Genomic DNA, 198,869 nt, shown 5'->3' on the forward strand with positions numbered 1-198,869 from the left:
CGCGCCCACCCGCAATATCTATACCCACGCACCCCTTGAGTTAAATATGGGGGCGGGGCGGGGGGGGCCCCCCGGGGGGCCCCCCCCGGGGGGCCCCCCCCGGGGGGGGGGGCGGCCCCCCCGGGGGCCGGCCCCCGCCGCCGTCGTGTTCCGCGGCCGTCGTGCCCCAGGGCCTCGGGGCCTCAGCCGCCTCAGTAGCCCCAGGTGCCTCAGCGCTCGTTGACCGCCCCCGCCAGCCGCGTCGACAGGTCCGCCACGTACGTGCGGAGCGACTCCGGCCCGTGGATCGTGAAGGGCGCGTCGACCAGGGCGAGCCGGACGGCCAGCCACTCGGTCGAGTCGGTCGTACGGGTGCGCAGGCGGCAGGTCGTCTCCCCGGTCGCCGCCGGGGCCAGGTGGGACGGGAGGCGGCCGGTGACGAAGTCGGCCGGGGCCTCGAAGCTGACGTCCAGGTCCAGCTCGGGCTGGGCCCGGGCCATCGACCGGGCCATGTAGGCGGCGGCGTCCTCCGCCGGGAGCTCGCGCGGGGTGAAGCGGGCGCCCGTCGGGAACGGCTCGCTGACCCGGTCGACCCGGAAGGTGCGCCAGTCCTCGCGCCCCAGGTCGTACGCGACGAGGTACCAGCGCCGCCCGGTCGACACCAGCCGGTACGGCTCCACGAGCCGCTTCGTCTCGGTGCCGTCGCCCGCGCGGTAGCCGAAGCGCAGGCGTTCCTGGCCGGTGACCGCGCCCGCGAGCGCCGTGAGGGTGGAGGGGGCGACCGTCGCGCCGTCCCCGCGGGTCAGCGGGATCGTCGCGTTCTGGAGGGTGGAGACCCGGTGCCGCAGCCGGGACGGCAGCACCTGCTCCAGCTTGGCCAGGGCCCGTACGGAGGCCTCCTCGACGCCCTCGATGGCGTGGCCGGCCCCGGCCCGCAGGCCGACCGCGATGGCCACCGCCTCCTCGTCGTCGAGGAGCAGCGGCGGCATCGCCGTACCGGCGACCAGGCGGTAGCCGCCGACCGCGCCCTTGCTGGCCTCGACGGGGTAGCCGAGGTCCCGCAGCCGGTCGATGTCCCGTCGGATCGTGCGCGCGGAGACCGCGAGCCGCTCGGCGAGCTCGCTGCCGGGCCACTCGCGCGGGGTCTGGAGGAGCGACAGCAGATTCAGGAGTCGTGCCGGAGTGTCCGTCATGTGTTCCAGGATGTGGCGTATCTAGGACATGGGCTGACCTATATGGCTCTTATCTTTCTCATATGAGTGCACACGACGCCGTCACGGAAGCGGCTCCCACCGACAAAAGGCGCTGGATCGCCCTCGCCATCGTCATGACCGCCGCCTTCATGGACCTGGTCGACGCCACGATCGTGAACATCGCGATCCCCAGCATCGAGCGGGACCTCGGCGCCTCCTTCGGCGCGATCCAGTGGATCACCGCCGGCTACGCGCTCGCCTTCGCGGCGGGCCTGATCACCGGCGGCCGGCTCGGCGACATCTACGGCCGCAAGCGCCTCTTCCTGGTCGGCACCGCGGGCTTCACGATCGCCTCGGCCCTGTGCGGGATCGCCGCCAACCAGGAGATGCTGGTCGGCTCGCGCCTGCTCCAGGGCGCCGCGGCGGCCATGATGGTGCCGCAGGTCCTCTCGATCGTGCACGTCACCTTCCCGGCGCACGAGCGCGGCAAGGTCTTCGGCATGTTCGGCGCCATCATCGGCCTGGGCGCGGTCTCCGGCCCGCTGCTCGGCGCGCTGCTCACGCAGTGGAACATCGCGGGCCTGGAATGGCGCCCGATCTTCCTCATCAACCTGCCGGTCGGCGTCGCCGCCCTCATCCTGGGCCGCCGCTTCATCACCGAGTCGAAGGCCCCGAAGGCGCTCCGTCTCGACATCGTGGGCATGATCCTGGTGACGGCCGCGCTGCTCATGCTCATCTACCCGCTGACCCGCGGCCGTGAGCTGGACTGGCCGCTGTGGGGCCACCTGATGATGGCCGGCAGCCTCGTCGTCTTCGCCGCCCTCGTCGCGTACGAGAAGTACAAGGCGAAGAAGGACGGCTCGCCGCTCGTCGAGCTGTCGCTGTTCAAGGTGAAGAGCTTCGCGGCGGGCATCGCGGTGCAGCTCACCTTCGGTGTCGTGATGGGCATCTTCTTCCTGGTCTGGACGCTCTACATGCAGATCGGCCTCGGCTGGACCCCGCTCCACGCGGGTCTGACCGGTGTGCCGTTCTCGATCGCGGTCTCCATGGCGGCGGGCCTCTCGGTGCAGAAGCTGGTGCCGCGCTTCGGCCGCAAGGTGCTCCAGGCGGGCGCCCTGACCATGGCCGCCGGCATCCTGCTCTACCTCTTCGAGGCGGGCCGGTACGGCAGCGGGATCCACTCCTGGCAGATGATCCCGCCGCTGGTCGTGATGGGCCTCGGCATGGGCCTGATCGTCGCCCCGCTGACGGACGCCGTCCTCTCGGAGGTGCCGCGCGAGCACGCCGGTTCGGCCTCGGGCCTCATCAACACGACCGGCCAGATGGGCAACGCGCTGGGCCTCGGCCTGGTGTCGGTGGTGTTCTTCGGGACGATCGACGACGAGCGTCTGGCCCGCTTCCCGGCGGAGACGGGCGCGGCGTTCACCGACGCGTTCCAGAACTCGCTGGGCTGGGCGGCGGCGGTGCTGGGCGTCATCTTCCTGGTCATGTTCGCGCTGCCGGCCAAGCCGAAGCAGCACCTGGAGGGCGGGGACGACGGCGAGGGCGGCGAGGAGCCGACCGCCCGGGCCGAGGTCACGGTGGAGAAGGAGACCGCGCTCGTCTCCTGACGGCGCTCGTTCCCTGAGCGCGCTCGTCGCCTGACCGCGCGTGTCACACGATGTGGCCGGCGGGGGTACAAGGCCCCGGCCCGGGATTCCCGGGCCGGGGCCTTCGGCATGCGTCGGGGCGGCCCTTCGGCCCGGATCTTCGCGCGATGCCCGTTCACGCCCGTATCGATGCCCGATTCCGTTTACTTCCCCGAAATCCGAGCGTAGCCTGACGCTGAAACCACAGGTTCGGGCATGGAACGGACGTAAACCCACATGTACGCACCGGAGCGCCAGCAGGCGATCCTCAGCCTCGCCCGCGAGAGGGGCCGGGTCGACGTGCTCTCCCTCGCCGAGGAGTTCCACGTCACCGCCGAGACCGTACGGCGTGACCTCACGGCACTCGACCGCGCCGGGCTCGTCCGCCGCGTGCACGGCGGCGCCATCCCCGCCGGGCGGCTCGACTTCGAGCCCGACCTGGCCGAGCGCGAGTCCACCGCCGCAGACGAGAAGGAGCGGATCGTCCGCGCCGCCCTCGCCGAACTCCCCGAACAGGGCAGCGTGGTCCTCGACGCGGGCAGCACGCTCGCCCGCCTCGCCGCGGCGTTCCCCCTGGACCGGGACCTGACCGTCGTCACCCACGCCCTGCCCGTCGCCGCCCGGCTCGCCGACCACCCGGGCATCGACCTGCACCTCGTCGGGGGCCGCGTCCGGCACCGCACCCGCGCCGCCGTCGACGCCTGGGCGCTGCGCGCCTACGGCGAGATCCGCGCCGACGTCGCCTTCCTCGGCGCCAACGGCTTCTCGCCCGCGCACGGACTCACCACCCCCGACCTCGCCGAGGCCGCCGTCAAACGCGCCGTCATCGCCGCCGCCCGCCGGGTCGTGCTGCTCGCCGACTCCGCCAAGCACGGCCAGGAGCACTTCGCCCGCTTCGGCGACCTGACCGACATCGACCTGCTCATCACCGACAGCGGCCTCGCCGCCGAGGACGCCGCCGCGATCGAGGCGGCCGGAACGGAGGTCGTCCGCGCATGATCCTCACCGTCACCCCCAACCCCTCCCTCGACCGGACCTACGAGGTCCCCGCCCTGGAGCGCGGCGAGGTGCTGCGCGCCTCCGCGGAACGCGTCGACCCCGGCGGCAAGGGCGTCAACGTCTCCCGCGCGGTCGCCGCAGCCGGGCACCGCACCGTCGCCGTCGTCCCGCTCGGCGGGGCGCCCGGGGCACTCGTCGCCCGACTGCTCGCCGGGCAGGGCATCGAGGTCGCCCCCGTGCCGGTCGCCGGACAGACCCGCTCCAACATCGCGATCGCCGAACCCGACGGCACGCTCACGAAGGTCAACGCGCCCGGCCCGGAACTGACGCCCGAGGAGTCCGAGACCGTCCTCGCCACGGTCTCCGCGCACGCCCCCGCCGCCGACTGGATCGCCTGCTGCGGCAGCCTCCCGCGCGGCCTCGCCCCCGAGTGGTACGCCGAGCTGGTCACCCGCGTCCACGGCGCCGGAGCCCGCATCGCCCTCGACACCTCGGGCCCCTCCCTGCTCGCGGCCCTCGCCGCCCGCCCCGACGTCGTCAAGCCGAACGCCGACGAGCTCGCCGAGGCCGTCGGACGCCCCCTCGCCACCGTCGGCGACGCGGTCAAGGCAGCCGAGGAACTGCGCGAACGCGGCGCGGGCGCGGTCCTCGCCAGCCTCGGCGCCGACGGCCAACTGCTCGTCACGGCCGACGGCGTCCACTACGGCCGGGCACCCGTCCCCGTGGTCCGCTCCAACGTCGGCGCGGGCGACGCGTCGCTCGCCGGCTTCCTCGCCGCGGGCGGCACGGGCCCCGAAGCCCTGGCCGCGGCCGTCGCCCACGGGGCGGCGGCCGTCCAACTCCCCGGCAGCGAGATGCCGACCCCGGCGGACCTGGATCCCGGCCGGGTGAGGGTCACCTCGGACATACCCCTGGACTTCGTCCTCAGCGAGCAAGGGAGCCCGCGATGAGCAGCATGATCGCCGCGGACCTGGTCGATCTCGACCTGTCCGCCGCAACCAAGGAGGCGGCGGCCCGTTCGCTCGCCGAGCGGATGGTCGCGCGGGGCCGGGTGACCGACCTCGACGGCTTCCTTGCGGACGTCGCCACCCGCGAGGCCCAGATGCCGACCGGGCTCGACGGCGGCATCGGCATCCCGCACTGCCGCAGCGCCCACGTCACCGAGCCGACCCTGGCCTTCGGCCGCTCGGCCGCCGGCATCGACTTCGGCGCCCCCGACGGCCCCGCGGACCTGGTCTTCCTGATCGCCGCCCCGGCCGGCGCGGACGACGCCCACCTGACGATCCTCTCCGCCCTGGCCCGCCACCTGATGGACCCGGAGTTCACGGGGGCCCTGCGCGCGGCGACCTCTCCGGCGGAGGCGGCGGCACTGATCGCGGGCGAGGAGCAGGCGGAGGGGCCGGAGGCTGCGGCGGGCCCGACGGCTGCCGAAGAGGGCGAGGCGCCCTTCCGTATCGTCGCCGTCACCTCCTGCCCCACCGGCATCGCCCACACCTACATGGCCGCCGAGGCCCTGGAGAAGGCGGGCCAGGCGGCCGGAGTCGAGCTGGTGGTCGAGACGCAGGGCTCGGCGGGCTTCACCCGCCTCGACCCGGCGACCCTGGCCGCCGCCGACGGCGTGATCTTCGCGCACGACGTCCCCGTACGGGACAAGGAACGGTTCGCCGGAAAGCCGACGGTCGACGTCGGCGTCAAGGCCGGCGTCAACCGCCCCGCCGAACTCATCGCCGAGGTCCGCGACAAGGCCGCCCGCGGCGAGCTCACCGCGCCGGGCTCGCCCGCCGACGCCGGCAGGCCCACCCCCGTGGAGAACGCGGGCGAACCGGACGAGGGGTACGGCACCAAGCTCCGCAAGTGGCTCATGTCCGGCGTCAGTTACATGGTGCCGTTCGTCGCCGCCGGCGGCCTCCTCATCGCCCTCGGCTTCGCGCTCGGCGGCTGGGACATCAACAAGGCCCCCTCCGTCGCCGAGCACTTCGCCTGGGGGCAGGTCGACAGCTGGGCCGCCCTGATGTTCCAGATCGGCGGACTGGCCTTCGGCTTCCTCGTACCGGTCCTCGCCGGATACATCGCGTACGGCATGGCCGACCGCCCCGGTCTCGTCCCCGGCTTCGTCGGCGGCGCGATCGCCCTCACCATCAACGCGGGCTTCCTCGGCGGCCTCGTCGCCGGTCTGGTGGCCGGTGGCACGGTCCTCGCCATCCAGAAGGTGCGGATACCCGCCGCGCTCAGAGGCATCATGCCGGTCGTCGTGATCCCGCTGCTGTCGTCGATCGTCGTCGGCTTCCTGATGTTCCTCGTCATCGGCAAGCCGATCGCGAGCCTCCAGAACGCGCTCACCGACTGGCTGTCCGGCCTCTCCGGCGCCAACGCGGTCATCCTCGGCGTCATCCTCGGCCTGATGATGTGCTTCGACCTCGGCGGTCCCGTCAACAAGGTCGCGTACGCGTTCGCCGTCGGCGGTCTCGCCACCCCCAACGAGGGCTCGCTCAAGGTCATGGCCGCCGTGATGGCCGCCGGCATGGTGCCGCCGCTCGCGATGGCGCTGGCCACGACCGTGCGCGGCCGGCTCTTCACCAAGACCGAGCGGGAGAACGGCAAGGCGGCGTGGGTGCTCGGCGCGTCGTTCATCTCCGAGGGCGCGATCCCGTTCGCCGCGGCCGACCCGCTGCGGGTCATCCCGGCGGCGATGGCGGGCGGCGCGGTCACCGGCGCCCTGTCGATGGCCTTCGAGTGCACCCTGCGGGCCCCGCACGGCGGCGTGTTCGTGATCCCGCTGATCGGCAACCCGCTGCTGTACCTGCTCGCGATCGTGGCCGGCACGGTGGTGAGCGCCTCGCTCGTCATCCTCCTCAAGAGCGCACGGAAGCCCGTACCGCCGGCCGTCGCGGAGACCACGACCGAGGTGAAGGTGCCCGTCGCGGCCTGACCGGTCCGACGTGAGGGGGAGAGGCGTCCTGGTGCCGACGGCGCTCGCCCTCCTGGTCCGCACCCATTGAGCACGGCGGGTGCGGACCAGGAGCAGGCGTGGGGTCAGCGCACCCGGGAGCGGTGCTCCATCGCCTCGCGGGCCGCGCGCTCGCCCTCGTACACCTCGCACATGTGGCGCCCGTCGGGGGTCGCCGTGTGCTCGACCTCCCAGAGGCTGACCTCGCTGCCGTCGAGGAGCAGGAACTGGTGCTCGTAGAGGGTGAAGCCGGCGTCCCGGCCGCCCTCCACGGCGCACTGGCGCCCGAAGGCCTGCGTGATGTGGTGCGCGAACGCGAGCCGGAGCCGCCGGGCGGTCGGCTCGCCGGGCCGGTCGGCGTTCTCCGCGCGCCGGAGCACCCGGCGGGCGTGGTCCGCGGAGTTGTCCGGCACGTACATCCTGGGCTGGGCGGGTATGGGGCGCGCGAGGAGCGCGCTCAGCACCTCCAGGTCGTCGTCCTCGTCGGCCGCCGCGTCGTCCGCGCGCTCCACGCTCCAGCCGAGCGAGGGGCCGGCCGGCAGGCGCGAGGCGGCGAGCCGGGCCTCGGACTCCTCCACGTACAGCTCGTGCTGCTCGGCGCCGTCGCGGCCGGAGTTGTGCACCAGCTCCCAGAGGCTGAGCGCGGTGCCGTCGGCGAGCAGGTAGGTGTGGCGGTAGGTGGTGCGGTGCAGTGAGGCGCTGTGGTGCGAGGAGTGCAGCGTGCTGGAGTGGGCGAGCGCGGACGCCAGGCGCTCGACCGTCGAGTCGGGCAGGTCGAAGGAGTTGAGCGCCCGGCCGAGGAGCCGCTCAACCTGGGTGTCGGTCGTCTCGTACGGATCGTGCGAAAGATCCTGCGGATCGTGCGGATCGTTCAAGGGGGTCTCCAGGCCGTCGCCGCATGTCACTTGATGCTTGCTAAACGTAGTCCCTGGGTCTGACATCGTGTCCGGCGTTCGGGAAAACGAACGGGGGCGCATACGGAGTTCCCACGCCCCCGGACGAGTTCGTCAACTCCCTTTGGTATACCGGGAGTCGCCTCAAGGGGCTAGTCGTCGTACATGTCGCCGTAGAGCTCACGGTACGAGGGGTGGTCGCCGCCCGGTCCCGTCACACCCGCCTCCGGAGCGAGAACCGCCTGGACAATGGCCCGGGTGACCGTGTCGGCGCCCGCCGCGAGGATCTCGTTGAGAGCGAGCGGACCGGCCTCGGAGGACAGCTCGCGCTCCCCGGTCGCGAGGGCGAAGACCGTGTCGCCGTCGTTGAGAAGATGCACCGGACGGACGGCGCGCGCGATGCCGTCGTGCGCCGTCCCCGCCAGCTTCTGCGCCTGCGCGCGGCTCAGCGCCGCGTCCGTGGCCACCACCGCGAGCGTCGTGTTCATCGGCGGCGCCGTCCGCTTCGCCCCGGCCTCGGCCAGCCGCCGCCGCGCCGCCTCGTGCACGGCCGGGTCGGGACGCTCGGGCCACCCGCCGGCGAAGTACCGCCCGTACGGCACGCCCGTCTCCGGGTCGATCGCCGAGCCGACCGCGTTCACGACCACGAGCACCCCGACCGTGATCCCCGAGGGCAGCACGGTGCTCGCCGTCCCCACCCCGCCCTTGAGCCCGCCGACCACGGCCCCCGTGCCCGCGCCCACCGTGCCCGTCGCCACCGGCGCGTACGGCCCGGTCGAGGCCGCGTCCTCCACCGCCGCCCGGCCGGTCGACGCGTCGGGGCGGGCCGCGAAGTCGCCGCCCCTGCCGAGGTCGAAGAGGCAGGCGGCGGGGACCACCGGCACCACGTGCGCCGGGTCGGGCCCGACCCGCACCCCGCGCCGCCGCTCCTCCAGCCAGGCCATCACCCCGCCCGCCGCGTCGAGCCCGTAGGCGCTGCCGCCCGTCAGGACGACGGCGTCGATCCGCTGGACCAGGTTCCGGGGGTCCAGCGCGTCCGTCTCCCGCGTGCCAGGACCCCCGCCGCGCACGTCCACGGCGGCCACGGCCCCGCCCTCCGGGGCGAGGACGACGGTGGTCCCGGAGAGCGCCCCGGCCCCCGGGACCCGCGCGTGGCCGACCCGCAGGCCGCCCACGTCGGTGAGTGCGTCGTGCCGATGCAGTGTCATGTCCCCTGCGTACCACGCGGGTCAGCGCTTGGGCCCCAGGTACGTGCCGCCGGAGGCGTCGATCACGGTGCCGGTGATCCAGCGGCCGTCCGCGGAGGCGAGGAACGCGACCGGGTCGGCGATGTCCTCGGGCTGCCCGACCCACGGCAGCGCCTGCCCGCCGATCAGCATCTCCTCCAGCTGCGGAACGGCGGCCATCGCGGCGGTCAGACCGGCGGTCTGCGTCGGCCCCGGGGAGACCGTGTTGACGGTGATCCGACGAGCCCCGACGACGTTGGCGAGGGTGCGGGTGAACGTCTCCATCGCGCCCTTGGTCATCGCGTACGCCAGCTCGTCGGAGAGCGAGACACGGGTGACGGCGGACCCGATGTTGACGATCGCACCCCCGTCGCGCAGCACCGGCAGAAGCTGCTGCACCAGGAAGAAAGGAGCCCGCACGTTGACCGCGAAGACCCGGTCGAACCCTTCGGGCGTCTCGTCCTGGAGGTGCCCGCCGGACGTCGTCACGGCCGCGTTGTTGACGAGCACGTCGAGCCCGCCGTCCCCGACATGCGCGACGAACCCGGCCCGCACCCCCTCGGCCAGCGCCCGCACCCCCTCGAACGCCCCGAGCTCGGCCCCGACCGCGAACGCCCGCCCACCCTCCCCGGCGATCAACTCGACCGTCTCCTGCGCGGCGGCCCCGTCGGCCCCGTAGTGCACGGCCACCACCATCCCGTCCCGCGCGAGCCGCCGCGCGATGGCCCGCCCGATCCCCCGGGACGCCCCGGTGACGAGAGCGGTACGAGGAAGTCCGATGGGCTCGGTGTGCGTGCTGCTCCGCATGATGGCGGCCTCTCCTTGGAGGGTGAGTGCCGGGCGATCGCCTCGACAGGAAGGAGAGTGGCGGGGGGCGCTGACCGGTCGCGCACGGATCGCTGACGGGGGGCTGACGGGGCTGAGGGGGGCACGGGGATGAGGGGGGGGCTGACGGGGTGCGCGGGACGGCCGGCGCGCAGGCGGCGGGGGCCGCCCGGTGGGGTCGGGCTGGCCCGTGTGGGCCGTGGGAGCCCGCCTGGCCGGCGCGCCCAGGTCGGGCAGGCAGCGGGAGCCGTGACTGGACGGGGTCGGGCGGGTCGACGCCGGCCGATCAGAGGGCGGCAGCCCGGCCCGCGGGCCGGGGCAGGCACACGCGCGCCGGTCATGCGGGCTGCGGTAGCCCCGCCCGGCGGGCCGTTTCCGTCGCGCGGGCGCGGTCGGCGGCCGCCGCGGCCGGATCGCCGCCGGCCTCGTAGCGGGCGGCGCGGCGGAGCAGCAGGTCGACGACGTCCTCGGCGACCCCCAGCGACTCGAAGAGCGCCAGCGCCTCGGCGAGGAGGGGCAGCGGCTCGTCGGCGAGCGCGGCGAGCCCCTCCAGCGCGGTGGCCGTACCCCACCGCTCCCCGAGCGCCCGGAACCCCTCCAGCGCCTCCGTCAGGCACCTGCGGGCCGTCTCCGACTCGCCCCGGACGAGCGCCAGATGCCCCTGCCCGACCTGGTCCAGGGCGCGCGACCAGGCGTCGTCGGGGACCGGGAGCCGGGCCTCGGGCCCGACGGACGTGGCCCACAGGAAAGCCGTGAACGGCTGCCGCAGCGGCTCGTCGCGCCGGGTGAGGAGCCCACGGGCACGCTCGATGCGCCGCTCGTCCCCGGTGCGGGAGGTGAGGACGCAGAGGGCGTATTCCTCGCCGAGTTCGTGGCCGAGTTCGAGTTCGAGTTCTGGTCCGTGGCCGTGGCCGTGGCCGAGTCCGAGTCCGAGTCCGTGGCCGGGGTCGTCGCCGTCGTCGTCCCCGCCCACCCCCACCCCCGCTTCGACCCGCTCCAGCAGCTCCGCCGCCAGACCGGACACCTGGCCGCGCAGGCCGCGCAGCCACCAGTACGGGGTCAGCGCGGCCACCAGGCGGAGGCCGTCCGCCGGGGTCGCGCGGCGCAGGGCCGCGCGCAGGTCGGCGTCCTCCGCGTCGAGGCGGGCCAGCCAGTCGAGTTGGGCGGCGCCGCGCAGTTCGGGGTCGGCGGTCCGGGCGAGTCGCAGGTAGTACGCGGTGTGGGCGGCGGGCGCGGGGTCGTCGGCGGGCAGCCGGTCCGCCGCGTAGGCGCGGATCGTCTCCAGCATGCGGTGGCGGCCACCGTCGGGGGCCCGCTCCACCAGGGACTTCTCGGTCAGCGAGGCCAGCAGGTCCTCGGCGTCCGCCGGCTCGACCCCGCCCACCCGGGCCGCGGCCTCGGCGGTCGCCCCGCCCCGGAAGACCGCGAGGCGCGCGGCGAACGTGCGTTCCTCCTCGGTGAGGAGGGACCAGCTCCACTCCACCACCGCGGCGAGCGTCCGGTGCCGTTCCGGTGCCGTCCGGTCGCCCCGCGAGAGCAGCCGGAACCGGTCGCCGAGCCGGTCCGCCAGCTCGTCCACCGTCAGCGTGCGCAGCCGCGCCGCCGCCAGTTCGACGGCCAGTGGCAGTCCGTCGAGCGCGGCGCACACCTCCGCGACACGCGGATGCCCCGTGAACCCCGGCCGGGCCGCCGCGCCGCGCCGTAGGAACAGCTCCTCGGCCGCGAGGGGCGCGAGCGCGCCCAGCGGCAGCAGGGACTCGCCCGTGATGCCCAGCGCCTCCCGGCTGGTGGCGAGCACCCGCAGCCGCGGGCAGGCCGCCAGCAATTCCCGTACGAGCGGTGCCGTCTCGTCGACGACGTGCTCGCAGTTGTCGACGACGAGGAGCGCCGGCCGCTCCGCGAGGGCCTGGGCGAGCCGGTCCGGCGCGGCCGTGTCCCGTACGCCCAGGGCCCGGGCGAAGGCCCCCGCGGCCTCGCCCCGGCCGACCGCCCCCAGGTCGACGAAGACCGCCTCGCCCCCGGCCCGGCCCGCCGCCTCCAGGGCGAGCCGCGTCTTGCCCGCGCCGCCCGGACCGACCAGCGTCACGAGCCGGACGCCGGACCCGGCCGCCAGCAGAGCGCCCAGCCCCTCCCGCTCGGACTCGCGGCCCATGAACTCCGTGAGCGGCGCGGGCAGCCGCGCGGGGCGAGGGGGTTCGAACCCGGGCTCGCGTACGGATGCGCGTGCGGGCTCCCGTACGGGCTCTTGCTCTGGCTCTCGTCCGGGTTCCCGAACGGGTCCTCGCGCAGGCTCTCGTACGGGTCCTCGCGCAGGCTCTGGTCCGGGCTGCCGCACGGGTCCTCGCCCGGGCTCCCGTACGGTCAAGCCCGCCGCCGCCTCCCCGCGCAGCACCGCCAGGTGCGCCGCCGACAGTTCGGCCGACGGATCCGCCCCCAACTCCTCGGCGAGCGCCCCGCGCACCTCCTCGTACGCGGCGAGCGCCTCCGCCTGCCGCCCCGCGCCGGCGAGCGCCCGTATCTGGAGGGCGCGCAGCCGTTCGCGGAGGGGATGGGCGGCGGCTGCCTCGGCCAGTTCCCGTACGAGCGGGGCGGGATCCTCGGCGGAGGCGAGCCGCGCCTCCGCGCACCCTTCCAGGGCGTCGAGCCGCAGCGCTTCGAGCCGGGCCGCCTGCCCTTCGGCGTACGGGTAGTCCCGTACGTCCGCGAGGGCGGGCCCCTGCCACAGCGCGAGCGCCTCGCGCAGCAGCCGTGCCGCCCGTACGGGATCCCCGGCGGCCCCGGCCAGCGCGCCCTCGTGGGCGAGCCGTTCGAAGCGGAGGACGTCCACGTCCTCGGGGCCGGCGCCGGTCAGCCGGTACCCGGCGGGGGAGTGCTCCACGGACACGCCCTCCGGCAGGACCCGGCGCAGCCGCGAGACCTGCGACTGGAGGGCGTTCGCGGCGCCGGCCGGGGGCTCGGCCCCGTACACGCCGTCGACGAGCCGCCCGGTGGTGACGGTCCGGCCCGCGTCGAGCAGGAGCAGCGCGAGCAGCGCGCGGACGCGGGGGCCGCCGGGGGCGGGGGCGCCGGAGACGGTGAACGGGCCGAGCAGCCGGAAGATCATGCGAGGCATTGTGGCTCAGGCGGCGTCGCGGGTGGCCGGGTTGGTCGCGGTCAGGGTCACGCCCACCGCGACCGTGGCCGCGGCGACCAGCCCGGCCGCGAGGACCGCCCAGTGCCCGGCGAACGTGCAGAGGAGGACGGCGAGCGCGGAGCCCGGGAGGACGGCCTGCTGGGCGAGGCCGACCTTGAAGTAGCGGGCGTGCAGGAGCCATACGCAGAGGAGGAAGAGGGCGGTGGGGATGGTGACGGCGGAGGAGGCGGCGAGGGTGGAGATGTGCGCCTCGCCGACGGCCTGCTCGACGGCGATCTCCAGGCCGGCGCCGATCGCGGCTGCGGAGGTGAAGATCAGGAAGTGCCCGTAGCCCCACAGGAAGCCCTGCCGGTTGGAGGCGAGCCGGTCGTGGGCGGGGACGACGAAGTAGACCCACCAGGCGGCGAAGACGATGAGGAGCCCGCCGGCGGCGATCGGCAGCAGCTCGCGCAGGGCGTCGTTCTCGGTGATGCCCGACTTCACGGCGACCGTCGCGGCGGCGATGGACTCACCGAGCACGATGATCGTGAACAGGCCGTAGCGTTCGGCGATGTGGTGCGGGTGCCACTGCGTCGTGACGTCCTTCTCCGCGAACACCGGGACCGCCATCTCGGCCAGCGCCATCACCAGGAACACCCAGGGCCGCAGGTCCTCGGGGACCAGCAGCAGCGCGGCCCACCCGACCTGGCAGGCGACGACCCCGCCCGCGTACCGCCGGCACATCGTCCGCTCGGCCGGGTCGGTGGCGTGGTGGGCGGCGCGCAGCCACTGGGAGGAGAGCGCGAGCCGCATGACGACGTAGCCGATGTAGACGACGAGGAAGTCGTGGTCCTCGAAGGCGCGGGAGACCCCGGCGGCGAGGATGAGGACGCCGGCGATCTGGACGAGGGTGACGACGCGGTAGAGGGCGTCGTCGTTGTCGTAGGCGGAGGCGAACCAGGTGAAGTTCATCCACGCCCACCAGATGGCCCAGAAGACCATCGTGTAGTTGATGATCCCGGTTCCGGCGTGCCCCTCGGCGACGGCATGCACGAGTTCGGCACCGGCTTGGGCGACGGCGACGACGAAACACAGATCGAAGAAGAGTTCCAGGGGCGTGGCGGCGCGGTGCGTCTCCTCACGGGAACGGGCGGTGAGCGGCAGGAAGAGTTGTGTCATGCCCCAAAGGACAGCAGATGAGGGGCGGGGGAGCGTGATTCGGGGGTGCGGGGGGAGGGACGTGTCCGGGGGGACGTGCCCGGTGTCAGGTGGGGGCCCGCGCTGCGGGCCCGGTGCTCCAGCGGGCTTTGAGGGGGCGCCTATCGCCGGGCGCCCACCACGACGGCCCGGCCCGAGGGCGGCCGCCTGCGGCCCGCCACGTCCCCCTCCGCCGCCTCCCCGCCCGCGTGCGTCCCGTACCGCTTCGCCACCGCCCCCGCGACCCGCGGGTGGTCGGCCAGCGGCGCCGAGACCGCCCACACGTCGGGGAGGGCCGCGAGGGCCTGGGTGAAGCGGCCGGGGGCCAGCAGGTGCGCGGCGACCGCGATCCGGCGGAAGCCACGGGCGTGGAGCGCGTCGACGGCCTCCGCGACCGGCGGGGCGGCCGGGCCGGTCGCCGAGCAGTACGCGGCGGTCACCGGGACGGGAAGCAGGTGCTCCAGGCGGTCGAGGGCCGCCAGGGTGCCGTCGTTGCCGCCCGGCCGGGACGAACCGGCACCGGCGACGACGACCGCGTCGGCCGGCCCGCCGGCCGCCCGCTCGGCGGCGCGCAGGCGGTCGTACAGGGCGAGGCCGACGCCCGGCGCGCCGCTCAGGCCCCGGGTGACGGTGCAGTCGAAGTGCTGGGCGACGGAGGGGATGTCGACGGTGCGGTGGTAGCCGTCGCCGAGCAGCAGCGGGACGACGACGGCGCCCGGCCGGTCGGCCAGCACGTATGGAAGCGACGGCTTCTGGTGGTCGAGGTGCGCGACGGCGACGGGCGCACCGGTGAGCCGCCCGACGGCGCCGGCGAGCCGGGCGACGGCCTCCCCGGCCTCGGGCACGGCGCTGCCGTGCACGGCGAGTACGAGATCCCGCATGACTGCCTCCACGTTCGCGCCGCATCAGGGGGCGGGCCAGAGAGGTCCCACGACTCAAAGAGGTCCGAAGGGTCCGTCCGGGGCCGCGCCGCCGGTGTCGTTCGGCGTCGCGGCCCCCTCACCGCTCACGCTATGCCCGCGCCCCCGCCACCCGGCCCCGCCGCAGGTCCCGTCCGATAGGGCCGCAAGTCCCGGCGCCTCGGGTCCTTTTCGGGGCGGGCCGGGCGGTCGGACCGCCCTACCGTCGAAGGCGACGGAGCTCGGGAACCCCCGCTGCCCCACCTGCACCTCCCACCTCACGGAGACCGCCATGGCTGCCGCCCCCGCCGGCCCCGCCCAGCAGACCCGGAACCTCGTGCTGATCGGATACGGCATGGTCGGGCACCGGCTCCTGGAGGCCCTGGCGGAGCGGGGCGCGCTCGCCGGTCCCGACGGCGGGCCCGGCTGGCGGGCGGTCGTGCTGGGGGAGGAGGACGTCCCCGCGTACGACCGCGTGCACCTGTCCTCGGTGTTCACCGGCACGGAGTCCGGGGAGCTCGCCCTGCCGGCCCTCGACGAGGACCTCGTCGACCTGCGTCTGGGCGACCCGGCCGAGCACGTCGACACCGGCGCCCGCACGGTCACCACGACGTCCGGCGCCGTCGTGCCGTACGACGTGCTGGTCATGGCCACCGGCTCGTACCCGTTCGTGCCGCCGATCCCCGGCGCGGACGCGGCCGGCTGCTTCACGTACCGCACCCTGTACGACGTCGACGCCCTCACGGCGTACGCCGGCGCGGGGGACGGCATCCGCAGCGGTGTCGTCGTCGGCGGCGGGCTGCTCGGCCTGGAGGCGGCGGGCGCGCTGCGCACGTTCGGGGCGGCCACGCACGTGGTCGAGTTCGCGTCCCGGCTGATGCCGCTGCAGGTCGACGACGGCGGCGCGGCGGCGCTGCGCGCCACGATCGAGTCGATGGGCGTGGCCGTGCACACGGGTGTCGGCGCCGCCGAGGTCGACGTCGACGCCGACGGCCGGGTGCGGTCCCTGAAGCTGTCCGACGGTACGCGGATCCCCGCCGACCTGGTGGTCTTCTCGGCGGGCGTACGGCCCAGGGACCGGCTCGCGCGTGAGGCGGGGCTCGCGGTCGGCGACCGCGGGGGAGTGGTGGTCGACGAGCACTGCCGGACCAGCGACCCGTACGTGTACGCGGTCGGCGAGTGCGCCCAGACCTGCGACGGCCGGGTCTACGGCCTGGTCGCGCCCGGCTACCAGATGGCGGAGGTGGTCGCGGACCGGCTGGCGGGGCCGGGCGGTTCGGTGTTCACGGGCGCCGACACGTCGACCAAGCTGAAGCTGCTCGGGGCGGACGTGGCGTCGTTCGGCGACCCGTTCTCGGACGTGCCACGGGCCACCGAGATCGTGTTCTCGGATGGCCGCGAGGGCGTCTACAAGAAGCTGCTGCTGGGCCCGGACGGGCAGCTGCTCGGCGGCATCCTCGTGGGTGACGCGGAGGCGTACGGCTCGCTGCGCCCGCACGCGGGACGGCGGCTTCCGGCGCCGCCCGAGGCGTTCCTCCTCCCGTCCTCGGACGGCGCGGGGCTGCCGGGCGCCGAGGCGCTCGCGGACGACGCCGTCGTCTGCTCGTGCCACAACGTCACCAAGGGCGCGGTACGGGAGGCGATCGCCGAACACGGCCTCACCGACGTCGGCGGCGTCAAGCGCTGCACCAAGGCGGGCACGGGCTGCGGCGGCTGCCTGAACACCCTCCAGGCGGTCCTGGACGCGGCCGGGGTGGAGAAGCGGCGCGGGCTGTGCGAGCACTTCCCGGAGCTGGGCCGCGCCGAGATCTACGACCTCATCCGCACGGAACACATCCGCTCCTTCACCGAGTTGATGGAGCGGTACGGGACGGTTGACGCGGGAGCGGGATCCGACGCGGTCGCGGGTGCGGGTGCGGGCGCTGGCGCTGGCTCCGCCTCGGTCTCCGGCTCCGGCTCGGTCTCCGGCTCCGGCTCCGGCTCCGCCCCGGGCTCCACCCCCGGCGCGGGCCACCGCTCCGTCTCCGGCTGTACGGTCTGCAAGCCCGTCGTCGCCAACGTCCTCGGCACCCTCGCCCCCGAACTCGGACTGCGGCACGTCCTGGAGGGCGAGCAGGCCGCGCTCCAGGACTCCAACGACCTGTTCCTCGCCAACCTCCAGAAGGACGGCACCTATTCGGTCGTGCCGCGCGTCCCGGGCGGCGAGATCACCGCCGAGCAGCTCATCGTCCTCGGCGAGGTGGCCCGCGACCACGGCCTCTACAGCAAGATCACGGGCGGCCAGCGCATCGACCTGTTCGGCGCGCGGAAGGACGAGCTCCCCGCGATCTGGCGCAGGCTGATCGCCGCGGGCTTCGAGTCGGGGCAGGCGTACGGGAAGTCGCTTCGGACGGTGAAGTCCTGCGTCGGCTCGAAGTTCTGCCGCTTCGGACAGGGCGACTCGGTGCAGCTCGCGATCGACCTGGAGCTGCGCTACCGGGGACTGCGCGCCCCGCACAAGATCAAGGGCGGGGTGTCGGGCTGTCTGCGGGAGTGCGCGGAGGCCCGCGGCAAGGACATCGGGGTGATCGCCACCGCCGGCGGCTGGAACCTGTACGTCTGCGGCAACGGCGGCACCACCCCGCGCCATGCCGACCCGCTGGCCTCCGACCTGTCGGCGGCGGAGCTGTTCGCGCTGATCGACCGCTTCCTCATGTACTACATCCGTACGGGCGAGCGCCTGGAGCGCACCTCGGCCTGGCTGGAGCGCCTCGGCGGGACCGGCGGCGGCATCGAGCACCTGCGCGAGGTCGTCGTGGCGGACTCGCTGGGCATCTGCGCCGAGCTGGAGGCGCAGATGGACCGGCACGTGGCCGCGTACCGGGACGAGTGGCAGGCGGTCCTGGAGGACCCGGCGGCCCTGGAGCGCTTCGCGCCGCACGTGGCCGGGGTGGAGTTCCTGGAGCCCGGCCGGGGGCGGGCCGCGGTGCTCGCCGACGGGACGGAGGCGGCGCTGTTCAAGGACGCCGCGGGCGAGGTGTACGCGGTGGGCAACCGGGACCCGTTCTCGGGCGCCGACGTGATGGCGAACGGGATCATGGGCACCCGGGGCGGCGTGCCGGTGGTGGCCTCGCCGATGCACAAGCAGGAGTTCGACCTGAGGACCGGCGTCTGCCTGGACGACCCGTCGGTGTCGCTGCCCCTGCTGGCGGTCCCGGAGGTGCCGGCCGCCTCCTAGGCGCCGGTGCGTAGGGCCCGGGACGGACGGGACCTAGGCCGTCGGCTCCGCCGACCATCGACTCTCACGCGACCCTGATGCGGCGGCGCAGCCTGGAAGGGCAAGAAACTCTCGAAAGGTCAGGGAAGCGCCATGAGTTCCGTAGCCCAGGACAGCAGAACGAAGAGCGGCCCGTCACCCGCCTCCTACGACACGGAGCAGTACCGTCCCGGCAGGCCGATCACGGACTGGGAGCCGGAGAACGAGCTGTTCTGGAAGTCCGTCGGCAAGAAGGTCGCCCACCGCAACCTGTGGATCGCGGTACCGGCCCTGCTCGTGGCCTTCGTCGTCTGGCAGGTGTGGTCGGTCACCGCGACCAACCTGAAGGACGTCGGCTTCTCGTTCTCCACGTCCCAGCTGTTCTGGCTGACGGCCATCCCCGGTCTGACCGGCGGCACGGCCCGGATCTTCTACACCTTCCTCGGCCCGATGATCGGCCAGCGACGCTTCACCGCCCTGTCGACGGTGGTGCTGATCGTGCCGCTGATCTGGCTCGGCATCGCGATCCAGGACCCGTCGACCTCGTACGGCGTGATGGTCGCCATCGCCGCGCTCTGCGGCATCGGCGGCGCCAACTTCGCCTCCTCGCTGGCCAACATCGGCTTCTTCTTCCCCAAGGCGAAGAAGGGCAGCGCGACCGGCATCAACGGCGGCCTGGGCAACCTGGGCGTCTCGGTGGTCCAGTTGCTGACGCCGATCGTCATCACCTGGTCGACGATCGCCATCGGCTCCGCCCAGCACAAGGCGGACGGCACCCCGGTCTACCTGCAGAACGCGGCCTTCCTCTGGGTGCCCGTGCTGCTCGTGCTCGCGACCGTCGCCTGGTTCGGGCAGAACGACCTGAAGGTGGCCTCCACCCCCTTCAACCGACAGAAGATCATCTTCAAGCGCAAGCACAACTGGCTGATGACCTGGCTGTACGTCGGCACCTTCGGCTCCTTCATCGGCTTCGCCGCGGCGCTCCCGATGCTGATCAAGACCACCTTCCCGGACTACTCGGTCGCCACCTACGCCTGGATGGGCCCGGCGGTCGGCGCCCTCGCCCGGTGGGCGGGCGGCTGGATCGCGGACAAGTGGGGCGGCGCGCGCGTCACGATCCTGTCCTTCGTGGGCATGGCGATCTCCATCATCGGCGTGATCAACTTCCTGCCCTCGGGCAGTGACGGCGGTTCCTTCTACGGCTTCTTCTTCTGCTTCCTGGCGGCGTTCCTCTTCTCCGGGATCGGCAACGGATCGACCTTCCGCCAGATCCCGGTGATCTTCCGCGGCACCCACCTGAAGGGCCTGTCGGAAGGCACCCCGGAATACACCCGGGCCCTCAAGCAGGCGGAAATGGAGTCCGGCGCGGTCACCGGCTTCACCTCGGCCATCGCGGCCTACGGCTTCTTCTTCATCCCGGCCCTCTTCGGCTCGGTGGCCGTGACCAGCGCGATGTGGGGCTTCGTCGCCTTCTACGCGAGCTGCACCGTCGTGACCTGGTGGTTCTACGCCCGCAAGGGCGCCGAGGCCCCCAGCTGACCGATCCCGACCGACCGACCCCGGCCGACCCGACCGACCCCGGCCGACCCGACCGACCCCGGCCGACCCGACCGACCCCGGCCGACCTCAGCTGACTGTCCCCGGCCGATCGGCCCCTCCCGGCCGGCCGGAAAAGGCCCCGCCCAGGCGGGGCCTTTTCCCGTGCCAGGAACGGGACCTACGGCCGTCGACTGGTGACCATTGCCGCCCCCTTTGATCGATCAAACGGAGTGGAATGGAAGCAAGCAAAGCGGCTAAGTCGAACGATCGAGAAGGCGGTGCGGGCAGTGACTGCAACTCCTGCTGAGGCGACGGTGAACGAGGGAGCCTGGAAGGGCTTCAAGGGCGGCCTCTGGCGCGACGCCATCGACGTCCGTGACTTCATCCAGCAGAACTACACGCCGTACGAGGGCGACGACTCCTTCCTCGCCGGCCCCACCGAGCGGACCACCGCCGTGTGGAAGGCCATCACGGACAAGTTCCCCGAGGAGCGGGCCAAGGGCGTCTACGACGTCTCGTACGACATCCCCTCCACCATCACCGCCCACGCCCCCGGCTACATCGACCGCGACAAGGACCTGATCGTCGGCCTCCAGACGGACGCGCCGCTCAAGCGCGCGATCATGCCGTACGGCGGCTGGCGGATGGTCGCCGGCGCCCTGGAGACCTACGGCTACCCGGTCTCCCCGGAGCTGGAGAAGGTCTTCACCGAGTACCGCAAGACCCACAACGCCGGTGTCTTCGACGCCTACACCCCCGAGATCCGCGCCGCCCGCAAGGCCGGCATCGTCACCGGACTCCCCGACGCCTACGGCCGCGGCCGCATCATCGGCGACTACCGCCGCGTGGCCCTCTACGGCGTCGACCGCCTCATCGCGGTGAAGAAGGAGGAGAAGGAGGAGCTCAACTCCCTCCCCGCCGGCAACCGTTCGCTGGAGGAGACCATCCGGCTGCGCGAGGAGCTCTCCGAGCAGATGCGCGCCCTCGGCGAGCTGAAGGCGATGGCCGCCTCCTACGGCTACGACATCTCCGGCCCCGCCACCACCGGCCGCGAGGCCATCCAGTGGCTGTACTTCGCCTACCTCGCCGCCGTGAAGGAGCAGAACGGCGCCGCGATGTCGCTGGGCCGCACCTCCACGTTCGTCGACGTCTACCTCCAGCGCGACCTCGAAGCCGGCCGCCTCACCGAGGAGCAGGCCCAGGAACTGGTCGACGACTTCATCATCAAGCTGCGCATCGTCCGCTTCCTGCGCACTCCCGAGTACGACGAGCTGTTCTCGGGCGACCCGACCTGGGTCACCGAGTCCATCGCCGGCATGGGCGAGGACGGGCGTCCGCTGGTCAGCAAGACCTCCTTCCGCTACCTCCAGACCCTCTACAACCTCGGCCCGGCCCCCGAGCCGAACATGACCGTCTTCTGGTCGCCGCAGCTCCCCCAGGGCTTCAAGGAGTTCTGCGCCAGGGTCTCCATCGACACCTCCTCCGTGCAGTACGAGTCGGACGAGCTGATGCGGCCGCGCTTCGGCGACGACACCGCCATCGCCTGCTGCGTCTCGGCGATGCCCGTCGGCAAGCAGATGCAGTTCTTCGGCGCCCGCGTGAACCTCGCCAAGACCCTCCTGTACGCGGTCAACGGCGGCCGCGACGAGAAGTCCGGCGCCCAGGTCGGCCCCGACACCGGCGCCATCACCGCGGACGTGCTCGACTACGACGAGCTCCTGCGCAAGTTCGACGAGCAGATGGAGTGGCTGGCGAACGTCTACGTCCACGCCCTGAACGTCATCCACTACATGCACGACAGGTACGCCTACGAGCGCATCGAGATGGCGCTCCACGACCGCGACGTGCGCCGCACCATGGCCTGCGGCATCGCAGGCCTCTCGGTGGCCGCCGACTCGCTGGCCGCCGTCAAGTACGCCAAGGTCACCCCGGTGCGCGACGAGACGGGCCTGGCCACCGACTACACGATCGAGGGCGACTTCCCGGCGTACGGCAACAACGACGAGCGCGTCGACGAGATCGCCGTGTGGCTGGTCGAGGAGTTCATGAGGAAGGTGCGCAAGCACCCGACCTACCGCAACGCCGAACACACCCAGTCCGTCCTGACGATCACCTCCAACGTCGTCTACGGCAAGAAGACCGGCAACACCCCCGACGGGCGCCGCGCCGGCGAGCCGTTCTCCCCGGGCGCCAACCCGATGAACGGCCGCGACACCCACGGCTACGTGGCCTCCGCGCTGTCGGTCGCGAAGCTGCCGTACGAGGACGCCGAGGACGGCATCTCGCTGACCAACACCGTCACCCCCGACGGCCTGGGCCGCACCCCCGAGGAGCGGATCAAGAACCTCGCCGGTGTCCTCGACGGCTACATGGCCAGCGACGGCTTCCACATGAACGTCAACGTCCTCAACCGGGACGTCCTGATGGACGCGATGGAGCACCCGGAGAACTACCCGCAGCTGACCATCCGGGTCTCCGGATACGCGGTGAACTTCGTCCGCCTCACCCGCGAGCAGCAGCTCGACGTCCTGAACCGCACCTTCCACGGGTCCCTGTGACCCCCGGGCCGGCCCTCACCGGCCGGCCCGTCCAGACCCGCGCGGCTCCGGGGCCCGATTCCTCGACCCTCACCCGGGCCCCGGAGCCGCGCGCGAACACAGCTCCTTACCCCCGCACCACCCCTCCCGCATCACCCCCGCTCCACCTCTTCCATCCGCCTGGACAGGAGGCCCTGCCATGGCCGTGCTCCTCGGCTCGGACATCCCGACCGCTCCCACCACCCCGGCCGCCGCGGCGACCCAGCGGCCCTCCGAGGGCTCCGTGCACTCCTGGGACCTGTCCACCGGCGTCGACGGCCCCGGCACGCGCTTCGTGACCTTCCTCTCCGGCTGTCCGCTGACCTGTCTCTACTGCCACAACCCCGACACGTGGCGGATGCGGAACGGCAAGCGCACCTCGGCCGACGACGTGATCGCGGAAGCGGGCAAGTACACCCGCTTCATCTCCGCGTCCGGCGGCGGCGCCACCGTCTCGGGCGGTGAACCGCTGCTCCAGCCCGTCTTCACCGGCGAGCTGCTGCACCGGATGAAGCACGAGCTCGGGCTGCACACCGCCCTCGACACCTCGGGCTTCCTGGGCGTGCGCGCGACCGACGCCCTGCTGCGCGACACCGACCTGGTCCTTCTCGACATCAAGTCCTGGGACCCGGACACGTACAGGAAGGTGACCGGCCGGCCGCTGCGGCCGACTCTGGACTTCGCCCGGCGCCTCGCCGACCTCGGCCAGGAGGTCCACGTCCGCTTCGTGCTCGTCCCGGGGCTGACCGACGACCCCGCCAACGTCGAGGGAGTCGCCGCCTTCGCCGCCGGTCTCGGCAATGTCTCCCGCGTGGACATCCTTCCCTTCCACAAGCTGGGCGAAGCGAAGTGGCAAGCACTCGCCAGGCCCTTCCTCCTCCACGACACCCCCTCACCCACTCCGGAGCAGGTCAGGGCGGCACGCGAGATCTTCACGTCCCACGGCCTGTACGCCGTCTGAGGGACACCGCCGGGAGCGCCAGCCGCACCGGTCGCCCGCTGGTTTGCCACGCTCACCCACCTGCGTGGCAAAACAGGACAAATCTTAATCAACTGCCCTACGGTGACCGCGTGACCGAGCCACCGCAGGCCCCCGCCGACCCGCCGCAGGCCCCCGCCGGGACGCCGGCCGCCCCCGCCGACCCGTCGCCGCAGACCCCCGCCCAGGTGCGCCGCCGCGCGACCCTCGCGGGGGTCGTCGTCTCCGCCCTGCTGATCGTCGCGATCGTCCTCGGCAGCCGGCTGCTGCGCGACTTCGACTCGGCCCTCCTTCCGTACGCGGTGGCGACGGTCTTCCTCGCCTTCGGCGTGGCCTACCGCTACACCGTGTGGATCTCGGCACCCGGCGCCCGGCGTCTGTTCAAGCAGGGCTGGCGGGCCTTCTTCTCCGTCGAGAACTTCCGCCGGGCGCCCACCGCCCTGCCGAAGATGATCGTCACCTACCTGGGCTTCCAGAAGTTCCTCGGCGCCCGCTCCCACGCCCGCTGGGCCGCCCACCAGCTCATCTTCTGGGGCTGCGTGCTCGCCGCCCTGATCACCTTCCCGCTGACCTGGGGCTGGTTCGCCTTCACCTCGTCCACCGGCTCGGGCCCCGGCTACGAGATGCGGATCTGGGGCTTCAAGGTCCTCGGCTTCGACTCGCTGAACGTCATCGGCTGGCTGATGTTCCACGGCCTGGACATCGCCGCCGTCCTCGTCATCCCCGGCGCCTGCTACTTCCTCTGGCGCCGGATGAAGGACCGCGGGGCCATCACCGGCCAGCGCTTCGCCTACGACCTGATCCCGCTGATCGCCCTCATCGTGATCGCGGTGACCGGCCTGCTGCTCACCTTCTCCTCGATCTTCCTGCACGGCGGCGGCTACGAATTCCTGGCGATCCTGCACATGGTGTCGGTGGTCTTCACCCTGATCTACATCCCGTTCGGGAAGTTCTTCCACATCGTGCAGCGGCCGGCCGCCGTCGGCATGCAGCTCTTCAAGTACACCTCGCGCGACAAGGCCGGGACCGTCGGCGCCGTCGATCGGAGAGGGGCCGTGGCGGGCGCCGCCACAGGCGCCGAAGCGGGACTCCTCACCTGCCGCCGCTGCGGCGAACCCATCGACGCCGCCCCCTACGTCGAGAACCTCCAGGGCACCATGCGCGACCTCGGGCTCGACTTCGACGAATGGGCCGAGTACTGCCCCCGCTGCAAGCGCGTCCTGCGCGGCAACGCCTACCTCACCCACGTCAAGAAGGGCTTCAAGTGACCCACGCGCAGGCCGGGCAGCCGCTCCCGCTCGACCCCTCGGTCGCCCCGCCGGGCACCCGGAACTTCCGCGACGCCGGAGGCATCCCCGCCGACCGCTGGCACGCCGACCAGAACGGCGAGACCCTCGTCCCCACCCACTGCTGCTTCTGCGGCGTGCAGTGCGGCATGTACCTGCGGGTCGACCACGCGGGAAAGGTCTTCGGCGTCGAACCCCGCAACCACGACATCAACCGGATGCGGCTCTGCCCCAAGGGCATCAACGCCTACCAGCAGGTCAACCACCCCGACCGGCTCACCTCCCCGCTCATGCGCCGCAACCGCGACGAGCCCTTCCGCGAGGCCAGCTGGGAGGAGGCACTCGACTTCACCGTCTCCGAGATCCGCCGCATCCAGGGCGAGTACGGCAACGACGCCTTCGGCCTGCTCGGCGGAGCCAGCCTCTTCTCCGAGAAGACCTATCTGGTCGGCAAGTTCGCCCGCGTCGCCCTGAAGACCAAGCACGTCGACTACAACGGGCGCCTGTGCATGGTCTCCGCCGCCGGAGCCAACAAACTCGCCTTCGGCATCGACCGGGCCGGCAACCCCTTCTCCGACATCCTCCTCACCGACTGCCTGCTGATCGCCGGCTCCAACGTCGGCGAGTGCTTCCCCGTGATGACCCAGTACCTCTGGGGAGCACGGGACCGGGGCGCCACCCTGATCGTCGTCGACCCCCGCGAGACACCCATCGCCCGCACCGCCGACCTGCACGTCGCCCTCAAGCCCGGCACCGACTCCGCCTTCTTCAACTCCGTCCTCCACGTCGTCGTCGCCGAAGGCCTCACCGACGAGGCCTACCTCGCCGCCCACGCCACCGGCTGGGAGGACGTGAAGAGGACCGTCGCCGACTATCCGCCGGCCCGCGCCGCCGAGATCTGCGGCGTCCCCGAGGCACAGATCGTCCAGGTCGCCCGCATGTTCGCCGGCGCCGACAGGGCCATGGCCTGGCACGCCCGCGGCGTCGAACACCACTCCCAGGGCGTCGAGAACTGCCTGTCGATCATCAACCTGTGCACCGCCGCGGGACACATCGGCCGCCCCGGCGCCGGCTACGGCACCATCACCGGCCAGGGAAACGGCCAGGGCGGCCGCGAACACGGCCAGAAATCCGACCTGCTCCCCGGCGGCCGCTCCATCTCCAACCCCGAACACCGCCGCCAGATCTGCGAGATCTGGGGCATCGACGAGGCCGACCTCCCGGCCGCCGGCACCTCCATGATGGAGATGGTCTGGCAGATGCAGCGCCGCGAGATCCGCGGCCTCATCGGCATCTGCAACAACCCCTTCGTCTCCCTCCCGAACTACGCCACGGTGAAGGACGGGTACGACACCGCCGAGTTCCACGCCCAGTTCGACTTCTTCCTCTCCGAGACCGCGGCCAACGCCCACGTCGTCTTCCCCGTCACCGTCTGGGCCGAGGACGAGGGCGTCATGGCCAATGCCGAGGCCCGCGTCGTCAAGCACAACAAGGCCCAGGAACCGCCCGCCGGCGTCCGCACCGACACCTGGGTCATCTGCGAACTCGCCAAACGCCTCGGCGCCGCCGACAAGTTCGACTTCCCCGACTCCCGCTCCGTCTTCGAGGAACTGCGCGTCGCCTCCGCCGGAACGGTCAACGACTACTACGGCATCACCTACGAGCGGCTGGAGGAGACCGGCGGCATCGCCTGGCCCTGCCCCGACACCGAGCACCCCGGCACTCCCCGCCTCTTCGAGGACGGCCGGACCTACCACCCCGACGGCAAGATCCATATGCAGGTCGTCGAATGGCACCCGCCCATGGACCCGTACACCGAGGAATACCCCCTCTCCCTCACCACCGGACGCACCGTCGCCCACTTCCTCTCCGGCAACCAGACCCGCCGCCTGGGCGCCCTCGTCGAGCAGACCCCCCGCCCCTGGGTCGAGGTCCACCCCTCCCTCGGCTTCCGCAACGGCGACCCGGTCCGCGTCGTCACCCGCCGCGGAAGCGAGGTCCTCCCCGCCCTGGTCACCGAGGCCATCCGCCCCGACACCGTCTTCATCCCCTACCACTGGCCCGCGCCCACCGCCGCCAACGTCCTGACCATCGACGCCCTGGACCCCCGCTCCAAGATCCCCGAGTACAAGGTCTGCGCCGCCCGCGTCGAGCCGGCCGAGCGGATCGACGAGGTCCCCGCGCCGCCCACCGCCCCCGGCCAGGTCGCCTACCCGGAGACCCAGGTCTCCCGCGTCGACCCCCTGCCCCCCACGGCCCCCCAGGGCCGTGGCACCTCGGAGAGGAGCTGACGCCGCACATGATGGGCCGCACCATCTTCATCGACCCGGGCCGCTGCATCGGCTGCCAGGCCTGCGTCTCCGCCTGCCGCGAATGCGACTCGCACCGCGGCAAGTCGATGATCCACCTGGACTACCCCGAAGAGGGGCGCTCCGTCGCCTCCCTTCCCACGGTCTGCATGCACTGCGAGGACCCCGTCGCCCCCTGCGCCGAGGTCTGCCCCGCCGACGCGATCCTGGTCACCGCCGACGGCGTCGTGCAGCAGGCCGACACCAGCCGGTGCATCGGCTGCGCCAACTGCGTCAACGCCTGCCCCTTCGGCGTACCGAAGATCGACCTCCAGGCGAAGCTGCAGATGAAGTGCAACCTCTGCTACGACCGCACCGCCTACGGCCTCGCCCCCATGTGCGCCACGGTCTGCCCCACCGGCGCCCTCTTCTACGGCACCCTCGACGAACTGCGCGCCGAACGCCCCGGCGTCCAGGTCGCCGACTCCTTCACCTTCGGCGCCACCACCGTCTCCACCGGCGTGGCGATGGTCGTCCCCGCCGACAAGGTCCAATGGCCCGTCCCCGGCGGTCTTCCCATCGTCGAAGTCAACGGAGTGGACGTCCGATGAGCCTCACCGAACAGCCCTCCGACAACGGCGCCGAAGCACCCGACGCCGCCCAGGGCGCCCTGCGCGACCGCATCTCCGCGGACTCCCTCACCACCCGCCGCGACTACCTGCGGATCGTCGCCACCGTCTCCGGCGGCCTGGCCGTCGGCGGCATCGGCGTCGCCTCCGGCATCCTGCACCGGCACGGCGACAGCGACGGAGCGCCCCAGCCCAAGAAGATCGCCGACTCGCTCCCGCCCGGCGAGTCCCTCGCCTTCCGCTACCCGGAGGAAGAGGACCGCGCCGTCGCCGTCCGCCTGGACGACGGCACCCTCGCCGGCTACTCCGCCGTCTGCACCCACCTCGCCTGCGCCGTGCTCTGGCGCAAGGACCGCGGCAACGAGGGCGAGCTGTACTGCCCCTGCCACGAGGGAGTCTTCGACGCCCGCACCGGAGAGGTGACCGCGGGCCCGCCGCCCCGGCCGCTCCCCAAGGTGCTCCTGGTCGAGGAGGCCGACGGCAGCGTCTGGGCCGTCGGCACCACACGCTCCGGGGAGAGCGTCCAGGAAGGCCTCTGCCGCCAGCTCGGAGATACCCGCCCCGAACTCGCCGGCCGCCTCGGCTGCCCGGGCGCCACCGAAGGCAGCCAACTCGGCAGCACCCTGGAGCGGAGCCGCCGAACATGACCGACACCCCGTTCCCCAAGGACCCGGCCGCCCCGGCCCCTCCGCCGGAGACCCCGCCCCGGGCCGCCTACACCCCCGGCAGCGCCCAGCCACACCTCAACCGCCCGGTCCACGAGCGCTACCCCCAGATCCGCCCCACCAGCGGCTACGGCGACCCCCGGATCCGGCACACCGGTCCCGGCCCGGGCGCCGGCACCGAGCAGGAGCCCGAACGCTCCTCCAAGCTCACCGCCCGCCTGGTGCTGGCCCTCACCGTCGTCGTGGGCCAGCTGTGGGGACTGACGATCGTGGTCGACGAGTGGATGTCCGGCGACACCGGGACCGCCTGGTGGGGGGCGGGCTTCCTGGTCCTGTCCTTCCTCGTCGTCCTCGGCCTGTGGATGCTCGACCCGAAAGACCGCTGACGAGGCCACCGGCCGACCCGATACGGGGCGGTGATCCCGGCGTACCCTGAAGACATGAGCACCGCCCCCGCCCCCGGACCGCGAGCAGCGAAGCAGTCCGACTCCCGACCCGATTCCCGACCCAGGCCGGCACTGATCTTCGACGATCCACTGGACCAGCAGTCCGCGGACGACACGGACCGAGGATGGGGCGAGCGGCCTCCGGCCGGCGGCGACAGCGCCACCGACCTCGCGCGCTTCCTCGACGAGAAGCCGCCGCACCACCTCTGACGCCGACGCGAGCCGTCGGTCAGGAGGTGGGGTGCGCCCCGGTGCTCGAACCGGAGGACGGCCCCCGCTGGGCGACCAGGGTGTCGCGGATCTCCTTGAGGACCTCCAGCTCGCTGATCTCCATGGTCTCCTGGACGCCTTCCTTCGCCTTGTCGTGCGCGGCGCGCTTGGCCAGCACCTTCGCCATGGGCAGCACCATCAGGAAGTAGACGACGGCCGCGGTGATGATGAAGCTGAGGATGGCGCTGAGGACCAGGCCCCACTCCAGCTGGATGCCCTGCATCTCGCCGTTCACGACCTTGCACGGATCCTTGAGGCAGGACTTGTAGCTCTCCAGGTTCTTGGTGCCGAAGGCGCCGACGATCGGGTTGATGATGCCCTTCACCACCGAGTTCACGATGTTGGTGAACGCGGCACCGATGACGACCGCCACCGCCAGGTCGATCACATTGCCCCGCATGAGGAAGGCCTTGAAGCCTTCCAGCACGCTTTCCTTCTTCGCGCTCACCGTGGTGCCCTTCGTCTTGTGTGCAGTGTGCGGAGCCATTACGCCGCGATCGACGCAAGGGCGTCCAATCCGTACACACGGGAAGGTGAATTGACAGCCCGTCAGTGCGAATCAGCACAGCGTCACCGCGAGTTGGGACGTCATGCCCGCACCGGCGAGTTCCGCCGCCGTCGGCCGTGGAACGGACAGGACGACCAACGCCCCACCGTCCGAACGAGTCTCACCCGGGCCGGGCACTTCGGCCACTCGGACGCCCGAGGCGACCACACGGGCCTCGCCGCTCCCGCCGGCCCCGACCGCCGTCATGCCGGGCGCGGCGATCACGTCCACCAGGTCGCCGGGCCGCAGCAACCGGACGGTCTCCGCGTCGGCGATCCGCACCGGGGCCGACACGAGCGGTACGACGGGCGGCCGGTGCCGCTCCTGCGCCGCGGGCCGGTGCGACGGCCGGACGACCACGTCGTCGGCCCCCGCCACACCGGCCGCGGCGAGCGTGGCGGCGGTCACCGCCAGGACCGCGGCGGGGGCCCGCCGCCTGCGCCGCAGCGCCCGACGTAGCCGAAGCCTTCCGCCGCGCACCCGCAGCGGATCGAACTGCGGGACACCGCACGGCGCGGGCACCGAGGTGCGGGTGTCGGGGAGGCAGGAGTCTGAGGTCATCGCGGATACCGCCTGTCGTGGGACGAGCCGTCCGCCGGACCGTCCGGCGAACCGCACTCACCATCCCGCCCTCGCGGCGATCCCGCTCCGGCCTGTGGACAACCAGGCTTCTGTGGACAACTTCCTCACCCCGGCGAGCGATTGCCGCCGTGCCGCGACGTCCGCGACGCTTGAGGCAGTCCGGTCCACGCGGCGCGCTCCTCACCCCGCCGCGAGGTTCAGGGCAGTTCGATCCCCAGGTCCCACCCGTCGTGGGCCCGGGAGCACAGGCAGTCCCGGTCGGTCGTCGCGGGGAGCGCGCCCACCGCGTCGAAGAGCACGTCACGCAGCCGGCCCACGTTCTCGCCGAACACCCGCAGGACCTCGGAATGCGAGACGCCGTCCCCCGTCTCCGCACCCGCGTCCAGATCCGTCACCAGTGCGAAGGAGGTGTAGCAGAGTCCCAGTTCCCGGGCGAGTACGGCCTCGGGGTGGCCGGTCATGCCGACCACCGACCAGCCCGCGGCCGCGTGCCACCGCGACTCGGCGCGTGTGGAGAAGCGGGGGCCCTCGACGACGACCATCGTGCCGCCGTCGACAGGCTCCCAGCCCCGCCCCCGGGCGGCCTTCAGGGCGACCCTGCGCCCGTCGGGGCAGTAGGGGTCGGCGAAGGTGACGTGGACCACGTTCGGGACGGCCCCGTCCGGGCGTGGCTCCCCGTCGAAGTAGGTCTGGGCGCGGGAGTTCGTCCGGTCGACCAGCTGGTCGGGCACGACGAGGGTGCCGGGGCCGTGCTCCTCGCGCAGGCCGCCCACCGCGCAGGGCCCGAGGACCTGCCGGACGCCGACGGAGCGCAGGGCCCAGAGGTTGGCGCGGTAGTTGATCCGGTGCGGCGGCACGCTGTGGCCGCGGCCGTGCCGGGGGAGGAAGGCGACCCGCCGGCCGGCGAGCTCGCCGAGGAAGAGGGAGTCGCTGGGGTTGCCGTACGGGGTGTCGACCGGCACCTCGGTCACATCGTCCAGGAAGGAGTAGAACCCCGAGCCGCCGATGACACCGATGTCCGCGAACACGTCGCTCGTCATGGCGGTCACCCTAGCCGCCCCCGGAACGCGGAATGCCCTGCCGATGGGAATCGGCAGGGCAGACGCGAGAAAGGTGGATCAGGCCGCCGAGGTGGAGCTCGACGAGGCCGCCGGCTTCGAGTCCGAGGAGGACGAAGACGAGGACGCGGAGGTCGACGAAGAAGACGACGACGAAGGAGTGGACGACGACGAAGAGGACTTCGACGCGGCCGGCGAGCTGCTGGACGACGCACCGCGGCTGTCGTTCCGGTAGAAGCCGGAACCCTTGAACACGATGCCGACGGCCGAGAACACCTTCTTCAGGCGTCCCTTGCAGTTCGGGCACTCGGTCAGAGCGTCATCCGTGAACTTCTGCACCGCCTCGAGGCCCTCGCCGCACTCGGTGCACTGGTACTGGTAGGTCGGCACTTGTCTTCCTCCTGGCACTCACACTCATCGAGTGCTAACGACGATCCATAGTGACGTATTCCGCCGGTTCAGTCCACCGTCACGGGAACTCGGTGACCGATGCCACGCGCGGCGACGCGGCCCGTCGCGCGCGGCTGGAGCCGCGAGCGCAGGGCGAGCAGGGTGACGAGGGCGAGCATGGTGCCCGCCATCGGCACCAGGAAACCGGTGCTCGCGCCGTGGGCGTCGGCCAGCCGGCCGGCGACCGTGACGGCGGCGGCCTGGCCCAGGGCGACGGCGCCGGTGAGCCAGGTGAACGCCTCGGTGCGGGACGTGCGCGGGACCAGGGTCTCGACGATCGTGTAGCCGGTGATCAGCGCCGGGGCGATGCACAGACCCACGACCAGGCCGAGGGCGCCGAGCAGCAGGACGGAGTGTGTGGTCCACAGAAGGGAGGCGGCGACGGTGAGGCCGACGTAGCCGAGGATCAGCCGGCGGCGGGGGCCGATCTTCCAGGCGACGGCGCCCATGGCGATGCCGGCGAGCATGTTGCCGGCGGCGAAGATGCCGTACAGCAGACCGTTGGCACCGGGGTTGCCGATCTCCTCGCTGAAGGCGGTGAGCGAGACCTGCATGCCACCGAAGACCGAGCCGATGCCCAGGAAGGCGATGGCGAGGACCCGGACGCCGGGGATGGACAGGGCCGAGCGGTGCGGCTCGCCGTCCGCCTGGCCGGCCGCGGCGGTCAGGCCGAAGGCGGGCTGAGTGTTGCGCTGGGCGGCGAAGAACAGGCCGCCGAACAGGGTGAGGGCGGCCTCGGCGATCAGGCCGGCCGCCGGGTGGACGCCGGTGCACAGGGCGGTGGCGAGGACCGGGCCGACGACGAAGGTGAACTCGTCGGTGACCGATTCGAAGGCCGCGGCGGTCGGCATCAGGGGCGTGCCGTCCAGCTTGGCGGCCCAGCGGGCCCGGACCATGGGCCCGACCTGCGGCACCGAGGCGCCGGCGGGGACGGCCGCGAGGAACAGGGCCCACAGCGGGGCGCCGGCGAGGGCCAGTGCGACGAGAAGGGAGACCGAGGCGGTGTGGATGAGCACACCGGGGATGAGGACGGCCCGCTGGCCGAAGCGGTCGGCCAGCTTGCCGCTCTGGGGGGCGAACAGCGCCATCGAGACGCCGGTCGCGGCGGCGACGGCACCGGCGGTGCCGTAGGAGCCGGTGGTGTGCTGGACGAGCAGCACGATGCCGATGGTCAGCATCGCGAAGGGCTGCCGGGCGGCGAAGCCCGGCAGAAGGAAGGAGAGAGCTCCCGGAGTGCGCAGCAGCCTGCCGTATCCGGGCCGCTTCTCGGGGACGACCGTGGACTCCACGGTCCATGCCTTTCCGCCGCCTGGTAGCGGGCCCGTGCACGGATGGTGCGGGTATCGCCGAGAGCTGTCCTCATGCGCGGAACTGCGGTAGATACCCGGGCCCCACAGGTGGGGGGCTCCGCGGCCGCCATACGGTCGCGCCAGCTCTGCGTCAGGCAGAGTTGGTTCGATCAAGTGTGCCTTCATGGTACAGGGAAGGGCGTCTTCCCGCCTGGGAAAACGCCCCCGCACCTGAATTAATGCCTGGGATTAACCGGATGTTCGCCGGAAGGGGTTCGGAAAGGGGCCCCGGTGGCGTGAGGGGGCCGTGACGGCGGTGGCGCCGCCCGTGCCCAGCCAGCCGGCCAGCTTGCCGCCCTGGCCGACCGCGCGCAGCCGGCGCTCGGTGGCGTCCCGTACCGGGTCGGTGGCGACCACCAGGAGTTCGTCGCCGCGCCGCAGCACGGTGGCGGGGCCGGGGACGAAGCTGGCGTCCTCCCGGACGACCAGGGTGACGGCCGCACCGGCCGGGAGCCGGAGCTCGGCCACCTCGACGCCGTGCATCTTGGAGCTCTCCGGGATGGCCACGGAGAGGAGGTGTCCGCGCAGCCGCTCCAGGGGGGCGGATTCCACGCCGAGGTCGGCGGCCTCGGCCGAGTCGCCCAGTTTGAGGGCCTTGGCCAGCCAGGGCAGGGTCGGGCCCTGGACCAGGGTGTAGACGACGACCAGCACGAAGACGATGTTGAAGATCCGCTCGCTGCCCTCGATCCCGGACACCATCGGGATGGTGGCGAGGATGATGGGCACGGCTCCGCGCAGGCCGGCCCAGGACATCAGGGCCTGCTCCTGCCAGGGGATGCGGAAGGGAAGGAGGCTGACGAAGACCTCCATGGGGCGGGCGACCATGGTGAGGACGAGGCCGATGACGATGGCCGGCCAGAAGTCGTTGACCAGCTCGTGCGGGGTGACGAGCAGGCCGAGCAGGACGAACATGCCGATCTGGGCGATCCAGCCGAGTCCCTCGGCGAAGCCGCGGTTGGCGGGGGCGTGCGGCAGCTTGGCGTTGCCGAGCACCATGGAGGCCAGGTAGACGGCGAGGAAGCCGGAGCCGTGGGCCATGGCGCCGGCGGCGTAGGCGACGACGGCGATGGCCATGACGGCGATCGGGTAGAGGCCGGAGGCGGGCAGCGCGATGTGGCGCAGACCGTAGGCGCCGAGGAAGCCGACGGTGAGGCCGACGGCGACGCCGATGGCGAGTTCCAGGGCGATCTCGCCGACGAGGAGGTACCAGGCGTCGACGGGGCCGGCGGTGGAGAAGGCGACGACCAGGATGACGACGGGGGCGTCGTTGAATCCGGACTCGGCCTCCAGGACGCCGGTGACCCGGGAGGGCAGCGGCACCTTGCGGAGGACGGAGAAGACGGCGGCGGCGTCGGTGGAGGAGACGACGGCGCCGATGATGAGGGCCTGCTGCCATTCCAGGCCGACGAGGTAGTGCGCGGCCGAGGCCGTGATGCCCACGCTCACCGCGACGCCGACGGTCGACAGCACGACCGCCGCGGGCAACGCGGGTTTGATCTCCTTCCACTTGGTGCCCAGGCCGCCCTCGGCCAGGATCACGACAAGTGCGGCATAGCCGATCACCTGGGTCAGTTCGGCGTTGTCGAAGGCGACGTTGCCGATGCCGTCCTGCCCTATGGCGACCCCGATCCCGAGATAAAGCAGCAGGCTGGGGAGCCCGCTCCGGGAGGAGATCCGCACTGCTGCGACAGCGATGAGCAGGACGAGCGAGCAGATGAGCAGGAGTTCGTTGAGCTGGTGGACAGTCAGTGGCCGATCCTTCCCCTCACGTGCAGCTGGATCGTTCCTCCAGCGCCGGTACTTCGTTACCTTACCTAATCTTTAACGTTTTCTTGACGCCTCCTTGGTGTTCCATCGCACATCCGTGCGTATAAGTACGGATCTTCACCTGACACCGCGTCCAGGCCCTCCGGACGCTGCGCCTAAGGTTGCTCCCGTACTCCAGGACCACCCTGCCCCTCGAAGGACAGCGATGCCCTCCAACACGACCGCCCCTCCCGCCAAGAAGAAAGGGCGGCGTGCCCGCCTGATCGTTCTCGTTCTGGTCCTCGCTCTGGTCGCGGGCGTCGGGTACGGGGCGTACTGGGGCGTCAGCACCGTCCGGGGCTCGTTCCCGCAGACCACCGGCACCATCCGGATGGACAAGCTCTCCGGACCGGTCGAGGTGAAGCGCGACGCCTACGGCGTTCCGCAGATCTACGCCGACAGCGAGGCCGACCTCTTCCGCGCCCAGGGCTACGTCCAGGCCCAGGACCGCTTCTACGAGATGGACGTCCGCCGTCACATGACGGCCGGCCGCCTCTCCGAGATGTTCGGCAAGAGCCAGGTCGACACCGACGCCTTCCTGCGCACGCTCGGCTGGCGGCAGGTCGCGCAGCAGGAGTACGACAAGGTCCTGTCGGCGGACACCAAGAAGAACCTCCAGGCCTACGCCGAGGGCGTCAACGCCTATCTCAAGGACCGGGACCCCTCGGACATCTCCGTCGAGTACGCGGCCCTGGCCTTCACCAACGACTACGCGATCGAGCCGTGGACCCCGGTCGACTCCGTGGCCTGGCTCAAGGCGATGGCCTGGGACCTGCGCGGCAACATGCAGGACGAGATCGACCGTTCGCTGATGACCAGCAGGCTCACGGCGCAGCAGATCAAGGACCTCTACCCGGGCTACCCGTACGAGCTCCACCAGCCGATCGTCCCGCAGGGCGCCGTCGACAAGGTCACCGGGAAGTTCGACCCCAAGGCCGAGGCCCACGGTTCCGACGGCGGCGGCAGCGGCTCCGACGCGCTGAGCGGCACCCGGTCGCAGCTCTCCGCGCTCTCCGACGCCCTCGACGAGATCCCCGCGCTGCTCGGCCCCAACGGCAACGGCATCGGCTCGAACTCCTGGGTCGTCTCCGGGAAGTACACGACCTCCGGCAAGCCGCTGCTCGCCAACGACCCGCACCTCGCGCCGATGCTGCCGTCCCTCTGGTACCAGATGGGCCTGCACTGCCGTTCCGTCTCGGCCACCTGCCGCTACGACGTCGCCGGCTACACCTTCTCCGGCACCCCCGGCGTGATCATCGGCCACAACGACTCCGTCGCCTGGGGTTTCACCAACCTCGGCGCCGACGTCACCGACCTCTACCTGGAGAAGATCGGCGAGCAGGGCTACCTCGTCGACGGCAAGGTCAAGCCGTTCCGGACCCGCGAGGAGACCATCAAGGTCGCCGGCGGCGGCGACCGCACCATCACGGTCCGCTCCACCGAACACGGCCCGCTGGTCTCCGACCGCTCCACCGAGCTGGAGAAGGTCGGCAAGAGCGCCCCCGTCGGCAACGCCGCCCCCGACCGCGGCACCGGCTACGGCGTCGCGCTGCGCTGGACCGCGCTCCAGCCCGGCAAGTCGATGGACGCCGTCTTCGAGCTCAACCGCGCCAAGGACTTCAAGAGCTTCCGCGCCGCGGCCAAGGACTTCGAGGTCCCGTCGCAGAACCTGATCTACGCCGACACCGAGGGCCACATCGGCTACCAGGCGCCCGGCAAGATCCCGGTCCGCACCAAGGGCTACGACGGCACCCTGCCCGCGCCCGGCTGGGACTCCTCGTACGACTGGAAGGGGTACATCCCCTTCGACGAGCTGCCCTACGAGTACGACCCGGCGCGCGGCTACATCGTGACCGCCAACCAGGCCGTCATCGACGAGGAGAAGTACCCCTACCTCCTCACCAAGGACTGGGGCTACGGCTCGCGCAGCCAGCGGATCAACGACCTCATCGAGTCGAAGATCAAGGACGGCGGGAAGATCTCGCCGGACGACATGCAGACCATGCAGATGGACAACCGCAGCGAGATCGCGACCCTGCTCAACCCGCTGCTGCTGAAGATCGACATCTCCGACCCGCAGGTCCGCGAGGCGCAGAAGCTGCTGGAGGGCTGGGACTACACCCAGGAGCCCGACTCGGCCGCCGCCGCGTACTTCAACGCGGTCTGGCGCAACGTCCTCAAGCTGGGCTTCGGCGACAAGCTGCCCAAGGAGCTGCGCGTCGAGGGCGAGTGCATCAACGTGCGCAGGGCCGACGCCACCAGCCCGGTCGACGAGCAGAACAAGCTGGTCCGCGAGTGCGGCGAGCGCGATGCCGACTCGGCGCAGCCGGACGGCGGCGACCGCTGGTACGAGGTGGTCCGCCCGCTGCTCAAGCAGGAGAAGAGCGACTGGTGGAAGACGCCGGGCGGCCGGCTGGACGCCCCCACCGAGACCCGTGACCAGCTGCTCGCGCAGGCCATGAAGGACGCCCGCTGGGAGCTGACGGCCAAGCTGGGCAAGGACGTCTCCACCTGGAGCTGGGGCCGGCTGCACCAGCTGACCCTGAAGAACCAGACCCTCGGCACCGCGGGCCCCGGCTTCGTGCAGTCGCTGCTCAACCGCGGCCCGTGGAACCTGGGCGGCGGCGAGGCGGCCGTCGACGCCACCGGCTGGAACGCGGCCGGCGGCTACGACGTGATCTGGGTGCCGTCGATGCGCATGGTCGTCAACGTCGGCGACTGGGACAAGTCTCGGTGGATCAACCTCTCCGGCGCGTCCGGCCACGCGTACAACAGCCACTACACGGATCAGACCGACAAGTGGGTGAAGGGCGACCTGCTGGACTGGCCGTACGGCAAGGCGGCGGTCGACACCGCGGCCAAGGACACCCTGACGCTCCAGCCCTGAGGCCTCCCGGAATCCTTCCCGAAAGGGATTCCGGGAAAGGTCAGGGCGCGAAGCGCCGGACCCCCTCCGGGGTCACCACCGCGTGCACGGGGTGGTCGTGCGGTTCCTCCGGGACCCGCGTGACCACCTCGTTCGCGTAGAGGAGCACCACGAGGGCCGGATGCGCCCCGGCGCGTACGAGCCGGGCGAGGACCCGGTCGTACGAGCCGCCGCCCCGGCCGAGCCGCATGCCGCGCGAGTCGACCGCGAGGCCCGGCAGAAGCACCGTGTCCGCCGCGCACACGGCCTCGGGTCCGAGTCGTTCGCCGACCGGTTCGAGCAGCCCGCGGCCCGCCTTCGCGAGCAGCTCGGGCCCTTCGTAGACGGCCCAGTCGAGGTCGTTGTCGGGCAGGAGCACCGGCAGCAGGACCCGTACGCCCCGCTCGCGCAGCGCGTCGAGGAGCGCGCGCGTGCCGGGTTCGCGCCCCACGGAGACATAGGCGGCGACCGTCCGGGCCTCGGCGAGCTCGGTGAGCTCCAGGGCGGACCGCGCGAGGAGCTCGGCGGCCCGTGCGGTGGCATCGGGCGTCAACGCGGCGCGGGCGCCGAGGAGCGCACGGCGCAAGACGGTCTTCTCGGACGGTTCCGTACCCGGTTCCTGGCTCAACGCGGCTCGAATTCCTCTTGTATCGGGTGGTAGCGGTACGAGGTCGAGAAAGCTCACGGGATGCTCATCTTCCTCCCATACCGAACGGCTAGGGTGCAGCGCATGACGCAGACGCCGCCCCTCACCAAGGCTGTCATCCCGGCCGCCGGCCTGGGCACCCGGTTCCTTCCGGCGACCAAGGCGACGCCGAAGGAGATGCTCCCGGTCGTCGACAAACCGGCGATCCAGTACGTCGTCGAGGAGGCCGTCGCGGCCGGGCTCTCGGACGTCCTGATGATCACCGGCCGCAACAAGCGCCCGTTGGAGGACCACTTCGACCGGAACTACGAGTTGGAGGAGGCGCTGAGTCGCAAGGGCGACGAGGAACGCCTCGCGAAGGTCCAGGAGTCCAGCGATCTGGCGACCATGCACTACGTGCGGCAGGGCGACCCGCGCGGCCTCGGCCACGCCGTGCTGTGCGCGGCCCCGCACGTGGGCGACGAGCCGTTCGCCGTGCTCCTGGGCGACGACCTGATCGACCCGCGCGACCCGCTCCTCGCGCGGATGGTCGAGGTGCGCGAGCGCTTCGGCGGCAGCGTCGTCGCGCTGATGGAGGTCGAGCCCTCCCAGATCCACCTCTACGGCTGCGCGGCGGTCGGCCCGACCGGTGACGCGGACGTGGTGAAGGTGACGGGCCTGGTGGAGAAGCCGGACCCGGCGGAGGCGCCCAGCAACTACGCGGTCATCGGGCGCTACGTCCTGGACCCGGCCGTCTTCGCGATACTGCGGGAGACCGAGCCCGGCCGCGGCGGGGAGATCCAGCTCACCGACGCGCTGCAGAAGCTGGTCCAGGACGAGCGGGCCGGCGGCCCGGTGCACGGCGTGGTCTTCAAGGGCCGGCGCTACGACACCGGGGACCGCGGGGACTATCTGCGTGCCATTGTCAGACTGGCGTGCGAACGTGAAGATCTGGGACCGGACTTCCGGACCTGGCTCCGCAGGTACGTCAACGAGGAGATGTAGCACCTTGAGCAGCAGCACGGCACCGTCGGACCACGGCCCGTCCGACCCCTGCGCCGGCCCCGCCCGCGGCCTGTGGTCCGTCGACGAGCACCTCGGCGACATCCTGGCGGCCGTCGCCCCGCTCGAACCCATCGAGCTGCAACTGCCCGAGGCCCAGGGCTGCGTCCTGGTCGAGGACGTCACGGTGCCGGTCTCGCTGCCGCCCTTCGACAACAGCTCCATGGACGGGTACGCGGTCCGCGTCGCCGACGTGGCCGGGGCGAGCGAGGAGTTCCCGGCCGTCCTGACCGTCATCGGCGACGTCGCCGCGGGCGCGGGCGGGCTGCCCGAGGTCGGCCCCGGCCAGGCCGCCCGGATCATGACCGGCGCCCCGCTGCCGCCGGGCGCCGAGGCTGTCGTCCCGGTCGAATGGACCGACGGCGGCACGGGCGGGGGAGCGGCCGGTGCGATGCGCCCCGCGAGCGCCGCCCCGGAGGGCGCGGCCGGCGAGGTCCGCGTGCACCGCGCCGCCGAGGCCCGCGCCCACGTCCGGGCGCGCGGCAGCGACGTCCGGGCGGGCGAGCTCGCGCTCGCGGCGGGCACGGTCCTCGGGCCGCCGCAGATCGGCCTGCTCGCGGCGGTCGGCCGCGGCACGGTGCGGGTGCGGCCCCGTCCGCGCGTGGTCGTGCTCTCCACCGGCAGCGAACTGGCGCAGCCCGGCGAGCCGTTGGCCGAGGGCCAGATCTACGACTCCAACAGCTTCGCCCTGGCCGCCGCCGCCCGCGACGCCGGAGCGCTCGTCTTCCGCGTCCCGGCCGTCGCGGACGACGCCGAGTCGCTGCGGGCCGCGATCGAGGACCAGCTGATCCGGGCGGACCTGATCGTCACCACCGGCGGGGTGAGCGTCGGGGCGTACGACGTGGTCAAGGAGGCGCTGACGGCGGACGGCGAGGTCGACTTCCGCAAGCTGGCCATGCAGCCGGGCAAGCCGCAGGGCTTCGGCATGATCGGCCCGGACCACATCCCGCTGCTCGCGCTGCCGGGCAACCCGGTCTCCTCGTACGTGTCGTTCGAGCTGTTCGTCCGGCCCGCGATCCGCGCGCTCATGGGCCTCGCCGACCGGCCCGACACCGCGCGGCCGACGGTCCGGGCGGTCCTCAAGGCGGACCGTGCGCTGTCCTCGCCGGAGGGGCGGCGCCAGTTCCTGCGGGGGGCGTACGACGCCGGGTCGGGCACCGTCACCCCGGTGGGCGGAGCCGGCTCGCATCTGATCGGGGCGCTCGCGCAGGCGGACGCGCTGCTCGTCGTACCGGAGGAGGTGACGGCCGTCGAGCCCGGCACCGAGCTGGACGTGGTCCTCCTCGGCTGAGGAGGCCCAGGTGGGGGTACCGTGTCGTCCCACACAGCGACCGGGAGTGTCACCGCCATGAGCACGCAGCAAGGACTCACCCACATCGACGAGGCGGGTGCGGCCCGCATGGTCGACGTCTCCGCGAAGGACGTCACGGCCCGCACCGCCCGCGCCAGCGGCCGCGTCCTCGTCTCGCCGCGCGTGATCGAGCTGCTGCGCGGCGAGGGTGTGCCGAAGGGTGACGCGCTCGCCACCGCCCGGATCGCCGGGATCATGGGCGCGAAGAAGACCCCCGACCTGATCCCGCTCTGCCATCCGCTGGCCGTCTCGGGCGTCACCCTGGACCTGTCGGTCGCGGACGACGCGGTCGAGATCCTGGCGACCGTGAAGACCACGGACCGTACGGGCGTCGAGATGGAGGCCCTGACGGCGGTGTCGGTGGCGGCGCTGACCGTCGTCGACATGGTGAAGGCGGTCGACAAGGGCGCGGTCATCTCCGACGTACGGGTCGAGGAGAAGACGGGCGGCAAGTCGGGCCACTGGACGCGGAGCGAGGCGTGACGCGCGCCGGCCGCGTGGCGGGGGCGCACGACGTCGAGCACGCGCCCCAGGCGCCCGCCCCGGCGGCGCCCGGCGCGGGCCTCGGCGGGGCTCTCGCCGCCCCCTACTCCGCCCTCGTCGTCACCGCCTCCAACCGCGCGGCCGCCGGGGTCTACGAGGACAAGGGCGGCCCGCTGATCGCCGAGGCGCTGCGCGGCGCGGGCTTCGCCGTGGACGGCCCGCAGGTCGTCCCGGACGGCGCGCCCGTCGAGGCCGCGCTGCGCGCCGGGGTCGCCGCCGGGTACGACGCGATCGTCACCACGGGCGGTACGGGCATCTCGCCCACCGACGAGACCCCCGAGGTCACCCGCCGCGTCCTGGACCGCGAGATCCCCGGCATCCCCGAGGCGATCCGCGCGTACGGCCGGGAGAAGGTGCCGACCGCGGCGCTCTCCCGCGGCCTCGCCGGGGTGGCCGGCGGGACGCTGATCGTGAACCTGCCGGGTTCGACCGGCGGGGTACGGGACGGGCTCGCCGTCCTGGAGCCTCTGCTCCTGCACGCCGTCGACCAGATCCGTGGCGGCGACCACCCGAGACCCGCGTCGGAAACGGGCCCGGAGTCATGATCCCGACCTGGCCCGTGGTCCTGGTGGACGGCGACGTGCTGCTCCGCCCGATAAAGATGCGCGACCAGCGGGCCTGGCGCGAGGTGAACCGGCGCAACCGCGACTGGCTGCGCCCCTGGGAGGCGACCGTGCCGCCGCCCGGGCCGGGCGGGCCGGTCGCCCAGCGCCCCACGTACCGTCAGATGGTGCGCCACCTGCGGGCGGAGGCGAACGCGGGGCGGATGCTGCCGTTCGTGATCGAGTACCAGGGGCGCCTGGTGGGGCAGTTGACGGTCGCCGGGATCACCTGGGGCTCGATGTGCTCGGGGCACGTCGGCTACTGGGTGGACAGCGAGGTGGCCGGACGGGGTGTCATGCCGACGGCGGTCGCGCTCGCCGTCGACCACTGCTTCGGCGCGGTGGGGCTGCACCGGATGGAAGTGTGCATCCGCCCGGAGAACGGCCCGTCGCGGCGGGTCGTGGAGAAACTGGGCTTCCGCGAGGAGGGGCTGCGCCCCCGCTACCTGCACATCGACGGCGCCTGGCGGGACCATCTGGTCTTCGCGCTGACGGCGGAGGAGGTGCCGGAGGGGCTGCTGCGCCGGTGGCACCAGGCGCGGCGTCAACACCACTGAAATTGCTATAAGTGTTCGAATTTCATCCCCAGTTGGCACCCAAAGCGCTCAATCGGTCTGAACAATCACAAAAAAATTCAGTGATATCAGCCAGATCGTGCGACACACCGGCCCAATTGGCCGATGCCTCCACGCGAACCCCTCTACGGTGTGAGGCGTGAGCAGCAGCGGCCTCATCTACGCAGTCATCGTCGGGGCCTGGGCCGCCTACCTGGTGCCGATGTGGCTCCGCAGGCAGGACGAGCTGAACGAAGCCCGTCCGACGGAACGCTTCAGCACCGCCATCCGGCTGCTGTCCGGACGGGCGGGAATGGAGCGCCGGTACGCCAAGGAGCTCAAGGGCCGGGATCGTGCGGCTGAGGGAGTGGCGCCCGAGGTGGACCCGGACGCGGCGACGGAGCAACTGAGCTCGGTCGACGTCCGGGGCTTCTGCGCGCCCGCGGCCAGGACGGAAGCCCGCCTGGAGATCCCGGACCCGGCACCCGTCCAGCCCCAGGCGCCCGCCCAGCCCCAGGCCCAGGCATCCGTCCAGGCCCAGCCCCCGGCACCCGCCCCCGCGCCCGCCCGGCGTGCGCCCAGCGCGGCGGCCGAGCGGGCCCGAAGAGGGAAGGCCCTGGCCCGCCGTCGGCGCACCACGGTCCTCCTCTTCCTGGCCTTCACCCTCGGCGCGATCGTGGCGGCCGTCGGCGGCCTCGCCTTCCTGTGGGCGCCCGCCGTCCCCGCCGCGCTCCTGAGCTCGTACATCGTGTACCTGCGCGTCCAGGAGCGGCGGCGCTTCGTCTACGTGATGGACCGCCGCAACGCCGAGGCCGCCGCCGCCCGCCTGCGCGAGAGCCGCCGCCCCACCCCGACGCCCGAACCCTCGCCCGCCGAGACCCCGGCACCCGCCCCGGCCGTCTCCCCGCAGGAGGCCGGCCGGCGCGCCCTGGTCGAGCAGACCGATCACGCCGAGTGGGTGGACCAGCAGCGCGACCGCGGCCCCGCCCGCGGCGACAGCTGGGAGCCCGTCCCGGTCCCGCTCCCGACGTACGTCACCGCCCCTGTCGCCCCGCGCGCCTCGGGCGGCGTCGACATCACGGACCCGGAGACCTGGAGCGCGGCCCGCTCCTCCACGGCGGCGGACCCGGCCCCGGCACCCGCCCCGGCCCCCCGCCAGCGCACCGCCCAGCCCCGCGCCCGCCGCGACCACGGCCGCACCCCGCTCTTCGACCAGTACGCGGACGACGACCGCCCCCGGGCCGCCAACGAATGACCCGCCCCGGGGGCCCCGGCTGACCTGCGGGGGAGCGGATTTCCGCGTACGCCGGTCGGGATGCTAATGTTTCACACGTCGCAAGGGCCTGTGGCGCAGTCTGGTAGCGCACCTCGTTCGCATCGAGGGGGTCTGGGGTTCAAATCCCCACAGGTCCACAGACGCAGAGGATCCCGTCCGGTCGAAAGACCGGGCGGGATCCTCTGCTTTGTGCGGGTGATCACCGCGACCAAGTCGGGGGCGGCTGCACGAGGAGAGTCCGGTCTTCGACTGGGACGGCGTCATCCGTGACCGGCTGCCCGCGGTGACCCAGCGGACGGCCGAGCGTCTGGTGCGGCAGTACGAGGGTGCGCGCGAGGCGCGGGGCAGTACGGGGAAGTGCATCGACGAGGCGTCCCGGCGGCTCGTCAGGCGCGGCAGCGCAGCATCGTCAGGGCGGGGTTGTCGTTGAAGACCTGCCAGAAGTCCTCGCCGTACTCCTTGATGCCGGCGGGCGAGATCTCCAGGGGGACCCAGGTCAGGTCGGTGAAGCCGGCGGCCTGGAGGGTGTCCTCGAAGACGTCGCGGCGGGGCGGGTGGGCGGTGAAGGAGATCGGCGGTTCGAGCAGGGCGGTGAGGCGGATGTGGGGGCCGACCTCGTTCTCGTCGCCGACCGGCTCGCACCGGAAGCCGTACTTGGCCAGCGTCTCGCCGCCGAGGCGGAACTCGGGGTTCTGCGTGAAGACGAAGAACTCGGCGCCCGGCGCCAGGCTGCGGTGGATCGCGCGGGTCATCCGCTCGATCGTGGCGACGTCGTCGGCGTAGTTGAACGCCTGCACCGCGACCGCGAGGTCGAAGGGCTCGTCGAAGGCGCGCAGTTCGGCGATGTCGCCGACCTCGTAGGCGATGCCGAGCGGGTCGGCGTCCTCCATGGACCGCGCGGCGGCGATCATCTCGGCGGAGATGTCGATGCCGAGGACGCGGGAGGCGCCGCGGCGCTTGAACTCCCGGCTGTAGAAGCCGGTTCCGGAGGCCAGGTCGAGGACCGACTTGCCCCGCACGTCGCCCACCAGGGCGAGGAAGCCGGGCACCTCCCCGTAGCGGGCCAGCGGAAGGGTCTTGAAGCCCTCGAACGCCTCGCCGATCTCGTCGTACAGCTGACCGCTCATCGTGCTGTTCCCCTCAGTCGTGGGCGTCGGTCCGGGTGGGCCGCGGCCTCTGGCGGAGAGTCTTCCGCCGGGTGGTCGGAGGCTGAACAGACGGAAGATCCGAAGATCCAGGGGGAGTTGAGACGTGCGGATTCCGGGGGCCGGGCGGGCGACTGGTGGGTTCCTCCAAGGGGGTGGGGGTGGTGGCGTCGGCGGGTCGGACGGGGGCGGGGAGTGGTGCGTCCCGGGCGCCCCCGGCTCGGCTCAGAGGGGCTTCGCGAAGCAGCGGCTGTTCGGGTAGTCGCGGTAGTAGCCGAACTTCGTGCAGGGCTCGTAGCCGCTCGACGTGTACAGGGCGATGGCCTCCGGCTGGGCCGTGCCCGTCTCCAGGACCATGCGGGTGCGGCCGGCCGCGCGGGCATCCGCCTCCAGCGCGCCGAGGATGCGGCGGGCCAGGCCGAGGCCCCGGGCCTCGGGTATCACGTACATCCGCTTCAGTTCGGCGTCGCCGTCCTCGTAGCCCTCGTGGTTCGCCTCCTGGGAGCGCCAGCCGCCGGTCGCCACCGGGTGGCCCTCGGGGGCGTACGCGATCAGGTAGAGGCCCTGCGGCGGGGTGAACATGGTGGCGTCGAGCGGTGTGAGGTCGCCCTCGCCCTCGCCGTCGTCGTCCTTGTAGCGCTCGGCGTACTCCAGCTGCACGGCGTCGTTCAGCTTGACCGCGTCGGGGTGGTCGTACGGCGTGGGGCGTATATCCATGCGCAGTATCGTACATGTATGCGACCCGTGAGTGTCGGTATTCTCCCGGGATGCTCACTGTGACGACTGCGAATGTCAACGGCCTCAGGGCCGCCGCCAAGAAGGGCTTCGTCGAGTGGCTGGCCCAGACCTCCGCCGACGCCGTCTGCCTCCAGGAGGTGCGCGCCGAGGAGGCCCAGCTGCCCGCCGAGGTCCGCGCCCCCGAGGGCTGGTTCACCGCCCACGCCCCCGCCGCCGCCAAGGGGCGCGCCGGCGTCTCGCTCTACACCCGGCGCGAGCCCGACGCCGTGCGCGTCGGCTTCGGGTCGAGCGAGTTCGACGGCAGCGGGCGCTACATCGAGGCGGACCTCCCCGGCGTCGTCGTCGCCAGCCTCTACCTGCCCTCCGGTGAGGTCGGCACCGAGCGGCAGGACGAGAAGATCCGGTTCATGGACGCCTTCCTGCCGTACCTGAAGGAGCTCAGGGAGCGCGCCGCCGCCGACGGCCGCGAGGTCGTCGTCTGCGGCGACTGGAACATCGCCCACCGCGAGGCCGACCTCAAGAACTGGAAGGCCAACCGGAAGAGCGCCGGCTTCCTCCCCGAGGAGCGCGAGTGGCTCGGGCGGGTCTTCGAGGAGGGCGACGGCGGGTACGTCGACGTCGTCCGCGCGCTCCACCCCGACCAGGAGGGGCCCTACTCCTGGTGGTCCTACCGCGGGCGCGCCTTCGACAACGACAGCGGCTGGCGGATCGACTACCAGGTCGCCACGGCCGGCCTCGCCGCGCGGGCCGTCAAGGCGTACGTCGAGCGGGCCGCGACCCACGAGGAGCGCTGGAGCGACCACGCGCCCGTCACCGCCGTCTACGAGATGTAGCCGCCCTCTCGCGGCCGTCGGCCCCCTCAGGCCTGGAGGTGGCGGTCCAGGGCCAGGGAGAGTTCCGCCTCCACCACGCTCTTGGCGAGCGGTCGCAGCCGCTGGAGGTCCCCCTCCCCGGCGTACTTCCCGAGCAGCTCCGTGAAGAGTTCCGCGAGCGCCTCCGCGTGCTCGCGGACCCGCCCGCCCGCCTCCAGTACGGCGGCCAGCGGGACGCCCTCGCGGACCAGGGCGGCGGAGACGTCGAGGAGGCGGCGGCTGACGTGGATGATGTCCTCGCCGTCCGTCGCCAGGTAGCCGAGGTCCAGCGCCGCCGCCAGGTTCTCGGGGGTGACCTCGCCGGCGAAGTGGTCGGCCAGTTCCTCGGGGGTGAGGCGGACCGGCTCCTCCTCCGTGGGGGTGCCGAGTTCGAGGACCTCGCCGACGTCCCGCCCGGACTCGAACGCGGCCGTGAGGTCGGCGATCCCGTTGAGGGTGTGGCCCCGGTCGAGGAGCGCGGCGATCGTCCGCAGGCGGGCCAGGTGGTGCTCGTCGTACCAGGCGATGCGGCCCTCGCGGCGGGGTGGCGGGATCAGCCCGCGCTCCCGGTAGAAACGCAGGGTGCGCACGGTGATGCCGGCCGCCTCGGCGAGGTCGGTCATGCGGTACTCGCGGGTGGGGGTGGGGTCGGTGCTCGCGCCCGCACCGGCGCCCGCACCCGCGGCCCTCGCCGTCCCCACGGCCGGCGCCGTCGACGTCAGTCCCTCCGGGCCCTGGGGCCCCTGTGTTCCCGCCCGTTGTCCTGATCGTTTCGCCACGCTCGCCAGCCTATGTTGTACCGCCGGTAACTTTCCCCGGCCTTACCCCTACCGCTCGGTATGCCGCTGCTCTACAGTCCCGATTGTGCCAGTGATTGCTGGCGTAATCATGGCCGGGCGCACGGGAGGCGGCATGGCGAAGCACGAGCACGTACGGGTGGCGGTGATCGGATCGGGATTCGGTGGACTCGGGGCCGCCGTCCGGCTGCGCCGTGAGGGGATCACCGACTTCGTCGTCCTGGAGCGGGCCGACTCCGTGGGCGGCACCTGGCGGGACAACAGCTACCCCGGCTGCGCCTGCGACGTCCCCTCCCACCTCTACTCCTTCTCCTTCGCGCCCAACCCCGACTGGCCCCGCACCTTCTCCGGCCAGCGCCACATCCGCGCGTACCTGGAGCACGTCACCGACACCTTCGGCATCCGGCCGCACCTGCGGCTCGGGCACGAGGTCCTGCGGATGGCCTGGGACGAGGACGAGCTGCGCTGGGCGATCGAGACGAGCCGCGGCACCTTCACCGCCGACGTCGTCGTCTCCGCCACCGGCCCCCTCTCCGACCCCAAGATCCCCGACATCCCGGGGCTCGCCGACTTCACCGGCAAGGTCTTCCACTCCGCCCAGTGGGACCACGACTACGACCTCACCGGCAAGCGGGTCGCCGTGGTCGGCACCGGTGCCTCCGCCATCCAGATCGTCCCGGCGATCCAGCCGAAGGTCGGGCGGCTCACCCTCTTCCAGCGCACGCCCCCGTGGGTCATGCCCCGCGCGGACCGCGCCATCAGCGCCCCCGAGCGCTGGCTGCACCGGCAGCTGCCGTTCACCACGGCCGCCCGCCGCGGCCTGCTCTGGGGCATCCGCGAACTCCAGGTCAGCGCCTTCACCAAGCGCCCCAACGAGCTGGGCCTGGTCGAACGGCTCGCCAAGGCCAACATGGCCAAGGCGGTCAAGGACCCGGCGCTGCGGGCCAAGCTGACCCCCTCGTACCGCATCGGCTGCAAGCGGATCCTGCTCTCCAACGCGTACTACCCGGCCCTCGCCCAGCCCAACGTCGACGTCGTCGCCGCCGGGCTCAAGGAGGTCCGCGGGAACACCCTCGTCGCCGCCGACGGCACCGAGACCGAGGTCGACGTGATCGTCTTCGGCACCGGCTTCCACGTCACCGACATGCCGATCGCCCCGCGCGTGGTCGGCGCGGAGGGGCGCTCGCTCGCCGACCACTGGAAGGGCGGCATGGAGGCGCTGCGCGGCGCGACCGTCGCCGGCTTCCCCAACTGGATGACGATCATCGGGCCCAACACCGGGCTCGGGAACTCCTCCATGATCCTCATGATCGAGTCCCAGCTGAACTACATGGCCGACTACCTGCGCCAGCTCGACGTGCTCGGCGGCCGCGCCGCCCTCGCCGCCCGGCCCTCCGCCGTCGGCACCTGGAACCGCCGCGTGCAGGCCCGGATGGAGCGGACCGTGTGGAAGTCCGGCGGCTGCGAGAGCTGGTACCTCGACGCCAACGGCCGCAACACCACCCTGTGGCCGGGCACGACCGGCGAGTTCCGGCGCGAGACGCGGAGCGTCGACCTGTCCGAGTACGAGGTGCTGCGCACCGCCGCCAAGCCCGCCGCCGCCCGCCGCGCCCCGCGCCGGAAGGAGACGGCCAAGTGAGCCCGGCCGCGCGCGAGCTGACCGCGCTCTCCGCCGACGGCTCCACCCTGCACGTCGAGGTGTACGGCCCCGAGGGCGCCCCCGCCGTCGTCCTCGCCCACGGCTGGACCTGTTCGACCCGCTTCTGGGACGCGCAGATCCGGGCGCTCGCAGTCGACCACCGGGTCATCGCCTACGACCAGCGCGGCCACGGCCGCAGCCCCGTCCCCGCGCCGGGCGGCAAGGGCTACGCGGTCGACGCGCTCGCCGACGACCTGGAGGCCGTGCTCGCGGCCACCCTCGGGCCCGGCGAACGGGCCGTCGTGGCCGGGCACTCCATGGGCGGCATGACGGTCATGGCCGCCGCCGGGCGCCCCGGCCTGCGGCAGCACGCCGCCGCCGTCCTGCTCTGCTCGACCGGGCCCTCCCGGCTCACCGCCGAGTCGCTGGTCGTCCCGCTGCGGCCGGGCCGGCTGCGGACCCGCCTGACCGCCTCGGTCCTCGGCGCGAAGGCGCCGCTCGGACCGGTCACCGCCGCCTCGAAGAAGATCCTCAAGTACGCGACGATGGGACCGGGCTCGGCCCCCGACCGGGTCGACGCCTGCGCCCGGATCGTGCACGCCTGCCCGCGCGCCGCCCGGGTCGGCTGGTCGCAGGTCCTGGCCGGGCTCGACCTGGAGGCTGGGGTGCGGGAGCTGCGGCTGCCCGTGGCCGTGCTCGTCGGCACCGCCGACCGGCTCACCCCGCCGGTCCACTCCCGCGCGATGGCGGCCGCGCTGCCGCACTGCACGGGCCTGGTCGAGCTGACCGGGATGGGCCACATGACGCCGGTGGAGGCCCCGGAGGCCGTCACCGCGCAGATCCGCGAACTGACGCTCACCTACCTGGGCGCGAAGCAGAACGAGGAGGCAGGGGCATGAGCAGGGTGAGCCTGGAAGGACAGGTGGCGGTCGTCACCGGCGGGGCCCGCGGCGTCGGCGAACTCCTCGCCCGCAAGCTGTCCGCGCGCGGCGCGAAGATCGCCCTGGTCGGCCTGGAGCCGGAGCTCCTGAAGGAGGTCGCCGGCCGGCTGCACACCGAGGCCGACTGGTGGCACGCGGACGTCACCGACCACGAGGCCATGGCGAAGGTCGCGGCCGAGGTGAAGGAGCGGTTCGGCAAGGTCGACATCGTGGTCGCCAACGCGGGCGTCGCGGCGGGCGGCCCGTTCGTGGACTCCGACCCCGTCGCCTGGCGGCGGGTGATCGAGGTCAACCTGATCGGCGGCGCGGTCACGGCCCGGGCGTTCCTGCCGGTCCTGATGGAGTCCCGCGGCTACTTCCTGCAGATCGCCTCGCTCGCCGCGATGACGCCCGCCCCGATGATGACCGCGTACTGCGCCTCCAAGTCCGGCGTGGAGGCCTTCGCGCACAGCCTGCGCGCGGAGGTCGCGTACAAGGGCGTGAAGGTCGGCGTCGGCTATCTCTCCTGGACCGACACGGACATGGTGCGGGGCGCCGACCAGGACGACGTCATGAAGGAGCTGCGGCAGCGGCTGCCGTGGCCGTCGAACCGCACGTACCCGCTCGGCCCGGCCGTCGACCGGATCGTCGCGGGGGTCGAGCGGCGCTCGGCCCATGTCTACGCCCAGTGGTGGCTGCGCGGGATGCAGTCCACCCGCGGCTACCTGCCGGGGATCATCGCCTCCGTCGGGCAGCGCGAGATGCGCCGCTTCGAGCCGCGGCTCTCCTCGGTCCCCAAGGGCCTGGTGGGCGCGGGCGGGGCGGCGGACGAGCAGGAGCGCGGCGAGCGGGTGTGACGCCGCGTAACCGGTCGACATGCGGCGGGTGACCCGCCGTGGCACGCTGGTCGAGGCCCAGGGGCGGCTCCGCCCCGTACCCCTCACACCCATCTAGGAGTGAACCTTCATGGGCATCAAGGACCAGTTCCAGGACAAGGCGCAGGACCTCTCGGACAAGGCCAGGCAGGCCATGGGTTCGAAGAAGGACGAGGCGTCCGAGCGTGCCGCGCAGGGCAGGGACAAGGCGCAGCAGGACGCGCAGCGGGCCCAGCAGGAGGAACAGGACCGCTTCGACCAGGACTACGACGCCTGACGCCGTCCTGTGAGGAAGGCGCACCCGGGACGCCGGGTGCGCCTTCGCGCGTATCCGGCCACGGACCGCCGTGAACTGGTCACGGACCGGCCATAAACAGGGGCGGGGAGCGGTCCCCTTTCCGTACGGTGGCACGCATGCCGGTACTTGAGCGACTGCGATCCGATCACGCGCCCGCCCTGCTCGCGTTCGAGCGGGAGAACAGGGCCTTCTTCGCCGCCTCCGTGCCCGACCGGGGGGACGCCTACTTCGAGGGCTTCGACGCCCGCCACCGCGCCCTGCTGGACGAGCAGGAGGGGGGCGGGATCGCCTTCCACGTCCTCGTCGCGGACGACGGGGAGATCCTCGGCCGGTTCAACCTCGTGGACCTCGACGGGGACAGCGCGGAACTCGGCTACCGGCTCGCCGAGAAGGCCACCGGGCGCGGGCTCGCCACGCGGGGCGTGCGCGAGCTGTGCCGGCTGGCGCGCGAGGAGTACGGGCTGAGCCGGCTGACCGCCGCGACGACCGTCGGCAACGGGCCGTCCCGGGCGGTGCTCGCCCGGGTCGGCTTCGGCGCGGTCGGGAGCGTGGCACTGCCGGGAGGCGCCGCCGGAGCCGCCGGGGCGGACGGCGGCGCCCCCGGCGACCAGCCGGGGATCGCCTACGAGCTGGACCTCGGCGGCAGCTTCGGCCGGGAGTGGTCCGGCAGCCCCTCGTAGCCCGGGGGGCTCGCGGCGGGGGTCTCGGCGAGCCGGGCCAGCGCGATGTGCACGGCGTCGTCGAGCTGGGCGTAGCGGCCCTCGGCCCAGTCGAGCGGGGTGCGCAGCACCGCGAGGTCCGGTTCCACGCCGTGGTTCTCGATGGACCAGCCGTACTCGGGGAACCAGGCCGCGTTCATCGGCACGGTGATCTGGGTGCCGTCGCCGAGCCGGTGGCGGCCCGTCATGCCGACGACGCCGCCCCAGGTGCGCTGGCCGACCACGGGGCCGAGCCCGAGCAGCTTGAACGCGGCGGTGATCATGTCGCCGTCGGAGGAGGTGGCCTCGTCGGCGAGGGCGACGATGGGGCCGCGCGGGGCGTTGGAGGTGTACGAGACGGGCTGGGCGTCGCGGGTGAGGTCCCAGCCCAGGATCCGGCGGGTCAGCTTCTCTATCACCAGCTCGCTGATGTTGCCGCCGGCGTTGCCCCGGACGTCCACGATGAGGGCCGGCCGGGAGACCTCCATGCGCAGGTCGCGGTTGAACTGGGCCCAGCCGGAGCCGCCCATGTCGGGGATGTGCAGATAGCCGCAGCGGCCGCCGCTCAGCTCCCGTACGACCGCGCGCCGTTTCGCGACCCAGTCCTGGTAGCGCAGCGGGCGTTCGTCGACGAGGGGGACGACGGCGACGCGGCGGGCGCGGCCCTCGCTGCCCGACGGCCTGAACGTGAGCTCGACGGTGGTGCCGCCGGTGCCGGACAGCAGCGGGTAGGGGCCGGTGACCGGGTCGACGGGGCGGCCGTCGACATGGGTGAGGACCGCGCCCTCGCGGATGCCGGTGCCGGCCAGCGGGGAGCGGGCCTTGGAGTCGGAGGAGTCGCCGGGCAGGATCCGCTTGACCAGCCAGCCCTCGTCCCGGGGCACGAAGTTGGCGCCCAACAGGCCCTGGGCGCGCTGGTAGTGCGCCGGGCCCTCGTTGCGGCGGGCGGGGGTGACGTACGCGTGGGAGGTGCCGAGTTCGCCGAAGACCTCGCGGAGCAGGTCGGCGAACTCGTCGGGGGAGGCGCACCGTTCGACGAGCGGCCGGTACTGGTCGAGCACCGCCGTCCAGTCGACGCCGCCCATGTCGGGCTCCCAGAAGTAGGCGCGGACGATCCGGCCGGCCTCGTCGAAGGCCTGCCGCCACTCGGCCGCCGGGTCCACCTCGTGCACGATGCGCCGCAGGTCCAGGTAGACGGTCGAGTCGGCGTCGCCGGGCTCGTTGGCGGGGACGGCGCGCAGCTCGCCCTCGTCGACGACGACGAGCCGCGAGGCGTCGCCGCTGACCGCGAACCAGTCGAGGTGGTCGACGAGTTCGGTCTTGCGGGCCTTGGTGATGTTGTAGTGCTCCAGCGTGGGCCGGGGCGAGGGGTCCGAGGGGTTGGCGAAGGTCTCGCCGAGCGCGCCGGAGATCGGCCACCGCAGCCAGACCAGACCGCCGCCGGCCACCGGGTACAGCGCCGAGTACTTGGAGGCGGTGACCGGGAAGGGTGTGACCCGGTCGGCGAGCCCCTCGGTCTCGACGGTCACCGTGCCGTCGCCGGTGCCCGCCTCCTCGTCGGCCGGGTCCATGCCGCCCGCCGCGGGCCGCCCGTCCGGCAGCAGCGCGAACGGCGACGGGGTCGCCGAGTTGAGCGGTACGAGATAGGGGCGGCAGCCCAGCGGGAAGGACAGGTCGCCGGTGTGGACGTCGTACACCGGGTCGAAGCCCCGCCAGGAGAGGAAGGCGAGATAGCGCCCGTCGCTGGTGAAGACCGGGTTCTCGTCCTCGAAACGCCCGTTGGTGACGTCGACGATCGTGGGGGCGCCGGGCCCGGAGATCCTGGCCATCTTGATGGAGCGCAGGGACCGCCCGATACCCGGGTGCGACCAGGTGAGCCAGGCCCCGTCGGGGGAGAACGCGAGGTCGCGGACGGGGCCGTTGAGGGAGCGGATGAGCTCGGTGACCTCGCCGGGGGCGGCCTCGGTACGGGTGGCCTCCCCGCTCGCCTCGGATTCCGGGGCGTTCCCCGCGGGCTCCGCGCCCGTGGCCGTGCCCTCCTCGCCCTCGCCCTCGGGCTCCGGCTCGGGCTCCGCCGTCGTGATCAGCAGCAGCCGCCCGTCGTTGGAGGCGATGGCCAGGCGTTCGCCGTCCGGGTCGGAGACCAGCTCCTCGACCCGGCCGAGCCGGCCCGCGGCGAGCCGGCGCGGCTCCCGGTCGCCGCTGGCGCGCGGGAGGGTCGCGATCTCGACGGCGTCCTCGCCCTCCGCGTCGGTGACGTACGCGACCTGCCCGGCGCTGCCCAGCATCTCGGGCTGCCTGACCCGTACGCCGGGGGTGTCGGCGATGGTGCGGGCCGGGCCGTCGCGGTGGGTCAGCCAGTAGAGGCTGCCGCGCACGGAGACGGCGCTGGCCCGGCCGGTCTCGTCGACGGAGAGCGCGTCGACGTGGTGGGCGGCGGGCACCTGGTAGGGGCGGCGGCCGGCGCGGGGCCCGCCGAGCCGGACCTCCAGGCGGCGCGGGCGCGCGCCGGCGCTCAGGTCTTCGACGATCCACAGGTCGCCGGCGCACTGGTAGACGATCCGGCTTCCGTCGCTGGAGGCGTGCCGGGCGTAGAACTCGTCGTGGTCGGTGTGGCGGCGCAGTCCGGTGCCGTCGGGCCGGCAGGAGTAGAGGTTGCCGATGCCCTCGTGGTCGGAGAGGAAGGCGATCCGGTGGCCGCCCTCGGCCTCGGGCGCGGTGACGAACATGGGCGCTTCGAGCTGCCCGCCGAGCTCTTCGAGGAGCCGTTCGCCGTGCAGCCAGAGGCGCCCCATGGCGCCGCCCCGGTAGCGCTTCCAGGAGGCCGGCTCGTGCGGCGGGCGCCCGGTGAGCAGCAGGGTGCGGCGCTGCCCGCCGGAGCCCTCGGCGCCGGGGATGACGTCGCCCAGGTCGGCGACGGCGATGTCGGAGACCGGGCCCCAGGGCATCCGGCCGCCGGGGGTGCCGTCGGTGGGGACGCTGTAGGCCCAGGAGTAGTACGAGAAGGGCTGCCCGTGGGAGGAGACGGCGAGGATGTCGGACCGGCCGTCCTTGTCGGGGGGCGACCAGCCGCAGACCCGGGTGTCGGTGGACCCCCAGTAGGTCAGCCGCCGGGCCGGGCCGCCGTCGACGGGGGCGAGATGGATCTCGGGGTCGAGGCTGCGCCAGCTCGTGTACGCGAGGTGGCGCCCGTCGGGGGAGAAGCGCGGGGGCCCGACCCGCGTCCGGTCGACGGTGACCCGCCAGGCGCGGCCGGGGCGGTGGCCCTCGGGCACGAGGGGGGAGACCCAGAGGTCGTCCTCGGTGACGAAGCACAGCAGCTCGTCGTGGAGGTGCGGGAAGCGGAGATACGCGAGGTCGTCACTCACCTCCTCATGCTTTCCGCGCGAAGGGGGTGCGGCAACTCGTACGTGTGGTCGAAGTGGGGTCCGGGCGGGATCGGTGGGTGCCCGGTGGGTGCTCGGCGGGCGCCGGGCGGGGGCTCGGAGGGCGGCCGGGCGGGCGGCCGGGGTGTGGTCCAGGACACGTACGAAACGGTTTCGTTTCGCAGAAGGGGTGGGTATCGTCATGGTGTACGAAACGGTTTCGTTCGCTCTCGTACACACGAACCCCAGTCGGACAGGAGACCGGTCATGGCCAGCAGGCTCACCCCCGAAAGGGAGGCCGAGCTCTACACGGCCGTGCTCGACCTGCTGCGCGAGGTCGGCTACGACGCCCTCACCATGGACGCCGTCGCCGCCCGCACCCGATCCAGCAAGGCCACCCTCTACCGCCAGTGGGGGAGCAAGCCGCAACTCGTCGCCATGGCGCTGCGCCATGACAAGCCGGTCAAGCTCGGCGAGATCGACACCGGCAGTCTGCGCGGTGACTTCGACGTGATGCTGGAGCGGACCGACGACTGCCGGCTGGAGAAGGACGCCGCGCTGATGCGGGGTCTGGCCCACGCCGTCCACAACAACCCCGAACTGCTCCAGGCCATGCGCGAGCTGCTCGTCGAACCCGAGATGAACAGCCTCGACGAGATGCTCCAGCGGGCCGTACGGAGGGGAGAGGTCGACGCCGCCAATCCGGCGCTCAAACTCATGCCCCACATGCTGATCGGCGCGTTCATCGCCCGGCCGCTCATCGACGACCGGCCGGTCGACGCCGCCTTCCTCACCTCCTACGTCAACGCCGTGGTGCTCCCCTCACTCGGCGCCTGACCCCCCGGCCTTCCCGGCCGGAACCGCAGACGCGTCCGCACCGGCTCCCCGGCCGGCACCACCGGAACGTCCGCACCCGTACCCCCTGACGCTGCGCACCGCTCACGCCGTCGGGCCGGCTCCCCATGCCCTGTCCTTCTCAACACCGGGAGTACGCCCCCGTGGCCACGTTCCTCTACAAGCTGGGCCGTTCCGCCTTCCGGCGCCGACGGCTCGTCGCCCTGCTCTGGGTGGCGCTCCTCGCCCTCGCGGGCGTCGGCGCCGCCACCGCGCCCGCCGCGACCTCCAGCTCCTTCTCGATCCCCGGCACCGAGGCCCAGCGCGCCTTCGACCTGCTCGAAGAGCGCTTCCCCGGCGGCAGCGCCGACGGCGCCACCGCCCGGGTGGTCTTCGAGGCCCCGGCCGGCCAGACCATGAAGACGCCGGCCAACAAGGCGAAGGTCGAGGAGACCGTCGCCGCGCTGAAGTCGAGCTCCGGCCAGGTCGCCCGCGTCACCGACCCGTACACCGCGCAGGCCCTCTCGCAGGACGGCCGGATCGCCTACATCTCGGTCTCCTACAAGGTCAGCGGGATGGAGCTGACCGACGAGACCCGTGAGGCCCTCAAGGAGGCCGGCCATGCCGCGCAGGGCCAGGGCCTGACCGTCGAGATCGGCGGCGACGCGCTCCAGAGCATGCCGGAGACCGGCGCGGGCGAGATCGTCGGCGTGGTCATCGCGGGCTTCGTGCTGGTGGTCACCTTCGGCTCGCTGGTGGCCGCCGGACTGCCGCTGCTCACCGCGATCATCGGCGTCGGCATCGGCGTCTCGACGATCACCGCGCTGGCCAACGTCCTGGACCTCGGCTCCACCACCTCCACCCTCGCGATGATGATCGGCCTCGCCGTCGGCATCGACTACGCCCTGTTCATCGTCTCCCGCTACCGCGCGGAGCTCGCCGAGGGCCGCGCGAAGGAGGAGGCCGCAGGGCGCGCCGTCGGCACCGCCGGCTCCGCCGTGGTCTTCGCCGGCCTCACCGTGGTCATCGCCCTGGTCGGCCTGGCCGTCGTCAACATCCCGATGCTGACGAAGATGGGCTTCGCCGCCGCCGGCACGGTCGTGATCGCCGTCCTGATCGCGCTCACCCTCATCCCGGCCCTGCTGGGCTTCGCCGGCGACAAGGTCATGGGCCGCAAGGCGCGCAAGGGCGCGAAGGCGCCCGCCGAAGGCGCCGGCACCCCGGCGGCCGACAAGCCGAACGGCGGCACCCGCTGGGCCCGCTTCGTCATCCGCCGCCCCGTGTTCGTGCTGCTCGTCGGTGTCCTCGGCCTCGGCGCGATCGCCGTGCCGGCCGCCTCCCTGGAGATGGGCCTGCCGGACGACGGCGTCAAGCCCGTCTCCGCCACCGAGCGGCGCGCCTACGACCTGCTCTCCGACGGCTTCGGCCCCGGCTTCAACGGCCCGCTGCTCGTCGTCGTCGACGGTGACAAGGCGGTCGCCGACAAGACCGTGGACACGATCAAGGGCCTGGACGGCGTCGTGGCGGTCACCCCGCCGACCCCGAACAAGGGCGGTGACGCCGCGATGATCACGGTGATCCCGAAGGACCGCCCGTCCTCCGTCGACACCGAGGAGCTCGTGCACGACATCCGCGGCGCGACCGGCGACGACGTCCTGGTCACCGGCGCCACCGCGATGAACATCGACTTCTCGCAGAAGATGAACGACGCGCTGCTGCCCTACCTGGCGCTGGTCGTCGGACTCGCCTTCCTGCTCCTGATGGTGGTCTTCCGCTCGATCCTCGTCCCGCTGAAGGCGGCCCTCGGCTTCCTGCTCTCCGTGGTCGCCGCCCTCGGCGCGGTCGTCGCGGTCTTCCAGTGGGGCTGGCTCGGCAGCCTGTTCGGCGTCGAGCAGACCGGCCCGATCATGTCGATGATGCCGATCTTCATGGTGGGCGTGGTCTTCGGTCTGGCCATGGACTACGAGGTCTTCCTGGTCACCCGGATGCGCGAGGCGTACGTCCACGGGGCGCGCCCCGGCGAGGCGATCGTGACCGGCTTCCGGCACAGCGCCCGGGTGGTCACCGCCGCCGCGGTGATCATGATCGCGGTCTTCTCCGGCTTCATCGGCATGGACGACCAGATGATCAAGATGATCGGCTTCGGTCTGGCCGTCGCCGTCCTCTTCGACGCGTTCGTGGTCCGCATGGCGATCGTCCCCGCGGTGCTCGCGCTCCTCGGCCACAAGGCCTGGTGGCTGCCGAAGTGGCTCGGCCGCGTGCTGCCCAACGTGGACGTCGAGGGTGAGGCGCTGGCCGCGCAGGACCCCGACGGCGCTGACGGCACTGACGGCACTGACGGCACCGACGGACCCGGCAAGGGACCGAAGGAGCTGGTCTCCGCCTGACCTCAGGAACCCCGGGGCCGCCGCTTGAGCGGGCGGCGGGCCCCGGACCGCGCCGGAACCTGTGGGGACGGGGAGCCGACGCGACCCCGCGCCGTCACCGTGTCGTACTCGACGCGGTGGCGGCGTAGGTGTGCCGGAGGAAGCGCATCAGGGCCGTCGTGTCGAACTGCACGACGGCCACCCCGTCGACGCCGTGGAACTCGACGACCGTCTGGACCCGGCCGCAGGGCCAGACCTCGATGTCCCCGCGCCGCGCGGGGCCGCGCAGCCCGGTCTCCAGGAGCGCGCGCGGGAAGGACCACTCGATGTCGCCGGGGAAGACGAAGCGGACGGTCGCGGGGGAGAAGCCGGCGTCGTAGCGCAGGACGACCGGTACGGGGCGGGAGAGGGGGGCGTCGGTGACGATCCGTCCCCTGGCGCTGTCCTCGACGGCGTACCTGGGGGAGGGGCGGACGGTGGGGGCGGTGCGGTCATCCGTGGCGCGCGTCATCGAACGACTCCTCATGCTCATCACACTCGTCGTATTTGTTATCTAATGTCCCATATTCTCCGGCGCATGCGCGGAGCGCGTCCGCCTCTTTTGTGTTCTCCACGCTCTTGCAAGCTCTTCGCAGGAGCGCTCTATGATGCGGGACGTGCATGTACCTGACGGATTCATCAACGCCCCCGTATCGGCCGCCGCCGGTGTCGTCGCCGCCGGCGCCGTCGCCGTCAGCCTGCGTGGAGCCCGCAAGGAGCTCGACGAGCGGACCGCGCCGCTGGCCGGGCTCGTCGCGGCGTTCGTCTTCGCCGTGCAGATGCTCAACTTCCCCGTCGCCGCCGGAACAAGCGGGCATCTTCTCGGCGGGGCCCTGGCCGCGATCCTCGTCGGCCCGTACACCGGGGTGCTCTGCATCGCCGTCGTCCTGCTCATGCAGGGCGTCCTGTTCGCCGACGGCGGCCTCACCGCGCTCGGCGTGAACATCACCGTCATGGGCGTCGTCACGGTCGTCGTGTCGTACGCGCTCTTCCGCGGCCTGGTCCTCGCGCTGCCGCGCACCCGCCGCTCCGTGACGATCGCCTCCTTCGTCGCCGCGCTGGTCTCCGTACCGGCCGCGGCCACCGTCTTCACCGCGATCTACGCGCTCGGCGGCACCACCGACGTACCGATCACCAAGGTCCTCACCGCGATGGTCGGCGTCCACGTCCTCATCGGCGTCGGCGAGGCCGTCATCACCATGCTCACCGTCGGCGCGGTCATCGCCGTCCGGCCCGACCTCGTGCACGGCGCCCGCGGCCTGACCGCGCCGCTCAAGCTGCGCGTCGGCGGCGAGCTGATCGACGCCACCCCGGTCACCACGACCGCCACCGCCCCGGCCGCCCCCGGCTCCGCGAGGAAGCTGTGGATCGGCGGCGTCGCCACCGCCCTCGTCCTCGCCGGCTTCGTCTCCTTCTACGCCTCCGCCAGCCCGGACGGCCTGGAGAAGGTCGCCGCCGACAAGGGCATCGACAGCAAGGTCCAGCCGCACGCCGCCGCCGACTCCCCGCTCGCCGACTACGGCGTCAAGGACGTCACCGACGCGCGCCTGTCCGGCGGACTCGCCGGCGTGATCGGCGTGGGCGCGACCCTCGCCGTCGGAAGCGGCGCCTTCTGGATCGTGCGCCGCCGCCGAGGCGCGAGCCCCGCCGTCCCCGCGAACGCGGACGCCTGATGGGCGCGGGGCACGCCCACAAGCTCTACCGGCGGGCGGACTCGCCGGTCCACGGGCTGCCTCCGCACACCAAGCTGGCGGCCGTCTTCGCCTTCGTCGTGGTCGTCGTCTCCACCCCGCGCGAGGCGGTCTGGGCCTTCGCCGGGTACGCCGTGCTGCTCGGCGTGGTCGCCGGCCGGGCCCGGGTGCCCGCCGGATTCCTGCTGAAGCGGCTGCTCATCGAGATCCCCTTCGTGGCCTTCGCGGTGCTCATGCCGTTCGTGGTGCCCGGCGAGCAGACCACCGTCCTCGGCGTCTCCCTCTCCGTCCCCGGCCTGTGGGGCGCCTGGAACGTGCTCGCCAAGGGCACCCTCGGCGTCGCCGCCTCCGTATTGCTCGCCGCCACCACCGAGCTGCGCGGCCTGCTCCTCGGCCTCCAGCGGCTGCGGCTGCCCCCGCTGCTCGTGCAGATCGCCTCCTTCATGATCCGTTACGGGGACGTCATCACCGACGAGATGCGCCGGATGTCCATCGCCCGCCGCTCGCGCGGCTTCGAGGCCCGCGGCGTACGGCACTGGGGCGTCCTCGCCAAGTCGGCCGGCGCCCTCTTCATCCGCTCCTACGAGCGCGGCGAGCGGGTCCACCTCGCGATGGTCAGCCGCGGCTACACCGGGTCCATGCCGGTCATCGACGAGGTCACGGCCACCCCCGCCCAGTGGCGGTACGCCGCCGCGCTCCCGCTCGCCGCCCTCCTGATCTGCCTCCTCGGATGGACGCTATGACCACAGCCCCCTCGTCGGCCCCGCCGGCCTCCCTGGACGTACGCGGCCTCGCGTACGCCTACCCCGACGGCCACCAGGCCCTGTTCGGCGTGGACCTGACCGTCGGGCGCGGCGAGCGGGTCGCCCTGCTCGGCCCCAACGGCGCCGGCAAGACCACCCTCGTCCTCCACCTCAACGGCATCCTCACCGGCGGCGCGGGCGGCGTCACCGTCGCCGGGCTCCCGGTCGCCAAGAAGAACCTCGCCGAGATCAGGCGCCGGGTGGGCATCGTCTTCCAGGACCCCGACGACCAGCTCTTCATGCCGACCGTCCGCGAGGACGTCGCCTTCGGCCCGGCCGCCGCGGGCCTCCGGGGCGCGGAGCTGGAAGCCGTCGTCCACCGGGCCCTGGAACGGGTCGGCATGGCGGAGTTCGCCGACCGGCCCCCGCACCACCTCTCCTTCGGGCAGCGGCGCCGGGTCGCCGTCGCGACCGTCCTCGCGATGGAGCCGGAGATCCTCGTCCTCGACGAACCCTCCTCCAACCTGGACCCGGCCTCGCGCCGTGAACTCGCCGACATCCTGCGCTCCCTGGACGTCACCGTCCTGATGGTCACCCACGACCTGCCGTACGCCCTGGAGCTCTGCCCGCGCGCGGTCATCCTCAGCGAGGGCGTGATCGCCGCCGACGGGCGGACCGCCGACATCCTCACCGACGAGGAGCTCATGACCCGGCACCGGCTGGAACTCCCGTACGGCTTCGTGCCGAGTTCGGTGGCCTGAACCCCGGAATCGGCGGCTCGTCCCCCACGTTGCACCATGGGAGGTCGCGGGGGATCGAACGACGAGAGGAAGCGTGGGTCAGGTGGACGTCCGGGGCACGGTGGAGGCCGGTTTCGAGCCGGTCAGGGACGCGTTCCTGCGCAACTTCGAACAGCGCGGCGAGCGGGGAGCGGCCGTCGCCGTCTACCGGGACGGCGCGAAGGTCGTCGACCTGTGGGCCGGCACGAAGGACGTCGAGGGCGGCGACCCCTGGGCGGTGGACACCGCGCAGGTCGTCCGCTCCGCCACCAAGGGCGTGTCCGCCGCCGTGCCGCTGCTGCTCCACCAGCGCGGGCAGCTCGACCTGGACGCCCCGGTCGCCGCGTACTGGCCCGAGTTCAAGACGGCCGGCAAGGAGCGGGTGACCGTGCGCCAGCTGCTCGCGCACCGCGCGGGCGTGCCCGTCCTCGACCGTCCGCTGACCCTGGCCGAGGCGGTGGACCTGCCGACGGCGTCCGCCGCCATCGCCGCGCAGGCGCCCGTCTGGGAGCCGGGCACGGCCCACGGCTACCACGCCCACACCTTCAGCTGGCTGCTCGGCGCCCTGGTCCACCGGGCCACCGGCCGCACGATCGGCCGCTGGGTGGCCGAGGAGATCGCCGCCCCGCTCGGCCTCGACCTGTGGATAGGCCTGCCCGACGCCGAGGCCCACCGGGTCGGACGGCTCGGCCCGGTCGAGGAGCGGGAGCCCGCCGACAGCGGGGCGCTCAGGCTGCGCCCCAAGCGGGCGGTCTCCGACGCGTACAAGGACCCGCGGTCGCTCACCCGGCGGGCCTTCGGGGTGATCGAGCCCGCGCCCGACGAGAACGACCCGGTGTACCGGGCGGCCGAACTGCCCGGCTCGGCGGGCGTCGCCACGGCCCGCGCGCTCGCCCGCTTCTACGCCGCGACGCTCGGCCCGGTCGACGGCGCGGCGCGGCTCTTCGCCCCGGCGACGCTGACCCTGGCCCGTACCGAGGAGTCGGCGGGCACCGACCGCGTGCTGCTGGTCGGCACCCGCTTCGGCCTCGGCCACATGCTGCACGGCCCGGCCTCGCCGCTGCTCGGCCCGAGCTCCTTCGGCCACCCGGGCCGGGGCGGCTCGCTGGGCTTCGCCGACCCCGAGTCCGGGATCGCCTTCGGCTACGTCACCAACGGCATGCGCAAGACGGTCACGGCCGACCCGCGCGCACAGGCCCTGGTGCGGGCGGTGCGGGCGGCGCTCTAGCGGATGTACCAGCCCTGGTCGGCGTAGTCCTCGCAGTCGTACTGGAACGGGTTCCGGTCGATCTCGGCGCCCTGCATCGCGAGGCACTTGCCGCTGTTGAAGTTCTTCAGCTTGAAGACGTCCGGGTTGTCGGTGGCGACCTTCTGCCAGAACTGGTCGGCGAAGTTCAGGCACTCGAACTGGATCGGGACCGTGCCGTTCTCGTTCCCCTGCACGACGAGGCACTTGCCGCTGTTGCGGTTCTTGAGCTGGTAGACGCCGGGGGTCGGGGCGTTGGTGTCGTCGAATATCCAGTACTGGTCGGCGTAGTCCAGGCAGTCCCAGGCGAACGGGATGGCGTGGTTCTCGGTCCCCTGCACGGCGACGCACTTGCCGCCGTAGGCGTTCGTGAGGTGGAAGGCGGGCTGCGGCTCCACGTACACCGCGGAGGCGGTGGAGGCGGAGCCGACGAGCGCGGTGGCCGTCAGCGTGACGGTGGCCAGGGCGGAGCCCAGGATGCGCGACCTGATCATGTTGATCTCCCTCGTAGGCAGGCGCACGCGGCGCGGAGCGGCGTACGCGATCTTGATCAGGAAGATAGGTGGCCGATAAGGGTCTTGTCGTCGAGTTTGGGATGTGGAGTGAGCATTCCGTTTGACCGCCCGGAATGCCCCGAACTCCGGTACCGCCCCGACCGGCTGAACCGACCGACCGCCGCCCTGCCCGCCTCATCCGGTCCCACCCGCCCCGCCCGCCCCCGCCGCGTAGGCCAGCGGAGGCGCGATCGCCTGGGCGTCCGCCCCCTCGCCGACCCACAGTCCGATGAACAGCGCGGCGGTCGCCTCCAGCAGCGCCGCCCGTTCGAGCCCTCCCGCGGCCACCGGCTCGCACCCCACGTCCCGCACCAGCTCCCGGACCCGCTCCAGGGCCGCCCCGTCGTCCCCGCACAGCGGCACGGCCAGCGGGCGGCCGTCGAAGACGGGCGGTCGCATGCGCCAGACATCCTCGTGGCAGAGGTTGAACCCCTTGACCACCCGCGCCCCCGGCGCCGCCGCGGCCAGCGATTCCGCCGCCGACAGCCCGCCGTCCGTCAGCAGCCGGAAGCCCGCCCCGACCGGGTTGGAGCAGTCGAGCAGCACCGCGCCCGCCAGCCCCGCACGCAGCCCCCGCACCACCTCGGCCCCCGCCCCGAACGGCAGCGCGACCAGCACCACGTCCTGACCGGCGTCGACGGCCGCGCGCAGCCCTCCGGCCCGCGCGCCGCCTCCGACGCGGGCCGCGAGCCGCTCCGCCCGGCGCACGTCCCGCCCGCCGAAGGTCACCTCGTGCCCGGCCCGCACCCAGTGCCCGCCGAGCGCGTCGGCCATGTTCCCCGTCCCCAGCACACCGATCCGCATCCCCAACATCCCTTCCTCGAAGCCGGATTGCCTCGTTCACACCGACGCTAGAGGGCCGCTCGGGCACCATTCGGTACGTGACGACCGACACCTTCCTCGCCGACTGCCGCGCCCGCCTCGCCTTCGACCTGCTCTCCCACACCTGGAACGCCGTGGTCCTCTGGGCCCTGCGCGACGCCCCCCTGCGCCCGGTCGAACTCCGGGAGCGCATCGGGGGGATCAGCTCCAAGGTCCTCACCGAGACCTTGCGCAGACTGCAGTTCAACGGCCTGGTCGACCGCCGGACGGACCCGGCCGCACCGGCCCGCGTCGAGTACCGCCTCACCCCGCTGGGCCGCACCTTCCTGGCCCCCATCGAGGCCGCGGGCGCCTGGGCCTTCGCCCACGGGGACGAGGTGATGGCCGCGCAGGAAGCGGCGGGCGGTTGAGGCTTCGGGCCTCATGCCGCGAACTCTCGCTCAGGCGGGGACGATCCGGCTCGTGAACCCTTGGGCCCTGAGGCGCTCGTAGGCCGCGACGACATCGTCGGGGATCTGTTGCTCGATCATGAACCCCCGTGCCGGATAGACGATCAGCCGCTGAACCGCCCCGACGAGCATGTCGAGGACGAGGCGGGCGTCCCCGACCGCATCCACATACGCCACGAGCGCCATCGGCGAGGACGCACTGACGACCTCGACCTCCGGCCACAGCTTCCGCGCCGTCGCGTACGCCCGGCGCTCCTCGTACGGCTTGCTGACGAGCAGCACCGACGACACGGCGACGCCACGCTCGGCAAGCAGCTCCCGCGAGAAGCGGATGTTCTCGCCGGTGTCGCACGCCAGGGGCTCGACGAGAACCACCGCTTCGGGGACCCCCAGCTCAACCGCCCGTTCGCGGTAGTGCTCGGCCTCGCCGCGGGGCATCCGGTCCCGCGTGGTCCGGCTCGTGGCCCCGGTGAAGACGATGAGCGGCACCATCCCGCGCCGGTACAGCGAGACCGTCACATCGGCCACGCCGAGGTCGTGGCTGCCGAGCCCGATCGCGACCGAGCAGGGGCGCGGCGTGTGGCCCATCTGCTGGAAGTCCCAGAGCAGCCGGGCGTCGTCCCAGTCCTGCCGGGAGATCACCGGGCCTCCCCGTCCGCGCTGTCGGGGACCTTGAAGTCGTACGTCCAGGCGAACCGGGTGGCCGCGTGGACGCCGATGGCGAACTCGACGACGGTGCCGTCCGCCGTGTACGTGGTCCGGGCAAGGTGGTGTGGGCCGAGCTCGGCGTCACTCCTGGGGCGGGCGCCGCCTGACCGGGCGCGGCCCGGACCGTACCGGTCCCCTCAACTCGCGTACAGCATCAACCCGATCCCCACCACCATCAGCCCCGCCGCCGCGATCCTCGGGCCGCCGAAGCGTTCCTTGAAGAGGAGGGCGCCTATGGCGGCGCCCACGATGATGGACGACTCGCGCAGGGCGGCGATCGGGGCGAGGGGGGCCTTGGTCTGGGCCCAGAGGACGAGGGCGTAGGCGCCGACCGAGAGGGCGGCGCCGAGGAGGCCTCGGGCGGCGTACGGGCGGAGTTGGGCGGCCAGGGCGGCGCGGCGGCGGTGCAGGGCGTAGGCGGGGATGACCAGGCCCTCCAGGAGCATCAGCCAGGCGATGTAGCCGAGCGGGGTCTCCGAGGCGCGGACGCCGACGCCGTCGACGACCGTGTACGCGGCGATGGACAGGCCCGTCGCGCCGGCCGCCAGCAGGGCCGGCCAGTGCGGGCGGGTGCCCTTGCCGCGGATGCCCCACAGGGCGAGGCCGGTGAGGCCCGCGCAGGCGACCGCGACGCCCGCGAGCTGTTCGGCGGACGGGATCTCGGCGACGAACACCGCGGCGAGCAGGGTCACGACGAGCGGCGCCGTGCCCCGGGCGATCGGGTACATCTGGCCGAAGTCGCCGAGTGCGAACGACTTCATCAGCAGCGCGTAGTACGCCACGTGCAGCGCGGCCGATGCGACCAGGTACGGCCACGCCCCGGCGGCCGGCAGCGGCACGAAGCAGGCGGTGACGGCGCCGATCAGGGCGCCGCCGCCGGATATCAGCGTGAAGGAGAGGAGCTGGTCCTGGATGCGGGCGGCGATCGCGTTCCAACTGGCGTGCGTCACCGCCGCGATCAGCACGGCCGTGACGACGAGCGGGGTCACGCCGTGCGCTCCCGGACGTCCACCAGCGCGCCGCCCGCGTGCGCGACCAGCGTCTTGGGGTCGAGGGCGAAGACGGTGTGCGGGGTGCCGGCCGCCGCCCACACCACCGCGTGGTCGAGCAGCCCGCGGTCGGCGAGGACCCGGGTGCGGGTGCGGTGCCCGAAGGGCGGGACGCCGCCGATCGCGTAGCCCGTCGTCTCCCGGACCAGTCGCGCGTCGGCGCGGGTCACCCGCGCGGCGCCCAGCTCTTCCCGGACCCGCTCCACGTCCACCCGCGAGGCCCCGTCCATGAGGACGAGCACGGGCACCCCGTCCGCGGCGAAGATCAGCGACTTCACGATCTCCGAGACCGCGCAGCCGATGGCCTCGGCGGCCTGCTGCGCGGTCCGCGTCTCGTCCGGGAAGCGCCGGACCTCGACGTCGAGGCCCAACTCCTTCAGGGCGGCGGCGAACTGGGGGTGGGCATCGGCGTGTGACGTCGTCATGGGCCGTCACGCTATCGGTACGTGTACGTGGCATGCGACCGGGTTACGCGCTGCCCCAGCCTGTGTTTCAGAGCCCCAGAGCCCCAGAGCCCCAGAGCCCCAGAGCCCCAGAGCCCCAGACCTCAGTCCGTGTTCGGGGCCTCAGCCCGTGTGCAGAGCCTCGGGGCCTCACCCAGCGTTCAGGACCTTCGCCACGATCGGGCCCGCCGCGTCCACCCCGTGTCCGCCGCCCTCGACGAACGACGCCGCCGCGAGGTCGCCCGAGAACGCCGTGAACCAGGAGTCCGAGGTCGTCTGGCCGTCGACCTCCGCCGAACCCGTCTTCGCGCCCTTGTCGGAGCCGCCGACCGTGGACATCACGCCGGTCGCCGTGCCGTAGCCCGCCGTCGCCGTCAGCCGCATCATGGCGCGCAGTTGCCGGGCCACGGAGGACGGCAGCGTCCGCTCGGCCGTGGCGAACGCGCGGGCGTCCACGTCCTTGGCGATCAGGTACGGCTGCCGGAAGGTGCCGTTCTTCGCCGTGGCCGTGATCGAGGCCATGTTCAGCGGGTTCATCTGGACGGTGCCCTGGCCGATGTACTGGGCCGCGGCCTCGCCGCCGGTCGCGGCGGGGACGGAGCCGTCGACCGACCGGATGCCGGTCTTCCAGTCGAGGCCGATGCCGAAGACCTCCTTGGCCTCCTTGCCCAGCGCGGAGTCGTCGCCGACGTCGTCGATCTTCTTGATGAAGGCCGTGTTGCAGGAGCGGGCGAAGCTCTTGCCGAAGGTCGCGCCGTCCAGGGAGAAGCCATCGAGGTTTTTGATCGTCCGGCCGTAGTACATCGCCGTCGGCGGGCACTCGGCGGTCTGGTCGGCCTTGACCAGGCCCTTCTCCAGGAGCAGCGCCGCCGTGACGATCTTCATCGTGGAGCCGGGCATCTTCTTGCCCTCGAAGGCCGCGTTGAAGCCGTTGGCCGGGCTGTTGGCGACGGCCCGTACCGCGCCGGTCGAGGGCTGCACCGCGACCACGGAGGCCGTGCCGTACCGGGCGACCGCCTTCTCGGCCGCCGCCTGCACCTCGGCGTCGATCGTCGTCTCCAGCTTCCCCGGCTTGCCCTTGACGAGGGTGAGCAGGGTGGTGTTCCGGTCTCCTCCGGCGCCGGAGTCCAGGTAGGTCTCGATGCCGGGCTCGCCGCCCACCGTCGACCCGTACCGCGCGCGCAGCTGGTCCAGGACCGGGCCGAGCGAAGGGTACTTCTGGGCGGTGAGGACCCGGCCCTCGCGGTCGACGGCCTCGATCTCGCCGCTGGTCGCCGCGCCCGTGCGGATCGTCGCCGACTTCGACGTCAGCTTCGGGTGCAGCACGGCCGGCTTCCAGTCGACCAGCGGGCGTCCGGTGGTGGCCCCGCGCACCACGGTGAGCTGCGAGGTGTACGTCCAGGGCTTGGAGACGCCCTGGTACGTGACGGTGGCCTGCACCGTGAACGGCACCGTCGTGCCCGCCGCGGGCCCCGGGGTGATCGTCAGGGCCGACAGCTTGGCGGCCTCGCGGAAGTTCAGCACCGAGGGCTGGGCGTCGGCCGGGTTGTCGGTGGCCTGCCCCGCCAGGTCGGACTCACCGCTCGCCCAGGCAGAGAGGAAGTGCTGGGCGGTCCGCGTCACCTCCTCCGGGGTGACCGGCCCCGTCTTCGGCGCGGAGTCGGAGCGTGTGCCGACCCCGTCGGATCCCCCGGTGATCCCGGTCCAGAGGTTGTATCCCCCGTACCCGACCCCGCTCGCCACGACGACGAACACTCCGCCGACGACCGCGACCTTCACACCACTGCGCATGACTGCGACTCCCTCCCCCAGGTTGGCCCAGGCAGCCTAGGGGGCAGGAGTGACAGCGGGGACGGTCGTTACCGGAAAGCGACCGGACCGTCTGTTTTCCGCTACCCCGGTCACGGTGTTTCCCGCTGCCCCGGTCACGCCGGTCTCGTCGCGGGGGCGCTACACCCAGGTGTCGAGCCACATCCGGTTCCGCCATCCCTGAATGGGGATCGCCTGTCCGGTGTACAGGGGCCAGAAATAGATGAAATTCCAGATGATGAGGAGAACGAGCACTCCGGCGGCCACCGCCCCGAAAGTGCGCCGTCTTTCCGAGGAACCCGCCGGCCCCACGATCGCCCCGATCATCATCGCCACCGCGAGACACAGGAACGGGACGAACACCACCGCGTAGAAAAGGAAAATGGTGCGTTCCTGGTAGAGGAACCACGGCGCCCAGCCGGCCGCGATGCCGCAGGCGATCGCGCCCGCGCGCCAGTCGCGGCGGAACGCCCAGCGCCACAGCACGTACAGGATCGCGAAGCAGGCCGCCCACCACAGCAGCGGTGTGCCGAGGGCCAGGACCTCCTGGGCGCACTTGTCGCTCGCGCTCGCGGGGCAGCCGTTCTGGCCGGGGGCGGGGGACTCGTAGAAGTAGGAGACCGGGCGGCCGAGGACGATCCAGCTCCACGGGTTGGACTCGTAGGTGTGCGGCGAGTTCAGCCCGACGTGGAACTTGTAGACCTCGGTCTCGTAGTGCCACAGGCTGCGCAGCCAGTCCGGCAGCCAGCCCCAGGTGCCGCCGCCGTTCAGCTTGTCCTGTTCGGCGGCCCAGTGGCGGAAGTAGCCCTTGTCGGTGACGATCCAGCCGGTCCAGGAGAGCAGGTAGGTGCCGATCGCCACCGGGACGACGGAGACGAAGGCCGGCAGCAGGTCGCGCTTGAGGACCGCCGTGTACGGGCGGATCGCGCCGGCCGTGCGGCGGGCGCCGAGGTCCCACAGGACGGTCATCAGGCCGAACGCGGCCATGATGTAGAGCCCGTTCCACTTGGTGCCGGCCGCCAGGCCGAGCATCACGCCGGCCGCGAGCCGCCACGGGCGCCAGCCGAGCCGCAGGGTCTCCGCGACCGAGGCGTCGGGCCGCAGCACGCCCTGATCGTCCTCGGGCAGGCCGGCGGCGAGCCGGGCCCGCGCCTTGTCCCGGTCGACGACCAGGCAGCCGAAGGCCGCCAGCACGAAGAACATCAGCACCTGGTCGAGCAGCGCCGTGCGGCTCATCACGAAGTGCAGGCCGTCCACGGTGAGCAGCACGCCCGCCAGGCAGCCGAGGAACGTCGAGCGGAACAGGCGCCGCCCGATCCGGCACAGCATCAGCACCGACAGGGTGCCGAGCAGCGCGACCATGAAACGCCAGCCGAACGGCTCGAAGCCGAACAGCTTCTCGCCGATGCCGATCACCCATTTGCCGACCGGCGGGTGCACGACGTACCCGGGGTCGGTCGGCACGAGGACCGCGCCGGGGTCGTTCAGGATCGTCTTGTCGATGTCCTTCGGCCACGCCCCCTCGTACCCCTGGTTGATCAGGGCCCAGGAGTCCTTGGCGTAGTACGTCTCGTCGAATATCACCGCGTGCGGCTTGCCCAGGTTCCAGAACCGCAGCACGCCCGCGACCAGCGCGACCAGCAGCGGTCCGGCCCAGGCGGCGGCGCGCCAGATCCGGTCGGCGGCGGCCGGCCCGATCGTCAGCAGCGACCACAGCCGCTCCGAGGGACGGGCGTACGGCGGCACGAGCCGCTCCCGCAGGCCGACGGACAGGGCGCCCTTGGTGTCCGGCCGGTAGCCGAACTGCCGCAGCCGCCGCTGCCACGAAGAGGGCTCTGCCACGGTGGGTGCCACGGGGTGCTGACCCTCCAGGGCCTCGGGTGCGGTACTGGTCACCGCGCCATCGTAGGGAACGCGCCTGTGCGCGTCGCCTGTCCGGGCTGGGAGGATGACCCGTGTGACAGGAACGCTGGTACTCGCAGGGACCCCCATCGGCGACATCGCGGACGCACCGCCACGGCTCGCCACCGAACTGGAGAACGCGGACATCGTGGCCGCGGAGGACACCCGAAGGCTGCGCGGACTGACCCGCGCGCTCGGCATCCACACCACGGGCCGGGTCGTGTCCTACTTCGAGGGCAACGAGTCCGCCCGGACGCCCGAGCTGGTCGAGGCGCTCGTCGGCGGGGCCCGGGTGCTGCTCGTCACGGACGCCGGGATGCCCTCGGTCTCCGACCCGGGCTACCGCCTCGTCGCGGCCGCCGTCGAGCAGGACATCAAGGTCACGGCCGTGCCGGGCCCGTCCGCCGTGCTCACCGCGCTCGCGCTCTCCGGGCTGCCCGTGGACCGCTTCTGCTTCGAGGGCTTCCTGCCGCGCAAGGCGGGCGAGCGGCTCGGGCGGCTGCGCGAGGTCGCGGACGAGCGCCGGACCCTCGTGTACTTCGAGGCCCCGCACCGGCTCGACGACACGCTCGCCGCGATGGCCGAGGTCTTCGGCGCCGACCGCCGGGCCGCCGTCTGCCGCGAGCTGACCAAGACGTACGAGGAGGTCAAGCGCGGCCCGCTCGGCGAGCTGGCCGCCTGGGCGGCCGAAGGCGTACGGGGTGAGATCACCGTCGTCGTCGAGGGCGCCCCGGAGGCCGCGCCCGCCGAACTGGACGCCGCGGAGCTGGTGCGCAGGGTGCAGGTGCGCGAGGAGGCGGGGGAGCGGCGCAAGGAGGCCATCGCCGCGGTCGCGGCCGAGGCGGGGCTTCCCAAGCGTGAGGTGTTCGATGCCGTGGTGGCGGCAAAGAATGCGGCGGCGGCAGGCCCCGGAAACGGTAAAGGACTAATCTGAAAGGCAAAGCGGAACCCGGCGGCGGGCCCCTCCGAAGCCTCTTAGGGCAAGGAAACGCCAAAGAGCGTCCATGGTTTTTCCGCCACTGATGCGCTCCGGCCGGAAAAGGCGTCCACTGGACCAGTGGAGAGGAGCTGGAATGACTGAGATCACCGGCACCGGAACGCCCGTCGCACACGAGGCGTACGCCTTCGCCTGCATGAGATGCGGCTATGGCTGGGAGCAGGCGTACGAGATAGAGCACCACGTCGACGCCAAGGGTCACGAATTCATCGTCTACAAGGCCGACGGAGAGCGGGTCCCGTCCCCGCTGTCCAGCCCGACCTGCATGAACTGCGGCGGTCACGTCGTGCGGATCATGCGCTCGGGACAGGTGTCCTCGGTGCTCGACCTGATGGCCGCCGCCGAACGGCACGGCCACGGTGCGAAGTCGACCAAGCCGGTGTCCATCGCGGGACCGATCGGCCAGGAGCTCACGGAGGACGCTCCGGGCGGTCCCGGGCAGGAGAAGCCCGCACACCACTGGCACCTCTCCGACCTGCTGCACCCCTTCCGGTCCCGGCGCTAGCGCGGGGGTGAGGCCCGGCGCCCGGCGACAAGCCTCGGCGCCCGGCGGTAAGCCTTGGCGGGCGGACTCATGGCCCTCGTACGATCGGGGCCATGAGTTCCAAGGACGCCCCGCCGCCGCTGCCCGAGCCCCTGCTGGTCCCGGTCGCGGACTCGCACACCCATCTCGACATGCAGTCCGGCACCGTCGAGGAGGCCCTGACCAAGGCCGCCGCCGTCGGCGTCACCACGGTCGTCCAGGTCGGCTGCGACCTGAAGGGCTCGTACTGGGCCGCCGACACGGCCGCCCAGTACGACCAGGTGCACGCGGCCGTCGCCCTGCACCCCAACGAGGCGCCCCGGATCGTCCTCGGTGACCCGGACGGCTGGTCGCGCCAGGGCGCGCGCACTCCCGGCGGCGACGCCGCGCTCGACGAGGCCCTGGCCGAGATCGACCGGCTGGCCGCCCTGCCGTACGTGCGGGCCGTCGGCGAGACCGGCCTCGACTACTTCCGCACCGGCCCCGAGGGCATGGCCGCGCAGGAGCGTTCCTTCCGCGCCCACATCGAGATCGCCAAGCGCCGGAACAAAGCCCTCGTCATCCATGACCGCGAGGCCCACGCCGACGTCCTGCGGGTCCTCGACGAGGAGGGCGCCCCCGAGCGGACCGTCTTCCACTGCTACTCCGGCGACGCCGAGATGGCCGAGATCTGCGCCGCCAAGGGCTACTACATGTCCTTCGCAGGCAACGTCACCTTCAAGAACGCGCAGCCGCTGCGCGACGCCCTCGCCGTCGCCCCGCTGGAGCTCGTCCTCGTCGAGACGGACGCCCCCTTCCTCACCCCCGCGCCCTACCGGGGCCGCCCCAACGCCCCGTACCTGATCCCGGTCACCGTCCGGGCCATGGCGGCCGTGCGCGGCATCGGCGAGGACGAGCTGGCCGGGGCGATCGCCGTGAACACGGCCCGCGCCTTCGATTACTGATCCATAACGGTTACGCAAGGTAGCCGGGTCGTTTTGGAGAGTGAGCACGCACGGGACTAGGGTCCCGGCCTCGTGAGCACCCCTCAGTCCGGTCACCGCGCCGGCGCCCGTCGGGCCGCCCGGCGGCGCAAGGCGTCCCCCGTCACGGGCGAGGGGCTGCGGCGGATCCTCCCGCAGGCCCTCGTCGTCGCGTTCCTCGCCGGCGGCACCACCGCCTTCGTCGCCCAGGACAAGGCCGTCCGGCTCTCCGTCGACGGCGTCCCGCGCACCCTGCACACCTTCGCCGACGACGTCGACGAACTGCTCGCCGACGAGGGCCTGGCCGTCGGGGACCACGACATCGTCGCCCCGGCCCCCGCCGCCGCCCTCGCCAGCGGCGACGAGGTCGTCGTCCGGTACGGGCGGCCCGTCGCCCTCACCCTCGACGGGCAGCGCCGCCAGGTGTGGACCACCGCGCGGACCGTCGACGGCGCCCTGCGCCAGCTCGGCGTCCGCGCCGAGGGCGCCTACCTCTCCGCCTCCCGCTCTGCGCCCATCTCCCGGCAGGGCCTCGCCCTCGACGTGCGCACCGAGCGGACCGTCACCTTCCTCGCCGACGGCCGGGAGCGGACCGTCCGCACCAACGCGGCCACCGTCCGCGAGGCCGTCGAGGAGGCCGGGCTCACCCTCTCGGGGCAGGACACCACCTCCGTACCGCCCGGCTCCTTCCCGCGCGACGGGCAGACCGTCACCGTGCTGCGGATCACCGGCAGCCAGGAGGTCCGCGAGGAGCCCGTGCCGTACGCCGTCGAGCGGGTCCGCGACCCCGGACTCTTCGCCGGGACCGAGCTCGTCGAACGGCAGGGCGTCCCCGGCGTCCGCCGCGTCACGTACAGCCTGCGCACCGTCAACGGCGTCCGGCAGCGGCCCCGCCGCACCGGCGAGGAGACCGTCCGCGAGCCCGTCACCCAGAAGGTCCGCATCGGCACCCGCGCGCTGCCCACCTCCGTCGCCGGGGCCGACGGCCTGAACTGGGGCGCGCTCGCCGCCTGCGAGTCCGGCGGGCGCCCCGGCGCCGTCGACCCGTCCGGCACCTACGGCGGGCTCTACCAGTTCGACCCCGGCACCTGGCGCTCGCTCGGCGGCAGCGGGGTCGCCCAGAACGCCCCCGCCGCGGAGCAGACCTTCCGGGCGAAGAAGCTGTACGTGACCCGGGGGGCGACTCCGTGGCCCCACTGCGGCCGTAGGCTGTACCGGTGAGCACCACCACCGGACCCGACAGTCCCGACGCCCTCCTCGGCCCCGCAGACATCCGCGAGCTGGCCGCCGCCCTCGGCGTGCGCCCGACCAAGCAGAAGGGCCAGAACTTCGTCATCGACGCGAACACGGTCCGGCGGATCGTCCGCACGGCCGAGGTGCGCCCCGACGACGTGGTCGTGGAGGTGGGACCCGGGCTCGGCTCCCTCACCCTCGCGCTCCTCGAAGCCGCGGACCGGGTGACCGCCGTCGAGATCGACGACATCCTCGCCGCCGCCCTGCCGTCCACCATCGCCGCCCGCATGCCGGCGAAGCAGGACCGCTTCGCGCTGGTCCACTCCGACGCCATGCAGGTGCAGGAGCTGCCGGGCCCGCCGCCCACCGCGCTCGTCGCCAACCTGCCGTACAACGTCGCCGTCCCGGTGCTGCTGCACATGCTGGACCGCTTCCCGACCATCGAGCGGACCCTCGTCATGGTCCAGGCCGAGGTCGCCGACCGGCTCGCCGCCCGCCCCGGCAACAAGGTGTACGGCGTGCCGTCGGTCAAGGCCAACTGGTACGCGGAGGTCAAGCGGGCCGGTTCCATCGGCCGCAACGTCTTCTGGCCCGCCCCCAACGTCGACTCGGGCCTGGTCTCGCTGGTGCGGCGCACCGAGCCGGTGAAGACCACCGCCTCCAAGCGGGAGGTCTTCGCGGTCGTCGACGCGGCCTTCGCCCAGCGCCGCAAGACCCTGCGCGCCGCCCTCGCGACCTGGGCGGGCTCGCCCGCCGCGGCCGAGACGGCCCTGGTGGCGGCGGGCATCTCGCCGCAGGCGCGCGGCGAGGCCCTGACGGTCGAGGAGTTCGCCCGGATCGCGGAGGCCAAGGCGTGAGCGGCGCCGTCACCGTACGGGTCCCCGCCAAGGTCAACGTGCAGCTCGCGGTCGGCGGCGCCCGGCCCGACGGCTTCCACGACCTGGCCAACGTCTTCCTCGCCGTCTCCCTGTACGACGAGGTGACCGCCACCCCCGCGGACCGTCTGACGATCACCTGCGAGGGCCCCGACGCCGACAAGGTGCCGCTCGACCGCACCAACCTGGCGGCCCGCGCGGCCGAACTGCTCGCCGCCCGCCACGGCATCGCCCCCGACGTGCACCTGCACATCGCCAAGGACATCCCCGTCGCGGGCGGCATGGCCGGCGGCAGCGCCGACGGCGCGGGCGCCCTGCTGGCCTGCGACGCCCTGTGGGGCCTGGACACCCCGCGCGCCGAACTCCTGGAGATCTGCTCCGAGCTGGGCAGCGACGTGCCGTTCAGCCTGGTCGGCGGGGCCGCCCTCGGCGTCGGCCGGGGCGAGCGGCTGACGGAGCTGCCGGTCGGCGGCGCCTTCCACTGGGTCTTCGCCGTCGCCGACGGCGGGCTCTCCACCCCGGCCGTCTACGGCGAGTTCGACCGCCTCAACGAGGGCGTCGAGGTGCCCGAGCCGGTCGCCTCCCCGGCCCTGCTCGACGCCCTGCGCACCGGCGACACGACCGCCCTCGCCGGGACCCTCGCCAACGGCCTCCAGGCCGCCGCCCTGTCGCTGCGGCCCTCGCTGGCCGCGACGCTGGACGCCGGCACGGCCGCCGGGGCGCTGGCCGCCCTGGTCTCCGGCTCGGGCCCGACGACCGCGTTCCTGGTGAAGGACGCCGAGTCCGCCGCGACGGTCGCGGCGGCCCTGACCGCCTCCGGCACCTGCCGCGCGGCCCGCGTGGCGACCTCCCCGGCACCGGGCGCGACCGTCCTCGGCTAGCGGCTAGCGGCTAGCGGCTAGCGACTAGCGGCTGGTCGCCGGTCGCTAGTCCTTGTTCTTGGAGATCCGGGCGAGCAGCAGGTTCGGGTCCGGGTTCGGCTGGACGTAGAAGGCCGCGCTGTTCACGTAGACGTTCTTGGCGTGCACGGCCACGGAGGTCGGGTTCTGCAGGCCGTCCTTGGCCGTGAGGACCGTCTTGTGGCTGCCGTCGGCGCGGACCAGAGCGAGCTCGTGCACCGTGTTCAGGGCGGCCAGGACCGTGTCGCCGTGCCCGGTGAAAGCGAAGTCGTCGATGGCCGTGAGCCCGGTCGCCCGGGTCTCGACGGGGCCGGCGGTCCGGTCGTGCCCGTGGCCGGGCTCCTGCCCGTGCCCGTGCCCGTGCTCGTGCTCGTGCTCGTGCCCGAAGGGGATGCGCAGGAGCGTCCCGTGGGCCGTGTTGGAGACCCAGACGGCGCCGTCGTGCAGCTTGAGGCCGTTGGCGCCGAAGGGGAGCTGCGGGGTGGGTTCGAGCGCGGCCCCGGTGGCCCAGGCGGTGGGCTCGCCGCCGTCCACGGGGACCCGCCACACCGTGCCGAGGGCCGAGTCGGCGGTGTAGAGCGTGCCGCAGTCCTCGTCGAGGGCGAGGCCGTTGGGGAGGCCGTCGGCGGGCAGCTGCGCGATCTGCTCGGGGGCGCTGCCGTCGGGGGCGATGCGCCAGACGCCGGTCTCGGGCGTCCCGGTGACGTAGTTGACGTACAGGGTGCCGTCCTCGGCCCGGGCGAGACCCGTGACGATCGCGGCGCCGAGGACCGGGGTCTGCGGGTTCGCCACGGCGGGCAGGGTGGCGAGGATCCGGGTGCCGCCGTGCCGGTCGACCCGGGCGACCTGGCGGGCGAAGGCGAGTGTGAGGTCGGCCGAGCCGTCGGGTTCGAGGGCGATGTTCTCCGGGGTCTGTCCCGCGGCGAAGTCGAAGTGCGCGAGGACGTGCGGATCGGTCACGGTCGGGTCGCCGGCGCAGACGGCGGGTCCGGCGGCGAGCACGGTGAGGGCGGAGGCGGCCGCGACGGCGGCGGCCAGGCGGGGGATGCGGACCATGGTTCTCTCCTCGGGGGGAAGCGGACGCGGATTCGGACGCGTGACCGTCCCAAACCCCCACGAAGATGACGGACCGCCCGCCCATCGCCCCGGCAGCCGGGGCCGCGGAGTCGCCCGCGCGGCCGAGAAGAGCACTCCGTTCGCACGCGTGCGCGGGCCGGGAGCCGCTCCTCAGCCCGCGTCGTACACCCGCCCGGTGCCCGGCAGCCCGCAGCCGTGGGCCTGCGCCGAGCGGGCGGCGAAGCGCTGGAGCGCGGCCCGCAGCCCCGGGTGGTCCAGGGCCAGCTCGCTGGTCTCGTAGGCGCGGCCGGGCGTGCTCACCGTGTACGCGGCCCGCTTCGTCCCGCCGGGGCACGCGGCCCACAGGAGGTAGCCGCCGTCGGGGGCGTCGCCCTTCCTGTCGTCCGTGCGGTCCTCCAGCCGCTCCCTCGTGGCCCAGTCCAGGCCCGCCCCGTACGAGGCGGTGAACTCGTACAGCGGTGCCCCCCGCAGCCCGCCGAGCACGCAGCCCTCGACGGGCTTCGGGCCCGGCGCGGTCTCCACCGCCGTGCGCACGCCCCACCGGCCGGCCGTCGCAGCGTCCACGATCCCGGCGCAACTGCCCGACACCGTCCCGAACGGCTCGTGGTCCCAGGCGGTCGCCGAGACCCCGACCTCCGTCACCGGCCCGCCCTCGACGGCCTCGCAGCCGGTCTGCCGGGCGTAGGCCGTCGCCGTCCCCGTCAGCACGGCCGTGAGCCGCGCCCGGGCCTCGGGCCGGCCGAAGTCGAGGCGGTCGGTCCGCGCCCGCACCTCGGCGGTGAGCCCGCCGCCCCGCTTCCCGCGGCAGTCGAGCAGCAGCGTGGCGGTGGCGTCCCCCTGGTCGGCGTTCTCCCGGTCGGGGTCGAAGGCGAAGCCGCCGGTCCAGCCGTGCCCGAGCGGCGCGTCGGTGCGGGACGCGTCGATGTCGAACAGACGGTCCCCCGCCTCGCTCACCGTCACCCGCAGGTCGATCCGCCCGGCCCCGTCGTCGGCGTCGTCGGCGTCGTCGGCGTCGACCTCCGTCACCCGGCACTGCCACCACGAGCCGATCCGGTCGCGCCGGATGTCCGCCGTGACCTCGGCCCCGCCCACCAGCTCCCGCACCGGGCCCGCCGCGAGGGTCCCGTCACACGCCGAGTCCAGGGCGCCGTCGTGGCGCCAGGCGTCCCAGCCGCCCGAGACCCAGAAGAGGGCTCCCGCCAAGAGGGCCGCGCCGCCGGTGAGGCCGGCCGCGAGGCGGAGCCTGCCGCGCCGCCGGGACGGGTCCGGAGTCTCCGGGGCCGGTCCCGGTGCCGTGTCCGTGCTCACTTCCACACCGTCCCCAGCGTCTTCGTGTCGCGGCAGTGCGCCGCCTCCAGGTAGCGGCCGAGCAGCGCCCCGGCCCGGTCCGCGAGGCCATCTCGCTCCTTGCCCGTCACGCTCACCCGGTGCAGGGCCGGGCCGTCGGCGCAGCGGGCCTCGGCCCAGGCGGCGACCGTGTAGGCCCGCCGGTCCGCGCGGGGCGCGGAGCCCCGGCCCGCGACGGCGAGCTCGTGCCCGTACTCGGTGCGCACCTCGGGCAGCAGCTCGCCCCACCAGCTCGCGGAGGTCACGCCGAGGGTCTGCCGCCCCTTCAGGCCCTCGCTGACGCAGGCGCGGGCGCCGGGGTGCGTGGCGCCCCGGTCGGGCTGCCCGGTCGGCTGCCAGCCGGGGCCGAGGTACGCGGGCCGGAACCAGCCGCAGGCCGCCCGGGTGTCCTTCGCGTCGGCGTCGGAGTCCGGCTCGGTGCGCGGGACGGGCCGCACGTCGGCCGGGCGTACGGGGGAGCCGCCGCAGCGGTGGGCGGCGCGGAGGTCGTTCGCGACGGCCGCGACGGCCTCGCCGATCCGGGTGAGCCAGCCGGGCGGCGCGGCGTCGCCCACGGTCGACAGGGTCCCGTACACGCGGAAGGCCGTCACGGGGCGGGCGTACCCGGGCAGCCCGCGCGGGCAGGCGACCGTGGTCGTGGCGTCGGCCCGCCGGTAATCGTCGGCCCAGCGGGGCGTGCGCGCTTCGGGGTCGCCGGAGACGTGTTCGACCGTCACGCCCTGGAGGGGCGTCTCCAGGACGGGGGTCGCCGCCACGTCGAGCCGGACGTCCTCGTCCCCGCCGGGCTCGTCGACGCCCACGCCGCAGGAGACGAGCCCGCGCGGTCCGGGGCCGCTCCGCTCGTCCCACCAGTGGGCGTCGGGGAGCAGACCGCGCACCGCGTCCCGGGGCAGCACCCCGCCGCAGGCGCGGGCCAGGGCGTCCGCGTTGTGGCGCGCCCGCAACTCGGCCCGCACCAGCACGAAGCCCGTGATCAGCGCCGCCGCCAGCAGCACCAGAGTGGCCTGCGGCAGCCACCGGTGCCGCCGGAACCGTGCCCATGCCGAGCTGTCCATCCCAGGCCCCCGCCCCTGTACGCGACCGCGAACGAATCACCGCACGCTATCCCACCCGTCCCACCCGTCTACTCTGGAAAGTCGATCGATCCCCCGGTACAGGAGTGAAATGGCCGTCAACCTGGTCAATGTCGAGTCCGTCACGAAGGTGTACGGCACGCGTGCGCTGCTCGACGGCGTCTCGCTCGGCGTCTCCGAAGGGGACCGGATCGGTGTCGTCGGGCGCAACGGTGACGGGAAGACCACCCTGATCCGGATGCTCGCGAAGCTGGAGGAGGCCGACACCGGGCGCGTCACGCACAGCGGCGGGCTGCGGTCCGGGGTGCTCACGCAGCACGACTCGCTCGACCCGGCGGCGACCATCCGCCACGAGGTCATCGGCGTCATGGCCGACCACGAGTGGGCCGGCAGCGCCAAGATCCGCGACGTGCTCACCGGGCTGTTCGGCGGGCTCGACCTGCCCGGCTTCGAGAACGGGCTCGACACCGTGATCGGGCCGCTCTCCGGTGGCGAGCGGCGCCGGATCGCACTCGCCAAGCTGCTCATCGAGGACCAGGACCTGCTCGTCCTCGACGAGCCCACCAACCACCTCGACGTCGAGGGCATCGCCTGGCTCGCCGGGCATCTGCGCGAGCGGCGCTCCGCGCTCGTCTGCGTGACCCACGACCGCTGGTTCCTCGACCAGGTCTGCACCCGCATGTGGGACGTGCAGCGCGGCGCGGTGTACGAGTACGAGGGCGGCTACTCCGACTACGTCTTCGCCCGCGCCGAGCGCGAGCGGATCGCCGCCACGGAGGAGGTCAAGCGGCAGAACCTGGTCCGCAAGGAGCTGGCCTGGCTGCGCCGCGGCGCCCCGGCCCGTACCTCCAAGCCGCGCTTCCGGATCGAGGCGGCCAACGCGCTCATCGCGGACGTCCCGGAGCCGCGCGACGCCTCCGAGCTGATGAAGTTCGCCAACGCCCGGCTCGGCAGGACCGTCTTCGACCTGGAGGACGTGACCGTCACCGCCGGTCCCAAGACGCTGCTCCAGCACCTCACCTGGCAGCTCGGCCCCGGCGACCGCATCGGCCTGGTCGGCGTCAACGGCGCCGGCAAGACCTCGCTGCTGCGCGCCCTCGCCGAGGCCGCCCGCACCGACGGCGAGGCGCAGCCGCCCGCCGGGCGGATCACGGTCGGCAAGACCGTGCGGCTCGCCTACCTCTCCCAGGACGTCACCGAACTCCCCGGCTCCCTGCGCGTCCTGGAGGCCGTGCAGCAGATCCGTGACCGGGTCGACCTCGGCAAGGGCCGGGAGATGACCGCCGGGCAGCTCTGCGAGCAGTTCGGCTTCGGCAAGGAGAAGCAGTGGACGCCGGTCGGCGACCTGTCCGGTGGCGAGCGGCGCCGGCTCCAGCTGCTGCGACTGCTCATGGACGAGCCCAACGTGCTCTTCCTCGACGAGCCGACCAACGACCTGGACATCGAGACCCTGACGCAGCTGGAGGACCTCCTCGACGGCTGGCCGGGCTCGATGGTGGTCATCTCCCACGACCGGTTCTTCCTGGAGCGCACCACCGACCGGACCTTCGCGCTGCTGGGCGACCGGGCGCTGCGGATGCTGCCGCGCGGCATCGACGAGTACCTGGAGCGCCGTCGGAGGATGATCGAGGCCGCCGTCCCGGCCGCCCCCGCCCCGGCCGCCGCGCCGAAGCAGGGCGTGTCGGCGGCCGACGCGCGCGCCGCGAAGAAGGAGCTGCAGAAGGTCGAGCGGCAGCTGGACAAGCTGTCCGACAAGGAGACCAAGCTGCACGCCCAGATCGCGGACAACGCCACGGATTTCGAGAAGGTCGCGAAACTGGACAGCGAGCTCCGTGAACTCGCAGGTGAGCGCGAGGAGTTGGAAATGCGCTGGCTGGAACTGGCCGAAGACGCGTAGAGATGTCGTAGAGGACGAGTAACGACGTCATCACGGGCCGGTCCTCCCTTGGGAACAAGGGGCGGACCGGTCACTTTTGCGCCATCCGGTGAGTGGTAGAAAGAAAACCCGCTCACAAAAGGGGGAAGCGCTGATGACCCAGCCGCCCAGCAACCAGCCGCCGGGGGGCTTCGGCGCTCCGGACCCGAACGTCCCGGCGGTCCCGCCGATGCCTCCGCAGGCACCGCCGGTCCCGCCGCAGGCTCCGCAGGCCCCGGCCCCGGCCCCGCAGACGCCGCCGCCGGGCCCGTACGGGTACCCGCAGCAGGCCCCGCAGACGCCGCCGCCCGCCCAGCCGGGCCCGTACGGCTATCCGCAACAGCCGGGACCGTACGCCCAGCAGCCCGGCCCGTACGGCCAGCAGCCGGGCCAGCCGGGCCCGTACGGCCAGCAGCCGGGCCCGTACGGCCAGCAGCCCAACCCGTACGGCGGTTACCCGAACGCCCCGGTGCCGCAGGGTCCGCCCCCGGGCGGCGGCAAGAACCCGTTCAAGGGCAAGCCCGGCGTCATCGTCGCCGCGGCCGCCGCCGCGCTCCTCGTCATCGGCGGCGTCAGCTGGTTCGCGCTCAGCGGCGACGACGAGAAGGACCCGGTCGCCAAGCCGACCACCTCCACCACCACCGTCCCGAAGCCGACGGGCTCCGTCGACGAGGGCGACGGCAGCGGCGACGGCGAGAACGGCGACGAGAGCCTGAACGCCGGCCGCAAGGACGGCGAGGCGAAGATCAACTGGCTGCTCAAGAACAACGTCGACCTGCCGCGCAACGGCGCCGACGTCTACGGCCCGTGGATCGTCGGCGACACGGTCGTCAAGGCCATGTACAAGGGCATCGACGGCTACAGCCTGGCCGACGGATCCGCCAAGTGGCACATCGACGTGCCCTTCGAGCTGTGCGCCGCGCCGCCGGAGCCCAACGCCGACGGCGTCATGGTCTTCGCGTACAACGACAGCGCGGGCGACCGCGCCAAGTGCACGCAGATGCAGCAGGTCGACCTCAAGACCGGCAAGGCGGGCTGGAAGAAGGCCGTCCCCAAGGCCACCGGCCTCTTCGCCTTCTCCGACAACACCCTCACCATCAGCGGCAACACGGTGACCGCGGCCGGCTCCAGCTCCGCGTACGGCTTCTCGCTGACCGACGGCAGGCAGCTGTTCTCCTCGCCGACCAGCGGCTGCAAGCCCTTCGCGTACGCGGGCGGCAGCAAGCTGATCGCCGCCTCCAAGTGCCCCTCCGGCGACGTGAACAAGCAGTCGCAGGCGGTCAGCGAGGTCGACCCGAACACGGGCAAGCCCAAGTGGACCTTCAAGCTCCAGACCGACTGGGAGGTGGACCGGGTCTACTCGGTCGACCCGCTGGTCATCTCCGCCACCCAGCGCGAGCAGAAGAAGTGGGCGATCTTCTCGCTCAAGGCCAACGGCACCGAGCGTTCGCAGATCCAGGGCGGCAACGACAAGTTCGCCCCCCGCTGCGGCGGCTCGTTCGTCGTCTTCGGCAAGAACCTGCAGGGCTGCACCGGCGTCGCCGCCGACGCGAACAGCTTCTACATGTCCACGGAGACCGCGTACGGCACGCCGAACGAGGTCATCGCCTTCGACCTGAACACCGGCAAGCCCAAGTGGCGCTCCAAGGCCCCCGGTGAGCAGCAGATGAAGCCGCTCCGCATGGAGGGCTCCGACGTGCTGCTCTACATCGAGCCCCGCTACGACGCGGGCGGCGCGGTCGCGGCCCTCGCCCCGACGGGCGGCGCGCCGAAGGTGCTGCTCCAGCACCAGGCGGCGGTCTCGACGGTCGAGAGCTCCTTCTACAGCGCCGGCTACGCCTACGGGAACGGCACCTTCGTGATCGCCGCGGGCCGGGTCTCCGCCTCCAACGACAAGGAGGAGAAGGAGACCAAGACGATGATGGCGTACGGCAAGTGACGCCCCGCCCGTCCCGTCCCCTTCCCCACTCCGAGGTACCCACGCCATGACGCAGCCACCGCCACCGCCGAACCAGCCCCCGGGCGGCTTCGGCGCGCCGCAGGACCCCCCGCCGGGCGGGTTCGGCGCCCCGCAGGACCCCCCGCCGGGCGGCTTCGGCGCCCCGACGCCCCCGCCGCAGCAGCCGCCGTACGGCTACCCGCAGCAGCCGGGGCAGCCGACGCCGCCGCCCGCCCAGCCGCCGTACGGCTACCCGCCGCAGCCGCCCACGCAGCCGCAGCAGGCGGCCCCGTACGGCTACCCGCAGCAGCAGCCGGGCCAGCCGCAGCAGCCTCCGTACGGCTACCCGACCCAGCCGCAGTACCCCCAGTACCAGCAGACGCCCCCGCCGGGTTCCGGCGGCGGCAAGAAGCTGTCGACGCAGATGCAGATCCTCATCGCGGCGGCCGTCGCCGTCGTGCTGATCATCGGCGGCGGCGTCTGGTACGCGAACTCCGGCGGCGGTGACGAGGGCAAGGACGCCAAGGGCACCTCCGGCGCCACCACCGACGGCGGCGCGGACACCGGTTCCGGCGGCGGTACGGGCGGGGGCGGCAAGGAGAAGGCCCCGTCGAACACCTCGGCGAAGATGACCGTCCAGCTGCCGCAGCCCAAGGTCGAGGACGTCACCGACGTCTCCGGCTCCTGGATCACCGACAAGGCGTACGTGAAGACCGGGGTCAACTCGGTCGTCGCGTACGACCTCGACAAGGGCACCGTGCTGTGGACGCTGCCGCTGACCGGCCAGGTCTGCGGCGCCTCCTCGCACGTCACCGCGGACGGGAAGACCCCGATCCTGTTCGAGGCGACCAAGCGGCTGCCCCCGAAGAACTACCAGCCGTGCACCGAGGTCGGCCTGATCGACCTCACCACCGGCAAGCTGGTCTGGTCGACCTCCGTCACCGGCGGCTCCGCCGGTGACAGCAAGGCCAAGTTCAGTGAGGTCACGCTCAGCGGCGCGACCGTCGCGGCCGGCGGCACCGACGGCGGCGCGGCCTTCGACGTCGCCAACGGCAACCCCCGCTGGAAGCCGCAGACCAACTCCGAGAACTGCTACGACATGGGGTACGGCGGCGGCGAGGGCCTGGTCGCGGCCCGCAAGTGCGGTCCGTACGGCAGCCAGTACGTGCTGATCCAGAACCTCAACCCGACCACGGGCGCCCCGATCTCGCAGTTCAAGATGCCCGCGGGAACCGACTACGCCTCGGTCGTCTCCACCAAGCCGCTGGTGGTGGCCGCCGACGTCGGCGACACCGCGACCGACGGCTCCGGCATCTCGGACTTCTTCTCCCTCGACGAGAAGACCGGCAAGCTGAAGGCGAAGATCACCGCGGACTCCGAGCGCTACGCGGCCCGCTGCCGCTCCACCGAGGTGGAGAACTGCAGCAAGGTCGTGGTCGGCAACGGGCGGCTCTACCTGCCCACCGAGGAGCACGAGGGCAGCACCGGGGAGTACGGCGACGAGACCAACGAGATCGTCGCGTTCGACCTGGCCAGCGGGAAGCCGGTGCCCGCGAAGGCGGACGCGGGCGACCGCTACACGCTGGTGCCGCTGCGCATGGACGGCGGCGCCGTCATCGCGTACAAGCTGCCCCCCTACGACAAGGGCGGGAAGATCGTCTCCATCGACGGCAGCACCATGAAGGAGACCACGCTGCTGGAGAACCCGGTGGAGAAGGGCATCAACAGCCCCGAGCGGTCCTTCTCCTCGGACTACGCGGAGATCGACTACGCGGACGGGCGGCTCTTCCTGTCCGAGGTCATGATCGACAAGCCGCGCTCCGCCTCCTCCACCAAGGAGTACCTGGTGGTGGGGTACAGCACCCGCTGACGTTCCGTCACCGGACCGGCCCGGCGCACCGATTCACATCGGTGCGCCGGGCTGTTTGCATAGGGGCCTGCCCGGCGAAGAATTCGACAGTCCGGGGGGATCGGGGAGATATGGGGGCCACATCGATGGGCGTTCGGCTCGTGGTGGTCGATGACCACCGCCTGCACGCGGAGGCGCTGGCCTCGGCGCTGAAGCTGCGCGGGCACCGGGTGCTGGCGTCGGCGGCGCCGGTGGCGGGCGCGGCGGAGCTGGTGGTGAGCCGCGCGCCGGAGGTCTGTCTGCTGGGCACCTCGGCGCCGGCCGAACCGGGTGCCTTCGACCCGGTCGTACGGATCAAACGGGAGCGCCCGCAGGTGGCCGTGGTGGTGCTCGGGCCGGTGCCCTCGCCGCGCGGCATCGCGGCGGCCTTCGCGGCCGGGGCCTCGGGTTACGTCCGGCACGACGAGCGCATAGAGGGGGTCGAGCGGGCGCTGGTGAAGGCCCGCGCGGGCGAGGCGGCGATCGCGCCGCAGCTGCTCCAGAGCGCCTTCGCGGAGCTGCTCAACCCGGCGGCGCAGCCGGACGACGAGGGGCTGCGGCTGCTGCGGCTGCTCACCCCGCGCGAGGCGGAGGTGCTGGTCCGGGTGGCGGAGGGGGAGGACACCCAGGTCATCGCGGCGGGGATGGCGATCGCCCCGAGCACGGCGCGGACGCATGTGCAGCGGGTGCTGATGAAGCTGGGCGTGGGTTCGCGTCTTGAGGCGGCGGCGCTGGCGGCGCGGACGGGTCTGCTCGACCGGGTGCCGGTGCAGCGGGCGTAGTCCACCCTCCGTACACCCGGAGACCCTGCCCCCCCGTTCCCCCGTGTGGGTGGCCGGGTGGGGCTGAGTGTTGACCTTCGATGTTTGATTGTGGTTTTTTATGGGTGGTTCTGTTTGATGGAGGCTGTGGAGGCCGCCCGCCGTGAAGAAGACCGCCCTGAAGAAGCCCGCCGTGCGGAAGACCGTCACCCACCTCGCCGACGGGCGTGAGCTCCTCTACTTCGACTCCGGCGACGCGCCCGCCGCCGCCCGCGACGCCGTCGACCGCCGGCCGCTGACCCCCGTCGTCTCCGCTTCCGAGGTCCGCCACGACCCCGTCCTCGGTGAGGACGTGGCCATCGCCTCGCACCGGCAGGGCCGGATCTACCACCCGCCGGCCGACACCTGCCCGCTCTGCCCCTCCACCGAGGAGTGGCAGAGCGAGATCCCGGCCGCCGCGTACGAGGTGGCGGTCTTCGAGAACCGTTTCCCCTCCCTCTCCGGCGCCGACGGCCGCTGCGAGGTGGTCTGCTTCACCTCCGACCACCGGTCCTCCTTCGCCGACCTCACCGAGGAGCGCGCCGGAGTCGTCCTCGCCGCCTGGACCGACCGCACCGCCGAACTCTCCGCCCGCCCCGGCGTCCGGCAGGTCTACTGCTTCGAGAACCGGGGCGCCGAGATCGGCGTCACCCTGGCCCACCCGCACGGCCAGATCTACGCCCTCTCCTACACCGCGCCCCGCACGGCCACCATGCTCCGCAACGCCGTCGCGCACCGCGCCGCCACCGGACGCAACCTCTTCGACGACGTCCTGGAGCGGGAGCGGTCCGCCGAGCGGGTCGTGCTCGCCGGGGAGCACTGGACCGCCTTCGTGCCGTACGCCGCCCGCTGGCCGTACGAGGTGCACCTCTACCCGAACCGGCGGGCCGGCGACCTCACGGAGCTCGACGAGGACGCCCGTACGGAGTTCCCGCGGATCTATCTGGAACTCCTGCGGCGCTTCGACCGGATCTTCGGCACGGACGAGCCCCCGACGCCCTACATCGCCGCCTGGCACCAGGCGCCGGTCACCGGCGCCGGGCGCGAGGAGTTCGCCCTGCACCTGGAGCTTTTCACCGTCCGCCGGGCCTCTGGCAAGCTGAAGTACCTCGCGGGCACCGAGTCGGGCATGGGCGCGTTCATGAACGACGTGTCGCCGGAGTCCGCGGCCGACAGACTCCGAGAGGTGGCAAGCAGTTGAGCAAGGCAGTGACGTCGAAATACCTGGTGACCGGTGGAGCCGGCTACGTGGGCGGCACGGTCGCCGCCCACCTCCTTGAGGCGGGACACCAGGTCACCGTCCTCGACGACCTCTCCACCGGCTTCCGGGAGGGCGTCCCCGCCGGGGCGGAGTTCATCGAGGGGCGCATCCAGGACGCCGCCCGCTGGCTCGACTCCAGCTACGACGGCGTGCTGCACTTCGCCGCCTTCTCGCAGGTCGGCGAGTCCGTCGCCAAGCCGGAGAAGTACTGGGACAACAACGTCGGCGGCACCATGGCGCTGATCGCCGCCATGCGCGAGGCCGGCGTGCGCCGCCTGGTGTTCTCCTCGACCGCCGCCACCTACGGCGAGCCCGAGACCGTGCCGATCACCGAGGCCGCGCCGACCGCGCCGACCAACCCGTACGGCGCGACCAAGCTGGCCGTCGACCACATGATCACCGGCGAGTGCGCCGCGCACGGCCTCGCCGCCGTCTCGCTGCGCTACTTCAACGTGGCCGGCGCCTACAAGGAGTGCGGTGAGCGGCACGACCCCGAGTCGCACCTCATCCCGCTGGTCCTCCAGGTCGCCCTCGGGCAGCGCGCGGCGATCAACGTCTACGGCGACGACTACCCGACGCCCGACGGCACCTGCGTCCGCGACTACATCCACGTCGCCGACCTCGCCGAGGCGCACCTGCTGGCCCTGGACGCGATGACCGCGGGCGAGCACCTGATCTGCAACCTCGGCAACGGCAACGGCTTCTCCGTGCGGGAGGTCGTCGAGACCGTTCGCAAGGTCACCGGCCACCCGGTGCCCGAGGTCATGGCCGAGCGCCGCGCCGGTGACCCGGCCGTGCTCGTCGCCTCGGCCGACACGGCGCGCGAGCGCCTCGGCTGGAACCCGTCCCGCCCGGATCTGGCGGCCATCGTCGAGGACGCCTGGGCGTTCACCCGCAAGAAGGAGCAGGGACAGGCATGAGCACGGTCGCGGCGGAGTTCGGCGCGCTGTACGGAGCGGCTCCCGACGGGGTCTGGGCCGCTCCCGGGCGGGTCAACCTGATCGGCGAGTACACCGACTTCAACGAGGGTTTCGTACTCCCGCTGGCTCTGCCGCACACGGCCGTCGCGGCCGTCTCCCGCCGGGACGACGGCGTGCTGCGGCTGCACTCCGCCGATGTCGGGGGCGGTGTCGTGCAGCTCGACGTCGCCGCCCTGGAGCCGCTGTCCGGGGCCTCCGCGTACGGCTGGGCCGCGTACCCCGCCGGGGTGGTCTGGGCGCTGCGGGAGGCCGGGCACCCGGTGACCGGCGCGGACATCCACCTCGCGTCGACGGTGCCGACCGGCGCCGGGCTCTCCTCCTCCGCCGCCCTGGAGGTCGTCACGGCCCTCGCCCTGAACGACCTGTTCGGGCTCGGGCTCTCCCGGCCGGAGCTCGCCGTGCTCGCCCAGCGGGCGGAGAACGCCTTCGTGGGCGTGCCGTGCGGGGTGATGGACCAGATGGCCTCCGCGTGCGCCACCGAGGGCCACGCCCTGTACCTGGACACCCGCGACCTGTCGTACCGGCAGGTGCCGTTCGACCTCACCGCCCGGGGGCTGTGCCTGCTGGTCGTCGACACCCGGGTGAAGCACGCCCTCGGCGACGGCGCGTACGCCGAGCGGCGCGCCGGGTGCGAAGCCGGTGCGCGGGCGCTCGGGGTGCGCGCGCTGCGCGACGTATCGGCCGCGCAACTGTCCGATTCCCTCGCGCGTTTGGACGACGAAACGGTTCGCCGCTATGTCCGGCACGTCGTCTCCGACGACGACCGCGTCGAGCGGGTGATCGCCCTCCTCGACGCCGGCGACCCCCACGCGGTGGGCGCCCTGCTCACCGAGGGGCACGCCTCGCTCCGCGACGACCTGCGGGTCTCCTGCCCCGAACTGGACCTCGCCGTCGAGGCGGCGAACGCGGCGGGCGCGCTCGGCGCCCGGATGACCGGCGGCGGCTTCGGCGGCTCGGCGATCGTCCTGGTGGCGACGGACGCGGCGGACACGGTCGCCGCCGCCGTCGGGAAGGCCTTCGCCGAGGCGGGTTTCGCCACCCCGGGCGTCTTCCCCGCGGTCCCCTCGGCGGGCGCCCGGCGGGTGGCCTGACGGATGGTCCGTCGGGTGTCCGACGGGTCGGCTGACGGCCTCGACTTCCCACAGGTACGCACAGTTCCGCGATTCGGCCTCCGCCGGCGCGCCGCACCCTTACCCTGGTGCGCAGCGCCGGTGGGGGCCGGTGCTGATCAGGGGTATCGAGACCCGCCGGGTACGGCGCCCGGGGCGGGGTAACTGTCAAGGCACGGCGGCGGCCGTGCGATCGACGGACCCGCCCCCGGCGTCGTGCCCGCGCCGGGCCGTTCCTCGACACTTGGGGGTGTCCGTGGCCCGTATCCGGGTTCTGGTGGTGGACGACCACCGCGTCTTCGCCGAGTCGCTCGCAGCCGCCCTCGCGGCGGAGCCCGACGTCGACGTCATCGCCGCGGGCAGCGGCCCGGCCGCACTGCGCTGCCTGGACCGCGGCGCGGGGGAGGGGCGCCGCTTCGACGTGATGCTGGTCGACGCCGACCTGGGCGGCGGCGACGGGATCGCGCTGGTGGCGGGGGTCCGCGAGGGGCGGCCCGGGCTGCGCAGCGTGGTCCTCGCGGAGAAGGACGACGCCCAGCGGGCGGCGCTCGCGCTCCAGGCCGGCGCCTGGGGGTGGGTGGCCAAGGACTGTTCGCTCCAGCGGCTGCTCGCCGTGGTGCGCGGGGTGCTGCGCGACGAGACGCATCTGCCGCCGGCGCTGCTCACGGGCGTGCTGCGGGAGCTGACGGAGGCCCGCAAGCACCGGACGGAGAGCGAGCGTCTGGTGGAGTCGCTTACCCCGCGCGAGCGGGAGGTGCTGCGCTGCATGGTGGCCGGTCTCGGGCGCAAGGCGGTCGCGGAGCGCCTGTTCCTGTCGCCGCACACGGTCCGGACCCATATGCAGAACGTGCTGGGCAAGCTGGGCGTGCATTCGACGCTCGCCGCCGTGGCGCTGGCCCGCCGGGCCGGGGTGGGCCCGGCGGAGGACCCGGCCGGGGTGCTAGCCGGGGATGTTGTCGAACGGGGCGGTCAGCTGGCGTAGCAGCGCGGCCAGTTCGCCGCGCTCGGTGCGCGAGAGGCGGGCCAGGATGGCCCGTTCCTGGGCGAGGAGCCCGGCGAGCGCCTGGTCGGCGCGGTCGCGGCCCTCGGGGGTGAGGCGGACCAGGACGCCGCGCCGGTCGCTGGGGTCGGGCAGCCGTTCGACCAGGCCCTTCTTGGTGAGCCGGTCGATGCGGTTGGTCATGGTGCCCGAGGTGACCAGGGTCTGGGTGAGCAGCTGGCCGGGGGAGAGCTGGTAGGGCGCGCCGGCCCGGCGGAGCGAGGTCAGGACGTCGAACTCCCAGGGCTCCAGCTGGTGCTCGGAGAAGGCGAGTCGACGGGCGCGGTCGAGGTGCCGGGCCAGGCGTGAGACACGGCTGAGGACCTCGAGCGGTTCCACGTCGAGGTCCGGGCGCTCTCGGCGCCATGCAGCGACCAGCCGGTCGACCTCGTCCTCCATGACGATCAGTGTAGAGGGTCTGTTGACATAAAGTCTCTTGGTATTAAGTCTCTCTATTTCAAGTATCTTGATAACGAGAATCTTGACGTAGAGATATAGTCTCCTTGACTATGGGGAAGGGACCGGGCCGGAACTCCGTTCCGCTTCGGCAACTCGTTCCAGCAAGGGGGCTTCGAACATGCATTCCGTGGAATCCGCCGCACCGACATGGGACCCACAGCAGTACCTGCGTCACGCGGGCCATCGCACCCGCCCGTTCATCGATCTGCTCGCACGAATACCGCGGCTGCCCGACGCCGAGGGCAGGCCCGCCCGGATCGCCGACCTGGGCTGCGGCCCCGGCAACGTCACGGCACTCCTCGCCGACCGCTGGCCCGACGCCCACATCACCGGCCTCGACCTCTCGCCCGAGATGCTGGAGCGGGCCGAGAAGGACTGGGCGGGCACCACCTCCGGCGGCGGCTGGATCGACTTCCGGGCGGCCGACGCGGCCCACTGGACGCCCGAGGAACCGTACGACCTGATCGTGTCCAACGCGGCCCTGCAGTGGGTGCCGAACCACCCCGAGTCCTTCGCCCCCTGGATCGCGGGCCTGCGCCCCGGCGGCGTCTTCGCCTTCCAGGTCCCCGGCAACTTCCACGCACCCAGCCACGCCCTCCTCGGCGAACTCTGCGAGACGCCCGAGTGGCGGGACCGGATCGGCGACCAGGGACGGCGCTTCGTCCACATCCTCGAACCAGCCGACTACCTCCACCGGCTCGCCGACCTCGGCTGCGAGACGGACGTCTGGGAGACCACGTACCACCAGCTGCTCACCGGCGAGGACCCCGTCCTCGACTGGGTGAAGGGCACCGCCCTGCGCCCCGTGCTCACCACCCTCAGGGACGACCGCGCCGCCACCGAGGCCTTCCTCGGCCAGTACCGCGAACGGCTCCGCGAGGCCTACCCGCCGGGCCCGTACGGCACCGCGTTCCCGTTCCGCAGGATCTTCGCCCTGGCAAGGAAGGCCGCCTGATGTTAATCGCCGTCGATCCCGTCCGGCTCGCCGCTCCGGCCGGCAGCGAGGACCTCCTGCGGGCCTCCTGCGCGGGCGACCTAGGCCTGACCGAGATCCCCGAACCGCCGGTCCTCGCCACCGGCGGCGCCGTCCGGCTCCACCCCGGGGAGAAGCCCGGCTTCCGGCCGGCCCGGAAGGCCGGCCCGGGGGTGCGGGCGGCCGGGATGCGCGACTTCGCGGCCCGGCTGGAGAGACACGGGGGCACGCTCGTCCGGGACGGCAGCCATCGGCCGGAGTTCCTGGAGCCCGTCGACTGATACGGGGACGGGGGCGTCGCACGCGCGTGCGACACCCCCGTCCCCGGTCCCGTCAGCTCTTGCGGTGCCCTATCAGCCGCGGCTTCTGCTCCAGGCCGTCCAGGCCGTGCCAGGCCAGGTTCACCAGGTGCGCCGCGACCTCCGCCTTCTTCGGCTTGCGCACGTCCAGCCACCACTGGCCGGTCAGCGCCACGCTGCCCACCAGAGCCTGCGCGTACAGCGGGGCCAGCTTCGGATCGAAGCCCCGGGCCTTGAACTCCAGGCCCAGGATGTCCTCCACCTGCGTGGCGATGTCGCTGATCAGCGAGGCGAAGGTGCCCGTCGACTGCGCCACCGGCGAGTCCCGGACCAGGATCCGGAAGCCGTCCGTGTAGCGCTCGATGTAGTCCAGGAGCGCGAACGCCGCCTGTTCGAGCAGCTCGCGCGGGTGACCGGCGGTCAGCGCGCCCGTCACCATGTCCAGGAGCTGGCGCATCTCCCGGTCCACCACGACCGCGTACAGGCCCTCCTTGCCGCCGAAGTGCTCGTACACCACCGGCTTGGACACCCCGGCCTTCGCCGCGATCTCCTCCACCGACGTGCCCTCGAAGCCCTTCTCCGCGAACAGCGTGCGACCGATGTCGAGGAGCTGTTCGCGGCGCTCGGCGCCCGTCATCCTCACCCGGCGGCCACGCCGGGGCTTCGGTTCGCTCGTACTGCCTGTACTGCCGTCGTTCGCCACGTCTTCCATCATGCCGCGTCGGCGGGCGCGCTCTGGCGCCGGGCTTCGATGCGGGAGGCGGCCGGCCAGCGCACGTCGGACGCCCAGCCGAGCTGCTCGAACCAGCGGATCAGCCGCGCGCTGGAGTCGACCTGCCCCCGCAGGACACCGTGCCGGGCCGAGGTCGGGTCCGCGTGGTGCAGGTTGTGCCAGGACTCGCCGCAGGACAGCACCGCGAGCCACCACACGTTGCCCGAGCGGTCACGCGACTTGAAGGGGCGCTTGCCCACCGCGTGGCAGATCGAGTTGATCGACCAGGTGACGTGGTGCAGCAGCGCCACCCGGACCAGGGAACCCCAGAAGAACGCCGTGAACGCGCCCCACCACGACATCGTCACCAGACCGCCGACGACCGGCGGGATCGCCAGCGACACCACGGTCCACAGCACGAACTGGCGGGAGATCACGCGGATCGCCGGGTCCTTGATCAGATCGGGCGCGTACGTGTGCTGCGGCGTCTGCTCCTCGTCGAACATCCAGCCGATGTGCGCCCACCACAGCCCCTTCATCAGGGCCGGCAGCGTCTCACCGAACCGCCACGGCGAGTGCGGGTCGCCCTCCGCGTCCGAGAACCTGTGGTGCTTGCGGTGATCCGCCACCCAGCGCACCAGCGGCCCCTCGACCGCCAGCGAGCCCATGACGGCCAGCGCGATCCGCAGCGGGCGCTTCGCCTTGAACGAGCCGTGCGTGAAGTAGCGGTGGAAGCCGATCGTGATGCCGTGGCAGCCGATGTAGTACATCGCCGTCATGAGCCCCAGATCGAGCCAGCTCACCCCCCAGCCCCAGGCCAGCGGCACCGCCGCGACCAGGGCCAGGAAGGGCACCGTGATGAACAGCAGCAGCGTGATCTGCTCGACCGAACGCTTGCTGTCACCGCCCAGCGTGGCGGAGGGCAGGTCCGGGGCGGACCCGCCCGCCTCGGCAGCGGATTCCGAGGTCACCTCGGGGCTGATGGTCATGGGTGTCCCCTGGGGGGTGAGGGTGAGGGTGCGTACGAAGGAAGCCGAGGCTACGGTCCCGTAACCTACGGCGACGTAAGTATGGCAGCGCGTCGGCGCCCGGCAAGAGTGTCTAAGCCGGGGCGTTGCCCGTGCCGCCGAACCGGACACCTATCCTGGGTGCGTCGGACAGCGCGGTCCGCAAGCCTCCAGTACCCCTCCAGACGTGCTCAAACACTGCAAGGAGCCGCACCTGTGAGCAGTGCCGACCAGACCTCCACAGCCAGCGCCGAACTGCGCTCCGACATCCGCCGACTGGGCGACCTGCTGGGCGAGACGCTCGTCCGCCAGGAGGGCCCGGAGCTCCTCGACCTCGTCGAGAAGGTCCGCCGCCTCACCCGCGAGGACGGCGAGGCCGCCGCCGAGCTGCTGCGCGGCGTCGAGCTGGAGACCGCCGCCCGCCTGGTGCGCGCCTTCTCCACCTACTTCCACCTGGCCAACGTCACCGAACAGGTGCACCGCGGCCGCGAGATGCGCGAGCGGCGTGCCGCCGAGGGCGGCCTGCTCGCCCGTACGGCCGACATGCTCAAGGACGGCGACGCCGCCCACGTACGCGAGACGATCAAGAACCTCAACGTACGGCCGGTGTTCACCGCCCACCCCACCGAGGCCGCCCGCCGCTCGGTCCTCAACAAGCTCCGGCGCATCGCCGCGCTCCTGGAGACCCCGGTCATCGAGGCCGACCGGCGCCGCCACGACCTCCGGCTCGCCGAGAACATCGACCTCATCTGGCAGACCGACGAGCTGCGCGTCGTGCGGCCCGAGCCCGCCGACGAGGCCCGCAACGCCATCTACTACCTCGACGAACTGCACGCCAACGCCGTCGGCGACGTCCTGGAGGACCTCGCCGCCGAGCTGGAGCGGGTCGGCTTCGAACTGCCCTCCGGCACCCGCCCGCTCACCTTCGGCACCTGGATCGGCGGCGACCGCGACGGCAACCCCAACGTCACCCCGCAGGTCACCTGGGACGTGCTGATCCTCCAGCACGAGCACGGCATCACCGACGCCCTCGAACTCGTCGACTTCCTGCGCGGACTGCTCTCCAACTCCATCCGCTACACCGGCGCCACCCAGGAGCTCCTGGACTCCCTCCAGGCCGACCTGGAGCGCCTCCCGGAGATCAGCCCCCGCTACAAGCGCCTCAACGCCGAGGAGCCCTACCGGCTCAAGGCGACCTGCGTCCGCCAGAAGCTGGTCAACACCCGCGAGCGCCTGGCCACCGGCACCCCGCACATCGAGGGCCGCGACTACCTCGGCACCGCCGAACTCCTGCGCGACCTCACCCTGATCCAGACCTCGCTGCGCGAGCACCGCGGCGGCCTCTTCGCCGACGGCCGGATGGACCGCACCATCCGCACCCTGGCCGCGTTCGGCCTCCAGCTCGCCACCATGGACGTACGCGAACACGCCGACGCCCACCACCACGCCCTCGGCCAGCTCTTCGACCGGCTCGGCGAGGAGTCCTGGCGGTACGCCGACATGCCGCGCGACTACCGGCAGAAGCTGCTCGCCAAGGAGCTCAGGTCGCGCCGCCCGCTGGCGCCCACGCCCGCCCCGCTCGACGCGGCCGGGCAGAAGACCCTCGGCGTCTTCCACACCGTCAAGGAGGCCTTCGAGCGCTTCGGCCCGGAGGTCATCGAGTCCTACATCATCTCGATGTGCCAGGGCGCCGACGACGTCTTCGCCGCCACCGTCCTCGCCCGCGAGGCCGGCCTGATCGACCTCCACGCCGGCTGGGCCGAGATCGGCATCGTGCCGCTCCTGGAGACCACCGACGAACTCCGGGCCGCCGACGTCATCCTCAACGACATGCTGGCCGACCCCTCCTACCGGCGCCTCGTCTCGCTGCGCGGCGACGTCCAGGAGGTCATGCTCGGCTACTCGGACTCCTCCAAGTTCGGCGGCATCACCACCTCACAGTGGGAGATCCACCGCGCCCAGCGCCGGCTGCGCGACGTCGCCCACCGCTACGGCGTGCGCCTGCGCCTCTTCCACGGCCGCGGCGGCACCGTCGGCCGCGGCGGCGGCCCCTCGCACGACGCGATCCTCGCCCAGCCCTGGGGCACCCTGGAGGGCGAGATCAAGGTGACCGAGCAGGGCGAGGTCATCTCCGACAAGTACCTCATCCCGTCGCTGGCCAGGGAGAACCTGGAACTCACGGTCGCCGCCACGCTCCAGGCCTCCGCCCTGCACACCGCGCCCCGCCAGTCCGACGAGGCGCTGGCCCGCTGGGACGCGGCCATGGACACCGTCTCGGACGCCGCCCACTCGGCGTACCGCCGCCTGGTCGAGGACCCGGACCTGCCCGCGTACTTCTTCGCGGCCACCCCGGTCGACCAGCTCGCCGACCTGCACCTCGGCTCCCGCCCCTCGCGCCGCCCCGACTCCGGCGCCGGCCTCGACGGACTGCGGGCCATCCCGTGGGTGTTCGGCTGGACCCAGTCCCGGCAGATCGTCCCCGGCTGGTTCGGCGTCGGCTCCGGCCTGAAGGCGCTCCGCGAGGCCGGCCTGGACGCCGTCCTCGGCGAGATGCACGAACACTGGCACTTCTTCCGCAACTTCGTCTCCAACGTCGAGATGACGCTGGCCAAGACGGACCTGCGGATCGCCCGCCACTACGTCGACACCCTCGTCCCGGACGACCTCAAGCACGTCTTCGACACCATCGAGGCCGAGCACGCCCTCACCGTCCAGGAGGTCCTCAAGGTGACGGGCGGCGAGCGGCTGCTCGACTCCCACCCGGCGCTCCAGCAGACCTTCGCCATCCGCGACGCCTACCTGGACCCGATCTCCTACCTCCAGGTCGCCCTGCTCGCCCGCCAGCGGTCCGCCGCCGAGCGCGGCGAGGACCCGGACCCGCTGCTCTCCCGCGCGCTCCTGCTCACGGTGAACGGCGTGGCGGCCGGCCTGCGCAACACCGGCTGACGGCCCCTCCGGAACCGGACACGACAGTGCCCCCGCGGGATCTCCCCGCGGGGGCACTGTCATGACGGCGTGCGCCGCCGGTACCGCCGGGCCTTAGTGCTGCTGGGCCTTGCGGCGACGGCTCACCAGGAAGGCACCGGCGCCCGCGAGGACGGCGGCGACGGCGGCCAGGACGCCGATGGGGGCGCTGGAGCCGGTCTGGGCCAGGTTCCCGTCGGTGCCGTTGGTGCCGCCGTTCGAACCGCCGGCGCCCTCGGTGGAGCCGGGGGTGGTGGCGGAGGCGGACGGCGACTCGGAGGAGCCGGGGGTGCCGGTCGTCGGCGAGCCGGACGGGGTCTCCGACGGGGTGCCGGACGGCGTGCCCGAGGGGGTGCCGGACGGGGTGCCCGACGGGGTCCCGCTCGGGGTGCCGGACGGCGTGCCCGAGGGGGTGCCGGTCGGGTTGCCGGGGTTCTCCTCGCCGGGCTCGCAGTCGGTCTTGAAGACCTTCTGCTTGGCACGGCCGTTCTCGCCCGCGAAGTTCCAGAACAGCTTGTACTGGCCGTTCGGGAGGGTCATGTCCGCGGTGCGCTCGTGGCCGTCACCGTCGAGGACGAGGGAGCCCTCCTTGACGGTGGTGCCCTTGTCCTGCTCGTTGTTGGCCCAGGCCTCGATGTGCCACTCGACCTTCTGGTCGGCGTCGAAGCCGAAGGCGTCCAGGTAGAACGAGCAGACCTTGGGCTCGTTCTTCTTGAGTTCTTCGCCGGTCTTCGAGTCGTGGATCTTCACGGTGCCGTTGTCGCCGTGCGGGTTGCCGCTGGCGAGGGCGCTCGGCGCCAGGACCAGGGAGCCTGCCACGGCCGCGACAAGCGCGCCGGCGGATATGAGGGATCGTCGCATGTGCAGTCGTCCATTTGGGATGAGGGAAGCCGTGGGGGGCGGCTGGGGCAGCCTATCCGTCGCTTTAAGTCACCCTTAACCCAAGGGACGATAACGATTCCGTGGGATCGCGCCACGCTGTCCGAAAACCCTCAGAGCGCGAAGAATGCCCCCAGCAACACCGCCGCCCCCGCCCCCGCCACCGACCACGCCGTCCTCGGCAACCGCATCCCCCCACCGATCAGCGGCGCCGCCAACAGCAGCGCCCCGCCCAGCGGCAGCCACGCGTGCAGCCCCCCGCCCCAGCCCACGCGCACGGCCTCCTGCGTGCCCGGCTTCACCACCACCGGCAGGACGTCGCCCTTCTCCGCCGCCACCGAATGCGCGATCGTCACCGCCCGCAGACCCGAGGCCGGATCGTCCGGCACATAACGCCCACTGCACGTCTCCTCGGTGCAGCCGGTCACCGTCAACGTGCCGTGCTCACGCCCCTGCGCGAGCAGCACATGCTGGGCCGTCCCCCAGGAGGACCAGGCACCCGCGACGAGCAGGAGCAGGACGACGAGGGCCATGGCGGCGTTACGGGCGAGCGTCATGACCCGCGATCGTACAGTCGTACGTGCCGACCGCGGCGCCCTACGTGTTGTACGCCGACTGCGCCCGCTCCAGCCCCTCCGCCACCAGACACTCCACCGCGTCCGCCGCCCGGTCCACGAAGTAGTCCAGCTCCTTGCGCTCCGTCGACGAGAAGTCCTTCAGGACGAAGTCCGCGACCTGCATCCGGCCCGGCGGCCGCCCGATGCCGAAACGCAGCCGGTGGTACTCCGCACCCATCGACTTCGTCATCGACTTCAGACCGTTGTGCCCGTTGTCGCCGCCGCCGATCTTCAGCCGCAGCACCCCGTAGTCGATGTCCAGCTCGTCATGGACCGCCACGATGCGCGCCGTCGGCACCTTGTAGAAGTCGCGCAGCGCCGTCACCGGACCGCCCGACAGATTCATGTACGACATCGGCTTCGCCAGCACCACCCGGCGGTTGGCCGGCCCGGGCGGACCCATCCGGCCCTCCACCACCTGCGCCTGCGCCTTCTGCGCCCGCTTGAACTTGCCGCCGATGCGCTCGGCCAGCAGGTCCGCCACCATGAAGCCCACGTTGTGCCGGTTGCCCGTGTGCTCCGGGCCCGGGTTGCCGAGGCCGACGATCAGCCAGGGGGCGTTCGCGTCGTCCGTCATCTGCGTCACGTCTCCTCGTATGCGTACAGACAGAAAGAAACGGGGTGGCGGACCGTTCCCGGCCCGTCACCCCGTCACGTCAAGCAGAGCCTACGGCTCAGGCCTCGGCGCCCTCGGCGGCCTCGGTGCCCTCGGCGGCCGGCTCCTCGGCCTGCGCGGCCAGGACCTGCAGGACGACGGCGTCGGCGTCGGTCACCAGGGTGGCGCCCTTCGGGAGGACGATGTCCTTCGCGAGGATGGAGGCACCGGCCGCCAGGCCCTCCACGGAGACCGTGACGGCCTCGGGGAGGTGGGTGGCCTCGGCCTCGACGGAGAGGGTGCCGAGCACGTGCTCCAGCAGGTTGCCACCGGCGGCCAGCTCGCCCTCGGCCTGGACCGGGATCTCGACCGTGACCTTCTCGCCGCGCTTCACGAGGATCAGGTCGACGTGGACGAGGAAGCCCTTGATGGCGTCACGCTGGACGGCCTTCGGGATCGCCAGCTCGTTCTTGCCCTCGATGTCCAGGGAGAGCAGGACGTTCGGCGTACGCAGCGCCAGGGCCAGCTCGTGGGACGGGAGGGTGATGTGGGCCGGCTCCGAGCCGTGGCCGTAGACGACGGCGGGAACCTGGCTGGCACGGCGGATGGCGCGGGCGGCGCCCTTGCCGAACTCGGTACGGACGGAAGCGGCGAGCTTGACCTCGGACATGTGCACTCCTCGTATGGGTGGTGACGTCTGTGACTGTCACCCGGCCACGACTGGCGATGGCCTGCTACGAAGAGCGCGTCGATAACGGACCGCCGGGATCCACAGGATCCGGCCTCCCTCGCCGAGCAACCACGACAGTCTAGCGGCAGCCCACCGGGCACCCAAATGGATCACCCTGGGGGCACGCGTAAGGGCCGCCTCCCCAGGGGAGACGACCCTTACGTCAGCTACTTCTCAGGCTCCAGGCTTCGGGCTTCGGGCCTCTCGGGCCTTCGGCCGAGACGCGAGGCTCAGTGCTCCTCGAAGAGGCTCGTCACCGAACCGTCCTCGAACACCTCACGCACCGCGCGCGCGATCGTCGGCGCGATCGACAGCACCGTGATCTTGTCGAGCTCCAGCGAGCTCGGGTCGGGCAGCGTGTCCGTGAACACGAACTCGCTGACCTTCGAGTTCTTCAGACGATCGGCGGCCGGGCCCGACAGGATGCCGTGCGTCGCCGTCACGATGACGTCCTCCGCGCCGTGCGCGAACAGGGCGTCCGCAGCCGCGCAGATCGTGCCCGCGGTGTCGACCATGTCGTCCACCAGGACACACACACGGCCCTTCACGTCACCGACGACCTCGTGGACGGTCACCTGGTTGGCGACGTCCTTGTCACGCCGCTTGTGGACGATCGCCAGCGGCGCGTCCAGACGGTCGCACCAGCGGTCCGCCACCCGCACCCGGCCGGCGTCCGGAGACACGATCGTCAGCTTCGACCGGTCCACCTTCGCGCCGACGTAGTCCGCCAGCACCGGCAGCGCCGACAGGTGGTCCACCGGACCGTCGAAGAAGCCCTGGATCTGGTCCGTGTGCAGGTCGACCGTGAGGATGCGGTCCGCACCCGCGGTCTTCAGCAGATCGGCGACCAGACGGGCCGAGATCGGCTCACGGCCGCGGTGCTTCTTGTCCTGACGGGCGTAGCCGTACGACGGGACGATCACGGTGATGCTCCGGGCCGAAGCCCGCTTCAGAGCATCGAGCATGATCAACTGCTCCATGATCCACTTGTTGATCGGAGCCGTGTGGCTCTGGATCAGGAAGCAGTCCGCGCCACGGGCCGACTCCTGGAAGCGGACGTAGATCTCACCGTTGGCGAAGTCGAAAGCCTTGGTCGGCACGATGCCGACACCCAGCTGGTGTGCGACCTCCTCGGCCAGCTCGGGGTGGGCGCGGCCGGAGAAGAGCATGAGCTTCTTCTCGCCGGTCGTCTTGATCCCGGTCACAGCACTGTCTCCTCGACGGTTTCTCTGGCCGCGGATCCCCGCACTCCCGTGCGCGTGTGCGAACCAGCCGAATTTGTGTGCACGTATCACGGTACGCCGAGTTCGACGTACTCGTTTCCGGTCAGCTTTCGCCGACAGAGTTCTCCGAGGCGGCATGAGCCGCCTGCGCGGCCGCGCTGCCCGGACGCTTACGGGCCACCCAGCCCTCGATATTCCGCTGCTGACCACGGGCGACAGCCAGCGAACCCGGCGGCACGTCCTTCGTGATCACGGACCCGGCGGCGGTGTACGCCCCGTCCCCGATCGTGATGGGTGCCACAAACATGTTGTCCGAACCCGTACGGCAGTGAGAGCCGATCGTCGTGTGGTGCTTCGCCTCACCGTCGTAGTTCACGAAGACGCTCGCCGCGCCGATGTTCGTGTACTCGCCGATCGTCGCGTCACCCACATACGACAGATGGGGGACCTTCGTACCCTCGCCCACCACGGCGTTCTTCATCTCGACGTACGTACCGGCCTTCGCCTTCGCGCCCAGCTTCGTCCCCGGACGCAGATACGCGAACGGCCCCACGGACGCGCCCTCGCCCACCACGGCGGAGTCGGCGACCGTGTTGTCCACCCGCGCCCCACGCGCCACCGTCGTGTCCGAGAGCCGCGTGTTCGGACCCACCACGGCGTCCTCGCCCACATGCGTCGCACCCAGCAGCAGCGTGTTCGGCAGCACCACCGCGTCCGGCTCGAACGTCACCGTGACGTCCACGAACGTCGAACCCGGGTCCACCACCGTCACACCCGCGAGCATCGCCCGCTCCAGCAGCCGCTGGTTCAGCAGCGCACGGGCCTCCGCCAACTGCACCCGGTTGTTGATCCCCAGGATCTCCCGGTGGTCGACGGCGACCGAAGCACCCACCCGGTGACCCGCCTCACGCAGGATCGACAGCACATCGGTCAGGTACTCCTCGCCCTGACTGTTGTCCGTCCGCACCTTGCCCAGCGCGTCCGCCAGCAGCACCCCGTCGAACGCGAACACCCCCGAGTTGATCTCCCGGATCGCCCGCTGCGCGTCGGAGGCGTCCTTGTGCTCGACGATCGCGGTCACCGCGCCGGCCCCGTCCCGCACGATCCGCCCGTAGCCGGTCGCGTCCGGGACCTCGGCCGTCAGCACCGTCACGGCGTTCCCGTCGGCCGCGTGCGTCGCGGCGAGCGCCCGCAGCGTCTCACCGGACAGCAGCGGAGTGTCGCCGCAGACCACGACCACGGTCCCCTCGGGCGCCCGCCCGAGCTCCCCGAGCGCCATCCGCACCGCGTGCCCGGTCCCGTTCTGCTCCTCCTGCACCGCGGTCCGCGTCCCCGCGTACCGCTCGTCCAGGTGCCCCTTGACCTGCTCCCGCGCATGCCCCACGACCACGACCAGGTCCTCGGGCTCCAGCTCACGAGCGGCGGACACGACATGCCCGACGAGCGAACGCCCGGCGATCTCGTGCAGAACCTTGGGCGTCTTCGACTTCATACGGGTGCCCTCACCCGCTGCGAGGACGACGACCACGGCGGCCATGGGGGTTCCCCCTGTTCGAGCGGAGCCGAGAACTTGGGGGAGGTTGGCGCTCACGGGAATGCCCTTCGGCTTCGGGTGGTGGACTTCCGAAGGATACCGGGGGGTACTGGGCGGGGTATGAGTAAGGGTCCCGACCTGAGCGGTCGGGACCCTTTGTCCTGTCGGCTCCCCTGCCAGGACTCGAACCCGGACATAGGACTCCAAAGGTCCCAGTGCTGCCGATTACACCACAGGGGATAGCTAAGTCGACCAAATCGGACATCACGTCATGCCGGCCGAGTCGACGGCACCTACTATGCCGCACCACCAGCCCTCGATGCGACGGTAAAGCTCGGCGCCCTGCGCGACGCGGATGACGAGGCAGCCGCGATAGTCGGAGCCGGTGTTCTTCCGGACCGTCTTCGGGTTGTGCTTCTTGATCGTGGTCCGCCGGAAGCCGGCCGGGTCGACACCGACGAGATCGGCCCAATAGCGCTGTGCGCCCTCGGCGTCCGCCGTCGCATGGATCATGACGCGGAAGCTGAGCCGTTCCGGCTCGATCCTCAGAAGGCGCAGCCAGGCCAGGTAGACCCGGATGACACCGGGATCGCTGTTCACGAACTGGACGTTCTCCCGGCGTGCGTACGACTTGTCCTTCGCGCCTTCCGCCCAGTACAGAGCCGCCCCCGCGAGCAGAAGTTCGCGCTCCGTCATCGGGCCGACCTCCAGGCTCGCTGCCCGCTTGGTGCTCCGGCGCTCCGCGTCACGCACGGCGAGCTCGTGCTCCCAGCGCCTGCGCCCGGCGATCCTGGCCTGCTCGGACGGTGCGCGGCACGCCGGCTTCGGCAGGTCCCGGACCCACAGCGAGATCGAGCTCTTCGAGCAGCCCAGCTCCAGCTGGATCTGGTCGTACGTCCTGCCCTCCAGGCGCAGCTCGCGCGCCCGCTCCCGGAGGTCGTCCCTGGCGTTGGGGCGCTTCGTCCATTCCGGGGGCGGCTCGCCCTGGACGAGGCGGTGGAGCATGTCGTTGTTGTAGACCTGCAGGCGGTCGCGGATCTGGCGGAGGCTGAGGCCCTCGCGGCGTAACGCGACGGCCTGCTCGCGCAGGTCTTCGTAGTCGGCGTAGCGGCTGGTCTCGGGTGTCGTGCGTGTCATGGATCCACCGTCGTCCGGAATGCGGACGTCCGGGTCGAAAACCCTGTCGATTCAACAGTTCGAGCGACTGGTGTGCGCACAGGTTGACGGTCGCCGCTCCGGGCGGCGGTAGGGGCGGGAAAAACGCTGGTGCTCGCCCGTAGGGTGGACGGCATGACCGCAACGGGGGCAGATCAGGACGCTGTGGGCGCGCGCGCCCCGCGTAGCTGGTGGTGGTGGGGGAGACGGCGCGGTGTCGTGCTGGACGTGGCGTTGGCCGTCGTGTCCGCGCTGGAGTGCGGGCTCGAAGGGATCGGCTTCGCCGAGAAGGCGTCGTTGCCGGTGCCCGTCGGGGTGCTGTTCGGACTGATGGTCGGGTCCGTCCTGCTGGTGCGGCGCCGCTGGCCGATCACCGTCGTGCTCGTGTCGATCGCCGTCACGCCCGCCGAGATGGGCTACCTGATGGGCATCGTCGGCCTCTACTCGCTGGCCGCCTCGGAGGTGCCCCGGCGGTTCACCGCCGCGCTCGCCGGCATGTCCACGGTCGCCGTGTACGTGGTGACGATGGTCCGGCTCCGTCAGGACGTCGCCCACGCCGACGTGGACCAGCAGGACTTCGACCCCAGCGGCTGGTACGTCCCCGTCGTCTCCCTCTTCATGACCCTGGGCCTCAACGCCCCGCCGCTCCTGTTCGGCCTCTACATAGGCGCCCGGCGCCGGCTCATGGAGTCCCTCCGTGAGCGCGCCGACAGCCTGGAGCAGGAGCTGTCGCTGCTCGCCGACCGGGCCGAGCAGCGTGCGCAGTGGGCGCGGCGGGAGGAGCGGACGCGGATCGCGCGCGAGATGCACGACGTCGTGGCCCACCGGGTGTCGCTGATGGTGGTGCACGCGGCGGCGTTGCAGGCGGTGGCGTTGAAGGATCCGCAGAAGGCGGTGCGGAACGCGGCGCTCGTCGGCGACATGGGCCGGCAGGCGCTGACGGAGCTGCGGGAGATGCTGGGGGTGCTCCGTGAGGAGGTCCCGAGGGCGTCCCCGGCCCTGCCGCTTGCGGCGGTCGGCCGTGCCGCCGCTGCCGCGGCCGAGGCCGCCGCGGCGGACGGCGGCCCGTGCCTGGACGCTCTGGAGGCGCTGGTGGAGCAGTCGCGGCAGGCCGGTGCGGTGGTGGAGCTGGTGGTGCTGGGCGAGCCCCGCGCGTACGGCGCGGAGGTGGAGCAGACGGCGTACCGGGTGGTCCAGGAGGCGCTGACCAACGTGCACAAGCACGCGGCGGGCGCCGAGGTCGTGGTGCGTCTGGCGCACCGCGAGGCCGAGGTCGCGATGCAGGTGGAGAACGGTCCCTCGGACGCGGCGGCCGCCGACGCGCATCTGCCGAGCGGCGGGAACGGTCTGGTCGGCATGCGGGAGCGCGTGTCGGGTCTCGGCGGGGTGTTCGTGTCGGGGCCGACGGACGCGGGCGGTTTCAAGGTGAGTGCGGTGTTGCCGGTGGCGGCGGTGGTGGTGGGGGAGACGGCTTAGGGGGCCGTTGTGCGGGCCGTCGTGTGGGGCGTTCTACGGGCCGTTTGGAGAGCGGCGCTCTCCATCGGTCCATCGGTCCATCTGCCCATCAGTCCGTCAGTCCATCGGCCGGCCGTCTCGCTCAGCTCCCCGCCACCAGTCGTGTCGGCTGTGTCCCCGTGATGAGGGTCGACAGGGCCGCGTCGATGTCCCGGCCCAGGTACCAGTCGCCGGTGTGGTCGATGCTGTAGACGCGTCCTTCGGCGTCCATCGCGAGGACCGCGCGGTGTTCGCCCTCCTCGCCGAGCGGGGCCAACTCGGTGTCGAGGGCGCGGCCGAGGTCGCCGAGGGTGCGGGCGAGGTGGATGCCGGCGAGGGGGTCGAAGCGGAGGGCGGCGGGGGCTATCTGGCGTCCGTTCCCGGGGGCGGTGATGTGCAGGCCGCCGAATTCGGCCCAGGCTTCGACCGCGGCGGGGAAGACGCTGTGCCGGTGGCCGGCGGGGGTGACGTGGGCGCGCAGGGTGTCGGCCCATTCTTCGGCGAGCTTGATGTCCCAGCGGCCGGGCTGCCAGCCGGCCTCGCGCAGGGCGGCGTCGACGTTGACCGGGAATCGGGTGCTGTTCAGGTCGGGCATGGGTGTGGTTCTGCCGTTCTGGGCGTGGGGGGCGGCCGTGTCGTCGGCCCGGTCGGACGGGTTCAGGCGTCGGCCGGGTCGACGGCGCGGACGCCGAAGTGCGCGAGCATCGCCGTACAGGAGCGGCAGGGTGTGGCGTAGCTGCCGTGCAGCGGGTCGCCGTCCTCGCGGATGCGCCGTGCGGTGATTTTGGCGTGCTTGAGGGAGCGGCGGGCCTCGCTCTGGGTGAGCGGTTTGCGCTGGGCTCGTTTGGAGCGGGTGCTCTCGGTGGCGGTGAGGGCACGGGAGAGCAGGATCGCTTCCGGGCAGCGTCCGGTGAAGCGTTCGCGCTGGCCGCTCGTGAGGGTGTCGAGGAAGTCCTGGACGAGCGGGTGGAGGGCGGGTGCCCGGTCGCCGCGGGCGGCGGTGCAGGTGAGGGTCTCGCCGCGGACGGACAGGGCCGCGCCGACGGCGGGCAGGATTCCGTCGCGGCGGTGACGCAGTAAGGGTGCGCGCTGACTGTCGGCGTCGCTGCCCCAACTGAGGCGTGGGTCACCCTGTGTGGGCGCTGGTGCCGGTGTGGTGCTTGCGTGCATGGTGCTGGTCTTCCCCTCCCGCAATCCCCCGAGTTGCTGTAACAGCCTGCCAAACGTGGTACCGGATGGGGAAGCTGGGGCGTGGAAACGTGCTTTCGGTGTGTCGGAATCATGGCGGTGCTGTCATGCCGTCGTGACACGCGGTCACCATGGGCGGGGTGGGCGCATCGGGCCGGGTCGGGGGCGCGTGGCACCGCTTAGGCTGTGCGGACCAACCAGCAGCAGTCGGCGCCAGTCGGCAGCAGTCACAGGGGGCAACCGCCATGACGACAGGTCGGCTCGGCCAGGACACCGCGCCGCCGAACTCGGCGTACGCCGGGCAGGTCGTGCACTTCCCGGATCCGGTCCGGGCCTCCCGGCATCCCCGAGGGGTGCGGGTGGACGAGCGCGGCTACCCGGACTTCTCGGCGTACGCGCGGGCGGCGGCGGAGATCGCCGATCCGCCGGAGGGTTTCGGTGTCGACGAACTGCGCCTGACGGACTACGTGTCGGCGAACGCGGCGCTGGCCGCGACGGGGCACGAGCTGTGGGAGACGATCCCGGCGGTGGCGACCCCGCACGGCTGGACCTGGCACCACGTGGCGCACACGCGCCGGCTGGAGCTGGTGCCCGTCGAGGTGAAGGCGTTGCTGCGGCACCACGGTGGGGTGACGACGGCCGCCGTGGACCACGCGAAGCGCGGGACGCGGCCGCTGCAGGAGACCCGGCCCGCGCACTTCGGGCTGCCGAAGCGTGCGTTGCCGGTGTCGGAGCAGCAGCTCCAGGGGGTCGAGGAGGATCTCGGCTACCGGCTCCCGGGTGCGTACCGTTCGTTCCTGAAGGCGGCGGGCGGCTGCGCGCCGAGGGGTGCCGCGCTCGACGCGGAGCTGGGTCTGCTCGTGGACCAGCCGTTCTTCACGGTGCGCGAGGAGGCCGGGGTCAACGACCTCGTGTACGTGAACAAGTGCCTTCGCGACCATCTGACGAAGGACTACCTGGGTGTGGCGTTCGTCCAGGGTGGTCTGCTCGCGGTGAAGGTGAAGGGCGAGGCGGTCGGCTCGGTGTGGTTCTGCGCCTACGACGACGCGCGCGACCGTGACGGCTGGTCGGTGAACGAGCGGGTGGAGCGGTTGCTGCTGCCCTGCGGTGCCGACTTCGACGTGTTCCTGCAGCGTCTCGCGGGCAATCCGCCGGAGCTGGAGACGGTGGCGAACCTGATGGTGGACGGCGGCTTCGCGCGCGCTGTTCCCGTGGTCCCGGTGGGGGAGTGAACTGGCTGTGGTGACGTTCGCGCAGGCGCAGGAGCGCGCCGAGGAGTGGATCAACGGCGATGTGCCGGCCTATCTGCACCGGGAGGTGCGGGTGCGGGAGTTCGGGCTCGGCTTCGTCGTGTGGGCGGAGGACCGCGAGGAGGCGCCGACCCCGGACGCGGGCCGGCAGCGGCTGGTCATCGCCCGCGACAGCGGCGAGGCGACGCTGTGGCCGGGCCTGCCGGTGGGTGAGGTCATCCGCCGTTACGAGGAGGAGTACGGCGCGGTCGCGGAGCCGGCCGCGTCGGTTCCGGCGCAGGCGTCCGCCCGGATCGACCTGAACCAGACGTCGTTCCTGCTGAGCCCGCCGGAGTGGCTCCAGGAGGCGGCGGACAAGATCGGCCTGCCGCCGGTGGCGTCGAACGCGTCGCAGGCGAGCGCGGGGGCGTCGTCGGCGTCGTCCGAGGCGTCGGAGGCGTCGGCGTCGGTGGCGTCGCCCGTGTCGTCGGAGTCGGGGGAGTTCCCGGGATCCGAGGCTGCGGGTGCGCCGGAGGTGCCGGTTTCCGCCGAGGAGCACTCTGTGCCCGCGCCGTTGCCCGTCCCTGTGCCCGCGCCGCTGCCCGTCCCCGAGTCCGCGCCGCTGCCCGTCCCCGAGTCCGCGCCGGCGCCCGAGGCCTCCCCGGCCCCGGCGCCCGTCGCGGCCCAGGCCCCGCCGGTGCCGTCGGCTCCGGAGCCCGCCCCGGTCGACGCCTCCGCGGCCGACCCCGTACCCGCCCCCGCGCCGTCCTCGTCGAGCCCCTGGGCGGACGCGAACGCGAGCGCGGGCGGTGCCGACGGGGCCGTTCCGCTGCCGGCGACGGTGTTCGCGCCGCCGCTCTCGGGGGCGGACGACGAGGACGCGCCGCCGCCGGTCGTGGGGGCGGACGCTCCCACCGCGCTCATGAAGGGCGGCAGCGCGCTGCCCGCGACGGCCATCGCGCCGCGCCTGAACACGGACGCCCCGTTCCAGCAGGGCGGTCCCGCGGTGCCGCCGGGCCCGCCGAGCCCGCCCCCCGGTCCGCCGGCCCCGCAGCCGAGCGCTCCGCCCGTACCGCCGGGCACGCCCGGTGCAGCGAACCTCGCGGACGCGGCGACCGACAAGGCGCCGCCCGGGGCGACGCCTCCGCCCGCCGTGCACCACGCCGCGACGATGCTGGCGCACCCGAGTCAGGGTGGGGCTGGCGCGCCGCCGCCTCCGCCTCCGCCGCCGGGGATGCCGGGTGCGCCGGGGACGCCGCCGGGTGGGGTGGCGCATGCCGCGACGATGCTGGCGCATCCGAACCAGGGTGGTCCCGGTGCGCCTCCGCCTCCGCCTCCGCCTCCGCCGCCGGGGGTCCCGGGTGCGCCGGGGACGCCGCCGGGTGGGGTGGCGCATGCCGCGACGATGCTGGCGCATCCGAACCAGGGTGGGCCTGGCGCGCCTCCGCCTCCGCCTCCGCCGCCGGGGGTCCCGGGTGCGCCCGGGACGCCGCCGGGTGGGATCGCGCACGCCGCGACGATGCTGGCGCAGCCCGGTCCGTCGGGTCTTGCCGGGCCGCCTCCGCCGCCCGGTCCCGTGCCGGCGCCGATGAACGCGCCCGTGCCGCCGCCCGCGTACGGGTACCCGCAGCAGCCGCCCGCCGGGCTGCCGACCGTGGGTCCCGGCTACCAGGCCGTGCTGCGCTACCGCGCGCCCGACGGCTCGGAGCAGCAGATCATCCGCCGTTCCGCGCCGGGCACCCCGCACCCGGAGTGGCAGATCCTGCACGAGCTGCGCGCGATGAACGTACCGCCGCAGCAAGTGCTCGAACTGCACACGGAGTTGGAGTCCTGCGAGCTGCCGGGTGGTTACTGCGCGCGGATGATCCGGGAGACCTGGCCGCAGGCGCGGATCACCAACATCGCGCCGTACGGGCGTGATCACGCGGGCCGTCAGCAGGGCATGCAGCAACTCATCACCCATCAGGGCGAGTTGCATCAGGTCGCGGACGGTCCGGCGCGGCCCGCGCCGGTGCGGGCGCCGTTGCCGCAGGTGCAGCCGGCGCCGCCGCTGCCGCCGGACGGGGTGGCGCAGGAGCTGGCCGGGGCGTTCGGTCCTGGCATCCTGCGCTTCGACCAGCGCGCGGTGTCCCGGCAGGGCGTTCCGGAGCTGGTGGCGGTCACGCTCGTGTGGGCGGGGCTGCCGGCCGACTTCGGGCCGTTCTTCTGGGCGCAGCCGGCCATGCCGGTGGTGCCGACGCTCGCGGAGCTCGCGGCGCAGCGGCAGGTGCAGCCGGCGGCGGACGCCGGGTCGTACCTGGTGCTCGGTTCGGACTTCGGCCGGGCGATCTGTGTCCAGTACGGGACGGCGCACATCGTCGCCGTACCGGTGGAGGCCGGTCCGGGCGGGCAGCCGGTGCCGCCGCAGTTCGTGAACACGGGGCTGCCGGAGTTCGTGCGCTGTCTGGCGCTGCTCGGGCGCATGTGGCGGCTGCGGTTCGGGCTCAACCCGGAGCAGGCGGGCCGCTGGACGGCCGACTTCCAGGCGCAGCTGGCGATGCTGGACCCGGCGGCGCTGTCCTCGCCGGAGAACTGGTGGTCCGTGCTCCTTGAGCAGATGTGGGACGGCCTGCTGTAGGGCCTGTCCGCCGGTCCGCGCATGAGCGGGATGTGACGAAAGGCGCTCGACGTGTGCTCACGTCGGGCGCCTTTTGTCCGATCTGATGCCGCATCCTTGGTGTTTGTTGGACATAAGGGAGACGAAGGGGCGTCAGGCATGAGTTTCGCCGTCGGACGGGGGCGCGGTTACCGCCCGGAGCAGGTCGACCGCTACCTGGCCGCACTCTCCGAGGAACGCGACGGCGCGTGGGAGCGTGCGGCGCGCCTGACCGTCCTCGCCAAGGAGATGGAGGCCGAGGCCGGCCGGCTGCGCGAGGCCGTCGCCACGCTCGCCCCGCAGCGCTACGACTCCCTGAGCGAGCGGGCCCGCCGCATCCTGGAGCTCGCCGAGGCCGAGGACGAGACCCTCGTGCGGGACGCCGAGGCCGAGGCGCAGGCGCTCGCCGAGGCGGCCGAGGCAGCCGCCGAGGAGGCGGCCCGGGCGGCGAAGGCGTACGCGGAGAGCGTCCGCGCGGCGGCGGACGCGGCGGCCCGGGCGACCGGCAAGGAGTCCGGCCTGCGGGCCGACGAGATCCGGACCTCGGCGCAGCGCGACGCGGACAAGACCCGCACCGAGGCGCGGGCCGCGTTCGACGAGACCCGGCGCGAGGCCGAGGCGCTCCGCGCGGCACAGCGCGAGGAGCACCAGACGCTCCGCGAGGACGCCGACCGCGCGGCGGCCCGGCGGGTGGCCGAGCTGGACGCCCGGCACGAGGAACTCATCGCGTACGCGGACGGCAAGCTGGACGAGGCGCGGCGCGGCCTCGCCGAGACCAAGGAGGCCGCCCGGCACGGCCAGGAGGACGCGGAGGCGAAGGCCGCGGAGATCCTCGCCGAGGCACGGCTCCAGCAGGAGCGCGTCGAACGCGAGACGGACCGGGTGCGGCGCGAGCACGACGAGGCCCGGGAGGAGATCCACTCCCACATGGAGCACATCCGCTCGTCGCTGGCGGCCCTCACGGGACGGGTGGAGCCGCCGCGGGAGGACCGGGAAGGCAGGGAAGGCAGGGAAGGCCGGGAGGACCGGGACCGCGACCGCGACGGCGGCGAGAAGCCCGAGGCCGAGGGGCAGGGCGGCGGCTAGGAGCCTGCCCGGGCTCCGCCCGTACCTCCGCCCGTACCCCCTCCGTACTCCGCAATTCTGAAGAAGCCCCCTCGCCGTCCCGCTCCCTAGCGTGGGCGCCATGGAGACGAACCACGCGAACGGCATCGACGGCATCGACGGCATCGACGGCATCGACGGCGTTGACAGCGTCGATGGCACCGCCCTGCGCACCGCCCTCTGGCGGGCCCTGCACGTCCGGGTCGACCCGGCGCCGCACGTCCTCGCGGACGAGATCGGGCTGCGCCTCGCCGCGCCCGGCGCGGGCTGGACGCGCCGCCCGGACATGGACCCGTCGCGGACGAGCCGGACGCGGGCCTCGATCGTGGCCCGGGCGCGCTTCATCGAGGACCTGGTGGTGGAGAAGGCCGGCGAGGGCGTCACCCAGTACGTCCTCCTGGGCGCCGGGCTCGACACCTTCGCCCAGCGCAGGCCCGGGACCGCGGCCGGACTGCGGGTGTTCGAGGTGGACCGGCCCGCCACGCAGGCGTGGAAGCGGCGGCGGCTGACCGAGCTCGGGCTCGGCGTCCCGGAGTGGCTGCGGCTGGTCCCGGTGGACTTCGAGGAGGGCCCGTCCTGGTGGGAGCGGCTGGTGGCGGCCGGGTTCGACCCGGCGCGGCCGGCGGTCGTCGCCTGCGCCGGCGTCCTCATGTACCTCACGCGGGAGGCGGCCGCGGCCACGCTGAGCCAGGTCGCGAAGCTGGCCCCCGGCTCGACGCTGGCCACGACGTTCATGCTGCCGCTCGACCTCGTCGCGGCGGACGAGCGCCGGGCGCTCGACGCGACGCGGAAGGCCGCCCAGGCGGCCGGGACGCCCTTCGTGAGCCTCTACTCGCCGCGGGAGATGCTGGACCTGGCCCACGAGACGGGCTTCGGGGAGGCCCGGCACGTGTCGGCCACCGCCCTCGCCGAACGCTACTTCGCCGGCCGCGCCGACGGTCTGCGCCCGTCCAGCGCCGAGGAGTTGCTGGTGGCGACCGTCCAGGGACCTCCTCGGACGCCGTCTTCGCCACCGCCAGCAGGAGCAGGCCGCAGCCGGTGACCAGCAGCCAGCCGGGGCGGGAGGCGACGGCGAGGTCGGCGGGGGCGACGCCGGCGACCAGGGCTCCGGCGACGGCGATGCCGACCGCCGCGCCGACCTGGCGTGAGGTGGAGGTGATCGCCCCGGCGACGCCCGCCCGGGACGGCGGCAGGCCGCCGACGGCGGAGTTGGTCAGGGGGGCGTTCGCGAAGCCGAAGCCGATGCCGATGAGCAGGTACGCGGTGAGGAGCAGCGCCACGGAGGTGTCCGGGCCCAGGCCGACCAGGCACAGGCCGCCGGCGGCGGTGAACCCGCCGGCGAGGAGCAGCGGGCGGCGGGGCCCGTGGCGTCCGGTGAGGCTGCCGGACCAGGGCGCGCACAGGGTGGCGCCGAGCGCCATGGGCAGGGTCGCCGCGCCCGCGGCGAGCGGGGTCCAGCCGCGGGTGTGCTGGAGGTAGAGGGTGTTGAGGAGCAGCCCGGTGTTGAGCGCGGCGAACACCGCGACCGCGCCGAGGACCGCCCCGGCGAAGCGCGGGCGCCGGAACAGGCGGAGGTCCATGAGGGGTTCGGGCCGCCGGAGTTCGACCCGCACGAAGGCGGCCGTGGCGGCGGCGAACAGGGCGTAGCAGGTCAGGGCCGTGGGGGAGCCCCAGCCGATGCGCGGGCCCTCGATGAGGACGCCGACGGACAGACTCAGGGCCACGGTGAGGAGGAGCTGGCCGGGCAGGTCGAGGCGCCTGGGCCGCTGCCCGTCCCGTTCCTTGCCACGCTGCCTGTCCTGCTCCCGGCCCCGCTGCCCGTCCCGTTCCCGGCCCCGGCCCCGTCCCCGGCCCCCTTCCCGTGCCCGGTCTGCCGGTACGAAGACGGCGACCAGGACGAGGGCGGCGACGACCACCGGTGCGTTGACCCAGAACACCGATCGCCAGCCGAACGTGTCGATGAGCGCCCCGCCGGTGACCGGACCCGCCGCCATGCTGAGCCCGAACACCGAGGCCCAGATGCCGATCGCCCGGGCCCGTTCCCGGGGGTCGGGCATCGTGTTGACGACGATCGCCAGGGCCACCGGGCTCAGCATCGAGGCCCCCACGCCCTGGAGCGCCCGGGCCGCGACGAGGACGCCGAGCGACGGGGCGAGCGCGCAGGCCAGGGAGGCGAGGCCGAAGACGACGAGCCCGCAGCGGAACACCCGGCGCCGCCCGAAGCGGTCGGCGAGCGCTCCGGAGACGATCAACAGGCCCGCCAGGACGACGGTGTACGCGTCGACGACCCACGCCAGGCCGCGGGTGCCCGTGCCCAGACCCTCGCCGATCGCGGGCAGGCCGACGTTGACGATGGTGGTGTCGAGCCCGACCAGGAACATGCTCAGCGCGCAGACGGCGAGGACCGTCCACCGTCCGCGTGCGCCGAGTTCGGGGGGTTGCGTCGCAAGAGTGGTCACGGGCCCGCCTTCTGCTGTCGGAAGCGCGTCACCCGCGCTCGGGAGCGCCTCGGAGGCGCCCGCGCGCCATGGTCGGGCAGGGGACCGCTCCCGGCCCACGAAAGTTGCGGATACGGCAAAGAAGTTTTCAGTACGGGAGGCCGGGCGCCGTGACCGGGCGCAGCACCGTCAGGGACTCCTCCCGGCGGGCCGCCATCGCGAACGGGAAGCGGTCGACCTCCAGGCAGAGGGCGACGTCGTCCGGGTGGAAGCCCTCGCGCAGCCCGGCGGCGAGGTCGGCCGCCGCGCGGGAGTTCCTCGCGCGGCGGACGTACGGGGCCGCGTCGACCCGTCCGGCCTCGGCCTCGCCGGTGTCGACGGTGCGGGCGATGTACTCGGCGCAGGCCAGGTCCTCGTCGGCCCGCCCGTCCTCGCCGGTGACGACGAACGTGACCGGGCCGGCGTCCGCGGCCCGCAGGAACCGGGCGGTCGGGCCGGCCACCACGAAGCTCGCGCAGAGGACCAGCGGGGCGTCCGCGACGGCCAGCGCGCCCACGGTGCCGGCCGTCGTCTTCTGCACCAGCGTGCGGCCGGTGAAGTCGCGCGACCTGAGCAGGGCGGGGGAGTTCACCGCGTCGAAGCCGGCTGCCGGGGCCCCGTCCTTCAGGGCCAGCCAGCCCGGGTGGCGCTCCTTCAGAGCGAGCGCCTCGTCCACCGTCCCGGCCAGGACGATCCGCTCGGCGCCGCGCGAGAAGGCCCAGGCGGCCACGGTGAAGGCGCGCATGACGTCGATGACGACCGCGACGCGGGGGACGCCGGTCAGCTCCGGTATGCCGAGGAAGTGATGATCCATCGCGCCATTCTGATGTCAACGGACCTTCGGAGTGCGGGAATTATCCGGCGGGCCGGGCCCCACTCCGCTCGTCCTGCTCGTCCTGCCCGCCCTGCCCGCCCTGCCCGTCCTGCCCGCCCTGCCCGTCCAGCTCGTCCTGCCCGTCCTGCTGCTCCTTCAGGACCGGGAAGCGGCGTGGGGCCAGGGTGAGCAGGGCCAGGAGGGCGAGGGCCGCCGCGGCCGCCGCGCCGAGGTAGACGTAGTCGACGGCCGCGTCGACCGCCCGGCGCAGGTGGTCAGCGGCCTGCCCGGTGAGCGAGCCGGGGGTCTCCAGGGAGCGGACCAGACCGTCCAGGTCGCCGCTCTCGGCGCCGAGGCGCGCGGCGAGCACCCCGTTGGCCACGGCGCCGAACAGGGCGGCGCCCACGCTCTGTCCGACCTGGCGGACGAAGAGGACGGAGGCGGTGGTCGTGCCGCGTTCCTCGTACGGGACGGTCGACTGGACCCCGACGATCAGCGGCAGCTGGAAGAAGCCGAGCGCCCCGCCGAGCAGCAGCATCAGCAGGGCGGGCTGCCAGGGTTCGCCGGGGAAGGGCAGCAGCGGGAACGCGAGCAGGATCAGGAGGGCGCCGGTCATGCCGAGGACGGCGGTCAGACGGAAGCCGATGCGGGTGTAGACCCGGTTGGAGAGGGCGGCGGTGACGGGCCAGCTGAGGGTCATCGCGGAGAGCACGAAACCTGCGGCGATCGGGCCGAGGCCGAGGACGGCCTGCGCGTAGGTGGGCAGGAAGACGGTCGGGGCGACCATCAGCAGGCCCAGGGCGCCGAGCGCCAGGTTGACGGCGGCGATGGTGCGGCGCCGCCAGACCCAGCCGGGGATGATCGGTTCGGCGGCCCGGCGTTCGATGAGCACGGTGAGCGCGCCGAGGGCCGCCGCGCCGCCGAACAGGCCGAGCGAGGGGGCGGAGAACCAGGGCCAGGCGACGCCGCCCTGGACGAGCGCGGTCAGGAGCAGGGTGCCGGTGCCGAAGATGGCGAGCGCGCCCGCCCAGTCGACGGAGACCCGGGGACGGGGCCGGGTGCGGGGCCGGGTCCCGTCGGAGGCGGCGCCGGCGTCGGAGCCAGAGCCAGAGCCAGAGCCAGCGTCGGCGCCTGAGCCGTTTCCGCCCCCGTCCCCTAGGGGGCGTCCCGGCTCCACCAGGTAGCGGTTGATCAGCCACAGCGCCGCCGCCCCGACCGGCAGGTTGACCAGGAAGATCCAGCGCCAGTCCGCGTATCCGGCGAGCAGCCCGCCCGCCGCCGGGCCGGCGACGGCGGCGGTGGCCCACACGGAGGAGAGCCGGGCCTGGATCCTGGGGCGTTCCTTGAGCGGGTAGAGGTCGGCGGCGATCGTCTGGACCGTGCCCTGGAGGGCGCCGCCGCCGAGGCCCTGGACGACGCGGAAGGCGATGAGCGAGTACATGTCCCAGGCCGACGCGCACAGCACGGAGCCGATCAGGAAGAGGACGATGCCCGAGATCAGGACGGGTTTGCGGCCGAAGGTGTCGCTGAGCTTCCCGTACACCGGCAGGGTGACCGTGACGGCGAGCAGGTAGCCGGAGAACAGCCAGGAGAAGACGGAGAGTCCGCCGAGGTCGCCGACGATCTGCGGGACGGCGGTGGAGACGACGGTGCCGTCGAGCGCGGCGAGCGCCATGCCGAGCATCAGTGCGGCGACGACCGGCCCGCGCCGGGTGGCGTCCGCCGTCGGGGGTGCCGTCTGTCTCGTGGTCGCCTCGGACACCGCTGGCCCCTCTCCCCACCCCGACGGATGCTTCGTACATCTAAGTGCGCCCGGGCCACCCTCTCACTCGATCCTTCGATGGAGAACCCCTAGGGGCTCCTCCCCCATTCAGCCCAGGGGCCGTTCGTCCCGGCGGAGGACGAGCCGGGCCCCCGCCGTCCTTAGCTTGGTCTTACGGGATCCCGTACGAACACGAAGAACGCAAACAAGAGCATCAAGCGCATCAAGCACATGCAACGCATACACCGCATAGGAGAGTTACCGTGACTTCGGCTGTGACCATCCCCAGGCACGGGGGTACTGGAGGGCGGACGGCCGTCGCCGCGCGGGCGCGACAGGTCGTCAAGGCGTACGGCTCGGGGGAGACCCGGGTCGTCGCGCTCGACCACGTCGACGTGGACATCGCCCGTGGTCAGTTCACCGCGATCATGGGGCCCTCGGGCTCCGGCAAGTCCACGCTCATGCACTGCCTCGCCGGTCTCGACACCGTCTCCGGCGGCCAGATCTTCCTCGACGAGACCGAGATCACCGGTCTGAAGGACAAGAAGCTGACCCAACTGCGGCGCGACCGCATCGGGTTCATCTTCCAGGCCTTCAACCTGCTCCCCACGCTCAACGCGCTGGAGAACATCACGCTGCCGATGGACATCGCCGGCCGCAAGCCCGACCAGGAGTGGCTGCGCCGGGTCGTCGAGACCGTCGGGCTCGGCGAGCGGCTCAGGCACCGGCCCAACCAGCTCTCCGGCGGCCAGCAGCAGCGGGTCGCCGTGGCCCGCGCGCTCGCCGCCCGGCCCGAGATCATCTTCGGTGACGAGCCGACCGGAAACCTCGACTCGCGGGCCGGGGCCGAAGTCCTCGGCTTCCTGCGCCAGTCGGTCGACGAGCTGGGCCAGACCATCGTCATGGTCACCCACGACCCGGTCGCCGCCTCCTACGCGGACCGGGTCCTCTACCTCGCCGACGGGCGCATCGTCGACGAGATGCTCCGGCCCACCGCCGACGCCGTCCTCGACCGGATGAAGGACTTCGACGCGCGCGGGCGGACGTCGTGACCGTGCTCAAGACCTCGCTGCGCAGCTTCCTCGCGCACAAGGGGCGGATGGCGCTCTCCGCCGTCGCCGTCCTCCTCTCCGTCGCGTTCGTCTGCGGCACCCTGGTGTTCAGCGACACCATGAACACCACCTTCGACAAACTGTTCGCGTCCACCGCCTCCGACGTCACCGTCAGCCCGTCGAACGCCGCCGGGGACGACGAGATCCCGCAGAACGGGCGCCCCGAGACGGTGCCCGCCGCGCTCGTCGCGCAGGTCCGGGGCGTCGAGGGCGTCAAGGCCGCGCAGGGCCGGGTCCTCTCCACCAGCGTCACCGTCGTCGACTCCCGCGACGAGAACGTCGGGCCCACCTCCGGCGCCCCCACCATCGCCGCCAACTGGTCCGCCGACGAGCTGCGCTCGATGGAGATCGCCTCCGGTCACGCACCGCGCGGCCCCACCGAGGTCATGGTCGACGGCGGCACCGCCGAGAAGCACCACCTGAAGATCGGCGACGAGCTGCGGACCATCGCCGTCACCGGCGACTTCACCGCGAAGATCTCCGGCATCGTCGACTTCAAGGTCACCAACCCCGGCGCCACCCTCGTCTACTTCGACACCGCCACCGCGCAGCGCGAACTCCTCGGCAAGGAGGGCCTGTTCACCCAGGTCACCGCCGACGCGGCGCCCGGTGTCGGCGACGACGCGCTGAAGACGCGCATCGCCGCGGAGCTCGGCTCCGGCTACAAGCTGCAGACCGCCGCCGAGTCCGCCGACGCGGGCCGCGAGGACGTCGCCGGATTCCTCGACGTCATGAAGTACGCGATGCTCGGCTTCGCCGGGATCGCCTTCCTCGTCGGCATCTTCCTCATCGTCAACACCTTCTCCATGCTGGTCGCCCAGCGCACCCGCGAGATCGGCCTCATGCGGGCCATCGGCTCCTCCCGGCGCCAGATCAACCGCTCCGTCCTCGTCGAGGCGCTGCTCCTCGGCGTCGTCGGCTCGATCGCGGGCGTCGCGGCCGGCGTGGGTCTCGCCGTCGGCCTGATGCAGCTCATGTCGTCGATGGGCATGGAGCTGTCCACGCAGGACCTCACCGTCCGCTGGACCACCCCCGTCGTCGGTCTCGTCCTCGGCGTGGTCGTCACCCTCCTCGCCGCCTTCGTCCCCGCCCGCCGGGCCTCGAAGGTCTCCCCGATGGCCGCCCTGCGCGACGCGGGCACCCCCGCCGACGGCAAGGCCGGTGCGGTACGGGCCGGGCTCGGCCTGCTCCTCACCGCCGCGGGCGGCGCGGCGCTGTGGACCGCGACCCAGGCCGAGAAGGCCGGCGCGGGCTCCCTCTGGCTCGGCCTCGGCGTGGTCCTGTCCCTGCTCGGCTTCGTCGTGATCGGCCCGCTGCTGTCCGGCGTGGTCGTCCGCGCCCTGGGCGTCGTCGTCCTGCGGGTCTTCGGCCCGGTCGGCCGCATGGCCGAGCGCAACGCGCTCCGCAACCCGCGCCGCACCGGCGCCACCGGCGCCGCCCTGATGATCGGCCTCGCGCTCGTCGCCTGCCTGTCCGTCGTCGGCTCGTCGATGGTCGCCTCCGCCACGGAGGAGCTCGACCGGTCCGTCGGCGCCGACTTCATCGTGCAGTCCACCAACCGGCAGCCCGTCGTGCCGCAGGCCCTGGCCGCCGTGGAGAAGGCCCCCGGGCTCGACCACGTCACCGAGTACAAGTGGGTCGAGGCCGTGGTCACCGACCCGCGCGGCAAGAGCGCGGAACTCGGCCTCGTCGCCGCCGACCCGACGTACGCGCGGGACGTGCGCCGCGACACCACCGCGGGCGAACTGTCCGCCGCGTACGGTCCGGGCGCCATGTCCGTCGGCAGCGCCTACGCCGCCGAGCACGGCGTGAAGGTCGGCGACACCCTCACGGTCGCCTTCAAGGGCGGCGAGAAGGCCCGGCTGCGGGTCGCGGCCGTCACCTCCGACGACAGCAACATCGACAAGGGCGTGATGTACACGAACATCACCACCGCCGCCCGCTTCCTCCCGGCCGACCGGATGCCCAAGAGCATGATCGTCTTCGCCACGGCGAAGGACGGCCAGGAGGACGCCGCGTACGAGGGGCTCAAGAAGGCCCTCGCGCCCTACCCGCAGTACCAGGTGGCCGACCAGGCCGACTACAAGAAGCAGCTCCAGGACCAGGTCGGCCAGCTCCTCAACATCGTGTACGGACTGCTCGCCCTCGCAATCATCGTCGCCGTCCTCGGCGTGGTGAACACCCTCGCCCTGTCGGTCGTCGAACGGACCCGCGAGATCGGCCTCATGCGCGCCATCGGCCTCTCCCGCCGCCAGCTGCGCCGCATGATCCGCCTGGAGTCGGTCGTCATCGCCCTCTTCGGCGCCCTCCTCGGCCTGGCCCTGGGCCTCGGCTGGGGCACCGCCGCCCAGCGGCTCCTCGCCCTGGAGGGCCTGGGCGTCCTGGAGATCCCCTGGCCGACCATCCTCACCGTCTTCGTCGGCTCGGCCTTCGTCGGCCTCTTCGCGGCCCTGGTCCCGGCGTTCCGGGCGGGACGGATGAACGTGCTGAACGCGATCGCGACGGAGTGATCGTCCTCGATCACGGAAACGGCCGCGGGCCGGGTCCGGCGGGACACCCCCGCCCGGCCCGGCCCGCGGCGCCTGGCCAGGGCGTGCGCCCGATGTGCAGGACCGTGATGGTGATGGTCCCCTGGTCGATCTCGTACAGCAGGCGAGAGAACCCCACCTGCATTCGGCGGAGCTCCGGCGAACCGTAGGCGACCGTTCCGAGCGGACGGGGCTCGTCGGCGAGGAGATCCACGGCGGCGAAGACCTGCCGAAGCCCCTCGGGATCGTCCTTCAGGAACCGGACGGCGGAACGGGTGACTGTCACCGCGTCGTCGTAGGCTGGAGGCCCCGGCCCGTGAGACGTGTCGGGCCGTTCGCGTTGCCCACCTCCGCCGGGATGGACCCTCCATGAGCCTGCACGGTCTGCTGGACGCCGTCGTCAAGGACGCCGCACTCACCGAGGCGGTCAAGGCCGCCACGGACGGCAACCGCCGCCACGTCGACCTGGTCGGCCCGCCCGCCGCCCGCCCCTTCGCCGTCGCCGCCCTGGCGCGGGAGGCCCGGCGGACGGTGCTCGCGGTGACCGCGACCGGGCGGGAGGCCGAGGATCTGGCCGCCGCGCTGCGTTCGCTGCTCGACCCCGACACGGTCGTCGACTACCCGTCCTGGGAGACGCTGCCGCACGAGCGGCTCTCGCCCCGGTCCGACACCGTCGGCCGGCGCCTCGCCGTACTGCGTCGGCTCGCCCACCCCCGTACCGACGACCCCGCCGCCGGGCCCGTCAGCGTCGTCGTCGCACCCATCCGCTCGGTGCTCCAGCCGCAGGTCAAGGGGCTCGGCGACCTGGAGCCGGTGGCGCTGCGGAGCGGGCAGACCGCCGACCTGAACGAGATCGTCGAGGGGCTGGCCGCCGCCGCGTACTCCCGGGTGGAGCTCGTCGAGAAGCGCGGCGAGTTCGCCGTGCGCGGCGGCATCCTGGACGTCTTCCCGCCCACCGAGGAGCACCCGCTCCGCATCGAGTTCTGGGGCGACGACGTCGAGGAGATCCGCTACTTCAAGGTCGCCGACCAGCGCTCCCTCGAAGTCGCCGAGCACGGCCTGTGGGCGCCGCCCTGCCGCGAGCTGCTGCTGACCGACGAGGTCAGGGGGCGGGCCGCCGCCCTGGCCGAGGCGCACCCCGAGCTCGGCGAGCTGCTCAACAAGATCGCCGAGGGGATCGCGGTGGAGGGCATGGAGTCCCTCGCCCCCGTCCTCGTCGACGACATGGAGCTGCTGATCGACGTCCTCCCCAAGGGCTCCATGGCCGTGGTCTGCGACCCCGAGCGGGTCCGGACGCGGGCGGCGGACCTGGTGGCGACGAGCCAGGAGTTCCTGCAGGCCTCCTGGGCGGCCACGGCCGGCGGCGGCGAGGCCCCGATCGACGTCGGCGCGGCCTCCCTGTGGGGGATCGCGGACGTCCGGGACCGGGCCCGCGAGCTGGACATGATGTGGTGGTCGGTGTCGCCGTTCGCCGCGGACGACGCCGCCCTCGACGCGGACACCCTCAAGGTGGGCATGCACGCCCCCGAGACCTACCGCGGCGACACCGCCCGGGCCCTCGCCGACACCAAGGGCTGGCTGGCCGAGGGCTGGCGCACGGTGTACGTGACGGAGGCCCACGGCCCGGCGTCCCGCACCGTCGAGGTGCTCGGCGGCGAGGGCATCGCCGCCCGCCTCGCCCCCGACCTGGCCGAGATCTCCCCGTCCGTCGTGCACGTGGCCTGCGGCTCCATCGACTACGGCTTCGTCGACCCGGCGCTGAAGCTGGCCGTCCTCACCGAGACCGACCTGTCCGGGCAGAAGGCCGCCGGCAAGGACGGGCAGCGGATGCCCGCCAAGCGGCGCAAGACGATCGACCCGCTGACCCTGGAGGTCGGCGACTACATCGTCCACGAGCAGCACGGCGTCGGCCGCTACATCGAGATGGTCCAGCGGACCGTGCAGGGCGCCACCCGCGAGTACCTCCTCGTCGAGTACGCGCCCGCCAAGCGCGGCCAGCCCGGCGACCGCCTCTACATCCCGACGGACCAGCTGGAGCAGGTCACCAAGTACGTGGGCGGCGAGGCCCCCACCCTGCACCGCCTGGGCGGCGCCGACTGGACGAAGACCAAGGCGCGCGCGAAGAAGGCGGTCAAGGAGATCGCCGCCGACCTCATCAAGCTGTACTCCGCCCGGATGGCCGCGCCCGGCCACGCCTTCGCCCCCGACACGCCCTGGCAGCGGGAGCTGGAGGACGCCTTCCCGTACGCGGAGACGCCCGACCAGCTGTCCACCATCGCCGAGGTGAAGGAGGACATGGAGAAGACCGTCCCCATGGACCGTCTGATCTGCGGCGACGTCGGCTACGGCAAGACGGAGATCGCCGTCCGCGCCGCCTTCAAGGCCGTCCAGGACGGCAAGCAGGTCGCCGTCCTCGTCCCGACGACGCTGCTCGTGCAGCAGCACTTCGGCACGTTCTCGGAGCGCTACTCGCAGTTCCCCGTCAACGTCCGCGCCCTGTCCCGCTTCCAGACGGACACCGAGTCGAAGGCCACGCTGGAGGGCCTCAAGGACGGCTCCGTCGACATCGTCATCGGCACCCACCGCCTGTTCTCCTCCGAGACGAAGTTCAAGGACCTGGGCCTGGTCGTCGTCGACGAGGAGCAGCGCTTCGGCGTCGAGCACAAGGAGCAGCTGAAGAAGCTGCGCGCCAACGTCGACGTGCTGACCATGTCCGCCACCCCGATCCCCCGGACGCTGGAGATGGCGGTGACGGGGATCAGGGAGATGTCGACGATCACGACACCCCCCGAGGAGCGGCACCCCGTCCTCACCTTCGTCGGCCCGTACGAGGAGAAGCAGATCGGCGCGGCCGTCCGCCGCGAACTGCTCCGCGAGGGCCAGGTCTTCTACATCCACAACCGCGTCGAGTCCATCGACCGCGCGGCGGCCCGGCTGCGGGAGATCATCCCCGAGGCGCGCATCGCGACCGCCCACGGCCAGATGTCCGAACAGGCCCTGGAGCAGGTCGTGGTGGACTTCTGGGAGAAGAAGTTCGACGTCCTCGTCTCGACCACCATCGTCGAGTCCGGCATCGACATCTCCAACGCCAACACCCTGATCGTCGAGCGCGGCGACAACTTCGGCCTGAGCCAGCTCCACCAGCTGCGCGGCCGGGTCGGCCGGGGCCGCGAGCGCGGCTACGCCTACTTCCTCTACCCCCCGGAGAAGCCCCTCACCGAGACCGCCCACGAGCGCCTCGCGACCATCGCCCAGCACACCGAGATGGGCGCGGGCATGTACGTGGCGATGAAGGACCTGGAGATCCGCGGCGCGGGCAACCTGCTCGGCGGCGAACAGTCCGGCCACATCGCGGGCGTCGGCTTCGACCTGTACGTCCGCATGGTCGGCGAGGCCGTCGCCGACTACCGGGCGCAGATGGAGGGCGGCGAGGAGGAGGAGGCCCCCCTGGAGGTCAAGATCGAGCTCCCGGTCGACGCCCACATGCCGCACGACTACGCCCCCGGCGAGCGCCTGCGCCTCCAGGCGTACCGGTCGATCGCCTCCGCCAACTCGGAGGAGGACATCAAGGCGGTACGCGAGGAGCTCACCGACCGCTACGGCAAGCTGCCCGAGCCGGTCGAGAACCTCCTCCTGGTCGCCGGCCTGCGCATGCTGGCCCGCGCCTGCGGCGTCGGCGAGATCGTCCTCCAGGGCCCCAACATCCGCTTCGCCCCGGTGGAACTGCGCGAGTCCCAGGAGCTGCGCCTGAAGCGCCTCTACCCGCGCACCGTCATCAAGCCGGCCGTCCACCAGATCCTGGTGCCCCGCCCGACCAGCGGGAAGATCGGCGGCAAGCCGGTCGTGGGCCGCGAACTCCTCGCGTGGACCGGAGAGTTCCTGGCGGAGATCCTGGGGTCCTGAGGCGGGCGGGCTCCCCGTTCCGGCGGATGTGCCGCCGGGGCGGGGAGCCCGCGCCGTACCTCGCGCGGTGCGGCGTACGGGGTTTACAGCTCGTCGAGGTCCAGAGCGGCGGCCATCGCGCGGTAGCCCGCGTCGCCCGGGTGGAGGTGGTCGCCCGAGTCGTACGCGGGGAGGATGCGGTCCGGGTCGGCCGGGTCGGCGACCGCGCGGTCGAAGTCGACGACCCCGTCGTACGCGCCGGACGTGCGGACCCACGCGTTGAAGGCCTCGCGCTTGGCCTCGTTCTCGGGCGTGAAGTAGAACGAGCCCTTGATCGGGGTCAGGGTCGCGCCGATCACCTTGATGCCACGGGCGTGCGCCTGGCGGATGAGGGTGCGGTGGCCCTCGATGAGGCGGTTCACGGACACCTCGGGGGTCGGGCCGCCGGGGAAGGACGGGCCGCTGCCGCCGATGTCGTTGATGCCTTCGAGAAGGACGACCGTGCCGACGCCCCGCTCCGTGAGCACGTCCTTCTTGAAGCGCGCGATGCCCTTCTCGCCGGCCCAGGTGGTGTCGTTGACGACCTGGTTGCCGCCGATGCCGTGGTTGAGGACGGCGCGCGGGGAGCCGGCCGCGGCGAGGCGCTCGGCGAGCTCGTCGGGGTAGCGGTCGTCCGCGCCCGGGGTGGCGCCGACGCCGTCGGTGATGGAGTCGCCGAAGGTGACGATGGAGTCGCGGCGGGCCGTGTGGGCGCCGCCGGAGACCTCGACGCCGGACAGGTAGTACCAGGACGAGTCGGTCTCGGTGAACGCCGTGCCGGCCACGTCGGCCCGGTGGTCGCCCGCCGCCCGGTAGCTGGTGGTGCCCGAGAAGAAGTGGAAGGTGGCGGGGCCGGTCGGGCCCGCCAGGTAGAGCGTGACGGTGAGCGTCTCGAAGGCGGAGGTCCGGAACGGGGCGCCGTCGCTGAGCAGCGTGCCGCCGGCCGGGATCGTGACGGAGCCGCGCCCGTCGAAGGTGAGCGCGCGGACCGAACCGGGCCGCACCGCGCCGCCCTCGGCGGTACGGGCGACGGTCGCGCCGGTGATCCTCAGCGGGGTGCTGCCGTAACGGTTCGTCAGCTCGATCCGGGCCCGGGTGCCGCCGGTGGTGACGCGGACCGTCTGGCGGACGGTCTGGTTGTCGAAGCCCCGCTCCGACCAGTTGGGCCCGAAGGGCGCTGCCGCCGCCTGCGGCGAGGCGGCCCAGGTGCCGTGCCACGCGGCGCCGCCGCGGGACGGGTCGGCGGTCGCGGCGGTCGCCGGGAGCGCCGAGAGCGCGGAGAGCGCCGTGAGGGTGGTGGCGGCGAGCAGGGCCGTGCCCGCGCGCCGGAAGGTGGTGCCGGTGGTCTTCATGTGTTCCGCCCGTTGTCGTGTGCCGTGGTCTTTCCTGTGCGCACGACGAGGGACAAGCCTTGATCGACGTGGGCTATTCCCGCCCGCCGCCGCCGAGTTGGGCGGAACCGAGCAGTCCGGTCAGTGAGCGGAACACCTCGCCCGGGTCCCGGTCGCCCAGCGGGGCGTCCAGGTTGTGGGTGAGCAGCAGGGTCGCGAAGCCGTGCGCCAGGGACCAGGCGGCCATGCCGGTGTCGCGGGGGGCGTCGGCGGAGGCGGGCAGTCCGGTGACGCCGGCGCGGAGCTCGGTGGCGGCCCGCTCCTTCGCGGCGAGCAGCTCCGGGTCGTCCGCGCGGTGCAGGCCCGGCTGGAACATGACCTGGAAGTGCGCCGGGTGGGCCGCGGCGAAGCGGACGTAGCGCACCCCGCGCTCCCGCAGGTCGGGCGCGTCGGCGAGGGCCTCGGCGAGCAGGTCGTAGCCCTCGGCGGCGATCGCGGTGAGCAGGCCGGTGCGGTCCTTGAAGTGGTGGGCGGGGGCCGCGTGCGAGACGCCCGCGCGCCGGGCGAGGTCGCGCAGGCTGAGCGCGGCGGGGCCCTCGGTGCCGATCACGTCGAGGGCGGCGGTGAGGACGGCCTGCCGCAGGTCGCCGTGGTGATAGGTGCGCCGACTGGTCATGGCAGCAGCGTACGCGGGATCTAGGCATTGACAAGTTCGGGTGCCGAGAGGAATCTAGTCAGTGACAAGATGATCGGTGGACGGGAGTCGTCATGAACGTGCAGACCCAGACCGTGGAGCCCGGACGCGTGCGCCAGATGTGGCACCTCCTCGAACCGCTCCACGCCGTGGTCTATTACGCCCCCGAGGCCTTCGACGAGGCCGCCGCCCTCGGCTACGGCGTCACGGAGCGCTGGCCCGCCTACTTCGCCTGGCGCGCCGCACCCCTCGGGGCCGTCGGGAGCGCCCGGGTGACCTCCGCCTTCTACAGCTTCGCCCCTGCCATGACCGCCCGGTACGTCCCCGCCGGCTGGGACGTCGCCACCCCCGCCGCCGTCCTCGCCGCCCGGCTCCGCGCCGTCGACCGGGCCTACCGGGCCGTCCTCGGCGAGGACGTGGTCCACGGCCCCGGGCTCGCCGAGGCAGCCGCGCTCGCCCGGCGCGCCGCCGGGGCCGCCGGGACCGCGGGGCGCCCGCTCGCCGCCGCCAACGCCGAGCTGCCCTGGCCCGACGCCCCGCACCTCGTCCTGTGGCAGGCCGCCACGATCCTGCGCGAGCACCGCGGCGACGGACACCTCGCCGCCCTCCTCGCCGCAGGCCTCGACCCGGCCGAGGCGCTGGTCTCCTTCGCCGCCGTCGGCGCCGCCGCCGAGGCCACCTTCGCGAGCCGTGGCTGGACCGAGGCGGAGTGGGGCGCCGCGCGTGAACGCCTCGCCGCCCGCGGCCTCGTCCGCCCCGACGGCACCGCCACCGAGGCCGGGCGCGCCCTGCGCGCCGAGGTCGAGCGCCGCACCGACGAACTGGCCGCCGCCCCCTGGGCCGCCCTCGGCCCGGAGGCCACGGCCCGGCTCTGCGACCTGCTCGGCGGGCCGTGGCTCACGGTCATCGGCTCGGGACTGCTTCCGGCGGAGAACACGCTGGGGATCGGCAAGGTCTGACGCCGGGTGGGACGCCGGGTGGGGGATGTCGGGGCGTGGATACCGGATCACGGATGAGGGATCACGGATCACGGACACCGGATCATGGATTCTGGATCATGGACATTGGATCCAATATCCATGATCCAGTATCAAATAGGATCTTCTGGTGCTGACGTATCAAAAGACCCTCATCGCCTCGGCCCTCGCCGCCCTCGCCCTGCTCGTCAACGCCGCCTGCGCCCCCCTCACCGGCGCCGACGCGTCCGGGGGTGGCACCGGCGCGTCCTCGAAGCCGGCCGCCGGCGGCACCGCGCTCGCCGCCGTGGACGCGCTCGCGGTGAAGGGGCGGGCGCCCAGGACCGGTTACGAGCGGGAGAAGTTCGGGCGCGCCTGGGTCGATGTCGACCGCAACGGCTGTGGCACCCGTGACGACATACTCCAGCGCGACCTGTCCGGCGTCCGCTTCACCGACGGCAGGTGCAAGGTCGCCTCCGGGACGCTGAAGGACGACCCGTACACCGGGGGTTCCATCGCCTACGTGCGCGGGCGCAGCAAGGTCGACATCGACCATGTCGTGGCTCTCTCGGACGCCTGGCAGAAGGGGGCGCAGAAGTGGGACTCCGGCACCCGGCTGCGTTTCGCCAACGATCCGCTCAACCTGCTCGCGGTCGACTCGGCCACCAACCGGCGCAAGTCGGACGGCGACGCCGCGACCTGGCTGCCGCCGAACAAGGCGTACCGCTGCACGTACGTCGCCCGGCAGATCGCCGTGAAGAAGAAGTACGGGGTGTGGGTGACGGCGGGGGAGCGGGACGCGATGAAGCGGGTGCTGGCGGCGTGCCCGGAGCAGCGGCTGCCGTGAGGCCTGTGGGGGCGGCAGGGCGGTGACATGGAAAAATCGTTTCTTCCATGGAGGGAACGCCCGTTAACCTCCCGTCATGGACCTGAACATCACGACCCTCGCCGAACGCCCCGAACTCGAAGGGGCCTTGTGGCAGATGAAGGACCTCTGGCCGGAGTTCATGATGTACGACCCGGTCGGCTGGGCGAACATGGGGCAGATCGTCACCGCGTTCTCCGAGTACGTCCTCGTCGCCACCGACTCCGACGGCAAGGTCGTGGCCCGCGCCTTCAGCGTGCCGTTCCAGCTCCAGGCCAAGGGCCGTGGCGAACTGCCCGGCACCGGCTGGGACCAGGTCCTGATGTGGGCGTTCTCCGACCTCCGGCACGGGCGGACGCCCGACACGGTCAGCGCGATCGAGGTGACCGTGGACACGAGCGCGCTCGGCAACGGTCTCTCGCACCGCATGCTGGCCGCCATGCGCGACAACGCCCGCCGCCTCGGCTTCTCCGAGCTGGTCGCCCCCGTGCGCCCCAACGGCAAGCACAAGGAGGCGGAGGCGGCCATGCACGAGTACGCCTTCCGCACCCGCGAGGACGGGCTCCCGGTCGACCCGTGGCTGCGCGTCCACGTCCGCGCGGGCGGCACGGTCGACAGGGTCGCCCCGGCCTCGATGACGATCGGCGCCGCCGTCGAGCAGTGGCGGCAGTGGACGGGCCTGCCCTTCGACACCGACGGCCCCGTCGAGCTGGAAGGCGCCCTGGTGCCGGTGCACTGCGAGGCCTCCCGGGGCTATGCGGTGTACGTCGAGCCCAACGTGTGGGTGCGGCACCAGCTCTGATCCGTCCGGTATGTCGACGGAACACGACGAAAGGCGTGAAGGCCGCTCCCCTGCGGTGGCCTTCACGCCTTCTTCGTTCCCCCGGACCCCCGGGCCCCCGGGCCCCCGGTCCGTCAGCCGAGCTGCTTCTCGTCCACCACGTCCTTCGCCGGCGGCGTCTTCGCCTCGACCGGCTTGTCGTAGTCGGAGAAGGAGATCGTGCCGGGCTCCTTGCCGCCCGCCGTCACGATCTTCAGCAGGTACGGCTTGCCCTCCGTGGCCACGTAGAGCGTGGTCTTCTCGGAGTCGAAGGCCTGCGTGAGCGTCAGCGCCTTCTTGCCGCCGACCGTGGTCTCCTTGCCCTTGACCGCGAGGTTGGCGCCCTGCTCGAACTCGGAGAGCAGCGACTTCAGGTCGCACAGGGCCAGGCTCTCCTTCGCGTCGGGGTCCTTGGCGTCGGTCTTCAGCCAGCGGCCCTTGAGCTCCTTGAGCACCGCCGCCTGGACCTCGGCGGACTCGCCCTTCGCCTGCTCCTTCAGGAACGCCTCGTCGAAGCGCATGTAGACGGCCTTGGCGTCCGGCTTGATCAGCTCGGCGGTGCCCGTCGCGCCGAGCGTCATCGTGCCGGCGCAGCGGCCCCGCACGTCGGTCGCGAGGTAGGCCTTGACCGGGCCGTCGGTGGTCTTCAGGGCGACGTCGAGGGTGAGCGAGTCCGCCGTCTTCGTCGCGCCGATCGCCTTGTTGACGATCTGGGGGCCACTCAGGTCCCCGAAGGGGCCGGCGGGCTTGGCGTCGTCGTTCGTGCCGCCGGAGAAGGGGCCGCAGGCGGTCGCGCCGAGCGCGACGGCGGCGCACAGGGTCGCGGTGAGGGCGGCGCGGCGGAGGCGGACGGTGGCAGGCATGGTGGTTCTCCGAGGGGGATCGGGGCGTACGTGATGCGGGGGCGCGGGGGGTGCGGGGGGTGGAGGTGTCGGGTGGTGGGTCGGGTCAGCCGATCTTCAGGTCCCACTGCGAGGCGTTGTAGTCCAGGCCGGGGCCGACCTCGACCGTGAGGTCCTTCGCGGCGGCGGGGGCGTCGAAGGCGAAGGTGGCGGTGGCCTTCTTGCCGGGCAGGACCGTGCCGCTGAAGCCGGTGCCGACCTTCTCGTCGAAGAGCTGCTCGGCGGTGGCGCCGTCCTTGCCCGCGCGGGCCTGGAGCGTCACCAGAGCGGTGTCGAACTTCTTCTTGCCGCCGTTCTCGATGGTGACGGTGACCTGGTACGCCTTGTTGCCGTCGGTGTGGCCGGCCGCGAACTCGCTGGGCTTGTACGTCTTCGCCTCGGTCACGGTGACCTTCAGGTCGTCGTCGTAGACGACGGTGTCGCCGGCCGCGAGCGGCTTGTCCTTGTCGGCCTTGCCGGCCGCGTCGCCCTTGCCCGCCGGGCTCTTGGACGTCGGGTCCTTCGGGGCGGAGTCCTTGATCGCCTTGTCGATCTCGTCCACCGCGTCGCTGACGGCGGTGAAGGTGATGACCGCGCCGACCACCGAGAGGATCAGGGCCGCGAGGCCGAGGATCGCGCCGGTCAGAGCCACACCCTTGTTGCTCGCCTCGCCGCGCTTCACGCGGCCCCTGCCGACCAGGCCGAGGATCAGCGCGATCAGGCCGAGGATGCCGGCCAGCCAGAAGAACAGCGGGATGAGCCCGGAGAGCGTGCCGATGATGCCGAGGATCAGGGCCGCGGTGCCCAGTCCGTTGCGCAGGGCCGCCGGGTTCGGGGCGTGCGGGAGCTGCGTGTCGTGCGACATGGGTGTGTCCTCCCGGACAGTGAGTTTGTCTGGCGCGATGGATCAATAACAACAGAGACTGTGAACCGAGTCAACACGGTTCACAGGAAACGGATCGACTCACGCTGTGAAGTGGTGTCGACGGTGTTCGTCAGTAAGATCGGCGTCACACACACGCCAATGAGGGGAGTTGAGGCAGGTGCCCGACAGCGCAGCAGAGGTGACCGCCGCGGGGATCGCCCGTCTCGCGGGGGTCGGCCGGGCGGCCGTCAGCAACTGGCGCCGCCGCCACGCCGACTTCCCCAAGCCCGTCGGCGGTACGGAGACCAGCCCGTCCTTCGCCCTCTCCGACGTCGAGGAGTGGCTGCGCGACCAGGGCAAGCTGGCCGAGGTGCCGCTGCGCGAGCGCGTCTGGCAGCTCGTCGCCGGTCACCCGGCGGGGGCCGTCACCGCCCTCGTCCACGCGGGCTGCGCGCTCCTCCTCGTACGGGACCGGCGGGCGGCGTGGCCGGCGCTGGCCGCCGTGCCCGACGAGCGGCTCGCGGAGGTGCTCCCGGTCCCGCTGGAGGAGACGCTGACCGAGCGCCTCGGCGCCGAACGGGCCGTCCGCACCCCCTCGGTCACCGAACTCGCCCCGTCCGTCCCCCTCCTGCGCGGTGTCGTCGAACTCGCCGCCACCGCCACGGCCGCGGACGCCGCCACCGCCGCGGACGCACCCGGCGCCGCGGCCCCCGGCGCCCGCGACACCTTCGAGTTCCTCCTCGGCCGTCACCTCGACGCCAACCCGCGCCAGTACACGCTCACCCCGCCCGGCCCCGCCGCCCTCATGGCGGCGCTCGCCGGGCCCGCGGCCACCGTCCTCGACCCCGCGTGCGGCACCGGCGCCCTGCTCGCCGCCGCCCTGCCCGCCGTCGGCGACCCCGCCACCGGGGCCCCTTCCCCCGGCGCTCCTTCCCCCGGCGCTCCTTCCCCTGGGGCCCCTTCCCCCGGCGACCCTTCCCCCGGCGACCCCGCGCCCGGCCGGCCCGCGCCCCGCGCTCTCCACGGTCAGGACGCCGACCCCGACCTGGCCGCGCTGACCGCCCTGCGCCTGGCGCTCTCCGGCGACGCCGACGTGCGCGTCCTCGCGGGGGACACCCTGCGCGCCGACGCCTTCCCGGCGCTCACCGCCGACGCCGTGCTGTGCCACCCGCCGTTCAACGAGCGCAACTGGGGCCACGACGAGCTGGCCTACGACCCCCGCTGGGAGTACGGCTTCCCGGCCCGTACGGAGTCCGAACTGGCCTGGGTGCAGCACGCCCTCGCCCGCCTGCGCCCCGGCGGCACCGCCGTCCTGCTCATGCCGCCCGCCGCCGCGTCCCGCCGCTCCGGCCGCCGCATCCGCGCCGACCTGCTGCGCCGCGGCGCCCTGCGGGCCGTCGTCGCCCTGCCGGCCGGCGCGGCACCCCCGTACGGCATCCCGCTGCACCTGTGGGTGCTGCGCAGGCCGGTCCCCGGCGAACGGCCGCCCGCCGAGCTGCTGCTCGTCGACACCGCGCCGGACCACACCGCGGGCGCCTCCACGGGCCGCGACCGGCTCGACTGGCCCGCCGTGGAGACCGCGGTCCTCGACGCCTGGCGGCCCTTCGACCGGGACGGCGCCCTGGCCGAGACGCCCGGCGAGAGCCGGGGCGTGCCGGTCGTCGAACTCCTCGACGACGACGTCGACCTGACCCCCGCCCGCCATCTCCCGCCGCCGGCCGCCGCCGAGGGCGCCGCGCAGCTGTCCGGGGTGCGCGAGCGGCTCACCGAGACCCTGCGCCGCACCCGTGAGCTGACCCCGCCGCCCGCCGTGGGGCCCACCCCCGGCGGCCTCCGGTGGCCCGCGACGACGGTCGGCGAGTTCGCCCGCGCGGGCGCCCTCACGCTCCGCGCGGGAGGCGCCGGGACGGCCGCACCCGGCGCCCCCGTCGCCGTCCTCACCGACACCGACGTCCTCGCGGGCCAGGCGCCCTCCGGCACGCTGCCCGAGGCCCCGGCCGAAGGCCCGGGGGAGGAGCCCGTGCTCCTCGCCGCCGGGGACGTCGTCGTCCCCGTGCTCGGCGGCGGCTCCGTCACCCGGGTCGTCGACCCGGCGACCGCCGGCGCCGCCCTCGGCCGCAACGTGCACCTGCTGCGCCCCGACCCGGCCGCCCTCGACCCCTGGTTCCTGGCCGGCTTCCTGCGCGCCACCGCCAACAACCGGCAGGCCAGCTCGTACGCCTCGACCGCCACCCGGCTCGACGTCCGCCGCCTCCAGCTGCCCCGGCTGCCGCTCGCGGAACAGCAGCGGTACGGGGAGCGGTTCCGCGCCCTGGCGGAGTTCGAGGAGGCGCTGCGGACGGCGGGACGGCTCGGCGAGCAGCTGGTGCAGGGGATGTACGACGGGCTCGCGGACGGCACCGTGGCTCCCTGACGGCCCGGCCCCCGCTTGTATACGCTCGTCCTCGACAACAGAGCCATTCAGGTGACCAGGAGCAGGAATGTACGGCCACGGCCATCCGCAGTCCGGGCCGCCGCAGCGCGGTGTTCCGGCGTCGGTCATCGTGCTGCGGGTGCTCTTCGCGGTGCTCCCGCTGCTCAGCATCGGCTTCCTGACCTGGGCGACGGCCCTGCGGATCGCGCTGCTCACCCGCCGGGTCGTCGACTGGATCCTGCTCGGGGCCGCCGTCGCCGTCGTCATCGCCGGGATCGTGCTCATGCCGGAGGACGAGAACACGAGCCGGGCCGACTGGGTCGTGGGGATGATCCTGCTCAACGCGGTCGCGTTCACGGCGTACTTCCTCGTCGTCGACATCCGCCACGACCACCTCGCCGGGCGCGCGGCGGTCCTGCCGCCGCCGTACAACCCGTACGCGGCGACGGTCCCCCAGCACCAGCAGGCCCAGCCGCAGCCCCAGCAACTCCGGTACCACCAGCCGCAGCCGCCCTACGGCTACCCCCAGCCCCAGCCCCAAGCGCAACCCCAGCCGTCCCGCCCCCAGCCCGTCACACCCCCGACGCCCCCCGCGGCGAGCCCCCGCATCGACCAGGTCCGCGCCGAGCTCGACGAGCTCAGCGACCTCCTGCGCAAGGACAAGGACCCCCGGGAAGGCGGGCGGTGAACGGGCGGGTCATCGGCGGGCGCTACGAGCTGTCCACGCTGATCGGCCAGGGCGGCATGGGCCAGGTCTGGACGGCGTACGACGGCCGGCTGGACCGCCGGGTCGCGGTGAAGCTGCTCAGCCCCGCCGCCATCAGCGGCCCGGCGACCGCCGCCCAGGAGCTGCGCCGCCGCTTCGTGCGCGAGTGCCGGGTCACCGCCCAGGTCGGGCACCCCGGGCTCGTCACCGTCCACGACGCGGGCAGCGACGGCGACGACCTGTACCTGGTCATGCAGTACGTGGAGGGCGCCGACCTCGCCGACCACCTCGCCGAGCAGGACCCGTACCCGTGGCCGTGGGCGGTCTCCGTCGCCGCGCAGCTGTGCGCGGTGCTCGCGGCCGTGCACGCGGTGCCGATCGTGCACCGCGACCTCAAGCCGCGGAACGTGATGGTCCGCCCCGACGGCACCGTCATCGTGCTCGACCTGGGCGTCGCCTCCGTCCTCGACACCGACACCACCCGCCTCACCCACACCGGCTCGCCCATCGGCAGCCCCGCCTACATGGCGCCCGAGCAGGCGATGGGCGGCGCCGTCGGCCCGTACACCGACCTGTACGCGCTCGGCGTTCTCCTCCACGAACTCCTCAGCGGCAACGTGCCCTTCGCCGGCTCGACCGCCCTCGGCGTGCTCCACCGGCACCTGTACGAGGCGCCCGTCCCGGTCCGCAGGATCCGGCCCGAGGTGCCCGAGGTCCTGGAGGCGCTGGTGCTGCGGCTGCTCGCCAAGGACCCGCTGGCCCGCCCCTCGGGCGCGCAGGAGGTGTACGAGCACCTGCTGCCGCTCCTGCCGCCGCGCGGCGCGCCCGGACCGGCGGGGCCGCTCGACCCGACCCGCCCGTTCCGCCGCCCGCACGCCCCCTGGCCCGACCAGGCGGTGCAGGCCGCCTCGCCCCCGCCGCCCGGGCCGCCCGCCCCCTCGAAGCCGGACGTGGCCGCGGCCGTCGACGAGGTGAAGCGGCTGCTCGGCGAGGGCTCGCTGACGCAGGCCGTGGACATGCTCGGCGGCATCCTCCCGGCGGCGGCGGCGGAGCACGGCGAGCACTCGCCGGTCGTGCGCATCCTGCGCAAGCAGTACGCGTCGACGCTGATGGACGACGGCCAGTACCGCCGCGCCCTGCCCGAGCTGCGCCGCCTCGCGGAGGACCGCGCGGCCGAGGCGGGCCCGGCGGATCCGCAGACCCTTCAATTCCGTTATGACGCGGCCCAGTGCCTGGAGCAGCTCGGCGACCCGTCGGCCGCGCTCGCCGAGTACCGCGCCCTCCTGCCGTACTTCGAGCACGGCACCACTCCCGACCAGCAGGCCCGCGCCTTCGACATCCGGCACCGGATCGGGCTTCTGCTGCTCGCCCGGGGGGAGCACGGGCCAGGCCGCGCGCAGTTGCAGGCGCTGCTCTTCGACGCGGAGCGGGTGTACGGGGCCTACCACCCGCTGGCGGCGGAGCTGCGGCGGGCGCTGGAACGGCAGCAGGCCGTCGACCCCCGGCTGTGATCTGACGGGACGGCAGGATCACGACTCCGTATCTGATTGGGAAACGGATGGAAGAGGTCCGTTATGGCTGTTTTGCGGTCTGTAACGTGCGCGTTCGATCATGTCCACGCCGTTCAAGGATTCCCCCATGACCACGCCTCCGCCGTCCGACCCGTTCGCCGCCGCGCCCGCTCAGGCGCCCGCCCCCCAGAAGAAGGGCGGCGCGCTGAAGAAGATCGGTGGCTTCGTGGTCCTCCTCGTGGTGGGTCTCGCCGTGAAGCTGGGTCTCCCGTACCTCACCGGTGACGCGCCCGTGCACGCGAAGGCGGGGGAGTGCGTGACCGTGACGGGTCCCGAAAACGACCCCAAGGTCGACAGCCAGCCGTGCGACTCCGGCAAGGCCGACCTGTTCAAGGTCGTCAAGGTGTACGACGACACCTTCGACCTGAACAAGTGCGGCGACCAGCTCTCCGCGCTGGCCCAGCAGCTGGAGTCGGACAAGTTCGTGCTCTGCCTGGACGCCGTGAAGAAGTAATCGCGCACCACGCGCGCGAGAGGGGCCGGTCCACCAGGACCGGCCCCTCTTCGCGTGGCGCCCGTTCTCAGCCGCCGAGCAGCATGCCGAGCGGCGACAGCTGGTTGCCCGACAGGGGGATCTCGCCGAGGGCGGGCGCGCTCTGCGCCGTCGAGCCGGGCGCGGCCGGCAGGTCGCCCGCCGACGCGGGGCGGGGCGCCGGGGCGTCACCGTCACCGGGGCCGTCGGCCGAGGCCACCCCGGCAGAACCGAGGGCCATGGCCCCCGCCAACAGCACGCCACCGATGATCCTGGACTTCATGGGTCCGCCTTCCGAGAGCCCCGACGGACACGACCGCCCGCCGGGCACGACTGCTACGACTCGTACGGCGTGCCCAACGAGGGGCGGCCCGGAGGGATGCGCCGCCTCACCTCCGCCAGAACAGGTGGTGCACCACCCCGCTCGCGCTGGGCACGACCTCCAGGTGGAAGCGGTCCGTGAGCTCCTCGGGCGATTCCCAGAGCCGGATCCCGGAGCCGAGGTCCACCGGCGCGACCGCGATGTGCAGCGTGTCGACGAGGTCGGCGTCGAGGAACTGCCGGACGGTGCTGACGCCGCCGCCCAGGCGCACGTCCTTGCCGTCGGCCGCCTTCCGGGCCTGGTCGAGGACGTCGGCCGGGTCGCCGCCGACGAAGTGGAACGTGGTGTCGGAGAGCGTGATCGAAGGGCGCTCGTGGTGGGTCATGACGAACACCGGTGTGTGGAACGGCGGCTCGTCACCCCACCAGCCCTGCCACTCGTGGTCCTGCCACGGCCCGCGCTGGGGGCCGAACTTGTTGCGGCCCATGATCTCGGCGCCGATGTCGCGGGCGAAGTCCCGCGTGAAGTAGTCGTCGAGCCCCCGGCTCCCGCCGGCGTCCGCGCGCATGGGCCAGCTCGCGGTGGCACCGGCCCACGCGAACAGGCGCTCGGCGTGCGGCAGGCCGAACGGATTCTCCAGGCTCTGGGCCTCATCGGGACCGGCGCCGATCCCGTCGCGCGAGACGTTGAAGTTCATGACTCTCAGCAGCTGTTCCATGGTCTCCTCCTCCATCGGGTGCTGTCGCATCCTCGTGCGGCGAAGCGCCCCACACCCGTACGTCGAACGGGGCGTGTCGGAATCGACAGTGGTACGTCACCTGGATGGCCAGCCGGAATCGCGCCCGCGATCCGGGCGGTACGAGAAGTACCAGGCGAAGCGGAAGGCGCACCAGGTGGTGCGGTGCCCCTCCCTTGGACCTACGGGCCCAGGAGCCCGAGCAGCCGTCCCAGCGCGTCCGAGACCGGCTGGGCCATCGGGCCGACCACGGCCGCGATCTGGCCGAGCCGGGCCAGGGTGAGGCCGCGCTGGGCCATCTCGGCGCGGTCCAGGGCCAGTACGGGCAGGGTCTCCTCGACGGTCTGGGCCTGGTCCGGGGTGAGGTGGGCGCTGATGCGGCGGAGCTCCGCGGTCAGCGCCTCCACCGCGGAGCGGAGTTCGGCGTCCTGGGTGGCGCCGGCGGTGCCGTAGTGGATGGTTCCGGTGTTCTGGTCGCCGTTCTGGTTGATGACGGGCCCGTGGTAGGTCGTGTGGTGCGTCGGTTCGTTCATCGCCTGATCGTCCCCGTGTTCCCCGTGCCGTTCTGGTTGATGACCGGGCCGTTGTAGTTGTTCAACTGGTGCACGTACGCGGTGAACTCGGCCTCCGGGTGGTCGATCGCGTGCACGATCTGCCCGGCGATCCCCCGCAGCTGGTCCACGCTCGGCAGGGTCACGAGCGCCAGGGAGCCGCCGGCCGTCTCCACGGCGAGGATCGGCTTCGACGCCTCGGCCAGCTCCTTGATCAGGACGATGATCAGGACGACCACGACGATCACCAGCACGGGACTCGTGTCGTCCGCGAGGCTCGTGTCGCCGCCGTTCATCACGTTGAACGCCACATAGACGGCGGCGACGACCGCCAGCCACTTCAGGAAGCGGATGAAGGCGGCGCCCCGGTCGGGCTTGAGCTTGAAGGCCTCGACCCGGCTGATGTTGTGCAGCGGGAAGGCCGCCGAGCCCACCCACAGCATCCGGCGCCTGACCGCGATCTCCAGGACGGCGCCCCCGCGCGGCACCGGCGGGAACGCCGACGGCGACTCGTCGGGAGGCGTCGACGGCGGCGGTCCGGGCGGCGGGTTGCGTGGCGGCGGCGGGCCGAAGTTGCCTGTGGTGTCCATGTGCTCCCCCGTGCACTCGTCCCTCACCCGCCGTCGCGCGGGAGCCCCATTAAGCGCCTGTCGGGCCCCGTACGGCAGACGAGAAACGGCCAATTCTGGACGGCGTCGGAGTCGGCGTCGGAGTCGGATGCGGCGTCGGCGAATCCGTCGACGAAGGAGCCGACGGCAGCGGCAGTGGCCCGCGCGCCGCAGCTCGCGTCCTGAGCGTCGTCCACGTCACCCACGGCGCGAGCAGGAGTGCCGCCGCCCCGGCCGCGCCCAGCCCGGCGCGCAGGCCCGGGGGGCGGAACGAGCAGGTCACCGAGGTGCGGCCGTCGGCACGGACCGCGACCAGACCGCCGTACGTGTCGGCCGGGCGGCCCTCGCACGTCCAGCCCGCGATGCGCGGGGCGGCGAGGATGACGGTGCCCCGGGTGCCGGGGCGGAGGGTGGCGTGAAAGCCGTCGGCGGTGACGGTCGTCGTGGTGGGGGCGGTGGCGCGGAGGGCGGCCACGGCGGTGGCCAGGCGGGTGCGGTCCAGGCAGGCGAGTTCGCCGTGGTGGCCGCGGCCGGTGAGGGCCGGCACCGTGGGCTGCGCGGGGGCGCCCAGGGAGGTCAGGGTGGCCCGCCACTTCTGGAGCTGTCCGCGCAGCTTCACCGTGCGGTCGCCGAGGCGGGCGGTGCCGGTGAAGTCGGGCGCCCAGAGGAAGGTCTCGGTGCCGGTGCGGCAGGCGCCGCCGGGGGCCGGGGGTTCGTAGACGCGGGCGCCGAGGAGGAGTTCCTGGTTGCGGAAGGGGGAGCGGCCGTAGGCGGGCGGCGGCCCCGGCGGCCGTACCGTCACGAGGGGTGCCGTCGGGCCCGTACGAACCACGGCGCCGTCGCGCCAGCGGGCGCCGACCGCGAACAGGGCGTCGGTCACGGGGTTGTCGAGGCTCTGGAGGTTGCGCCCCCGGGAGGTCCAGCCGACGCCGAGGTCCCGCATGGTGCGGGTCAGCACGTCGGGGGTGAGGCTGCTGTAGTAGGCGCCGCCCTGGCCGCCGAGGAGCATCGGCTCGTTGCCGGTGACCTGCGGGCGGCCGGAGTCGGTGCGGTACGCGGGCCAGCCGTCGGCGTCGGCGAGCGCGGCGGCCCTGCGGGTGTCGGTGGCGCTCCAGGCCGGGTAGTCGTCGAGGCGGGCGAGCCGCTCCTTGTCGCCCCAGGCCGTGGTGGCGGCGGCCTGCGCGACGAGGACGGCGGCCAGGACGAGGACGGCGGGCCGCCCGCGGCGTACCAGCAGGGGCGCCGCGAGGCCCGCCGCGAACAGGGCCCAGCCCCAGCCGGTCGCCTGCGTGGAGCCCAGGGCGCCCAGGCCCAGGAGGACGACCAGACCCGTGCCGCCGAGCAGCGCCCGCCGCTCCGGGAGCCCGTCGGCGACGGCCTGCCAGGCGGCGAGCACGAGGACCCCGGTCAGGACGAAGGTCTGGCGGTAGGGGCTGCCGTTCGGGGTGGCGAAGACGTGCCACACCAGGTGGGTCGGGCCCCACTGGAGGGAGAGGGCGACCCCCGTGGCCAGGGCGGGCCACCGCCACACCGCGCGCGCGTCGCGGCGGAAGAGCAGGGAGGCGGCGAGGACCGGGACCGCGGTGAAGACGAAGAGGGCCGGGGTGGAGAAGCCGTAGGTGGCGGGCATCAGACGGGCGGCGAGGTCCGTCCCGTCCGCCGCGGCGAAGTCCCGTACGACGCCCGGATAGGCGTGCCGGGTGCCGAGGAAGACCGGCAGCAGCAGGGGCGCGCTGAGCCCGACCCCGAGGAGCACGGTCACCGCGCCCCGCAGCAGCACCCGCCAGTGCGGCGCCATGACCAGCAGGACGAGGGCGGCGCCGATCGTCGCCATGTAGGCGGTGTAGAAGTTCGCGGTCCAGCAGGCCGCCACGACGAGCGTCCCGAGCAGCGGCCGCCGCCCCTCCCGTACCCACACGCCCACCAGGCACAGCAGCGGGAAGGCGATCAGGCCGTCCATCCACATGGGGTTGTAGACGGCCTCCAGGAGCGCCCAGCCGCACAGCCCGTACGCGGCGCCCAGCAGGCCCGCCGCCCACCACGCGCCGGGGCGGATCCGCGGCAGCGTCCACGCCATCGCCGCCGCGGCGGCCGCCATCTTCAGGACGGTGATCCCGTACAGCGCGTACGCGAGGTCCGCGCGCGGGAAGAGGGCGACGAGCGGGGCGAACGGGCTCGTCAGATAGGTGCCGAGGTCGGGGAGGAAGCTGGTGCCCCAGCCGGACTGCCAGTTCAGGAGCAGCCCGCCGTCGGCCCGCCCGTGCAGCAGGTCCCACAGGTGCGCGTGGAACGGCAGGAACTGGTTGGCCAGGTCGTTGACGCCGCGCCGGTGCCGGCCGAACGGGAAGGTGGTCGCGACGGCGTCCCCCGCGCACACGGCGAGCACGGTGAGCAGTGCGGCGAGCCCGGCGGCCCGCGGGATCCGGATCTTCATCGTGTGTCGAATATGGCAGCGAGAACGGGCGTGAAGGTGTGAAACCGGTGTACGGGAAGGTCAGTTCATTCAATGGTCGCCTCCCCGTCACCGGTCGAATCCGGCGCCGACATCCGCACCCGTTGTCGTGGCGTGCGTGCTGCTCTCGATCGTGGTCCCGTGCTTCAACGAAGAAGAGATCATCGGTCGCTTCCACGACCATGTGACGAAGGAACTCTCCCGTTTCGACGGAGAATTCGAGATCGTCTACGTGGACGACGGAAGCCGTGACCGTACGCTGCCGCTCCTGGAGGAGATCGCCGCAGGCGATCCCCGGGCGCGCTATGTCTCCTTCAGCCGCAACTTCGGCAAGGAGGCCGCGATGCTGGCCGGTCTCCAGCACGCGGGCGGCGACGCCGTCGTCATCATGGACGCAGACCTCCAGCATCCGCCGGAGCTCGTGCACCGCATGGTGGCCCTGCACGGCGAGGGGTACGACCAGGTCATCGCCCGGCGCACCCGCACCGGCGACCGGGTCACCCGCACCCTCACCGCCCGCGCCTACTACTGGGCGATCAACCGGCTGGTGGACGTCGAGCTGGTCGACGGTGTCGGCGACTTCCGGCTGCTTTCCCGCCGTACGGTCGACTCGATTCTCGAACTGACCGAATACAACCGGTTCTCGAAGGGGATCTTCTCCTGGGTCGGATTCCGGACGACTACCTTCGCGTACGAGAATGCGGTGCGTGAGGACGGGCGTTCGAAATGGACCTTCGGAAAGCTGTTGAACTACGGCCTCGACGGTCTGATCTCGTTCAACAACAAGCCGCTGCGGGCCGCCGTCTATCTCGGAATGACGCTGGTCGCGGTGGCTTTCGCGTACGCCGCCTGGATCGTCGGTGTCGCCCTGGTGAACGGGGTGGACACCCCCGGCTATGTCACCCTCCTCGTCACGGTCACGGCGCTCGCGGGCGTGCAGATGGTGATGCTGGGGCTTGTCGGCGAGTACGTCGGACGCATCTACTACGAGGTGAAGCGGCGCCCGCACTACCTGGTGAAGGCCACCAACGCGGCCGTCCCCGCCCAGCGCACCCGTGACAAGGAGCTCCTGCGCCGATGACGCAGCCGACCACCCGCACCGCCGTCCTCGGGCAGGTGGTGCGCTTCGCCCTGGTCGGCGCCGTCAACACCGGCACGTACTACGGCCTCTACCTGCTCCTCGGGCTCCGGCTCCCGTATCTCGCCGCCCACGTCCTGGCGTTCGCGCTCTCCATGGTCGGCTCGTTCTTCCTCACCTCGTACTTCACCTACCGGACCCGCCCGACCTGGCGGAAGTTCCTCCTCTTCCCGCTGACCAACGCCGCCAACTTCGTCATCACGACCGCCGGCGTCTACGTCCTGGTGGACCTGCTGTCCGTCGACAGCACCTACGCGCCGCTGCTGGCGGCGGCCGCCGCCATTCCGGTCACCTTCCTGCTCTCCCGGACGATCATGCTGGGACCCGACACCACCCGAACACGTGAGTCGTTGACCGAAACAGTCGCTTCCAAGTAGTGGCCCGGGCCACGGCGACTGCCTAACATCGATCACCGCACGGTCGTCCCACTGACGCACGACCCACGCCGGGAGGCTCCTTTGCACCGCCGCACCGCGCTCTCCGTCTCCGCCGTCGCCCTGCTCGCCGCGGCCCCCCTGCTCACCGCCTGCGGCAGTGACGCCCATCCCGGGGCGGCGGCCGTCGTCGGCGGGCAGCGGATCGAGGTCTCCAGCCTGCAGGCGCAGGTCGAGGACGTGCGGGCCGCCCAGCAGGCCTCGCCCCAGTCCGCGCAGCTGATCAAGGAGACCGGCGACCTCAGCCGGCGCAAGCTGCACGGCATCATCTTCGACCGGGTCGTCGACAAGGTCGCCGCGGACAACGGGGTCACCGCGAGCCGCGGGGAGATCCAGAAGGCCCGCGGCGACTTCGCCCGCCAGAGCGGCGGCGAGCAGCAGATGGCGGCCGTCCTGCTCCAGCAGCAGGGCGTCGCACCCGACCAGATCGACGACGTCGCCCGGCGGGCCGTCCTCATGAACAAGATCGCCGAGAAGCTGGGCGCCACCGACACCCCCGAGGGCCAGAAGAAGCTCACCGAGGCCTTCGGGCAGGCCTCCAAGGCGCTGCGGATCGACGTCAACCCGCGCTTCGGGAGCTGGGACGACGACAAGATCCAGCTCGGTGCCTACACCGCGCCGTGGGTGCGGCAGATCAGCAAGGCGCCCGAGCAGAACCTGTGAGCCGTGGGCCGGGGTAGGTTCGAAGGGTGAACGCCCAGAACCCTGACCCCGGCCGCATCGTCCTGCTCACCGCCAGCCACCGCGTCGCGCCCGGGCTGCTGTCCTGGCCCGCCTGGCAGGCGCTGCGCGCGGCCGACCGGGTGCTGTGCCCCGACGCCGGCCACCCCCAGCTGCCGTACCTGCGCGAGGCCGGGATCGACGTCGAACTCCTGCGGCCCACGGCCCAGGAGCTGGTCGAGACGTGCGCCGGGGGCCGGACCGTCCTCGTGCTGCCGTCGGGGGAGGGGGACGCGGCGCTGACCGACGGCCTCGCCCGGCTCGCCGGCTCCGGCCGCGTCGCCATGCCCGACCTGGAGCTGCTGCCCGGCTCGTACGACCTCCCGGGGGCCCGCCTGCTCGACCTCGTGCAGGTCATGGACCGCATCCGGCGAGAGTGCCCGTGGTCCTCGCGGCAGACGCACGAGGGGCTGGCGAAGTACGCGATCGAGGAGGCGTACGAGCTGGTCGAGGCCATCGAGGACGGTGACCGGGAGGCGCTGCGCGAGGAGCTGGGCGACGTGCTGCTCCAGGTGGTCTTCCACGCCCGGATCGCGGAGGAGGACGCCGAGGAGGCGTTCTCCGTCGACGACGTGGCCGGGACGATCGTGGAGAAGCTGATCCACCGGCATCCGCACGTCTTCGGCGACGCGACGGCCGAGACGCCGGAGGAGGTCAAGGAGCACTGGCTGCGGACCAAGGCCGCCGAGAAGCGGCGGGAGTCCGTGACCGACGGCGTGCCGCTCGGGCAGCCGGGCCTCGCGCTGGCCGCGAAGCTGGCGGGCCGGGTGCGCACGGCCGGGCTCGGCGTCGCCCCGCCCACGGGGGACGGCATCGGGTACGAGCTGCTCGCGCTGGCGGTACGGGCGGAGGCCGCCGGGGTCGATCCGGAGGCGGCGCTGCGGGCGGCCGGCCGGCTCTACCGGGACGCGATCCGCGAGGCGGAGGGCGTCGGCGAGGGCACCGGCGAGGGCATCGACGAGGGCGTCGGCACCGAGTAGGGGTGGCGATCCCGGCCCGACCGGCGGGGTGTCCGCGGCGGGTTCAGGCCTCGCGCGGGGCCCGGGCCTCCGGGTTGTGCCAGTGCAGCGGGGGCGGTTCGATCAGCCACTCCGCGCGGGTCCTGGGGCGCTTGGTGAAGCGGCCCGCGGCCGGGAGCGTGTCGTGGAAGACGCGCACCGGGTCGGTGCCCAGCTCCTCCAGTTCCCCGGCGACCTCGGCGAGGAAGCCGGGCGGGCCGGCGAGGTAGACGTCGTGGGCGGGCCAGTGGACGGCCGCCCGCAGGGCCTGGACCAGGCGCTCGGTGGCCTGGTCGCGGGGGCGGCGGGGCGCGGCGGTGATGTAGGTGACGTGCAGGCCGGGTATGAGCGCGCGGAACCGCTCGGCGTCCGGTTTCCCGTACAGGTACTCCTTGGCGCGGGCGACGACGAACAGGCGCCCCTCCAGCTCGGGTTCGTCCTCGGCGGCCTCCTCCAAGAGGGCCCGTACGGGGGCCCAGCCGGTGCCCGCGGCGATGTAGGTGCGGGGCTTGCCGGGCGGGGTGCGGGCGGTGAGCGCGCCGCCGGGGCTGCTGAGCCGCACGGTCTCGCCGACCCGCAGCAGCTCGGTGAGGGCGGTGCTCATCAGGCCGCCCGTGACCCGGCTGACGTGGAGTTCGAGGGTGCCGTCGGGGCGGGGCGCGTTGGCGAGGGAGTAGGTGCGCCAGACCCGGGGCACGTGGAGGGTGCTGACGCTGACGTACTGCCCGGGGAGGTACGGGTAGGGGCGGCGGGGCCGCAGGGTCAGCAGGGCCAGGTCGTCCCCGTACCGCTCGTGGCCGACGACGTCGGCGTCCCACCAGGCCGGCTGCCCCTCCTTCTCGGAGGCCTCGGCGCCGGCCGTCATCAGCTCGGCGACCCGCCCGTACGCCTCGGTCCAGGCCTTCTCGGCCTCGATCGTCCAGGCGGGTCCCGAGGCGTGCGCGAAGGCGGCGAGCAGGCTGGTGCCGACGGCGGAGTAGAGCGCGGGGGCGGCGAGGAACTTGCGGTGGTCGCGGCCCAGTTCCCGCAGGTAGTGGGCGAGCCGCGGCTCCTCCAGGTGGGTCACCACGTGGGTGAGGGCGGCGAAGAGGCGGTCGCGCTGGGGGCCCAGGTCCTGGGGGAAGAGCGCGCGCAGGCCCGGGTTGTTCCAGAAGAGGTGCGAGTAGAAGAACGTGACGGCGTGCTCGGCGCGTCTCTCGACGACCGCGAACGTGCTTCTGAGCAACTGGGCATCCACGGGGTGAATCTAGGCCACGGGGCGTCACGTGACGATCACAACCTCGGGGCCGCAGGCGGAATATCGGCTTCCACAGGGGGCGCGCGTCTAGGTTCTCGATCATGAACCGATTCCGCAATGGACATGGCAAACGAGAGGTCCGGCGACAAAGCGGCGGACGCCGCCCGGGGGCCTGGCCGGTCTCCCTCGCCGCCCTCGCGGCCCTCCTCCCCATGGTGCCCGCGCTCGGCCTCGGCGCCGCCGCGCCCGCCGCCGCGAGCGGCACCCGCATATCCACCGACGGCGACCTCGGCACCCAGCAGATCCTCTTCCGCTCCGGAACCGCCGGCTACGGCTGCTTCCGCATCCCGACCCTGGTGAAGACGGCCAAGGGCACGCTGCTCGCCTTCGCCGAGGGCCGCACCTCCCCCTCGTGCGCGGACCGCGGTCCCATCGACATCGTGATGCGCCGCTCCACCAACGACGGACGCACCTGGTCCCCGGTCCGGGTCGTCCTCTCCGGCACCGAGACCGACCCGGACGCGCCGCACGTGCGCGGCAACCCCTCGCCGGTCGCCGACCAGGACGGCGGCGTCCTCCTCCTCTCCAACTCCGAGACCTCCACCCCGGTCAGCACGCGCATGTCCTGGGTGCAGCGCAGCGACGACGACGGCCTGAGCTTCGGCGCCCCGCGGGCCATCCCGCGCCTGACGGCGAGCGGCAAGAAGTGGTTCGGCACCGGCCCCTCGCACGGCATCCAGATCCAGGAGGGCCCGCACGCCGGACGCCTGGTCGTCGGCGCCTACGAGACCGCGAGCGACACCGCCGGGGCCGAGGACCAGCGGGCCGGCGTCCTCTACAGCGACGACCACGGCCAGACCTGGACCGCGAGCGGCACCGAGAACTCCTTCCAGCGCGCCAAAGACCTGCCCGCCCTGCCGCCCGGCGCCACGGCGGACACCCCCGTCGCCAAGCCCGGCGAGCCGGTGGTGGCCGAGCTGCCCGGCGGCCAGCTCTACGTCAGCGCCCGCAGCCCCTACGACGTACGGGTCAGCGCGACCGACGCCACCCAGGTGGAGGGCCACCGCACCCACACCCGCGCCGTCGATGACACCACCGGCGCCCTCATGGTGCCCAAGCTGGGGCTGACCAAGGGGTTCAAGGGGCCCGACGTGCAGGTGGGCCTGCTGGCACCCCGCCAGACCTACCGCGGCCGCCCCGGCGACCTGCTCCTCATGTCGACGCCCTCGCACATGACGCTGCGCCAGGGCATGCGGATCCGCTACTCCGACGACCGCGGCGAGAGCTGGCAGGACGCCCCCGGCGGGCAGGTCGCCAAGGCGCTCGGGGACCGGGCCGGCTACTCCGACCTCGCCGAGCTGTCCGCCGGCGAGATCGGCATGGTCCACGAGGGCGGCCAGTCCTTCTCGGCCGAGCACATCTACTTCACCCGCTTCACGGTCGGCGAGCTGGACATCCCCGGCACCTTCGCCGCCCGGGGCACCGCGCTGCCGCAGACCTCCCCGGCCGCCGGCCGCACCAGCCCCGACACGACCGTCCAGACCGACGACGCCTACCTCGGCAGCGGCGCCACACTCGCCCCGGGCGCCCAGTTCGGCACCCGCGGCTTCGGGCAGGGCCTCAAGCTGGACGGCGGCGCCAACGGCTCCGCCGACCTCCCCTACGCGCCCGAACTCGACCCGGGCGCCGGGGACGTCACGTACTCCCTCTTCTTCCGGTACGACGCCACCGCCGCCACCCCGCAGCAGACCCTGCTGTGGGCGTACGGGGTCGGCGACCCCCGCCCGCAGGTGTGGGTCCGGGTGCAGCCGCAGAACGACCAGGTCATGGCCCGGGTCGAGGGCGACAGCGGGCAGCACGTGACGCTGACCCTCAAGGCGCCCGCGCACCCGACCGCGAAGGCCTTCGGCGACGGGCTCTGGCACCACCTGGTCCTCACCCGCCAGGGCGCCGCCGTCACCCTCCGGGTCGACGGCCTCGCCGCCCAGGACACCCGCACCGACGTCGGACGGCTCGCCCCGGCACGCACCGCCGACCCGGCCGGCATCCGCCTCGGCGACAAGCCGGGCACCGACACCACCGACGGGTTCACCGGCACCCTCGACGAGTTCCGGCTGTACGGCACGGTCCTCTCGGACCAGGACCGGGACGCCCTGCGCGGGGCGAGGCCCGAGGACGTGGCCCCGGCCGCGCTCAGGGCCCACCTCCCCTTCGAGGTCGTCGACACCGCCGACCCGGTCGCCCTGGTGAACACCCGCATCCAGGACGACGTCTCCGGCCACTGCGCCGACGGCACCGTGCTCGGCACCACCAGCACCGAGAGCGCGGTCGTCAAGGGCCGCATCGGCGGCGGCGCCCTCGCCGTCGGCCCGAACCTCCCGGGCGTGGAGGTGCCCTACGTCCCCGCCGCCGACAACGGCACGGGCGAGTTCACCTTCGCCCTCTGGTTCCGCTACGACTCCACGGCCAACCCGCAGGACGCCGCCCTGCTCTGGGCCTACGGGTCCACCTCCGGCAAGCCCTCCCTGTGGGTACGGGCCAAGCCGTCCGCCGACCGCCTGACCGCCCGCCTGGAGACCGCCGGCGCCTCCGTCCCGCTCGACGTCATCGACACGAGGACCGACCGCGTCGCCTTCGGCGACAACGCCTGGCACCTGCTGACCCTGACCCGCAAGAAGGCCACCCCGGACGCCGCGGCGACCACCGTCACCCTGCGCGTCGACAACGGCACCCCCACCACCGCCGAGGGCCTGACCGGCTCCTTCACGGACGGCATCGCCGCCCCCGAGGGCTTCCGCGTCGGCTCCAAGCCCACCGGCACCGACGTCCTCACCGGCGAGCTCGACGACTTCCGCTACTACAAGCGGGCCCTGACGGCGACCGAGGAGACCGGCCTCTACAGCACGGCCGTCGGCGGATCCAGCGCCCCGCGCGACCCGTACGTCTGGTGGACCATGGAGGGCAACAACACCGAACAGCACCTGGTGACCCGGCCCGCCGACGACCCGGCCGCCCGCGCCACCCCCGACGCCTCCCGGCACTGCGGCCACGGCGTCGTGCGCCCCGGCGCCACCGTCACCGACACCGGCGCGAAATTCGGCCGCGCCCTCGACCTCGACGGGAAGACCGGCACCGTGGAGCTCCCCTACGGGGAGGACCGGGCACTCGGCTCCGGCGACTTCACCCTGGCGACCTGGGTCCGCTTCCGGCAGGCCGACAACACCAGCCCGGTGCTCGTCTGGGCGTACGGGACCGGCACCGCGGAACGCCAGCTGTGGATCCGCGCCCTCTCCCAGGAGAACAAGGTCGTCGCCCACTTCCAGACCGACCGGGGCATCACCAGCCTGGAGGCGGCGGCCCCGGCCGGGACCGTCTTCGGCGACAACACCTGGCGGCACGTCGTCCTGCGCCGGCAGGGCGGCACGCTGACCCTGTCGGTCGGCGACGGCACCGCCCTCCAGTCCGTCGCGAGCGGCGCCGTCGCCGGTGCCGTGACCTCCGAGGACGGCTTCGACGTGCGCGGCCTCCAGCTCGGGGCGCGCCCCGACAGCGTGGGGGCGGACAAGGACCGGCTGACGGGCTCGCTGGACGAGTTCACGCTGATCCGGCGCTCCCTGACGGACGCGGAGATCACCACCGTGGGCGGGCCGCTCCCGGTCGACAGCGCCACCGTGGTCCGGCTGGCCTTCGACCAGCTGACGGCGAAGGGGGTGTACGCCCGCTTGTAGGAGAAGGGGGGTGTACGCCCGCCTGTAAGGAAGGGGGGTACACCCGGCCTGTAAGGAAGGGGGGTACACCCGGCCTGTAAGAGGGGGCACGCCCGGAGGTGGCGGACGGGCACGCGTCCCGCCCGGACGGGCGGGACGCGTGCCCGTCCGGGCGGGGGGTTAGTGTCGGGAGCATGCCCGACGAGCCCCCCGCCGCTTCCGTTCCGCCCCCCGCTCCCGAGCTCTTCACCTGGGAGTTCGCCACCGATCCGTACCCCGCCTACGCCTGGCTGCGCGAGCACGCGCCGGTGCACCGGGCGAAGCTGCCCAGCGGGGTGGAGGCCTGGCTGGTGACCCGGTACGCGGACGCGCGGCAGGCGCTCGCCGACCAGCGGCTCTCCAAGAACCCGGCGCACCACGACGAGCCGGCGCACGCCAAGGGCAAGACGGGCATCCCGGGCGAGCGCAAGGCCGAGCTGATGACCCACCTGCTCAACATCGACCCGCCGGACCACACCCGGCTGCGGCGGCTCGTCTCGAAGGCGTTCACCCCGCGCCGGGTCGCGGAGTTCGCGCCGCGCGTGCAGGAGCTCACCGACCGGCTCATCGACGCCTTCGTGGAGAAGGGGAGCGCGGACCTCATCCACGAGTTCGCCTTCCCGCTCCCCATCTACGCGATCTGCGACCTGCTGGGCGTGCCGAGCGAGGACCAGGACGACTTCCGGGACTGGGCCGGGATGATGATCCGGCACGGCGGCGGGCCGCGCGGCGGGGTGGCGCGCTCGGTGAAGAAGATGCGCGGCTACCTGCTCGAACTGATCCACAAGAAGCGCGAGGCCCCGGGGGACGACCTGATCTCCGGGCTCATCAAGGCCTCCGACCACGGCGAGCACCTCACCGAGAACGAGGCCGCCGCCATGGCCTTCATCCTGCTCTTCGCCGGCTTCGAGACCACGGTCAACCTCATCGGCAACGGCGTGTACGCGCTGCTGCGCAACCCGGACCAGCGGGCGCGCCTCCAGGATTCGATCGCCGCGGGCGAGACCGGACTCCTGGAGACGGGCGTCGAGGAGCTGCTGCGGTACGACGGGCCGGTGGAGATGGCGACCTGGCGGTTCGCGACCCAGGCGCTCACGATCGGCGGCCAGGAGATCCCGGCCGGCGACCCGGTGCTGGTGGTGCTGGCCGCCGCCGACCGCGACCCGGCGCGGTTCGAGGGGCCCGACACCCTGGATCTGGCGCGGCGTGACAACCAGCATCTCGGGTACGGGCACGGCATCCACTACTGCCTGGGGGCTCCGCTGGCGCGCCTGGAGGGCCAGACGGCGCTGGCGACGCTCCTGACTCGCCTGCCGGACCTGCGACTTGGGGCCGATCCGGCGGAACTGCGGTGGCGCGGTGGGCTGATCATGCGTGGCCTGCGCACGCTTCCGGTGGAGTTCAGCGCTTCCCACAAACGGCCGCACGACTGACGCATAACTGACGGGGCGTCAGGAATGTGATCTTCGCGTGATCTCCGCTGCATCGACTTGTGACTCACGTTCGAATGCCGCTACGTTCACCGGAATCTCAGCAGCCACGCGAAAGGCAGTCCGTATGCGCTCCGGGAACGGACGACACCGCAGACCCCGCCAGGCCCCCGCTCTCGTTGTCGCGGCGGGCGTCACCGGCTCGGCCATGGCCCTGCCGTTGCTCGCCACCGGCTCCGCCTCCGCGGCGGACGCCCCGACCTGGGACCGGGTCGCCGAATGCGAGTCGGGCGGCGCGTGGAGCGCCAACTTCGGCAACGGGCTCTACGGCGGTCTCCAGTTCACCCAGGAGAGCTGGGAGCGGCACGGCGGCCTGGCGTACGCGCCGAGCGCCGACCTCGCCAGCCGCGCGCAGCAGATCACCATCGCCGACAGGGCACTCGCCGCGGGCGACACCCAGTGGGCCACCTGCGCGCCGATCGCCGGCCTGACGAACGACGGCAGGAAGCCCGCGGTCTCCCCGGGGTCCGCCGTCAAGCCCAAGGCGTCCACGGGCCCGGTCGCCGAGTCCAACCGGACCGACGGCCGCCCGGCCGGCCCCGGGGCGACCACCACGACCCCGGCCACCCCGGCCGCGCCCGTGACCCCGACGGCCCCGTCGGGCGGCGCCACGACCGCGCCCGCGACCCCGGCCGGCCCCGACGGCTCCGCGACACCGGGCACGCCGGTCACGCCCGGCACGCCGGACACCTCGGGCGCGCCCGGTATGCCCGGTACGCCCGGTACGACGGATCCGGCCTCCCCCGGTACGGGCAAGCACCGCGGTGACGCCGCGTCGGAGGATTCGGGCAACTCAGACACCACGCCCGAATCCGGGCGGCACGCGGCCCCGGGTGACGGGTCGACGGGTGACGTGACCGACGGTAAGGGCTCGGCGGAGAGCGCGGTCGCCGGGGAGAAGGCGGACAACTCGGGCAAGGCTGACGAATACACCGTCAAGCCGGGTGACAGTCTGTCGGACATTGCACAGCAGAACGCGCTGCCCGGCGGCTGGGCCGCCCTCTATGACGCCAACAAGAAGACGGTCGGCACCGACCCGGACCTCATCATCCCTGGTCAGAGCCTTGAGTTGAAGGCCGAACCCGTCGCGGCGCCGTAGTGGTTCGTAGCTGAATGTCCGTTATGAGTAAGTGAGACATGGGTCTCTCTTGCCGAACTGGCGTGTCACGTCCGCAAAGTTTGCTCGTGTCGCCCCTCACCTGCGCAAACGCCCCTCTCGGGGGAGCAAGTAGGGGCGATATTTCCGGGTTGATGGTCTTTGAACTTCCCCCGGGTCTATGTCTACGGTCATGACCGCTCGCCACCGCGGGCCCCGTCGCCGGTACGCCGAATCCTGCCGCCGGCCGACGGGAAGTCGTCGCGCAAGCGCCGAAGGCAGGAGCGGGGGACCCAAGGTAAGTGCCGGCCCCGGCCGTTGAGACAGACGGCCGACGATCGGCTTGGGGTGAAGCCGCGTGCAAGGACACGCGGCCGGACAACTCATCAGGTCCGAACCCGACAGCTCACCTCGTAGGCGTCGGTGAGGAGAATTCCCATGCTGTTTTCCGGTAACAAGGGCAAACACCGCCGTCCCTCCAAGGCCACCCGCGTCGCCACGCTCGTCGGCGTCACCGGTGTCGCCGTCGCCGCCCCGCTGATGGCCGCGGGCACCGCCTCGGCCGCCACCACCTCCGAGTGGGACGCCGTCGCCGCGTGCGAGTCCGGCGGCAACTGGTCCATCAACACCGGCAACGGCTACTACGGCGGCCTGCAGTTCTCGGCCTCCACCTGGGCCGCGTACGGCGGCACCGCCTACGCCGCGACCGCCAACCAGGCGTCGAAGTCGCAGCAGATCGCCATCGCCGAGAAGGTCCTGGCCGGCCAGGGCAAGGGCGCGTGGCCGAGCTGTGGCGTGGGCCTCTCCAACGCCGCTTACGACGGCGGCTCCGCCTCGTCGAGCTCCTCCAGCTCGTCGAGCTCCAGCTCCTCGTCCTCGTCGTCGTCCTCCTCCTCCTCCTCGTCGAAGCGCTCCACCGAGCAGCCGACGACCCGCAGCGAGCAGCGCCAGGCGCCGAAGACCACGTCGAAGAAGAACGTCTCCAAGAAGACGGTCACCACTCCGACCGGCAAGAAGGTGAAGAAGGGCGACGGCGAGTACAAGGTCGTCGCCGGCGACACCCTCAGCAAGATCGCCCAGGCGCACGGCGTCAAGGGCGGCTGGGCCAAGCTGTTCGAGCTGAACAAGGACGTCGTCGACAACGCCGACCTGATCTACCCGGGCCAGCAGCTCCACCTCAAGTGAGCCTGACGACCCACCCGCGGTGACCACCCCGGTCCGGAGCGCCCTTCCCCCGTGCGCTCCGGACCGGGGTTTCCCCGTTCAGGCCCCTACTGATCAGTAGTAATGGGTCTTTCGTCCTCAGATGCGTGCCCTTGGGTCCTTTTTCGTCCCAGGGGGCGGGCGTCCGGCTGGCCGGAGCCCCGGAGCCGGTTAGGCTCTTGTCGCAAGGCGAACGAGACCTTGCCGCATGCGTCACAACCAGCGTCACATCCCAGAAGGAGATGCTCGTGCCGTCCATCGACGTCGTCGTAGCCCGGGAAATCCTGGACTCCCGAGGCAACCCCACGGTCGAGGTCGAGGTCGGCCTCGACGACGGCAGCACCGGTCGTGCTGCCGTGCCGTCCGGTGCCTCCACCGGTGCGTTCGAGGCCCTTGAGCTCCGCGACGGTGACCCCAACCGTTACCAGGGCAAGGGTGTCGAGAAGGCCGTCCTCGCGGTCATCGAGCAGATCGGCCCGGAGCTCGTCGGCTACGACGCCACCGAGCAGCGTCTGATCGACCAGGCGATGTTCGACCTGGACGCCACCCCGGACAAGTCCTCGCTCGGCGCCAACGCCATCCTCGGCGTCTCCCTCGCCGTCGCGCACGCCGCCTCCGAGGCCTCGGACCTGCCGCTCTTCCGCTACCTCGGCGGCCCGAACGCGCACCTGCTGCCCGTTCCGATGATGAACATCCTGAACGGCGGCTCGCACGCCGACTCCAACGTGGACATCCAGGAGTTCATGATCGCGCCGATCGGCGCGGAGTCCTTCTCCGAGGCCCTGCGCTGGGGCACCGAGGTCTACCACACCCTCAAGAAGGTCCTGAAGGACAAGGGTCTGTCCACCGGCCTCGGCGACGAGGGCGGCTTCGCCCCGAACCTGGACTCCAACCGCGCCGCGCTCGACCTCATCCTCGAGGCCATCAAGCAGGCCGGCTACGTCCCGGGCAAGGACATCGCGCTCGCGCTCGACTGCGCCGCCTCCGAGTTCTACAAGGACGGCAAGTACGAGTTCGAGGGCAAGTCCCGCTCGGCCGCCGAGATGACCGAGTACTACGAGGAGCTCGTCTCCGCGTACCCGCTGGTCTCCATCGAGGACCCGCTGTTCGAGGACGACTGGGCCGGCTGGAAGGTCATCACCGACAAGCTGGGCGCCAAGGTGCAGCTGGTCGGCGACGACCTGTTCGTCACCAACCCGGAGCGCCTCGCCCGCGGCATCGAGGAGGGCTCCGCGAACGCCCTCCTGGTCAAGGTCAACCAGATCGGCTCGCTGACCGAGACCCTGGACGCCGTCGAGCTGGCCCAGCGCAGCGGCTTCAAGTGCATGATGTCGCACCGCTCCGGCGAGACCGAGGACGTCACCATCGCCGACCTGGCCGTCGCCACCAACTGCGGCCAGATCAAGACCGGCGCCCCGGCCCGCTCCGAGCGCGTCGCCAAGTACAACCAGCTGCTGCGCATCGAGGAGATCCTCGACGACGCCGCGGTCTACGCCGGCCGCAGCGCCTTCCCGCGGTTTCGCACCGCGAACTAAGTAAGAGGGGCAAGGGCTGACACCTGCTCTGATCCGGGCTTTGCATCCGGAGAATTGAATAGGGAGCAAAGGCGTAGCGAAGCGAAGCGTCCCCGCACTCGGTCCCGTACCGTGTGCGGGGACGTGCGTGTGAAGAGGGCCGGCGGTAAAGGGGAGGCGTACGACATGGCCGTGAAGGACCGGGACCGGTTCTCGACCGCGACCCGGATCAGGCTGCTCGGCGAGCAGACCGCCGCCCGTGTCTACCGCTCCCAGACCCGCCGCCAGGCCCGCCGCTCCCGCCTCACCGGCCGCGCGGCCTTCCTCGCGCTGGTCGTCTGCTCGCTCGTGGTGGCGCTCGCCTACCCGATGCGGCAGTACGTCTCCCAGCAGGGCGAGATCGCCGACCAGCAGCGCAAGTCCGCCGAGGCCGCCCAGCGGGTCGAGGAACTGCGGGACGAGAAGGCCCGCCTCCAGGACCCCGCCTATGTGCGCCGGCTCGCCCGCGAGCACCTGCACTACCTGATGCCCGGCGAGACCGGCTTCACCGTGAACGACCCGGACGCGGAGCACCGGCCCCGCGCCGACCAGGGCGCGACGGACCGCCCCTGGTACGACAACCTGTGGGACGGCGTGGACAGCGCCGACCGCCACTGACCAACCCCAGGATCCACCATGGAAACGCCTCCTCCGCAGACCGAACGCACCGAGCCGACCGACGTGGACATCGCGGCGTTCGAGGCCCAGCTCGGCCGGCCGCCCCGCGGCCTGCGTGCCATCGCGCACCGCTGCCCGTGCGGCAACCCGGACGTCGTCGAGACCGCGCCCCGGCTCCCCGACGGCACCCCGTTCCCCACGACCTACTACCTGACCTGCCCCCGGGCGGCCTCGGCCATCGGCACCCTGGAGGCCAACGGGGTCATGAAGGAGATGCAGGCCCGGCTCGCCACCGACCCGGAGCTCGCCGCCGCCTACCGGGCCGCGCACGAGGACTACCTCGCGCGCCGCGACGCCATCGAGGTCCTGGAGGGCTTCCCGAGCGCCGGCGGCATGCCGGACCGGGTCAAGTGCCTGCACGTGCTCGTCGGCCACTCGCTGGTCGCCGGCCCGGGCGTGAACCCGTTCGGCGACGAGGCCCTCGCCATGCTGCCCGAGTGGTGGGCGAAGGGCCCGTGCGTGACGCCGTGCGCCGACACGAAGGAGTCCGCCGAGTGACCCGGGTCGCCGGAATCGACTGCGGTACCAACTCCATCCGCCTCCTCGTCGCCGACGTGCACCCGGAGACGGGCGAGCTGATCGAGCTCGACCGGCGGATGACGATCGTCCGGCTCGGCCAGGGCGTCGACCGGACCGGCCGGCTCGCGCCCGAGGCGCTGGAGCGGACCTTCGCGGCCTGCCGCGAGTACGCGGCCGTCATCGAGGAGTTCGGGGTGGGCGCCGACCGGCTGCGCTTCGTCGCCACCTCCGCCTCCCGCGACGCCGAGAACCGCGCCGACTTCGTGAACGGGGTCATGGCGATCCTGGGCGTCGAGCCCGAGGTCATCACCGGCGACCAGGAGGCCGAGTTCTCCTTCACCGGCGCCACCGGCGAGCTGCACGGCGCCGACCGGCGCCTGGTGGTGGACATCGGCGGCGGCTCCACCGAGTTCGTCGTCGGCAACCGGCACGTCGAGGCGGCCCGCTCGGTCGACATCGGCTGCGTCCGCCTCACCGAGCGGCACGTGCGGCACGACCCGCCGGCCGCCGAGGAGATCGCCGCGATCCGCGCCGACGTGCGGGCCGCGCTCGACCTGGCCGCCGAGACCGTGCCGATCGGCGAGGCCGAGACCCTGGTCGGCCTGGCCGGCTCGGTGACCACCGTCGCCGCCGTCGCGCTCGGGCTCCCGGAGTACGACTCCACGAAGATCCACCACGCCCGGATCTCCCGTGCCCAGGTCGACGAGGTGGTGGCCCGGCTGCTCGCCTCCACCCACGACGAGCGGGCCGCGATCCCCGTCATCCACCCCGGCCGGGTCGACGTGATCGTCGCCGGGGCCCTGGTCCTCGCCGAGATCATGGAGCGCACCGGAGCCGCCGAAGTGGTCGTCAGCGAGCACGACATCCTCGATGGGATCGCGCTATCCGTCGCATAGCGGGTGCCTATGAGGCCTGACAGGGGCCCCTGGACACCGCTCCGTCGGAAAAGTTCGTGAAGTTCTTCACAAGAGAAAGGGCCCTGATGGCGCCCGAGGAGGGCCTTTGGTCCCTTCGAGGGGGTTCTCAGGGCCCTTTCGCAGGTGCGGAGGCCACTTCGCTCGATGTTTCCTTCGTGTGAACGCACCCCGTGGTTCCGTGTTGCGTCACGCTCTTCGGGCCAGTTCACAGGGGGTGAACAACGTCCACGGGTACCCCCTGGTTCCTTTGCAGGACCATGACCTGGGTCACGTGGGCGGCGGAGTGTAGCAGAGGACCTCCACAACCTTGTGAAGGGGCGCACGAGCACCCCCCCTGGGAGGGGTGGATACTCGGATGCATGAGCACCACGGAGCGTCCCAGGATCCTCGTAGTAGGCGGCGGGTACGTAGGCCTGTACGCAGCTCGGCGCATCCTCAAGAAGATGCGCTACGCGGAGGCGACCGTCACGGTCGTCGACCCGCGGTCGTACATGACCTACCAGCCCTTCCTCCCCGAAGCCGCCGCCGGCAGCATCTCGCCGCGCCACGTCGTCGTCCCGCTGCGACGCGTCGTGCGCGGAGCCGAGGTGCTCACCGGCCGGGTCACCACCATCGACCAGGACCGCAAGGTCGCCACGATCTCGCCGCTCGTCGGCGAGGCGTACGAGCTGCCGTTCGACTACCTGGTCATTGCGATGGGTGCCGTCTCCCGCACCTTCCCGATCCCCGGCCTCGCCGAGCAGGGCATCGGCATGAAGGGCATCGAGGAGGCCATCGGCCTGCGCAACCACGTCCTCGAGCAGCTCGACAAGGCTGACTCGACGACCGATGAGGAGGTCCGCCGCAAGGCGCTGACCTTCGTCTTCGTGGGCGGCGGCTTCGCCGGCGCGGAGACCATCGGCGAGGTCGAGGACATGGCCCGCGACGCGGCGAAGTACTACCAGAACGTGAAGCGCGAGGACATGCGCTTCATCCTGGTCGACGCCGCCGACAAGATCCTTCCCGAGGTCGGCCCGAAGCTGGGCCAGTACGGCAAGGAGCACCTCGAGAGCCGCGGCATCGAGATCTACCTCCAGACCTCGATGGACTCCTGCGTCGACGGCCACGTCGTGCTGAAGAACGGCCTTGAGGTCGACTCCAGCACGATCGTGTGGACCGCCGGTGTGAAGCCGAACCCGGCGCTCTCCCGCTTCGGTCTGCCGCTCGGCCCCCGCGGCCACGTGGACTGCAACGAGAAGCTCCAGGTCAACGGTCTCGACTACGTGTGGGCCGCGGGCGACAACGCCCAGGTCCCGGACCTGGCCGCGATCAAGGCCGGCGTCCCGGCCGAGCGCGCCTGGTGCCCGCCGAACGCCCAGCACGCGCTGCGCCAGGCCAAGGTCCTCGGCGACAACGTGGTCTCCGGCATGCGGGGCTTCCCGCAGAAGGAGTACGCGCACGCCAACAAGGGTGCCGTCGCGGGTCTCGGCCTGCACAAGGGCGTCGCGATGATCGTCATGGGCAAGATGAAGATCAAGCTCAAGGGCCGTCTCGCCTGGTACATGCACCGTGGCTACCACGGCATGGCGATGCCGACCTGGAACCGCAAGATCCGCATCTTCGCCGACTGGACCCTGGGCATGTTCCTCAAGCGTGAGGTCGTCTCCCTGGGTGCCATGGAGACCCCGCGCGAGGAGTTCTACGAGGCGGCGAAGCCCGCCCCGGCGCCGGCCGCCCCGGCGCAGGAGAAGGCCAAGGCCTCGTAACCTCCCCGGCAAGACCCGAGAAGGGCCGTCCGCCATCCGTGGTGCGGACGGCCCTTTCGCGTGCGCGGGTGGACCACGAAAGCGCCCCCGCGCACCGCCCTTCGCGTGTTTTTCCGGACTCGTTGCCCTCGAACGGGAGTGGAACACCTACCGACGGTGTTCCCTTGGTGACAGGCATTTCTGGGGCACGAGATCACGGAGGTGTTTCATCATGGCCGACGCCGCGTCGCGGCTGACCGCCCTCGCCGAGGACGTGCTGGGAGCTCGGCTCCCCGTGCGACTGCGGGCCTGGGACGGCAGCGAAGCAGGTCCCGCGGACGGCCCGGTACTGATCATCCGCGAGCGCCGGGCCCTGCGCCGGCTGCTGTGGAAGCCGGGGGAGCTCGGCCTTGCCCGGGCGTGGGTGGCCGGGGAGATCGACGTGGAAGGGGACCTCTACACGGTCCTCGACCGGCTGGCGGGGTTCCTGTGGGAGCGCGGCGAGGAGTCGCGGGGCCTCCTGGAGACCGCGCGTGACCCGAAGGTGCGGGCCGCCGCCCGCGCGCTCCTGAAGCTGGCCGGCCCGTTCCCGCCGCCGAAGCCTCCCCTGGAGGAGATGCGCGGGCGCAGCGGCGCGCGCCACACCAAGCGCCGGGACAAGCAGGCGATCAGTCACCACTACGACGTGGGCAACGAGTTCTACGAGCTGGTCCTCGGCCCGTCGATGGTCTACTCGTGCGCGTACTGGACGGAGCAGGGGTCCCTGGAGGACGCCCAGCGGGACAAGCTGGACCTGATCGCGCGCAAGCTGGCCCTGAAGGAGGGCGACCGGCTGCTCGACGTCGGCTGCGGCTGGGGCTCGATGGCGATCCACGCGGCCCGTGAGTACGGCGCCCGGGTGGTCGGCGTCACCCTCTCCCGGGAGCAGGCCGCGTTCGCGCGCAAGCGGATCGCGGAGGAGGGGCTGACCGACCGGATCGAGATCCGGGTGCAGGACTACCGGGACGTCGCGGACGGCCCGTTCGACGCGATCTCGTCGATCGGCATGGCCGAGCACGTGGGCACGGTGAAGTACCGGGAGTACGCGGACGCGCTGTACGGGCTCCTGAAGCCCGGCGGGCGGCTGCTCAACCACCAGATCTCGCGCCGCCCGGAGCCGGACGAGGAGGCGTACGAGGTGGACGCGTTCATCGACGCGTACGTCTTCCCGGACGGCGAACTGGCCCCGATGGGCCGCACCCTGACGACCCTGGAGGACGCGGGCTTCGAGGTGCGGGACGTGGAGGCGATCCGCGAGCACTACGCGCTGACGCTGCGCCGCTGGGTGGCGAACCTGGAGGCCCACTGGGACCGGGCGGTGCGGCTGACCTCGCCGGGCCGGGCGCGGATCTGGCGCCTGTACATGGCGGCCTCGGCGGTCTCCTTCGAGCGCAACCGGATCGGAGTCAACCAGTTCCTGGCGGTGCGGACGCCGGGCTCGGGCGCCTCGGGCGTGGCGCTGCGGCCGAGGGAGTGGATCGAGGCCCAGGAGCCCCAGGGGTCCCAGGGACTCCAAGGGCGCTGATACGTTCGGACCTTCGGGTTCCGGAAGGCGGGGTGCCGGTTCGGATCGGCACCCCGTTCCTTTCGGGTCCTGATTGTCATGTATATGTCGTTTCGCGCCTGAGGGGGAATCTTGCGCCGTCCCACCCGTCTCGTCCTCGCCCTGGCCGCCGCCGTCGGCCTGCTCGCGGCCTCCCCGGCCCCGGCCGGTGCCGACACCACCGCCGTCACCACCACGGCCACCTTCAACGACCCGTCCGGCGACGCCGCCGCCCAGGACCGGGTCCGTGACCACATCATCGGCCTCATCGGCCAGACCCCCGCGGGTGCCACCATCACCGCCGGGCTCTACACCTTCACCGACGACACCGTCACCGACGCCCTCGGCGCCGCCAAGGACCGCGGGGTGAACGTCCGGGTCGTCGTCGACCACACCTCCGTCACCATGACCGGCGGCGAGTACACCCGGCTAGTCGCCCGCCTCGGCACCGACCGCGCCCAGGGCTCCTGGGTCTTCGCCTGCCCCGCAGGACGCGGCTGCATCGGCTCCCGCCAGCTGCCCGGCGACCCCGACGGCGCCATCAACCACAACAAGTTCTGGCTGTTCTCGAACACCGGCGGCGCGAACGACGTCGTGGTGCAGACCTCCGCCAACATGACGGGCGTCCAGCGCACCGACCTCTTCAACAACGCCGTCACCATCGTCGACACCGGCCTCTACGGCATCTACCAGGACTACTTCGCCGACCTGCTCGCCTACGGCAGCTCCACGACCGGGCTCAGCCACTACTACAAGACCCCGGCCAGCGGCCCGTACAAGGCGTACTTCTTCCCGCGCAAGGAGGCCGCCGGCACCACGTACGACAACGACGCCTCCACCGACACCGTCAAGCTGATCCTCGACAACGTCAGCTGCACCGGCGGCACCCAGATCCGGATGGCCGCCAACCTCTTCACCCGCGACGAGGTCGCCACCAAGCTGGTCGCCCTGAAGAACGCCGGCTGCTCCGTGATCCTCGCCCACGACGGCGCCCCCGGCTCCATGGGCGCCTCCGTCGAGTCGATCATCTCCGGCAAGCTCACCCAGCGCGTCCAGTGCTACGAGGACCGGGGCGCCGGCGTCGCCAAGGCGGGCCTGCACTCCAAGTACCTGCTGATCGAGGGCGTGTACGACGGGGTGGCCGGCAGGAAGCTGGTGTGGACCGGCAGCCACAACTACACCTACCCGGCGCTGCGGGCCAACGACGAGACGCTGCTGAAGATCGACGACCCGGCGCTCTACGCCCAGTTCAAGGCCAACCACCAGTACCTCATGACGTACTGCGCGGGCAGCTGACCCGCAGGCCGTGAGAACGCCGGAAGGGCCGGTCTCCCCGAGCGGGGAGACCGGCCCTTCCGTCCGTCCGTGACGGGGTGCTACTCGGCCTTGATCGCGGAGAGCATGTTCAGCTTGGCCGCGCTGCGGGCCGGCCACAGGGAGGCCAGCACGCCGACCAGTCCGGCCAGGAGCACGAAGAGCCCGATCCGGCCCCAGGGCATCACCAGCGCGTAGTCCGGCAGGCTGTTCTTCAGCGTCTCGCCGATCGCCCAGCCGAGGAACGAGCCGAGGCCGATGCCGACCACCGCGCCGAACAGCGAGATGACCACGGCCTCCAGGCGCACCATGCGCTTCACCCGGCGCCGGTCCAGGCCGATCGCCCGCAGCATGCCGATCTCCTGCTGGCGCTCGAAGACCGACATGGCCAGCGTGTTGACGACACCGAGCACCGCGATGATCAGCGCCATCGCCAGCAGGCCGTACATGATGTTCAGCATCATGTTGATGACGCCGCCGAACGAGTCGCGCATGTCCTTCTGGTCCATGACCGTCATGGCCGGGTTGTCACCGAGCGCCTTCATGACGGCCTTCTCGGCCGAGGCGGAGGCGCCGCCGTCCATCTTCACGAAGATCTGCGGGATGTACGGCTTGGGGTCGTGGGCGTTGAGGATCTTCGCGTCCAGGACGAGCGGCGAGACGAACTCGCTGCCCTCGTAGACCGCGCCGACCGTCAGCGTGCCCTTCTTCTTGTCCGAGAACTCGACCGGCAGGGTCGTCCCGACCTTCCAGCCCTGCTTCTCGGCGGTCTTGTCCTCGACGGCGACCTCGCCCTGGGCGAGCGAGCCCAGCGAACCGTCGACGACCTTCAGGTTGAGGACCTTCTCGAGGTCGCCCGGGGTGACACCGGAGGCGGACTTGAAGTCGCCCTTCACCTGGAGGTAGCCGGACTGCTGCGGCGAGACGGCGGTCACGCCGGGGGCCTTGCGGACGGCGTCCAGCGCGGCCTGGTTGAGGCCGTCACCGCTCGCCATGGAGATCATGTAGTCGGCCTTGACCTGATCGGTCGTCATCCGGTCCACGGCCGAGCCGACCGTGGCGCCGAGCACCGAGAGCCCGGTGACCAGGGTGAGACCGATGGCGAGCGCGGAGGCCGTGGCGCCGGTGCGGCGCGGGTTGCGGACCGCGTTCTGACCGGCGAGCGAACCGGCCACGCCGAAGGGCTTCAGGAACGGGCGGGCCAGCGCGATCACCGGGCGGGACAGCAGCGGGATCAGCACGATCACACCGATGAGCGCGAGGAACGCGCCGCCGGCGATCAGCATCCGGCCGTCGTCGCCGCCCTTGCCGGCGCCGGCGAAGACCGCGACCGCGCCCAGCGAGGTGATGATCGCGCCGAGGGTGTTGCGCACGACCAGGGACTTTGTGGAGGCCACCGCGTGGACGCTGCTCATGGCGGCGACCGGCGGGATCCGCGCGGCGCGGCGGCCGGGCAGCCAGGCGGCGAGCATGGTGACCAGGATGCCGACGGCGAGCGCCGAGACCAGCGGGGTGGTGCCGACCACGAGGTCACCGGCCGGGACCTTCAGGCCGAAGGCGGTCATGGCGGAGCGCAGGCCCGCGGCGAGCCCGATGCCGAGGACGAAGCCGACCACGGAGGCGACCAGTCCGACCACACCGGCCTCCGCGAGCACGGAGCGGGTGATCTGCTTGCGCGAGGCGCCGACGGCGCGCATCAGCGCGAGTTCCTTGGTGCGCTGGGCGACCAGCATCGTGAAGGTGTTGGAGATCAGGAAGATGCCGACGAAGAGCGCGATGCCGGCGAAGCCGAGCAGCATCTGGTTGAGCGCGCCGAGGCCCTGCTCGATGTCCTTGGCCTGCCGGTCGGCGAGGGCCTGGCCGGTCTGGGCCTCGGCGGTGTCGCCGACGACCTTCTCCACCTCGGCGAGGATCTTCGCGTCGTCCGCGCCGGGCTTGCCGGTGACGGTGATGTCGAGGAAGTGGCCGGGCTTGAGGTACAGCTTCTGGGCGGTGGCCGTGTCGAAGACGACGAGGCTGCCGCCGGCGTTCACGGCGCCGTCCTCGGTGGTGAAGACACCGGAGAGCGTGTACGTCTCGACGGGGCCGTTGGTGGCCACGCGGACCTGGTCGCCGACCCGGTAGCCGCCCTTGTCGGCGGTCTCCTTGTCGAGCGCGATCTGGTCGTCCTGGACCGGGCCCTCACCGCTGGTGAAGGTGTACGCCGAGTCCTTGCCGTCCTGGCCGGGGGCGAAGTTGGTGCCCTTGTTGGACCAGCCGACGCCGATCAGCTTGCCGTTCTTGTCCGGCACGCCGGCGAAGCCGTTGACCCGGCCGGTCGCCTTGGCGACGCCGTCGAGCCCGGCGATCTTCTGCCGGGTCTGCTCGGAGAGTCCCGGCGTCCGGTTCGGGTCCTGCTGGTTGGGGGCGGCGCTGACGGCGACGGCGACGTCGTCATAGCTCTTGGCCGACTGGCTGCGGAAGGCGTTGGAGAGGGTGTCGGTGAAGACGAGGGTGCCGGAGACGAAGGCCACACCGAGCATCACGGCGAGCACGGTCATCAGCAGCCTGGCCTTGTGCGCGAGCACATTGCGCAGGGCGGTACGGAACATGGGTGGGGTCCTGAACGGAAGCTGGGACGGAGGACGGGGTGCGGCGGGGCCGCGTCAGCTCGTACGGCCCTTGGCGTCGAAGGCCTTCATGCGGTCGAGCACGCCGTCCGCCGTGGGGTGGAGCATCTCGTCGACGATCCGGCCGTCGGCCAGGAAGATCACGCGGTCCGCGTAGGAGGCGGCGACCGGGTCGTGGGTGACCATCACCACGGTCTGGCCCAGCTCGCGCACCGAGTTGCGCAGGAAGCCCAGCACCTCGGCGCCGGAGCGCGAGTCGAGGTTTCCGGTCGGCTCGTCACCGAAGATGATCTCGGGCTTGGAGGCCAGCGCGCGGGCCACGGCCACGCGCTGCTGCTGGCCGCCGGAGAGCTGCGCGGGACGGTGGCTGAGCCGGCCGGAGAGGCCGATCATGTCGATGACCGTCTGCACCCACTGCTTGTCGGGCTTGCGGCCGGCGATGTCCATCGGCAGCGTGATGTTCTCCAGCGCGGTCAGCGTCGGCAGCAGGTTGAACGCCTGGAAGATGAAGCCGATCTTGTCCCGGCGCAGCTGCGTGAGCTGCTTGTCCTTGAGGGAGCCGAGCTCGGTCTCGCCGATCCGTACGGAGCCGGAGCTGAAGGAGTCGAGGCCCGCGACGCAGTGCATCAGGGTCGACTTGCCGGAGCCGGACGGGCCCATGATCGCGGTGAACTCGCCCTGGCGGAAGTCGACGGTGACCCGGTCGAGGGCGACCACCTGGGTCTCGCCGTGTCCGTAGACCTTGGAGAGGTCGGTGGCGCGGGCGGCCACCGCGGTCGAGCGGGGCACGGTGGGGGTGGTGGTCACGACGGCGACTCCTGTCACTGCGACTGTTCGGGAACCACTCCATCGTTTCGAACGTTCCGGGCCGGGGCGTCCGTCCACGTGCCCGTTCCCGGGGCAGCCTGGAGTCGGACCGAGGGGTCCGGCTCTCCTCCTGAGGTATGACGGCGACCCTGATCTTGACGGACTACCGGCGGACTGTCGGCGAGTTTTCGTCAATCCGGCACGCCGCTCTTTGCGGCCGCGACCCCCGCCGCCCTTCGGAGAAGGGCCCTCACCTGCACTGACACACCCTCAGGTGTCAATAAAATAAGACAACATCGGAAGGCTGTTCCGCTGAACGGGCGACCTGCCCCGATAGGCTCATGTGCCAACGCGGAGCTTCGCGACCCGCCCGGATGGTGGAATGCAGACACGGCGAGCTTAAACCTCGCTGGCCTTCAGGCCGTACCGGTTCGAATCCGGTTCCGGGCACAAGCTCCTCTCCTCCCCCCTTCCCGTCACCGTTCCCTCGGTCTCCCTTCACCGAAAGATCCTCCCCGAGCACTAGGGAGTTTCTTTTGCTTCCCTATTACTCTTGAGGGGACGCCGCGCAGTGCGGCCATGGAGGAGTGAGATGAGGAGCAGCAACCCGGTCTTCTCGCGACGGGGGTTCAGCCGCGACAACGGCTACGCCGGCTTCAACGCGCAGCAGCCGCAGGCCGGGGGCCCCGCCGTCGGAACCAACCCGTACGCCACCGGCACCCCGTACGCCGGGGGCGCGACGAACCCGTACGCGACCAACCCGTACGCGCCGCAGGACACCGTCCCCGGCGCGCCGCAGCAGGTCAGCGGCAACGTGATGACGATCGACGACGTGGTGAGCCGCACGGCCATCACGCTCGGCACGGTCGTGGTCACCGCAGTCCTGTCCTGGCTGCTGCTGCCGGTCGACCCGGCGAACCTGGCCAAGTCCTACGGCATCGCCATCGGCGCCGCCCTGGTGGCGCTGGTCCTGTCGCTGATCCAGTCGTTCAAGCGCAAGCCCGTGCCGGCGCTGATCCTGGGCTACGCGGCCTTCGAGGGCGTCTTCCTCGGTGTGCTGTCCGCCGCCGTCTCGACGTACATCGCCGACGGCGTCGTCATCCAGGCCGTGCTCGGCACCATGGCGGTCTTCGCCGGCGTGCTGATCGCGTACAAGATGCGCTGGATCCGCGTCACCCGCCGTTTCTACGGCTTCGTGATGGCCGCCGCGATGGGCTTCATGCTGCTCATGGTGGTCAACCTGCTGTTCGCCGTCTTCGCCGGCGGTGACGGCCTCGGCTTCCGCAGCGGCGGCCTCGGCATCCTGTTCGGTGTCATCGGCATCGTCCTCGGTGCCTGCTTCCTCGCCCTGGACTTCAAGCAGGTCGAGGACGGCATCACGTACGGCGCTCCGCGCGAGGAGTCCTGGCTGGCGGCCTTCGGCCTCACCATGACCCTGGTGTGGATCTACCTGGAGGCGCTGCGTCTGCTGTCGATCCTCCAGGGCGACGACTGACGCACCCCCTGACACGGGGGAAGGGCCCGTCCGGCATCCGCCGGGCGGGCCCTTCCGCGTTCCCGCGACCCGTGGACCCGTCCTAGTCCACGTACGCGTCGAGCAGCACCCTGGCCGCGTCCTTGGCCCGTGCGGCGGGCTCGGAGGTGCCGTTGATGCCGGCGACGGCCATGGCGCCGTTGGCGAGCAGGGCCAGCTGGTCGGCGAGGGCGGGCGGGGCGTTCAGGGCGGTGGTCTGCTCGGCGAAGTAGTCCCGCAGGGCCTGCTTGTGGCCGCGGGCGATCTCGGCGATGTCGGGGGAGATGCCGCCCATCTCGCCGAAGGTGTTGATGAAGGCGCAGCCGCGGAAGCCGGGGTCGGCGAACCACTCGCCGAGGTAGTCGAAGACCGCGAGAGCGCGCTCGTACGGGGTGGTGGCGTGGGTGGCGCCGTGGGCGGCGATCGCCTCGCGGACGGCGCCGTCGCGGCGCTTGAGGACCGCCCAGACCAGATGGTCCTTGGAGGGGAAGAGCTGGTAGAGGCGCTTGAGCGAGACGCCCGACGCGCCGCGGATGGCGTCCATGCCGACGCCCTGCACCCCCCGCTCGTCGAACAGCGTCTCGGCCGTCTCCAGGAGCTTCAGCTCGGCGGTCTCCGCGTCCATCCCGATCACTCCTCCGTCATGCGCCCGCGCGGGCGCCCACGTCCGTGCGCACGTCCCCGCGCACCTCTGCGCTTGCGCTGAGAACCATCGTTCTCCTACTCTACAGGGCAGAGGGAGAACGCTCGTTCTCCCCTGGAGGAGGGGCACCCCATGTCCGTATTCACGCTGCGCGGCCGCACCGAGATCATCGACGGCCTGGAGGTCTTCTACCGAGAGGCCGGCGACCCGTCCCACCCCACCCTCGTGCTGCTGCACGGCTTCCCGGCCAGCTCGCACATGTTCCGCGGCCTGATGGCCGAGCTCGCCGACTCGTACCACCTCGTCGCACCCGACCACATCGGCTTCGGCGCCTCCGCCGCGCCCGCCGTGACCGACTTCGCCTACGGCTTCGAGAAGCTCACCGAGATCACCCTGAAGCTGCTCGACCGCCTCGGGCTCGACCGCTTCGCCCTCTACATCCAGGACTACGGCGCCCCCATCGGCCTGCGCATCGCCTCCCGCCACCCCGAGCGGGTCACCGCCCTGGTCACCCAGAGCGGCAACGCCTACCTGGAGGGCTTCACGCCCTTCTGGGACGTGCTCTTCGCGCACGCCGGGGACCGGGAGACCCACGAGCCCGCCGTACGCGAGCTGCTGACCGCCGAGGCCACCCGCTGGCAGTACACCCACGGCGTCCCGGCCGACCGGCTCGACCGCGTCGGGCCCGAGACCTGGACCCTCGACCAGGCCGGCCTCGACCGGCCCGGCAACAAGGAGGTCCAGCTCCAGCTCTTCTGGGACTACCAGTTCAACCTGGACGCCTACCCGGCCTTCCAGGAGTACTTCCGCACCCACCGGCCCCCGCTGCTCGCCGCCTGGGGACGCGGCGACGAGATCTTCGGGCCCGCCGGCGCCGAGGCCTTCGCCCGCGACCTGCCGGACGCGGAGATCCACCTCCTGGACGCCGGGCACTTCGCCCTGGAGACGCACGGCGAGGAGATCGCGCGGCTGGTCCGCGACTTCCTCGGCCGGCGGGTGAAGGAGTGAGCCGCCGGCGGTCCGCTGTCAGAGCATCCGGCGGGCCGCCCGGCGCAGGTCGTACTCGTGGATGATCGCCTTGGCGTGGCCGTACGCGAGGTCGTGCGCCCCGCGCAGCCAGCTGACCTTGTCCTCGAAGCGGAGGAGCGAGGGCCCGTCCTCCACGGTCTTCAGCCACTCGGAGATCTCGCGGCCGGTGCAGTGCGGGATACGGGCGAGGAGGTTGCGGTGGGTCTCTTCGGAGAGGGTGTAGGACATCGGCGCCTCCGGACGCGTTGTGCCGTGTGCTGCTCCTTCACGTCACCGTGCCCGAGCGTTCGCCCGTTGGCAATGGTGCCCGGGCGGCGCATAGGCTCGCACCGTGCGTGATACGAGTGGACTGACCGGCGCCGCAGAGCGGTTCGCCGACCGGCTGCGGGCCGCCCCGCAGAGCCGCCTCCAGCGCGGCGCCGCCGCCGAAGGCCTGGCCCTGGCCAGGGAGTTGGCGACCCGGGCGCAGCGCGTCGAGTTCCCGGACCGGGAGCCGGCCGAGCTGCCGGACGCCGGGGTCTTCGTGGTCGCCGACCAACTGACGGTCGCCGCCGCGGATCTGGCCGAAGCACTGCGAACGGCCCCGGCCGGTGCCCCCGAGGGGGACCTGGACGAGGCCGTGAGACTGGTACGTGAGGCGGAGGCGCGCTCGGGCCTCTAGACGCCCCTGGGTCACGGGGCTAGACGCCCCTGGGTCACGGGGCGCCGGTCAGAGGCTGGCGATCACGCGGTCCGCCAGGATGTACACGTTGTCCTCCGCCGCGTCGCCGCAGGAGAAGGTCAGGGCGTAGGCGCCGGAGACGCCCGAGCCGCCGAGCAGGACCGGGGTGTGGCCGGCGCGCAGGGCCTCGGCGAGGCGCTCCGCGGTCTCCCGGTGGCCGGGGGTCATGCAGAGCGTGGTGCCGTCGGCGAAGACGTACACGTCCAGCGTGCCCAGCGGGCCGGGGCGGACGTCGGTCAGCGCCGTGCGGGTGTCCGCGAGCTCCTCCAGGCGGGCCACCGTGCGCTCGTGGTCGGTGACCACGGGGGTCTGCACCGGCACGAAGTCGGGGTGCGAGGGGTGCCGGCGACGGGCCGCGGCCAGCTCGGGGGAGTCGTCCGGGTAGTCGGACGCCCCGGCCGGCTCCGGGAACTCGTCGAAGGTGTCGAAGACATCCAGCGGGTCGGGGCCGTCGAGCGCGGCGGCCTCCGCCTCCATCGCCTCCAGGGCCATCGCCTCCAGGCCCACGAAGTCGGCCTGACGGGGCACGAAGTAGGGACCGTCCTCGGCCGGACCGCCCGCACCGCCGAGCAGCGACGGGGCGTCGGCGGCGTCCCGGGCCTCCTGCGCGGCCCAGAAGGCCCGCGCCTCGGCCAGCTCGCGCTCGCGCTCCTCGGCCAGCGCCTCGGCGACCGCGGCCCGTATCTCGGCGGCGGGCGTCTGGCGGGCGTGCGGCACGGACAGGCCGTTGGCGGCGGCGAGTTCGCCACGCAGCGCGGTGACCTGCTTACGGAGAGCGTGGGCGGAGTGCAGGGCGGCGACGCCCACCGCGGTGGCAGCCGCCGTGGTCACCAGCAGGGCAAGAGACAGTGCGCTCACTGACGTACTCCCGATTCCGAGTCGATCCCCCGACTTCCTACATCAGCTTGGCCCGGGGTGGTGCGTCCTGTCAGTGCATTACGTCACGAAATGGACAGGTATTTATGCCTGGTGTTTAGTCCCGAAACGGCTCTGACCTGCGGAAACAGTACTCCCCCGGGATGTAGGTCACATCCTGGGGGAGATTCGGTCACGGCTTGGACGCGGGGTGGTTAGGAGAGGCGCTCGATGACCATGGCCATGCCCTGGCCGCCGCCCACGCACATGGTCTCCAGGCCGAACTGCTTGTCGTGGAACTGGAGGCTGTTGATGAGGGTGCCGGTGATGCGGGCGCCCGTCATGCCGAAGGGGTGGCCGACGGCGATCGCGCCGCCGTTGACGTTGACCCGGTCCAGGTCGAAGCCCAGCTCGCGGTAGGACGGGATGACCTGCGCGGCGAAGGCCTCGTTGATCTCGACCAGGTCGATGTCGGAGCTGGTCAGGCCGGCGCGGCGGATGGCCTGCTTCGAGGCCTCGACCGGGCCGAGGCCCATGATCTCGGGGGAGAGGCCGGAGACGCCGGTGGAGACGATCCGGGCCAGCGGGGTCAGGCCCAGCTCGCGCGCCTTGGTGTCGGACATGATCACCAGCGCGGCGGCGCCGTCGTTCAGCGGGCAGCAGTTGCCGGCGGTGACCAGGCCGTCGGGGCGGAAGACCGGCTTGAGGCCGGAGACGCCCTCCAGGGTGACGCCGGCGCGCGGGCCGTCGTCGGTGGAGACCACGGTGCCGTCGGGCAGCGTCACCGGGGTGATCTCGCGCTCCCAGAAGCCGTTCTTGATGGCCTGCTCGGCGAGGTTCTGCGACCGTACGCCGAACTCGTCCATCTCCTGGCGGGTGATGCCCTTCCAACGGGCCAGGTTCTCGGCGGTCTGGCCCATGGCGATGTACGCGTCGGGGACGATGCCGTCCTCGCGCGGGTCGTGCCAGGTGGAGCCCTCGGACTCGGCGACGGCCTTGGTGCGGGCCTCGGCGTCGGCGAAGAACGGGTTGTGCGTGTCCGGCAGCGAGTCCGAGTTGCCCTTCACGAAGCGGGACACCATCTCGACACCGGCCGAGATGAAGACGTCGCCCTCGCCCGCCTTGATCGCGTGCAGCGCCATCCGGGAGGTCTGCAGCGAGGAGGAGCAGTAGCGGGTGATCGTGCAGCCGGGGAGGTGGTCCATCCCCATCTGCACGGCCACGATCCGGCCCAGGTTGTTGCCCTGCTCGCCGCCGGGCAGGCCACAGCCGAGCATCAGGTCGTCGATGTCGCGCGGGTCCAGCTCGGGGACCTTGGCGAGGGCGGCCTGGATGATCGTGGCGGTGAGGTCGTCGGGCCGCAGGTCCTTGAGGGAGCCCTTGAAGGCCCGGCCGATCGGGGAGCGGGCGGTCGAGACGATGACGGCTTCGGGCATCACGGCTCCAGGAGGGTGCTGGGTGGGCGGACTGAAAGGGAAGTTACCCGTACGTACCGCATGGGGTCACCGGCCTCGGCATGTGATGCGGACCTCTTTTCTAAGCGTACGCTCAGCGGCGTCGTACGCGGGTGCTCACTCCTGTCGTACGGAGGCGCTCCGGGAGCCCGGACCGCCCTCCCCGTCCTCGCCCTTCCCGCCTGCCCCGCCCTCCGGCCGTCCCTCCGCCGCCCGGGGGTCCGCCGCGGGCGCCCCCGGTACCGGCAGCCGCCGGCGCCTGCGGTGTTTCAGCAGGGCCCACGGCGCGCGGGCGCCGGTGACCTCCGTGCCGGCCTCCTTCGCCGCCTCGGCCGCCGCCTTCGCCACCGGCAGCATGTTCTCGTGCCGGTCCGCGTCGATCCGGTCCGCCTCCGGCCACATCGCGAGCGCCGCGCAGACCGTCGGGAGCAGGGCCATCGCCGCCGTCGCGTACCCCTCCGCCGAGGGGTGGAAGTTGTCCACCCCGAACATCTCGCGCGGGTTCGCCGCGAACTCCGGCCCCAGCAGGTCGCCCAGCGACACCGTCCGCCCGCCCTGCTCGACCACCACGATCGTCTGCGCCGCCGCCAGCTGCCGCGAGGCCCGCCGGGCCAGCCAGCGCAGCGGCTGGTAGACCGGCTCGATCGTGCCCAGATCCGGGCAGGTGCCGACCACCACCTCCGCGCCCGCCGTCCGCAGCCGCCGCACCGCCGACGCCATGGCGCGCACCGACTGGGTGGCCGGCATCCGGTGGGTGACGTCATTCGCGCCAATCATGATCACGCACACGTCCGGCGCCCCGGCCGGTCCCGCGAGGAGCAGCGACACCTGCCGCTCCAGGTCGTCCGAGCGCGCTCCCGGCAGCGCCACGTTCCGCAGGTCCACCGGGCGCTCGGCCACCGCCGCGAGCCCGGAGGCGAGCAGCGCCCCGGGGGTCTGTCCCGTGCGGCGCACGCCCTGACCGGCCGCCGTGGAATCACCCAGAAGGCCCAGTCTGAGCGGGGTCTCGGTGCCGTACGCCCGTCCGTACCGGCCGTCCGCGCCCGGCGGCAGCGGTGCCACGCCGCCCCCCACCGACCGCTTGGCCAGCTGCACCTCGGCGAGCAGGACCCCGACGGCGGCCACGCCGAGCAGTCCGATGCTCCCGCCGCCGTACGCCGCACCCGCCGCGATCCGCCGTGCCACCCTCGCGCTGGACATCCGGGCCGTCACCTCCTTCGAGCCACCTCGTGACTACTCACTGCCCCGTAAGCGCCTCCGTCTACGCATCGCACGCAATACGCTGGCCACACCATTACGGAGACCCCGGAGATTACGGTGCAATACCACGACTCGATGATCAGCCTCGTCGGCAACACCCCGCTGGTGAAGCTCAACAACGTCACTGCGGGCATCCAGGCCACCGTCCTGGCCAAGGTGGAGTACTTCAACCCCGGCGGTTCGGTCAAGGACCGCATCGCCCTGCGCATGATCGAGGCGGCGGAGGAGAGCGGCGCGCTCAAGCCCGGCGGCACCATCGTCGAGCCCACGTCCGGCAACACCGGCGTCGGCCTTGCGATCGTGGCCCAGCAGAAGGGCTACAAGTGCATCTTCGTCTGCCCGGACAAGGTGTCCACGGACAAGATCAACGTCCTGCGGGCGTACGGCGCCGAGGTCGTCGTCTGCCCGACGGCCGTCGACCCCGAGCACCCCGACTCGTACTACAACGTGTCGGACCGTCTCGTCCGTGAGACCCCCGGCGCCTGGAAGCCGGACCAGTACTCGAACCCGAACAACCCGCGCTCGCACTACGAGAGCACCGGCCCGGAGCTCTGGGAGCAGACCGACGGGAAGATCACCCACTTCGTCGCCGGCATCGGCACCGGCGGCACGATCTCCGGCACCGGCAAGTACCTGAAGGAGGTCAGCGGCGGCAAGGTCCAGATCGTCGGCGCCGACCCCGAGGGCTCGGTCTACTCCGGCGGCTCCGGCCGTCCGTACCTGGTCGAGGGCGTCGGCGAGGACTTCTGGCCGACCGCCTACGACCGGACCGGCACCGACCGCATCGTCGCCGTGTCCGACAAGGACTCGTTCCAGATGACCCGCCGCCTCGCCAAGGAGGAGGGCCTCCTGGTGGGCGGCTCCTGCGGCATGGCGGTCGTCGCCGCGCTCGAGGTCGCCAAGGAGCTGGGCCCGGACGACATCGTCGTGGTGATCCTGCCGGACTCCGGCCGCGGCTACCTCTCCAAGATCTTCAACGACGAGTGGATGGCCGACTACGGCTTCCTGGAGGACACCACCTCCGCCACCGTCGCCGACGTGCTCCGCCACAAGTCGCACGGCATGCCCTCCCTCGTCCACATGCACCCGGACGAGACCGTCGGCCAGGCCATCGAGGTGCTGCGCGAGTACGGCGTCTCCCAGATGCCGATCGTCAAGCCCGGCGCCGGTCACCCCGACGTCATGGCCGCCGAGGTCGTCGGCTCGGTCGTCGAGCGCGAGCTCCTGAGCGCCCTCTTCACCCAGAAGGCCGCCCTGGAGGACCCGCTGGAGCACCACATGTGCGCCCCGCTGCCGCAGGTCGGCTCGGGCGAGCCGGTCGCCGACCTGATGTCCGTACTCGGTGAGGCGGACGCGGCGATCGTGCTGGTCGAGGGCAAGCCGACCGATGTGGTCAGCCGCCAGGACCTGCTCGCCTTCCTCGCCGCCAACGGGGGCGCGAAGCAGCACTGAGTCCGCACGGACCGTGCGGCACGGTGACGGCGGGTGCGTTCGCACAACCGGTACGAGCGCGACACGTACCCGCAGCACCGGCTTAACACGCGTCCGGCAGATTGGGACTCGTCGGCGTCACGGACCTCCGGAGCGGCTCCCGGACCTCCCACGACGCCACGGACGCGGACCGGCCCTGACCCGGGCCCGTGTCCCTCGCGGGGACCGCCGTCGTCCCGCCCCCCGGAAACGGGGGTGCGGCGGTCCCCGCGCAAGCCTTCCTCCCGGGCCCCGCCCGGCCCCGCCCCCCGTCCCTCCGGGGGTCTCCTCCCGGTCCCCACGACCGCCTCCCTTGCCTGCCTGCATATCCTCATGCAGAGTTCCAGGTGAATGAATAGGCGGAAGGGGGACGGCGTGAGCGACAGCCCGGCCGGACGGCTGCAGGCGCTCTTCGAGGGGCAGCGGCTGACACCGACACAGCGACGGATCGCCCACTGCATGGTCCGGCGCGCCGCCGACGTGCCCTTCCTGTCCAGCGTGGAGCTGGCCGAGCTGGCCGGCGTCAGCCAGCCCTCCGTCACCCGCTTCGCCGTCGCCCTCGGCTTCGACGGCTACCCGGCGCTCCGCAAACACCTGCGGGAGAGCGCGCCCGCGGCGCCGGTGAAGGAGGAGTCCGGGACGGCCGGATACAACGAGTACCAGCAGGCCGTCCTCGCCGAGATCGAGAACCTGCGGCACCTCGCCGAGCTGCTCGCCGACCCCGCGCCCGTCGAACGGGCCGGCCGACTGCTCGCCGGCTCACGGCCGCTGCTCGTGCTGGGCCTGCGGGCGGCCTCCTCGCAGGCGCGGGGCTTCGCCTACTTCGCCGCCAAGGTGCACCCGGACGTCCGGCTGCTCGACGAGGGCGGCACCATGCTCACCGACCGCGTCGACGCCGCCGTACGGGCCGGGGCGACGGCGCTGCTCTGCTTCGCGCTGCCCCGGCATCCGCGCGAGGTCGTCGAGGCCCTGGAGTACGCGCGCTCGGCCGGGCTCACCGTGGTGACCGTCGCCGAGTCCGCGTTCGCGCCCGTCGCCGCCCACAGCGACCTGCTCATCCCGGCCGCCGTCGGCACCGGCCTCGCCTTCGACACCGCCTGCGCGCCGATGCTGCTGGGCCGGGTGCTGCTCGAAGCCATGGCGGACGGGCTGCCGGACGCGCAGGCCCGCCTGGAGGAGTTCGACTCCAAGGCGGCCGCGCGCGGGCTCTTCGTGGAGTAGGTGAGCGGGGGTCTCAGACCTCCAGCTCCTCCTCGATCCGCTTCAGCTGGTGGCGGGCCATCGCCAGGTTGGCGCGGCCCTTGTCGAGGGCGAGGTAGAGGAAGAGGCCGTTGGTGCCACGGGACTTGAGCAGCCGGATCAGGTGGTACTGGCTGCCGAGGGTGATCAGGATGTCCTCGATCCCGTCCTGGAGGCCCAGCATCTCCATCGTGCGGACCTTGGCGCGGACCACGTCGGTGTTGCCCGCCGCGGCCATGTTCAGGTCGAGCTCCTTGCCGCCGCCGATGGTGCCGAGGGCCATGCCGCTCGTGTAGTCGACGAGGGCGGCGCCGATGGCGCCTTCGATCTGCGCTGCTTCCTTGAGGGAGGTCTCGGTGTTCGCCATGGCTGTCGTACTTCCTTCGTGAGAGAGGGGTGTGCGTCGGTCGGTTCCGGTCTCAGATGAGGTCTCTGCGTTCCAGCGCGCCGTCCACGAGCTCCCCTATCCGGGCGCTCGACCGGCGGGCCTCCAGGTGGAGGCGTCCCACGTTGATCCGCGGCTCGGCGAGCAGGGTGAGGACGGCCGAGCCGCCCGCCGCGTACGTCGCCACATAGCCGTGCTCGCCCCGGACCAGGAGCTCGCGGAAGCCGCCCTGCCCGGTGGTCTCGGTCAGCCGCCGGCCGACGCCGAGGGCCGCCGCCGTCAGCGCGGCCACGCTCTCCGCCTCGCCGTCGACGGTGTCCTGGGCCAGCACCAGGCCGTCGGCGCTGGCGGCGAGCGCTCCGGTGAGCTGCGGCAGGCGGGCCCGCAGCCGTCTCAGCTCGCCGAGCACCTCGGCTTCTGCGGTCATCAGTTGTCTCCTCTCGGCGCGCAGGCGCAGGGCACGCCTCATCACAGTGCTGCCTCCAGGGCGTCGCGGAGCCGGCGGAGCAGGGCGATGTCCGGGTCGGTGGCGACCTCGCCGACCCAGGCGGGCACGGCGGGCGGGTCGGGCGGCGGCGGTTCGCTCGGGGTCTCGACGAGCCCGGCCGCCGCGAGCCGCCGCACGTCGAGCAGCGTGTGGAAGGCGGGCCGGCCGAGCGCCCGCGCGATCTCCGCCGGGGTCCGCGTCCCGTCGGCCGCCGCGAGCAGCGTGCGCTGCCGGGCGCCGACCGGCTGCCCGGGGGCGGCGGGGCGGGGCACGACGGGTGCGGAGTCGACGGCCGGGTAGGGCCAGACGCTGTCGAGGAGTTCGCGGCGGCGCACGGTCTCGCGCTCGACGGCCTCGGCGTCGACCGGCCGCACCGCGCCGAACCAGTGCCCCACCCCGTACCGGAAGCGGCTCGGGCCGCTGGTGGGCGCGAGGGCGAAGAACGCGGCGTCGAAGACGGCGCCGAGGTGGCATATCTCCAGCTCGCCGTCGTGCAGCCGGCCGCTGTCGACGAGGAAGCGGCCGACGGCGCGGTGCGCCCCGGCCCGGTCCACGGCCTCGTCCCAGCGTTCGCGCGGCAGTCGCCCGCCCGCCGCGAGGAGGACGTCGAGGCCGGGCGCGGAGGGGCTCTCGGCGTGCACGACGCGGCCGTCGACGAGGTAGAGCGTGCCGTGGTCGCGGAGCAGGGCACCGGTCGCCTTCTCGGCGGCGAGACGGGTGAGCATCGGGGAGACGGTCATCCGAGGACCAGCCTCTCCGCGAGGTCGCCGAGCCGGATCCGGGCGAGGGCCAGGTTCCCGGCGTCGCGGTCGAGCCAGAGGTGGAGGAAGACGCTGCTGTCGAAGGCGGTCTCGACGAAGCGGAGCAGGTGGTAGCCGGTGCGGGTGGTGAGGATCAGGTCCTCCACGGGCGAGCCGTCCGGGTCGGCCGGCTCGCCCGGCCCTGCTGAGGGTGACTCGAACTCGGCCGCCGCGCGGGCCAGTTCGGCGGTCTCGGCCGCCGTCGTCTCGTGGTCGCCGACCGGGGACTCGCCCGCCGCGCCGAGGGCCAGCCCGCTGGTCCAGTCGACCAGCCAGGCGCCGCGTGCCCCCGGCAGGCCCATGGCCTCCTGTAGGCACTCGTCGATTCCGGGCACGCGAGATCCCCTCCCGATGAGGCGTGCGGACGTACGGCAGTGACGGTGACGTTACTCAACGTCGCGGCCTGGGGGAGGGGTTCTGGCATTTTCCAGAGGAATTTGTCAGGGGGGGGTGGTAGGGGCGGGTGGAAACGGCCCGGAAGCGGTCCGGGACCTCCGGGACCGGCTTCCCGGGACGGCCGCTCAGCCCCGGCTCTCCACCGCCGTCGCGATCTCCGCGAGGTCCTTGGCGAGCGCCCGGGCGACCGCCCTCGCGCCGAAGCGGTTGATCAGCCGGGTGACCAGGCCGGGCCTGCGGTCGTGCGAGGGGCGGGCGCTGAAGGTCATCCGGAGGGTGGTGGCCCCGGCCGAGACCGCGGGGCCCTCGGGGAGCAGGGTGATCTCGCTGACGTAGTGCATGCCGTGCGAGTCGGCCACGGTGACATAGCGGTCGGGCGGTTCGCAGGCGGTCACCGTCATCTCCTCGGTGGCCTCCTTGCCCATCATCCGCCGGGTCTCGCGCCACCGGGTGCCCACCCCGAAGCCGCCCGGGGTGAGCACCTCGACCTTCTCGACGCCGCTGAGCATCCGGGGCATGTCCCGCAGGTCGGTGATCGACTCCCAGACCCGCCCGGGGGAGGCGGCGACGCGGCGCTCGACGACGACGGAGGTGGTTCCTGTCATGGCTTCATGGGACCACCGTCGGCCCCGTCCCGCAGGAGCGCGCCGGGCCGGTCGCCGCCCGCCTCCGCCACGATCTCTTCGAGGGTCTGGGCCCTGCGGACGGTGGTGAAGGCGACGCCGCCGTCGTCCGTCGGGGTGAATCCGTGGACCGCGGGCCGGGGCAGGCTGTTGTACGCGTAGTGGTGGGCGAAGTAGTACGCGCCGGTGTCCGGCACGGCCACCACGTCGTCCGGCCGCAGCAGTGGCAGCAGCCGCCCGGTGGCGAGCAGGTCCCCGGCGAAGCAGGCGGGGCCCGCCACGTCCTGGACGGTCTCCTCGCCGGTGCGGCGGCGGCCCCCGGCGTCGTACGCGAGGACGCGCAGCGGCCAGGACTCCGGCGCGTACACCGTGCGGGTGGCGACCTGGACGCCCGCGTGGGTGACGGCGATCGGGCGCCCGCCGGAGACCTTGGTGTACTCGACGCGGGCCAGCACCGTGCCGTGCTTGGCGAGCAGCGAGCGCCCGAACTCGGTGACCAGGGCGTAGCGCCCGTCGAGGAGGCCGGGGACGGTCGTGGCGAGCAGGCCGGCGTACTGGGCGTAGGTGGGGGTGTCCTCGTCGGAGGCGAAGTTCACGGGGAGCCCGCCGCCGATGTCGAGGGTGTCGATCTGCTGCCGGCCGGCCCGGGTGTTGATCTCCTCGGCGAGCGCGTAGGCGGCGCCGACGCCCTCGGCCATCAGGGCGAGCGGGATGCCCTGGGAGCCGGTGTGGGTGTGCAGCCGGGTGAGCCAGGGGCGGTCGAGGTAGGCCCGGACGACGGCCTCGCGGGCGCCGTCGTCGCGCAGCGCCACGCCGAACTTGGAGGTGGCGGTCGCGGTCGACAGCGCGCCGATGGAGCCGGCCCCGATCTGCGGGTTCACCCGCAGGCCGAGCGGTGAGGCGGTCGGCGCGGAGGCGACCAGCGCGTCGAGCCGGGCCAGCTCCTGGAGGTTGTCGGCGTTGACCGCGATGCCGAGTGCGAGGGCCTGGCGCAGTTCGGCGGGGGTCTTGGCGGGCGAGTCCAGGACGGTGCGGGCGGGCGGCACCCCGGCCGCGCGGGCCAGCGCCAGCTCGCCGGGGCTGGCCACCTCGACGCCGAGCCCCGCCTCGTACAGCAGGCGCAGGACGGGCACGAGCGGGGCGGCCTTCACGGCGAAGGCGTGCAGCACGGGGGCGTCGGTGACGGCGGCGAAAGCACTGGTCAGGGCGGCTGCGGAGGCGCGGATGCCGGCGGTGTCGAGGAGGGCGACGACGGGTTCGCCGGGGGTGAGGAGCCCTTGCTCGACGGCGGCCCGGACGGCCCGGTCGCGCGCGTGTTCCCGGCGGTCCGGTCCGGGGTCGGTCCCGGGGTCCGTTCCGGGGTCGGTTCCGTGGTGCGTTCGGTGGTGCGTTCCGTGGTCCGTTCCGAAGGAGGAAGCCATCTCCCCATCCCACCACCGGGTGGGGTGAGGCCGCAGCTGTTGACTACTTCTATTCAGAGGGTCAGGATGTGAATATCTGAACCACATTCGAGGAGGCACCGCCATGTCAGGACCCCGCCCCGTACGAGCAGCGCGCGGTACGGAACTGAGCGCCCTGGGATGGCAGCAGGAAGCCGCCCTCCGGATGCTCCAGAACAACCTCGACCCCGAGGTCGCCGAGCACCCCGACAAGCTGGTCGTCTACGGCGGCACCGGCAAGGCCGCCCGCGACTGGCGCTCCTACGACGCCATGGTGCGCACCCTGCGCACCCTCAAGCAGGACGAGACCATGCTGGTCCAGTCCGGCCGCCCGGTCGGCGTCATGCAGACCCACGAGTGGGCCCCGCGCGTCCTCATCGCCAACTCCAACCTGGTCGGCGACTGGGCCAACTGGGAGGAGTTCCGGCGCCTGGAGGCCCTCGGCCTCACCATGTACGGCCAGATGACCGCCGGCTCCTGGATCTACATCGGCACCCAGGGCATCCTCCAGGGCACCTACGAGACCTTCGCCGCCGTCGCCGCCAAGAAGTTCGGCGGCACCCTGGCCGGCACCATCACCCTCACCGCCGGACTCGGAGGCATGGGCGGCGCCCAGCCGCTGGCCGTCACGATGAACGACGGCGTCGCGATCTGCATCGACGTCGACCCGCGCGCCATCGAGCGCCGCATCGAGCACCGCTACCTGGACGTCAAGGCCGACAACCTCGCCCACGCTCTCCAGCTGGCCGTCGAGGCCCGCGACGCCCGCCGCCCGCTCTCCATCGGCCTGCTCGGCAACGCCGCCGAACTGCTCCCGCAGATGCTCGCCGAGGGCGCCCCGATCGACATCGTGACGGACCAGACCTCCGCCCACGACCCGCTCGCCTACCTCCCCGTCGGCATCGCCTTCGAGGACATGGCCGACGCCGCCGCCAAGGACCCGGCCGGCTTCACCACCCGCGCCCGCGAGTCCATGGCCCGGCACGTCGAGGCCATGGTCGGCTTCATGGACGCCGGCGCCGAGGTCTTCGACTACGGCAACTCCATCCGCGGCGAGGCCCAGCTGGCCGGCTACGACCGCGCCTTCGCCTTCCCCGGATTCGTCCCGGCCTACATCCGCCCGCTGTTCTGCGAGGGCAAGGGCCCGTTCCGCTGGGCCGCCCTCTCCGGCGAGGCCTCCGACATCCACAAGACCGACAAGGCGATCCTCGACCTCTTCCCGGAGAACGAGTCGCTGCACCGCTGGATCAAGATGGCCGGCGAGCGCGTCCACTTCCAGGGCCTGCCCGCCCGCATCTGCTGGCTCGGCCAGGGCGAGCGCGACAAGGCCGGCGACATGTTCAACGACATGGTCGGCAACGGCACCCTCGCCGCGCCCCTCGCCATCGGCCGCGACCACCTGGACTGCGGCTCGGTCGCCTCCCCGTACCGCGAGACCGAGGCCATGCTCGACGGCTCCGACGCCATCGCGGACTGGCCGCTCCTCAACGCCATGGTGAACGTCGCCTCCGGCGCGTCCTGGGTCTCCCTCCACCACGGCGGCGGCGTCGGCATGGGCCGCTCCATCCACGCCGGCCAGGTCACCGTCGCCGACGGCACCCCGCTCGCCGGCGAGAAGATCCGCCGCGTGCTCACCAACGACCCCGGCATGGGCGTCATCCGCCACGTCGACGCCGGCTACGACATCGCCGAGCGCGTCGCCGACGAGAAGGGCGTGCGCGTCCCCATGCGCGAGGGTGACTCCGCGTGACCTCGTCCTCCGACGCCGCCGAGGCACCCCGGGGCTCCCGGGGTGCCTCGGCGGGCACCTCCCCGACCTTCCACGCCATGTGGCGCAGCCTCGCGGGCATCGGCCGCGACACGGGCTCCGGCGGCTACCGCCGCTACGCCTGGACCGCGGCCGACGCCGACTGCCGGCTCTGGTTCCGGATGCAGGCGGAGGCCCGCCGCCTCGACGTCGAGACCGACCGCAACGGCAACCAGTGGGCCTGGCTCGGCGACCCCACCGCCGGTGACGCCGTCGTCACCGGCTCCCACCTGGACTCCGTCCCCGACGGCGGCGCCTTCGACGGCCCGCTCGGCGTCGTGTCCTCCTTCGCCGCCCTCGACGAACTCCGCAAGCGCGGCGTCTCGTTCAAGCGGCCCCTCGCCATCGTCAACTTCGGCGACGAGGAGGGCGCCCGCTTCGGACTCGCCTGCGTCGGCTCCCGCCTCACCTCCGGGCAGCTGACCAAGGAGAAGGCCTTCGCGCTGCGCGACGCCGACGGGATCAGCCTCCCGCAGGCCATGGAGGCCGCCGGGTACGACCCCGAGGCCATCGGCGCGGACCCGGAGCGGCTCGCCCGCATCGGCGCCTTCGTCGAACTCCACGTCGAACAGGGCCGCGCCCTCGACCTGTCCGGGGACGCCGTCGGCATCGCCTCCGCGATCTGGCCGCACGGCCGCTGGCGGTACGACTTCGCCGGCGAGGCCAACCACGCCGGCACCACCCGGCTCGTCGACCGGCGCGACCCGATGCTCACCTACGCCGAGACGGTCCTCGCCGCCCGCCGCGAGGCCGAACTCGCGGGCGCCGTCGCCACCTTCGGCAAGATCGCCGTCGAACCGAACGGCGTCAACGCCATCCCGTCGCTGGTCCGCGGCTGGCTCGACGCGCGCGCCGCCGACCAGGGCTCCCTGGACGCCGTCATCGCGGGCGTCGAGACGGCCGCCCGCGAGCACGCCGAGCGCGCCGGCATCGACCTCACCGTCGTCCGCGAGTCCTTCACCCCGGTCGTGGACTTCTCCCACGCGCTGCGCGACGAGCTGAGCCGCATCCTGCTGGACCGGACCGGCGACAAGGTCCCCGTCCTGGGAACGGGCGCGGGACACGACGCCGGAATCCTCTCCGCGTCGATCCCGACCGCCATGCTGTTCGTACGCAACCCCACGGGCGTCTCGCACTCCCCGGCCGAATTCGCGGCCGAGGACGACTGCGTGGCGGGCGTCCACGCACTCGCCGACGTACTGGAGGACCTGGCGTGCAGGTGACCTACTGGCTGGAGCACGCCTGGCTCGACACCCACGTCGAGCCGGGCGTCGCCCTCACGGTGTCCGTCAGCGGCTCCGCCGCGGGCTCCGCCGACGGACGCATCACCGAGGTACGGACCGGGGTCGACACCCCGCCGCCCGGCGCCGTCGCCCTCCGCGGCCTCACCATCCCCGGCCTCGCCAACGCCCACTCGCACGCCTTCCACCGCGCCCTGCGCGGCACCGTCCAGGTGGGCTCCGGCACCTTCTGGACCTGGCGCGAGGTCATGTACACCGTCGCCCAACGCCTCACCCCCGACAGCTACTTCACGCTCGCCCGGGCCGTGTACGCGGAGATGGCGCTGGCCGGCATCACCAACGTCGGCGAGTTCCACTACCTCCACCACGCGCCCGGCGGCACCCCGTACGCCGACCCCAACGCCATGGGCGAGGCGCTCATCGCGGCGGCCGGGGAAGCGGGCATCCGCATCACCCTCCTCGACACGGCCTACCTCTCCTCCGGCTTCGGCGCCGCCCCCGAACCGCACCAGCTGCGCTTCACCGACGGCACCGCCGACGCCTGGGCCGAACGGGTCTCGGCCCTCAAGGAACGGGACGGCGTCCGGATCGGCGCGGCCATCCACTCCGTACGGGCCGTCCCCGCCGACCAGCTCTCCACGGTCGCCGACTGGGCCCGCGAACGCCGGGCCCCCCTGCACGTCCACCTCTCCGAGCAGACCGCGGAGAACGACGCCTGCCAGGCAGCCCACGGCATGACGCCCACCCAACTGCTCGCCGAGCACGGCGTCCTGGGCGCGCGGACCACCGGCGTCCACAACACCCACATGACCGACGCCGACATCGCGCTGATCGGCGGCTCGTCGACGGGCACCTGCATGTGCCCCACCACCGAACGCGACCTCGCCGACGGCATCGGCCCGGCCGTCGCCCTCCAGCGCGCCGGCTCGCCCCTCTCCCTGGGCAGCGACAGCCACGCGGTCATCGACCTCCTGGAGGAGGCGCGGGCCATGGAACTCGACGAACGCCTGCGCACCCGCACCCGCGGCCACTGGACGGCCGCCGCGCTGCTCCGCGCGGCCACCGCCGACGGCCACGCGGCCCTCGGCCGCCCCGACGCGGGCACCCTGGAACAGGGCGCCCTGGCCGACTTCACCACCCTCACCCTCGACTCGGTCCGCACGGCGGGCCCGGTCCCCCGCCTGGGCGCCGAGACGGCGGTCTTCGCGGCGACGGCAGCGGACGTCCACCACGTGGTGGTGGGCGGCCGGGCGATCGTCAAGGACGGCGTCCACACGTCCGTACCCGACGTGGGCGCGTCCCTCGCGCACGCGATCAAGACCCTCAGAGACTGACCCCCACGACACCCGCCCCCGTTGTGGGCAATCGTTCCGCAGGGCGGAACGGGTGGGCACAACCCACCCACGGCCCGCACCTACCCACCCACCCCGGAGCCGCACCCATGACCACCACGGTCATCACCGACATCGCCACCCTGGTCACCAACGACCCCACCGTCGGCGACGGCTCACCGCTGGGGCTGCTGACGGACGCAGCCCTGGTCCTGGACGGCGACCGGGTCGCCTGGGTGGGCCCGGCGTCGCAGGCCCCCGCCGCCGACCGACAGGTCGACGCCGAGGGCCGCGCCGTCATCCCCGGCTTCGTCGACTCCCACTCGCACCTCGTCTTCGCGGGCGACCGCACCGCCGAGTTCAACGCCCGGATGTCCGGCCAGCCGTACAAGGCGGGCGGCATCCGGACGACGGTCGCGGCGACCCGCGCGGCCACGGACGCCGAGCTGTCGGCGAACGTCGCCCGCTACATGAGGGAGGCGCTCCGCCAGGGCACGACCACGTTCGAGACGAAGTCCGGCTACGGCCTGACGGTCGAGGACGAGGCCCGCGCCCTGCGCGTCGCGGCGGAGCACACGGACGAGGTCACCTACCTGGGCGCCCACATCGTCTCCCCGGACTACGCCGACGACCCGGCCGGCTACGTGGACCTGGTGACGGGCGCGATGCTGGACGCCTGTGCCCCGTACGCCCGTTGGGTCGACGTGTTCTGCGAGAAGGGCGCGTTCGACGGCGACCAGGCGCGGGCGATCCTCACGGCGGGCAAGGCGAAGGGCCTCCTCCCGCGCGTGCACGCCAACCAGCTGTCGTACGGCCCCGGCGTGCAGCTCGCGGTCGAACTGGACGCGGCGAGCGCCGACCACTGCACGCACCTGACGGACGCGGACGTGGACGCGCTGGCGTCCGGGAACACGGTCGCGACGCTGCTGCCGGGCGCGGAGTTCTCGACCCGCGCCGAGTGGCCGGACGCCCGCCGGCTGCTGGACGCGGGCGTGACGGTCGCGCTGTCCACGGACTGCAACCCGGGCTCGTCGTTCACGTCCTCGGTCCCGTTCTGCGTCGCGCTGGCCGTCCGCGACATGCGGATGACCCCCGACGAGGCCCTCTGGTCCGCGACGGCCGGCGGCGCGGCGGCCCTCCGCCGCACGGACGTGGGCCACCTCACCCCCGGCACCCGAGCCGACCTGACCTTCCTGAACGCCCCCTCCCACGTCCACCTGGCCTACCGCCCCGGCGTCCCGCTGGTGTCGGAGGTCTGGCGCCGGGGCATCCGGGTGGCCTGACGCCGGCCGACCGCTCACTCCTCCGCCGTCAGCCCCCTGCGGAGCCGGGCCAGGGTGCGGGCGAGGAGGCGGGAGACGTGCATCTGGGAGATGCCGAGTTCTTCGCCGATCTCCGACTGGGTAAGGCCCGCGGTGAAGCGGAGGGAGAGGATGCGGCGGTCGCGGGGCGGGAGGGAGGCGATCATCGGTTTGAGGGACTCGATGTACTCGACGCCCTCGATGCCGTGGTCCTCGTAGCCGAGCCGGTCGGCGAGGGTGGCGCCGTCGGAGTCGGTCTCCTCGGGCGGGGCGTCGAGCGAGCTCGCGGTGTACGCGTTGGCGGCGGCCATGCCCTCGACGACCTCGTCGGTGCGGATGCCGAGTTCCCGCGCGAGTTCCTCGACGGTGGGGGAGCGGTCGAGGCGCTGGGCGAGCAGGTCGCCGGCCTTGGCGAGGTCGATGCGGAGTTCCTGGAGCCGTCGCGGGACGTGCACCGACCACGAGGTGTCGCGGAAGAAGCGCTTGATCTCGCCGATGATCGTCGGCATCGCGAAGGTGGGGAACTCGACGCCGCGGGCCAGGTCGAAGCGGTCGATCGCCTTGATGAGGCCGATGGTGCCGACCTGGACGATGTCCTCCATCGGTTCGCTGCGGGTGCGGAACCGGGAGGCGGCGAACTTCACCAGGGCCAGGTTGAGTTCGATCAGGGTGTTGCGGACGTACGCGTACTCGTGGGTGCCCTCCTCCAGCTCGCCGAGGCGGGCGAAGAGGGTCTTGGACAGGGCGCGCGCGTCGTGCGGCGCGATCTCGTCCGGGTGCGGGATCCGCGGGAGGTCCGCGAGCTCCGGGACGTCGAGCCGGGGTGACATGGTCTCCTCCATCGTTGTTCTCTCGCTGCGGTGTGCGGCGCCTCCGAGCCGGCCATGCGGAATGTGTCCTTCTAGGCCTACCCGCTCGGACCCGATGGTTGCAAGTGGCAATTGTCCGGGTTGTCCTTATGTGTAGGGGAGCTTGTGTGCGGTGAACCGGTCCGCGCTTGTATGGTTCGACGCATGTACCGCCAGCACATCGGCAGCGCACCCGGGCGGTTCCGGGTCGAGGTCCGCACCGTGGGGGCGAGCGAGGTGCTCACCCCGGTGGGTGAGCTCGATCACCACACCGCCGAACTGTTGCGTGCGCCACTCGACCAGGCCCTCGACGAGGGGCGCTCACGTCTCGTACTCGACTGCTCACGGCTGGACTTCTGCGACTCCAGCGGGCTCAACGTGCTGCTCGGCGCCCGCCTGCGGGCGGACGCCGCCGGCGGCGGGGTCCATCTGGCGGCGATGCGGCCGGTGGTGGCCCGGGTCTTCGAGATCACCGGCGCGGACGCGGTCTTCACCCTCCATGACTCGCTCGCGTCCGCTCTCCCCGACTGATCCCGCACCGACCCCCCGACCCTGCTCGTCCCGTCACACGTCAATCGGCTGAACTCGGTGAGGTGAAGCGCTGATGGAGACTGCCTCCGGCGACCCCGACGTCCGCACCCTCGCCCTCGGGGCGGCCAGTGGCACCGTCCCGCTCGCCCGCGACTTCACGCGCCAGGCGCTCTTCGACTGGGGCTGGCTGCCGGCCGCCACCGCCGACCGCAGGGCCGCCGCCGAGGACGTCCTGCTCGTCGTCTCCGAACTGGTCACCAACGCCTGCCTGCACGCCGACGGCCCGGAGAGCCTGCGGGTGCTGCGCTCCGCCGGGGTGCTGCGCCTGGAGGTCGTCGACCGCGGCGCGGGCCAGCCCGCCCCGCGTACCCCGCACCGGTCCGGACGGCCCGGCGGGCACGGCATGTTCATCGTGCAGCGGCTCTGCCGCACCTGGGGCATCGACCGCGTCCCGGGCGCCCCCGGCAAGACGGTCTGGGCCGAACTCGGCGCACCCGCCTAGGACTTTCACAAGCTCTCCGTCCTCTTGTCTTCCCTCCACAGGACCCCAGGCGTACCTTGACGCCCAATCTGAAAGACCGTCAGTAACTTCGCGGTGCCCAGCCGCGCTGCGACGGTCCCCGAGGGTGAGGGGTGCTTGAGGTGCCGAACCGGAGGAGAACGGCCGGCGCGCTGACGGCGGCGATGACGGTGGCGGGCGCGACGGTCCTGCTCACCGCCCCCGCCGCCCACGCGACGGTCGTCGACGTCAACTACGCCTGCGAGACGAAGATCGGACCCAAGGGCGCCGTCTCGCCCGTCGACATCACCGCCGTCAAGAACGGCGGGTCCTACACGATCACCATGTCCTTCGAGAAGGGCGTCTCCGACAGCCCCGTCGAACTCCCGAAGGGCGTCATGACCCCCCGCGCCGAACTCGTCGTCGGCGGCGCGGACAGCGGCAAGGTCCAGGTCAAGGGCGTCCCCAACACGGTCGCCATCCCGCCGAACACCCCCATCGCCATCGGCAAGCTGACGGGGACGTACACCCCGAAGAAGAGCGGCAAGGTCACCTTCACCGCCGGGGTGCTCACCGTCCACGCGCTCGGCATGGACGCGGCCGTCTGCACCCCCAAGAACAACCCGAAGCCCGCACTGGAACTGGACGTCACGGCGGCCGGCGGCGCGGGCGGATCCGGTGACTCGGGCGGCTCGGGCGACTCGGGCGGATCCGGCGGTACGGACACCCTGCCCAAGACCGGCCCGCTCGACTCGGCCGTCGCCCTCGGCACCCTCGGCGGCACCGTGCTGCTGACCGGCGCGGCCGGGGTGCTCTGGCTCACCCGGCGCACGGCACGCTGATGCGGACGGCGTGGGCCGGTACCGGGGCCGCCGCGCTCGCCCTCCTGGGGGCGGTCGCGGCGGCCCCCGCGCCCGGCTGGACGGCGGCGCCCGCCGCGGGCCGCCCGTACGTCTACCTGGAGGGCGCCGCCGGCAGCGTCCTCCAGGACACCCTGTCCGTCACCAACCCGGGCGCCCGCCCGCTCACGGTCCGGCTCACCGGCCAGGGCGCCCGGGGCGCCCAGGTCGCCTTCGCCGCCCGGACCGTCACCGTGCCCGCCAGGACCCGCGCGGACGTGCCGTTCGCGGTGACCGTCACCGCCGACACCCCGCCCGGCGACCTCCGCGGCACCGTCCGGGCCAGTGCCGCCGGCCGCGAGACGCTCGTCCCGCTGCACCTGCGGGTCAGCGGGCCGCGGCTCGCCGCGCTGACCGTCGAGGACGTCCGCCTCGACCGCTCCGGCACCTTGCACTACACGCTCGTCAACCGCGGCAACACCCTGCTCGCCCCGCGCCTGGCCGTCCGCGCCGACGGGGTCCTCGGCCGCCGGCTCGTGGACCGGCCCGCACGCCCGCTGCCGCTGACCCTGCGCCCCGGCGAGCGGGCCGCCCGCACCGAAGCCTGGCCCGACCCGCCCGCCCTGGACTCGGTCACCGTCCGCGTGACGGCCACCGCCTCGGGCGCGGCCCCCGCGACCGCCGCCGCGGACACCGTCTTCGCCTCCGCGGTGGGCGTCGGCGCCGCGGCCGCCGCCCTGCTCGGGGCGGGCGGCGCGACCGCGTACGCGATACGGAGGAACCGATGAGGCCGACGAGGCCGACGAGGCCGACGAGGCCGATGAGGCCGATGCGTACGGGCGCGGCCGCCGCCCTGCTCGCCGCGCTGCTGTTCGCCCTGCTGCCCACCGCCCCCGCGGCCGCCGAGGCCGCTCCCAAGGTGGCGCTCTCGCAGAGCGAGGGCGGCAAGGGCGGCGAGCTGACCGTCAGCGGCTCCGGCTGGAAGCCGGGTGCCCTGCTCATGCTGCTGATCTGCGGCCAGTCCGCACCCGGCAAGGGCGTCATCGGCGGCACCAACTCCTGCGCCAACACCGACGGGCGGGCCGCCACCGTCGACGCCAAGGGCGCCTTCAGCCAGAAGCTGCCGGTCGCCGAGCCGCCCAAGCCCTGCCCCTGCGTGGTGCACGTGGCCGGGGTCACCGGCCAACAGGATTCCGTGGACGTCGAGTTCACCGTCGCCGGGCACCCCACCGCGCCGCTGCCCGAGCCGACCGGCGGCGGCCGGCTCGCCGTGCTCGCCACCGTACGGCTCGAAGGCTCCAGCGGCGTCCTCGTCTGGTTCGGCGCGCCCGCCCGGCGCGAGGTGGTCTTCACCGTCGGCAACCTCGGCCAGACCCCGGTCGAGGACCCGGTCTTCGAGGTCGGCACCAGCCACGGCGTGTTCTCGCCGCAGTACGAGGAACGGCAGTGGCGCGGCACCCTCGCCCCCGGCCGCAAGGCCCAGATCCGGCTGCCCGCCGAACTGACGGCGGGCGCCCACGGCGACTACCAGGTGTCCGTGCGGTACGGCGGCAAGGTGCTGGTCGAGCAGCCCTGGGGCGTCGGGCGCCCGTGGGGCGTGACGCTCTTCTGGCTGCTGCTCGCGGTCGTCGTCCCGGCCGCCCTGTTCCGTATCGGCATGGCGGTCGTCGACCGCACCCGCCCGGCGGGCCACCGGCGGCAGCGGCGGCACCACCACCGGGTGCCGGACCGCGCCCCCGTACCCGTACCGCCGGCGACCGCCGGTGACGAACCGACCGCGGTCCTGCCGTGGTTCACCCCCCATTCCGCACCGTCAGAGAACAGTCCGACGACGAAGGGACAGTCGTGAGCACGACACGCACGACCCGGAGGACGCTCGCGGCGGGCGTCGCGCTGATGCTCGGCGGCGCGGGAATCCTGCTGACCGCGAGCCCCGCCCTGGCCGCCGAGGTCTCGTACAAGACCGAGTGCATCCCGCCCTCGATCTCCGGCCTCCCGCCGGTGCAGGGCACCACCAAGGTGCTGGTCACCGCGCCCGCCGAGGCCAAGGTGGGCGACGAGGTCGAGGTGGTCTGGAAGACGGTCCAGGCCGCCTCCAAGAACCCCGACGTCCTCGACCTGGACAAGGACACCGTCAAGCCGACCGGCACGATCAGGATCGGCGGCGCGGGCAGCGGCACCCTGTCCATGGAGGGGCCGCGGCAGAACCCGCCGATCAAGAAGAACAGCCCGATGGTCCTGCCGGACATGAAGGGCAAGCTGAAGCTGGACAAGGCGGGCGAGATCACGCTGACGCCCGACAAGTACACGATCAACGTGTCCAAGCCGCTGTCGACGGACACGAAGTGCTCCCCGAAGGAGACGGTCGGCGCCGCCGCCACGATCAAGGTGACGGACGGCGGGGGCACGACGGGCTCGGGCGGTACGACGAGCTCCGGAGGCTCCACGAGTTCCGGCGGTACGACGGCCTCGGGCGGCTCCACGACGACGTCCGGCGGCTCGACGACCACGTCGGGCGGCTCGACGACCACCTCCGGGGGCTCCACGGCCTCCGGCGGCTCGACGACCACCTCGGGCGGCTCCACGAGCAGCGGCGGCTCGACGACCACGTCCGGCGGCGGCACCACGGCCTCCGGCGGGAGCTCGGGCGGGGGCGGCGGCCCGTCCGACTTCCCGGGCAAGGAGGTCGCCGTCAAGCTGTCCTGCGTCTCGCCCGGACCGAAGGCCGTCACGTCCAAGGTGTCCATCAGCGCCCGCAAGAGCGGCGGCTCGTACGAGCTGACCGTCAAGACGGCGAAGGGCGTCATGACGAGCCCGGCCCCGCTGCCCAAGGGGGCGCTCAAGCCCTCGATGGCGGTACGGATCGGGGGCGCCGACAGCGGCAAGGTGACCGTGCGGGGCCCGGCCAACCCGGCTCCCGTGGCGGCCGGCGAGATGGTGTCGCTGACCGACATGACCGGCACCTACAAGCCGGGCGCCAGCGGCAAGGCGACGCTCAGCCCCGGCGACCTCACCATCACGGTGACGCTCGGCGGCTCGGACATCGTCATCCCGTGCAAGGTCCAGGGCACCTCCCCGGTCTCCCTGGAGCTCGACACCACCAAGCAGGCCGGCGGCGTCGTCGGCGGCTCGGGCGACTCCGGGGGCTCCGGCGGCGGTGACGACCTCGCCCACACCGGCGCCGACGACACCGGCGCCCTGCGCGCCCTCGCCCTCGTGGCGGGCACGGTGATCCTGCTCGGCGGCGCGGTGTTCACCTTCACGCCGTGGGCCCGCCTGCGGCGCTAGCGGGCCGGGAAAGCGGCGGGAACGGCGGAGGGCCGCCGCACCGGATCGGTGCGGCGGCCCTCCGTACGTACGGGACCGGCAGGGTCAGCGGACGCTGCCCATGAGGCCCTGGACCTTCTTGCGGTACATGAAGATCGCGAATCCGGCGAGGACGGCCAAGGCCGCTTCCATCGCGATGATCCCGGTGCCGTTCAGGTCCACACCGGCCAGCGACAGCAGACCCGTGGTGCAGTCACCGGCGGTGACGGCGAGGAACCAGACACCCATCATCTGGGAGGCGTACTTCTGCGGGGCCATCTTCGTGGTGACGGAGAGGCCGACGGGGGAGAGGCACAGCTCACCGATGGTCTGGATCATGTAGATCGAGACGAGCCACATCGGGGAGACCTTGGTGCCGTCGGCCGCCATGTTCATCGGGACGATGAAGACGAAGAAGGACGCGCCGACCAGGACCAGGCCCATCGCGAACTTCACGATGGTGTTGGGCTCCTGGTTCTTGCGGGCCAGCCACAGCCACAGCCAGGCGAAGACCGGGGCCAGCGCCATGACGAACAGCGGGTTCAGCGACTGGTACCAGGTGGCCGGGAAGCCGAGACCGAAGACGGTGTCCGAGGTCTTGCCGTCGGCGAAGAGCGACAGGGTCGAGCCACCCTGGTCGTAGATCATCCAGAAGACGGCGGCGGCGACGAAGAACCAGATGTAGCCGGTCATCTTCGACTGCTCGGTCTTGTCGAGGTCCTTGTCGCGCTTGATGCGGACCAGGACGGCGACCGGGATGATCAGACCGGCGAGGGTGATCGGGACCAGCGCCCAGTTCAGGGTGTACATGCCGAGGCCGACGACGACGCCGTAGAAGACGGCGGCGAGGGCGATGACCAGGCAGACCTTGACCAGGACGCTCTTGCGCTCGGCGGCCGAGAGCGGGTTCGGGACGATGTTGCTCTTCGGGCTGAGGTTCTTGGTGCCGAGGAGGAACTGCACCAGGCCCAGGCCCATGCCGACCGCGGCGAGCGCGAAGCCGAGGTGCCAGTTGACCTTCTCGCCGACGGTGCCGACGACGAAGGGCGCCACGAACGCACCGAGGTTGATGCCGATGTAGAAGAGCGTGAAGCCACCGTCACGGCGCGCGTCGTCCGGGCCGTCGTACAGGTGGCCGACCATCGTGGAGATGTTGGCCTTCAGCAGACCGGAGCCGGCCGCGACCAGCGCCAGACCCGCGAAGAACGCCGCCTGGCCCGGGATCGCCAGCGAGGCGTGGCCCGCCATGATCACGAAACCGGCGATGGCGACCGTCTTGCGGGCGCCCCAGACGCGGTCGCCGAACCAGCCACCGGGCATGGCCATCAGGTAGACCATCGACACGTACACGGAGTAGATCGCCGTGGCCGTGGCGGCCGTCATGGCGAGGCCGCCGCCCTGGCTGCCCGTGGCGGCGTCGGCGCCACCGGAGACCAGGTAGAGGACCAGAAGGGCCCGCATGCCGTAGTAGGAGAAGCGCTCCCACATCTCGGTCATGAAGAGGGTGGCCAGACCACGGGGGTGGCCGAAGAAGGTCTTCTCGGAACCAGGGGTTCCGGTAGAAGCCCTCGTCAGGCTGGACGCCATGTCGATCCTTGCTCTGTCGGGACGCGCGCTTCGTGAGCGGGGTGCGCCCGGTGGGGGAGGCCGGCACCGGCGAGGCGCGGTCGCACCTCCCCGGGATCCACGCCCTGGCGCGTCATCGCGTCCAGGACCCGGCCCACAGGTCGTTCACTGTTCCCAAGACTGCCGAGGCGCGCCTTGTGCAGAAAAGAGACCCTTGGCGGACGAACACGGCCAAAGGTCCCCGATTACCGCTACAGAACTCTCGACACCATACGACACGACAGTGCCGGATATGGAAGGACTTGAGAGATGGATCACAGGCGACTACGGAACCAACTTCCGCCAATCGAAGGTCATCAGCAGGTTACGGGCCAAGATCCACAGGTGCGGCGCACGGCCGGTGGATCACGCCCCGGCACCGTCGCCGTGCGGACTACCATCACCCCATGACCCGTGTACTGCTCGCCGAGGACGACGCCTCCATCTCGGAACCGCTGGCCCGCGCCCTGCGGCGGGAGGGATACGAGGTCGAGGTGCGGGAGGACGGTCCGACCGCCCTCGACGCCGGACTCCAGGGCGGGGTCGACCTCGTCGTGCTCGACCTGGGCCTGCCCGGCATGGACGGCCTGGAGGTCGCCCGCCGGCTGCGCGCCGAGGGCCACACGGTGCCGATCCTGGTCCTCACCGCCCGCGCCGACGAGGTCGACACGGTGGTCGGCCTCGACGCCGGCGCCGACGACTACGTCACCAAGCCCTTCCGGCTCGCCGAGCTGCTCGCCCGCGTCCGGGCCCTGCTCCGGCGCGGCGCCACCGAGCCCGCCGTCGCCCCCACCACCCACGGCGTGCGGATCGACGTCGAGTCGCACCGCGCCTGGATGGGCGACGAGGAGCTCCAGCTCACCGCCAAGGAGTTCGACCTGCTCCGGGTGCTGGTCCGCGACGCGGGCCGGGTGGTCACCCGCGACCAGCTGATGCGCGAGGTCTGGGACACCACCTGGTGGTCCTCCACCAAGACCCTCGACATGCACATCTCCTGGCTGCGCAAGAAGCTGGGCGACGACGCGGCCAACCCCCGCTACATCGCCACCGTCCGGGGCGTCGGCTTCCGCTTCGAGAAGAGCTAGGCACCCGTCTCCGTGCGCCGCCGCCTGATCAACTCCACGCTCGCCGTGGTGCTCGTCGTCATCGCCGTCTTCGGGGTCTCCCTGGTGATCGTCGAGTCCCGCACCATCTCCAACAGCGCCCAGGAGAGCGTGGACTCCGAGGCGCTGCGGATCGTCTCCATCGTCGACAGCCGGCTCATCGGCGGGGAGCCCGTCAACCCGGACATCCTGGCGGAGCAGAGCGGCGCCAAGCGGTACGCCCGGATCACCATCCCCGGCCGCGACGCCATCGAGATCGGCGCCCGCCCGAGCGGCCAGGTCATCCGCGGCCTGGCCGAGGGCGAGCGCGGCGAGACCGTGACCGTCGAGGAGGCCCGCTCGGCCGTCACCGACGAGGTCGCCCGCACCCTGATGATCATCGCGGGCGTGGCGCTGCTCTGCGTCGTGGCCGCCGTGCTGCTCGCCGTACGGCAGGCGAACAAACTGGCCTCACCGCTCACGGACCTCGCCGAGACCGCCGAACGGCTCGGCTCCGGCGACCCGCGCCCCCGGCACAAGCGGTACGGGGTGCCCGAGCTGGACCGGGTCGCGGACGTCCTGGACAACTCCGCCGAGCGGATCGCCCGGATGCTCACCGCCGAACGCCGGCTCGCCGCCGACGCCTCCCACCAGCTCCGCACGCCCCTCACGGCCCTCTCCATGCGCCTGGAGGAGGTCGCCATGGCCGACGACCTCGACACGGTCCGGGAGGAGGCGACGATCGCGCTCACCCAGGTCGAGCGGCTGACCGACGTGGTCGAGCGGCTGCTCACCAACTCGCGCGACCCCCGGACCGGCTCCGCCGTCGCCTTCGACCTGGACGAGGTCGTCAAACAGCAGATCGAGGAGTGGCGCCCCGCCTACCGCAGCGCCGGCCGGGCGATCGTCCACTCCGGCAAGCAGGGCATGCGGGCCGTGGCCACCCCGGGCGCGGTCGCCCAGGTCCTGGCGGCGCTGATCGAGAACTCGCTCATGCACGGCGGTGGCACCGTCGCGCTGCGCACCCGGGTCACCGGCAACCAGTCGGTGATCGAGGTCACCGACGAGGGCCCCGGCGTCCCCGCCGACCTCGGGGCGCGGATCTTCGAGCGGGCGGTCAGCGGGCGCAGCTCCACGGGCATCGGCCTCGCGGTCGCCCGGGACCTCGCGGAGGCCGACGGCGGGCGTCTGGAGCTGCTCCAGCAGCAGCCGCCGGTGTTCGCGCTCTTCCTCGGCCGCGAGGTCCGCAGCCACGCGGGGCGGGACCCGGAACGCCCGGTCCGCTGAGCGGACCGGGCGTTCGAGGGGTCGACTCGGCCGGGATCAGACCCGGTCGGGCTGTTTGCGGGAGGGCTGGCGGGGCGCCTGCTCCAGGAACGATTCGGCGGTCTGCACCGCCTCCTTCGCGGGCAGCGCCTTGAAGACCCAGGTCCGGTACGACCAGAAGCGGAACAGGGTCGCGACGCCGATGCCGAAGAACTTGAAGAAGTTGCTCGCCAGCGGGGTGTCCCAGCCGAAGCCGTACGTCGCCGCGTACAGCACGCCGTTCTCGATCACCATGCCGACCAGGCTGAACAGCAGGAACAGGGTCAGTTCCTTGGTACGCCCGGACTTGTCGCGGTCGCGGTACGTGAAGTAGCGGAACCCCACGTAGTTGAAGGCGATCGCGACGACCGTGGCGATGATGCTCGCCCTGACCACGGGGAGGTCGGTGAGGTGGCGGACCAGGTTGAAGACGACCAGGTTCACCAGGACGCCCAGTCCGCCGACCACGCCGAACTTGGCTACCTCGCGGACGAGCCGGTCCACTCGCATGCGCAGCGCGCCGGGTTCACTCATCGTGATGGCTCTGTCCCGTCCGTTTCGGATGTGCTCCGGTCGACGCCCGGACGGCGTCAACCAAACCATGCTAACCAGCCCTCCTGTCACCCGCCTGTGTTGCTCGCGATCCGTGGACGAACCCACTCCGGGCTGTGACAAAACACAGCCGGACGAGTGTCCGGAACTTGTGCGGATACCCTAAGAGGGTGACGTTCCCGGTAGTCGGCATGGTCGGTGGCGGTCAGCTCGCCCGTATGACCCACGAGGCGGGTATCCCCCTCGGCATCAAGTTCAAGCTGCTCAGTGACACCCCGCAGGACTCGGCGGCCCAGGTGGTGAGCGAGGTCGTCGTCGGCGACTATCGCGACCTGGACACGCTGCGTGACTTCGCGCGCGGCTGCGACGTGATCACTTTCGATCACGAGCACGTGCCCGCGGAGCACCTGGCGGCCCTGGAGGCGGACGGCATCGCCGTCCGTCCCGGCCGTGCGGCCCTCGCGCACGCCCAGGACAAGGGGGTGATGCGGGCGAGGCTCGACGCGATCGGCGCGCCCAGCCCGCGGCACCGCCTGGTGGCCGACCCGGCCGACGCGGCGGCCTTCGCCGCCGAGGGCGACGGCTTCCCGATCATCCTGAAGACCGTGCGCGGCGGCTACGACGGCAAGGGTGTCTGGTTCGTGCGCTCCGAGGCGGACGCCCACGACGCGTTCCGCGCGGGCGTCGAGGTCCTCGCCGAGGAGAAGGTCGACTTCGCGCGCGAGCTCGCCGCGAACATCGTCCGCTCCCCGCACGGGCAGGCCGTCTCCTACCCGGTCGTGGAGTCCCGGCAGGTCGACGGCGTCTGCGACACGGTCATCGCGCCCGCCCCCGGGCTCTCCGACGAGCTGGCGGGGCAGGCGCAGGAGCTGGCCCTCCGCATCGCCAAGGAGCTCGACGTCGTCGGCCACCTGGCCGTGGAGCTCTTCGAGACCGCCGACGGGCGCCTCCTCGTCAACGAGCTCGCCATGCGCCCGCACAACTCCGGCCACTGGACCCAGGACGGCGCGGTCACCTCGCAGTTCGCCAACCACGTCCGGGCCGTCCTCGATCTTCCGCTGGGCGACCCGCGCCCCCGCGCGAAGTGGACCGTGATGTGCAATGTTCTCGGTGGCGACTTCCCGGACATGTACTCCGCGTACCTGCACTGCATGGCCAGGGATCCGCAGCTGAAGATCCACATGTACGGCAAGGACGTGAAGCCCGGTCGCAAGGTGGGCCACGTCAACACCTACGGCGACGACCTGGACGACGTGCTGGAGCGCGCCCGCCACGCCGCCGACTACCTGCGAGGAACGATCGTTGAGTAATCCGCTCATTGGCATCGTCATGGGATCCGACTCGGACTGGCCCGTCATGGAGGCCGCCGCGCAGGCCCTGGACGAGTTCGAGATCGCGTACGAGGTCGACGTCGTCTCCGCCCACCGCATGCCGCGCGAGATGATCGCGTACGGCGAGCAGGCCGCCGAGCGCGGTCTGAAGGCGCTCATCGCGGGCGCGGGCGGCGCCGCCCACCTGCCGGGCATGCTGGCCTCGGTCACCCCGCTGCCCGTCATCGGCGTCCCCGTCCCGCTGAAGTACCTCGACGGCATGGACTCGCTGCTCTCCATCGTGCAGATGCCGGCCGGCGTCCCGGTCGCCACCGTCTCGGTCGGCGGCGCCCGCAACGCGGGCCTCCTCGCGGCCCGCATCCTCGCCACCCACGACCCCGAACTCCTCGCCCGCATGCGGAACTTCCAGCAGGAGCTGCACGACCAGGCGACCGAGAAGGGCAAGCGGCTGCGGGCCAAGGTCGAGGGCGCGGAGTCCTTCGGGTTCGCCCGGTGAACGCGGCCGACCGCCTCGCGGAGGCGCGGGAACTCCTCGCCTCCGCCCCCGTCGTCGACGGGCACAACGACCTGCCCTGGGCGCTGCGCGAGCACTGCGGCTACGACCTCGACAAGCTGGACATCGCCGGCGACCAGAGCGGCTCGCTCCACACCGACCTGGCCCGCATGCGGGCCGGCGGCGTCGGCGCCCAGTTCTGGTCGGTCTACGTGCCCTGCCGGCTCACCGGCGACGACGCCGTCAGCGCCACCCTGGAGCAGATCGACCTCGTCGACCAGCTCCTCGACCGGTACCCGGCGGACCTCGCGCCCGCGCTCACCGCGGACGACATGGAGGCGGCCCGCAAGGACGGCCGGATCGCCTCCCTCAAGGGCGCCGAGGGCGGCCACTCGATCAACAACTCCCTCGCCACCCTGCGCGCCCTGCACACCCTGGGCGTGCGGTACATGACGCTCACGCACAACGACAACAACGACTGGGCGGACTCCGCGACCGACGTGCCGCGGGCCGGCGGCCTGACCGCCTTCGGCCGTGAGGTCGTCCGCGAGATGAACCGCACCGGCATGCTGGTCGACCTCTCGCACGTCGCCGCCACCACCATGCGCGACGCGCTGGACACCACCGGCGCGCCGGTGATCTTCTCGCACTCCTCCTCGCTCGCCGTCTGCGACCACCCGCGGAACATCCCGGACGACGTCCTGGAGCGGCTGCCCGCCAACGGCGGCGTGGCGATGGCCACGTTCGTGCCGAAGTTCATCCTCCCCGCGGCCGTCGAGTGGACCGCCCTGGCCGACGCGAACCTGCGCGCCCACGGCTTCGACCACCTCGACACCACCCCGGAGGCGATGGCGATCCACCGCGCCTTCGAGGAGGGGACCCCGCGCCCGATCGCGACGGCCGCCACGGTCGCCGACCACCTCGACCACATGCGCGAGGTCGCCGGCGTCGACCACATCGGCATCGGCGGCGACTACGACGGCACCGCCTTCACCCCGTCCGGCCTCGACGACGTCGCGGGCTACCCGAACCTGATCGCGGAGCTCCTCACCCGCGGCTGGTCCCACCAGGACCTGGCCAAGCTGACCTGGTCCAACGCGGTACGGGTGCTGCGCGACGCGGAAGCCGTGTCCCGCGAACAGCGCGCGCTGCGGGGCCCGTCGGTGGCGACGATCGCGTCGCTCGACGCGTAGGGCGGACGACCACGCGAGGGCCCCGTCACCGACGGGGCCCTCGCGCGTATCCGTGTCCGTGCGTCGTACGCGCGCCCGTCAGGCCCGCGGCCGCCCCATCGCCCGGTACGTCCACCCGGCCTCGCGCCACCGCTCCGGATCCAGCGCGTTGCGCCCGTCCAGGATCACCGGCGACGTCACGACCCCCGCCAGCTCCGCCGGGTCCACCGCGTCCCGGAACTCCCGCCACTCGGTCAGGTGCAGCACCACGTCCGCCCCCCGCACCGCCTCGACGACCGTGTCCGCGTACGCCAGCGTGGGGAAGAGCCGGCGGGCGTTGGCCATGCCCTTGGGGTCGTAGACGGTGACCTGGCCGCCCTGGAGGTGGATCTGGCCGGCCACGTTCAGCGCGGGCGAGTCCCGCACGTCGTCCGAGTCCGGCTTGAAGGTCGCGCCGAGCACGGCGACCCGCTTGCCGAGGAAGCCCCCGCCCAGCGCCTCGCGCGCCATCTCCACCATGGAGGCGCGGCGCCGCATGTTGATGGAGTCGATCTCGCGGAGGAAGGTCAGCGCCTGGTCCGCGCCGAGCTCGCCGGCCCGTGCCATGAAGGCCCGGATGTCCTTGGGCAGGCAGCCGCCGCCGAAGCCGATGCCGGCCCGCAGGAACTTGTTGCCGATCCGCTCGTCGTGCCCGATCGCCTCGGCCAGCTTGGCGACGTCGCCGCCGGCCGCCTCGCAGACCTCGGCCATCGCGTTGATGAAGGAGATCTTCGTGGCGAGGAAGGAGTTGGCGGAGGTCTTCACGAGTTCGGCGGTCGGGAAGTCGGTCACCACGAACGGCGACCCCTCCGCCACCGGCACCGCGTACACGGTGCGCAGCAGCTTCTCGGCCCGCTCGCCGCGCGCGCCCTCGGGGACGCCGACCACGATGCGGTCCGGGTGCAGGGTGTCCTGCACGGCGAAGCCCTCGCGGAGGAACTCGGGGTTCCAGGCCAGCTCGACGCCCTCGGGCAGCAGTCCGGCGAGCCGCTGGGCGGAGCCGACGGGCACGGTCGACTTGCCGACGACGAGCGCGCCCTCGCGCACCACGCCGGCCAGCGAGGCGAAGGCGGCGTCGACGTACGACATGTCGCAGGCGTACTCGCCGTGCTTCTGCGGGGTGTTCACGCAGACGAAGTGGACGTCGCCGAACGCGCCGACCTCCTCCCAGGAGGTGGTGAACCGCAGCCGCCCGCTGGATCCCTCGATCCCGTCGACGTGGCGCGCGAGCAGTTCCTCCAGGCCCGGCTCGTACATCGGCACCCGGCCGGAGGCGAGCAGTCCGATCTTCTCGGGCACGACGTCGAGCCCCAGGACCTCGAAGCCGAGCTCAGCCATGGCCGCGGCGTGTGTGGCGCCGAGGTATCCGGTGCCGATCACGGTGATCTTGAGGGCCATGCGGGACTCCCTGTGCGTACGGGCGGGGAAATGCCTGCCCGAGCATAGTCGGGGCCTGGATCGCGGCCCGGTCACGCCCTACCCTTTGGGTTACTTAACGGTAGTTAGCAAGCGTGGGAGTGAGTGAGCGTTGGCGTCCGGAAAGAACAACTCAGCCGCTGAATTCGACCTGTACCGCCCGTCGGAGGAGCACGACATGCTCCGTGAGTCGGTCCGTGCGCTGGCGGAGGCGAAGATCGCGCCGTTCGCCGCGGCGGT

172 protein-coding genes, 3 tRNA genes, 3 pseudogenes and 1 riboswitch are annotated in these 198,869 nt (G+C 72.6%); of the genes and pseudogenes, 104 read left to right on the top strand and 74 right to left on the bottom strand.

Annotated features, from left to right (window positions below; all coding sequences use genetic code 11):
* Window positions 1–209: 209 nt before the first annotated feature.
* Window positions 210–1,172 (bottom strand): helix-turn-helix transcriptional regulator, encoded by a 963-nt coding sequence (locus ACZ3ZE_RS32920; RefSeq protein ID WP_442304894.1) that lies wholly within the window; start codon window positions 1,170–1,172, stop codon window positions 210–212.
* Between the two features lie 62 nt (window positions 1,173–1,234).
* Here ACZ3ZE_RS32920 and ACZ3ZE_RS32925 point away from each other — a divergent pair, with 62 nt between their 5' ends.
* From ACZ3ZE_RS32925 to ACZ3ZE_RS32940, 4 genes are all read left to right on the top strand, one after another.
* A complete protein-coding gene (locus ACZ3ZE_RS32925; protein WP_361171624.1) occupies window positions 1,235–2,782 on the top strand; it encodes an MFS transporter in 1,548 nt (515 codons plus the stop codon).
* 255 nt (window positions 2,783–3,037) lie between these two features.
* The gene (locus tag ACZ3ZE_RS32930) at window positions 3,038–3,799 is read left to right on the top strand and encodes a DeoR/GlpR family DNA-binding transcription regulator (RefSeq protein WP_361171627.1); all 762 of its coding nucleotides are present in this window, start codon (window positions 3,038–3,040) and stop codon (window positions 3,797–3,799) included.
* On the top strand, window positions 3,796–4,749 hold the full coding sequence (gene pfkB / locus ACZ3ZE_RS32935; protein ID WP_361624776.1) for a 1-phosphofructokinase: 954 nt from the start codon (window positions 3,796–3,798) through the stop codon (window positions 4,747–4,749). The genes ACZ3ZE_RS32930 and pfkB overlap by 4 nt, the downstream gene beginning before the upstream one ends.
* Window positions 4,746–6,728 (top strand): PTS fructose transporter subunit IIABC, encoded by a 1,983-nt coding sequence (locus ACZ3ZE_RS32940; protein WP_467261700.1) that lies wholly within the window; start codon window positions 4,746–4,748, stop codon window positions 6,726–6,728. Before pfkB ends, ACZ3ZE_RS32940 begins: the two co-directional genes overlap by 4 nt.
* A 104-nt stretch (window positions 6,729–6,832) precedes the next feature.
* On the opposite strand, the gene ACZ3ZE_RS32945 is transcribed toward ACZ3ZE_RS32940, so the two are convergent.
* From ACZ3ZE_RS32945 to ACZ3ZE_RS32970, 6 genes are all read right to left on the bottom strand, one after another.
* Window positions 6,833–7,621 carry a DUF6227 family protein gene (locus ACZ3ZE_RS32945; RefSeq protein WP_467261702.1) on the bottom strand — a complete coding sequence of 263 codons (789 nt, stop codon included), beginning with the start codon at window positions 7,619–7,621 and terminating at the stop codon, window positions 6,833–6,835.
* A gap of 170 nt (window positions 7,622–7,791) precedes the next feature.
* Window positions 7,792–8,847 carry a P1 family peptidase gene (locus tag ACZ3ZE_RS32950; protein WP_361624785.1) on the bottom strand — a complete coding sequence of 352 codons (1,056 nt, stop codon included), beginning with the start codon at window positions 8,845–8,847 and terminating at the stop codon, window positions 7,792–7,794.
* 21 nt (window positions 8,848–8,868) lie between these two features.
* A complete protein-coding gene (locus tag ACZ3ZE_RS32955; protein ID WP_467261704.1) occupies window positions 8,869–9,672 on the bottom strand; it encodes an SDR family oxidoreductase in 804 nt (267 codons plus the stop codon).
* A gap of 355 nt (window positions 9,673–10,027) precedes the next feature.
* Entirely contained in the window at window positions 10,028–12,793 is a 2,766-nt protein-coding gene (locus ACZ3ZE_RS32960) for an AfsR/SARP family transcriptional regulator (protein ID WP_467261706.1), read from the bottom strand.
* Between the two features lie 15 nt (window positions 12,794–12,808).
* Window positions 12,809–13,981: a low temperature requirement protein A gene (locus tag ACZ3ZE_RS32965; RefSeq protein ID WP_361172117.1), complete on the bottom strand. Its 1,173-nt coding sequence runs from the start codon at window positions 13,979–13,981 to the stop codon at window positions 12,809–12,811.
* A 140-nt stretch (window positions 13,982–14,121) separates the two neighbouring features.
* The gene (locus ACZ3ZE_RS32970) at window positions 14,122–14,880 is read right to left on the bottom strand and encodes a sirohydrochlorin chelatase (protein ID WP_467261708.1); all 759 of its coding nucleotides are present in this window, start codon (window positions 14,878–14,880) and stop codon (window positions 14,122–14,124) included.
* Between the two features lie 310 nt (window positions 14,881–15,190).
* On the opposite strand from ACZ3ZE_RS32970, the gene ACZ3ZE_RS32975 reads away from it, so the two are divergent.
* The 10 genes from ACZ3ZE_RS32975 to ACZ3ZE_RS33020 all read left to right on the top strand — a co-directional run bounded on the left by ACZ3ZE_RS32975 (window position 15,191) and on the right by ACZ3ZE_RS33020 (window position 28,751).
* Window positions 15,191–18,115: an FAD-dependent oxidoreductase gene (locus ACZ3ZE_RS32975; protein ID WP_467261710.1), complete on the top strand. Its 2,925-nt coding sequence runs from the start codon at window positions 15,191–15,193 to the stop codon at window positions 18,113–18,115.
* A gap of 132 nt (window positions 18,116–18,247) precedes the next feature.
* Window positions 18,248–19,672, top strand: a complete 1,425-nt coding sequence (locus ACZ3ZE_RS32980; RefSeq protein WP_442304900.1) for an MFS transporter — start codon at window positions 18,248–18,250, stop codon at window positions 19,670–19,672.
* Window positions 19,673–19,950: 278 nt separating this feature from the next.
* A complete protein-coding gene (pflB, locus tag ACZ3ZE_RS32985) occupies window positions 19,951–22,230 on the top strand; it encodes a formate C-acetyltransferase (protein WP_361171651.1) in 2,280 nt (759 codons plus the stop codon).
* A gap of 178 nt (window positions 22,231–22,408) precedes the next feature.
* Window positions 22,409–23,209: a pyruvate formate-lyase-activating protein gene (gene pflA / locus ACZ3ZE_RS32990; RefSeq protein ID WP_467261712.1), complete on the top strand. Its 801-nt coding sequence runs from the start codon at window positions 22,409–22,411 to the stop codon at window positions 23,207–23,209.
* A gap of 110 nt (window positions 23,210–23,319) precedes the next feature.
* Entirely contained in the window at window positions 23,320–24,495 is a 1,176-nt protein-coding gene (locus tag ACZ3ZE_RS32995) for an MFS transporter (RefSeq protein WP_467261714.1), read from the top strand.
* A complete protein-coding gene (locus ACZ3ZE_RS33000; RefSeq protein ID WP_361624800.1) occupies window positions 24,492–26,804 on the top strand; it encodes a molybdopterin oxidoreductase family protein in 2,313 nt (770 codons plus the stop codon). Before ACZ3ZE_RS32995 ends, ACZ3ZE_RS33000 begins: the two co-directional genes overlap by 4 nt.
* Before the next feature lie 8 nt (window positions 26,805–26,812).
* Window positions 26,813–27,412, top strand: coding sequence for a 4Fe-4S dicluster domain-containing protein (locus ACZ3ZE_RS33005; protein WP_361171663.1), 600 nt, complete (start codon window positions 26,813–26,815; stop codon window positions 27,410–27,412).
* Window positions 27,409–28,077: a QcrA and Rieske domain-containing protein gene (locus ACZ3ZE_RS33010; protein WP_361171666.1), complete on the top strand. Its 669-nt coding sequence runs from the start codon at window positions 27,409–27,411 to the stop codon at window positions 28,075–28,077. Before ACZ3ZE_RS33005 ends, ACZ3ZE_RS33010 begins: the two co-directional genes overlap by 4 nt.
* Entirely contained in the window at window positions 28,074–28,481 is a 408-nt protein-coding gene (locus ACZ3ZE_RS33015; protein ID WP_361171669.1) for a DUF6755 family protein, read from the top strand. Before ACZ3ZE_RS33010 ends, ACZ3ZE_RS33015 begins: the two co-directional genes overlap by 4 nt.
* A 54-nt stretch (window positions 28,482–28,535) precedes the next feature.
* The gene (locus tag ACZ3ZE_RS33020; protein ID WP_361624809.1) at window positions 28,536–28,751 is read left to right on the top strand and encodes a hypothetical protein; all 216 of its coding nucleotides are present in this window, start codon (window positions 28,536–28,538) and stop codon (window positions 28,749–28,751) included.
* Between the two features lie 19 nt (window positions 28,752–28,770).
* Here the strand turns inward: ACZ3ZE_RS33020 and mscL are convergent, their stop codons facing one another.
* From mscL to ACZ3ZE_RS33050, 6 genes are all read right to left on the bottom strand, one after another.
* A complete protein-coding gene (gene mscL, locus ACZ3ZE_RS33025; protein WP_361171675.1) occupies window positions 28,771–29,259 on the bottom strand; it encodes a large conductance mechanosensitive channel protein MscL in 489 nt (162 codons plus the stop codon).
* Window positions 29,260–29,370: 111 nt separating this feature from the next.
* Window positions 29,371–29,919 (bottom strand): CpaB family protein, encoded by a 549-nt coding sequence (locus ACZ3ZE_RS33030; RefSeq protein WP_361171678.1) that lies wholly within the window; start codon window positions 29,917–29,919, stop codon window positions 29,371–29,373.
* 218 nt (window positions 29,920–30,137) lie between these two features.
* Window positions 30,138–30,980: an S-methyl-5'-thioadenosine phosphorylase gene (locus ACZ3ZE_RS33035; protein WP_467261716.1), complete on the bottom strand. Its 843-nt coding sequence runs from the start codon at window positions 30,978–30,980 to the stop codon at window positions 30,138–30,140.
* A 78-nt stretch (window positions 30,981–31,058) separates the two neighbouring features.
* Window positions 31,059–31,388, bottom strand: coding sequence for an FmdB family zinc ribbon protein (locus ACZ3ZE_RS33040; RefSeq protein WP_361171684.1), 330 nt, complete (start codon window positions 31,386–31,388; stop codon window positions 31,059–31,061).
* Window positions 31,389–31,456: 68 nt separating this feature from the next.
* On the bottom strand, window positions 31,457–32,737 hold the full coding sequence (locus ACZ3ZE_RS33045) for an MFS transporter (RefSeq protein ID WP_361171687.1): 1,281 nt from the start codon (window positions 32,735–32,737) through the stop codon (window positions 31,457–31,459).
* Window positions 32,738–32,986: 249 nt separating this feature from the next.
* Window positions 32,987–34,546: a potassium/proton antiporter gene (locus tag ACZ3ZE_RS33050; protein WP_361172120.1), complete on the bottom strand. Its 1,560-nt coding sequence runs from the start codon at window positions 34,544–34,546 to the stop codon at window positions 32,987–32,989.
* A gap of 223 nt (window positions 34,547–34,769) precedes the next feature.
* Here ACZ3ZE_RS33050 and ACZ3ZE_RS33055 point away from each other — a divergent pair, with 223 nt between their 5' ends.
* Window positions 34,770–37,490 (top strand): penicillin acylase family protein, encoded by a 2,721-nt coding sequence (locus tag ACZ3ZE_RS33055; RefSeq protein WP_442304905.1) that lies wholly within the window; start codon window positions 34,770–34,772, stop codon window positions 37,488–37,490.
* 40 nt (window positions 37,491–37,530) lie between these two features.
* Here ACZ3ZE_RS33055 and ACZ3ZE_RS33060 read toward each other — a convergent pair whose 3' ends face one another.
* The gene (locus tag ACZ3ZE_RS33060) at window positions 37,531–38,094 is read right to left on the bottom strand and encodes a 5-formyltetrahydrofolate cyclo-ligase (RefSeq protein ID WP_467261718.1); all 564 of its coding nucleotides are present in this window, start codon (window positions 38,092–38,094) and stop codon (window positions 37,531–37,533) included.
* 144 nt (window positions 38,095–38,238) lie between these two features.
* Here ACZ3ZE_RS33060 and galU point away from each other — a divergent pair, with 144 nt between their 5' ends.
* From galU to ACZ3ZE_RS33095, 7 genes are all read left to right on the top strand, one after another.
* Window positions 38,239–39,138, top strand: a complete 900-nt coding sequence (gene galU / locus ACZ3ZE_RS33065; RefSeq protein WP_361171696.1) for a UTP--glucose-1-phosphate uridylyltransferase GalU — start codon at window positions 38,239–38,241, stop codon at window positions 39,136–39,138.
* A gap of 4 nt (window positions 39,139–39,142) precedes the next feature.
* A complete protein-coding gene (glp, locus tag ACZ3ZE_RS33070) occupies window positions 39,143–40,486 on the top strand; it encodes a molybdotransferase-like divisome protein Glp (RefSeq protein ID WP_442304906.1) in 1,344 nt (447 codons plus the stop codon).
* 57 nt (window positions 40,487–40,543) lie between these two features.
* The gene (moaC, locus tag ACZ3ZE_RS33075) at window positions 40,544–41,029 is read left to right on the top strand and encodes a cyclic pyranopterin monophosphate synthase MoaC (RefSeq protein WP_361171699.1); all 486 of its coding nucleotides are present in this window, start codon (window positions 40,544–40,546) and stop codon (window positions 41,027–41,029) included.
* Window positions 41,026–41,634: a MogA/MoaB family molybdenum cofactor biosynthesis protein gene (locus tag ACZ3ZE_RS33080; protein WP_361171702.1), complete on the top strand. Its 609-nt coding sequence runs from the start codon at window positions 41,026–41,028 to the stop codon at window positions 41,632–41,634. Before moaC ends, ACZ3ZE_RS33080 begins: the two co-directional genes overlap by 4 nt.
* Window positions 41,631–42,248, top strand: coding sequence for a GNAT family N-acetyltransferase (locus tag ACZ3ZE_RS33085; protein ID WP_361171705.1), 618 nt, complete (start codon window positions 41,631–41,633; stop codon window positions 42,246–42,248). Before ACZ3ZE_RS33080 ends, ACZ3ZE_RS33085 begins: the two co-directional genes overlap by 4 nt.
* Window positions 42,249–42,405: 157 nt before the next feature.
* Window positions 42,406–43,500 (top strand): divisome protein SepX/GlpR, encoded by a 1,095-nt coding sequence (sepX, locus tag ACZ3ZE_RS33090; RefSeq protein WP_361624818.1) that lies wholly within the window; start codon window positions 42,406–42,408, stop codon window positions 43,498–43,500.
* An 84-nt stretch (window positions 43,501–43,584) separates the two neighbouring features.
* Window positions 43,585–43,658: transfer RNA gene (locus tag ACZ3ZE_RS33095), tRNA-Ala, on the top strand.
* Between the two features lie 249 nt (window positions 43,659–43,907).
* On the opposite strand, the gene ACZ3ZE_RS33100 is transcribed toward ACZ3ZE_RS33095, so the two are convergent.
* Together ACZ3ZE_RS33100 and ACZ3ZE_RS33105 are read right to left on the bottom strand one after the other, a co-directional pair.
* Entirely contained in the window at window positions 43,908–44,648 is a 741-nt protein-coding gene (locus ACZ3ZE_RS33100) for a class I SAM-dependent methyltransferase (protein ID WP_361171714.1), read from the bottom strand.
* 243 nt (window positions 44,649–44,891) lie between these two features.
* Entirely contained in the window at window positions 44,892–45,383 is a 492-nt protein-coding gene (locus ACZ3ZE_RS33105; protein ID WP_361171717.1) for a GNAT family N-acetyltransferase, read from the bottom strand.
* 50 nt (window positions 45,384–45,433) lie between these two features.
* Here ACZ3ZE_RS33105 and ACZ3ZE_RS33110 point away from each other — a divergent pair, with 50 nt between their 5' ends.
* A complete protein-coding gene (locus ACZ3ZE_RS33110; RefSeq protein ID WP_361171720.1) occupies window positions 45,434–46,237 on the top strand; it encodes an exodeoxyribonuclease III in 804 nt (267 codons plus the stop codon).
* Window positions 46,238–46,263: 26 nt separating this feature from the next.
* On the opposite strand, the gene ACZ3ZE_RS33115 is transcribed toward ACZ3ZE_RS33110, so the two are convergent.
* Window positions 46,264–46,878 carry a MerR family transcriptional regulator gene (locus ACZ3ZE_RS33115; protein ID WP_361624979.1) on the bottom strand — a complete coding sequence of 205 codons (615 nt, stop codon included), beginning with the start codon at window positions 46,876–46,878 and terminating at the stop codon, window positions 46,264–46,266.
* A gap of 289 nt (window positions 46,879–47,167) precedes the next feature.
* Here ACZ3ZE_RS33115 and ACZ3ZE_RS33120 point away from each other — a divergent pair, with 289 nt between their 5' ends.
* The 5 genes from ACZ3ZE_RS33120 (at window position 47,168) to ACZ3ZE_RS33140 (ending at window position 51,464) form a co-directional block, all read left to right on the top strand.
* Complete coding sequence (locus ACZ3ZE_RS33120; protein ID WP_361624827.1) at window positions 47,168–48,691, top strand: flavin-containing monooxygenase; 1,524 nt, start codon at window positions 47,168–47,170, stop codon at window positions 48,689–48,691.
* Entirely contained in the window at window positions 48,688–49,590 is a 903-nt protein-coding gene (locus ACZ3ZE_RS33125) for an alpha/beta fold hydrolase (RefSeq protein ID WP_361171726.1), read from the top strand. The genes ACZ3ZE_RS33120 and ACZ3ZE_RS33125 overlap by 4 nt, the downstream gene beginning before the upstream one ends.
* A complete protein-coding gene (locus tag ACZ3ZE_RS33130; protein ID WP_361624830.1) occupies window positions 49,587–50,468 on the top strand; it encodes an SDR family oxidoreductase in 882 nt (293 codons plus the stop codon). The genes ACZ3ZE_RS33125 and ACZ3ZE_RS33130 overlap by 4 nt, the downstream gene beginning before the upstream one ends.
* A gap of 109 nt (window positions 50,469–50,577) precedes the next feature.
* Window positions 50,578–50,763 carry a hypothetical protein gene (locus ACZ3ZE_RS33135; protein WP_361624833.1) on the top strand — a complete coding sequence of 62 codons (186 nt, stop codon included), beginning with the start codon at window positions 50,578–50,580 and terminating at the stop codon, window positions 50,761–50,763.
* Between the two features lie 137 nt (window positions 50,764–50,900).
* Complete coding sequence (locus ACZ3ZE_RS33140) at window positions 50,901–51,464, top strand: GNAT family N-acetyltransferase (protein WP_361171735.1); 564 nt, start codon at window positions 50,901–50,903, stop codon at window positions 51,462–51,464.
* Here the strand turns inward: ACZ3ZE_RS33140 and ACZ3ZE_RS33145 are convergent.
* Window positions 51,407–54,850 carry a S41 family peptidase gene (locus ACZ3ZE_RS33145; RefSeq protein WP_361171738.1) on the bottom strand — a complete coding sequence of 1,148 codons (3,444 nt, stop codon included), beginning with the start codon at window positions 54,848–54,850 and terminating at the stop codon, window positions 51,407–51,409. The genes ACZ3ZE_RS33140 and ACZ3ZE_RS33145 overlap by 58 nt on opposite strands.
* A gap of 264 nt (window positions 54,851–55,114) precedes the next feature.
* On the opposite strand from ACZ3ZE_RS33145, the gene ACZ3ZE_RS33150 reads away from it, so the two are divergent.
* Together ACZ3ZE_RS33150 and ACZ3ZE_RS33155 are read left to right on the top strand one after the other, a co-directional pair.
* Window positions 55,115–55,684 (top strand): TetR/AcrR family transcriptional regulator, encoded by a 570-nt coding sequence (locus tag ACZ3ZE_RS33150; protein ID WP_361171741.1) that lies wholly within the window; start codon window positions 55,115–55,117, stop codon window positions 55,682–55,684.
* Window positions 55,685–55,845: 161 nt separating this feature from the next.
* Window positions 55,846–58,068, top strand: a complete 2,223-nt coding sequence (locus ACZ3ZE_RS33155) for an MMPL family transporter (RefSeq protein WP_363290768.1) — start codon at window positions 55,846–55,848, stop codon at window positions 58,066–58,068.
* Between the two features lie 94 nt (window positions 58,069–58,162).
* Here the strand turns inward: ACZ3ZE_RS33155 and ACZ3ZE_RS33160 are convergent, their stop codons facing one another.
* Complete coding sequence (locus ACZ3ZE_RS33160; protein WP_467261720.1) at window positions 58,163–58,558, bottom strand: SsgA family sporulation/cell division regulator; 396 nt, start codon at window positions 58,556–58,558, stop codon at window positions 58,163–58,165.
* Between the two features lie 145 nt (window positions 58,559–58,703).
* On the opposite strand from ACZ3ZE_RS33160, the gene ACZ3ZE_RS33165 reads away from it, so the two are divergent.
* From ACZ3ZE_RS33165 to ACZ3ZE_RS33180, 4 genes are all read left to right on the top strand, one after another.
* Window positions 58,704–59,759: an energy-coupling factor ABC transporter permease gene (locus tag ACZ3ZE_RS33165; RefSeq protein ID WP_361171750.1), complete on the top strand. Its 1,056-nt coding sequence runs from the start codon at window positions 58,704–58,706 to the stop codon at window positions 59,757–59,759.
* Window positions 59,759–60,520 carry a cobalt ECF transporter T component CbiQ gene (gene cbiQ / locus ACZ3ZE_RS33170; protein ID WP_361171753.1) on the top strand — a complete coding sequence of 254 codons (762 nt, stop codon included), beginning with the start codon at window positions 59,759–59,761 and terminating at the stop codon, window positions 60,518–60,520. Before ACZ3ZE_RS33165 ends, cbiQ begins: the two co-directional genes overlap by 1 nt.
* Entirely contained in the window at window positions 60,517–61,281 is a 765-nt protein-coding gene (locus ACZ3ZE_RS33175; protein ID WP_361624842.1) for an energy-coupling factor ABC transporter ATP-binding protein, read from the top strand. Before cbiQ ends, ACZ3ZE_RS33175 begins: the two co-directional genes overlap by 4 nt.
* A gap of 82 nt (window positions 61,282–61,363) precedes the next feature.
* Window positions 61,364–62,527 carry a serine hydrolase domain-containing protein gene (locus ACZ3ZE_RS33180; protein WP_467261777.1) on the top strand — a complete coding sequence of 388 codons (1,164 nt, stop codon included), beginning with the start codon at window positions 61,364–61,366 and terminating at the stop codon, window positions 62,525–62,527.
* Here the strand turns inward: ACZ3ZE_RS33180 and ACZ3ZE_RS33185 are convergent.
* Both ACZ3ZE_RS33185 and ACZ3ZE_RS33190 read right to left on the bottom strand, forming a co-directional pair.
* Window positions 62,524–63,039, bottom strand: coding sequence for an RICIN domain-containing protein (locus ACZ3ZE_RS33185; protein ID WP_361171759.1), 516 nt, complete (start codon window positions 63,037–63,039; stop codon window positions 62,524–62,526). The two genes, ACZ3ZE_RS33180 and ACZ3ZE_RS33185, sit on opposite strands and share 4 nt — an antisense overlap.
* Window positions 63,040–63,234: 195 nt before the next feature.
* On the bottom strand, window positions 63,235–63,903 hold the full coding sequence (locus tag ACZ3ZE_RS33190; RefSeq protein ID WP_361171762.1) for an NADPH-dependent F420 reductase: 669 nt from the start codon (window positions 63,901–63,903) through the stop codon (window positions 63,235–63,237).
* A 77-nt stretch (window positions 63,904–63,980) separates the two neighbouring features.
* Between ACZ3ZE_RS33190 and ACZ3ZE_RS33195 the strand changes: the two genes are divergently transcribed.
* Window positions 63,981–64,331 carry a winged helix-turn-helix transcriptional regulator gene (locus ACZ3ZE_RS33195; protein ID WP_361171765.1) on the top strand — a complete coding sequence of 117 codons (351 nt, stop codon included), beginning with the start codon at window positions 63,981–63,983 and terminating at the stop codon, window positions 64,329–64,331.
* Window positions 64,332–64,361: 30 nt separating this feature from the next.
* Here ACZ3ZE_RS33195 and ACZ3ZE_RS33200 read toward each other — a convergent pair whose 3' ends face one another.
* The 6 genes and pseudogenes from ACZ3ZE_RS33200 to ACZ3ZE_RS33225 form a co-directional block, all read right to left on the bottom strand.
* Window positions 64,362–65,012: a YdcF family protein gene (locus ACZ3ZE_RS33200; RefSeq protein WP_467261722.1), complete on the bottom strand. Its 651-nt coding sequence runs from the start codon at window positions 65,010–65,012 to the stop codon at window positions 64,362–64,364.
* Window positions 65,009–65,137 (bottom strand): annotated as a pseudogene (locus tag ACZ3ZE_RS33205) (GntR family transcriptional regulator); the annotation flags it as partial. The pseudogene ACZ3ZE_RS33205 and the gene ACZ3ZE_RS33200, both read right to left, overlap by 4 nt.
* 78 nt (window positions 65,138–65,215) lie before the next feature.
* Window positions 65,216–66,067 carry a DMT family transporter gene (locus ACZ3ZE_RS33210; RefSeq protein WP_361171771.1) on the bottom strand — a complete coding sequence of 284 codons (852 nt, stop codon included), beginning with the start codon at window positions 66,065–66,067 and terminating at the stop codon, window positions 65,216–65,218.
* On the bottom strand, window positions 66,064–66,552 hold the full coding sequence (locus ACZ3ZE_RS33215; RefSeq protein ID WP_361171774.1) for a YbaK/EbsC family protein: 489 nt from the start codon (window positions 66,550–66,552) through the stop codon (window positions 66,064–66,066). Before ACZ3ZE_RS33215 ends, ACZ3ZE_RS33210 begins: the two co-directional genes overlap by 4 nt.
* Window positions 66,553–66,720: 168 nt before the next feature.
* Complete coding sequence (locus tag ACZ3ZE_RS33220) at window positions 66,721–68,361, bottom strand: penicillin-binding transpeptidase domain-containing protein (protein ID WP_361624848.1); 1,641 nt, start codon at window positions 68,359–68,361, stop codon at window positions 66,721–66,723.
* Window positions 68,362–68,520: 159 nt separating this feature from the next.
* On the bottom strand, window positions 68,521–70,275 hold the full coding sequence (locus tag ACZ3ZE_RS33225; RefSeq protein WP_361171781.1) for a dolichyl-phosphate-mannose--protein mannosyltransferase: 1,755 nt from the start codon (window positions 70,273–70,275) through the stop codon (window positions 68,521–68,523).
* Between the two features lie 52 nt (window positions 70,276–70,327).
* Here ACZ3ZE_RS33225 and rsmI point away from each other — a divergent pair, with 52 nt between their 5' ends.
* The 6 genes from rsmI (at window position 70,328) to ACZ3ZE_RS33255 (ending at window position 75,752) form a co-directional block, all read left to right on the top strand.
* Complete coding sequence (gene rsmI, locus ACZ3ZE_RS33230; protein WP_361171784.1) at window positions 70,328–71,215, top strand: 16S rRNA (cytidine(1402)-2'-O)-methyltransferase; 888 nt, start codon at window positions 70,328–70,330, stop codon at window positions 71,213–71,215.
* 139 nt (window positions 71,216–71,354) lie between these two features.
* Window positions 71,355–71,783 carry a hypothetical protein gene (locus ACZ3ZE_RS33235; RefSeq protein ID WP_363290764.1) on the top strand — a complete coding sequence of 143 codons (429 nt, stop codon included), beginning with the start codon at window positions 71,355–71,357 and terminating at the stop codon, window positions 71,781–71,783.
* A gap of 92 nt (window positions 71,784–71,875) precedes the next feature.
* Complete coding sequence (locus ACZ3ZE_RS33240; RefSeq protein ID WP_467261724.1) at window positions 71,876–72,745, top strand: TatD family hydrolase; 870 nt, start codon at window positions 71,876–71,878, stop codon at window positions 72,743–72,745.
* Window positions 72,746–72,817: 72 nt separating this feature from the next.
* Entirely contained in the window at window positions 72,818–73,984 is a 1,167-nt protein-coding gene (locus ACZ3ZE_RS33245; RefSeq protein WP_361171793.1) for a ubiquitin-like domain-containing protein, read from the top strand.
* Window positions 73,981–74,853: a 16S rRNA (adenine(1518)-N(6)/adenine(1519)-N(6))-dimethyltransferase RsmA gene (rsmA, locus tag ACZ3ZE_RS33250; RefSeq protein ID WP_361171796.1), complete on the top strand. Its 873-nt coding sequence runs from the start codon at window positions 73,981–73,983 to the stop codon at window positions 74,851–74,853. The genes ACZ3ZE_RS33245 and rsmA overlap by 4 nt, the downstream gene beginning before the upstream one ends.
* On the top strand, window positions 74,850–75,752 hold the full coding sequence (locus tag ACZ3ZE_RS33255) for a 4-(cytidine 5'-diphospho)-2-C-methyl-D-erythritol kinase (protein WP_363290762.1): 903 nt from the start codon (window positions 74,850–74,852) through the stop codon (window positions 75,750–75,752). Before rsmA ends, ACZ3ZE_RS33255 begins: the two co-directional genes overlap by 4 nt.
* Before the next feature lie 45 nt (window positions 75,753–75,797).
* Here the strand turns inward: ACZ3ZE_RS33255 and ACZ3ZE_RS33260 are convergent, their stop codons facing one another.
* The 3 genes from ACZ3ZE_RS33260 to ACZ3ZE_RS33270 all read right to left on the bottom strand — a co-directional run bounded on the left by ACZ3ZE_RS33260 (window position 75,798) and on the right by ACZ3ZE_RS33270 (window position 79,249).
* Window positions 75,798–76,826, bottom strand: coding sequence for an SMP-30/gluconolactonase/LRE family protein (locus tag ACZ3ZE_RS33260; protein ID WP_467261726.1), 1,029 nt, complete (start codon window positions 76,824–76,826; stop codon window positions 75,798–75,800).
* Window positions 76,827–76,997: 171 nt separating this feature from the next.
* Complete coding sequence (locus ACZ3ZE_RS33265; protein WP_467261728.1) at window positions 76,998–78,155, bottom strand: hypothetical protein; 1,158 nt, start codon at window positions 78,153–78,155, stop codon at window positions 76,998–77,000.
* Entirely contained in the window at window positions 78,152–79,249 is a 1,098-nt protein-coding gene (locus ACZ3ZE_RS33270; protein WP_467261730.1) for a hypothetical protein, read from the bottom strand. Before ACZ3ZE_RS33270 ends, ACZ3ZE_RS33265 begins: the two co-directional genes overlap by 4 nt.
* Window positions 79,250–79,358: 109 nt before the next feature.
* Here ACZ3ZE_RS33270 and ACZ3ZE_RS33275 point away from each other — a divergent pair, with 109 nt between their 5' ends.
* The 8 genes from ACZ3ZE_RS33275 (at window position 79,359) to ACZ3ZE_RS33310 (ending at window position 90,141) form a co-directional block, all read left to right on the top strand.
* Window positions 79,359–81,164, top strand: a complete 1,806-nt coding sequence (locus ACZ3ZE_RS33275) for an ABC-F family ATP-binding cassette domain-containing protein (protein ID WP_361171811.1) — start codon at window positions 79,359–79,361, stop codon at window positions 81,162–81,164.
* Between the two features lie 133 nt (window positions 81,165–81,297).
* Window positions 81,298–83,121 carry an outer membrane protein assembly factor BamB family protein gene (locus ACZ3ZE_RS33280; protein ID WP_467261732.1) on the top strand — a complete coding sequence of 608 codons (1,824 nt, stop codon included), beginning with the start codon at window positions 81,298–81,300 and terminating at the stop codon, window positions 83,119–83,121.
* A gap of 46 nt (window positions 83,122–83,167) precedes the next feature.
* Window positions 83,168–84,991, top strand: a complete 1,824-nt coding sequence (locus ACZ3ZE_RS33285; protein ID WP_361171817.1) for an outer membrane protein assembly factor BamB family protein — start codon at window positions 83,168–83,170, stop codon at window positions 84,989–84,991.
* A 125-nt stretch (window positions 84,992–85,116) separates the two neighbouring features.
* Window positions 85,117–85,791 (top strand): response regulator transcription factor, encoded by a 675-nt coding sequence (locus ACZ3ZE_RS33290; RefSeq protein WP_361171820.1) that lies wholly within the window; start codon window positions 85,117–85,119, stop codon window positions 85,789–85,791.
* Window positions 85,792–85,963: 172 nt separating this feature from the next.
* Complete coding sequence (gene galT, locus ACZ3ZE_RS33295; protein ID WP_361624982.1) at window positions 85,964–87,010, top strand: galactose-1-phosphate uridylyltransferase; 1,047 nt, start codon at window positions 85,964–85,966, stop codon at window positions 87,008–87,010.
* Between the two features lie 8 nt (window positions 87,011–87,018).
* Window positions 87,019–87,990, top strand: a complete 972-nt coding sequence (gene galE, locus ACZ3ZE_RS33300) for a UDP-glucose 4-epimerase GalE (RefSeq protein ID WP_442305753.1) — start codon at window positions 87,019–87,021, stop codon at window positions 87,988–87,990.
* Window positions 87,987–89,141, top strand: coding sequence for a galactokinase (gene galK, locus ACZ3ZE_RS33305; protein ID WP_361171826.1), 1,155 nt, complete (start codon window positions 87,987–87,989; stop codon window positions 89,139–89,141). The genes galE and galK overlap by 4 nt, the downstream gene beginning before the upstream one ends.
* A 274-nt stretch (window positions 89,142–89,415) precedes the next feature.
* Window positions 89,416–90,141 (top strand): response regulator transcription factor, encoded by a 726-nt coding sequence (locus tag ACZ3ZE_RS33310; RefSeq protein ID WP_361171829.1) that lies wholly within the window; start codon window positions 89,416–89,418, stop codon window positions 90,139–90,141.
* Here the strand turns inward: ACZ3ZE_RS33310 and ACZ3ZE_RS33315 are convergent.
* Window positions 90,100–90,597: a MarR family winged helix-turn-helix transcriptional regulator gene (locus ACZ3ZE_RS33315; RefSeq protein ID WP_046906954.1), complete on the bottom strand. Its 498-nt coding sequence runs from the start codon at window positions 90,595–90,597 to the stop codon at window positions 90,100–90,102. The two genes, ACZ3ZE_RS33310 and ACZ3ZE_RS33315, sit on opposite strands and share 42 nt — an antisense overlap.
* 178 nt (window positions 90,598–90,775) lie before the next feature.
* Here ACZ3ZE_RS33315 and ACZ3ZE_RS33320 point away from each other — a divergent pair, with 178 nt between their 5' ends.
* Entirely contained in the window at window positions 90,776–91,612 is an 837-nt protein-coding gene (locus tag ACZ3ZE_RS33320; protein ID WP_361171832.1) for a trans-aconitate 2-methyltransferase, read from the top strand.
* Window positions 91,612–91,911 (top strand): VOC family protein, encoded by a 300-nt coding sequence (locus ACZ3ZE_RS33325; RefSeq protein WP_467261734.1) that lies wholly within the window; start codon window positions 91,612–91,614, stop codon window positions 91,909–91,911. The genes ACZ3ZE_RS33320 and ACZ3ZE_RS33325 overlap by 1 nt, the downstream gene beginning before the upstream one ends.
* A gap of 52 nt (window positions 91,912–91,963) precedes the next feature.
* On the opposite strand, the gene ACZ3ZE_RS33330 is transcribed toward ACZ3ZE_RS33325, so the two are convergent.
* On the bottom strand, window positions 91,964–92,644 hold the full coding sequence (locus ACZ3ZE_RS33330; protein WP_361171838.1) for a TetR/AcrR family transcriptional regulator: 681 nt from the start codon (window positions 92,642–92,644) through the stop codon (window positions 91,964–91,966).
* Window positions 92,641–93,630 carry an acyl-CoA desaturase gene (locus tag ACZ3ZE_RS33335; RefSeq protein ID WP_361171840.1) on the bottom strand — a complete coding sequence of 330 codons (990 nt, stop codon included), beginning with the start codon at window positions 93,628–93,630 and terminating at the stop codon, window positions 92,641–92,643. Before ACZ3ZE_RS33335 ends, ACZ3ZE_RS33330 begins: the two co-directional genes overlap by 4 nt.
* A 234-nt stretch (window positions 93,631–93,864) precedes the next feature.
* Here ACZ3ZE_RS33335 and ppc point away from each other — a divergent pair, with 234 nt between their 5' ends.
* A complete protein-coding gene (gene ppc / locus ACZ3ZE_RS33340; RefSeq protein ID WP_361171843.1) occupies window positions 93,865–96,594 on the top strand; it encodes a phosphoenolpyruvate carboxylase in 2,730 nt (909 codons plus the stop codon).
* A gap of 93 nt (window positions 96,595–96,687) precedes the next feature.
* Here the strand turns inward: ppc and ACZ3ZE_RS33345 are convergent, their stop codons facing one another.
* The 8 genes from ACZ3ZE_RS33345 to ACZ3ZE_RS33380 form a co-directional block, all read right to left on the bottom strand.
* Window positions 96,688–97,473, bottom strand: coding sequence for an LPXTG cell wall anchor domain-containing protein (locus tag ACZ3ZE_RS33345; protein ID WP_363290752.1), 786 nt, complete (start codon window positions 97,471–97,473; stop codon window positions 96,688–96,690).
* A gap of 131 nt (window positions 97,474–97,604) precedes the next feature.
* Window positions 97,605–98,048: a hypothetical protein gene (locus tag ACZ3ZE_RS33350; protein WP_361171850.1), complete on the bottom strand. Its 444-nt coding sequence runs from the start codon at window positions 98,046–98,048 to the stop codon at window positions 97,605–97,607.
* 40 nt (window positions 98,049–98,088) lie between these two features.
* Window positions 98,089–98,685: an aminoacyl-tRNA hydrolase gene (gene pth / locus ACZ3ZE_RS33355; protein ID WP_467261779.1), complete on the bottom strand. Its 597-nt coding sequence runs from the start codon at window positions 98,683–98,685 to the stop codon at window positions 98,089–98,091.
* Between the two features lie 97 nt (window positions 98,686–98,782).
* Window positions 98,783–99,373 carry a 50S ribosomal protein L25/general stress protein Ctc gene (locus ACZ3ZE_RS33360; RefSeq protein ID WP_361171853.1) on the bottom strand — a complete coding sequence of 197 codons (591 nt, stop codon included), beginning with the start codon at window positions 99,371–99,373 and terminating at the stop codon, window positions 98,783–98,785.
* A gap of 290 nt (window positions 99,374–99,663) precedes the next feature.
* A complete protein-coding gene (locus ACZ3ZE_RS33365) occupies window positions 99,664–100,638 on the bottom strand; it encodes a ribose-phosphate diphosphokinase (RefSeq protein ID WP_361171856.1) in 975 nt (324 codons plus the stop codon).
* Between the two features lie 121 nt (window positions 100,639–100,759).
* Entirely contained in the window at window positions 100,760–102,193 is a 1,434-nt protein-coding gene (gene glmU / locus ACZ3ZE_RS33370; RefSeq protein WP_361171859.1) for a bifunctional UDP-N-acetylglucosamine diphosphorylase/glucosamine-1-phosphate N-acetyltransferase GlmU, read from the bottom strand.
* Window positions 102,194–102,358: 165 nt separating this feature from the next.
* Window positions 102,359–102,430: transfer RNA gene (locus tag ACZ3ZE_RS33375), tRNA-Gln, on the bottom strand.
* A gap of 24 nt (window positions 102,431–102,454) precedes the next feature.
* On the bottom strand, window positions 102,455–103,327 hold the full coding sequence (locus ACZ3ZE_RS33380; protein WP_361171862.1) for a hypothetical protein: 873 nt from the start codon (window positions 103,325–103,327) through the stop codon (window positions 102,455–102,457).
* A gap of 153 nt (window positions 103,328–103,480) precedes the next feature.
* On the opposite strand from ACZ3ZE_RS33380, the gene ACZ3ZE_RS33385 reads away from it, so the two are divergent.
* Window positions 103,481–104,821 (top strand): sensor histidine kinase, encoded by a 1,341-nt coding sequence (locus ACZ3ZE_RS33385; RefSeq protein ID WP_467261736.1) that lies wholly within the window; start codon window positions 103,481–103,483, stop codon window positions 104,819–104,821.
* A gap of 121 nt (window positions 104,822–104,942) precedes the next feature.
* Here the strand turns inward: ACZ3ZE_RS33385 and ACZ3ZE_RS33390 are convergent, their stop codons facing one another.
* Window positions 104,943–105,434, bottom strand: coding sequence for an SUKH-3 domain-containing protein (locus ACZ3ZE_RS33390; RefSeq protein WP_361171868.1), 492 nt, complete (start codon window positions 105,432–105,434; stop codon window positions 104,943–104,945).
* A gap of 62 nt (window positions 105,435–105,496) precedes the next feature.
* Window positions 105,497–106,009 (bottom strand): YwqJ-related putative deaminase, encoded by a 513-nt coding sequence (locus ACZ3ZE_RS33395; protein ID WP_361171871.1) that lies wholly within the window; start codon window positions 106,007–106,009, stop codon window positions 105,497–105,499.
* Window positions 106,010–106,272: 263 nt separating this feature from the next.
* Here ACZ3ZE_RS33395 and ACZ3ZE_RS33400 point away from each other — a divergent pair, with 263 nt between their 5' ends.
* The 4 genes from ACZ3ZE_RS33400 (at window position 106,273) to ACZ3ZE_RS33415 (ending at window position 112,037) form a co-directional block, all read left to right on the top strand.
* On the top strand, window positions 106,273–107,259 hold the full coding sequence (locus ACZ3ZE_RS33400) for an SMI1/KNR4 family protein (protein ID WP_361171874.1): 987 nt from the start codon (window positions 106,273–106,275) through the stop codon (window positions 107,257–107,259).
* 7 nt (window positions 107,260–107,266) lie between these two features.
* A complete protein-coding gene (locus ACZ3ZE_RS33405; protein ID WP_467261738.1) occupies window positions 107,267–109,873 on the top strand; it encodes an SUKH-4 family immunity protein in 2,607 nt (868 codons plus the stop codon).
* A gap of 138 nt (window positions 109,874–110,011) precedes the next feature.
* Window positions 110,012–110,977: a cellulose-binding protein gene (locus ACZ3ZE_RS33410; RefSeq protein ID WP_467261740.1), complete on the top strand. Its 966-nt coding sequence runs from the start codon at window positions 110,012–110,014 to the stop codon at window positions 110,975–110,977.
* Window positions 110,978–111,077: 100 nt separating this feature from the next.
* Window positions 111,078–112,037: a class I SAM-dependent methyltransferase gene (locus ACZ3ZE_RS33415; RefSeq protein ID WP_467261742.1), complete on the top strand. Its 960-nt coding sequence runs from the start codon at window positions 111,078–111,080 to the stop codon at window positions 112,035–112,037.
* Window positions 112,038–112,128: 91 nt separating this feature from the next.
* On the opposite strand, the pseudogene ACZ3ZE_RS33420 reads toward ACZ3ZE_RS33415, so the two are convergent.
* The 3 genes and pseudogenes from ACZ3ZE_RS33420 to ACZ3ZE_RS33430 all read right to left on the bottom strand — a co-directional run.
* Window positions 112,129–113,376 (bottom strand): annotated as a pseudogene (locus ACZ3ZE_RS33420) (MFS transporter); the annotation flags it as partial.
* A gap of 205 nt (window positions 113,377–113,581) precedes the next feature.
* Window positions 113,582–114,286 carry a 2-phosphosulfolactate phosphatase gene (locus ACZ3ZE_RS33425; protein ID WP_363290746.1) on the bottom strand — a complete coding sequence of 235 codons (705 nt, stop codon included), beginning with the start codon at window positions 114,284–114,286 and terminating at the stop codon, window positions 113,582–113,584.
* Window positions 114,287–114,326: 40 nt separating this feature from the next.
* Window positions 114,327–115,970, bottom strand: coding sequence for an MFS transporter (locus ACZ3ZE_RS33430; protein ID WP_467261781.1), 1,644 nt, complete (start codon window positions 115,968–115,970; stop codon window positions 114,327–114,329).
* A 341-nt stretch (window positions 115,971–116,311) separates the two neighbouring features.
* Between ACZ3ZE_RS33430 and ACZ3ZE_RS33435 the strand changes: the two genes are divergently transcribed.
* Both ACZ3ZE_RS33435 and ACZ3ZE_RS33440 read left to right on the top strand, forming a co-directional pair.
* Entirely contained in the window at window positions 116,312–117,100 is a 789-nt protein-coding gene (locus ACZ3ZE_RS33435; protein ID WP_361171891.1) for an ABC transporter ATP-binding protein, read from the top strand.
* Window positions 117,097–119,670 carry an ABC transporter permease gene (locus ACZ3ZE_RS33440; protein WP_361171894.1) on the top strand — a complete coding sequence of 858 codons (2,574 nt, stop codon included), beginning with the start codon at window positions 117,097–117,099 and terminating at the stop codon, window positions 119,668–119,670. The genes ACZ3ZE_RS33435 and ACZ3ZE_RS33440 overlap by 4 nt, the downstream gene beginning before the upstream one ends.
* A 10-nt stretch (window positions 119,671–119,680) precedes the next feature.
* On the opposite strand, the gene ACZ3ZE_RS33445 is transcribed toward ACZ3ZE_RS33440, so the two are convergent.
* Window positions 119,681–119,974 (bottom strand): type II toxin-antitoxin system RelE family toxin, encoded by a 294-nt coding sequence (locus ACZ3ZE_RS33445; RefSeq protein ID WP_467261744.1) that lies wholly within the window; start codon window positions 119,972–119,974, stop codon window positions 119,681–119,683.
* An 83-nt stretch (window positions 119,975–120,057) separates the two neighbouring features.
* Between ACZ3ZE_RS33445 and mfd the strand changes: the two genes are divergently transcribed.
* Window positions 120,058–123,591: a transcription-repair coupling factor gene (gene mfd, locus ACZ3ZE_RS33450; protein WP_361624905.1), complete on the top strand. Its 3,534-nt coding sequence runs from the start codon at window positions 120,058–120,060 to the stop codon at window positions 123,589–123,591.
* Between the two features lie 83 nt (window positions 123,592–123,674).
* Here mfd and ACZ3ZE_RS33455 read toward each other — a convergent pair whose 3' ends face one another.
* Both ACZ3ZE_RS33455 and ACZ3ZE_RS33460 read right to left on the bottom strand, forming a co-directional pair.
* Window positions 123,675–124,961: an SGNH/GDSL hydrolase family protein gene (locus ACZ3ZE_RS33455; protein WP_361171900.1), complete on the bottom strand. Its 1,287-nt coding sequence runs from the start codon at window positions 124,959–124,961 to the stop codon at window positions 123,675–123,677.
* A 73-nt stretch (window positions 124,962–125,034) separates the two neighbouring features.
* A complete protein-coding gene (locus ACZ3ZE_RS33460) occupies window positions 125,035–125,616 on the bottom strand; it encodes a TetR/AcrR family transcriptional regulator (RefSeq protein WP_363290743.1) in 582 nt (193 codons plus the stop codon).
* Window positions 125,617–125,708: 92 nt separating this feature from the next.
* Here ACZ3ZE_RS33460 and ACZ3ZE_RS33465 point away from each other — a divergent pair, with 92 nt between their 5' ends.
* The 3 genes from ACZ3ZE_RS33465 (at window position 125,709) to ACZ3ZE_RS33475 (ending at window position 128,257) form a co-directional block, all read left to right on the top strand.
* The gene (locus tag ACZ3ZE_RS33465; protein ID WP_467261746.1) at window positions 125,709–126,593 is read left to right on the top strand and encodes an SCO6745 family protein; all 885 of its coding nucleotides are present in this window, start codon (window positions 125,709–125,711) and stop codon (window positions 126,591–126,593) included.
* A gap of 148 nt (window positions 126,594–126,741) precedes the next feature.
* Window positions 126,742–127,437, top strand: a complete 696-nt coding sequence (locus ACZ3ZE_RS33470) for an HNH endonuclease family protein (RefSeq protein ID WP_361171909.1) — start codon at window positions 126,742–126,744, stop codon at window positions 127,435–127,437.
* Window positions 127,438–127,513: 76 nt separating this feature from the next.
* Window positions 127,514–128,257: an N-acetyltransferase gene (locus ACZ3ZE_RS33475; RefSeq protein WP_467261748.1), complete on the top strand. Its 744-nt coding sequence runs from the start codon at window positions 127,514–127,516 to the stop codon at window positions 128,255–128,257.
* Window positions 128,258–128,370: 113 nt separating this feature from the next.
* Here ACZ3ZE_RS33475 and ACZ3ZE_RS33480 read toward each other — a convergent pair whose 3' ends face one another.
* Window positions 128,371–129,138, bottom strand: coding sequence for a hypothetical protein (locus ACZ3ZE_RS33480; protein ID WP_467261750.1), 768 nt, complete (start codon window positions 129,136–129,138; stop codon window positions 128,371–128,373).
* Window positions 129,139–129,223: 85 nt separating this feature from the next.
* Entirely contained in the window at window positions 129,224–130,021 is a 798-nt protein-coding gene (locus ACZ3ZE_RS33485; RefSeq protein ID WP_361171918.1) for a DUF4190 domain-containing protein, read from the bottom strand.
* A gap of 178 nt (window positions 130,022–130,199) precedes the next feature.
* Between ACZ3ZE_RS33485 and ACZ3ZE_RS33490 the strand changes: the two genes are divergently transcribed.
* From ACZ3ZE_RS33490 to ACZ3ZE_RS33505, 4 genes are all read left to right on the top strand, one after another.
* Window positions 130,200–132,434 (top strand): N-6 DNA methylase, encoded by a 2,235-nt coding sequence (locus ACZ3ZE_RS33490; RefSeq protein ID WP_467261752.1) that lies wholly within the window; start codon window positions 130,200–130,202, stop codon window positions 132,432–132,434.
* A 67-nt stretch (window positions 132,435–132,501) separates the two neighbouring features.
* A complete protein-coding gene (locus ACZ3ZE_RS33495; protein ID WP_363290736.1) occupies window positions 132,502–133,122 on the top strand; it encodes a hypothetical protein in 621 nt (206 codons plus the stop codon).
* Window positions 133,119–134,651, top strand: coding sequence for a protein kinase domain-containing protein (locus ACZ3ZE_RS33500; protein WP_467261754.1), 1,533 nt, complete (start codon window positions 133,119–133,121; stop codon window positions 134,649–134,651). Before ACZ3ZE_RS33495 ends, ACZ3ZE_RS33500 begins: the two co-directional genes overlap by 4 nt.
* Before the next feature lie 127 nt (window positions 134,652–134,778).
* Window positions 134,779–135,165 carry an LppU/SCO3897 family protein gene (locus ACZ3ZE_RS33505; RefSeq protein WP_361171929.1) on the top strand — a complete coding sequence of 129 codons (387 nt, stop codon included), beginning with the start codon at window positions 134,779–134,781 and terminating at the stop codon, window positions 135,163–135,165.
* A 67-nt stretch (window positions 135,166–135,232) separates the two neighbouring features.
* Here the strand turns inward: ACZ3ZE_RS33505 and ACZ3ZE_RS33510 are convergent, their stop codons facing one another.
* The 5 genes from ACZ3ZE_RS33510 to ACZ3ZE_RS33530 form a co-directional block, all read right to left on the bottom strand.
* A complete protein-coding gene (locus ACZ3ZE_RS33510; protein ID WP_361171932.1) occupies window positions 135,233–135,466 on the bottom strand; it encodes a hypothetical protein in 234 nt (77 codons plus the stop codon).
* 106 nt (window positions 135,467–135,572) lie between these two features.
* On the bottom strand, window positions 135,573–136,223 hold the full coding sequence (locus tag ACZ3ZE_RS33515; RefSeq protein WP_361171935.1) for a dihydrofolate reductase family protein: 651 nt from the start codon (window positions 136,221–136,223) through the stop codon (window positions 135,573–135,575).
* A 200-nt stretch (window positions 136,224–136,423) separates the two neighbouring features.
* Complete coding sequence (locus tag ACZ3ZE_RS33520; RefSeq protein ID WP_467261756.1) at window positions 136,424–136,774, bottom strand: hypothetical protein; 351 nt, start codon at window positions 136,772–136,774, stop codon at window positions 136,424–136,426.
* The gene (locus ACZ3ZE_RS33525) at window positions 136,771–137,382 is read right to left on the bottom strand and encodes a DUF6232 family protein (protein WP_361171941.1); all 612 of its coding nucleotides are present in this window, start codon (window positions 137,380–137,382) and stop codon (window positions 136,771–136,773) included. The genes ACZ3ZE_RS33520 and ACZ3ZE_RS33525 overlap by 4 nt, the downstream gene beginning before the upstream one ends.
* A 49-nt stretch (window positions 137,383–137,431) precedes the next feature.
* Window positions 137,432–139,834 (bottom strand): YfhO family protein, encoded by a 2,403-nt coding sequence (locus ACZ3ZE_RS33530; RefSeq protein WP_467261758.1) that lies wholly within the window; start codon window positions 139,832–139,834, stop codon window positions 137,432–137,434.
* A 136-nt stretch (window positions 139,835–139,970) separates the two neighbouring features.
* On the opposite strand from ACZ3ZE_RS33530, the gene ACZ3ZE_RS33535 reads away from it, so the two are divergent.
* The 4 genes from ACZ3ZE_RS33535 (at window position 139,971) to ACZ3ZE_RS33550 (ending at window position 143,124) form a co-directional block, all read left to right on the top strand.
* Complete coding sequence (locus ACZ3ZE_RS33535) at window positions 139,971–140,933, top strand: glycosyltransferase family 2 protein (protein WP_361171947.1); 963 nt, start codon at window positions 139,971–139,973, stop codon at window positions 140,931–140,933.
* Window positions 140,930–141,367, top strand: a complete 438-nt coding sequence (locus tag ACZ3ZE_RS33540) for a GtrA family protein (protein ID WP_361624911.1) — start codon at window positions 140,930–140,932, stop codon at window positions 141,365–141,367. The genes ACZ3ZE_RS33535 and ACZ3ZE_RS33540 overlap by 4 nt, the downstream gene beginning before the upstream one ends.
* A gap of 81 nt (window positions 141,368–141,448) precedes the next feature.
* Entirely contained in the window at window positions 141,449–142,087 is a 639-nt protein-coding gene (locus tag ACZ3ZE_RS33545; RefSeq protein ID WP_361171953.1) for a SurA N-terminal domain-containing protein, read from the top strand.
* Window positions 142,088–142,113: 26 nt separating this feature from the next.
* Window positions 142,114–143,124, top strand: a complete 1,011-nt coding sequence (locus ACZ3ZE_RS33550) for a nucleoside triphosphate pyrophosphohydrolase (protein WP_467261760.1) — start codon at window positions 142,114–142,116, stop codon at window positions 143,122–143,124.
* A gap of 43 nt (window positions 143,125–143,167) precedes the next feature.
* Here the strand turns inward: ACZ3ZE_RS33550 and ACZ3ZE_RS33555 are convergent, their stop codons facing one another.
* Complete coding sequence (locus ACZ3ZE_RS33555; protein ID WP_467261762.1) at window positions 143,168–144,379, bottom strand: globin domain-containing protein; 1,212 nt, start codon at window positions 144,377–144,379, stop codon at window positions 143,168–143,170.
* A 101-nt stretch (window positions 144,380–144,480) separates the two neighbouring features.
* Here ACZ3ZE_RS33555 and ACZ3ZE_RS33560 point away from each other — a divergent pair, with 101 nt between their 5' ends.
* The 11 genes from ACZ3ZE_RS33560 (at window position 144,481) to ACZ3ZE_RS33610 (ending at window position 160,183) form a co-directional block, all read left to right on the top strand.
* Entirely contained in the window at window positions 144,481–148,107 is a 3,627-nt protein-coding gene (locus ACZ3ZE_RS33560; RefSeq protein ID WP_467261764.1) for a LamG-like jellyroll fold domain-containing protein, read from the top strand.
* 173 nt (window positions 148,108–148,280) lie between these two features.
* Window positions 148,281–149,558, top strand: coding sequence for a cytochrome P450 family protein (locus ACZ3ZE_RS33565; RefSeq protein ID WP_361171965.1), 1,278 nt, complete (start codon window positions 148,281–148,283; stop codon window positions 149,556–149,558).
* Window positions 149,559–149,763: 205 nt separating this feature from the next.
* Window positions 149,764–150,714, top strand: coding sequence for a transglycosylase family protein (locus ACZ3ZE_RS33570; RefSeq protein WP_467261766.1), 951 nt, complete (start codon window positions 149,764–149,766; stop codon window positions 150,712–150,714).
* Window positions 150,715–150,971: 257 nt separating this feature from the next.
* Window positions 150,972–151,146: riboswitch (cyclic di-AMP (ydaO/yuaA leader) on the top strand.
* A gap of 3 nt (window positions 151,147–151,149) precedes the next feature.
* A complete protein-coding gene (locus ACZ3ZE_RS33575; protein ID WP_363293107.1) occupies window positions 151,150–151,896 on the top strand; it encodes a transglycosylase family protein in 747 nt (248 codons plus the stop codon).
* A 266-nt stretch (window positions 151,897–152,162) separates the two neighbouring features.
* The gene (gene eno, locus ACZ3ZE_RS33580; protein ID WP_361171974.1) at window positions 152,163–153,449 is read left to right on the top strand and encodes a phosphopyruvate hydratase; all 1,287 of its coding nucleotides are present in this window, start codon (window positions 152,163–152,165) and stop codon (window positions 153,447–153,449) included.
* Between the two features lie 165 nt (window positions 153,450–153,614).
* Window positions 153,615–154,085, top strand: a complete 471-nt coding sequence (locus ACZ3ZE_RS33585) for an FtsB family cell division protein (protein ID WP_361171977.1) — start codon at window positions 153,615–153,617, stop codon at window positions 154,083–154,085.
* An 18-nt stretch (window positions 154,086–154,103) separates the two neighbouring features.
* A complete protein-coding gene (locus ACZ3ZE_RS33590; RefSeq protein WP_361171980.1) occupies window positions 154,104–154,643 on the top strand; it encodes a DUF501 domain-containing protein in 540 nt (179 codons plus the stop codon).
* Entirely contained in the window at window positions 154,640–155,560 is a 921-nt protein-coding gene (locus tag ACZ3ZE_RS33595; protein ID WP_361624923.1) for a Ppx/GppA phosphatase family protein, read from the top strand. Before ACZ3ZE_RS33590 ends, ACZ3ZE_RS33595 begins: the two co-directional genes overlap by 4 nt.
* Window positions 155,561–155,940: 380 nt before the next feature.
* Window positions 155,941–157,326 (top strand): NAD(P)/FAD-dependent oxidoreductase, encoded by a 1,386-nt coding sequence (locus tag ACZ3ZE_RS33600; protein ID WP_361171986.1) that lies wholly within the window; start codon window positions 155,941–155,943, stop codon window positions 157,324–157,326.
* Between the two features lie 211 nt (window positions 157,327–157,537).
* A complete protein-coding gene (locus ACZ3ZE_RS33605; protein WP_467261768.1) occupies window positions 157,538–158,869 on the top strand; it encodes a class I SAM-dependent methyltransferase in 1,332 nt (443 codons plus the stop codon).
* Window positions 158,870–158,980: 111 nt separating this feature from the next.
* Window positions 158,981–160,183 (top strand): phospholipase D-like domain-containing protein, encoded by a 1,203-nt coding sequence (locus ACZ3ZE_RS33610; protein WP_361171992.1) that lies wholly within the window; start codon window positions 158,981–158,983, stop codon window positions 160,181–160,183.
* Window positions 160,184–160,263: 80 nt separating this feature from the next.
* On the opposite strand, the gene ACZ3ZE_RS33615 is transcribed toward ACZ3ZE_RS33610, so the two are convergent.
* Window positions 160,264–162,792: an ABC transporter permease gene (locus ACZ3ZE_RS33615; protein WP_361171995.1), complete on the bottom strand. Its 2,529-nt coding sequence runs from the start codon at window positions 162,790–162,792 to the stop codon at window positions 160,264–160,266.
* 54 nt (window positions 162,793–162,846) lie between these two features.
* Entirely contained in the window at window positions 162,847–163,617 is a 771-nt protein-coding gene (locus tag ACZ3ZE_RS33620) for an ABC transporter ATP-binding protein (protein ID WP_351665409.1), read from the bottom strand.
* A gap of 368 nt (window positions 163,618–163,985) precedes the next feature.
* Between ACZ3ZE_RS33620 and ACZ3ZE_RS33625 the strand changes: the two genes are divergently transcribed.
* A tRNA-Leu gene (locus ACZ3ZE_RS33625) sits at window positions 163,986–164,067 on the top strand.
* A 142-nt stretch (window positions 164,068–164,209) separates the two neighbouring features.
* Window positions 164,210–165,112, top strand: a complete 903-nt coding sequence (locus ACZ3ZE_RS33630; protein ID WP_467261770.1) for a Bax inhibitor-1/YccA family protein — start codon at window positions 164,210–164,212, stop codon at window positions 165,110–165,112.
* Between the two features lie 82 nt (window positions 165,113–165,194).
* On the opposite strand, the gene ACZ3ZE_RS33635 is transcribed toward ACZ3ZE_RS33630, so the two are convergent.
* A complete protein-coding gene (locus ACZ3ZE_RS33635) occupies window positions 165,195–165,755 on the bottom strand; it encodes a TetR/AcrR family transcriptional regulator (protein ID WP_361624931.1) in 561 nt (186 codons plus the stop codon).
* A 150-nt stretch (window positions 165,756–165,905) separates the two neighbouring features.
* On the opposite strand from ACZ3ZE_RS33635, the gene ACZ3ZE_RS33640 reads away from it, so the two are divergent.
* Window positions 165,906–166,781 carry an alpha/beta fold hydrolase gene (locus ACZ3ZE_RS33640; RefSeq protein ID WP_361624934.1) on the top strand — a complete coding sequence of 292 codons (876 nt, stop codon included), beginning with the start codon at window positions 165,906–165,908 and terminating at the stop codon, window positions 166,779–166,781.
* Window positions 166,782–166,799: 18 nt separating this feature from the next.
* Here the strand turns inward: ACZ3ZE_RS33640 and ACZ3ZE_RS33645 are convergent, their stop codons facing one another.
* Entirely contained in the window at window positions 166,800–167,030 is a 231-nt protein-coding gene (locus tag ACZ3ZE_RS33645) for a DUF4287 domain-containing protein (protein WP_361172008.1), read from the bottom strand.
* Between the two features lie 103 nt (window positions 167,031–167,133).
* Here ACZ3ZE_RS33645 and ACZ3ZE_RS33650 point away from each other — a divergent pair, with 103 nt between their 5' ends.
* Complete coding sequence (locus tag ACZ3ZE_RS33650; protein ID WP_361624937.1) at window positions 167,134–167,463, top strand: hypothetical protein; 330 nt, start codon at window positions 167,134–167,136, stop codon at window positions 167,461–167,463.
* A gap of 48 nt (window positions 167,464–167,511) precedes the next feature.
* Here the strand turns inward: ACZ3ZE_RS33650 and ACZ3ZE_RS33655 are convergent, their stop codons facing one another.
* From ACZ3ZE_RS33655 to ACZ3ZE_RS33665, 3 genes are all read right to left on the bottom strand, one after another.
* Window positions 167,512–168,381 carry a hypothetical protein gene (locus tag ACZ3ZE_RS33655; protein WP_361172014.1) on the bottom strand — a complete coding sequence of 290 codons (870 nt, stop codon included), beginning with the start codon at window positions 168,379–168,381 and terminating at the stop codon, window positions 167,512–167,514.
* A 212-nt stretch (window positions 168,382–168,593) separates the two neighbouring features.
* Window positions 168,594–169,814, bottom strand: coding sequence for an acetyl-CoA C-acetyltransferase (locus ACZ3ZE_RS33660; protein WP_361172017.1), 1,221 nt, complete (start codon window positions 169,812–169,814; stop codon window positions 168,594–168,596).
* Window positions 169,815–169,949: 135 nt separating this feature from the next.
* A complete protein-coding gene (locus tag ACZ3ZE_RS33665; protein ID WP_363293103.1) occupies window positions 169,950–171,032 on the bottom strand; it encodes an SGNH/GDSL hydrolase family protein in 1,083 nt (360 codons plus the stop codon).
* Window positions 171,033–171,149: 117 nt separating this feature from the next.
* Here ACZ3ZE_RS33665 and ACZ3ZE_RS33670 point away from each other — a divergent pair, with 117 nt between their 5' ends.
* Window positions 171,150–172,544: a cystathionine beta-synthase gene (locus ACZ3ZE_RS33670; RefSeq protein ID WP_361172023.1), complete on the top strand. Its 1,395-nt coding sequence runs from the start codon at window positions 171,150–171,152 to the stop codon at window positions 172,542–172,544.
* A 369-nt stretch (window positions 172,545–172,913) separates the two neighbouring features.
* Window positions 172,914–173,783 carry a MurR/RpiR family transcriptional regulator gene (locus tag ACZ3ZE_RS33675; RefSeq protein WP_467261772.1) on the top strand — a complete coding sequence of 290 codons (870 nt, stop codon included), beginning with the start codon at window positions 172,914–172,916 and terminating at the stop codon, window positions 173,781–173,783.
* Window positions 173,784–173,796: 13 nt separating this feature from the next.
* Here the strand turns inward: ACZ3ZE_RS33675 and ACZ3ZE_RS33680 are convergent, their stop codons facing one another.
* The 6 genes from ACZ3ZE_RS33680 to ACZ3ZE_RS33705 all read right to left on the bottom strand — a co-directional run bounded on the left by ACZ3ZE_RS33680 (window position 173,797) and on the right by ACZ3ZE_RS33705 (window position 177,913).
* The gene (locus ACZ3ZE_RS33680; protein ID WP_361172029.1) at window positions 173,797–174,168 is read right to left on the bottom strand and encodes a hypothetical protein; all 372 of its coding nucleotides are present in this window, start codon (window positions 174,166–174,168) and stop codon (window positions 173,797–173,799) included.
* Between the two features lie 52 nt (window positions 174,169–174,220).
* A complete protein-coding gene (locus ACZ3ZE_RS33685) occupies window positions 174,221–174,655 on the bottom strand; it encodes a roadblock/LC7 domain-containing protein (protein ID WP_442305796.1) in 435 nt (144 codons plus the stop codon).
* Window positions 174,655–175,413, bottom strand: coding sequence for a transcriptional regulator (locus ACZ3ZE_RS33690; protein WP_363293101.1), 759 nt, complete (start codon window positions 175,411–175,413; stop codon window positions 174,655–174,657). Before ACZ3ZE_RS33690 ends, ACZ3ZE_RS33685 begins: the two co-directional genes overlap by 1 nt.
* On the bottom strand, window positions 175,410–175,808 hold the full coding sequence (locus ACZ3ZE_RS33695) for a hypothetical protein (RefSeq protein WP_361172038.1): 399 nt from the start codon (window positions 175,806–175,808) through the stop codon (window positions 175,410–175,412). Before ACZ3ZE_RS33695 ends, ACZ3ZE_RS33690 begins: the two co-directional genes overlap by 4 nt.
* Before the next feature lie 186 nt (window positions 175,809–175,994).
* A complete protein-coding gene (locus ACZ3ZE_RS33700) occupies window positions 175,995–176,474 on the bottom strand; it encodes an SRPBCC family protein (RefSeq protein WP_361172041.1) in 480 nt (159 codons plus the stop codon).
* Complete coding sequence (locus tag ACZ3ZE_RS33705; protein WP_467261774.1) at window positions 176,471–177,913, bottom strand: type III PLP-dependent enzyme domain-containing protein; 1,443 nt, start codon at window positions 177,911–177,913, stop codon at window positions 176,471–176,473. The genes ACZ3ZE_RS33700 and ACZ3ZE_RS33705 overlap by 4 nt, the downstream gene beginning before the upstream one ends.
* A gap of 103 nt (window positions 177,914–178,016) precedes the next feature.
* Here ACZ3ZE_RS33705 and hutU point away from each other — a divergent pair, with 103 nt between their 5' ends.
* The 4 genes from hutU to hutI all read left to right on the top strand — a co-directional run bounded on the left by hutU (window position 178,017) and on the right by hutI (window position 183,593).
* Window positions 178,017–179,681: a urocanate hydratase gene (gene hutU / locus ACZ3ZE_RS33710; RefSeq protein ID WP_361172047.1), complete on the top strand. Its 1,665-nt coding sequence runs from the start codon at window positions 178,017–178,019 to the stop codon at window positions 179,679–179,681.
* A 77-nt stretch (window positions 179,682–179,758) separates the two neighbouring features.
* The gene (locus tag ACZ3ZE_RS33715) at window positions 179,759–180,961 is read left to right on the top strand and encodes an allantoate amidohydrolase (RefSeq protein WP_361172141.1); all 1,203 of its coding nucleotides are present in this window, start codon (window positions 179,759–179,761) and stop codon (window positions 180,959–180,961) included.
* On the top strand, window positions 180,952–182,313 hold the full coding sequence (locus ACZ3ZE_RS33720; RefSeq protein ID WP_363293099.1) for a formimidoylglutamate deiminase: 1,362 nt from the start codon (window positions 180,952–180,954) through the stop codon (window positions 182,311–182,313). Before ACZ3ZE_RS33715 ends, ACZ3ZE_RS33720 begins: the two co-directional genes overlap by 10 nt.
* Window positions 182,314–182,420: 107 nt before the next feature.
* On the top strand, window positions 182,421–183,593 hold the full coding sequence (gene hutI / locus ACZ3ZE_RS33725) for an imidazolonepropionase (RefSeq protein ID WP_467261776.1): 1,173 nt from the start codon (window positions 182,421–182,423) through the stop codon (window positions 183,591–183,593).
* 14 nt (window positions 183,594–183,607) lie between these two features.
* On the opposite strand, the gene ACZ3ZE_RS33730 is transcribed toward hutI, so the two are convergent.
* Window positions 183,608–184,453: an RNA polymerase sigma factor SigF gene (locus ACZ3ZE_RS33730; protein WP_442305793.1), complete on the bottom strand. Its 846-nt coding sequence runs from the start codon at window positions 184,451–184,453 to the stop codon at window positions 183,608–183,610.
* A 171-nt stretch (window positions 184,454–184,624) separates the two neighbouring features.
* On the opposite strand from ACZ3ZE_RS33730, the gene ACZ3ZE_RS33735 reads away from it, so the two are divergent.
* From ACZ3ZE_RS33735 to ACZ3ZE_RS33760, 6 genes are all read left to right on the top strand, one after another.
* Window positions 184,625–184,990: an STAS domain-containing protein gene (locus ACZ3ZE_RS33735; RefSeq protein ID WP_361172062.1), complete on the top strand. Its 366-nt coding sequence runs from the start codon at window positions 184,625–184,627 to the stop codon at window positions 184,988–184,990.
* A 73-nt stretch (window positions 184,991–185,063) separates the two neighbouring features.
* Window positions 185,064–185,492, top strand: coding sequence for an ATP-binding protein (locus ACZ3ZE_RS33740; RefSeq protein ID WP_361172065.1), 429 nt, complete (start codon window positions 185,064–185,066; stop codon window positions 185,490–185,492).
* Window positions 185,493–185,632: 140 nt separating this feature from the next.
* Window positions 185,633–186,331, top strand: a complete 699-nt coding sequence (locus ACZ3ZE_RS33745; RefSeq protein WP_363293097.1) for a peptidase — start codon at window positions 185,633–185,635, stop codon at window positions 186,329–186,331.
* Complete coding sequence (locus tag ACZ3ZE_RS33750; RefSeq protein WP_361172068.1) at window positions 186,331–187,116, top strand: COG1470 family protein; 786 nt, start codon at window positions 186,331–186,333, stop codon at window positions 187,114–187,116. The genes ACZ3ZE_RS33745 and ACZ3ZE_RS33750 overlap by 1 nt, the downstream gene beginning before the upstream one ends.
* Before the next feature lie 41 nt (window positions 187,117–187,157).
* A complete protein-coding gene (locus ACZ3ZE_RS33755; protein WP_361172071.1) occupies window positions 187,158–188,177 on the top strand; it encodes a hypothetical protein in 1,020 nt (339 codons plus the stop codon).
* Between the two features lie 47 nt (window positions 188,178–188,224).
* Window positions 188,225–189,616 (top strand): hypothetical protein, encoded by a 1,392-nt coding sequence (locus ACZ3ZE_RS33760; RefSeq protein WP_467261783.1) that lies wholly within the window; start codon window positions 188,225–188,227, stop codon window positions 189,614–189,616.
* Window positions 189,617–189,700: 84 nt separating this feature from the next.
* Here ACZ3ZE_RS33760 and ACZ3ZE_RS33765 read toward each other — a convergent pair whose 3' ends face one another.
* Complete coding sequence (locus ACZ3ZE_RS33765) at window positions 189,701–191,221, bottom strand: peptide MFS transporter (RefSeq protein WP_361172074.1); 1,521 nt, start codon at window positions 191,219–191,221, stop codon at window positions 189,701–189,703.
* Between the two features lie 425 nt (window positions 191,222–191,646).
* Here ACZ3ZE_RS33765 and ACZ3ZE_RS33770 point away from each other — a divergent pair, with 425 nt between their 5' ends.
* Window positions 191,647–192,324: a response regulator transcription factor gene (locus ACZ3ZE_RS33770; protein WP_046910107.1), complete on the top strand. Its 678-nt coding sequence runs from the start codon at window positions 191,647–191,649 to the stop codon at window positions 192,322–192,324.
* Between the two features lie 12 nt (window positions 192,325–192,336).
* Window positions 192,337–193,608 carry an ATP-binding protein gene (locus ACZ3ZE_RS33775; RefSeq protein ID WP_361172078.1) on the top strand — a complete coding sequence of 424 codons (1,272 nt, stop codon included), beginning with the start codon at window positions 192,337–192,339 and terminating at the stop codon, window positions 193,606–193,608.
* Between the two features lie 36 nt (window positions 193,609–193,644).
* On the opposite strand, the gene ACZ3ZE_RS33780 is transcribed toward ACZ3ZE_RS33775, so the two are convergent.
* The gene (locus ACZ3ZE_RS33780) at window positions 193,645–194,160 is read right to left on the bottom strand and encodes a GtrA family protein (RefSeq protein ID WP_361172081.1); all 516 of its coding nucleotides are present in this window, start codon (window positions 194,158–194,160) and stop codon (window positions 193,645–193,647) included.
* A gap of 134 nt (window positions 194,161–194,294) precedes the next feature.
* Here ACZ3ZE_RS33780 and ACZ3ZE_RS33785 point away from each other — a divergent pair, with 134 nt between their 5' ends.
* From ACZ3ZE_RS33785 to ACZ3ZE_RS33795, 3 genes are read left to right on the top strand one after another with little or no spacing between them, the layout of a single operon-like run.
* A complete protein-coding gene (locus ACZ3ZE_RS33785) occupies window positions 194,295–195,488 on the top strand; it encodes a 5-(carboxyamino)imidazole ribonucleotide synthase (protein ID WP_442306209.1) in 1,194 nt (397 codons plus the stop codon).
* A gap of 19 nt (window positions 195,489–195,507) precedes the next feature.
* Window positions 195,508–196,005 (top strand): 5-(carboxyamino)imidazole ribonucleotide mutase, encoded by a 498-nt coding sequence (gene purE, locus ACZ3ZE_RS33790; RefSeq protein WP_442306212.1) that lies wholly within the window; start codon window positions 195,508–195,510, stop codon window positions 196,003–196,005.
* On the top strand, window positions 196,002–197,195 hold the full coding sequence (locus ACZ3ZE_RS33795) for a dipeptidase (RefSeq protein ID WP_361624967.1): 1,194 nt from the start codon (window positions 196,002–196,004) through the stop codon (window positions 197,193–197,195). The genes purE and ACZ3ZE_RS33795 overlap by 4 nt, the downstream gene beginning before the upstream one ends.
* Before the next feature lie 78 nt (window positions 197,196–197,273).
* Here ACZ3ZE_RS33795 and ACZ3ZE_RS33800 read toward each other — a convergent pair whose 3' ends face one another.
* Complete coding sequence (locus ACZ3ZE_RS33800; RefSeq protein WP_361172087.1) at window positions 197,274–198,611, bottom strand: UDP-glucose dehydrogenase family protein; 1,338 nt, start codon at window positions 198,609–198,611, stop codon at window positions 197,274–197,276.
* Window positions 198,612–198,741: 130 nt separating this feature from the next.
* Between ACZ3ZE_RS33800 and ACZ3ZE_RS33805 the strand changes: the two are divergent.
* Window positions 198,742–198,869 (top strand): annotated as a pseudogene (locus ACZ3ZE_RS33805) (acyl-CoA dehydrogenase); the annotation flags it as partial.

This window comes from Streptomyces sp. NPDC023157, from assembly GCF_055560575.1.

What these genes read in the sequence shown, in the direction of transcription:
- ACZ3ZE_RS33515 (WP_361171935.1), bottom strand. Translation starts at nt 136,223, where the DNA reads ATGGAACAGCTGCTGAGAGTCATGAACTTCAACGTCTCGCGCGACGGG.
- pflA (WP_467261712.1), top strand. Translation starts at nt 22,409, where the DNA reads ATGGCCGTGCTCCTCGGCTCGGACATCCCGACCGCTCCCACCACCCCG.
- ACZ3ZE_RS33660 (WP_361172017.1), bottom strand. Translation starts at nt 169,814, where the DNA reads ATGCCCGAAGCCGTCATCGTCTCGACCGCCCGCTCCCCGATCGGCCGG.
- galU (WP_361171696.1), top strand. Translation starts at nt 38,239, where the DNA reads ATGACGCAGACGCCGCCCCTCACCAAGGCTGTCATCCCGGCCGCCGGC.
- ACZ3ZE_RS33385 (WP_467261736.1), top strand. Translation starts at nt 103,481, where the DNA reads ATGACCGCAACGGGGGCAGATCAGGACGCTGTGGGCGCGCGCGCCCCG.
- ACZ3ZE_RS33110 (WP_361171720.1), top strand. Translation starts at nt 45,434, where the DNA reads ATGCTCACTGTGACGACTGCGAATGTCAACGGCCTCAGGGCCGCCGCC.
- ACZ3ZE_RS33260 (WP_467261726.1), bottom strand. Translation starts at nt 76,826, where the DNA reads ATGGTCCGCATCCCCCGCCTGGCCGCCGCCGTCGCGGCCGCCTCCGCC.
- ACZ3ZE_RS33390 (WP_361171868.1), bottom strand. Translation starts at nt 105,434, where the DNA reads ATGCCCGACCTGAACAGCACCCGATTCCCGGTCAACGTCGACGCCGCC.
- ACZ3ZE_RS33495 (WP_363290736.1), top strand. Translation starts at nt 132,502, where the DNA reads ATGTACGGCCACGGCCATCCGCAGTCCGGGCCGCCGCAGCGCGGTGTT.
- ACZ3ZE_RS33630 (WP_467261770.1), top strand. Translation starts at nt 164,210, where the DNA reads ATGAGGAGCAGCAACCCGGTCTTCTCGCGACGGGGGTTCAGCCGCGAC.
- ACZ3ZE_RS33220 (WP_361624848.1), bottom strand. Translation starts at nt 68,361, where the DNA reads ATGCGCAGTGGTGTGAAGGTCGCGGTCGTCGGCGGAGTGTTCGTCGTC.
- hutI (WP_467261776.1), top strand. Translation starts at nt 182,421, where the DNA reads ATGACCACCACGGTCATCACCGACATCGCCACCCTGGTCACCAACGAC.
- moaC (WP_361171699.1), top strand. Translation starts at nt 40,544, where the DNA reads ATGAGCACGCAGCAAGGACTCACCCACATCGACGAGGCGGGTGCGGCC.
- ACZ3ZE_RS32925 (WP_361171624.1), top strand. Translation starts at nt 1,235, where the DNA reads ATGAGTGCACACGACGCCGTCACGGAAGCGGCTCCCACCGACAAAAGG.
- ACZ3ZE_RS33525 (WP_361171941.1), bottom strand. Translation starts at nt 137,382, where the DNA reads ATGGACACCACAGGCAACTTCGGCCCGCCGCCGCCACGCAACCCGCCG.
- ACZ3ZE_RS33680 (WP_361172029.1), bottom strand. Translation starts at nt 174,168, where the DNA reads ATGGCGAACACCGAGACCTCCCTCAAGGAAGCAGCGCAGATCGAAGGC.
- ACZ3ZE_RS33530 (WP_467261758.1), bottom strand. Translation starts at nt 139,834, where the DNA reads ATGAAGATCCGGATCCCGCGGGCCGCCGGGCTCGCCGCACTGCTCACC.
- galK (WP_361171826.1), top strand. Translation starts at nt 87,987, where the DNA reads ATGAGCACGGTCGCGGCGGAGTTCGGCGCGCTGTACGGAGCGGCTCCC.
- ACZ3ZE_RS33410 (WP_467261740.1), top strand. Translation starts at nt 110,012, where the DNA reads ATGAGTTTCGCCGTCGGACGGGGGCGCGGTTACCGCCCGGAGCAGGTC.
- ACZ3ZE_RS33400 (WP_361171874.1), top strand. Translation starts at nt 106,273, where the DNA reads ATGACGACAGGTCGGCTCGGCCAGGACACCGCGCCGCCGAACTCGGCG.
- pfkB (WP_361624776.1), top strand. Translation starts at nt 3,796, where the DNA reads ATGATCCTCACCGTCACCCCCAACCCCTCCCTCGACCGGACCTACGAG.
- ACZ3ZE_RS33115 (WP_361624979.1), bottom strand. Translation starts at nt 46,878, where the DNA reads ATGACCGACCTCGCCGAGGCGGCCGGCATCACCGTGCGCACCCTGCGT.
- ACZ3ZE_RS33570 (WP_467261766.1), top strand. Translation starts at nt 149,764, where the DNA reads ATGGCCCTGCCGTTGCTCGCCACCGGCTCCGCCTCCGCGGCGGACGCC.
- ACZ3ZE_RS33085 (WP_361171705.1), top strand. Translation starts at nt 41,631, where the DNA reads ATGATCCCGACCTGGCCCGTGGTCCTGGTGGACGGCGACGTGCTGCTC.
- glmU (WP_361171859.1), bottom strand. Translation starts at nt 102,193, where the DNA reads ATGGCCGCCGTGGTCGTCGTCCTCGCAGCGGGTGAGGGCACCCGTATG.
- ACZ3ZE_RS33700 (WP_361172041.1), bottom strand. Translation starts at nt 176,474, where the DNA reads ATGACAGGAACCACCTCCGTCGTCGTCGAGCGCCGCGTCGCCGCCTCC.
- ACZ3ZE_RS33335 (WP_361171840.1), bottom strand. Translation starts at nt 93,630, where the DNA reads ATGACCATCAGCCCCGAGGTGACCTCGGAATCCGCTGCCGAGGCGGGC.
- ACZ3ZE_RS33320 (WP_361171832.1), top strand. Translation starts at nt 90,776, where the DNA reads ATGCATTCCGTGGAATCCGCCGCACCGACATGGGACCCACAGCAGTAC.
- ACZ3ZE_RS33285 (WP_361171817.1), top strand. Translation starts at nt 83,168, where the DNA reads ATGACGCAGCCACCGCCACCGCCGAACCAGCCCCCGGGCGGCTTCGGC.
- ACZ3ZE_RS33175 (WP_361624842.1), top strand. Translation starts at nt 60,517, where the DNA reads ATGACCACAGCCCCCTCGTCGGCCCCGCCGGCCTCCCTGGACGTACGC.
- ACZ3ZE_RS33185 (WP_361171759.1), bottom strand. Translation starts at nt 63,039, where the DNA reads ATGATCAGGTCGCGCATCCTGGGCTCCGCCCTGGCCACCGTCACGCTG.
- ACZ3ZE_RS33615 (WP_361171995.1), bottom strand. Translation starts at nt 162,792, where the DNA reads ATGTTCCGTACCGCCCTGCGCAATGTGCTCGCGCACAAGGCCAGGCTG.
- ACZ3ZE_RS33270 (WP_467261730.1), bottom strand. Translation starts at nt 79,249, where the DNA reads ATGGACAGCTCGGCATGGGCACGGTTCCGGCGGCACCGGTGGCTGCCG.
- ACZ3ZE_RS33380 (WP_361171862.1), bottom strand. Translation starts at nt 103,327, where the DNA reads ATGACACGCACGACACCCGAGACCAGCCGCTACGCCGACTACGAAGAC.
- ACZ3ZE_RS33130 (WP_361624830.1), top strand. Translation starts at nt 49,587, where the DNA reads ATGAGCAGGGTGAGCCTGGAAGGACAGGTGGCGGTCGTCACCGGCGGG.
- ACZ3ZE_RS32980 (WP_442304900.1), top strand. Translation starts at nt 18,248, where the DNA reads ATGAGTTCCGTAGCCCAGGACAGCAGAACGAAGAGCGGCCCGTCACCC.
- ACZ3ZE_RS33235 (WP_363290764.1), top strand. Translation starts at nt 71,355, where the DNA reads ATGACTGAGATCACCGGCACCGGAACGCCCGTCGCACACGAGGCGTAC.
- ACZ3ZE_RS33590 (WP_361171980.1), top strand. Translation starts at nt 154,104, where the DNA reads ATGGAAACGCCTCCTCCGCAGACCGAACGCACCGAGCCGACCGACGTG.
- ACZ3ZE_RS33055 (WP_442304905.1), top strand. Translation starts at nt 34,770, where the DNA reads ATGCCCTCCAACACGACCGCCCCTCCCGCCAAGAAGAAAGGGCGGCGT.
- ACZ3ZE_RS32920 (WP_442304894.1), bottom strand. Translation starts at nt 1,172, where the DNA reads ATGACGGACACTCCGGCACGACTCCTGAATCTGCTGTCGCTCCTCCAG.
- ACZ3ZE_RS32940 (WP_467261700.1), top strand. Translation starts at nt 4,746, where the DNA reads ATGAGCAGCATGATCGCCGCGGACCTGGTCGATCTCGACCTGTCCGCC.
- rsmI (WP_361171784.1), top strand. Translation starts at nt 70,328, where the DNA reads ATGACCCGTGTGACAGGAACGCTGGTACTCGCAGGGACCCCCATCGGC.
- ACZ3ZE_RS33350 (WP_361171850.1), bottom strand. Translation starts at nt 98,048, where the DNA reads ATGACGCTCGCCCGTAACGCCGCCATGGCCCTCGTCGTCCTGCTCCTG.
- ACZ3ZE_RS33665 (WP_363293103.1), bottom strand. Translation starts at nt 171,032, where the DNA reads ATGTCCAGCGCGAGGGTGGCACGGCGGATCGCGGCGGGTGCGGCGTAC.
- ACZ3ZE_RS33325 (WP_467261734.1), top strand. Translation starts at nt 91,612, where the DNA reads ATGTTAATCGCCGTCGATCCCGTCCGGCTCGCCGCTCCGGCCGGCAGC.
- ACZ3ZE_RS33160 (WP_467261720.1), bottom strand. Translation starts at nt 58,558, where the DNA reads ATGACGCGCGCCACGGATGACCGCACCGCCCCCACCGTCCGCCCCTCC.
- ACZ3ZE_RS33675 (WP_467261772.1), top strand. Translation starts at nt 172,914, where the DNA reads ATGAATAGGCGGAAGGGGGACGGCGTGAGCGACAGCCCGGCCGGACGG.
- ACZ3ZE_RS33120 (WP_361624827.1), top strand. Translation starts at nt 47,168, where the DNA reads ATGGCGAAGCACGAGCACGTACGGGTGGCGGTGATCGGATCGGGATTC.
- cbiQ (WP_361171753.1), top strand. Translation starts at nt 59,759, where the DNA reads ATGGGCGCGGGGCACGCCCACAAGCTCTACCGGCGGGCGGACTCGCCG.
- ACZ3ZE_RS33425 (WP_363290746.1), bottom strand. Translation starts at nt 114,286, where the DNA reads ATGGATCATCACTTCCTCGGCATACCGGAGCTGACCGGCGTCCCCCGC.
- ACZ3ZE_RS33015 (WP_361171669.1), top strand. Translation starts at nt 28,074, where the DNA reads ATGACCGACACCCCGTTCCCCAAGGACCCGGCCGCCCCGGCCCCTCCG.
- ACZ3ZE_RS33640 (WP_361624934.1), top strand. Translation starts at nt 165,906, where the DNA reads ATGTCCGTATTCACGCTGCGCGGCCGCACCGAGATCATCGACGGCCTG.
- pth (WP_467261779.1), bottom strand. Translation starts at nt 98,685, where the DNA reads ATGACGGACGACGCGAACGCCCCCTGGCTGATCGTCGGCCTCGGCAAC.
- ACZ3ZE_RS33415 (WP_467261742.1), top strand. Translation starts at nt 111,078, where the DNA reads ATGGAGACGAACCACGCGAACGGCATCGACGGCATCGACGGCATCGAC.
- ACZ3ZE_RS33740 (WP_361172065.1), top strand. Translation starts at nt 185,064, where the DNA reads ATGGAGACTGCCTCCGGCGACCCCGACGTCCGCACCCTCGCCCTCGGG.
- ACZ3ZE_RS33565 (WP_361171965.1), top strand. Translation starts at nt 148,281, where the DNA reads ATGCCCGACGAGCCCCCCGCCGCTTCCGTTCCGCCCCCCGCTCCCGAG.
- ACZ3ZE_RS33605 (WP_467261768.1), top strand. Translation starts at nt 157,538, where the DNA reads ATGGCCGACGCCGCGTCGCGGCTGACCGCCCTCGCCGAGGACGTGCTG.
- ACZ3ZE_RS33315 (WP_046906954.1), bottom strand. Translation starts at nt 90,597, where the DNA reads ATGGAGGACGAGGTCGACCGGCTGGTCGCTGCATGGCGCCGAGAGCGC.
- ACZ3ZE_RS32960 (WP_467261706.1), bottom strand. Translation starts at nt 12,793, where the DNA reads ATGATCTTCCGGCTGCTCGGCCCGTTCACCGTCTCCGGCGCCCCCGCC.
- ACZ3ZE_RS33505 (WP_361171929.1), top strand. Translation starts at nt 134,779, where the DNA reads ATGACCACGCCTCCGCCGTCCGACCCGTTCGCCGCCGCGCCCGCTCAG.
- ACZ3ZE_RS33100 (WP_361171714.1), bottom strand. Translation starts at nt 44,648, where the DNA reads ATGAGCGGTCAGCTGTACGACGAGATCGGCGAGGCGTTCGAGGGCTTC.
- ACZ3ZE_RS33475 (WP_467261748.1), top strand. Translation starts at nt 127,514, where the DNA reads ATGGACCTGAACATCACGACCCTCGCCGAACGCCCCGAACTCGAAGGG.
- ACZ3ZE_RS32970 (WP_467261708.1), bottom strand. Translation starts at nt 14,880, where the DNA reads ATGCGGGATCTCGTACTCGCCGTGCACGGCAGCGCCGTGCCCGAGGCC.
- ACZ3ZE_RS33780 (WP_361172081.1), bottom strand. Translation starts at nt 194,160, where the DNA reads ATGAGTGAACCCGGCGCGCTGCGCATGCGAGTGGACCGGCTCGTCCGC.
- ACZ3ZE_RS33360 (WP_361171853.1), bottom strand. Translation starts at nt 99,373, where the DNA reads ATGTCCGAGGTCAAGCTCGCCGCTTCCGTCCGTACCGAGTTCGGCAAG.
- ACZ3ZE_RS33540 (WP_361624911.1), top strand. Translation starts at nt 140,930, where the DNA reads ATGACGCAGCCGACCACCCGCACCGCCGTCCTCGGGCAGGTGGTGCGC.
- ACZ3ZE_RS33645 (WP_361172008.1), bottom strand. Translation starts at nt 167,030, where the DNA reads ATGTCCTACACCCTCTCCGAAGAGACCCACCGCAACCTCCTCGCCCGT.
- ACZ3ZE_RS33465 (WP_467261746.1), top strand. Translation starts at nt 125,709, where the DNA reads ATGAACGTGCAGACCCAGACCGTGGAGCCCGGACGCGTGCGCCAGATG.
- ACZ3ZE_RS33430 (WP_467261781.1), bottom strand. Translation starts at nt 115,970, where the DNA reads ATGCTCGGCATGGCGCTCGCCGCGCTCGACGGCACCGTCGTCTCCACC.
- ACZ3ZE_RS33510 (WP_361171932.1), bottom strand. Translation starts at nt 135,466, where the DNA reads ATGAAGTCCAGGATCATCGGTGGCGTGCTGTTGGCGGGGGCCATGGCC.
- ACZ3ZE_RS33005 (WP_361171663.1), top strand. Translation starts at nt 26,813, where the DNA reads ATGATGGGCCGCACCATCTTCATCGACCCGGGCCGCTGCATCGGCTGC.
- ACZ3ZE_RS33730 (WP_442305793.1), bottom strand. Translation starts at nt 184,453, where the DNA reads ATGGAGGAGACCATGTCACCCCGGCTCGACGTCCCGGAGCTCGCGGAC.
- ACZ3ZE_RS33330 (WP_361171838.1), bottom strand. Translation starts at nt 92,644, where the DNA reads ATGATGGAAGACGTGGCGAACGACGGCAGTACAGGCAGTACGAGCGAA.
- ACZ3ZE_RS32965 (WP_361172117.1), bottom strand. Translation starts at nt 13,981, where the DNA reads ATGACACAACTCTTCCTGCCGCTCACCGCCCGTTCCCGTGAGGAGACG.
- ACZ3ZE_RS33705 (WP_467261774.1), bottom strand. Translation starts at nt 177,913, where the DNA reads ATGGCTTCCTCCTTCGGAACGGACCACGGAACGCACCACCGAACGCAC.
- ACZ3ZE_RS33020 (WP_361624809.1), top strand. Translation starts at nt 28,536, where the DNA reads ATGAGCACCGCCCCCGCCCCCGGACCGCGAGCAGCGAAGCAGTCCGAC.
- ACZ3ZE_RS33600 (WP_361171986.1), top strand. Translation starts at nt 155,941, where the DNA reads ATGAGCACCACGGAGCGTCCCAGGATCCTCGTAGTAGGCGGCGGGTAC.
- ACZ3ZE_RS33685 (WP_442305796.1), bottom strand. Translation starts at nt 174,655, where the DNA reads ATGAGGCGTGCCCTGCGCCTGCGCGCCGAGAGGAGACAACTGATGACC.
- ACZ3ZE_RS33755 (WP_361172071.1), top strand. Translation starts at nt 187,158, where the DNA reads ATGCGTACGGGCGCGGCCGCCGCCCTGCTCGCCGCGCTGCTGTTCGCC.
- ACZ3ZE_RS33215 (WP_361171774.1), bottom strand. Translation starts at nt 66,552, where the DNA reads ATGACGACGTCACACGCCGATGCCCACCCCCAGTTCGCCGCCGCCCTG.
- ACZ3ZE_RS33290 (WP_361171820.1), top strand. Translation starts at nt 85,117, where the DNA reads ATGGGCGTTCGGCTCGTGGTGGTCGATGACCACCGCCTGCACGCGGAG.
- ACZ3ZE_RS33575 (WP_363293107.1), top strand. Translation starts at nt 151,150, where the DNA reads ATGCTGTTTTCCGGTAACAAGGGCAAACACCGCCGTCCCTCCAAGGCC.
- ACZ3ZE_RS33455 (WP_361171900.1), bottom strand. Translation starts at nt 124,961, where the DNA reads ATGAAGACCACCGGCACCACCTTCCGGCGCGCGGGCACGGCCCTGCTC.
- ACZ3ZE_RS33635 (WP_361624931.1), bottom strand. Translation starts at nt 165,755, where the DNA reads ATGGACGCGGAGACCGCCGAGCTGAAGCTCCTGGAGACGGCCGAGACG.
- purE (WP_442306212.1), top strand. Translation starts at nt 195,508, where the DNA reads ATGGGATCCGACTCGGACTGGCCCGTCATGGAGGCCGCCGCGCAGGCC.
- ACZ3ZE_RS33345 (WP_363290752.1), bottom strand. Translation starts at nt 97,473, where the DNA reads ATGCGACGATCCCTCATATCCGCCGGCGCGCTTGTCGCGGCCGTGGCA.
- ACZ3ZE_RS33715 (WP_361172141.1), top strand. Translation starts at nt 179,759, where the DNA reads ATGTGGCGCAGCCTCGCGGGCATCGGCCGCGACACGGGCTCCGGCGGC.
- ACZ3ZE_RS33150 (WP_361171741.1), top strand. Translation starts at nt 55,115, where the DNA reads ATGGCCAGCAGGCTCACCCCCGAAAGGGAGGCCGAGCTCTACACGGCC.
- ACZ3ZE_RS33395 (WP_361171871.1), bottom strand. Translation starts at nt 106,009, where the DNA reads ATGCACGCAAGCACCACACCGGCACCAGCGCCCACACAGGGTGACCCA.
- ACZ3ZE_RS32930 (WP_361171627.1), top strand. Translation starts at nt 3,038, where the DNA reads ATGTACGCACCGGAGCGCCAGCAGGCGATCCTCAGCCTCGCCCGCGAG.
- ACZ3ZE_RS32975 (WP_467261710.1), top strand. Translation starts at nt 15,191, where the DNA reads ATGGCTGCCGCCCCCGCCGGCCCCGCCCAGCAGACCCGGAACCTCGTG.
- ACZ3ZE_RS33280 (WP_467261732.1), top strand. Translation starts at nt 81,298, where the DNA reads ATGACCCAGCCGCCCAGCAACCAGCCGCCGGGGGGCTTCGGCGCTCCG.
- hutU (WP_361172047.1), top strand. Translation starts at nt 178,017, where the DNA reads ATGTCAGGACCCCGCCCCGTACGAGCAGCGCGCGGTACGGAACTGAGC.
- ACZ3ZE_RS32950 (WP_361624785.1), bottom strand. Translation starts at nt 8,847, where the DNA reads ATGACACTGCATCGGCACGACGCACTCACCGACGTGGGCGGCCTGCGG.
- ACZ3ZE_RS33480 (WP_467261750.1), bottom strand. Translation starts at nt 129,138, where the DNA reads ATGCCTGCCACCGTCCGCCTCCGCCGCGCCGCCCTCACCGCGACCCTG.
- ACZ3ZE_RS33460 (WP_363290743.1), bottom strand. Translation starts at nt 125,616, where the DNA reads ATGACCAGTCGGCGCACCTATCACCACGGCGACCTGCGGCAGGCCGTC.
- ACZ3ZE_RS33035 (WP_467261716.1), bottom strand. Translation starts at nt 30,980, where the DNA reads ATGACGAGCGACGTGTTCGCGGACATCGGTGTCATCGGCGGCTCGGGG.
- ACZ3ZE_RS33750 (WP_361172068.1), top strand. Translation starts at nt 186,331, where the DNA reads ATGCGGACGGCGTGGGCCGGTACCGGGGCCGCCGCGCTCGCCCTCCTG.
- ACZ3ZE_RS33485 (WP_361171918.1), bottom strand. Translation starts at nt 130,021, where the DNA reads ATGTCGCACGACACGCAGCTCCCGCACGCCCCGAACCCGGCGGCCCTG.
- ACZ3ZE_RS33240 (WP_467261724.1), top strand. Translation starts at nt 71,876, where the DNA reads ATGAGTTCCAAGGACGCCCCGCCGCCGCTGCCCGAGCCCCTGCTGGTC.
- ACZ3ZE_RS33520 (WP_467261756.1), bottom strand. Translation starts at nt 136,774, where the DNA reads ATGAACGAACCGACGCACCACACGACCTACCACGGGCCCGTCATCAAC.
- ACZ3ZE_RS33765 (WP_361172074.1), bottom strand. Translation starts at nt 191,221, where the DNA reads ATGGCGTCCAGCCTGACGAGGGCTTCTACCGGAACCCCTGGTTCCGAG.
- ACZ3ZE_RS33800 (WP_361172087.1), bottom strand. Translation starts at nt 198,611, where the DNA reads ATGGCCCTCAAGATCACCGTGATCGGCACCGGATACCTCGGCGCCACA.
- ACZ3ZE_RS32955 (WP_467261704.1), bottom strand. Translation starts at nt 9,672, where the DNA reads ATGCGGAGCAGCACGCACACCGAGCCCATCGGACTTCCTCGTACCGCT.
- ACZ3ZE_RS33105 (WP_361171717.1), bottom strand. Translation starts at nt 45,383, where the DNA reads ATGGATATACGCCCCACGCCGTACGACCACCCCGACGCGGTCAAGCTG.
- ACZ3ZE_RS33030 (WP_361171678.1), bottom strand. Translation starts at nt 29,919, where the DNA reads ATGACCTCAGACTCCTGCCTCCCCGACACCCGCACCTCGGTGCCCGCG.
- ACZ3ZE_RS33135 (WP_361624833.1), top strand. Translation starts at nt 50,578, where the DNA reads ATGGGCATCAAGGACCAGTTCCAGGACAAGGCGCAGGACCTCTCGGAC.
- ACZ3ZE_RS33770 (WP_046910107.1), top strand. Translation starts at nt 191,647, where the DNA reads ATGACCCGTGTACTGCTCGCCGAGGACGACGCCTCCATCTCGGAACCG.
- ACZ3ZE_RS33010 (WP_361171666.1), top strand. Translation starts at nt 27,409, where the DNA reads ATGAGCCTCACCGAACAGCCCTCCGACAACGGCGCCGAAGCACCCGAC.
- mfd (WP_361624905.1), top strand. Translation starts at nt 120,058, where the DNA reads ATGAGCCTGCACGGTCTGCTGGACGCCGTCGTCAAGGACGCCGCACTC.
- ACZ3ZE_RS33140 (WP_361171735.1), top strand. Translation starts at nt 50,901, where the DNA reads ATGCCGGTACTTGAGCGACTGCGATCCGATCACGCGCCCGCCCTGCTC.
- ACZ3ZE_RS33760 (WP_467261783.1), top strand. Translation starts at nt 188,225, where the DNA reads ATGCTCGGCGGCGCGGGAATCCTGCTGACCGCGAGCCCCGCCCTGGCC.
- ACZ3ZE_RS33735 (WP_361172062.1), top strand. Translation starts at nt 184,625, where the DNA reads ATGTACCGCCAGCACATCGGCAGCGCACCCGGGCGGTTCCGGGTCGAG.
- ACZ3ZE_RS33560 (WP_467261764.1), top strand. Translation starts at nt 144,481, where the DNA reads ATGAACCGATTCCGCAATGGACATGGCAAACGAGAGGTCCGGCGACAA.
- ACZ3ZE_RS33585 (WP_361171977.1), top strand. Translation starts at nt 153,615, where the DNA reads ATGGCCGTGAAGGACCGGGACCGGTTCTCGACCGCGACCCGGATCAGG.
- ACZ3ZE_RS33690 (WP_363293101.1), bottom strand. Translation starts at nt 175,413, where the DNA reads ATGACCGTCTCCCCGATGCTCACCCGTCTCGCCGCCGAGAAGGCGACC.
- ACZ3ZE_RS33190 (WP_361171762.1), bottom strand. Translation starts at nt 63,903, where the DNA reads ATGCGGATCGGTGTGCTGGGGACGGGGAACATGGCCGACGCGCTCGGC.
- ACZ3ZE_RS33275 (WP_361171811.1), top strand. Translation starts at nt 79,359, where the DNA reads ATGGCCGTCAACCTGGTCAATGTCGAGTCCGTCACGAAGGTGTACGGC.